General features: G+C 59.9%; 215 protein-coding genes and 1 pseudogene (2 of these 216 cut by a window edge). 124 read left to right on the top strand and 92 right to left on the bottom strand.

Annotated elements, in window-relative coordinates:
- The 5 genes from AD666_RS07570 to AD666_RS07550 all read left to right on the top strand — a co-directional run.
- Positions 1 to 196, top strand: partial view of a DUF1127 domain-containing protein gene (locus AD666_RS07570; protein WP_053149631.1) — the 3' portion only. It extends 20 nt beyond the left edge of the window; the window shows 196 of its 216 coding nt (coding positions 21–216); its start codon lies off the left edge, out of view; the stop codon is at positions 194 to 196.
- Positions 197 to 508: 312 nt separating this feature from the next.
- Complete coding sequence (locus AD666_RS07565) at positions 509 to 826, top strand: DUF2388 domain-containing protein (RefSeq protein WP_053149628.1); 318 nt, start codon at positions 509 to 511, stop codon at positions 824 to 826.
- 106 nt (positions 827 to 932) lie between these two features.
- Positions 933 to 1,238 carry a DUF2388 domain-containing protein gene (locus AD666_RS07560; protein WP_053149625.1) on the top strand — a complete coding sequence of 102 codons (306 nt, stop codon included), beginning with the start codon at positions 933 to 935 and terminating at the stop codon, positions 1,236 to 1,238.
- A gap of 26 nt (positions 1,239 to 1,264) precedes the next feature.
- Positions 1,265 to 1,585, top strand: a complete 321-nt coding sequence (locus AD666_RS07555; RefSeq protein WP_053149622.1) for a DUF2388 domain-containing protein — start codon at positions 1,265 to 1,267, stop codon at positions 1,583 to 1,585.
- Positions 1,582 to 3,543 carry a DUF4105 domain-containing protein gene (locus AD666_RS07550; RefSeq protein ID WP_053149619.1) on the top strand — a complete coding sequence of 654 codons (1,962 nt, stop codon included), beginning with the start codon at positions 1,582 to 1,584 and terminating at the stop codon, positions 3,541 to 3,543. Before AD666_RS07555 ends, AD666_RS07550 begins: the two co-directional genes overlap by 4 nt.
- Before the next feature lie 54 nt (positions 3,544 to 3,597).
- Here the strand turns inward: AD666_RS07550 and trpA are convergent, their stop codons facing one another.
- Complete coding sequence (trpA, locus tag AD666_RS07545) at positions 3,598 to 4,407, bottom strand: tryptophan synthase subunit alpha (RefSeq protein WP_053149616.1); 810 nt, start codon at positions 4,405 to 4,407, stop codon at positions 3,598 to 3,600.
- Positions 4,407 to 5,639: a tryptophan synthase subunit beta gene (trpB, locus tag AD666_RS07540; protein ID WP_053149612.1), complete on the bottom strand. Its 1,233-nt coding sequence runs from the start codon at positions 5,637 to 5,639 to the stop codon at positions 4,407 to 4,409. Before trpB ends, trpA begins: the two co-directional genes overlap by 1 nt.
- A gap of 113 nt (positions 5,640 to 5,752) precedes the next feature.
- Between trpB and AD666_RS07535 the strand changes: the two genes are divergently transcribed.
- A complete protein-coding gene (locus tag AD666_RS07535) occupies positions 5,753 to 6,649 on the top strand; it encodes a LysR family transcriptional regulator (protein WP_053149606.1) in 897 nt (298 codons plus the stop codon).
- On the opposite strand, the gene AD666_RS07530 is transcribed toward AD666_RS07535, so the two are convergent.
- On the bottom strand, positions 6,643 to 6,969 hold the full coding sequence (locus AD666_RS07530; RefSeq protein WP_053149604.1) for a YqjD family protein: 327 nt from the start codon (positions 6,967 to 6,969) through the stop codon (positions 6,643 to 6,645). The genes AD666_RS07535 and AD666_RS07530 overlap by 7 nt on opposite strands.
- Positions 6,970 to 7,125: 156 nt before the next feature.
- Between AD666_RS07530 and AD666_RS07525 the strand changes: the two genes are divergently transcribed.
- Complete coding sequence (locus tag AD666_RS07525; RefSeq protein ID WP_053149602.1) at positions 7,126 to 7,341, top strand: dodecin; 216 nt, start codon at positions 7,126 to 7,128, stop codon at positions 7,339 to 7,341.
- Positions 7,342 to 7,454: 113 nt separating this feature from the next.
- Positions 7,455 to 7,676 carry a DUF1161 domain-containing protein gene (locus tag AD666_RS07520; protein ID WP_053149599.1) on the top strand — a complete coding sequence of 74 codons (222 nt, stop codon included), beginning with the start codon at positions 7,455 to 7,457 and terminating at the stop codon, positions 7,674 to 7,676.
- A gap of 53 nt (positions 7,677 to 7,729) precedes the next feature.
- Here AD666_RS07520 and AD666_RS07515 read toward each other — a convergent pair whose 3' ends face one another.
- A complete protein-coding gene (locus AD666_RS07515; protein WP_053149596.1) occupies positions 7,730 to 8,731 on the bottom strand; it encodes an LLM class flavin-dependent oxidoreductase in 1,002 nt (333 codons plus the stop codon).
- 239 nt (positions 8,732 to 8,970) lie between these two features.
- Between AD666_RS07515 and AD666_RS07510 the strand changes: the two genes are divergently transcribed.
- Complete coding sequence (locus AD666_RS07510) at positions 8,971 to 9,402, top strand: OsmC family protein (RefSeq protein ID WP_053149587.1); 432 nt, start codon at positions 8,971 to 8,973, stop codon at positions 9,400 to 9,402.
- Positions 9,403 to 9,541: 139 nt separating this feature from the next.
- The gene (locus tag AD666_RS07505; RefSeq protein ID WP_053149585.1) at positions 9,542 to 9,775 is read left to right on the top strand and encodes a DUF1161 domain-containing protein; all 234 of its coding nucleotides are present in this window, start codon (positions 9,542 to 9,544) and stop codon (positions 9,773 to 9,775) included.
- An 89-nt stretch (positions 9,776 to 9,864) separates the two neighbouring features.
- Here the strand turns inward: AD666_RS07505 and AD666_RS07500 are convergent, their stop codons facing one another.
- Positions 9,865 to 10,290, bottom strand: coding sequence for a hypothetical protein (locus AD666_RS07500; RefSeq protein ID WP_053149583.1), 426 nt, complete (start codon positions 10,288 to 10,290; stop codon positions 9,865 to 9,867).
- 38 nt (positions 10,291 to 10,328) lie between these two features.
- Positions 10,329 to 10,742, bottom strand: a complete 414-nt coding sequence (locus AD666_RS07495) for a hypothetical protein (RefSeq protein WP_053149575.1) — start codon at positions 10,740 to 10,742, stop codon at positions 10,329 to 10,331.
- 61 nt (positions 10,743 to 10,803) lie between these two features.
- Here AD666_RS07495 and AD666_RS07490 point away from each other — a divergent pair, with 61 nt between their 5' ends.
- Positions 10,804 to 11,901: an aminopeptidase gene (locus AD666_RS07490; RefSeq protein ID WP_053149573.1), complete on the top strand. Its 1,098-nt coding sequence runs from the start codon at positions 10,804 to 10,806 to the stop codon at positions 11,899 to 11,901.
- Here AD666_RS07490 and AD666_RS07485 read toward each other — a convergent pair.
- Together AD666_RS07485 and AD666_RS07480 are read right to left on the bottom strand one after the other, a co-directional pair.
- Positions 11,895 to 12,242 carry a hypothetical protein gene (locus AD666_RS07485; protein ID WP_053149571.1) on the bottom strand — a complete coding sequence of 116 codons (348 nt, stop codon included), beginning with the start codon at positions 12,240 to 12,242 and terminating at the stop codon, positions 11,895 to 11,897. The two genes, AD666_RS07490 and AD666_RS07485, sit on opposite strands and share 7 nt — an antisense overlap.
- Before the next feature lie 113 nt (positions 12,243 to 12,355).
- Positions 12,356 to 13,258, bottom strand: coding sequence for a transcriptional regulator GcvA (locus AD666_RS07480; protein WP_053149569.1), 903 nt, complete (start codon positions 13,256 to 13,258; stop codon positions 12,356 to 12,358).
- Positions 13,259 to 13,385: 127 nt separating this feature from the next.
- Between AD666_RS07480 and gstA the strand changes: the two genes are divergently transcribed.
- Both gstA and AD666_RS07470 read left to right on the top strand, forming a co-directional pair.
- Entirely contained in the window at positions 13,386 to 13,997 is a 612-nt protein-coding gene (gene gstA / locus AD666_RS07475) for a glutathione transferase GstA (RefSeq protein WP_053149566.1), read from the top strand.
- A 288-nt stretch (positions 13,998 to 14,285) separates the two neighbouring features.
- Positions 14,286 to 14,744, top strand: a complete 459-nt coding sequence (locus AD666_RS07470; RefSeq protein WP_053149563.1) for a transposase — start codon at positions 14,286 to 14,288, stop codon at positions 14,742 to 14,744.
- A gap of 148 nt (positions 14,745 to 14,892) precedes the next feature.
- Here AD666_RS07470 and AD666_RS07465 read toward each other — a convergent pair whose 3' ends face one another.
- Together AD666_RS07465 and AD666_RS07460 are read right to left on the bottom strand one after the other, a co-directional pair.
- The gene (locus tag AD666_RS07465) at positions 14,893 to 15,543 is read right to left on the bottom strand and encodes an HAD family hydrolase (RefSeq protein WP_053149560.1); all 651 of its coding nucleotides are present in this window, start codon (positions 15,541 to 15,543) and stop codon (positions 14,893 to 14,895) included.
- A 60-nt stretch (positions 15,544 to 15,603) separates the two neighbouring features.
- Complete coding sequence (locus tag AD666_RS07460) at positions 15,604 to 16,149, bottom strand: gamma carbonic anhydrase family protein (RefSeq protein WP_053149557.1); 546 nt, start codon at positions 16,147 to 16,149, stop codon at positions 15,604 to 15,606.
- 72 nt (positions 16,150 to 16,221) lie between these two features.
- On the opposite strand from AD666_RS07460, the gene prlC reads away from it, so the two are divergent.
- The 3 genes from prlC to AD666_RS07445 all read left to right on the top strand — a co-directional run bounded on the left by prlC (position 16,222) and on the right by AD666_RS07445 (position 20,725).
- Positions 16,222 to 18,300, top strand: coding sequence for an oligopeptidase A (prlC, locus tag AD666_RS07455; protein WP_172679598.1), 2,079 nt, complete (start codon positions 16,222 to 16,224; stop codon positions 18,298 to 18,300).
- Positions 18,297 to 18,575, top strand: a complete 279-nt coding sequence (locus tag AD666_RS07450; RefSeq protein ID WP_053149554.1) for a YheV family putative zinc ribbon protein — start codon at positions 18,297 to 18,299, stop codon at positions 18,573 to 18,575. Before prlC ends, AD666_RS07450 begins: the two co-directional genes overlap by 4 nt.
- 113 nt (positions 18,576 to 18,688) lie before the next feature.
- On the top strand, positions 18,689 to 20,725 hold the full coding sequence (locus AD666_RS07445) for a M3 family metallopeptidase (protein ID WP_053149551.1): 2,037 nt from the start codon (positions 18,689 to 18,691) through the stop codon (positions 20,723 to 20,725).
- Here AD666_RS07445 and AD666_RS26770 read toward each other — a convergent pair.
- Positions 20,719 to 20,875 (bottom strand): annotated as a pseudogene (locus tag AD666_RS26770) (protein phosphatase); the annotation flags it as partial. The gene AD666_RS07445 and the pseudogene AD666_RS26770 sit on opposite strands and share 7 nt — an antisense overlap.
- Positions 20,876 to 21,035: 160 nt before the next feature.
- Between AD666_RS26770 and AD666_RS07440 the strand changes: the two are divergent.
- From AD666_RS07440 to AD666_RS07430, 3 genes are all read left to right on the top strand, one after another.
- Positions 21,036 to 22,094 (top strand): PA0069 family radical SAM protein, encoded by a 1,059-nt coding sequence (locus AD666_RS07440; RefSeq protein ID WP_053149548.1) that lies wholly within the window; start codon positions 21,036 to 21,038, stop codon positions 22,092 to 22,094.
- 195 nt (positions 22,095 to 22,289) lie between these two features.
- Complete coding sequence (locus AD666_RS07435; RefSeq protein WP_053149546.1) at positions 22,290 to 23,021, top strand: carbonic anhydrase; 732 nt, start codon at positions 22,290 to 22,292, stop codon at positions 23,019 to 23,021.
- Between the two features lie 88 nt (positions 23,022 to 23,109).
- A complete protein-coding gene (locus AD666_RS07430) occupies positions 23,110 to 24,639 on the top strand; it encodes a SulP family inorganic anion transporter (protein WP_053149544.1) in 1,530 nt (509 codons plus the stop codon).
- A 154-nt stretch (positions 24,640 to 24,793) separates the two neighbouring features.
- Here AD666_RS07430 and AD666_RS07425 read toward each other — a convergent pair whose 3' ends face one another.
- Complete coding sequence (locus tag AD666_RS07425) at positions 24,794 to 25,444, bottom strand: hypothetical protein (RefSeq protein ID WP_053149542.1); 651 nt, start codon at positions 25,442 to 25,444, stop codon at positions 24,794 to 24,796.
- 372 nt (positions 25,445 to 25,816) lie between these two features.
- Between AD666_RS07425 and coxB the strand changes: the two genes are divergently transcribed.
- From coxB to AD666_RS07405, 4 genes are all read left to right on the top strand, one after another.
- Positions 25,817 to 26,944 carry a cytochrome c oxidase subunit II gene (gene coxB / locus AD666_RS07420; protein ID WP_053149539.1) on the top strand — a complete coding sequence of 376 codons (1,128 nt, stop codon included), beginning with the start codon at positions 25,817 to 25,819 and terminating at the stop codon, positions 26,942 to 26,944.
- Positions 26,945 to 27,026: 82 nt separating this feature from the next.
- Positions 27,027 to 28,619 carry a cytochrome c oxidase subunit I gene (gene ctaD, locus AD666_RS07415; protein WP_053149536.1) on the top strand — a complete coding sequence of 531 codons (1,593 nt, stop codon included), beginning with the start codon at positions 27,027 to 27,029 and terminating at the stop codon, positions 28,617 to 28,619.
- A 131-nt stretch (positions 28,620 to 28,750) separates the two neighbouring features.
- Positions 28,751 to 29,302, top strand: a complete 552-nt coding sequence (locus AD666_RS07410; protein ID WP_053149532.1) for a cytochrome c oxidase assembly protein — start codon at positions 28,751 to 28,753, stop codon at positions 29,300 to 29,302.
- Positions 29,303 to 29,326: 24 nt separating this feature from the next.
- Complete coding sequence (locus tag AD666_RS07405) at positions 29,327 to 30,214, top strand: cytochrome c oxidase subunit 3 (protein WP_053149528.1); 888 nt, start codon at positions 29,327 to 29,329, stop codon at positions 30,212 to 30,214.
- Between the two features lie 8 nt (positions 30,215 to 30,222).
- Here AD666_RS07405 and AD666_RS07400 read toward each other — a convergent pair whose 3' ends face one another.
- On the bottom strand, positions 30,223 to 30,426 hold the full coding sequence (locus tag AD666_RS07400) for a twin transmembrane helix small protein (protein WP_053149525.1): 204 nt from the start codon (positions 30,424 to 30,426) through the stop codon (positions 30,223 to 30,225).
- A 70-nt stretch (positions 30,427 to 30,496) separates the two neighbouring features.
- On the opposite strand from AD666_RS07400, the gene AD666_RS07395 reads away from it, so the two are divergent.
- The 8 genes from AD666_RS07395 (at position 30,497) to AD666_RS07365 (ending at position 36,599) form a co-directional block, all read left to right on the top strand.
- Positions 30,497 to 31,234, top strand: coding sequence for an SURF1 family protein (locus AD666_RS07395; protein WP_053149522.1), 738 nt, complete (start codon positions 30,497 to 30,499; stop codon positions 31,232 to 31,234).
- Positions 31,200 to 31,793 carry a hypothetical protein gene (locus tag AD666_RS07390; RefSeq protein WP_053149519.1) on the top strand — a complete coding sequence of 198 codons (594 nt, stop codon included), beginning with the start codon at positions 31,200 to 31,202 and terminating at the stop codon, positions 31,791 to 31,793. The genes AD666_RS07395 and AD666_RS07390 overlap by 35 nt, the downstream gene beginning before the upstream one ends.
- A gap of 10 nt (positions 31,794 to 31,803) precedes the next feature.
- The gene (locus tag AD666_RS07385; protein WP_053149517.1) at positions 31,804 to 32,883 is read left to right on the top strand and encodes a heme A synthase; all 1,080 of its coding nucleotides are present in this window, start codon (positions 31,804 to 31,806) and stop codon (positions 32,881 to 32,883) included.
- The gene (cyoE, locus tag AD666_RS07380; RefSeq protein ID WP_053149514.1) at positions 32,871 to 33,770 is read left to right on the top strand and encodes a heme o synthase; all 900 of its coding nucleotides are present in this window, start codon (positions 32,871 to 32,873) and stop codon (positions 33,768 to 33,770) included. Before AD666_RS07385 ends, cyoE begins: the two co-directional genes overlap by 13 nt.
- On the top strand, positions 33,767 to 34,402 hold the full coding sequence (locus AD666_RS07375; RefSeq protein ID WP_053149512.1) for an SCO family protein: 636 nt from the start codon (positions 33,767 to 33,769) through the stop codon (positions 34,400 to 34,402). The genes cyoE and AD666_RS07375 overlap by 4 nt, the downstream gene beginning before the upstream one ends.
- Positions 34,403 to 34,609: 207 nt before the next feature.
- On the top strand, positions 34,610 to 35,158 hold the full coding sequence (locus tag AD666_RS26410; protein WP_156315920.1) for a hypothetical protein: 549 nt from the start codon (positions 34,610 to 34,612) through the stop codon (positions 35,156 to 35,158).
- 189 nt (positions 35,159 to 35,347) lie between these two features.
- Positions 35,348 to 36,043 carry a DUF1963 domain-containing protein gene (locus AD666_RS07370; RefSeq protein ID WP_053149509.1) on the top strand — a complete coding sequence of 232 codons (696 nt, stop codon included), beginning with the start codon at positions 35,348 to 35,350 and terminating at the stop codon, positions 36,041 to 36,043.
- Positions 36,044 to 36,116: 73 nt separating this feature from the next.
- A complete protein-coding gene (locus AD666_RS07365; RefSeq protein ID WP_053149506.1) occupies positions 36,117 to 36,599 on the top strand; it encodes a hypothetical protein in 483 nt (160 codons plus the stop codon).
- 118 nt (positions 36,600 to 36,717) lie between these two features.
- Here AD666_RS07365 and AD666_RS07360 read toward each other — a convergent pair whose 3' ends face one another.
- Positions 36,718 to 37,557: an SDR family oxidoreductase gene (locus AD666_RS07360; RefSeq protein WP_053149504.1), complete on the bottom strand. Its 840-nt coding sequence runs from the start codon at positions 37,555 to 37,557 to the stop codon at positions 36,718 to 36,720.
- A gap of 86 nt (positions 37,558 to 37,643) precedes the next feature.
- On the opposite strand from AD666_RS07360, the gene AD666_RS07355 reads away from it, so the two are divergent.
- A complete protein-coding gene (locus AD666_RS07355; RefSeq protein ID WP_053149501.1) occupies positions 37,644 to 38,054 on the top strand; it encodes a helix-turn-helix domain-containing protein in 411 nt (136 codons plus the stop codon).
- 277 nt (positions 38,055 to 38,331) lie between these two features.
- A complete protein-coding gene (locus AD666_RS07350; RefSeq protein ID WP_053149498.1) occupies positions 38,332 to 38,775 on the top strand; it encodes an Lrp/AsnC family transcriptional regulator in 444 nt (147 codons plus the stop codon).
- 159 nt (positions 38,776 to 38,934) lie between these two features.
- Here the strand turns inward: AD666_RS07350 and AD666_RS07345 are convergent, their stop codons facing one another.
- The 4 genes from AD666_RS07345 to AD666_RS07330 form a co-directional block, all read right to left on the bottom strand.
- Positions 38,935 to 40,179 carry an ATP-grasp domain-containing protein gene (locus AD666_RS07345; protein ID WP_053149495.1) on the bottom strand — a complete coding sequence of 415 codons (1,245 nt, stop codon included), beginning with the start codon at positions 40,177 to 40,179 and terminating at the stop codon, positions 38,935 to 38,937.
- A gap of 11 nt (positions 40,180 to 40,190) precedes the next feature.
- A complete protein-coding gene (locus AD666_RS07340) occupies positions 40,191 to 41,363 on the bottom strand; it encodes a hypothetical protein (RefSeq protein ID WP_156315918.1) in 1,173 nt (390 codons plus the stop codon).
- Positions 41,364 to 41,414: 51 nt separating this feature from the next.
- Positions 41,415 to 41,666, bottom strand: coding sequence for a hypothetical protein (locus AD666_RS07335; RefSeq protein ID WP_053149490.1), 252 nt, complete (start codon positions 41,664 to 41,666; stop codon positions 41,415 to 41,417).
- A 1,053-nt stretch (positions 41,667 to 42,719) separates the two neighbouring features.
- Positions 42,720 to 43,886 carry an MFS transporter gene (locus AD666_RS07330; RefSeq protein ID WP_053149487.1) on the bottom strand — a complete coding sequence of 389 codons (1,167 nt, stop codon included), beginning with the start codon at positions 43,884 to 43,886 and terminating at the stop codon, positions 42,720 to 42,722.
- A 94-nt stretch (positions 43,887 to 43,980) separates the two neighbouring features.
- Here AD666_RS07330 and AD666_RS07325 point away from each other — a divergent pair, with 94 nt between their 5' ends.
- Positions 43,981 to 44,874, top strand: a complete 894-nt coding sequence (locus AD666_RS07325) for a LysR family transcriptional regulator (RefSeq protein WP_053149485.1) — start codon at positions 43,981 to 43,983, stop codon at positions 44,872 to 44,874.
- A gap of 130 nt (positions 44,875 to 45,004) precedes the next feature.
- Here AD666_RS07325 and AD666_RS07320 read toward each other — a convergent pair whose 3' ends face one another.
- From AD666_RS07320 to AD666_RS07300, 5 genes are all read right to left on the bottom strand, one after another.
- Positions 45,005 to 45,814: an alpha/beta fold hydrolase gene (locus AD666_RS07320; RefSeq protein ID WP_053149481.1), complete on the bottom strand. Its 810-nt coding sequence runs from the start codon at positions 45,812 to 45,814 to the stop codon at positions 45,005 to 45,007.
- A 37-nt stretch (positions 45,815 to 45,851) separates the two neighbouring features.
- Positions 45,852 to 46,709, bottom strand: a complete 858-nt coding sequence (locus AD666_RS07315) for an alpha/beta fold hydrolase (RefSeq protein ID WP_053149478.1) — start codon at positions 46,707 to 46,709, stop codon at positions 45,852 to 45,854.
- Between the two features lie 110 nt (positions 46,710 to 46,819).
- Positions 46,820 to 47,467: a ferric reductase-like transmembrane domain-containing protein gene (locus AD666_RS07310; protein WP_053149475.1), complete on the bottom strand. Its 648-nt coding sequence runs from the start codon at positions 47,465 to 47,467 to the stop codon at positions 46,820 to 46,822.
- 210 nt (positions 47,468 to 47,677) lie between these two features.
- The gene (locus AD666_RS07305; RefSeq protein WP_053149472.1) at positions 47,678 to 48,991 is read right to left on the bottom strand and encodes an ATP-binding protein; all 1,314 of its coding nucleotides are present in this window, start codon (positions 48,989 to 48,991) and stop codon (positions 47,678 to 47,680) included.
- Positions 48,988 to 49,728: a response regulator gene (locus AD666_RS07300; RefSeq protein ID WP_053149468.1), complete on the bottom strand. Its 741-nt coding sequence runs from the start codon at positions 49,726 to 49,728 to the stop codon at positions 48,988 to 48,990. The genes AD666_RS07305 and AD666_RS07300 overlap by 4 nt, the downstream gene beginning before the upstream one ends.
- Before the next feature lie 240 nt (positions 49,729 to 49,968).
- On the opposite strand from AD666_RS07300, the gene AD666_RS07295 reads away from it, so the two are divergent.
- Positions 49,969 to 50,235: a DUF2790 domain-containing protein gene (locus AD666_RS07295; RefSeq protein WP_053149465.1), complete on the top strand. Its 267-nt coding sequence runs from the start codon at positions 49,969 to 49,971 to the stop codon at positions 50,233 to 50,235.
- Positions 50,236 to 50,316: 81 nt separating this feature from the next.
- Here the strand turns inward: AD666_RS07295 and AD666_RS07290 are convergent, their stop codons facing one another.
- Complete coding sequence (locus AD666_RS07290) at positions 50,317 to 50,943, bottom strand: hydrolase (RefSeq protein WP_053149462.1); 627 nt, start codon at positions 50,941 to 50,943, stop codon at positions 50,317 to 50,319.
- A 205-nt stretch (positions 50,944 to 51,148) separates the two neighbouring features.
- Between AD666_RS07290 and AD666_RS07285 the strand changes: the two genes are divergently transcribed.
- On the top strand, positions 51,149 to 52,045 hold the full coding sequence (locus AD666_RS07285; RefSeq protein WP_053149458.1) for a LysR family transcriptional regulator: 897 nt from the start codon (positions 51,149 to 51,151) through the stop codon (positions 52,043 to 52,045).
- A 9-nt stretch (positions 52,046 to 52,054) separates the two neighbouring features.
- Here the strand turns inward: AD666_RS07285 and AD666_RS07280 are convergent, their stop codons facing one another.
- The 6 genes from AD666_RS07280 to AD666_RS07255 form a co-directional block, all read right to left on the bottom strand.
- A complete protein-coding gene (locus tag AD666_RS07280) occupies positions 52,055 to 53,956 on the bottom strand; it encodes a potassium transporter Kup (RefSeq protein WP_053149454.1) in 1,902 nt (633 codons plus the stop codon).
- Between the two features lie 217 nt (positions 53,957 to 54,173).
- A complete protein-coding gene (locus tag AD666_RS07275) occupies positions 54,174 to 54,467 on the bottom strand; it encodes an antibiotic biosynthesis monooxygenase (protein ID WP_053149451.1) in 294 nt (97 codons plus the stop codon).
- Positions 54,468 to 54,505: 38 nt separating this feature from the next.
- Positions 54,506 to 55,468, bottom strand: a complete 963-nt coding sequence (locus tag AD666_RS07270) for a zinc-dependent alcohol dehydrogenase family protein (protein WP_053149448.1) — start codon at positions 55,466 to 55,468, stop codon at positions 54,506 to 54,508.
- A 64-nt stretch (positions 55,469 to 55,532) separates the two neighbouring features.
- Positions 55,533 to 55,835: a helix-turn-helix transcriptional regulator gene (locus tag AD666_RS07265; RefSeq protein WP_003177098.1), complete on the bottom strand. Its 303-nt coding sequence runs from the start codon at positions 55,833 to 55,835 to the stop codon at positions 55,533 to 55,535.
- A gap of 154 nt (positions 55,836 to 55,989) precedes the next feature.
- A complete protein-coding gene (locus AD666_RS07260; protein WP_053149445.1) occupies positions 55,990 to 56,991 on the bottom strand; it encodes an NADP-dependent oxidoreductase in 1,002 nt (333 codons plus the stop codon).
- The gene (locus AD666_RS07255; RefSeq protein WP_053149442.1) at positions 56,988 to 57,782 is read right to left on the bottom strand and encodes an SDR family oxidoreductase; all 795 of its coding nucleotides are present in this window, start codon (positions 57,780 to 57,782) and stop codon (positions 56,988 to 56,990) included. The genes AD666_RS07260 and AD666_RS07255 overlap by 4 nt, the downstream gene beginning before the upstream one ends.
- A 169-nt stretch (positions 57,783 to 57,951) precedes the next feature.
- Here AD666_RS07255 and AD666_RS07250 point away from each other — a divergent pair, with 169 nt between their 5' ends.
- Positions 57,952 to 58,548 (top strand): TetR family transcriptional regulator, encoded by a 597-nt coding sequence (locus AD666_RS07250; RefSeq protein WP_053149439.1) that lies wholly within the window; start codon positions 57,952 to 57,954, stop codon positions 58,546 to 58,548.
- Between the two features lie 35 nt (positions 58,549 to 58,583).
- Here the strand turns inward: AD666_RS07250 and AD666_RS07245 are convergent, their stop codons facing one another.
- From AD666_RS07245 to def, 5 genes are all read right to left on the bottom strand, one after another.
- On the bottom strand, positions 58,584 to 58,895 hold the full coding sequence (locus AD666_RS07245; RefSeq protein WP_053149436.1) for a tetratricopeptide repeat protein: 312 nt from the start codon (positions 58,893 to 58,895) through the stop codon (positions 58,584 to 58,586).
- Positions 58,896 to 59,075: 180 nt separating this feature from the next.
- Positions 59,076 to 60,449, bottom strand: coding sequence for a Trk system potassium transporter TrkA (trkA, locus tag AD666_RS07240; protein ID WP_053149433.1), 1,374 nt, complete (start codon positions 60,447 to 60,449; stop codon positions 59,076 to 59,078).
- A 24-nt stretch (positions 60,450 to 60,473) separates the two neighbouring features.
- On the bottom strand, positions 60,474 to 61,781 hold the full coding sequence (rsmB, locus tag AD666_RS07235; RefSeq protein WP_053149430.1) for a 16S rRNA (cytosine(967)-C(5))-methyltransferase RsmB: 1,308 nt from the start codon (positions 61,779 to 61,781) through the stop codon (positions 60,474 to 60,476).
- Entirely contained in the window at positions 61,778 to 62,737 is a 960-nt protein-coding gene (fmt, locus tag AD666_RS07230) for a methionyl-tRNA formyltransferase (protein WP_053149427.1), read from the bottom strand. Before fmt ends, rsmB begins: the two co-directional genes overlap by 4 nt.
- A 71-nt stretch (positions 62,738 to 62,808) precedes the next feature.
- Positions 62,809 to 63,315, bottom strand: a complete 507-nt coding sequence (gene def / locus AD666_RS07225; protein ID WP_053149424.1) for a peptide deformylase — start codon at positions 63,313 to 63,315, stop codon at positions 62,809 to 62,811.
- Positions 63,316 to 63,470: 155 nt separating this feature from the next.
- Between def and AD666_RS07220 the strand changes: the two genes are divergently transcribed.
- The 3 genes from AD666_RS07220 (at position 63,471) to AD666_RS07210 (ending at position 66,290) form a co-directional block, all read left to right on the top strand.
- Positions 63,471 to 64,496 (top strand): LysM peptidoglycan-binding domain-containing protein, encoded by a 1,026-nt coding sequence (locus AD666_RS07220; RefSeq protein ID WP_053149422.1) that lies wholly within the window; start codon positions 63,471 to 63,473, stop codon positions 64,494 to 64,496.
- A gap of 80 nt (positions 64,497 to 64,576) precedes the next feature.
- Entirely contained in the window at positions 64,577 to 65,671 is a 1,095-nt protein-coding gene (gene dprA, locus AD666_RS07215) for a DNA-processing protein DprA (RefSeq protein WP_053149419.1), read from the top strand.
- Between the two features lie 61 nt (positions 65,672 to 65,732).
- Complete coding sequence (locus AD666_RS07210; RefSeq protein WP_053149416.1) at positions 65,733 to 66,290, top strand: L-threonylcarbamoyladenylate synthase; 558 nt, start codon at positions 65,733 to 65,735, stop codon at positions 66,288 to 66,290.
- Between the two features lie 180 nt (positions 66,291 to 66,470).
- Here AD666_RS07210 and AD666_RS07205 read toward each other — a convergent pair whose 3' ends face one another.
- A complete protein-coding gene (locus AD666_RS07205; RefSeq protein WP_053149714.1) occupies positions 66,471 to 67,448 on the bottom strand; it encodes an NADPH:quinone reductase in 978 nt (325 codons plus the stop codon).
- A 162-nt stretch (positions 67,449 to 67,610) separates the two neighbouring features.
- On the opposite strand from AD666_RS07205, the gene hemF reads away from it, so the two are divergent.
- Entirely contained in the window at positions 67,611 to 68,525 is a 915-nt protein-coding gene (gene hemF / locus AD666_RS07200) for an oxygen-dependent coproporphyrinogen oxidase (protein WP_053149401.1), read from the top strand.
- Positions 68,526 to 68,534: 9 nt separating this feature from the next.
- On the top strand, positions 68,535 to 69,356 hold the full coding sequence (gene aroE / locus AD666_RS07195) for a shikimate dehydrogenase (RefSeq protein ID WP_053149398.1): 822 nt from the start codon (positions 68,535 to 68,537) through the stop codon (positions 69,354 to 69,356).
- A gap of 61 nt (positions 69,357 to 69,417) precedes the next feature.
- On the opposite strand, the gene AD666_RS07190 is transcribed toward aroE, so the two are convergent.
- From AD666_RS07190 to betC, 3 genes are all read right to left on the bottom strand, one after another.
- Entirely contained in the window at positions 69,418 to 70,986 is a 1,569-nt protein-coding gene (locus tag AD666_RS07190) for a SulP family inorganic anion transporter (RefSeq protein WP_053149395.1), read from the bottom strand.
- 94 nt (positions 70,987 to 71,080) lie between these two features.
- The gene (choX, locus tag AD666_RS07185; protein ID WP_053149393.1) at positions 71,081 to 72,001 is read right to left on the bottom strand and encodes a choline ABC transporter substrate-binding protein; all 921 of its coding nucleotides are present in this window, start codon (positions 71,999 to 72,001) and stop codon (positions 71,081 to 71,083) included.
- A 15-nt stretch (positions 72,002 to 72,016) separates the two neighbouring features.
- Positions 72,017 to 73,531: a choline-sulfatase gene (gene betC, locus AD666_RS07180; protein WP_053149390.1), complete on the bottom strand. Its 1,515-nt coding sequence runs from the start codon at positions 73,529 to 73,531 to the stop codon at positions 72,017 to 72,019.
- Positions 73,532 to 73,645: 114 nt separating this feature from the next.
- Between betC and AD666_RS07175 the strand changes: the two genes are divergently transcribed.
- On the top strand, positions 73,646 to 74,596 hold the full coding sequence (locus tag AD666_RS07175; RefSeq protein ID WP_053149387.1) for a LysR family transcriptional regulator: 951 nt from the start codon (positions 73,646 to 73,648) through the stop codon (positions 74,594 to 74,596).
- A 13-nt stretch (positions 74,597 to 74,609) separates the two neighbouring features.
- Here the strand turns inward: AD666_RS07175 and AD666_RS07170 are convergent, their stop codons facing one another.
- Complete coding sequence (locus AD666_RS07170) at positions 74,610 to 75,269, bottom strand: NAD(P)-dependent oxidoreductase (RefSeq protein WP_053149385.1); 660 nt, start codon at positions 75,267 to 75,269, stop codon at positions 74,610 to 74,612.
- Between the two features lie 85 nt (positions 75,270 to 75,354).
- On the opposite strand from AD666_RS07170, the gene AD666_RS07165 reads away from it, so the two are divergent.
- The 6 genes from AD666_RS07165 (at position 75,355) to AD666_RS07140 (ending at position 82,764) form a co-directional block, all read left to right on the top strand.
- Positions 75,355 to 75,681: a DOPA 4,5-dioxygenase family protein gene (locus AD666_RS07165; RefSeq protein ID WP_053149382.1), complete on the top strand. Its 327-nt coding sequence runs from the start codon at positions 75,355 to 75,357 to the stop codon at positions 75,679 to 75,681.
- A 358-nt stretch (positions 75,682 to 76,039) separates the two neighbouring features.
- Positions 76,040 to 77,347 (top strand): CitMHS family transporter, encoded by a 1,308-nt coding sequence (locus AD666_RS07160; protein WP_053149379.1) that lies wholly within the window; start codon positions 76,040 to 76,042, stop codon positions 77,345 to 77,347.
- Between the two features lie 74 nt (positions 77,348 to 77,421).
- The gene (locus tag AD666_RS07155; protein WP_053149376.1) at positions 77,422 to 78,189 is read left to right on the top strand and encodes a TerC family protein; all 768 of its coding nucleotides are present in this window, start codon (positions 77,422 to 77,424) and stop codon (positions 78,187 to 78,189) included.
- Between the two features lie 325 nt (positions 78,190 to 78,514).
- Positions 78,515 to 80,173, top strand: coding sequence for a Na/Pi cotransporter family protein (locus tag AD666_RS07150; RefSeq protein ID WP_053149374.1), 1,659 nt, complete (start codon positions 78,515 to 78,517; stop codon positions 80,171 to 80,173).
- Positions 80,174 to 80,233: 60 nt separating this feature from the next.
- Positions 80,234 to 81,610, top strand: coding sequence for a pitrilysin family protein (locus AD666_RS07145; RefSeq protein ID WP_053149371.1), 1,377 nt, complete (start codon positions 80,234 to 80,236; stop codon positions 81,608 to 81,610).
- Between the two features lie 146 nt (positions 81,611 to 81,756).
- Positions 81,757 to 82,764: a DUF5924 family protein gene (locus AD666_RS07140; protein WP_053149368.1), complete on the top strand. Its 1,008-nt coding sequence runs from the start codon at positions 81,757 to 81,759 to the stop codon at positions 82,762 to 82,764.
- 45 nt (positions 82,765 to 82,809) lie between these two features.
- Here the strand turns inward: AD666_RS07140 and AD666_RS07135 are convergent, their stop codons facing one another.
- The 5 genes from AD666_RS07135 to AD666_RS07120 all read right to left on the bottom strand — a co-directional run bounded on the left by AD666_RS07135 (position 82,810) and on the right by AD666_RS07120 (position 87,210).
- Complete coding sequence (locus AD666_RS07135; RefSeq protein WP_053149365.1) at positions 82,810 to 84,039, bottom strand: nucleoside recognition domain-containing protein; 1,230 nt, start codon at positions 84,037 to 84,039, stop codon at positions 82,810 to 82,812.
- Positions 84,040 to 84,176: 137 nt separating this feature from the next.
- Complete coding sequence (gltP, locus tag AD666_RS07130; protein WP_053149711.1) at positions 84,177 to 85,508, bottom strand: glutamate/aspartate:proton symporter GltP; 1,332 nt, start codon at positions 85,506 to 85,508, stop codon at positions 84,177 to 84,179.
- Positions 85,509 to 86,209: 701 nt separating this feature from the next.
- Complete coding sequence (locus AD666_RS07125; RefSeq protein ID WP_053149362.1) at positions 86,210 to 86,674, bottom strand: inhibitor of vertebrate lysozyme family protein; 465 nt, start codon at positions 86,672 to 86,674, stop codon at positions 86,210 to 86,212.
- A 2-nt stretch (positions 86,675 to 86,676) separates the two neighbouring features.
- Positions 86,677 to 86,841 carry a DUF1328 domain-containing protein gene (locus AD666_RS25885; protein WP_003177151.1) on the bottom strand — a complete coding sequence of 55 codons (165 nt, stop codon included), beginning with the start codon at positions 86,839 to 86,841 and terminating at the stop codon, positions 86,677 to 86,679.
- Between the two features lie 81 nt (positions 86,842 to 86,922).
- Positions 86,923 to 87,210, bottom strand: a complete 288-nt coding sequence (locus AD666_RS07120) for a hypothetical protein (protein WP_053149359.1) — start codon at positions 87,208 to 87,210, stop codon at positions 86,923 to 86,925.
- A 461-nt stretch (positions 87,211 to 87,671) separates the two neighbouring features.
- Between AD666_RS07120 and algB the strand changes: the two genes are divergently transcribed.
- On the top strand, positions 87,672 to 89,018 hold the full coding sequence (algB, locus tag AD666_RS07115) for a sigma-54-dependent response regulator transcription factor AlgB (protein ID WP_053149356.1): 1,347 nt from the start codon (positions 87,672 to 87,674) through the stop codon (positions 89,016 to 89,018).
- A 10-nt stretch (positions 89,019 to 89,028) separates the two neighbouring features.
- The gene (locus tag AD666_RS07110) at positions 89,029 to 90,819 is read left to right on the top strand and encodes an ATP-binding protein (protein ID WP_053149353.1); all 1,791 of its coding nucleotides are present in this window, start codon (positions 89,029 to 89,031) and stop codon (positions 90,817 to 90,819) included.
- Positions 90,820 to 90,964: 145 nt separating this feature from the next.
- On the opposite strand, the gene AD666_RS07105 is transcribed toward AD666_RS07110, so the two are convergent.
- The 7 genes from AD666_RS07105 to AD666_RS07075 all read right to left on the bottom strand — a co-directional run bounded on the left by AD666_RS07105 (position 90,965) and on the right by AD666_RS07075 (position 98,169).
- Positions 90,965 to 92,578, bottom strand: coding sequence for an EAL domain-containing protein (locus tag AD666_RS07105; protein WP_053149350.1), 1,614 nt, complete (start codon positions 92,576 to 92,578; stop codon positions 90,965 to 90,967).
- 74 nt (positions 92,579 to 92,652) lie between these two features.
- A complete protein-coding gene (locus AD666_RS07100; RefSeq protein ID WP_053149347.1) occupies positions 92,653 to 93,432 on the bottom strand; it encodes an N-acetylmuramoyl-L-alanine amidase in 780 nt (259 codons plus the stop codon).
- A gap of 104 nt (positions 93,433 to 93,536) precedes the next feature.
- On the bottom strand, positions 93,537 to 95,480 hold the full coding sequence (locus AD666_RS07095; RefSeq protein ID WP_053149344.1) for a GGDEF domain-containing protein: 1,944 nt from the start codon (positions 95,478 to 95,480) through the stop codon (positions 93,537 to 93,539).
- Positions 95,477 to 96,355 carry an endonuclease/exonuclease/phosphatase family protein gene (locus AD666_RS07090; protein WP_053149341.1) on the bottom strand — a complete coding sequence of 293 codons (879 nt, stop codon included), beginning with the start codon at positions 96,353 to 96,355 and terminating at the stop codon, positions 95,477 to 95,479. Before AD666_RS07090 ends, AD666_RS07095 begins: the two co-directional genes overlap by 4 nt.
- A gap of 15 nt (positions 96,356 to 96,370) precedes the next feature.
- Positions 96,371 to 97,015 carry a thiol:disulfide interchange protein DsbA/DsbL gene (locus AD666_RS07085; RefSeq protein ID WP_053149338.1) on the bottom strand — a complete coding sequence of 215 codons (645 nt, stop codon included), beginning with the start codon at positions 97,013 to 97,015 and terminating at the stop codon, positions 96,371 to 96,373.
- A gap of 184 nt (positions 97,016 to 97,199) precedes the next feature.
- Positions 97,200 to 97,832 (bottom strand): cytochrome c, encoded by a 633-nt coding sequence (locus tag AD666_RS07080; RefSeq protein ID WP_053149335.1) that lies wholly within the window; start codon positions 97,830 to 97,832, stop codon positions 97,200 to 97,202.
- A gap of 46 nt (positions 97,833 to 97,878) precedes the next feature.
- Positions 97,879 to 98,169, bottom strand: a complete 291-nt coding sequence (locus AD666_RS07075; RefSeq protein ID WP_003196231.1) for a cytochrome c5 family protein — start codon at positions 98,167 to 98,169, stop codon at positions 97,879 to 97,881.
- A gap of 191 nt (positions 98,170 to 98,360) precedes the next feature.
- Between AD666_RS07075 and yihA the strand changes: the two genes are divergently transcribed.
- Positions 98,361 to 99,002, top strand: coding sequence for a ribosome biogenesis GTP-binding protein YihA/YsxC (yihA, locus tag AD666_RS07070; RefSeq protein WP_053149331.1), 642 nt, complete (start codon positions 98,361 to 98,363; stop codon positions 99,000 to 99,002).
- A 275-nt stretch (positions 99,003 to 99,277) separates the two neighbouring features.
- Here yihA and polA read toward each other — a convergent pair whose 3' ends face one another.
- Entirely contained in the window at positions 99,278 to 102,043 is a 2,766-nt protein-coding gene (gene polA / locus AD666_RS07065) for a DNA polymerase I (protein WP_053149328.1), read from the bottom strand.
- Between the two features lie 74 nt (positions 102,044 to 102,117).
- On the opposite strand from polA, the gene AD666_RS07060 reads away from it, so the two are divergent.
- The gene (locus tag AD666_RS07060) at positions 102,118 to 102,405 is read left to right on the top strand and encodes a DUF2782 domain-containing protein (protein WP_053149325.1); all 288 of its coding nucleotides are present in this window, start codon (positions 102,118 to 102,120) and stop codon (positions 102,403 to 102,405) included.
- 62 nt (positions 102,406 to 102,467) lie between these two features.
- Complete coding sequence (locus AD666_RS07055; protein ID WP_053149322.1) at positions 102,468 to 103,418, top strand: homoserine kinase; 951 nt, start codon at positions 102,468 to 102,470, stop codon at positions 103,416 to 103,418.
- Between the two features lie 50 nt (positions 103,419 to 103,468).
- Here AD666_RS07055 and AD666_RS07050 read toward each other — a convergent pair whose 3' ends face one another.
- Complete coding sequence (locus AD666_RS07050; RefSeq protein WP_053149319.1) at positions 103,469 to 104,392, bottom strand: zinc ABC transporter substrate-binding protein ZnuA; 924 nt, start codon at positions 104,390 to 104,392, stop codon at positions 103,469 to 103,471.
- Between the two features lie 66 nt (positions 104,393 to 104,458).
- Here AD666_RS07050 and zur point away from each other — a divergent pair, with 66 nt between their 5' ends.
- The 4 genes from zur to AD666_RS07030 are packed head-to-tail and all read left to right on the top strand — an operon-like array spanning position 104,459 to position 107,255.
- The gene (gene zur / locus AD666_RS07045) at positions 104,459 to 104,941 is read left to right on the top strand and encodes a zinc uptake transcriptional repressor Zur (RefSeq protein ID WP_039593466.1); all 483 of its coding nucleotides are present in this window, start codon (positions 104,459 to 104,461) and stop codon (positions 104,939 to 104,941) included.
- The gene (znuC, locus tag AD666_RS07040) at positions 104,941 to 105,723 is read left to right on the top strand and encodes a zinc ABC transporter ATP-binding protein ZnuC (RefSeq protein WP_053149316.1); all 783 of its coding nucleotides are present in this window, start codon (positions 104,941 to 104,943) and stop codon (positions 105,721 to 105,723) included. The genes zur and znuC overlap by 1 nt, the downstream gene beginning before the upstream one ends.
- Complete coding sequence (gene znuB / locus AD666_RS07035; protein ID WP_053149313.1) at positions 105,716 to 106,504, top strand: zinc ABC transporter permease subunit ZnuB; 789 nt, start codon at positions 105,716 to 105,718, stop codon at positions 106,502 to 106,504. The genes znuC and znuB overlap by 8 nt, the downstream gene beginning before the upstream one ends.
- Before the next feature lie 37 nt (positions 106,505 to 106,541).
- Positions 106,542 to 107,255: a PA5502 family lipoprotein gene (locus AD666_RS07030; protein WP_053149310.1), complete on the top strand. Its 714-nt coding sequence runs from the start codon at positions 106,542 to 106,544 to the stop codon at positions 107,253 to 107,255.
- A gap of 253 nt (positions 107,256 to 107,508) precedes the next feature.
- Here the strand turns inward: AD666_RS07030 and katE are convergent, their stop codons facing one another.
- Entirely contained in the window at positions 107,509 to 109,647 is a 2,139-nt protein-coding gene (gene katE / locus AD666_RS07025; protein WP_053149307.1) for a catalase HPII, read from the bottom strand.
- A 227-nt stretch (positions 109,648 to 109,874) separates the two neighbouring features.
- Between katE and AD666_RS07020 the strand changes: the two genes are divergently transcribed.
- The 6 genes from AD666_RS07020 to AD666_RS06995 all read left to right on the top strand — a co-directional run bounded on the left by AD666_RS07020 (position 109,875) and on the right by AD666_RS06995 (position 115,109).
- Positions 109,875 to 110,882 carry a methionine ABC transporter ATP-binding protein gene (locus AD666_RS07020; RefSeq protein ID WP_053149709.1) on the top strand — a complete coding sequence of 336 codons (1,008 nt, stop codon included), beginning with the start codon at positions 109,875 to 109,877 and terminating at the stop codon, positions 110,880 to 110,882.
- Positions 110,882 to 111,544: a methionine ABC transporter permease gene (locus AD666_RS07015; RefSeq protein ID WP_053149304.1), complete on the top strand. Its 663-nt coding sequence runs from the start codon at positions 110,882 to 110,884 to the stop codon at positions 111,542 to 111,544. Before AD666_RS07020 ends, AD666_RS07015 begins: the two co-directional genes overlap by 1 nt.
- A gap of 78 nt (positions 111,545 to 111,622) precedes the next feature.
- Positions 111,623 to 112,396 (top strand): MetQ/NlpA family ABC transporter substrate-binding protein, encoded by a 774-nt coding sequence (locus AD666_RS07010; protein ID WP_053149301.1) that lies wholly within the window; start codon positions 111,623 to 111,625, stop codon positions 112,394 to 112,396.
- A 172-nt stretch (positions 112,397 to 112,568) separates the two neighbouring features.
- A complete protein-coding gene (locus AD666_RS07005) occupies positions 112,569 to 112,943 on the top strand; it encodes a lysozyme inhibitor LprI family protein (RefSeq protein WP_082339682.1) in 375 nt (124 codons plus the stop codon).
- A 274-nt stretch (positions 112,944 to 113,217) separates the two neighbouring features.
- Positions 113,218 to 114,345: a diguanylate cyclase gene (locus AD666_RS07000; RefSeq protein ID WP_053149298.1), complete on the top strand. Its 1,128-nt coding sequence runs from the start codon at positions 113,218 to 113,220 to the stop codon at positions 114,343 to 114,345.
- A gap of 53 nt (positions 114,346 to 114,398) precedes the next feature.
- Positions 114,399 to 115,109, top strand: coding sequence for a hypothetical protein (locus AD666_RS06995; protein ID WP_053149295.1), 711 nt, complete (start codon positions 114,399 to 114,401; stop codon positions 115,107 to 115,109).
- Positions 115,110 to 115,176: 67 nt separating this feature from the next.
- On the opposite strand, the gene AD666_RS06990 is transcribed toward AD666_RS06995, so the two are convergent.
- Positions 115,177 to 116,079 (bottom strand): LysR family transcriptional regulator, encoded by a 903-nt coding sequence (locus AD666_RS06990; protein WP_053149706.1) that lies wholly within the window; start codon positions 116,077 to 116,079, stop codon positions 115,177 to 115,179.
- Between the two features lie 122 nt (positions 116,080 to 116,201).
- On the opposite strand from AD666_RS06990, the gene AD666_RS06985 reads away from it, so the two are divergent.
- Complete coding sequence (locus AD666_RS06985) at positions 116,202 to 116,954, top strand: SDR family oxidoreductase (protein WP_053149292.1); 753 nt, start codon at positions 116,202 to 116,204, stop codon at positions 116,952 to 116,954.
- A 175-nt stretch (positions 116,955 to 117,129) separates the two neighbouring features.
- Here AD666_RS06985 and AD666_RS06980 read toward each other — a convergent pair whose 3' ends face one another.
- From AD666_RS06980 to tag, 4 genes are all read right to left on the bottom strand, one after another.
- Positions 117,130 to 117,918, bottom strand: a complete 789-nt coding sequence (locus AD666_RS06980; RefSeq protein ID WP_053149289.1) for an SDR family NAD(P)-dependent oxidoreductase — start codon at positions 117,916 to 117,918, stop codon at positions 117,130 to 117,132.
- 184 nt (positions 117,919 to 118,102) lie between these two features.
- Entirely contained in the window at positions 118,103 to 118,456 is a 354-nt protein-coding gene (locus AD666_RS06975; RefSeq protein ID WP_053149286.1) for a VOC family protein, read from the bottom strand.
- Between the two features lie 194 nt (positions 118,457 to 118,650).
- Positions 118,651 to 119,538: a lysophospholipid acyltransferase gene (locus AD666_RS06970; protein WP_053149284.1), complete on the bottom strand. Its 888-nt coding sequence runs from the start codon at positions 119,536 to 119,538 to the stop codon at positions 118,651 to 118,653.
- 42 nt (positions 119,539 to 119,580) lie between these two features.
- Positions 119,581 to 120,138, bottom strand: a complete 558-nt coding sequence (gene tag, locus AD666_RS06965; protein ID WP_053149281.1) for a DNA-3-methyladenine glycosylase I — start codon at positions 120,136 to 120,138, stop codon at positions 119,581 to 119,583.
- A gap of 81 nt (positions 120,139 to 120,219) precedes the next feature.
- Here tag and glyQ point away from each other — a divergent pair, with 81 nt between their 5' ends.
- The 4 genes from glyQ (at position 120,220) to AD666_RS06945 (ending at position 124,621) form a co-directional block, all read left to right on the top strand.
- Positions 120,220 to 121,173: a glycine--tRNA ligase subunit alpha gene (gene glyQ, locus AD666_RS06960; RefSeq protein WP_053149703.1), complete on the top strand. Its 954-nt coding sequence runs from the start codon at positions 120,220 to 120,222 to the stop codon at positions 121,171 to 121,173.
- Positions 121,170 to 123,224: a glycine--tRNA ligase subunit beta gene (gene glyS / locus AD666_RS06955; RefSeq protein WP_053149278.1), complete on the top strand. Its 2,055-nt coding sequence runs from the start codon at positions 121,170 to 121,172 to the stop codon at positions 123,222 to 123,224. Before glyQ ends, glyS begins: the two co-directional genes overlap by 4 nt.
- A gap of 3 nt (positions 123,225 to 123,227) precedes the next feature.
- Positions 123,228 to 123,761: a D-glycero-beta-D-manno-heptose 1,7-bisphosphate 7-phosphatase gene (gene gmhB / locus AD666_RS06950; protein ID WP_053149275.1), complete on the top strand. Its 534-nt coding sequence runs from the start codon at positions 123,228 to 123,230 to the stop codon at positions 123,759 to 123,761.
- Between the two features lie 80 nt (positions 123,762 to 123,841).
- Positions 123,842 to 124,621 (top strand): 1-acyl-sn-glycerol-3-phosphate acyltransferase, encoded by a 780-nt coding sequence (locus AD666_RS06945; RefSeq protein WP_053149272.1) that lies wholly within the window; start codon positions 123,842 to 123,844, stop codon positions 124,619 to 124,621.
- A 156-nt stretch (positions 124,622 to 124,777) separates the two neighbouring features.
- Here AD666_RS06945 and AD666_RS06940 read toward each other — a convergent pair whose 3' ends face one another.
- Entirely contained in the window at positions 124,778 to 126,295 is a 1,518-nt protein-coding gene (locus AD666_RS06940; RefSeq protein ID WP_053149268.1) for a PAS domain-containing sensor histidine kinase, read from the bottom strand.
- 222 nt (positions 126,296 to 126,517) lie between these two features.
- On the opposite strand from AD666_RS06940, the gene AD666_RS06935 reads away from it, so the two are divergent.
- Positions 126,518 to 127,252, top strand: coding sequence for a response regulator transcription factor (locus AD666_RS06935; protein ID WP_053149265.1), 735 nt, complete (start codon positions 126,518 to 126,520; stop codon positions 127,250 to 127,252).
- A 73-nt stretch (positions 127,253 to 127,325) separates the two neighbouring features.
- Here AD666_RS06935 and gabP read toward each other — a convergent pair whose 3' ends face one another.
- The 5 genes from gabP to dnaA form a co-directional block, all read right to left on the bottom strand.
- Complete coding sequence (gene gabP / locus AD666_RS06930; protein WP_053149262.1) at positions 127,326 to 128,720, bottom strand: GABA permease; 1,395 nt, start codon at positions 128,718 to 128,720, stop codon at positions 127,326 to 127,328.
- A gap of 304 nt (positions 128,721 to 129,024) precedes the next feature.
- Positions 129,025 to 131,442 carry a DNA topoisomerase (ATP-hydrolyzing) subunit B gene (gene gyrB / locus AD666_RS06925; RefSeq protein WP_053149259.1) on the bottom strand — a complete coding sequence of 806 codons (2,418 nt, stop codon included), beginning with the start codon at positions 131,440 to 131,442 and terminating at the stop codon, positions 129,025 to 129,027.
- Between the two features lie 5 nt (positions 131,443 to 131,447).
- A complete protein-coding gene (gene recF / locus AD666_RS06920; protein WP_053149256.1) occupies positions 131,448 to 132,551 on the bottom strand; it encodes a DNA replication/repair protein RecF in 1,104 nt (367 codons plus the stop codon).
- An 8-nt stretch (positions 132,552 to 132,559) separates the two neighbouring features.
- Positions 132,560 to 133,663, bottom strand: coding sequence for a DNA polymerase III subunit beta (gene dnaN, locus AD666_RS06915; RefSeq protein ID WP_053149253.1), 1,104 nt, complete (start codon positions 133,661 to 133,663; stop codon positions 132,560 to 132,562).
- 36 nt (positions 133,664 to 133,699) lie between these two features.
- Positions 133,700 to 135,229, bottom strand: coding sequence for a chromosomal replication initiator protein DnaA (gene dnaA / locus AD666_RS06910; protein WP_053149250.1), 1,530 nt, complete (start codon positions 135,227 to 135,229; stop codon positions 133,700 to 133,702).
- Positions 135,230 to 135,794: 565 nt separating this feature from the next.
- Between dnaA and rpmH the strand changes: the two genes are divergently transcribed.
- The 23 genes from rpmH (at position 135,795) to AD666_RS06805 (ending at position 158,085) form a co-directional block, all read left to right on the top strand.
- The gene (gene rpmH, locus AD666_RS25875) at positions 135,795 to 135,929 is read left to right on the top strand and encodes a 50S ribosomal protein L34 (RefSeq protein WP_003213577.1); all 135 of its coding nucleotides are present in this window, start codon (positions 135,795 to 135,797) and stop codon (positions 135,927 to 135,929) included.
- Positions 135,930 to 135,945: 16 nt separating this feature from the next.
- Entirely contained in the window at positions 135,946 to 136,347 is a 402-nt protein-coding gene (gene rnpA / locus AD666_RS06905; RefSeq protein ID WP_053149700.1) for a ribonuclease P protein component, read from the top strand.
- Positions 136,340 to 136,585: a membrane protein insertion efficiency factor YidD gene (gene yidD / locus AD666_RS25870; RefSeq protein WP_010465488.1), complete on the top strand. Its 246-nt coding sequence runs from the start codon at positions 136,340 to 136,342 to the stop codon at positions 136,583 to 136,585. The genes rnpA and yidD overlap by 8 nt, the downstream gene beginning before the upstream one ends.
- 2 nt (positions 136,586 to 136,587) lie before the next feature.
- Positions 136,588 to 138,270, top strand: a complete 1,683-nt coding sequence (yidC, locus tag AD666_RS06900) for a membrane protein insertase YidC (RefSeq protein ID WP_053149247.1) — start codon at positions 136,588 to 136,590, stop codon at positions 138,268 to 138,270.
- 79 nt (positions 138,271 to 138,349) lie between these two features.
- Positions 138,350 to 139,720 (top strand): tRNA uridine-5-carboxymethylaminomethyl(34) synthesis GTPase MnmE, encoded by a 1,371-nt coding sequence (mnmE, locus tag AD666_RS06895; protein ID WP_053149244.1) that lies wholly within the window; start codon positions 138,350 to 138,352, stop codon positions 139,718 to 139,720.
- Between the two features lie 539 nt (positions 139,721 to 140,259).
- A complete protein-coding gene (gene mnmG, locus AD666_RS06890; protein ID WP_053149241.1) occupies positions 140,260 to 142,158 on the top strand; it encodes a tRNA uridine-5-carboxymethylaminomethyl(34) synthesis enzyme MnmG in 1,899 nt (632 codons plus the stop codon).
- A 5-nt stretch (positions 142,159 to 142,163) separates the two neighbouring features.
- Positions 142,164 to 142,799, top strand: coding sequence for a 16S rRNA (guanine(527)-N(7))-methyltransferase RsmG (rsmG, locus tag AD666_RS06885; protein ID WP_172679604.1), 636 nt, complete (start codon positions 142,164 to 142,166; stop codon positions 142,797 to 142,799).
- Positions 142,800 to 142,817: 18 nt separating this feature from the next.
- Positions 142,818 to 143,615, top strand: coding sequence for a ParA family protein (locus tag AD666_RS06880; RefSeq protein ID WP_024777783.1), 798 nt, complete (start codon positions 142,818 to 142,820; stop codon positions 143,613 to 143,615).
- Positions 143,616 to 143,624: 9 nt separating this feature from the next.
- Positions 143,625 to 144,497 carry a ParB/RepB/Spo0J family partition protein gene (locus AD666_RS06875; protein ID WP_053149233.1) on the top strand — a complete coding sequence of 291 codons (873 nt, stop codon included), beginning with the start codon at positions 143,625 to 143,627 and terminating at the stop codon, positions 144,495 to 144,497.
- A gap of 148 nt (positions 144,498 to 144,645) precedes the next feature.
- Positions 144,646 to 145,053 carry a F0F1 ATP synthase subunit I gene (locus AD666_RS06870; RefSeq protein ID WP_053149230.1) on the top strand — a complete coding sequence of 136 codons (408 nt, stop codon included), beginning with the start codon at positions 144,646 to 144,648 and terminating at the stop codon, positions 145,051 to 145,053.
- A gap of 16 nt (positions 145,054 to 145,069) precedes the next feature.
- Complete coding sequence (gene atpB / locus AD666_RS06865) at positions 145,070 to 145,939, top strand: F0F1 ATP synthase subunit A (RefSeq protein WP_053149227.1); 870 nt, start codon at positions 145,070 to 145,072, stop codon at positions 145,937 to 145,939.
- 134 nt (positions 145,940 to 146,073) lie between these two features.
- Positions 146,074 to 146,331 (top strand): F0F1 ATP synthase subunit C, encoded by a 258-nt coding sequence (atpE, locus tag AD666_RS06860; protein ID WP_003097235.1) that lies wholly within the window; start codon positions 146,074 to 146,076, stop codon positions 146,329 to 146,331.
- A gap of 58 nt (positions 146,332 to 146,389) precedes the next feature.
- Positions 146,390 to 146,863, top strand: coding sequence for a F0F1 ATP synthase subunit B (locus AD666_RS06855; protein WP_053149224.1), 474 nt, complete (start codon positions 146,390 to 146,392; stop codon positions 146,861 to 146,863).
- A 12-nt stretch (positions 146,864 to 146,875) separates the two neighbouring features.
- Complete coding sequence (locus AD666_RS06850) at positions 146,876 to 147,412, top strand: F0F1 ATP synthase subunit delta (protein ID WP_053149221.1); 537 nt, start codon at positions 146,876 to 146,878, stop codon at positions 147,410 to 147,412.
- A gap of 21 nt (positions 147,413 to 147,433) precedes the next feature.
- The gene (atpA, locus tag AD666_RS06845) at positions 147,434 to 148,978 is read left to right on the top strand and encodes a F0F1 ATP synthase subunit alpha (RefSeq protein WP_053149218.1); all 1,545 of its coding nucleotides are present in this window, start codon (positions 147,434 to 147,436) and stop codon (positions 148,976 to 148,978) included.
- Between the two features lie 50 nt (positions 148,979 to 149,028).
- Positions 149,029 to 149,889 (top strand): F0F1 ATP synthase subunit gamma, encoded by an 861-nt coding sequence (atpG, locus tag AD666_RS06840; protein WP_030139034.1) that lies wholly within the window; start codon positions 149,029 to 149,031, stop codon positions 149,887 to 149,889.
- 27 nt (positions 149,890 to 149,916) lie between these two features.
- Entirely contained in the window at positions 149,917 to 151,293 is a 1,377-nt protein-coding gene (atpD, locus tag AD666_RS06835; protein ID WP_053149215.1) for a F0F1 ATP synthase subunit beta, read from the top strand.
- Positions 151,294 to 151,338: 45 nt separating this feature from the next.
- Positions 151,339 to 151,764 (top strand): F0F1 ATP synthase subunit epsilon, encoded by a 426-nt coding sequence (locus tag AD666_RS06830; protein ID WP_024777790.1) that lies wholly within the window; start codon positions 151,339 to 151,341, stop codon positions 151,762 to 151,764.
- Between the two features lie 115 nt (positions 151,765 to 151,879).
- A complete protein-coding gene (gene glmU / locus AD666_RS06825) occupies positions 151,880 to 153,247 on the top strand; it encodes a bifunctional UDP-N-acetylglucosamine diphosphorylase/glucosamine-1-phosphate N-acetyltransferase GlmU (RefSeq protein ID WP_053149212.1) in 1,368 nt (455 codons plus the stop codon).
- Positions 153,248 to 153,458: 211 nt separating this feature from the next.
- Complete coding sequence (locus AD666_RS06820; RefSeq protein WP_053149209.1) at positions 153,459 to 154,235, top strand: DeoR/GlpR family DNA-binding transcription regulator; 777 nt, start codon at positions 153,459 to 153,461, stop codon at positions 154,233 to 154,235.
- Between the two features lies 1 nt (position 154,236).
- Positions 154,237 to 156,069, top strand: a complete 1,833-nt coding sequence (gene glmS, locus AD666_RS06815; protein WP_053149206.1) for a glutamine--fructose-6-phosphate transaminase (isomerizing) — start codon at positions 154,237 to 154,239, stop codon at positions 156,067 to 156,069.
- Between the two features lie 308 nt (positions 156,070 to 156,377).
- A complete protein-coding gene (locus tag AD666_RS06810) occupies positions 156,378 to 156,836 on the top strand; it encodes a helix-turn-helix domain-containing protein (RefSeq protein ID WP_053149204.1) in 459 nt (152 codons plus the stop codon).
- A complete protein-coding gene (locus AD666_RS06805) occupies positions 156,829 to 158,085 on the top strand; it encodes a type II toxin-antitoxin system HipA family toxin (RefSeq protein WP_053149201.1) in 1,257 nt (418 codons plus the stop codon). The genes AD666_RS06810 and AD666_RS06805 overlap by 8 nt, the downstream gene beginning before the upstream one ends.
- Positions 158,086 to 158,088: 3 nt before the next feature.
- On the opposite strand, the gene AD666_RS06800 is transcribed toward AD666_RS06805, so the two are convergent.
- Both AD666_RS06800 and AD666_RS06795 read right to left on the bottom strand, forming a co-directional pair.
- Positions 158,089 to 158,796 (bottom strand): NUDIX hydrolase, encoded by a 708-nt coding sequence (locus AD666_RS06800; protein ID WP_053149197.1) that lies wholly within the window; start codon positions 158,794 to 158,796, stop codon positions 158,089 to 158,091.
- 1 nt (position 158,797) lies between these two features.
- Entirely contained in the window at positions 158,798 to 159,343 is a 546-nt protein-coding gene (locus AD666_RS06795; RefSeq protein WP_053149194.1) for an adenylyltransferase/cytidyltransferase family protein, read from the bottom strand.
- A 174-nt stretch (positions 159,344 to 159,517) separates the two neighbouring features.
- Here AD666_RS06795 and AD666_RS06790 point away from each other — a divergent pair, with 174 nt between their 5' ends.
- The 4 genes from AD666_RS06790 to nudK are packed head-to-tail and all read left to right on the top strand — an operon-like array spanning position 159,518 to position 162,861.
- Positions 159,518 to 160,165 (top strand): nicotinamidase, encoded by a 648-nt coding sequence (locus AD666_RS06790; protein ID WP_053149699.1) that lies wholly within the window; start codon positions 159,518 to 159,520, stop codon positions 160,163 to 160,165.
- 9 nt (positions 160,166 to 160,174) lie between these two features.
- On the top strand, positions 160,175 to 161,404 hold the full coding sequence (pncB, locus tag AD666_RS06785) for a nicotinate phosphoribosyltransferase (RefSeq protein WP_053149191.1): 1,230 nt from the start codon (positions 160,175 to 160,177) through the stop codon (positions 161,402 to 161,404).
- A gap of 1 nt (position 161,405) precedes the next feature.
- Positions 161,406 to 162,236, top strand: coding sequence for an ammonia-dependent NAD(+) synthetase (gene nadE / locus AD666_RS06780; protein ID WP_053149188.1), 831 nt, complete (start codon positions 161,406 to 161,408; stop codon positions 162,234 to 162,236).
- Positions 162,237 to 162,264: 28 nt separating this feature from the next.
- Positions 162,265 to 162,861, top strand: coding sequence for a GDP-mannose pyrophosphatase NudK (gene nudK / locus AD666_RS06775; RefSeq protein WP_053149185.1), 597 nt, complete (start codon positions 162,265 to 162,267; stop codon positions 162,859 to 162,861).
- A gap of 13 nt (positions 162,862 to 162,874) precedes the next feature.
- On the opposite strand, the gene AD666_RS06770 is transcribed toward nudK, so the two are convergent.
- Positions 162,875 to 165,088 carry an LTA synthase family protein gene (locus AD666_RS06770; protein WP_172679597.1) on the bottom strand — a complete coding sequence of 738 codons (2,214 nt, stop codon included), beginning with the start codon at positions 165,086 to 165,088 and terminating at the stop codon, positions 162,875 to 162,877.
- A 228-nt stretch (positions 165,089 to 165,316) separates the two neighbouring features.
- Here AD666_RS06770 and AD666_RS06765 point away from each other — a divergent pair, with 228 nt between their 5' ends.
- Positions 165,317 to 166,219: a LysR family transcriptional regulator gene (locus AD666_RS06765; RefSeq protein ID WP_053149180.1), complete on the top strand. Its 903-nt coding sequence runs from the start codon at positions 165,317 to 165,319 to the stop codon at positions 166,217 to 166,219.
- 127 nt (positions 166,220 to 166,346) lie between these two features.
- Positions 166,347 to 166,973: a glutathione S-transferase family protein gene (locus AD666_RS06760; protein WP_053149178.1), complete on the top strand. Its 627-nt coding sequence runs from the start codon at positions 166,347 to 166,349 to the stop codon at positions 166,971 to 166,973.
- A gap of 70 nt (positions 166,974 to 167,043) precedes the next feature.
- On the opposite strand, the gene AD666_RS06755 is transcribed toward AD666_RS06760, so the two are convergent.
- Genes AD666_RS06755 through AD666_RS06730 form a run of 6 tightly spaced genes read right to left on the bottom strand, consistent with a single transcriptional unit; the run spans position 167,044 to position 173,677 of the window.
- The gene (locus AD666_RS06755; RefSeq protein WP_053149175.1) at positions 167,044 to 168,174 is read right to left on the bottom strand and encodes a glycosyltransferase family 4 protein; all 1,131 of its coding nucleotides are present in this window, start codon (positions 168,172 to 168,174) and stop codon (positions 167,044 to 167,046) included.
- The gene (locus AD666_RS06750; RefSeq protein ID WP_053149172.1) at positions 168,175 to 169,305 is read right to left on the bottom strand and encodes a glycosyltransferase family 1 protein; all 1,131 of its coding nucleotides are present in this window, start codon (positions 169,303 to 169,305) and stop codon (positions 168,175 to 168,177) included. It lies immediately after the preceding gene.
- Positions 169,296 to 170,663: a glycosyltransferase family 1 protein gene (locus tag AD666_RS06745; RefSeq protein WP_053149168.1), complete on the bottom strand. Its 1,368-nt coding sequence runs from the start codon at positions 170,661 to 170,663 to the stop codon at positions 169,296 to 169,298. Before AD666_RS06745 ends, AD666_RS06750 begins: the two co-directional genes overlap by 10 nt.
- Entirely contained in the window at positions 170,660 to 171,925 is a 1,266-nt protein-coding gene (locus tag AD666_RS06740; protein WP_053149165.1) for an ABC transporter ATP-binding protein, read from the bottom strand. Before AD666_RS06740 ends, AD666_RS06745 begins: the two co-directional genes overlap by 4 nt.
- Positions 171,925 to 172,722 (bottom strand): ABC transporter permease, encoded by a 798-nt coding sequence (locus AD666_RS06735; protein WP_053149163.1) that lies wholly within the window; start codon positions 172,720 to 172,722, stop codon positions 171,925 to 171,927. The genes AD666_RS06740 and AD666_RS06735 overlap by 1 nt, the downstream gene beginning before the upstream one ends.
- Before the next feature lie 40 nt (positions 172,723 to 172,762).
- A complete protein-coding gene (locus AD666_RS06730; protein ID WP_053149160.1) occupies positions 172,763 to 173,677 on the bottom strand; it encodes a GDP-mannose 4,6-dehydratase in 915 nt (304 codons plus the stop codon).
- Positions 173,678 to 174,102: 425 nt separating this feature from the next.
- On the opposite strand from AD666_RS06730, the gene AD666_RS06725 reads away from it, so the two are divergent.
- The 7 genes from AD666_RS06725 to AD666_RS06695 all read left to right on the top strand — a co-directional run bounded on the left by AD666_RS06725 (position 174,103) and on the right by AD666_RS06695 (position 183,279).
- The gene (locus tag AD666_RS06725; protein ID WP_053149157.1) at positions 174,103 to 175,749 is read left to right on the top strand and encodes a glycosyltransferase; all 1,647 of its coding nucleotides are present in this window, start codon (positions 174,103 to 174,105) and stop codon (positions 175,747 to 175,749) included.
- Positions 175,743 to 177,035, top strand: a complete 1,293-nt coding sequence (locus AD666_RS06720) for a glycosyltransferase (RefSeq protein ID WP_053149149.1) — start codon at positions 175,743 to 175,745, stop codon at positions 177,033 to 177,035. The genes AD666_RS06725 and AD666_RS06720 overlap by 7 nt, the downstream gene beginning before the upstream one ends.
- Positions 177,032 to 177,913: a bifunctional 2-polyprenyl-6-hydroxyphenol methylase/3-demethylubiquinol 3-O-methyltransferase UbiG gene (locus AD666_RS06715; protein WP_053149146.1), complete on the top strand. Its 882-nt coding sequence runs from the start codon at positions 177,032 to 177,034 to the stop codon at positions 177,911 to 177,913. Before AD666_RS06720 ends, AD666_RS06715 begins: the two co-directional genes overlap by 4 nt.
- Complete coding sequence (locus AD666_RS06710; protein ID WP_053149143.1) at positions 177,910 to 179,064, top strand: acyltransferase; 1,155 nt, start codon at positions 177,910 to 177,912, stop codon at positions 179,062 to 179,064. Before AD666_RS06715 ends, AD666_RS06710 begins: the two co-directional genes overlap by 4 nt.
- Positions 179,058 to 179,870, top strand: a complete 813-nt coding sequence (locus AD666_RS06705; protein ID WP_053149140.1) for a class I SAM-dependent methyltransferase — start codon at positions 179,058 to 179,060, stop codon at positions 179,868 to 179,870. Before AD666_RS06710 ends, AD666_RS06705 begins: the two co-directional genes overlap by 7 nt.
- 87 nt (positions 179,871 to 179,957) lie before the next feature.
- On the top strand, positions 179,958 to 181,151 hold the full coding sequence (locus AD666_RS06700) for a DUF3142 domain-containing protein (protein WP_053149137.1): 1,194 nt from the start codon (positions 179,958 to 179,960) through the stop codon (positions 181,149 to 181,151).
- The gene (locus AD666_RS06695) at positions 181,138 to 183,279 is read left to right on the top strand and encodes a hypothetical protein (RefSeq protein WP_053149134.1); all 2,142 of its coding nucleotides are present in this window, start codon (positions 181,138 to 181,140) and stop codon (positions 183,277 to 183,279) included. The genes AD666_RS06700 and AD666_RS06695 overlap by 14 nt, the downstream gene beginning before the upstream one ends.
- An 87-nt stretch (positions 183,280 to 183,366) precedes the next feature.
- Here the strand turns inward: AD666_RS06695 and lpdA are convergent, their stop codons facing one another.
- Entirely contained in the window at positions 183,367 to 184,767 is a 1,401-nt protein-coding gene (lpdA, locus tag AD666_RS06690; RefSeq protein WP_053149130.1) for a dihydrolipoyl dehydrogenase, read from the bottom strand.
- A gap of 213 nt (positions 184,768 to 184,980) precedes the next feature.
- Between lpdA and hflK (AD666_RS06685) the strand changes: the two genes are divergently transcribed.
- The 5 genes from hflK (AD666_RS06685) to cfaB all read left to right on the top strand — a co-directional run bounded on the left by hflK (AD666_RS06685) (position 184,981) and on the right by cfaB (position 192,288).
- The gene (hflK, locus tag AD666_RS06685; RefSeq protein WP_053149127.1) at positions 184,981 to 186,942 is read left to right on the top strand and encodes a protease modulator HflK; all 1,962 of its coding nucleotides are present in this window, start codon (positions 184,981 to 184,983) and stop codon (positions 186,940 to 186,942) included.
- Between the two features lie 29 nt (positions 186,943 to 186,971).
- Positions 186,972 to 187,973: a protease modulator HflC gene (gene hflC, locus AD666_RS06680; protein WP_371259567.1), complete on the top strand. Its 1,002-nt coding sequence runs from the start codon at positions 186,972 to 186,974 to the stop codon at positions 187,971 to 187,973.
- Positions 187,970 to 189,022 carry a protease modulator HflK gene (hflK, locus tag AD666_RS06675; RefSeq protein WP_053149121.1) on the top strand — a complete coding sequence of 351 codons (1,053 nt, stop codon included), beginning with the start codon at positions 187,970 to 187,972 and terminating at the stop codon, positions 189,020 to 189,022. The genes hflC and hflK (AD666_RS06675) overlap by 4 nt, the downstream gene beginning before the upstream one ends.
- Positions 189,019 to 190,929, top strand: coding sequence for a cation-translocating P-type ATPase (locus AD666_RS06670; RefSeq protein WP_053149118.1), 1,911 nt, complete (start codon positions 189,019 to 189,021; stop codon positions 190,927 to 190,929). Before hflK (AD666_RS06675) ends, AD666_RS06670 begins: the two co-directional genes overlap by 4 nt.
- Before the next feature lie 171 nt (positions 190,930 to 191,100).
- Positions 191,101 to 192,288: a C17 cyclopropane fatty acid synthase CfaB gene (gene cfaB / locus AD666_RS06665; RefSeq protein ID WP_053149115.1), complete on the top strand. Its 1,188-nt coding sequence runs from the start codon at positions 191,101 to 191,103 to the stop codon at positions 192,286 to 192,288.
- An 11-nt stretch (positions 192,289 to 192,299) separates the two neighbouring features.
- On the opposite strand, the gene cls is transcribed toward cfaB, so the two are convergent.
- Positions 192,300 to 193,739, bottom strand: a complete 1,440-nt coding sequence (gene cls, locus AD666_RS06660) for a cardiolipin synthase (protein WP_053149111.1) — start codon at positions 193,737 to 193,739, stop codon at positions 192,300 to 192,302.
- A gap of 141 nt (positions 193,740 to 193,880) precedes the next feature.
- On the opposite strand from cls, the gene AD666_RS06655 reads away from it, so the two are divergent.
- Positions 193,881 to 194,402, top strand: coding sequence for a DUF3617 domain-containing protein (locus AD666_RS06655; RefSeq protein WP_053149109.1), 522 nt, complete (start codon positions 193,881 to 193,883; stop codon positions 194,400 to 194,402).
- Between the two features lie 51 nt (positions 194,403 to 194,453).
- Here AD666_RS06655 and AD666_RS06650 read toward each other — a convergent pair whose 3' ends face one another.
- The 5 genes from AD666_RS06650 to AD666_RS25865 all read right to left on the bottom strand — a co-directional run bounded on the left by AD666_RS06650 (position 194,454) and on the right by AD666_RS25865 (position 198,272).
- Positions 194,454 to 195,329 carry a metal ABC transporter substrate-binding protein gene (locus AD666_RS06650; protein ID WP_053149106.1) on the bottom strand — a complete coding sequence of 292 codons (876 nt, stop codon included), beginning with the start codon at positions 195,327 to 195,329 and terminating at the stop codon, positions 194,454 to 194,456.
- Positions 195,330 to 195,340: 11 nt separating this feature from the next.
- Positions 195,341 to 196,207, bottom strand: coding sequence for a metal ABC transporter permease (locus tag AD666_RS06645; RefSeq protein WP_053149103.1), 867 nt, complete (start codon positions 196,205 to 196,207; stop codon positions 195,341 to 195,343).
- Positions 196,207 to 196,875, bottom strand: a complete 669-nt coding sequence (locus AD666_RS06640) for a metal ABC transporter ATP-binding protein (protein ID WP_053149099.1) — start codon at positions 196,873 to 196,875, stop codon at positions 196,207 to 196,209. Before AD666_RS06640 ends, AD666_RS06645 begins: the two co-directional genes overlap by 1 nt.
- Complete coding sequence (gene folE2, locus AD666_RS06635) at positions 196,872 to 197,774, bottom strand: GTP cyclohydrolase FolE2 (protein WP_053149097.1); 903 nt, start codon at positions 197,772 to 197,774, stop codon at positions 196,872 to 196,874. Before folE2 ends, AD666_RS06640 begins: the two co-directional genes overlap by 4 nt.
- Positions 197,775 to 197,876: 102 nt before the next feature.
- Entirely contained in the window at positions 197,877 to 198,272 is a 396-nt protein-coding gene (locus AD666_RS25865) for a glutamine synthetase (protein WP_156315917.1), read from the bottom strand.
- A gap of 148 nt (positions 198,273 to 198,420) precedes the next feature.
- Here AD666_RS25865 and zigA point away from each other — a divergent pair, with 148 nt between their 5' ends.
- The gene (gene zigA / locus AD666_RS06630; RefSeq protein WP_053149094.1) at positions 198,421 to 199,629 is read left to right on the top strand and encodes a zinc metallochaperone GTPase ZigA; all 1,209 of its coding nucleotides are present in this window, start codon (positions 198,421 to 198,423) and stop codon (positions 199,627 to 199,629) included.
- Positions 199,629 to 200,276, top strand: coding sequence for a DUF1826 domain-containing protein (locus AD666_RS06625; RefSeq protein ID WP_053149091.1), 648 nt, complete (start codon positions 199,629 to 199,631; stop codon positions 200,274 to 200,276). The genes zigA and AD666_RS06625 overlap by 1 nt, the downstream gene beginning before the upstream one ends.
- 46 nt (positions 200,277 to 200,322) lie before the next feature.
- Here the strand turns inward: AD666_RS06625 and AD666_RS06620 are convergent, their stop codons facing one another.
- On the bottom strand, positions 200,323 to 200,676 hold the full coding sequence (locus AD666_RS06620; protein ID WP_053149087.1) for a hypothetical protein: 354 nt from the start codon (positions 200,674 to 200,676) through the stop codon (positions 200,323 to 200,325).
- A 27-nt stretch (positions 200,677 to 200,703) separates the two neighbouring features.
- On the opposite strand from AD666_RS06620, the gene AD666_RS06615 reads away from it, so the two are divergent.
- Positions 200,704 to 201,669, top strand: coding sequence for a GTP-binding protein (locus AD666_RS06615; RefSeq protein WP_053149084.1), 966 nt, complete (start codon positions 200,704 to 200,706; stop codon positions 201,667 to 201,669).
- A 12-nt stretch (positions 201,670 to 201,681) separates the two neighbouring features.
- Here AD666_RS06615 and AD666_RS06610 read toward each other — a convergent pair whose 3' ends face one another.
- Positions 201,682 to 202,104: a DUF3301 domain-containing protein gene (locus tag AD666_RS06610; RefSeq protein WP_053149081.1), complete on the bottom strand. Its 423-nt coding sequence runs from the start codon at positions 202,102 to 202,104 to the stop codon at positions 201,682 to 201,684.
- Between the two features lie 119 nt (positions 202,105 to 202,223).
- Between AD666_RS06610 and pdxY the strand changes: the two genes are divergently transcribed.
- Positions 202,224 to 203,096: a pyridoxal kinase PdxY gene (gene pdxY, locus AD666_RS06605; RefSeq protein ID WP_053149078.1), complete on the top strand. Its 873-nt coding sequence runs from the start codon at positions 202,224 to 202,226 to the stop codon at positions 203,094 to 203,096.
- An 18-nt stretch (positions 203,097 to 203,114) separates the two neighbouring features.
- Here pdxY and AD666_RS06600 read toward each other — a convergent pair whose 3' ends face one another.
- Positions 203,115 to 203,603 carry an acyl-CoA thioesterase gene (locus AD666_RS06600; RefSeq protein WP_053149076.1) on the bottom strand — a complete coding sequence of 163 codons (489 nt, stop codon included), beginning with the start codon at positions 203,601 to 203,603 and terminating at the stop codon, positions 203,115 to 203,117.
- A gap of 256 nt (positions 203,604 to 203,859) precedes the next feature.
- Here AD666_RS06600 and AD666_RS06595 point away from each other — a divergent pair, with 256 nt between their 5' ends.
- On the top strand, positions 203,860 to 205,623 hold the full coding sequence (locus AD666_RS06595) for a cation:proton antiporter (RefSeq protein WP_053149072.1): 1,764 nt from the start codon (positions 203,860 to 203,862) through the stop codon (positions 205,621 to 205,623).
- Positions 205,624 to 205,639: 16 nt separating this feature from the next.
- Here the strand turns inward: AD666_RS06595 and AD666_RS06590 are convergent, their stop codons facing one another.
- The 3 genes from AD666_RS06590 to uvrD form a co-directional block, all read right to left on the bottom strand.
- Positions 205,640 to 206,047 carry an SMI1/KNR4 family protein gene (locus AD666_RS06590; protein ID WP_053149069.1) on the bottom strand — a complete coding sequence of 136 codons (408 nt, stop codon included), beginning with the start codon at positions 206,045 to 206,047 and terminating at the stop codon, positions 205,640 to 205,642.
- A gap of 141 nt (positions 206,048 to 206,188) precedes the next feature.
- On the bottom strand, positions 206,189 to 207,064 hold the full coding sequence (locus tag AD666_RS06585) for a Tim44 domain-containing protein (protein WP_053149066.1): 876 nt from the start codon (positions 207,062 to 207,064) through the stop codon (positions 206,189 to 206,191).
- A 310-nt stretch (positions 207,065 to 207,374) separates the two neighbouring features.
- On the bottom strand, positions 207,375 to 209,558 hold the full coding sequence (gene uvrD, locus AD666_RS06580) for a DNA helicase II (protein ID WP_053149063.1): 2,184 nt from the start codon (positions 209,556 to 209,558) through the stop codon (positions 207,375 to 207,377).
- A gap of 259 nt (positions 209,559 to 209,817) precedes the next feature.
- Here uvrD and AD666_RS06575 point away from each other — a divergent pair, with 259 nt between their 5' ends.
- The 3 genes from AD666_RS06575 to AD666_RS25855 all read left to right on the top strand — a co-directional run bounded on the left by AD666_RS06575 (position 209,818) and on the right by AD666_RS25855 (position 214,066).
- Positions 209,818 to 212,709, top strand: a complete 2,892-nt coding sequence (locus AD666_RS06575) for an EAL domain-containing protein (protein WP_053149060.1) — start codon at positions 209,818 to 209,820, stop codon at positions 212,707 to 212,709.
- 147 nt (positions 212,710 to 212,856) lie between these two features.
- Complete coding sequence (hexR, locus tag AD666_RS06570; RefSeq protein WP_003187110.1) at positions 212,857 to 213,723, top strand: transcriptional regulator HexR; 867 nt, start codon at positions 212,857 to 212,859, stop codon at positions 213,721 to 213,723.
- Positions 213,724 to 213,856: 133 nt separating this feature from the next.
- The gene (locus AD666_RS25855; RefSeq protein ID WP_082339680.1) at positions 213,857 to 214,066 is read left to right on the top strand and encodes a PA3496 family putative envelope integrity protein; all 210 of its coding nucleotides are present in this window, start codon (positions 213,857 to 213,859) and stop codon (positions 214,064 to 214,066) included.
- Here the strand turns inward: AD666_RS25855 and AD666_RS06565 are convergent.
- Positions 214,008 to 214,970, bottom strand: a complete 963-nt coding sequence (locus AD666_RS06565; protein WP_053149057.1) for a LysR family transcriptional regulator — start codon at positions 214,968 to 214,970, stop codon at positions 214,008 to 214,010. The genes AD666_RS25855 and AD666_RS06565 overlap by 59 nt on opposite strands.
- Before the next feature lie 187 nt (positions 214,971 to 215,157).
- Here AD666_RS06565 and AD666_RS06560 point away from each other — a divergent pair, with 187 nt between their 5' ends.
- Positions 215,158 to 216,573, top strand: a complete 1,416-nt coding sequence (locus tag AD666_RS06560; RefSeq protein ID WP_053149054.1) for an acetyl-CoA carboxylase biotin carboxylase subunit — start codon at positions 215,158 to 215,160, stop codon at positions 216,571 to 216,573.
- Between the two features lie 12 nt (positions 216,574 to 216,585).
- Entirely contained in the window at positions 216,586 to 218,394 is a 1,809-nt protein-coding gene (gene oadA, locus AD666_RS06555) for a sodium-extruding oxaloacetate decarboxylase subunit alpha (protein WP_053149051.1), read from the top strand.
- Between the two features lie 119 nt (positions 218,395 to 218,513).
- Here oadA and AD666_RS06550 read toward each other — a convergent pair whose 3' ends face one another.
- The 3 genes from AD666_RS06550 to AD666_RS06540 form a co-directional block, all read right to left on the bottom strand.
- Entirely contained in the window at positions 218,514 to 220,691 is a 2,178-nt protein-coding gene (locus tag AD666_RS06550; RefSeq protein WP_053149048.1) for an autotransporter domain-containing protein, read from the bottom strand.
- A 210-nt stretch (positions 220,692 to 220,901) separates the two neighbouring features.
- A complete protein-coding gene (locus AD666_RS06545; RefSeq protein ID WP_053148975.1) occupies positions 220,902 to 221,738 on the bottom strand; it encodes an amino acid ABC transporter permease in 837 nt (278 codons plus the stop codon).
- The gene (locus AD666_RS06540; RefSeq protein ID WP_053148972.1) at positions 221,735 to 222,556 is read right to left on the bottom strand and encodes an ABC transporter substrate-binding protein; all 822 of its coding nucleotides are present in this window, start codon (positions 222,554 to 222,556) and stop codon (positions 221,735 to 221,737) included. The genes AD666_RS06545 and AD666_RS06540 overlap by 4 nt, the downstream gene beginning before the upstream one ends.
- Positions 222,557 to 222,670: 114 nt before the next feature.
- Between AD666_RS06540 and AD666_RS06535 the strand changes: the two genes are divergently transcribed.
- Positions 222,671 to 223,570: a homocysteine S-methyltransferase family protein gene (locus tag AD666_RS06535; RefSeq protein ID WP_053148969.1), complete on the top strand. Its 900-nt coding sequence runs from the start codon at positions 222,671 to 222,673 to the stop codon at positions 223,568 to 223,570.
- A 117-nt stretch (positions 223,571 to 223,687) separates the two neighbouring features.
- On the top strand, positions 223,688 to 227,662 hold the 5' portion of the coding sequence (locus AD666_RS06530; RefSeq protein WP_256222496.1) for an OTU domain-containing protein. 1,335 nt of this gene lie beyond the right edge of the window; only the first 3,975 of its 5,310 coding nucleotides appear in the window; its start codon is at positions 223,688 to 223,690; its stop codon lies off the right edge, out of view.

Here is a 227,662-nt window from a genome sequence, read left to right as displayed (position 1 = left end):
CGAGCTGTTTTTCGAAGACAAAGCTGCAAAAAACCAGGCTTCCCTGCCTCTTCGCATTATCGCCAACCTGATGCTGTGGCAGCGCCGCATCGCCAGCCGCCATCAACTGGCTCGTCTGGACTCGCGCCTGCTGGCCGACGCCGGTATCAGCGAAGCACAGCGCTACGAAGAGCTGAGCAAGCCGTTCTGGCGCTAATTCAGCGTCGCTGGCCCTGACCCACCGGGTCCACCGCCAGCACCGAATTGAACAAGCAAAACCCGTCGCGGGAAACCGCGACGGGTTTTGTCGTTTCAGGATGATGCTTTCAGAAAGCGCCGAGATAACAGTTATAGAAAACAACCAAATCAACCAGTACAGTTTATTTGAGGCCCCTCCAACTCACTTCATAAAGCTGTCTTCCTTCACGTTCTGACTTAATATCGGATGAACGTGGCGAAGCGAGTCGAGTACGCGTCTCCTCTTTCAGCTACCTGCACCGGCACCACCTCATATCCAAGGAGTTTCATCATGAACCGACTTCGTCTGCTCAGCGCCGCAACCCTGCTGGCCGTCGCCGCCCAAGCCAATGCCAGTAGCTTTATCGTTACCACCGACTCCATCGTAGGGGCGCTCAAGGCGACTTCCGACGTGACGTCCGATGCCACCTCGTCGCTGCGAGACAACAAAATCGTCCAGGCCGCCCGTGACGACGCCGCCAGCTTCGTGGCCAGTGAAGGTGCCATCCGTGGTGTGAAACTCGAAAGCGCCCTGGATTACATCCGTCAGCAGGCTCCCCAGTTGCAAGCCACTGACGCGCAACTGGCCCAAGCGATCCTGGTGATCTGATCCAACATGAAACATCGGACACCCAATGGTGTTCCGATGTTTCAGCGCTGGCTCTGGCCCGCAGGTTTGCGCTAGCCTTTGGACTCGCCATCAACTGTCGAGTCCCATGCGTTTTCACTTCGATCTGTTCATCGCCGTTTTCTTCCTTGCCGGCTGGTCCGTTCCAGCTCATGCCTTCGATGTGTCCACCCAGCAACTGGTTGCCAGTGGCTATGCCACGAGCATGGTGACCTCCGCGCCCTTCGACCATAAAATAGTCGCCGTCGCCCGCGACGACGCTGCGGCATTCGTTGCCAGTGACGGGCAACTGCGAGGTGCACGGCTGGAGTCGGCCCTGGATTACCTGCGCCAGACCCGGCCAAAACTTCATGCCAGTGACCTTGAACTGGCACAGGCAATTCTCGTCCAATAGTTATCCCTATATTTCGGAGTCGTTCCATGCGTAGCCCGCTGATTGCTGCCGCCCTAGGCCTGTTGGTATTGGCCGATGTGGCCCAGGCACATACCCTGGTAGCCACCAGTAACATCATCGTTCGCGCTTCCCAGCGTTCGATCGATTTCACCTCCGATACCACCACTTCCATCCGTGATTCGAAGATCATTCGTGAAGCCCACGACGATGCGGCCAGCTTCGTTGCCAGCAATGGTGAAATCCGCGGCGCGCATCTCGAAGCCGCTTTCGACACCTTGCGTACCCGCGTGCCGGAAGCTCGCGACGCCAGTGACCAGGTTCTCGCCGAAGCCATCCTCGCATTGTGAGGCGGCTCGCCGCCTGGCTGACCGCCGGGGTGATGCTGCTCATGGGCAGCACCGCCCAGGCCGGTTTGCAACTGCACCTCATCGACGAAGGCCTGAGCCCGGCACAACAGCAGGCCAGCCGGGCACTGCTCGATGAAGCCATGCAGGCCCTGCCGCCACGCTTCATCGAGCGCCTGGATCGACGCATAGATGTCGGCTGGACCGACCAGATGCCGGCCAACGCCTACGGCCAGGCCTCGCTCGTCTCGGAACTCGATCTCAACCGCAACCTGCTGGACAGCCTCACCAACGGCAGCGCCGCCACACAGAAGACCCATCGCCCCCACGGCACCGTACGACGGGAACTGCTCGCCACGGTCCTGCACGAACTGACTCACATTTACGACCGCGCACGCCTGTGGCCGGATGCCGAACGCACACTGATCCAGCGGTGTACCCGGCGCAACAGCAGCGCCGGCTTGATTGGCCTCCCCGACGAGTGCCGGGGCCAGAACGACCGGCGTTTCACCCTCAGCGACGATCCCCGCCTGCTGGATCTCGCCGGCTGGCCACAATACGTCGGCCGTCGTGGAGAACGGGAACAGCATAACCGGCAGGTCGCCCGCAGCCCGGATCTTTACGAGACGAGCAGTCCGAAAGAGTTCGTTGCGGTCAACATGGAGTATTTCCTCCTCGATCCGAGCTACGCCTGCCGACGCCCCGCCCTGTATCGCTACTACCAGGAACATTTCGGTTGGGCTCCCGCCGCCAAGGACACTTGCGCCAAATCGTTCGCGTTCCTCAACGCCGGTAACGACTTCGCCCGGACGCCACTGGGCAAGGTCGATCCCGAGCGGGTCTATGCCGTCGACTACTTGCTGGCCGAAGCCAACCAGAACTGGGTCAGCCGCTGGGGTCACAGCATGCTCCGGCTGGTGATCTGCGCGCCGGGCCGTCCCCGTGGGCCGGATTGCCGGCTGGATCTGGATCAACACTTGGTGCTGTCCTATCGCGCCTTCGTGGGCGATGTGCAGTTGTCGAGTTGGGACGGGCTGGTGGGCAAATACCCGTCGCGCCTGTTCGTCCTGCCACTGGCCCAAGTCATCGATGAATACACCAAGACCGAATTGCGCAGCCTGGCATCGGTGCCGTTGAACCTGTCGCGTACCGAGATCGAAGAAACAGTTGAACATGCCGCCGAGATGCACTGGAGCTACGACGGCAATTACTACTTCCTGTCCAATAACTGCGCGGTGGAAAGCTTGAAGCTGTTGCGCAGCGGCAGTAATAACGAGCAACTCAAGGGCCTCGACAGCATCATGCCCAATGGTTTGCTGGAGGTGCTCAAAGGGCGAGGCCTGGCAGATACCAGCGTGCTCGACGATCCCAAGGAAGCCTTGCGCCTGGGCTACCGCTTCGACTCATTCCGCGAGCGCTATCAGGCCATGTTCGAAGTCCTGAAAAAACACCTGCCCATCAAGCAGCAAACGGTTGAAGACTGGCTCGCCCTGGACGCTGCAGAACGTCGCATCTGGTTCGAACAGGCAGACCTGCGCACCAGCGCGGCGTTGCTGCTGCTGGAACAGGCCAGCTATCGCCGGCAACTCCTGCTGGCTCAGGATGAAGTCAAACAGCGTTACCTCGGTGCCCGTGAACTTCAAAACGGCGGCATGGAAAGGGCCAACGCGACACTGCAGCAGATTCTCGTCAACAGCGGTTTCCTGAGCCGTCCCGCCGAGCTGCTGGGCAGCAGCGGTTATGGGTTGCCACAGCCTGGCGAATGGCAGCGACTGGAGTCGGAAAGCAGCCTGCGACAGAAACAGCTGCAAACCTTGACCGGTGATCTGGATAAGGAAGTCCGGGCTCTACTGGAGCCGCGTCGCGCCGCTGAAATAGCCGCCTGCGAGGCCAACGTCAAAGAGATCGGCGAACACTTGCGCAAACTGCACAAGGCCGGCGGCGGATTGGTGCTGCCGTAATGCAAAAAAGGGGTTCAGAACCTGGTTCTGAACCCCTTTTTTTGTACAGCTCGATCAGATGCGAGCCTTGCGCACGCCCTCCGCCAAAGCGGAGCACAGGCTCAACACCCCGTCGATCGCCTGCGCTGGCGTGTCGGCACTGGCGATATGGTCGATCAACGCCGAGCCCACCACCACTCCGTCAGCCAACCGTGCAATCGCGGCAGCCTGCTCCGGCGTGCGGATGCCGAAACCGATGCTGATCGGCAGGTCGGTATGGCGACGCAGACGCGCCACGGCTTCTTCCACATGCTCCAGCGTCGCGGCACCGGCGCCGGTCACACCCGCCACCGACACGTAGTACACAAAGCCCGAGCTACCATCGAGCACGGTCGGCAACCGCGCATCATCAGTGGTCGGAGTAGTCAGGCGAATGAAATCCAGGCCAGCAGCCTGGGCCGGTTCGCACAGCTCGCTGTTGTGCTCGGGCGGCATGTCCACGACGATCAAGCCATCGACGCCAGCGTCCAGCGCCTCGCCAATGAAACGCTGCACCCCATACCGATGGATCGGGTTGAAGTAACCCATCAGCACCAGCGGTGTTTCGGTGTTGTCCTGGCGGAACTCGCGAACCATCTGCAGAGTTTTCGCCAGGTTCTGCCGCGCTCCCAGTGCACGAATGTTAGCCAATTGGATTGCCGGGCCGTCGGCCATCGGATCGGTAAACGGCATGCCCAACTCGATCACATCGGCACCGGCCGCCGGCAGGCCCTTGAGAATCGCCAGCGAGGTGTCGTAGTCCGGGTCACCGGCGGTGACGAAGGTCACCAGGGCGGCACGGTTCTGTTCCTTGAGTTCGGCAAAACGGGTTTGCAGGCGGCTCATCAGTGTTTCTCCTGCTGGGACTGTTCCATGTGATGCATCACGGTTTGCATGTCTTTGTCGCCACGGCCGGACAGGTTGACCACCATCAAATGGTCCTTTGGCAGATTCGGGGCGCGTTTGAACACTTCTGCCAGGGCATGAGAGCTTTCCAGGGCAGGAATGATCCCCTCCAGGCGGCAGCATTTATGGAACGCATCCAAGGCTTCGGCATCAGTGATCGAGGTGTACTGGACGCGGCCGATGTCATGCAACCAAGCGTGTTCCGGGCCGATGCCCGGATAGTCGAGGCCGGCGGAAATCGAATGGGCGTCGATGATTTGGCCATCTTCGTCCTGCAACAGGAACGTGCGGTTGCCATGCAGCACGCCAGGCACGCCACCGTTCAGGCTGGCGGCGTGCTTGCCGGTCTCGATGCCGTAGCCCGCCGCTTCGACGCCAATGATTTCGACGCTTTTATCGTCCAGGAATGGATGGAACAGCCCCATAGCGTTGGAACCGCCGCCGATGCAGGCCACCAGGCTATCGGGCAGACGACCTTCCTGGGCTTGCAACTGATCGCGGGTTTCCTTGCCAATCACGGCCTGGAAGTCGCGAACCATGGCCGGGTACGGGTGCGGGCCGGCCACGGTGCCAATCAGATAGAACGTGCTGTCGACGTTGGTAACCCAGTCACGCAAGGCCTCGTTCATCGCATCCTTCAGCGTGCCGGTACCGGCGACCACCGGGATCACTTCGGCACCCAGCAGCTTCATGCGAAACACGTTGGCCTGCTGGCGCTCGATGTCGGTGGTGCCCATGTAGATCACGCAATCCAGACCAAAACGCGCGGCCACGGTAGCGGTCGCCACGCCGTGCATGCCGGCGCCGGTCTCGGCGATGATGCGTTTCTTGCCCATGCGCCGCGCCAGCAGGATCTGACCGATGCAGTTGTTGATCTTGTGGGCGCCAGTGTGGTTCAGCTCCTCGCGCTTGAGGTAGATCTTGGCACCGCCGCAGTATTCGGTCAGGCGCTCGGCGAAATAGAGCGGGCTTGGGCGACCGACGTAGTCACGCTGGAAGTAGGCAAGCTCCTCGATGAAGGCAGGATCTTCCTTCGCCACCTCATATTCACGGGCCAGATCGAGGATCAACGGCATCAGGGTTTCGGCCACATAGCGGCCACCGAATGCGCCGAACAGGCCGTTGGCGTCAGGGCCACTGCGCAGATTGAAGGGGGTCGTAGACTGGGTCATCGGGCGCTCCAGGCAAAATGCTCACAAGGACAATGAAGGTCACTCTACCCCTGACACTCGCCCCTGAAAACCGATAAGATCGCCATAACCTGTCAGGAAAACTCACATATCAGATGAGCCACGATCTTCCACCGCTCAATGCCCTGCGCGCCTTCGAAGCGACCGCCCGCCTGAACAGCGTAAGCCAGGCGGCGGAACAACTGCATGTCACCCACGGTGCCGTCAGCCGTCAACTGAAGGTGCTTGAGGAGCATTTGGGCGTCAGTCTGTTCGCCAAGGACGGTCGCGGCCTGAAACTCACAGATGCCGGCTTGCGCCTGCGTGATTCCAGCGCCGAGGCTTTCGATCGGTTACGCAGCGCTTGCGCGGAGCTGAGCCAGAGCACGGCTAACTCGCCGTTCGTGCTGGGCTGCTCGGGCAGCCTGCTGGCACGCTGGTTCATTCCGCGCCTGGGCCGGCTCAATGCGGATCTGCCGGACTTGCGCCTGCACCTGTCCGCCGGAGAGGGCGACCTTGATCCCAGACGACCGGGGCTGGACGCGCTGCTGGTGTTTGCCGAGCCTCCGTGGCCGGCGGATATGCAAGTGTATGAGCTGGTCGGCGAACGGATCGGTCCGGTCATGAGCCCGCGTTATGCCGGATTCGTGCGCCTGAAAAGCGCACCAGCCGATGCGCTGCTCGGGGAGCCACTGCTGCACACCATGTCCCGCCCCCAGGCATGGCCAACCTGGGCACGGCAAAACGACCTCGATCCCCAAGAACTTAAGTCAGGCCAAGGCTTTGAGCATTTGTATTATTTGCTGGAGGCCGCTGTCGCAGGGTTGGGTGTGGCCATCGCCCCCGAGCCATTGGTAGCCGAAGACCTGCGCGCCGGCCGCCTGGTCGCGCCTTGGGGCTTCGATGAAACCCCGGCGCGACTGGCGTTGTGGCTACCCAAGCGCGCCGCGGACGGCCGCGCCCGGCAACTGGCCCAATGGCTCAGGCACGAGCTGGGCCAGCCGACTCAGTGACCGCGCTTGCACAGCAAGTAGGCAGCCAGCAAACCGATGGCGCCCACTGCTACGCCGGCGGTGGTCCACGGGTGTTCCTGAGCGTAGTCGCGGGTAGCAATCCCGGTTTCGCGGGTTTTCACCTTGACCTCTTCATACGCATCGCTGAGCAGATGCCGGGAATGTTTCAGTGCGTTCTCGGCATTGGCCTTGAGCGCCTTGAGGGTCTTACGCGACTCGTCCGACGTATCATCCTTCAGGGTCTCCAACGACTTGAGCAGATTCTCGATCTCCGCTTCCATGCTTTGCAACGAGGCTTTACGTAACGAAGTGCTTGCCATGGTGGCTCTCTCCTGCAGTGGTTGAGTGCGTGTGAAAGTTGGGACTCCAGCCGTTTGTGAAAGTGCAGTAAATCTGAACTTTCAAAGCGTAAACAGCGACACACGTAAGGCGAACAATCGCTGCTAGTCTGTTTCAGACAACCCAGGAGGAACGTCATGAGTGATCACCACACGTACAAGAAGGTCGAGCTGGTCGGCTCGTCTCCCACCAGCATCGAAGACGCCATCAACAATGCCCTGGCCGAGGCCAGCAAAAGTCTCAAGCATCTGGAATGGTTTGAAGTCACCGAAACCCGTGGGCACATCGAGAATGGCCGGGCGGCGCACTTCCAAGTAACTCTCAAAGTCGGGTTCCGGATCGCAAACAGCTGATCGCGATGAACTTGCGCGCTGGCGGAGTGCCATAGGGAATGGCGATGCGCTATTGTCTGCGCGTCACGATTGTCCATACCTGCCTTATTCGATCCGACCAAGGAGTGCGAGCGATGAAAAAGTTGATGGTAGCCCTGGGCTTGTTGAGCCTGGCGGGCGGTGCATTTGCGGCCGGCAAGCCTTGTGAAGAACTGAAAAGTGAAATCGCCGAGAAACTGGATGCCAAGGGCGTGTCGGGTTATACGCTGGAAATCGTCGATAAAGGCGCGGCAGCTGATGGAAAGATCGTCGGCACCTGCGAGGGCGGCACGAAGGAAATCGTTTACAAGAAGTGATGCCCCAGAAACGAAAAGGCCGACGCATGCGTCGGCTTTTTCATGGGCGCGATTCAGCCTTTCATAACCTGCGCCAGCAGTTCATAAGAGCGCAGACGATCCGTATGCTCATACAGATCGCTGGTAAAAATCAGCTCGTCGGCCTGGGTTTTCTCGATCAACACCTCGAGCCGGGCACGGATTTTCTGCGGGCCACCTACCATCGCCAGCCCCAGGAAGTCGCCCACCGCGTCTTTCTCGTGGGGCAGCCAGAGGCCGTTCATGGTCTCGACCGGCGGACGTTGCACCAGGCTCTGACCACGGATCAGGGCCAGGATCCGCTGGTACACCGAAGTCGCCAGATAATCGGCCTGCTCGTCCGTGTCCGCTGCCACCAGCGGCACCCCGAGCATTACGTAAGGCTTGTCGAGTACCGCCGACGGTTGGAAGTGATTTCGATAAATGCGGATCGCCTCGTGCATGTAGCGCGGGGCAAAATGAGAGGCGAAGGCGTAGGGCAAGCCCCGCTCACCGGCCAGTTGCGCGCTGAACAGGCTTGACCCCAGCAGCCAGACTGGCACGTTGGTTCCGGTGCCGGGCATGGCAATGATGCGCTGGTCAGGAGTACGCGGGCCGAGATAACGCATCAGTTCGGCCACGTCATCGGGGAAATCGTCCGCACTGCCTGAGCGCTCGCGACGCAAGGCCCGGGCGGTCATCTGGTCGGACCCGGGAGCCCGCCCCAGTCCCAGGTCGATTCGGCCTGGATAAAGGCTTTCCAGGGTGCCGAACTGTTCGGCGATCACCAACGGCGCATGGTTGGGCAACATCACTCCCCCGGAGCCAACGCGAATGGTCGACGTGCCCCCCGCCAAGTAACTGAGCAACACGGCCGTCGCGGAACTGGCGATGCCATCCATGTTGTGGTGCTCGGCCACCCAGAAGCGGGTGTAGCCATACTTCTCCACGTGTTGCGCCAAGTCCAGCGAGTTGCGCAGGGACCGGGCTGCGTCGCCGTCCTCGCGTACAGGCACAAGGTCTAGGGTCGAAAATTTCACGTCGGACAGCTGTTTCATCGGTTGGGATCTCCAACGGCATTCCGGGCTCTTCCTACGGGCAAAAGCCTGCCGTTTCTATGGGTGTGTTCCATGCAATGTGGGCATATACCCGAGTTTCAATGGCTGCGTCGAATTTTCCTACTAAATTCGTCAGCTAATCGACAGGATGAACTTTATTTGCCGGTCTATCCTCACAACCCTGACAGCTGAAAACACCCAGGCGCGAATACCTCGCGCCAGCTCTTGAGGAGGAAGACATGGCTATTGTCAAAAAAGCATCGGCTCACTGGGAAGGTGATCTGAAAACCGGTATCGGCTCCATCTCGACGGAAACCGGCGTGCTGCGCGAAGCGCCTTACGGCTTCAAGGCGCGTTTCGAAGGCGGTCGGGGCACCAACCCGGAAGAACTGATTGGCGCGGCCCATGCGGGCTGCTTTTCCATGGCATTTTCGATGATCCTCGGCGAGGCCGGACTCAAGGCCGAGCGTATCGACACCCAGGCCGAAGTGACCTTGAATCAGGTCGATGGCGGCTTTGCGATAACGGCGGTCAAGCTGATTCTGAAAGCGAAGATTCCCGGCGCCACCCAGGCGCAATTCGAAGAATTGAGCAAAAAGGCCAAGGAAGGTTGCCCGGTTTCCAAAGTGTTGAATGCGAACATCACCCTGGACGCCACACTCGAAAGCTAATCCATGAGGAAGATCGCAGCCCCCGCAAGCATTGCCGGAGGCTGCGATCTACCCCTGTCACCCCACCTCCCATTTATGGTCGAATGATGCATGCAGTTTCAGCGCAAAGGCGTTGCGCGCTGCAAAGAGGAAGTCGAGCATGAAACGATTTGCCGTGATGGTCATGGGTTGCGCATTGGCTACATCGGTTCTCGCGGCGCCCAAATCCTGCGAGGAGCTGAAAGAGGAAATCGAAGCGAAGATTCAGGCCAACAACGTGTCGTCCTACACGCTGGAAATCGTCACCAACGATGAAGTCCACGACCGGAACATGGTGGTGGGCAGTTGCGAAAACGGCACGAAGAAAATCATCTACCAGAAGAACGATCGCTGAACGCTAGGCTCTGTACGAAAAGTCTTGAGACGAAGGTCAGGCAGTTTTCAACGCAGCATGAACGAGTATCAAGGCTTTTCGTACAGAGCCTAAGGCAGGCAGTTGGCCCGACGATCCTCTGCAACGACTTCTCGCTTGGCGTTGTAGAGCCGGGCACTTGGTGTGAACGCGAGGTTGCGCGCTTCCAGCCGATAACGCTGGCCGGCCTGGAACTGATCGTAACGCACGAGCAGGTAGCACATCCGCTCTTGCGGCTCGGCTTGCATGCCCAGTCCACCACCGCTGATGACCTCGAAGTCAAAACGGACCTCCAGCTCATGGCTGCCGGGCGGAACCTGGAAGAATCGCCCGTCCCGCAAGCGCTGGCCGTCCAGGCTTTCAGCCATCAATACCTTGCCACCCGGCGCTGGCATAGCGAACTCTACCCAGGCCATGTTCGGGTCTGCCTCGGGTAACGGGCTTGTTGCACAGCCGCCCAGGGAGACGAAGGCAAGTATCAGCATGTTTAGGCGCATGGTGGTTTCCTGAAGTCAGGTCCTGAGCATAGCGCCGATCAGCTTTGCTGGCAGCCCGCCGGGGTCGCCAGACCCACTACTTTGCGCTGCTGATCATAGAGCTTGGCCCAGGGCCGGAACCCAATGTTGCCAGCCTGCAACTGGTAGCGCTGGCCTGCGTTGAAGTCCTTGAACTTCACATTCAACCGGCAATCACGCCACAGCGGCTCGGCGTTGGGACCAATGTTGCCGGGCTCTACGGCAAACTGGTAACGCACCGTCAGTTCATGGCTGCCGGGTTGGACTTCGAAGTAACGTCGGTCAACGGAGGTCTTGTCATCGACTTCCAGCGCTTGCAGCGCCGTGTTTTGATGGTTTCCAAGGTCGATCCACGCTTGCGATGGATCAGGGTCAGGCAAACCGGCACAACCGGTCAGCAACAACAGGCCACTCGTCAGCATCAAGACGCGCATAGCGAAGCTCCGGGCAGGCGGGATAGTCTTGTAGGCAGACTTTTTCCCAAGGTGATTGCAATTGATCAGGCCGCATTCAAGCCATCGGTTACTCGACCGTGTTTTCCGGTTTTTGTTTCCAGGCCTGCTGCTTTTGTTACTCAACGGTTGTTCCAGCGCCGCTTACTACAGCCAGCTTGTCGATGGCCAACTGCGACTGCTGAAGGCTCGGGAACCCATCGACCAGGTCATCGCCGCCCCCGCCCGCGATCCCGCATTACGGGCCCACCTGGCCCAGGCCCGTGAAGCTCGGACGTTCGCCAGCGTCCACCTGCATCTGCCGGACAATGAAAGCTATCGCCTGTATGCAGACATCGGTCGACCGTTCGTGGTCTGGAATGTCTTCGCCACGCCGGAATTTTCCCTGGCAGCGCAAAACCATTGCTTCCCGATAGCAGGTTGCGTCGCCTATCGCGGCTACTACAGTCAGGGCGCGGCCCGTGGCGAGGCTGCGTTGCAACGTTTGAAGGGTATGGACGTGGCGATCGGTGGCGTAGAGGCGTACTCGACCCTGGGCTGGTTCAACGACCCGATCCTCAGTTCGATGATGCATTGGGGTGACGAACGCCTGGCGACGCTGATTTTCCACGAGCTGGCGCACCAGCGTTTCTACGTGAAGGACGACACGGAATTCAACGAGTCCTTCGCCACGTTCGTCGAACAGGAAGGCACCCGGCAATGGCGTGCGAGCCGCGGCCTGGCGCCGGATACGGGATTGCGGTGGCGTCAAAGCGAGCAGTTCATCCAACTTATCCTCGACACCCGCCAGCGTTTGGAACAGCTTTACGCCCAGCCCCTGCCGGCCGACCAGATGCGCCAACGCAAGGCCCTGGAATTCGAACGCCTGCGCGCCGATTATCGACGACTGCGCGATACCCAGTGGGCGGGCGACAAACGCTACGACGCGTGGGTCTATGCGCCCCTCAACAACGCGCGGTTGTTGCCGTTCGGTTTATATACCCGGTGGGTGCCGGCGTTCACGGCGCTGTTCAAGCGGGTGAACGGGGACTGGATTGCCTTTTATGCCGAGGTCGAAAAGCTCGGCCGGCTGCCGGTCGACGATCGCCGAGCGGCGTTGAAGACGCTGGCTGAATCACGTCCCTCGATGCCGCCTCATTGAACGAAAATACAAACCGGCACCGTACAAGCCCCCTGCTTGCCCGTTACGGTGATGTATTTGATAGGGCTGCTTTCCGGAATCATGATGTTGATGGGGACCTGTGGATAACTCAGGCTCTTAAAGCTCTGCGTCGGCTCGATGGGCTCCTGGGCCCGACCTTTCTGGCTGACGACGATAGGTACTTTGCTTTTGTTCCAGACCTGCGCCGTCACTTCTGTCGCCGGCGCCGCGGGCACTTCGCCCTCGGGTGCAACGGCGGGTTGCACCGTCGTATCGGCATGCGTGGGTTGCAGGTAGAACGCAAAGAGCAACACCACCCAACAGAATCTCTTGGTGTCCATTTCCGGTGCCCCTAGTCAGGTTGCAAGTCAGCGAAGCGGAAATCTTTAGTGACGTTGATTTAACCGTCCGTGTAACCGGGTGTCACCTGTAAGAACTAACAGGGCAGGGCTGTTCAGGGCGCGGGCGAATGCACCAGCCCCGTTAACCAACTGCGAAAAGCCACGATCTTTTTCGAGTTGGCATATTCCAGTGGCGTCACCAAATAGAAACCCAGGTCGGACTTCAACTTGAGGTCGAACGGCGCCACCAGCCTCCCGGCTTTCAGATCGTCATCGACATAGGTAGAGCGACCGATGCACACCCCCAACCCGTCGATGGCGGCCTGTACGGCCATCATCGCCAGATCGAAGGTCAGTCGTGTGCCTTCGGCGAGTTTCATCGGTTGCCCTGCCGCGCTCAACCATTTGCTCCAGTCGTTATTGGTCATGCCGCTGACCTGCAACAGCGTGTGACTGGCCAGATCGGCCGGACTCTTCAACGCCTCAGGACTGGCCAGCAGCTTGGGACTGCACACGGGGAAGATCTCATCGGACATGAGCCAGTCCGCCCGCATGCCTTTCCAGGTGCCGGAACCATAGCGGATGGCGGCGTCGATCCCGCCCTTGCGGAAGTCGACCAACTCGGTGGACGCCGTCAGCCGAACATCGATGTCGGGAAATGCCTTCTGAAAGGACGGCAAACGCGGTAATAGCCACTTGGATGCCAGGGAAACCAGCGTACTGATGGTCAACGTGCTGTTGTTGCTCGATTCGTGCAGCATTTGCGTGGAATAGCGCAACTCCTGAAACGCTGCGCGAACGCCCGGAAAATATCCCTGGCCTTCAGTGGTCAATGCCAACCCATCCTTGAGCCGAAGAAACAGACGAACGCCCAGCTCATCTTCAAGCCGGCGGATCTGATGGCTAATCGCAGTCTGCGTGACATTGAGCTCGTCGGCGGCCTTGGTAAAACTCATATGCCGGGCAGCCGACTCAAATGCTTTAAGTCCATTGAGGGAGGGGATTCTGGCGACCATCAGGTTTCGAAAGACTCATGAAATTTTGTCATAACCTAGCATTCGACAAGTCCTTTGCAAAAGGTCAGGTCGGTCGCGGATCCTTGCTTCGTTCTTCAGCCGCAACGGCTTAAACCAGGAGCTCTCCATGAAACTCTACTTCGCCCCAATGACCTGCTCCCTGTCTCCGCATATCGTGCTGCGCGAACTGGGGTTGGCTTTCGAACTGATGCGGGTCAACAACAAGACCAAGGCTACCGCCGACGGCCGTGATTTACGTGACATCAATCCAAAGGGTTATGTAGCTGCGCTGGTGCTGGATAACAGCGAAGTGCTCACCGAAGGTCCGGCCATCATCCAGTACCTCGCGGATCTGGTTCCCGGCAATTCCCTGGCAGCGGCCAACGGCACCTGGGAACGCTCTCGCTTGCAGGAGCTGTTGAACTTCATCGCCACAGAAATACATAGCGGCAGCGCTCCGTTGTTCAACACCGAAATTCACGAGTCCGCCAAGGCAATTTTCCGGCAGAAACTGTTCAAGCGCCTGGATTACCTGAACACAGGCCTGCTGGGCAAAAATTACCTGCTGGGCGACTTCGGCCTGGCCGATGCCTACCTGTTCACCGTGCTCAAGTGGCTCCCGTTCTTCAATATCGAGATCAAGGACTGGCCGGAACTGGCGTCGTTCATGGAGCGCGTCGAAGCACGTCCAAGCGTACAAGCCGCCATCGCCGCGGAAGAGGCAACGCAGGCGGTTTAAAGGAACTGGTCGATGCCGGCGCTTATGAGGACCGGAAAAAATTCAAGACTGTGGGTGACTGAGGGACCTCATCGCGGGCAAGCCTTGCTCCCACAGAGTGAACTGCACCCCACAGGAATGCATCCAGCATGAACAACTGCCTGTTCATATTCCAGGGAGAAGAACCCTGTGGGAGCAAGGCTTGCCCGCGATGAGGCCAGTCCAGACACATCCTGCTCCAACATTCCACATCCGATCCGCTCTTGCTGTCCTAGCCTTGAGATGGAGCCAGATCAAGGAGGATCAGACATGACAACATTGCCCCATTCCCATCGGTTACGGTTCGGGCGCTATTCGCAGCCCGGCCAGATCTACCTGCTGACTGCGATTACGCTGGACCGCGATCCGGTTTTCAATCGCTTCGAGACGGGGCGTCTGGTGGTCGACGCTTTTCGAAAGGCTCAGCAAGAGCAATTTGCTCACTCATTGGCCTGGGTGGTTATGCCAGACCATTTCCATTGGCTAATTGAACTTCAGGGGATAGAGCTTTCGAAATTGCTTGCACGAACGAAGTCCCGGACCACCGTAGCCTGTAATCGACTGATGCAACGTCAAGGGCCGCTTTGGCAGAAGGGCTTTCACGATCGAGCCATTCGTAAGGAGGAGGATTTGCAAACTGTTGCGAGGTATATCGTGGCGAATCCGCTGAGGGCGGGTTTGGTGAAACGGATCGGGGACTATCCGCTGTGGGATGCGGTATGGGTTTGAGTTGGCTCTGATGGCGGCCATAAGGGCCTCATCGCGGGCAAGCCTTGCTCCCACAGAGCTTGCTCCTAAAGAGCTTTATTCCCATGGAGCCAGCGCCCAAGAGGGGTAAACTCTGTGGGAGCAAGGCTTGCCCGCGATGACGGTGTAACTAACCCCGCAGAAACGCCTGATGCAACTCATCCACCGTCTGGAAGTGAAACGCAGGGTTCTCGGCGCTCAGCTCTTCATAACTGCCAAACCCATACCCCACCGCCGTCGCATCCAGGCCATTGCTACGGGCGCCGATCAGGTCGTGTTTGCGATCACCGATCATCAGTGTGTTCGCCGGGTCGAGCCCTTCTTCAGCCACCAGATGAGCGATCAGCTCGACCTTGTTGGTGCGGGTGCCGTCCAGTTCGCTGCCGTAGATCACTTTGAAATGCCGGGCAAAGTCGAAGTGGCGAGCGATTTCCCGGGCGAAGACCCAAGGCTTGGAGGTGGCGATGTACAGCTGCCGCCCTTGGCCTGCGAGGGTTTCCAACAGCGGCATCACGCCGTCGAAGACGCGGTTTTCATACAGCCCGGTGACTTTGAATCGTTCGCGGTAGAAGTTCACCGCTTCCCAGGCCTTGGCTTCATCGAAATCGTAGAACTGCATGAAGGCCTGCAACAGCGGTGGGCCGATGAAGTGTTCGAGGCGGGTGAGGTCGGGCTCGTCGATGCCCAGTTTGCTCAAGGCGAACTGGATCGAACGGGTGATGCCCTCGCGCGGATCGGTGAGGGTGCCGTCGAGGTCGAACAGTACAGTGGGGTGATGCATGGCAGTTCCAGGACTCAAAATGAAGTGTGTGACGAACAGGCCCTCAAATGAACATCAGGCCTATGGCTGGTCGTAGCCTTCAGCCAAGTGCAAATCCTTGAGCTTCACATAGTTCGCCGCACTGTAGGTGAAAAACGCCCGCTCTTTGTCGGTCAGCGGCCGGGCCTGTTTCACCGGGCTGCCCACGTACAGGAAGCCGCTTTCCAGGCGTTTGCCCGGCGGGACGAGGCTGCCGGCGCCAATGATCACGTCGTCCTCGACCACCGCGCCGTCCATGACAATGCTGCCCATGCCAATCAGCACCCGGCTGCCGACGGAGCAACCATGGAGCATGACCTTGTGGGCGATGGTCACGTCGTCGCCGATCAATAGCGGGAAGCCATCGGGGTTGAACGGTCCGGCATGGGTGATGTGCAACACGCAGCCATCCTGGACGCTGGTCCGGGCGCCGATACGGATGCGGTGCATGTCGCCGCGGATGACCGTCAGCGGCCAGACGGAGCTGTCTTCGCCGATTTCAACGTCGCCGATCACCACTGCGGTGCTGTCGACGAAAGCGCCCCGGCCCAGCCGTGGCGTGTGGTTCTGGTACGTGCGAAGGGTCACGATAGGCTCTCTCTTTTCCAGTGATAGTCGCTGCTAGCTGCGGTGAAGGTCGATTGTAATTAAGATGGGCCAATGTTTCTTCCAGCCAAGGTGCCCACCGTGAGCGTGAACAACCCTCTTTTGCAGCCCTACGATCTACCGCCATTCTCGGCGATCCGTGCCGAGCACGTGCAACCGGCCATCGAACAGATCCTGGCTGACAACCGCGCCGCCATCGCTGAAATCCTCAAGACCCAGGGCAGCCAGCCTACCTGGGCCGGCCTGGTGCTGGCGATGGACGAACTCAACGATCGCCTGGGCGCCGCCTGGAGCCCGGTGAGCCACCTGAACGCCGTGCGCAACAGCCCGGAACTGCGCGAGGCCTACGAGGCCTGCCTGCCGGCGCTGAGTGCCTACTCCACCGAGCTGGGCCAGAACCGTGAGTTGTTCCAGGCTTTCGAAGCCCTGGCCAACAGCCCCGAAGCCGCCGGTTTCGACGTGGCGCAGAAAACCATCCTCGAGCACTCCTTGCGGGACTTCCGCCTGTCGGGCATCGACCTGCCGCCCGACCAGCAGAAGCGCTACGCCGAAGTGCAGAGCAAGTTGTCCGAGCTGGGCAGCCGCTTCTCCAATCAACTGCTGGACGCCACCCAGGCCTGGACCAAGCACGTCACTGACGAAGCCGCCCTCGCCGGCCTCACCGATTCAGCCAAGGCGCAAATGGCCGCGGCCGCCCAGGCCAAGGGGCTGGACGGCTGGCTGATCAATCTGGAATTCCCCAGCTACTACGCCGTGATGACCTACGCCGAAGATCGCGCCCTGCGTGAAGAAGTCTACGCCGCCTACTGCACCCGAGCGTCTGATCAGGGCCCGAACGCTGGCCAAAACGACAACGGCCCGGTGATGGAGCAGATCCTCGATCTGCGCCAGGAACTGGCCGGGCTGCTGGGTTTCGCCAACTTCGCCGAACTGAGCCTGGCGACCAAAATGGCCGAGTCCAGCGATCAGGTCCTGAGCTTCCTGCGGGATCTGGCCAAGCGCAGCAAACCGTTCGCCGCCCAGGACCTGGAACAGTTGAAGGCATTTGCCGCCGAACAGGGCTGCCCGGACTTGCAGAGCTGGGACAGCGGTTTCTATGGCGAAAAACTGCGCCAGCAACGCTACAGCGTGGCCCAGGAAGCCCTGCGCGCCTACTTCCCGATCGACAAGGTACTGAGCGGCCTGTTCGCTATCGTGCAACGCCTGTACGGCATCGAAATCGCCGAGCTGAAGGAATTCGATAGCTGGCATCCCGACGTGCGCCTGTTCGAGATCAAGGAAAACGGCCAGCACGTCGGTCGTTTCTTCTTTGACCTGTATGCCCGCGCCAACAAGCGCGGCGGTGCCTGGATGGATGGCGCCCGTGACCGTCGACGCACCCTCGATGGCGTGCTGCAAAGCCCGGTCGCCAACCTGGTCTGTAACTTCACCCCGGCTGACAGCGGCAAACCCGCGCTGCTGACCCACGACGAAGTCACCACCCTGTTCCACGAGTTCGGCCATGGCCTGCATCACCTGCTGACCCGCGTCGAACACGCCGGCGTTTCCGGCATCAACGGCGTGGCCTGGGACGCAGTTGAGCTGCCAAGCCAGTTCATGGAGAACTGGTGCTGGGAGCCGGAAGGCCTGGCGCTGATTTCCGGTCACTACGAAACCGGCGAACCGTTGCCCCAGGACCTGCTGGAAAAGATGCTCGCGGCAAAAAACTTCCAGTCCGGCCTGATGATGGTTCGTCAGCTGGAGTTCTCGCTGTTCGACTTCGAGCTGCACGCCACCCACGGCGACGGTCGCAGCGTGGCGCAAGTGCTCGAAGGTGTGCGCGACGAAGTCTCGGTAATGCGTCCGCCCGCCTACAACCGCTTCCCCAACAGTTTCGCCCACATCTTCGCCGGCGGTTACGCGGCGGGCTACTACAGCTACAAATGGGCGGAAGTGCTGTCGGCCGACGCGTTCTCCAAGTTCGAAGAAGACGGCGTACTCAATGCCGACACCGGCCGCGCCTTCCGCGAAGCGATCCTGGCCCGTGGCGGTTCCCAGGAGCCAATGGTGCTGTTCGTCGACTTCCGTGGCCGTGAGCCGTCGATTGACGCACTCTTGCGCCACAGCGGCCTGAGCGAGGACGCGGCAGCATGAGTGAGGGGCCTGTGATCACCAAGAAACGCTTTATCGCCGGGGCGGTCTGCCCGGCGTGCAGCGAGCCGGACAAGTTGATGATGTGGAATGAAGACGGCGTGCCGCATCGCGAGTGCGTGGCCTGCGGCTACTCCGACACGCTCAACGAACAGGGCCTGTCAGTGCCCAAGGAGCTGGGCACCCGGGTCAATACCTCCGCGCCCAAAGTGCCGGACGCCAAGGTCCAGGCGGTGCAGTTCTTCCCCAATCCCAAGTTGAAGAAAAAACCCGACTGACATCGGCGGCATCACCTTCCGGGCCGTCCGGCCCGGAAGCGATATTTATATACCGCCCGCCTTGTCGCCTTCCTGCCCAGACTGACCCTCCAGTCCAGACAGGAAGCGATCCCATGCCCGACGATGATAATCCGCTCTTGCAGGCTTATGACCTGCCGCCCTTTTCGCAGATCCAGGCCAGACATTTCCTGCCGGCGCTCGAACGGATGCTTGCCGAAAGCAGCGATCAGGTGGCGGCAATCATCAAGACTCAACAGCCCTTTCCTACTTGGGATGATCTGGTGCTGGCCATGGACGAAATCCATGTCCGGCTGAAGCGTTTCGATTATGTACTGGACTGCCTGACTTCGACCCGGACAGGAGAGGCCTGGACCCAGGCCTCACTGGACTGTCACCAACGATTGCAGGATTTCCAGCAGTCGTTGGCGCGCAACCCCGATCTGTTTCGGCTCTACCAGCAGTTGGCAGGCAGCCAGATCGCCCGGCATTTCGAACCGGCGAGAAAACGTGTCCTGGAAAAAATTCTGCAACGTTTCCGCCGAAACGGTTTGAACGGGTTACCCGATGCGGTCCAGACAGACCTGAACCTACTGAAGCGACGTATGCAAGGAGCTCGGCAACTCTTCCTGGAGCACCTGCAGGCAGCCAACAAGGCCTGGAGCCAATCATTCGATGATGAGCGGCAGTTGAGTGGTCTGCCGCCCCCCTACAAACAGCAGATGGCCAACCAGGCACGGGAAGCGGGGCGTACGGGGTGGTTGCTCACGCTCAGTGACGAATCGTTCGGCATCGTGACGAGCTACGCCGACAATCGCCAACTGCGCGAAGACATCTACATCGCCTACAGCACCCGGGCCTCGGATCGAGGCCCCCATGCCCACCAGTTCGACAACGGTCCCGTACTCTGGCAATTGCTGCAGGATCGTCGTCGTTACGCCAGCTTGCTGGGCTACTCTGACTTCGCTCAAATGGCCATCGAACCGGATCAAGCCGAGTCCACCGCTCAGGTCATCGCCTTTTTGCAGGACCAGCTCCAACAACACCAGGACGTTTTTATCCAGGACACGGAACAGCTGAAGGCGTTTGCCAGGCAACAAGGTTTCAATGAACTTCGTCCTTGGGACTACCCCTACCTGACGGAAAAACTTCGCCAGCACACAGCGGGGTTTTCAATGCACGCAGCCAGCGCCTGGTTCCCCCTGGAATCCACCTTTTCCCAACTGCTGCTGATGGCGAAAGAGCTGTTCGCCGTGGACCTCATCGAACGCCGGGACGTCGCGACCTGGCACCCGGAGGTACGGCTTTTCGAGGTCCGGGAACGGGGAGAAGCCATCGGTTACCTCTATTTCGATCCCTTCGAGGACGCCAACGCAGGCGGCTACCCCAGCACCACCGTCTTGCGAAACCGCCACATCACCGCCGAAGGCCGGCCCCGTCACCCCATCGCCGCCCTGCACGCCTGGCTGCCACGCAGCGCCGACGCGAAACCCGTCCTGCTCAATCATCTGCAACTGCGCGTGCTGATGCATGAGTTTGGCCATTGCCTGCACCACCTGTTGAGCCGGGCGGAATATCGCGACGTGTCGGGAATCATGGAGTTGTCCGGCGATACGTCCGAGTTTGCCGGCGTGTTGTTCGAGCAATGGTGCTTTGCCAAAGATTGCCTGGTTCGCCTGTCCGGGCATTACCAGACCGGCAAGCCCCTGCCTGACGAAACGGCCGACCAGCTGCTGACCTTCGTCAATACCCAGGCCAGTTGGGAAACGGCCGCCCTCTTGCGCAACGCCCTGTTCGATATGGAACTGCACCGCAGCCACGGCGACGGTCGTACGGTTCAGCAAGTGTTCGATCAGGTCAGCGCGCAGATCGGGCACCTGCCCGTGGCCGGTTACGAACGCTGGTCCAACGCGCTGGACTACATGGTGACCGGCTATGCAGCCCGAATCTACGCCTACATCTGGTCGAAGGAACTGGCCTTGAATGCATTTGAGAGATTCAAGCGCGAGGGATTGTTCAACGCGGCCACCGGCCGGGCGCTGCGCGAAACGGTCTTCGGCCCGGGCGATTCGCGACCACTGGCCGAATCCATTGCAGCGTTTTCAGCCACACCGGCGGTCATTGCCCGGGACGTGAGGTGCGCGTCGAAGTGATGGCTGTCGCCAAAGCCACCACCTTCGATCATTTCGTTCAATGCGTCCTCGTTGCTCCAGCCTTGCATAGTGGGTGCGATAGGACAATTGCACCCGCTCGATGCCGGGCGTGGACAGGCATTGCGCATCCGAGTCCGGCAGAAAGGTGATACCGGGAAATTCGAGTCGCCCAGTGTCGACTCGCTCCGGTTAAAAACCTGTCGGCGGGATGTCAAAGCGCCGTGAACGGCCAAACCAGACTGCCGAATGGCACTGGCCTGAATCACAGATAGCGAATACTGTATACACATACAGCATTCGGAGCATATCCATGTCAGCCTCTCTTCCGCCTCGCGGTCGCGGCACGGCCGCCAACCCGCATAACCGCTTCGCCCCAAGTCGCTCGGTGGTCGAGGACGACGGCTGGTATCAGGAAGTACCGCCGACCCAAGGCACCGAAGTACGCATCGAAACGGCAAAAACCATCATCACCCGCAACACCTCGCCGGACATCGGTTTCGACCGCTCGATCAACCCCTACCGGGGCTGCGAACACGGTTGCATCTACTGCTACGCGCGCCCCAGCCACGCCTATTGGGACATGTCGCCGGGGCTGGATTTCGAGACGAAGCTGATCGCCAAGACCAATGCCGCCGATGTGCTGGAAGAACAGTTGTCCAGGCGCGGCTACCAATGCGCGCCGATTGCCCTGGGCGCCAATACCGATCCCTACCAGCCTATCGAACGCGAACACGGAATTACCCGACAGATCCTTCAGGTGCTGCTGCGCTATCGCCATCCGGTGACGATCGTCACCAAAGGCTCGCTGATTCTGCGCGACCTGGATCTGCTGACCGAATTGGCACAGCAGCGCCTGGTCAGGGTCATGATCAGCCTGACCACCCTGGACGATGAACTCAAACGCATTCTCGAACCGCGCGCGGCGGCACCCAAGGCGCGGCTACGAGCAATCCGGGTAATGCGCGAGGCGGGTATTGCGGTGGGGGTGTTGTGTTCGCCGATGATTCCGATGATCAACGACAGTGAGATCGAAAGCCTGCTGACCGAAGCCCATGCCGCGGGAGCGCAAAGCGCCTCCTATATCATGCTGCGGCTGCCGCTGGAGGTCGCCCCGCTGTTCGAGGAGTGGTTGCAGGCCCACTACCCGCAGCGCGCCGCCCACGTCCTGAGCCTGGTTCGCCAGAGCCGAGGCGGCGAGCTCTATGACAGCCGGTTCGGTACGCGAATGCGCGGCGAAGGGCCGTTCGCCGACCTGCTGGCCCAGCGGTTCACCAAGGCCCTCAAGCGCCTCGGGCTCGAGCGACGCGGCGGTTACGATCTCGATTGCGACGCCTTTTGTCCGCCGGGCCGACAGATGTCGTTGATTTGATTAAAGTTGACCTTGTGACATAGGCCCGAAATGATCGCACCTGTACTTTAGGCCATGCCTGTAATCGTTGTTCTAGAGCCATCGATTCAGTTTGAGTTAAGTTTCGGTCGCTACCTTGTTCATCGAGTGACTGACGGGTCGAACCCTTCGACCTGGATGTTTTTTAACCAGCCACTGGCGTTATGAGGATGAATCATGAGTGACAAGGATAAACAGCCGTTGGCTGCGTCGGCTTCAGCCCAACCGGAGGCGGAAACCGCCGATGCAGCGCTGCAGCATATTGTTGACGGCTTTTTGCATTTCCATCACGAGATCTTTCCGCAGCAGGAAGAACTCTTCAAGAAACTCGCCACTGCCCAGAAGCCCCGGGCAATGTTCATCACCTGCGCCGATTCGCGCATCGTGCCCGAGCTGATTACCCACAGCTCACCCGGCGACCTGTTCGTGACCCGTAACGTGGGCAACGTCGTTCCACCCTACGGACAGATGAACGGTGGTGTTTCCACCGCCATCGAATACGCCGTACTGGCCCTCGGCGTGCAGCACATCATCGTCTGCGGCCACTCCGATTGCGGCGCCATGCGCGCAGTGCTCAACCCCGATACCCTGGAAAAAATGCCCACGGTCAAGGCCTGGCTACGCCACGCCGAAGTGGCCAAGACCATGGTTCACGACAATTGCCCGTGCGGCGATGAAAAACAGACCATGCCCATCCTCACCGAAGAGAACGTGATCGCGCAGCTGCACCACTTGCGAACGCACCCTTCGGTGGCCTCTCGCATGGCCAGCGGCCAGTTGTTCATCCATGGTTGGGTGTACAACATCGAGACCAGCGAGATCAAAGCCTTCGACGCGGACCGGAACTGTTTCCTGCCGCTCGATGGTAGCCATCCGATCCCGGTGGCGACGCCCAAAGCGCGCTTCTAACCGCTCCTAAACATCTGCGTGGTACAAGCCCAGTCTGCTTTCGAGCGGCCTGGCCTTGCCATGCCTGAAGAATCTCGGGAGAGTCGCCATGCGTGCTGCTCAATTGAAAGCTGTTCTGCCACGGGAGCTGCTGGCTTCGGTGGTTGTGTTTCTGGTGGCATTGCCCTTGTGCATGGGCATTGCCATCGCGTCCGGCCTGCCACCTGCCAAAGGGTTGATCACCGGTATCGTTGGCGGCTTGGTGGTGGGTTTTCTTGCCGGTTCCAAGTTGCAAGTCAGCGGGCCGGCCGCCGGCTTGGCGGTGCTGGTCTTCGAACTGGTGCGCCAGCATGGCGTAGGGATGCTCGGGCCGATCCTGCTGCTGGCGGGTTTTCTGCAATTGCTGGCCGGGCGTTTTCGCCTGGGCTGCTGGTTCCGGGTCACCGCGCCTGCGGTGGTGTACGGGATGCTGGCGGGTATCGGCGTGCTGATCGTCCTGTCCCAGGTCCATGTGATGCTCGATGCGGCGCCCAAGCCGTCGGGACTGGATAACCTGGCGGCGTTCCCTGGCGCAGTGTCCCAGGCGTTGCCGTCATTCGGCTGGCAGGCCGGTTTGCTCGGTTTGTCGACGATTGCAGTGATGTGGTTGTGGGAGAAGTTTCGTCCGCACAGCCTGCGCTTCATTCCTGGCGCCTTGCTCGGCGTGGGCCTGGCAACCGTTGCCAGTCTGTTATTGGCCTTGCAGGTCAAGCGCGTGGAAGTGCCGGACAACCTCGCCGAAGCCATCGACTGGCTGCGCCCGGCGGACCTGCTGAACCTGGCAGACCCGAGCGTGCTGATCGCGGCGTTCGCTGTGGCCTTCATCGCCAGCGCGGAAACCCTGCTGTCGGCGGCCGCCGTGGATCGTATGCACAGCGGCGAGCGCGCCGACTTCGACCGGGAACTGTCCGCGCAAGGTGTCGGCAACATGCTGTGCGGCTTGCTCGGCTCACTGCCGATGACCGGCGTGATCGTACGCAGCTCGGCCAACGTCCAGGCTGGCGCCACCACGCGCATGTCGACGATTTTCCACGGCCTGTGGCTGCTGCTCTTCGTGCTGATGCTGTCCAGCGTGCTGCAAAGTATTCCGGTGGCGAGCCTGGCAGGCGTGCTGGTGTACACCGGTTTCAAACTGGTGGATATCAAGGCGTTCCGTAACCTGGGCCGTTATGGCCGGATGCCAATGTTCACCTACGCCGCGACGGCGCTGGCGATCATCTTCACCGACCTGCTGACGGGTGTGCTGATCGGCTTCGGCCTGACCCTGGCAAAACTGGCCTGGAAAGCCTCGCGCTTGAAAATCAGCCTGGTCGACCTGCCCCAGGAAGGCGAAATGGAACTGCGGCTGGTAGGCGCGGCCACCTTCCTCAAGGTTCCGGCGTTGACCCAGGTTCTGGACACCATCCCTCCAGGCGTCACGGTGCATGTACCGCTCAACAACCTGAGCTACATCGACCATTCGTGCCTGGAACTGCTGGAAGAATGGAGCCGGGCCAATGCCAGCAAGGGCTCGAAGCTGCTGATCGAATCGCGCGGGCTCAAGCGCCGGTTGGAAGGGCGGTTGCGGACGAATGTTGGGGTTGGCGCGACAGCAGGATAGTCCGCGATCCTGTGGGAGCGGGCTTGCTCGCGAAGGCGGAGTGTCAGGCAACATGTCTGTTAGCTGATACACCGCGTTCGCGAGCAAGCCCGTTCCCACAGTATTTGGTGTTTGCTGTCATTTCCCACTGGGTTCTGTGTGTACCTGGGATGGTTCAGGCCACCGGCTGTTCCAGCTCCAGGCCCACACCCAAGCGGCGGGACATACATGGCCAGCGCTTCCAGGCCTCGCCGGTTTGCGGGCTGCTGAGTTTCTCGCGGTAGGTTTCTACCGACTCCAATGCAAACGTCTCGTCATTGAGCATTTCATCGAAGGCGTGGTGCACCACTTCATCGAGCTGGTTGGCAAATTCCTCACCGATCAATTGATGGGCAATCAGGTTGGCGACCGTCATGTCCAGGGGGATCAGCGGCTGGCCGAAATGCTTGATGTACAGGTCGTTGACCTCTTCCACGAACCGGTGCGCCAGGTAGGCCTCGTCCAACAGGCTGTCGAGCCCGACATGGCCGTCCATGATCGAGGGCGGCTGTAGGAAATACTGCTCGGCAATTTTCAATACCGGCTTGATCTGCGACTCGATGCCCGCCTCCCGGGCGACCTCGTTGGCCGCGTCCAGCAAGTCAGGCACCTCATCGATGTAGGCGGCGACGAAGCGCGTCAGGGCGTCGTTGGCATTGGCGTCCGGCAATTGGATCGCTCGGTGCAGGTTCGGCAACTGGGCTTGCAACTGACGGGTCAACTGGCCGGTCTCGGCCTCGTGTTGTTGGGCTTTTTGGATCTGCTCGCGCAATGCGGCGGTGTTCATGAAAACTCCAGGAAACGAAAGGCAATGAAATAGGGAAGACATAACTTAGCTGGCGTAAAAAAACGCCTAAGACCTATTTGTAATAAATCCTTCGTCCTTGATGCCTGAGCGTTATATCTGTTTGCCATCACTCAGGCTGCATCCTTCTCCATTCGCGGGCTTGAGCGCAAGTCCCGGTCTGTTTCATGTGATTTACGTCATCGCGTTGCGAGGTTGAAGTCGCTGTCTATACTCGGGTTGGAATGGAGTTAGCTGATGAACCCGATGTAAGGCAGCAAGGCACGGCGGTTCGAGTTCGTAGTCTGGTGTAGCCGCTCCCTTGCCGCAGGCGTTAGGCCTACGGGATAACAAGAACGATAAGGGGAACCCGCAATGATGCGACATCCACATGTATGGATGGGCCTCCTGTTGTGTTCGATTTTCAGCCAGGCGCAAGCCGCCTGGACTGTGAATATGGCGCCTGGAGCGACACAGATCAGCAATGCAGTATTCGACCTGCACATGACCATCTTCTGGATCTGTGTGGTGATCGGCATCATCGTCTTCGGGGCCATGTTCTGGTCGATGATGATGCACCGCCGCTCGACGGGCCAGAATGCGGCCCACTTCCACGAAAACACCCGCGTCGAAATCCTCTGGACCATCGTGCCCTTCCTGATCCTGGTGGCCATGGCGATTCCCGCCACTGCCACGCTGATCAAGATGTACGACTCCAGCGAATCGGAGATCGACGTCCAGATCACCGGTTACCAGTGGAAGTGGCACTACAAATACCTGGGCCAGGACGTCGAGTTCTTCAGCAATCTGGCCACGCCTACCGATCAGATTCATAACCAGAGCGCCAAGAGCGAGCACTACCTGCTGGAAGTCGACAAGCCGCTGGTGCTGCCGGTCGACGCCAAGGTGCGCTTTCTGGTGACCTCCGCCGACGTGATCCACTCCTGGTGGGTGCCGGCTTTCGCGGTCAAGCGCGATGCGATCCCTGGCTTCGTCAATGAGGCCTGGACCAAGGTCGACAAGCCCGGCATCTATCGCGGCCAGTGCGCCGAGCTGTGCGGCAAGGACCATGGCTTCATGCCCATCGTGGTCGAGGTCAAGAGCAAGCCCGACTATGAAAAATGGCTGGGCGAACGCAAGGCCGAAGCTGCCCAGCTCAAGGAGCTGACCAGCAAGGAATGGACCCTCGAAGAACTCAAGGAACGCGGCGACAAGGTCTACCACACCACCTGCGTGGCCTGTCACCAGGCCGAAGGCCAGGGCCTGCCGCCGATGTTCCCGGCGCTCAAGGGCTCGAAGATCGCCACCGGGCCCAAGGCTGACCACCTGAACATCGTCTTCCACGGCAAGCCCGGCACATCCATGGCGGCCTTCGGCAAACAGCTATCGGAAGTCGATATCGCGGCGGTCGTGACCTATGAACGCAACGCCTGGGGCAACAACAAGGGCGACATGGTCACACCGAAAGAAGTGCTGGAACTCAAACAGGCGCAAAGCCAATGAGCCGGCCTGACGTGTGTTCCCGCAACCGGGCGGGGCTCGTTGCCCCGCGCCGTCCAGCCCATTCGTTCGAAGGAGACAGGACATGAGTGCTGTGATCGATGACCACGGTCATGCCGGCGCCGACCACGCCCACGGCCCCGCCAAGGGCCTGATGCGCTGGGTGCTGACCACCAACCACAAGGATATCGGCACGCTGTACCTGTGGTTCGCGTTCTCCATGTTCCTGTTGGGCGGCTCGTTCGCCATGGTGATCCGCGCCGAGCTGTTCCAGCCCGGCCTGCAGATCGTGCAGCCGGAATTCTTCAACCAGATGACCACCATGCATGGCCTGGTGATGGTCTTCGGCGCGGTGATGCCGGCGTTCGTCGGCCTCGCCAACTGGATGGTCCCGCTGATGATCGGCGCGCCGGACATGGCCCTGCCGCGCATGAACAACTTCAGCTTCTGGCTGTTGCCGGCGGCGTTCCTGATGCTGGTGTCGACCCTGTTCACCCCTGGCGGCGGGCCGAACTTCGGCTGGACCTTCTATGCGCCGCTGTCCACCACCTATGCGCCGGAAAGCGTGACGTTCTTCATCTTCGCCATCCACCTGATGGGCATCAGTTCGATCATGGGCGCGATCAACGTGATCGCCACCATCCTCAATCTGCGCGCCCCCGGCATGACCCTGATGAAGATGCCACTGTTCGTCTGGACCTGGCTGATCACCGCGTTCCTGCTGATCGCGGTGATGCCGGTTCTGGCCGGGTGCGTGACGATGATGCTGATGGACATCCACTTCGGCACCAGCTTCTTCAGTGCCGCCGGTGGCGGTGACCCGGTGCTGTTCCAGCACGTGTTCTGGTTCTTCGGCCACCCCGAGGTGTACATCATGATCCTGCCGGCCTTCGGCGCCGTCAGCTCGATCATTCCGGCGTTCTCGCGCAAGCCGCTGTTCGGCTACACCTCGATGGTCTACGCCACGGCGGCCATCGCGTTCCTGTCGTTCATCGTCTGGGCGCACCACATGTTCGTGGTGGGCATTCCGCTGGTGGGCGAGCTGTTCTTCATGTACGCGACCCTGCTGATCGCCGTGCCCACCGGGGTGAAAGTGTTCAACTGGGCCAGCACCATGTGGCAAGGCTCGCTGACCTTCGAGACACCGATGCTGTTTGCCGTGGCGTTCGTGATCCTGTTCACCATCGGTGGGTTCTCTGGATTGATGCTCGCCATCGCACCGGCGGACTTCCAGTACCAGGACACCTACTTCGTGGTCGCGCACTTCCACTACGTGCTGGTGCCCGGTGCGATCTTCGGGATCTTCGCCTCGGCCTACTACTGGCTGCCGAAATGGACCGGCCACATGTATGACGAAACCCTCGGCAAGCTGCACTTCTGGCTGTCCTTCGTGGGCATGAACCTGGCCTTCTTCCCGATGCACTTCGTGGGGCTGGCGGGCATGCCTCGGCGGATTCCCGACTACAACCTGCAGTTCGCCGATTTCAACATGGTCTCGTCCATCGGCGCGTTCATGTTCGGCACCACGCAGATCTTCTTCCTGTTCATCGTGATCAAGACCATCCGCGGTGGCGAGCCGGCACCGGCCAAGCCGTGGGATGGGGCTGAAGGGCTGGAGTGGAGCGTGCCGTCACCGGCGCCGTATCACACGTTTACCACGCCGCCGGAAGTGAAATGAGATGACTCAAAAGACCCGTGTGGGAGCGGGCTTGCTCGCGAATCAGACGACGCGGTCTAACAGAAACACCGCGTCATCGTTCTTCGCGAGCAAGCCCGCTCCCACAGGGTTCGGTGCAAGGAGCCGCGTCCATGGCTGATTCAATTTCGATGAAGAAACTCGTCACCCGCCTGATGATCGTGGTGGTGGCGATGTTCGTCTTCGGTTTTGCCCTGGTGCCGATCTACGACGTGATGTGCAAGGCGTTCGGCATCAACGGCAAGACCGGCGGACAGTACGAAGGCGAGCAGACCGTCGACGAGTCGCGGCAGGTGCGCGTGCAGTTCCTGTCGACCAACGCCGTGGACATGGTCTGGGACTTCTACCCCAGAGGCGATGAGCTGGTGGTCAAGCCCGGGGCGGTGAACGAAATGGTCTTCGTGGCCCACAACCCCACCGACCGGCCAATGAGCGCCCAGGCCGTGCCGAGCATTTCACCGAGCACCGCGGCGGCCTATTTCCACAAGACCGAATGCTTTTGTTTTACCCAGCAAGTGCTGCAACCCGGCGAACGCATCGAAATGCCTATGCGCTTCATCGTTGACCGGGACATGCCCAAGGAAGTGAAGCACCTGACGCTGTCCTACACGCTGTTCGATATCACCGCTCGTCATCCACCGGTGGCTCAAAACACTGAACGATAGCGTGCCCGATAAGGAGAACAATAAATGGCAACTCATGAGCACTATTACGTTCCGGCCCAGAGCAAGTGGCCGATCATCGCCACGGTCGGGATGTTCGTCACGGTGTATGGCCTGGCGACCTGGTTCAACGACCTGAAAGCCGCGCGCCCGGATTCCCACGGCCCGCTGATCTTTTTCGTCGGTGGCCTGTTGCTCGCCTACATGCTCTTCGGTTGGTTCGGCGCGGTCATCAAGGAAAGCCGCGCCGGCCTGTACAGCGCGCAGCTCGACCGCTCGTTCCGCTGGGGCATGAGCTGGTTCATCTTTTCCGAAGTGATGTTCTTCATCGCATTCTTCGGCGCCCTGTTCTATGTGCGCATGGTGTCGGCGCCGGGCCTGGCCGGCGAAGGCAGCAAGGGCCTGTCGGAGATGCTCTGGCCGAACTTCGAATACGTCTGGCCGCTGCTGAACAACCCCGATCCGAAACTCTTCCCGCCGCCCAAGGACGTGATCAGCCCCTGGGGCCTGCCGCTGCTCAACACCGTGTTGCTGGTCAGCTCCAGCGTCACCGTGACCATCGCCCACCATGCCCTGAAGAAAGGCCATCGCGGCGCGTTGAAACTCTGGCTGGCGATCACCGTGCTACTGGGGTGCGCGTTCCTGGGCTTCCAGGCCGAGGAATACATCCACGCCTATAAAGAGCTGGGCCTGACGTTGGGTTCGGGGATCTACGGCGCGACGTTCTTCATGCTCACCGGTTTTCACGGGGCCCACGTGACCATCGGCACGATCATCCTGTTCGTGATGCTGATGCGCATCATGCGCGGGCACTTCGACAACGAGCACCAGTTCGGCTTCGAGGCCGCGAGTTGGTATTGGCACTTCGTCGATGTGGTGTGGATCGGCCTGTTCATCTTCGTCTACGTGCTCTGAGACCACCGTCACCAAGGGGCGTGAGAGACCAACTGGCCGCTGAAAAAACCCCAGGCGATCAAGCCGACGGTGACAGCGGCCAGGCTGACCCGCACCGCCAGGGCGATGACCAAGCGATTGGAATCGCTTTCGTCCTTGACCAGAAAAAACAGGCCACTGAACAGGCTGGCAATCGTGGCAATCAGCATCAGGACGATGGCTGCTTTGAGCATCAGGAACACTCCGGGGGGACGCGATGCACGTGAGTATAGCTATCCCGTTGAACCGCTTTCGGACGGCGCCATGAAGGGCTTCCGGCCGGGCATCGTGCCGTCTTTGGTGGTGGCCGTGCTGGTGCCGGTGATGGTGTGCCTGGGGTTCTGGCAACTGGGCCGGGGCGAACAGAAACGCATGCTCATGGAGAACTATGCCGAGCGCCGCGTAGCGCCGCCGCTGGACAGCACCGAGCTGCAGCACACCGCCGACCCGGCGTTTCGTCCGGTGCAGCTCAACGGCCAGTTCGACGCCGAGCACAGCATCCTGTTGGACAACCGCCAGCACGACGGCAAGGTCGGCGTCGAACTGCTCCAGCCGTTCCTCGATCACGCCAGTGGCCTGTGGCTGCTGGTCAATCGCGGCTGGCTGCCGTGGCCCGATCGCCGCACCCCGCCGGTCTTCGACACCCCCGAACGCCCCGTCAGCCTGCAGGCCTGGGTCTACGTCGCGCCGGGCGCCACCTTCCAGTTGCACGCCGACCCGACCAACGCGCCCTGGCCACGCCTGGTCACGGCCATCGAACCGGGCAAGCTCTGGGCCGAGCTGGATCGCAACGGCTTCGCCTATGAACTGCGCCAGCAAAGCGGACCCGGCGCCTACCGCACCGACTGGCCGGTGGTGAGCATGGGCCCGGAAAAACACCTCGGTTATGCCGTGCAGTGGTTCGCCATGGCGACGGCACTGTTCGGCCTTTTTCTTTATCTCGGATGGCATAACGCAGGGAGACACCATGGGAAGCGCCATGAATCCAACCAACACGTCTGAGGCACCTTCGGCCCACAGCCGCCGCAAGGGACGCCTGCAATTGCTGCTGATTGTGTTCGGGGTCGTCGGCCCGATGATCCTCGCCACCGGCATGTATAAATTCCAGTTCTGGGTGCCCGACAGCCGCAGCTACCACGGCGAACTGATCGGCACCGGCCAGACCCGCGCCGAGATCGGCGTGCAGGCCGATGAAAAGCGCTGGCAGCTCCTCGTCACGGCGCCCAAGGACTGTTCCGTAGACTGCCGGCAACTGGTCTATCTTGCCCGCCAAGTGCAGATCGGCCTCGGTCGCGATGCCTCCCGCGCCAGCCACGCCCTGGCCATCGCCCAGCCGCTGGATGCCGAGTACGACGCCCAACTGCAACGCGAATACCCGCAACTGCAACGCTACCCACTGGACCTGCCCGCCTATGAAAAAGGCGCTCAGGGCTCCGGCGGCGCCCAGCTGTGGATCATCGACCCCCACAGCAACCTGGTGCTGCGCTACGACGCCCGCGTCAAAGGCAAGGACCTGCTCAACGACCTGCGCCACCTGCTGAAACTGTCGAACATCGGATGAGGGCATCGACATGGCCAAACCAGGATTTCGCCTCGCGCTGTTTGCCACACTGCTGGCACTGATCGTCGTATTGCTGGGCGCCTACACCCGACTGACCCACGCCGGCCTCGGTTGCCCGGACTGGCCCGGTTGCTACGGCTTCATCAGCGTGCCCAAGAGCGAAGCCCAACTGGCCCATGCCGAGCTGCTTTTCCCCGACACCCCGGTGGAGGCCCACAAGGGCTGGAACGAGATGGTCCATCGCTATTTCGCCGGCGCCCTGGGCTTGATGATCGTAGCGTTGGCGGCACGGTCCTGGATGAACCGCCATCGCCCGGGCCAGCCGCTGAAGCTGCCACTGTTTCTGCTGGCGGTGGTGTTCGCCCAGGCCGCGTTCGGCATGTGGACGGTGACGCTCAAGCTCTGGCCGCAAGTCGTCACCGGGCATCTGCTGGGCGGCTTCGCCACATTGAGCCTGCTGTTTCTGCTGACGTTGAGATTGTCCGGCGTACTGCCGGCGCTGACCGTGCCCAAGCGCCTGCAACACTGGGCCACCGCCGGGCTGCTGCTGGTGATCGGCCAGATCGCCCTCGGCGGTTGGGTCAGCTCCAATTACGCCGCCGTGGCCTGCATCGATTTCCCCACCTGCCACGGCCAATGGCTGCCACCGGCGGACTTCGCCAACGGCTTTCACCTGACCCAGCACATCGGCCCGAACTACCTGGGCGGCCAGCTCGACAGCGATGCGCGCACCGCCATTCACCTGACCCATCGCATCGGCGCGTTACTGGTGACGCTGGTGTTGCTCGGGCTGGCCTGGCAGTTGAAAAGAGTGGGCATGACCCGCTTGGCAGGGCTGGTGTTGATTGCTCTGGCCGCGCAAATCACCCTGGGCATCAGCAACGTGCTGTTCCACCTGCCGCTGCCGGTGGCCGTCGCCCACAACGCCGGGGGCGCAGCGCTGCTGCTGACCCTGGTGCTGGTCAACTATCACGCCCGCACCAGCCTGGTCCGGGTCAAGCATCAGGTCCCGCTGCGCTGGCGGTTCAACCCGCATAAACACAGCGTCAGCCCCATCACCATCAAAGGAGAGATGCCATGGCAACCCTGACCGGTACACGCCACAGCCGGGCGATCTGGCGCGATTACCTGGAGCTGACCAAACCGAAAGTGGTGGTGCTGATGCTCATCACCTCGCTGGTGGGCATGTTCCTCGCGACCCGCGCCGGGGTGCCGTGGACCGTGCTGGTGTTCGGCAATCTGGGCATCGCCCTGTGTGCCGGCGGCGCGGCGGCAGTCAACCACGTGGTAGACCGGCGCATCGACGCGGTGATGGCCCGCACTCATAAACGCCCCTTGGCCGAAGGCCGCGTCTCACCTGCCGCCGCCCTGACCTTCGCCCTAGCGTTGGCCGTGGCCGGGCAAGCGCTGCTGTTGGCCTTCACCAACCCGCTGACCGCCTGGCTGACCCTGGCCTCCCTGCTCGGTTACGCGGTGGTCTACACTGGCTTCCTCAAGCGGGCCACGCCGCAGAACATCGTCATCGGCGGCCTCGCCGGCGCCGCCCCGCCGCTGCTGGGTTGGGTCGCCGCCACCGGCCACGTCAGCGCCGAACCGCTGTTGCTGGTGCTGATCATCTTCGCCTGGACCCCGCCGCACTTCTGGGCCCTGGCGATCCACCGCAAAGAGGAATACGCCAAGGCCGATATCCCGATGCTGCCGGTGACCCACGGCGAGCACTACACCAAAATCCATATCCTGCTCTACACCCTGGTGCTGCTGGCGGTGAGCCTGATGCCCTTCGTGATCCAGATGAGCGGCTTGCTCTACCTGATTTGCGCCCTGGTACTCGGCGCCCGGTTCCTGCAATGGGCCGTGGTGTTGTACCGTGGCAGTCGGCCGCACGCCGCGATCAACACCTTCAAGTACTCTATCTACTACTTGTTCCTGCTGTTCATCGCCCTGCTTGTCGATCACTACTTATTGTTGAGCCTATGACCCGAACCCAGAAAACCGTCTTCATCCTCGTGGCCGTGATCGCGCTGATCCTCGGCCTGACCATCAACAAGGTGCTGACCGGCAAAGGCCAGGGCGACCAAACGGCCCTGATCGACGCCGGCATCATCCTGCTGCCGCAAAGCCGCACCCTGCCGGACGTGAAAATGACCGACCAGGACGGCCAGCCCGTGGCCGTGAACGCGTTGAAAGACAAATGGAGCCTGCTGTTCTTCGGCTACACCTTCTGCCCGGACATCTGCCCCACCACCCTCGCCCAACTGCGCCAGATCAAAAGCGAACTGCCGCCCGAGGCTGTGGATAAACTGCAAATCGTGCTGGTAAGCGTCGACCCGAACCGCGACACGCCCAAGCAGCTCAAGCAGTACCTGGGTTACTTCGACCCGCAGTTCAAAGGCCTGACCCCTTCATCCATCGAAGACCTGCAAAAACTCGCCAACGCCGTGAGCATTCCCTTCATCCCGGCGGATACCAGCAAGCCCAACTACACCGTCGACCACAGCGGCAACCTCGCCGTCATCGGCCCGGACGGCAGCCAACGCGGCTTTATCCGTGCGCCGCTGAACAACCAGAAACTGGTGGCGCAGTTGCCGGAGATGCTCAAGCGCAAATAACCCGCACAAGCTCGCCCCACCACCATTCCCTGTGTAGGAATCCCTGTGTGGGAGCGAGCCTGCTCGCGATAACGCCAGATCAGCTTGCACCTCTTCTCAAGCTGCCCACCCCACCACACCCACCACAAATCTCCCGAAACATACCGGTTAATGTTCGGTGCAACTGAATGCAGGCAATCAAAACCTTATTGGGAAAGCGGGTCAACCATGAAAAAAACACGGACGACAATTCTTCTATTACTCACCGCCGCCGCATGCCTGAACGGTTGCTATGACTATCGTAGTGGTAAACATTGGAGCGTCACTGACGACAGCGATTGGAAGTCGGTATCCCCCGTGGAGTGGGTCAATCAGTCCTGTAATTCACCCGCCAAGATCTCAACGGTAAAGGCCAGCGAAGGCTACGCTCATTCGCTATTCCTTATTCCGCTAGGGCTTGGGGGGACTGCTGATAATCCAACAACCACTTCTTTTTTTGTCATTGGAGCAGGTTTGACCGGCCGCTGTGACAACGCTGCGTTGGTCGTATCAGTAAATGGGCGCACGCGAAATGACACGACAATTTCAGCCTGTTTAAAAACCCAAGATTGCTGCGCAATATCCGTCCCTGTCAGCCGCGATGTCATGGAGTCGTTGCAAGTCGCGATCAACAACACCGGTGCGTCTTGTAGCTATGCGCCACTGCTGCTCAATAGCAGGCGGCACGTTTGCCTGCGTGAAACCCGGTTCGGTGGGTCGAATGGATGTGATTACTGAACAGTCAGGGGGCCAGATTTGTTTTTCTAACTCGAGCTGTCCGCTTCGGCCAAAAAGCGGTCCCTCAGGTACGCTGGGAACCCTCGGGAAAATCATTGGCCCAGGGGAGTGGAGGAGAGCCCCACTCTCGTACACTGCCAATCAATCTGCGGCCTTAATGCCTGTAGTAAAAAGGAGGTTTACATCGCCATGGAAATCCAAGAAATCAAGAAACGCTTGGCCCGCCCTGCCGTGAAGCTCATTGCCGGCGGCTTTCGTCCTGCCGGCACCGACGAAGAAAGCTGGCTGGGCAACGTCTTCCTGTTCCGGCCTGATGAAGATGTACCCACCAACCAGGCGGGGCAACCGTTGCTCCCCTATGCGCAGTTTTACCTGCCTGCCCTGCCCATCCACAGCCCGCTGCTGGCGGGAGTTCGTATATTGACGGTGTTCATTTCAAACCCGTTCCCCGAGCACTTTGAGCCCATGGGGAATAATTGGGTCATCCGCGAATATGGGCCGGATGATGTGTTGGTGCGCAAGTCTTTGCCGGTGGCAGGTACATTCCTCAAACCCTTCCCACTGACAGCGCAAGCGGTGCCGGAGGACTTTCCACTGTGGGATGGCGGTGGTGTCCCGGAGGACCTTGAGCAAGCAATCCTCAGGTTGGAACGCGCGGGCGAGATACAGAGCTATTACGACTTGATCACCCACACCTACGAACACAAAATCGGCGGTTACCCTTCGTTTTGCCAGTCGGGTGTTGATCCGGGTGAAGGGTTCGAGTTTGTGTTCCAGATCTCATCGGACGCGAAGATCAATCTGAATGTGGTCGACAGTGGGAGCCTGATGTTCTGGAAGCACAACGAAACTGGGGACTGGGCGCTTTATTACGACTTTTACTAGGAATAGGGGAACAGATTTATTTTCAGAAAATAAATCCCCTTTTTGTCCATCGCTGATCCTCAAAGGAAGATGTATGGCAACCGCACTGCATACCGGGACGCACGCCGGCTATAGCACTCTTGACTGGAACGATGGATACGACGTTAACCTGGGCGACCTCATTCGCCAGCTTCCTCAGCTCGTACGTGGCCGTTATGTGGCAATTGCTGCATCGGATAGCGGGCCCTATAACCTTAGCGCTGCTGAGATTGCTAGCGGATGGCAACGTATAGGTGACTTGGCGATCAGCCCGATCATTACGGATATCGCTCAGCTGCCCACACCGGGCTTTGATGAGTGGTATGTTTTTGAGCGCTTACCTGATCAGGTAAGGCTCTCCAAATTTAGCAGCGCTATCGCATTTCAACCGTTCGGAGAGAGCGATAAGGTCGACGAGTTCTGGTCACAAATTGAAGATTTACAACCAGTACATGCTCTGCTTGGCGGCTGTAGCCTCTTACTGATAACTCAAGACGCCGCAATACATGAGAACGTACTTACGTTCTATTCAACCTAAGCGCTGGGGCGATGTCTTGCACAGATCTGCAGGAATAAGGGGATAGCGCCGTCAGCACTGCGTGCCGGTTGATGTCGGTCGGCACGCGTGTCCATTGTCCTGGCCTTGGTTTGGCTGCTTAACCTAAAGACTCCGCAACCGAAGCAGTCCCCCGCCCAATCAACCGCCCCAACACCCCACTCTCATCAAACAACGCCCCTTTCGCCGCCGCCGCATCAGAATCCGCCAGCAACGCCGCCAACCCCGCCGGCAATCCCACACTGACCAACACCCCCTCAAACTCAGCCTGCGGCAAATTCTGATAAACCACCGGCTTACCCACTTTCTGGCTGATCAACGCAGCCAGTTCGGTCAACGTATAGCTGCTATCCCCCGCCAGTTCATAGACTTTGCCCGCCTGCCCTTCAGTGGTCAGCACCACCGCTGCGGCTTGGGCGTAGTCGGCACGGGGCGCGGAGCTGATGCGGCCCTCGCCGGCGCTGCCGAGCAGGACGCCATGTTCCACGGCGCTCGGTACGTTCGCCAGGTAGTTTTCGGTATACCAGCCGTTGCGCAGCAATACGTGGGGCACGCCCGAGGCTTTCAAGGCGGCTTCGGTATCGCGGTGTTCAGCGGCCAAGCCCAGGGTGGAGGTGTCGGCGTGCAGGACGCTGGTGTAGGCCAGGAGCGAGACACCCGCGGCCTGGGCGGCATCGATCACGGCGCGGTGTTGGGCGGCGCGGCTGCCCAGTTCATTGGAGGAGATCAACAGCAGTTTATCGACGCCTTTGAGCGCGGCGCTCAATGTGGCCGGCTGGTTGTAGTCGGCGCTGCGTACCACCACACCCCGTGCGGCCAGGTTCTGGACTTTGCCGGGGTCTCGGACCAGGGCGACGATTTGCTCGGCGGGCACGCGTTCAAGCAGGGACTGGATAACGAGACGGCCCAGTTGGCCGGAGGCTCCGGTGATGGCGATCATGACAAATACCTTGATGGGGAAAGGACGAAAAGCCATCCTAGGGACCAAGGTAACTTTTTGTAAGTACGTACATAAAGGTAAGTATCGTGGACACAGCCACCGGAAATTCCGAGTCGTTCAGCGCCGCTGTTCGACGCGGCGATGTACTGAGCGCCGACTGCCCTTCTCGCGAAGTCCTCAAGCACATGACCAGCCGCTGGGGCGTGCTGGTGCTGGTCATGCTGCTGGACGGAATGCATCGCTTCAGCGAGCTGCGCCGCAAGATCGGCGGGGTCAGTGAGAAGATGCTGTCGCAGACGTTGCAGGAGCTTGAAGCGGATGGGTTGATCAACCGCAAGTCGCTGCCGGTTGTGCCGCCGCATGTGGAATACCGCTTGACGCCGTTGGGTCTGGAGGCGGCGGAGCATCTTGAGGTGATGGTGAATTGGATTGAGGAGAAGATTCCGCAGATTATGGCGGTGCGGCGGAGTCGGTTAGGAGGTGAGGTGGAGGGGTGATTGGGCTGCTCGGCGGGGAGGCCTTTGCCTATCCACATGATGATGCCCAATTCGGTACTTTTCATCCTGTACGCGTCCAGCTATAAAGCCATTGCGTTGTCCAAGGTGACACAAGACATTTCGCTGAAAACCAATTAGCTATGCATCTTGATACATGCTTTATAACCAGGCTGGCCTTGGTCAAATAGGGATGTTCGCACCGCGGGTAGGGACATAGTTCCAGGACGGACGGCGGGATTCTTATGAAGAGCGAAACCACACGGAAACATAAGTGAGCATGATGCCAGACCTCGACAGCACCGACTTAAAGATCCTCGAAATCCTCACTGCGGACGCACGCACCAGTATTTCGGACATCGCTCGCCGAGTGCACAAGTCTCGGACTGCCGTCGAAGCGCGGGTCGCCCGGATGGAAGCACAGGGGCCCATTCTTGGGTATACCACGCGCCTCGCCGCGCCAACGAATGAAGCACCTTGTCACACCGCGTTCATGCAGTTCACCCACACCCGGCCAAATCTGTGCGCTCAGGTGTGGGACTACATCAAAGACAAGCCTGGCGTGATTGAAGCATTCTCACTGTTCGGCGACGTCGATTTGCTCGTGCGCTACGACCATACTCACATCAGCAACATGATTGAGTTCAAGGAAAGCGCTCTGGCTACCGGACTGGTGAAAAGCGTGACCATTATGCCGGTGTTGCGACATTGGCCGGAGCAGTAACCGGCACCGTCCAAACGCGTAATTGGGGGCAAGTGGCTCTAATAAGCTGTATCGCAAGACTCAGCAGGTCGTCGCTGAAGGATGCACCGCCCTGGTGATGCCCAAGTGATACGAGCAACACCGCACACCGCTCGGACCTGTTGGATATTCAATGCCGATTCAATCATGGAAGCACGACTCCAGAATTTGTCGCACGCGAGCTTCGGCCCGGTCGAGCTCGGCCAGTTCGCTTGCGGCCAGCCAGACGATGCCAGGGCAGGTGGCCAGGTCTCGGGTCAGTGGCAGCCGCTGGTCCGCGTCCATGAAACGTTTGAAACCCTGGAAAGCCCCAACCGTGTGCAGCTGTTGCAGCGCTTGCTCGCTGACTTCAAGGCGGGCGCCCTCTCGTTGGGTGATCAGGAATACGATCCGGCCCTGTTGCCGCAGGCGGCTGGTGGCGGGGTATGCAACCGGCTCATGGATATATGTGGAAATCGCCACCGACAGCAGGTCCGGTTCGTAGCACTGTTTGAAAAGGCTAGGTGCCACGCCACCGTGCAGCCGTGCACCGGCCTCGATCATGACCGGCCCTGCCGGGCTGTCGATCAACTCCATGTGCAGGGGTCCGAAGCGTACATCCAAGGCCGAGGCACAAGCCTTGGCATAGGTCACCAACGCACTGGAGCCTGCGTCGGTGGGGTCCAGGACCTCAAGGCCTTCGTACACGAAACGCGAACCGTTGTGCTCAGCCTTACGGTAGCGGCACAGGCTCGACACGTGGATACCCTGAGCTGACACCACCATATCGACCACATATTCAGGACCGGATACAAACTCCTGAATCAGATAGCGACCCTTGGGCTCCCCCAAAGCGTTGCTACCAAGCCAGTCCAGACTCGCCAGTGCCTGTTCGAGGCCACTTCGTCCTTGGACCAGTTCCACGCCATCCGTCATAAACGAATTGACCGGTTTGAGCACGAACTCGCCCTGCTCAGGAAACTGTTTCAATGCGGCTTGTGCATCCTCCGGCGAGCTGACCTCGACGCTGGGGATATGCCGTAAGCCGGCATTAGCAATGGCGTGCTGCATGGCATTTTTGTCTCGCCGCCAGGCCGACGTTTCCGGGGGATTACCGGAAACGCCGAAGTGCTGCGCCAGTTGGTCGGCCACCCGAACGCCCAGCTCACTGCCCGCCACGACCGCACAAACTTGTCGCGGGTCGATCAACGCAACGATCTCCGTCGCGGCGATCAGTTCGGCCTGTTCGAAACCTTCACCCGTGAATGCCTTGATGAAACGCTCGGGAACCGTGGGCGCTGAAAGGACAGCATGGCAGCGGTAGCCTTTGGCCTTGAACAGCGGTGCGTAGAGAGCCCCAGTCGAGAAGGGGTCAACGATCAGAATCACGTTTTTTTCATGCTTCATGGAATTTTCTCTTAGCGCACCATTACAGCGCGAGGAGGATTCAGCCTGGTCATGACGACCGTCAGCATCAACAACACACCAACGCCCACGAACACATAAGGCGCGGCCGTGCGGCCAAACGCGTAGTCACTGACAAGGAAGCCCACGCACAGCGGGGCCGCCGACTGCAATACGATGAAATACAGAGAACTGGTCGCGGCCAGGCTGTTGGCCTGTTCGGGTGTGGTTGCCAGCTCGATCAAGTGTTGGCGTATGGATATACGCAGGGTGTTGATGCTGAATCCCACCAGCGCGCATACACCGATGGACAGCAACGGCAGCGGGCTGAACGCGAGTACGTAATCTGCCGCGACCAGCAGCCCCGCGAACAGCAGTGCGTTGAGCCTTGGCAAGGGCAAGATCGCCGCAGCGAAGGCGCCCAACCCGGCTACGCCGCTGGCCAGGCCGAACTCGGCGGAACTCCAGCCGTTCAATCCCTGATACACCAGCGGAACCATGGTATTGAATGAGCCGATATGGAAACCGATCATGCCCAGTGCCAGGCACAGCAGGACCGCGCCACTGCCCACCGATGCCGCCGCCGGGGCAACACCGTTCTGACGGTTGGCCGAAGCCGACGGTTGCCCCGCATTGACCCTGGCCACGGAAGCGAAGGCAGTGACGATAAGCGACACAGCGCCCATGCCGTAGACCAGGGTCGGCAGCGAGGCCTTGTCCAGGATCAGTCCGCCCAGGAACGAGCCTGAAAAAGCCCCTAGCTGAAATGCAGTCTGCATCCAGCGTGCGGAGCGCCCACTATCGATCAAGCCAGCCAGTACTTGCTTGGTATTGGCCGCTTCATAAGCGCTAGTAGTGATGTAGTTGAGGATGCCCACCAGCAACGCCGTCAAGACGAAGCCATTCAAAGTTTCCAGTAGGCCACTTGCCGCGATCAGCGCCAGCACTGCATAGACAGCGGTACGCACTAGCACCACGCCACGTACCGGGAGGCGCGTGCTGTCCAGCGCGGGAAACACTCTGCGCAACGTGAACGGGACAAAGGCACTCAGACCAAGTAACACGCCCAGTAGCAACGGCGAGGAAGTCCCCCGAAGCGCCGCCCAGATCAGTCCAATCAACAGCGCCATATCGGTCAGGGCCGATACGGACACCACGGCATAGAAGCTCATTATATGGCGGTTCATGAGCAGATGTCCTCACGTTAAGCTGCGATGGTTGAAACTCATGGTCTTCATTTATGCCTGCCGCAATTGGCTGGCGATGAATACCCCGTGCTGTTCGCAGCGCACTTCAAACAATCCCTTGTCATGACCACCCACATCTTGAAGATGAATGACGGTGATGAAGGTTGGGGATTCTTCTGGATGGTCCTGCCAATGAGCCATAGCGGCGAGTTCAGCCAGATCCTTGGGGGTACACAAGCCGACGTAACTGGACGGTAACGAAAGCTGACCCACCAGTGTGTTGGCGCTATAGCGAATGATCATGCTTTCCCAAGACCCGCTTTAACGGCCTGGGACCGGGTCAGGCTTATCAGGGGGTGTTTGCGCACGAGATCGAGTGCATTTTCCAGCAGGGCATCGTCCATGTATGTCGCGAGCATCTCCAGAGATCCTTATTTAGCTTGCTGTAACTACGGCTATTGTCTACACATAGCCAGCAAGTTAAATAAGCAAATCTAGAGTTTCATTAGTTAAAACGGCGTAAGTGTTAGTGAATTTCACTACGACGGCGAAAGCTCGCAATAGTGGACTTATCCGCACTGGCGTCCCATTGCGTGGGGCCGGTGCTAGGATAGTTTGACGGGGATTTTTTATGCCACAGACTCTACCCTAAGATTAGGGTCAGCACTTTTGATGCCATAAAGCTGCAACTGATAATAAGTATAAAAACAGGAAGTCGTTAAAAACATCAAGAAAGTTGGCAAATGGTTCGGGTGCAACCAGTAAATCAGGTTTTCAATTAATAGGACTGCCGTTACGATAGTAGCTAGAATGCTTATCAATTTTGCAAGAAGGGTACAGGGCGTATTGTTTAACCTTCTTGATCGATAGCGTCGCTGCAGCCTTAGAGCCAGCAACGATATGAACAGCGTGCCAACAATCGCTGCGAATGGGATGGCAATGATGTCATGCTCGACTGCATACACATCATTCTCAAAGTTTGAATATAAATTGTAGCCACCGATTATCGGTGTAGCTGAGAGACTTGCCAAATACAATAACAACGAATATCTTATCTTCATACTTCTGTTTTTGTATTACGGCAACAGCGCTATCCATGCCAGAGACACTTCGCAAAGTTAAATATACTGTCACCGAAACTGCTTATCTGAATTTCCAATTAAGCACGGAGTAGCAGTACCCTCAATACCTCAATGGCAGCTTAGGAGATGGACTACAAGACTTTCGGAATAAGGGGACGAATTTATTTCCAATATTCAATCCGTTCCCTTTTCCCGTTCAGCTAATCGGCTCAAACTGCCGACGTTTCAGGCCCAAGGCCACGGCAACGTTCAGTGGGGATGATCCTTTCCCCTATCACACCACCGAAGCCTCAACCCCTCTCGAACGCCAGGCAAACCCCAGCACCATCAGCAACCCCAGCCCCGCCATCGCCGCGCCGGCCAGGGGGATCGCCGGGTAGCCCAGCCCGGCGTTGATCACCGCGCCACCCAGGGCCGCGCCGATGGCGTTGCCGAAATTGAAGGCGCCGATATTGACCGCCGAGGCCAGGTTGGGGGCGTCCTTGGCGGCTTCCATCACGCGCATCTGCAAGGGCGGTACCAGGGCGAAGCTGGCGATGCCCCAGACCAGGATGGCGACACTGGTCGGCAGCGACCAGCGCATCAGGACGGTGAACGCCAGCAAGACGACGATCAGCACGCTCAGGGAAACGATCAGGGTGCGGTCTATCGAACGATCGGCCGCCCTGCCGCCCCACATGTTGCCCAGTGTCAGCCCCACGCCAAACAGCACCAGCATGGCAGTGATGAAGGCGGTGGATGCGTGGGTTTCGCTGCTCAGGATCGGCGCAATGTAAGTGAAGACGGTGAACATCGCCCCCGAGCCGACTACGGTGAGGGCCAGCGCGGCCAGTACCGGGCCACGGCCGAGTACGCGGATTTCCGCCGCTGCGCCGCCGCTCTTCGGCAGGGGGACATCGGGCAGGGCGAACCACAACGCGACCATGGCCAGCACGCCGAGGCCGGTGATGCCCCAGAAGGCCGTGCGCCAGCCGAACAGATCGCCAAACCAGGCGGCCAGCGGCACGCCGCCGATGGTCGCCAGGGTCAAGCCCATGAACATGGCGGCGACCGCTCCTGCGCGTTTTTCCGGGGCGACCACGCTGGCGGCGACGATGGAGCCGACGCCAAAGAACGCACCGTGGTTCAGCGAGGTCACCACCCTGGCCGCCAGCAGGCTGTAGTAATCGGTCGCCAGCGCCGACATGAGGTTGCCCAGGGTGAAAATGGCCATCAGCCCGATCAGCAGATAGCGCCGGGGAACCCTGCCGGTGGTCAGGGTCATCAGCGGCGCGCCCAACAGCACGCCCATGGCGTAGGCACTGACGAGCAGGCCTGCCGCCGGAATGGAAACGCCGAGGTCCGCCGCGATACCAGGCAACATGCCCATGGGCGCGAACTCGGTGACGCCGATGCCAAAGGCACCGATAGCGAGTGCAACGAGGGGAGGATTGATCTGCATGGAAGTCTCCTTATCTGTGCCATAAATGCTACGATCCTTGATTTCCTCGCGGTAGACCGGTTTTTCTACATACACTTTTGCCTACGGAGCACAAATGGACATTCAGGGCCGGTCAGGTGAAATGACGGTGTTCGCTACGGTGGCCCAGGAAGGCAGTCTCTCGGCGGCCGCGCGAGCGCTGGGGCTGACCCCCTCGGCGGTCAGCCGGATCATCGCGCGCACCGAGCAACGGCTTGGCACCCGCCTGCTGTTGCGCACGACCCGGGCGATCACCTTTACCATCGAGGGCGAGGCTTACCTGCGCGCCGCCCGGCGGATCCTGGCCGACATGGCCGAGGTCGAAGAAGCCATTGCCGACCAGGGTGTGCCGAAGGGGCGTCTGCGGGTCAGTGCGGCGCTCGGCCACGGGCGGCAGACCATCGTTCCGCTGGTGGCGGCGTTCAGTGCCCGCTACCCGAATATCGTCATCGATCTCAACCTGGGGGACGAAGTGGTCGATATTCTCGCCGGTCAGGCCGACGTGGCGGTGCGCTTCGGCCATCTACCCGACAGCCCGCTGACGGCACGCAAGATCGGTGAAACCGGCCAGGTGGTGGTGGCCTCGCCGCGGTACCTGGAGCGCCATGGCACACCCCAGGAGCCGGAAGAGTTGCTGAGCCACAACTGCCTGCGCTTCAACTTCCGCCGTGCCGAACCCAACTGGCCGTTCATCCGCAACGGCAAAGCGTTTTCCCTGAAGGTCAGCGGCAACATCGAGTGCAGCAGTGGTGAGGCGCTCGCACGACTGGCACGGGTAGGCGCCGGCATTGCCCGTATCGGCGAGTTCAGCGTGGCCGAAGATCTGCGGCGCGGCGATCTGGTATCGCTGCTGGATGCCTGGAACCCCGGCGACCGGGAGCCGATCCATGCCGTGTTCGTGGGCGGCGCGGCCATGCCAGCGCGGGTGCGGGTGTTCGTGGATTTTCTGGTGGAGCATCACCGGATGTAAGCCGACCCTAGCCACGAAACGCTTCCCAATGAAAAAACCCGGCCTACCGTGCCGGGTTTTGGGTTCTTCTCGGAGCAACAGGCGGATGCGCGAATCGGGCCTTTGGCGCCAAAGGCCCGGCTCAGCGGAATCAGCCCTTGGAACTGGCCTGCGCCGCTTCAACGATCAGCTCTGCCACTTTATCCGGGTTGGACGTCATCACCACGTGGGACGCGCCCTGGACAGTGACGGTCTTCTTCGAACCTGCACGGTCGGCCATGAACTTCAGGGCAGCCTCGGGAATGTTCTTGTCCGCCGAGCCGTAGATGAACCAGGACGGCGTTTTTTTCCAGGCCGGTTCGCCAGACGCTTCCTTCAAGGCCGCCTCGCTGATGGGCCGTTGTGTGGCAGCCATCAACGCGGATTCGGCCGCCGGCACGTCGGCGGCAAACTGTTGGCCGAATTTGTCCTGCTGGATGTAGAGGTCTTTATTGCCGTCGTCCAGCGGCACCGGCGCGGCCAAGGTCGGCCCGAGGGTGCCGCCAGGGTAGCGGCCGGACAATTCGATGGCGGTTTCGCCTTTGTCCGGCGCGAAGGCCGCAACGTAGACCAGCGCCTTGACGCGGGGGTTGTCATGCACAGCGTTGGTGATCACGGCTCCGCCGTAGGAGTGACCCACGAGGATGACCGGTCCGGCGGTGTGCTCGACGATGTCGGCGACGTAGTCGGCGTCCTGCTTCACGCCGCGCAGCGGGTTGGCTGCAGCCACCACCGGATAACCCTGGTTCAGTAACCGGGCGGCAACGCCGTTCCAGCTGGACGATTCGGCGAATGCGCCATGCACCAGCACGACGGTGGGCTTGGCGGCGTCGGGTTGCGCGGCGGCGCTGTGAAGCGAGGTCAGTGCCAACGCAGCGGTAATGGTAGCGGCCAAGAGCGATTTGATATTGAGCATGATCATTCCTTTTTCTTTATGGGTAGCAGCGGGTGCGATGGGTTTACTGGCCCAGGAAGTCCAACAGGTCCTGGTTCAGACGGTCCTTATGGGTGTCGGTCAGGCCGTGGGGCGCACCCGGATAGACGATCAACTCGGCGTTGCGCACCAGCCGGGCGGCGGCATGGGCTGAGGCGTCAATCGGGACGATCTGATCATCGTCGCCGTGCACGATCAGGGTCGGCACGTCGAACTTGGCCAGGTCGGCGCGGAAGTCCGTCGCCGAGAATGCCGCGATGCAGTCATAGGTGTTCTTGTGGCCGGCTTGCATGCCCTGCACCCAGAATGAATCGATCAGTCCTTGGGAGACTTTCGCTCCGTCGCGGTTGAAGCCGAAGAACGGGCCAGACGCAATGTCGCGATATAGTTGCGAACGGTTGTCCAGAGAGGCCTGGCGCAGGCCGTCGAACACTTCGATCGGCAGGCCGCCCGGGTAGTCCTCGGCCTTGAGCATCATCGGCGGCACGGCGCTGATCAGGGCGGCCTTCTTCACCCGAGCGGTACCATGGCGACCGATGTAGCGGGTGATTTCTCCGCCACCGGTGGAGAAGCCCACCAGGGTGACGTCGTTGAGGTCCAGGGTGTTGATTACAGCGGCCAGGTCATCGGCGTAGTGATCCATGTCGTTGCCTTCCCACGGTTGGCTGGAGCGACCATGTCCGCGGCGGTCGTGGGCGATGACCCGATAGCCCTTGTCCGCCAGGAACAGCATCTGCGACTCCCAGCTATCGGAATTCAGCGGCCAGCCATGGCTGAACGTCACGACCTGCCCCTCTTTCGGGCCCCAATCCTTGTAGTAGAGCTGTACGCCGTCCTGGGTGGTGATGTAGCTGCCGGTTTGGGTCGGGATGCGGGTGCTCATTCTTTTGCTTCCTTGTTTTGGGCAGTCGGGGTGACCGCTTCTGAGAAATGTGTGGAAGAGATAAGTCGTGCCTGAGAAGGCTGCTTCGCTTGCTGCCGATCGCGAGTCTGTCAGGAGGCGACTGCCGCCCGGCGCATCGACGCCTGCCTGGCTTGGCTGCGCTTGTTGGCCTTGGCCAGCTTGCCCACCAGTCGGATCGCCACGGCGGCGCAGGTGATGCCGAAGGGCAGCACGTACCAGTCGCTCATCGGGATGCGTTTGAAGTTGGAGAAGGCGAATACGGCGGCAATGACCCACATGCCGGTGACGTGCAACGTCTTCCATGCCTTGGGCCCCAGCAACCGGGCTGGCCCTTTGAATGAGGTCAGTGCCATCAGCAGAATGAAGGCGTAGGCGGTTCCGCCTGGAATGTTGTTCGCCACGGTGCGGGCGGGCCAGAACTCGGTATTGAGTTGCCCATAGGCGTAGATCAGCACGGCATGCACCAGATGCGAGAAGGCAAAGGCGAGGCCGATGAAGCGCCTTTCGCGCACCAGTGCCTTGGAGAATGGTGAAGGCACCAGTACGGCAAAGGCCGACGCGGTGAATGCGATCAGAAACAATGCGAAGGAAGAACGGGCGGTGGCACGAATGGCGCTGCGCAATCCTTCGACTAGATCAGGGTGGACGGCTACGGTCGTGATGCTCATCGCGACCACCAGCGCCGCGATCAGGCCGAACAGTTGCCAGCCCTGGGGGCGGAAGGTTGAGGTATTCATGGCAAGAACTCCTGTCGTGAGGGCTCGCTATTCGGGGATCCGATGGCGAGTCGATGGAGAGAATTCTTGCAGGGGCATGTATACCGGCTATGTTCGACAACCGGCGGTTATACGTTCTTATGAGTATGCGAATGTGCTGGATACAGTGGCTTACAAATGGCCCCTGGATCCGGCCGGTAGAGGCTGCACACAAGGTGCAGCCAGCACAGCCTACCGATCGGCGCTGAAGTCGAGGGTCACGCAAAGACCGCCGCCGTCGCGGTTGCGCAGGCTCAGCGACCCACCAATCGCGACAGCCAATTGCTGGGCGATGGCCAGGCCCAGGCCGGTGCCGCCAGTGCTGCGGTTGCGTGAGCTTTCCACCCGATAGAACGGCTTGACCACCTCGGCCAGGACCTCCTCGGGAATGCCCGGGCCTCGGTCGAGCACACTGATCGAAACGCCCGTGCTCGCGTCGCCACCGATCTCCACCTCGGCGGAGCCAGCGTACTTCAGCGCGTTGTCCACCAGATTCACCAGGATACGGCGCAGGGCATGGGGTCTTGTCTCGATGACCGCGCCGTTCTTGCCGCACAGGCTGACCTCGCGACCGGTGTCCTGATAGTCGCAGACCAGGCTGTCGAGAAACGAGTCCAGCCCGATGCGGCAACTGGCCTCGGTCGCGCCATGGACACTGCGAGCATAAGCAACGCCTTCGCGCACCAGGTGCTCGATTTCATTCAGGTCGTTGCCCAGTTTGTCCTTCTCTACCGAGTCGTCCATGAATTCGGCGCGCAGCTTCATGCGCGTGATGGGAGTCTGCAAGTCATGGGAAATGGCCGCCAGCAGTTGCATGCGCTCTTTCAGGTAAGCGGCGATACGCGCCTGCATGCTGTTGAAGGCCCGGGCGGCGTAGGCGACTTCCCGAGGGCCGCTTTCATCCAGCTGTACGGGGTGTGCATTCGGGTCGAGGTTCTCGACCGCCTCGGCCAGGCGGCTGAGCGGGCGTATCGCGATCCGCACCGCCAGCCAGGTGCAACCGATCAGCAACACCAGCTGGCCGACCAGGACAAAGGGCAGCCAGGGCGACAACGGCCTGACCGAGGGCCGCACGTCGATGGTGACCGGGCTGCCGTCAGCCAGTCGCACCTGGGCCTGGAAGTGCTGCTGCGGCCCGGGGATCTGGACGAAGGTCAGGTCATAGTTGCGGCCAAGCGCGCCTTGAAGCGATTGCGCGGCCGTCGCCGCGAGATCGTTCGAGGCCAGTGCAATGCCAGGGTCATGTTCGCGCAGCAAGTAGTCATAGTTGCGCCGCTGCAGACGCTTGGTCCACGCCGGACGCTCGTCGGCAGGCAGACGGTCGAGGATGGCGATGGAGGTCGCCGTGTCGTGCTCGAAGTTGCCCAACATGGCCGTCTTGGTGCTTTGGTAGCGTTCGTAATACTGGGCCGCGAACGTCAGGGACTGGGCGAGTATCAAACCGACCAAGAACACCAGCCATAGCCGCGAGGCCAGTGTGCGGGGCCATTGCAACGCGAGCTTCATGCCTGCTCCTCGAGCATTTCGACCGCAAAGGTAAAGACGTAGCCTTCATTGCGCACGGTCTTCAAATAGAGCGGTTCGCGGGCGTCATCCAGCAAGCGCTGCCGCACGCGGCTGACCAGCAAGTCAATGGAGCGGTCGAAGATGTCCGCGTCACGGCCCTGGGTCAGGTTGAGTAACTGGTCGCGACTCAGCACCCGCTGAGGGTGATCGAGAAATACCCGCAGCAGCCTGTACTCGGCGCCGCTCAGCGAAACGAGGGTGTCATCTTCATCGAGCAGATGGCGGGCGGTGGTGTCCAGGCGCCAGCGGCCGAACTTGAGCATGCGACCACTTTCGCTGACGACGAAGTTGGGTGGCAGCATGCGGGTACGTCGCAGCACGGCATTGATCCGCGCCAGCAACTCCCGGGCAGCGAAGGGTTTGGCCAGATAGTCGTCGGCGCCCATTTCCAGGCCAATGATGCGGTCGGTTTCGTCGGTGCGAGCGGTCAGCATCAGTACCGGAGTTGCCTTGTGCTTGCCGGCGCGCAGTTCGCGGCACAGCAGCAGCCCGTCATCCCCCGGCATCATGATGTCGAGGACGATGAGATCCACCTGGTTGGTTTCGAGAAAAGCCCTCATCTGGCGACCATCCGCAACCACGGTGGTGCGCAGACCATTCTTCTTCAGGTAGTTGCCGACCAACTCCCTGATCTCGCGATCATCATCCACGATCAATATGTGATCGACACGTTCCATGCCCTGCTCTCCGAAATGCGCGCAACCATTGCGCAGTGTGGCGATGCCCCGTTGACCAGAGCCCAGACAAAACAGCGGCGATTGTATCGCTGTGTATCGCAACCCGCCTCGGATACGTAACGCATTCAACCGAGGCGTTTCTCGACACAGCCGAGATACTCCACGGGCCTTTAATGAGCGCCATCGAGACAACATGAATCGCCTCGATGAAACCATCGAATTCATTGAAGGAAGACGACCATGAACCTGAAAAATATCGCCACCGCGTGCCTGATCACTGCCCTGGGCGCCGGCGCATTGCCTGCCATGGCCCAGAACACAGCAGCCAGCGAAAGCTACACCTACGGCACCCACCTGGACATCAAGCAAGTGGTCTCGCTGACCGAAGACAGTGGCCAGACCTGCGGGTTGGTGAATGCAAAGATGACCTACCTCGATTCAATGGGTGAGCAGCGAGCCGTGACGTACCTCAAGCATGCGGCCAGTTGCAATAACGAAGGGAGCTGACCTTCAGGAAAAGCATGAAAAAGGGTGAGACCTGTTTTTACGGGCCTCACCCCTTCTCACCTCATTACTCAGAGACTTAGCCTACAGGGCCTTTTCAGCATTAAAACCATCAGCGTTTTCAAACACGCCCATAAAGCCCGCGACAGTCGCTTCCCGCGCCCAATCGCGCTGGAGTTCGCAATACATCTGCACGCGACTGATCAGTTTGGCCCCCGCTTGCTCGATTCGCCGTAACGCCGCCTCATGCGCGGCAACGGAGGTGCCACCGACTGCGTCAACCGGCACGTAGACTTCATAACCCTCCTGTATCGCATCGAGTACTGGAAAGGTCAGGCACGCTTCAGTCCAGAGCGCGGTCATGATGAGTTTGCGCCGGCCAGTGGCTTTGACTGCCTGCTTGAACTCGACGTCTTCCCAACTGTTGATCGAGGTTCGGTCGTAAGTGGGCAGATGACCCATGACGTTCTGCAACTGTTCGATGGGCGGTTTGTTGCGACCGGTAGCGACGTTGACCGTCGAATGGATGATCGGAAGGTTGTAGTTGATCGCCGCCTTGGCCACGCTCGTGATGTTGAACACCAGTTCGTCACGCGGCATCGAGCGGATCGAGGACACTTGGATGGGCTGGTAGTCGATGATGATCAGCGCCGAGTTTTCAGGCGACAAGAGGTGGTCGGTCAGGGGGTTGCGGATTGCCTCGCTTGTCATGTGCTGCTCCTGCTTCTAGTTGTCGTTTGCGCATGGACGGTTCGAGGGCTCGATTGATGAAGAGCGAGCCCGCTGAAGTCGTCACTGCGTTGGAGGTGCTCACTTTCCGGGCGACGTCGCCAGGAAGCAGGATTGTGCTGTTGCGCCACTTGACTCAGTAGTAGCATCCCGAGGGTTTCTGTGTTGCAGAATGGGGAACGCTGATTTGGATATCGAAGCGCTGCAAACCTTTGTAGAGGTCGCTGATGCCGGGGGTATTTCGCCGGCGGCGCTGCGGCTGGGCCTGTCCAAATCGATCGTCAGCCGCAGGCTGGTGCGGCTGGAGGCGGAGCTGGGTATCCAGTTATTGGCGCGAACGACTCGCGGGGCGGCCCTCACCGAGGCGGGAACCGCTTTTCGCGAACATGCGGCCAGGGTCTGCGCCGAGATCGACATGGCCAAGGAAACGCTGCTGCCCACAGGGCCCCTTCGCGGTCGGTTGCGCATTGCCGCCCCGCTTTCTTTTGGACCGACTCACTTTGCGCCGATGTTGGCGGAAATGGCTCGCCGCCATCCCTCGCTGCATATTCAGACCTGCTACAGCGATCGCTTCGTCGATTTGATCGCCGAAGGTTTTGATTGCGCGATACGCGTCGGCTATCTGCCGGACTCAAACCTGATTGCCAGGGGTATCGGCCCGATTTATACCAAGCTCGTCGCCAGCCCCGGTTATATCGAGGCCCATGGCGCACCCGAATCGCCCGAGGCATTGTCTGCACACGAGGCGCTCATGCAGGGCACCGAATCCTGGCAGTTCATGGACGGCGGCAAAGTGGTGACGGTTCGTCCACACGGACGCTTCAAGGCGGACAACGGCGTCGCTCTGGTCGCTGCCGCTGTCGCAGGGTTGGGGGTCGCCTATCTGCCGGACTGCCTGACCTATGAAGGTGTGAGGTCAGGGGCGCTGGTGCCCATCATGACCCGGTATCCACCGCCTCCGGCAGGCGCTTATGTTGTCCGTCCGCCAGGGCAGCATCCGGCTCGGAAGATACAAGCCCTCACGGAACTCTTGATCGAGTCGTTCGGGCAGTCTCCACACTTCGCAAAACCGGTTTCCCTATGAGCGGGCCGCTTACATTTCCACCTGGGTGCCCAGTTCGATCACCCGATTCAATGGCAGCTTGAAGTACTTGAGGTTGCTGTTGGCGTTTTTCAGCAAAAAGGCGAACAGGCTTTCTCGCCAACGGGCCATGCCTATGCGTTTGCTCGGGATGACGGTTTCCCGGCTCAGGAAATAGGTGGTGCGCATCGGGCTGAAGTCCAGTTCAGCCAAGTGGCAGAGGCTCAACGCCAAGGGCACGTCGGGCTCTTCGATAAAGCCAAAGTGCAGGCTGACCCGGAAGAATCCTTCACCATAGGCGTGCACCTCGAACCGGCGTTCGGCGCTCACCCGTGGGCTGTCTTCAGACACCACGGTGAGCAACACCACTTGCTCATGCAGCACCTGGTTATGCAGCAGGTTGTGCAACAGTGCGTGGGGGACCGCATCGGTCCTGGCCGTGAGGAATACTGCCGTTCCCTGTACGCGATGGGGAGGTTGCGAACGGATGCTGCCGATGAACAGCGGCAGCGGCAGTGCCGTTTCATCCAACCGTTCGACGACGATGTTGCGGCCGCGCTTCCAGGTGGTCATCAAAATGAACAGGCCAATACCGGCAATGACCGGAAACGCACCGCCCTGGAAAATCTTTGGCGCATTGGCCGCGAAGTACAGGGTGTCGACCAGAAGAAAACCGATCAGCATCGGAATGGCCAACCAACGTGGGGTTTTCCAGAGCAGCAGGACGACAGCCGAGGACAGAAGGGTGGTGATCAACATGGTGCCCGTCACCGCGACGCCATAAGCAGCCGCTAAGGCGCTGGACGATTCGAAACCGATCACCAGCAGCACCACGCCGACCATCAACGCCCAGTTAACCGTGCCAATGTAAATTTGCCCCTGCTCCTGGCTGGAGGTGTGCTGGATGAACATCCGCGGGACGTATCCCAACTGGATGGCCTGGCGCGTCAGGGAAAAGGCACCGGAGATCACGGCTTGGGAAGCGATGATCGTCGCCAGTGTGGCGAGCGCAACCATCGGCAGCAGAGCCCAGCCGGGCGCAAGCAGATAAAACGGATTGCGCACGGCCTCCGGGTTTTCCAGGATCAAGGCCCCTTGGCCAAAGTAATTGAGTGCCAGCCCTGGCAGCACCAGCAGGAACCAGGCACGGGAAATGGGTTTGCGGCCGAAGTGGCCCATATCGGCATACAACGCTTCGGCGCCGGTCAATGCGAGAACCACGGCCCCAAGGATGGCCACGCCGATTCCCGGATGAGCGATAAAAAAATGCACGCCCCAATAAGGATTGAGCGCTTGCAGCACTTCCGGCCGCTGCAAGATGCCGTAGATTCCCAGTGCACCTAACACGACGAACCACAGCACCATCACCGGGCCGAACAGGATGCCAATGCGAGCCGTGCCGTGTTTCTGTATCAAGAACAGCACCACCAGCACGATCACTGACAAGGGCACAACCCAGTGTTCAATTCCGTCAAACGCCAGCTGTAGCCCCTCGACCGCCGAGAGCACTGAAATAGCCGGGGTGATCATGCTGTCACCGTAAAAAAGCGCCGCACCGAAGAGGCCAAGCAGCACCAGTACCTTGCTCAGGTGCGGATAAGGCGCCGCCGCGCGGCGGGCCAGCGCGGTCAACGCCATGATGCCGCCTTCGCCCTGGTTGCTGGCGCGCAGAATGAACAGGACATATTTGATCGAGACGACCCAGATCAGCGACCAGAAGATCAACGACAGAATGCCCAGCACGCCCTCATGATTGGCCTGGATTGCGAAGTGCCCGGAAAAAACTTCTTTCAACGTGTAAAGAGGACTGGTGCCAATATCCCCATAGACCACCCCGACCGCAGCGACGAGCAAGCCCAGCCCTGATGTTTTGGATGACGAGTTTTCATGGGTAAGGGTCGCGGTTTCACTCAAGGTTCGCTTCTCTCGAATGGCGGGGAAGAAGTCGTACAGGCACGGACGATCAGGAGAATCGCCGCCAGTATCTTTGAGGGTGGAAACAGCAGTCGTAAAGAAAGCGTAAAAATCTTTGGCTGATTGAAGCGCTAGCCGTTGCCCCTGGGTGACAAAAAATAGAAACGGGGAGGATTTATTTTCAGAATAAATCCTCCCCGTTTCTGTTTGGACACGCCTAGAAACTGCCCCCCTCAACATGGTAGACCTTCGGTTCTCCCGAGAAATATTCCTCCAGGCCCATCATGAACAGGCGATGGTCTTCACTCGCTTCGAAGCCCGGCGTGTGATCTTCCAATGATTGCCATCGCACGATCAGGTTGAATTGCTCGGGGCTTTCAATTCCTTGCGCGAGCAGGTGGCCGCCATAGCCCTTGGCGCGGGTGAGCAATGGGGCGACTTCGGCAAATGCACTTCGGAAACCTTCAATGCGTTCTTTGTGAATGGGGAGCACAGCGATTTCATAAACCATGATGCACCTCTGAATTGTCTGCGCAGTTACGGAATGAGTTACGGCTCGACGGCAATCGCGATTTTGCCTCGCAGGCCGTTGTTGGGACTTTCCAGTCGGGCATGGGCCAGGGGAATGTCGGCGAGCGAGTAGACGGCGCCGACGTGTGGGCGCAGCTGACCGCGGGCGATCAGGGCGCTCAACTCATCGAGCTTGCCGCGGTTTTGCCGGGTGAACACGAAGTGATAGCTCGCGTTCTTGCCCCAGGCCTGGACGAGGTTTTGTGGCTGGGCGATGTCGACGATCGAGACGACGCGGCCCAGTTGGGCGAGCACGTCGGGGCTGCGCGACAGGGTGTTGCCGCCGATGGTGTCGAACACGACATCAACGCCGTGGCCAGCGGTTTCCCGAAGGACGGCATCGACATAGTCTTCTTTCTCGTAGTCGATGATCACGTCGGCACCCAAGTTGCGGACGAACTCGGCGTTCGTGTCGCGCACGGTGGTGAATACCCGGGCGCCCATGGCTTTGGCCACTTGGATCGCGACATGCCCGACGCCTCCAGCGCCGCCGTGGATAAGAATGCTCTCCCCGACCCTGAGCGCCGCACGCACCACCAGCGCTTCCCACACCGTCCCGCCCACCAGGGTCAGGCTTGCGGCCTCAAGATGGCTCAACTCGGGCGGTTTCTTCCCGACAATGCTTTCGGCCGCGACGTGGTACTCGGCGTAGCTGCCTGACCCTTCAAATATCTGCGGGGTGTACCAGACTTCGTCTCCAGGCGCGAAGGTGGTCACACCCGGCCCAACGGCTTCGACCACGCCAGATACGTCGTGGCCGGTGATGGCCGGCAGTGGCACCAGGTCGGGATAGTCGCCGCGTCGAACCTGGTAATCCAGTGGGTTGATGGAAGTGGCGTGCACACGGACCAGGACTTGCCCCGCTTGCGGCACAGGCTTGGGCACGTCGCGCAGTTCGAACGATTCAGGACCGCCGAATGATTTCAGCATCATCGCTTTCATGGTAAATCCTCGCATCTAGAAAAAGGGATATCGAGATATCTCGATATATTGTGGCAAAAAAATACTACAGGTCTTTCCCGATGATCTCGGCCAGAGCGCTGATGGTTGCTTCATTGCGTTTGTAGTAGGTCCACTGGCCGATGCGCCGCACTTCCACCAGGCCCACCCGTTGCAGCGTTGCCAGATAACCGGACACCGTTGACTGCGACAGGCCGATGCCTTCCTGGATACTGCTGACGCAGACGCCGACCGTGTGAACGTCACCCTCATCCTGCGGGGGAAAGTTCTTTGCCGGATCCTTCAAACCTTTCAGGATTTGGAGACGTGTCGGGTTTGAGAGGGCTTTGAATATTTCGAGTAGGTCCATGCGGCGAGGATATCGAGATTTTTCGATATGTCAATACATAGGATCGGTCGCTCGTAGCCCAGTGATCCTTATCGTGTGTCGGGAGTGAGATCGTCATCGCGGGCAAGCCTCGCTCCCACAGGATCATCGTCGGCTATTGGCTAATTGGCTTCGATCACTTCATCCTGACAACCACCTTTCCCTTCGCACGGCCCTGGGCCAGGTAATCGAGCGCTTCCTTCGCTTGTTCGAAAGAAAAGACTCGGTCAATCACCGGTTTGATCCGTTCGGCGCTGATCAGGTTGCCAATCTCATTGAGCTGGGCGCCATCCGGGTGAACGAAGAGGAACGAATAAGTCACGTCGTGCTTTTTCGCGAGGCTCCTGATCTTGCGACTCATCAGACCGAATACGAAGGCAAGGAAGACGTTCAGCCGGCGGGTCTTGGCAAAGGCCTTGTCCAGCGGGCCGACGAGGGAGACGATCTTGCCCCCCCGATTGAGAATGCCCACGGACTTTTCAATCGCATCCCCTTTGGTGGTGCCGAGTACCACGTCGTATCCGCTTAGCACCCGTTCGAATGCCTGCGTCCTGTAATCGACGATCTCATCCGCGCCCAGGCTGCGAACCAGCTCGATGTTGGCGGCGCTGGTGGTCGTGCCCACCGTGGCGCCCAGGTGTTTGGCCAGCTGGATCGCGAAGGTGCCGATGCCCCCTGAGCCTGCGGGGATGAAGACTTTCTGGCCGGGCATCAGATTGGCGCGTTGTTTCAACGCTTGCCAGGAAGTCAGCCCGACCATGGGGATGGAGGCGGCTTGCACAAAGTCCAGGTTGTCCGGTTTCAGTGCGGCGACACGCTCGGGTACGACAGCGAACTCGGCGATTGAACCAGTGCCGAGATCGAAAATGCTGGCGAAAATCGCATCCCCTACTTTGAAGCGAGTCACTGCGCTGCCGATCTGCGTCACCACGCCAGCAAGGTCGCTGCCCATGACGGCCGGGAGCTGGAGCTTGATGACGGGCTTGAACATACCGGTCAGGATCATGTTGTCGATGGGGTTCACCCCGGCCGCGTGAACCTCGACCAACAGCTCGTCAGGCTTGAGGGTCGGGCGCGGAACCTGCTCGAACCCGACCTCCGGCGACTTGCCATAGCGTTTGAATGTGAGTGCTCTCACTGCACGGATTCCGGTTGATAACGCTCGGCGGCATGGGCCTGCCGAATGTCTGACATCAAGCCCTGACGGGCCTGCTCCAAGGCACTCCAACGTTCCTCTACGTGCAGCGGTGGGATGGTCACCAGCTCCCGGCGGTCATAGCCGATCAGGGCCGCATCGACGAGTTCTTCGACATCCATCACTTCGGGCAAGGCGTTGATATCAAACCCTGCGCGCTCCCAGATTTCGGTGCGGGTGGCCGCCGGCAATACCGCTTGGACGTAGACACCTTTGGCGGACAATTCCAGGTGCAGTCCCTGGGACAGGAACAGGACGAAAGCCTTCGTGGCGCCATACACCGACATGCCGAATTCAGGTGCAAAACCCACCACCGAGCCGAGGTTGACGATGGCGCCCGTACCCGACTGGGCAAAGCGAGGAGCCACCGCAGCCGCCAGGCGAGTGACCGCCAAGACGTTCAGCGAAACAAGCCGGTCGATCGCATCGGCGCTCTGTTGAACGAACCCGCCGGCCTGCGCCAGCCCGGCGTTGTTGATCAGTACACCAATGCGAGAGTCCTCACGCAGGCGGGCTTCGACTGCGCCAAGATCGGTGGCGGAGGTCAAATCAGCCTGGAGCACTTCGACAGCAATGCCGTTTTCTTCGCGAAGCTGCGCGGCCAGCGCCTCAAGGCGCTCTTTATCGCGTGCAACAAGGACCAAGTCGTGACCGCGATGGGCAAAGCGCTTGGCATAGGTGGCGCCGATACCGCTGGAGGCGCCGGTGATGAGAACAGTCGCAAGTGTGGTCATGGTGAGGCTTCCTGATGGCTTCTGTGAGGTGTGTTTCAACCGGAGATGGTCGGCTTCCGATACGGAATGACTTTTATGATTACGACCAAACTCTAAAAAGTCAACGTTTTGATGTTGCTCGACATCAATGTATGATGATGCCCTGTGTGGACAACGTTTGGATTGGATGATGAAAGTCACGAAACAACAGGCGCAGGCCAATCGTGCGCATATCGTGGAAACCGCCTCAGCGCTGTTCAGAGAACGTGGGTACGACGGCGTCGGTATCGCGGATCTGATGGCGGCTGCCGGTTTTACCCAAGGCGGGTTCTACAAGCACTTCAATTCCAAGGCCGATCTGATGGCCGAGTCATCCGCGTGCGGTATCGAGCGTTCGGCCGTGCTGACGACAGGCAATTCCGCCGAGGAGTACATCAGGTTGTACCTGGCGCGCGAGCACCGCGATGACCGCGCCAGCGGGTGCACGCTGGCAGCCTTGTGCGGTGATGCAGCGCGCAAAGAGGAAGGGGTTCGAGCCACCTTTGCCGCGGGTATCGAGACTCAGCTGGCGGTGCTGCTCAAAGGCCGGACCGAAAGCGGCCAAGCAGACGCTGAGGCTGCCCGGGCGCAGTGTCTTTCCAACATGGCCCATGCGCTTGGCGCGCTTGTCATGTCACGAGCCTGTCCGGACGATTCGCCGTTGGCCGATGAAATTCTAGCGGTGTGCCGTGATGCGATTCTGGAAACGCTTGCGTCGAGGACAGCGGCGGTTGAGCAGCCCGTTTAAGGACGGCTGACTTGGCTTGATCGTCGGTTTTTGTGTCAGGAATGGCGGTCCAGTTTTTTCAGGAACACGGTCATTTCCTTTTCAGCCTGCTTGTCGCCGTGGGCTTGGGCGGCTTGCAGGCCTTGTTCCCAGGCGTGGCGGGCGGCTGGGAGGTTGCCTTGGCCCTGGTGGGCCTTGCCCAGAAGCTTCCACGCGGCGGAGTATTTGGGATCGAGTTCAATGCAGCGCTGGAAGTGTTCGGCGGCGCGAGGGTAGTCGCCCAGGTCGAGGTAGCCTTTGCCCAGGCCGAAGCGCAGCAGGGGATTGTCGATGCCCTTGGCTAGCATTTTTTCCAGGGATTCGAGCATGGGGACCTGTCCTTTTTGGGTTGTTCCAGTGGCTGATCTGTTGAATGTTAGATGGCTATCGCGAGCAGGCTCGCTCCCACAGGGGATCGCTGGTAAACACAAATCTTGTGAGCAGCATTGAACCACTGTGGGAGCGAGCCTGCTCGCGATGAGGCCCTTGGCATCACTGCAAAACCCGGATCAGAAAAAACTCAACCCAACATGAAACAGCTTCTCGACATCGCGAATGTGCTTCTTGTCCACCAGGAACAGGATCACATGGTCGCCGGTCTGGATCACGGTGTCGTCGTGGGCGATCAGGACCTCTTCGTCTCGTATGATCGCGCCGATGGTGGTACCGGGCGGCAGGCCGATGTCGCGGATGGCTTTGCCGATGACTTTGCTGGACTTGGCATCGCCATGGGCAATCGCTTCGATGGCTTCGGCGGCGCCGCGGCGCAGGGAGTGGACGCTGACGATGTCGCCGCGTCGCACGTGGGCCAGCAAGGTACCGATGGTCGCCAGTTGCGGGCTGATGGCGATGTCGATGTCGCCGCCCTGGATCAGGTCGACGTAGGCCGGGTTGTTGATGATGGTCATCACTTTTCTCGCGCCCAGGCGCTTGGCCAGTAGCGAGGACATGATGTTGGCTTCGTCGTCGTTGGTCAGGGCCAGGAAGATGTCGGCGTCGGCGATGTTTTCTTCCAGCAGCAGGTCGCGGTCCGATGCACTGCCCTGCAACACCACGGTGCTGTCGAGGGTGTCGGAGAGGTAGCGGCAGCGCGCCGGATTCATCTCGATGATCTTCACCTGGTAGCGGCTTTCGATGGCTTCTGCCAGACGTTCGCCGATCTGCCCACCGCCGGCGATGACGATGCGCTTGTAGTTCTCGTCGAGACGGCGCATTTCGCTCATCACAGCACGAATGTTCGCCTTGGCAGCGATGAAAAAGACCTCGTCGTCCGCTTCGATCACCGTATCGCCCTGGGGCAGGATCGGACGGTCACGTCGGAAAATCGCCGCGACCCGTGTCTCCACGTTCGGCATGTGCTCGCGCAGCTGGCGCAGTTGCTGGCCCACGAGCGGCCCGCCGTAGTAGGCCCTGACCGCCACCAGTTGCGCCTTGCTCTCGGCAAAGTCGATCACCTGCAAGGCGCCGGGGTGCTCGATCAGGCGTTTGATGTAGTTGGTCACCACCTGCTCGGGGCTGATCAGCACGTCCACCGGGATCGCTTCGTTGTCAAACAGGTCGGCGCGGGTCAGGTAGGCCGCTTCGCGCACGCGGGCAATCTTGGTCGGAGTGTGGAACAGGGTGTGGGCCACCTGGCAAGCGACCATGTTGGTTTCGTCGCTGTTGGTGACGGCCACCAGCATGTCGGCATCGTCCGCGCCGGCCTGGCGCAGCACGGTCGGCAATGAACCGCGTCCTTGCACGGTACGGATGTCGAGGCGGTCGCCGAGGTCGCGCAGACGGTCGCCGTTCGTATCGACCACGGTGATGTCGTTGGCCTCGCTGGCCAGATGCTCCGCCAGCGATCCGCCAACCTGTCCTGCGCCGAGGATGATGATTTTCATCCGCTCACTCCTATTGAATCGGTCTTAGCCGCGCGCGGCGATTTTTATCAGCTTGGCGTAGTAGAACCCATCATGGCCGCCTTCCTGAGCCAGCAACTGACGGCCATGGGGCTGCTTCAGGCCGGCCTGACTGGCAATGTCCAGCTCCCGCGCGCCCGGCGTGCGAGTCAGGAAAGCCTCGATCACTTCAGTGTTCTCGGTCGGCAAGGTCGAACAGGTGGCATAGAGCAGGATGCCGCCCACTTGGAGGGTCTGCCATAAGGCATCGAGCAGTTCGCCCTGCAATACCGCCAGTGCGGCGATGTCGTCCGGCTGGCGGGTGAGTTTGATGTCGGGGTGACGACGAATCACACCGGTGGCCGAACATGGCGCGTCCAGCAGGATCCGCTGGAACGGCTTGCCGTCCCACCAGCTCGCGGTGTCGCGGCCGTCGGCGGCGATCAGCTTGGCGTCGAGGCCCAGGCGTTCAAGATTTTCCTTTACCCGCACCAGGCGTTTGGCCTCCAGGTCCACGGCCACTACACCGGCCAGCTTCGGCTCGGCTTCGAGGATGTGGCAGGTCTTGCCACCCGGCGCGCAGCAGGCGTCCAGTACCCGTTGGCCCGGCGCCAGTTCCAGCAGGTCGGCGGCCAGTTGCGCGGCTTCGTCCTGGACGCTGATCCAACCTTCGTCAAACCCCGGCAGGGTGCGCACATCGCCGGGGGTTTCCAGGACGATGCCATCGCGGCTGTGCTGGCAAGGGATCGCCGGGACGCCCGCCTCGCCCAGCAACGCCAGGTAGGCATCGCGAGTGTGGTGGCGACGGTTGACCCGCAGGATCATCGGCGGATGGGCGTTGTTGGCCGCGCAGATGGCTTCCCACTGCTCGGGCCAGAAAGCTTTCAGGGATTTCTGCAGCCAGCGCGGGTGGGCGGTGCGTACCACCGGGTCGCGCTCCAGTTCGGCCAGCAGGCTTTCGCTCTCCCGCTGGGCGCGGCGCAACACGGCATTGAGCAGGGCCTTGGCCCAGGGTTTTTTCAGTTTGTCGGCGCAACCCACGGTCTCGCCGATGGCGGCGTGAGCGGGGACGCGGGTGTAGAGCAGCTGATAGAGCCCCACCAGCAGCAACGCTTCGACGTCGGCGTCGGCGGCCTTGAACGGCTTCTGCAACAGCTTGGCCGCCAAGGCCGACAACCGTGGCTGCCAGCGGGCGGTGCCGAATGCCAGGTCCTGGGTGAAGCCGCGATCACGGTCTTCCACCTTGTCCAGCTGGGTCGGCAGGGAACTGTTGAGCGAGGCTTTGCCGCTGAGGACAGCGGCGAGGGCCTTGGCGGCGGCCAGACGCGGATTCATGAGGCGTCCGCCGTTTGGCCGAGGACCGTGCCGAGGGTAAATTTCTCGCGGCGGCTGTTGAACAAATCGCTGAAGTTCAGCGCCTTGCCGCCGGGCAATTGCAGACGCGTCAGACACAGCGCCTGCTCGCCACAGGCAACGACAAGGCCGTCCTTGCTGGCGCCGATGATGTGTCCCGGTGCGCCCTGCCCTTCGGTCAGGCGGGCCGCCAACACTTTCAGGGCTTCGCCGTTCAAAGTGCTATGGCAGATCGGCCAGGGGTTGAAGGCCCGCACCAGACGTTCCAGTTCGACAGCCGGGCGGCTCCAGTCGATGCGCGCCTCGTCCTTGTTCAATTTGTGGGCGTAGGTGGCGAGGCTGTCGTCCTGCACTTCGCCTTGCAGCGTACCGGCGGCCAGGCCGGCGATGGTCTGGACCACCGCTGGCGGACCGATCAGCGCGAGGCGGTCGTGCAGGCTGCCGCCGGTGTCTTCGGCGCTGATGGGGGTGCTGACCTTGAGCAGCATCGGCCCGGTGTCCAGGCCGGCTTCCATGCGCATCACGGTCACGCCGCTTTCGGCGTCGCCGGCTTCCACGGCGCGCTGGATCGGCGCCGCACCGCGCCAGCGCGGCAACAGCGAGGCGTGGCTGTTGATGCAACCCAGACGCGGAATGTCCAGCACAGCCTGGGGCAGGATCAAGCCATAGGCGACCACTACCATCAAATCCGGCTTCAATGCGGCCAGTTCAGCTTGTGCCTGCGCGTCTCGCAGGGTCGGCGGCTGCAGCACTGGGATGCCATTTTCCACGGCCAACTGTTTGACCGGGCTGGGCATCAGCTTTTGTCCGCGACCGGCAGGGCGATCCGGCTGGGTGTAGACCGCGACGATCTCGTGGGGGCTGGCCAGCAGGGCCTTGAGGTGTTCGGCGGCAAATTCGGGAGTGCCGGCAAAGACGATGCGCAGTGGCTCAGTCATGGGAAGCTCTCAATTACAAGGCAGTCGCAAAAAGAAAAAGGCTTGCCGCAGCAAGCCTTTGAAGAGGGGCGTCAAGCATTCTGGCGGTGGATTTTTTCCAGTTTTTTCTTGATCCGGTCACGCTTGAGGGTCGACAGGTAATCCACGAACAACTTGCCGTTGAGGTGGTCACACTCGTGCTGGATGCACACCGCCAGCAAGCCCTCGGCAATCAGCTCGTAGGGTTGGCCGTCGCGGTCCAGGGCCTTGATCCTGACCTTCTGGGGGCGGTCGACGTTTTCGTAGAAGCCCGGTACCGAAAGGCAGCCTTCCTGATATGGCTCCATCTCGTCGGTGAGGGTTTCGAACTCCGGATTGATGAACACCCGCGGCTCGCTGCGGTCTTCGGAGAGGTCCATCACGACGATACGCTTGTGCACGTTGACCTGGGTCGCGGCAAGGCCGATGCCCGGCGCTTCATACATTGTTTCAAACATATCATCGACCAACTGGCGCACTTCGTCGTCCACTACGGCCACCGGTTTGGCGATAGTGCGCAGGCGCGGGTCCGGAAATTCGAGGATGTTCAAAATGGCCATAAGCTTGATCAATGCACGTGTGAGGTAAAGTCGGGTGGCTGGCCTGGCGTGTCTTGGGATGCAGGCTACCGTTGTAAAACGCTGCTTCTGAATCGGCGCGAGCCATGGGGGCTCTGGCGTTTTACGCGAACGCACATGATAAAGGGATTCACCGCATGAGGAAATCACTACTCGCCCTGCTGCTCCTGGCCTCGGCCGGCCTTGCGCATGGGCAAGTGCAACTTCGGGAAGGTTTTCCGCAGCAATACACTGTGGTGTCGGGGGACACGCTGTGGGACATTTCCGGCAAATACCTGCGTGAACCCTGGAAATGGCCCGAACTCTGGCAGGCCAACCCGCAGATCGAAAACCCGAACCTGATCTATCCCGGCGACACCCTGACGCTGGTCTACGTCAACGGCCAGCCACGGCTGATCCTCAATCGCGGCGCGTCGCGAGGCACCATCAAGCTATCGCCGCGCGTGCGCAGCTCGCCGGTGGCCGATGCGATCCCAAGCATTCCGCTGCAGGCCATCAACAGCTTCCTGCTGAGCAACCGTATCGTCGACACACCTGAAGATTTCGACAAGGCCCCCTATGTGGTCGCCGGCGATGCGGAACGAGTGCTCAGCGGCATGGGGGACCGGATCTTTGCCCGTGGCATGTTCGACCCGAACCAGACGGCGTATGGCATCTTCCGCCAGGGCAAGGTCTATACCGACCCCGAGACCAAGGAATTTCTGGGTATAAACGCCGACGACATCGGGGGTGGCGAGGTCGTCGCCACCGAAGGCGATATCACCACCCTCGCGTTGCAACGCACCACCCAGGAAGTCCGTCTCGGCGATCGCCTGTTCAGCGGCGAGGAGCGCTCGATCAACTCGACCTTCATGCCCAGCGCGCCCAAAACGGACATCGATGGGCTGATCCTCGATGTGCCACGTGGCGTGACCCAGATCGGCGCGCTGGACGTGGTGACCCTGAACAAGGGACGTCGCGACGGGCTGGCCGAAGGCAACGTCCTGGCGGTGATGAAAACCGGCGAAACCGTGCGCGACCGCATTACCGGTCAACCGGTGAAGGTCCCGGACGAACGGGCCGGCCTGCTGATGGTTTTCCGCACCTACGACAAGCTCAGCTATGGCTTGGTGCTGTACGCCTCGCGCTCTCTGGCGATCCTCGACAAGGTGCGCAATCCATAACGGGTTTCACAACTTACCAACAGAGTTATCCACAGCTTGTTCCCGCATGAGCGGGGCCTATTACGATCAAGGACGATCGCATGTCATTACCTGAATCTGCTTCGGTTTCCCCAGCGGAACTGGAGGCTCGGTTACGCCTGCACCGCTTGCCGGAGCTGGGTCCCAAACGTTTCATGACCTTGATGGAGGCCTTTGGTTCGGCCTCGAAAGCCATCAGCGCGCCGGCCAGCGCATGGCGTGCGCTGGGGCTGCCGGCGACCTGTGCCGGGGCACGGCGCGATCCGGATGTGCGTGACGGCGCCGCCCAGGCATTGGCCTGGCTGGAGCGCGAGGGCCAGCATTTACTGATGTGGGACCAGCCTGAATACCCCGCGCTGCTGGCGCAGATCAGCGATGCGCCACCGCTGCTGTTCGTTGCAGGCGACCCGAGGATTCTGGAGAAACCTCAGTTGGCGATGGTCGGCAGTCGTCGCGCCTCGCGACCGGGCATGGACACGGCGGCGGCATTTTCCCGCAGCCTGGCCAGTGCCGGTTTTGTCATCACCAGTGGCCTGGCATTGGGCATCGATGCGGCAGCTCATCAAGCGGTGCTGGACGTCGGCGGACAGACCGTCGGGGTGCTGGGTACCGGTCTGGAAAATTTTTATCCACAGCGTAATCGTCGCTTGGCCAATGCCATGATCGACCAAGGCAGCGCGGTGTTGTCGGAGTTTCCGTTGGATGCGCCGCCCCATGCCAGCCACTTTCCGCGCCGTAACCGAATCATCAGCGGTTTGTCCCTTGGCGTGCTGGTGGTCGAGGCAAGCGTGGCCAGCGGCTCGCTGATCACCGCACGACTGGCGGCGGAACAGGGCCGCGAGGTGTATGCCATTCCAGGGTCGATCCATCACCCCGGCGCGAGGGGCTGCCACCAATTGATCCGCGACGGCGCGGCCTTGGTGGAAACCGTCGAGCATATCCTCGAAGCGTTGCGCGGTTGGCAACGGATATCGGCGACCTCGGAACCCGCGCCAGTGACTCATCCACTGCTGCGCCTGCTTCATGCCGCACCGCAGAGCAGCGAAGCATTGGCCGACGCCAGCGGCTGGGGCTTGCCCAAGGTCCTGGCCGCACTGACCGAACTGGAAATGGAGGGACGGGCCATCTGCGACAATGGACGTTGGTTTGCACGCTAGGTTTTATGGGGAAGATCGGTAAACTGCGCACAGCCTTATTGTGTGTTGCGGAGAAACTTTCATGGTCAACAGTTGGCGTGTGCAACAAGCCGCGCGAGAAATTCGCGCCGGGGCGGTGATTGCCTATCCAACCGAGGCGGTCTGGGGCCTGGGCTGCGATCCGTGGAACGAGGAAGCGGTCGAGCGCTTGCTGGCGATCAAGTCGCGGCTGCCTGACAAGGGGTTGATCCTGGTGGCCGATAACATCCACCAGTTCGATTTCCTGTTCGAAGACTTTCCCGAGGCCTGGATGGACCGCATGGCCAGCACCTGGCCGGGGCCCAATACCTGGCTGGTGCCGCATCAGAACCTGCTACCTGAATGGATCACGGGCGTGCACGACACCGTGGCACTACGGGTCAGCGACCACCCGATCGTGCGCGACCTGTGCTCGCTGGTCGGGCCGCTGGTCTCCACCTCGGCCAACCCCCAGGGCCGCCCGGCGGCGCGTACGCGGATTCGCGTCGAACAATACTTCCGTGGACAGATCGATCTGGTACTCGGCGGCAACCTGGGCGGACGCAAGAACCCCAGCGTCATCCGCGACCTGGCGACCGGCAAAGTCGTCCGCCCGGACTGAGCAGAGTCCACCCTCGGCACCTTGCACACCCTCTGTGGAAGAGGGCTTGCCCGCGAAGGCATCGGCACATTCAGCATAGATGCAAGCCGATCCACCGCATTCGCGAGCAAGCCCGCTCCCACAGGTTTTTTTGTCAGGTGCAATATCTGTGAGCGCCCCACATTAGGTTTGCCACAACCCTCAAGGCAGGAGAATGGTCGACCCCGTCGTCCGCCGCGCCGACAGTTCAGCCTGAGCCTTGGCCGCATCCGCCAGCGGATACCGCTGGTTGATATCCACCGTGAGCTTGCCGCTGCTGATCATCCCGAACAGTTCATCCGCCATGCGTTGCAGGTTTTCGGCGTTGTTGGCGTAGGTCGCCAGGGTCGGGCGGGTGACGTACAGCGAACCTTTGGCCGAGAGAATGCCCAGGTTCACACCTTCCACCGCACCGGAGGCGTTGCCGAAGCTCACCAGCAAACCGCGGGGCGCAACGCAGTCCAGAGAGGTCAACCAGGTGTCCTTGCCAACCCCGTCGTACACCACCGGGACTTTCTTGCCGTCAGTCAACTCCAGGACACGCTGCGCGACGTTTTCCTTGCTGTAGTCGATGGTCTCCCAGGCGCCATGGGCCTTGGCAACGGCGGCTTTTTCCGGCGAACTGACGGTGCCGATCAGCTTCACGCCCAGGGCTTTGGCCCATTGGCAGGCCAGGGAGCCCACGCCACCGGCCGCGGCGTGGAACAGGATGGTTTCGCCGCCCTTGAGTTCATAGGTCTGGCGCAGCAAGTACTGGACGGTCAGCCCTTTGAGCATCACCCCGGCGGCCTGTTCGAAACTGATGGATTCCGGCAGGTGCACGAGATTGGCCTCCGGCAGCACATGCACATCGCTGTAGGCCCCCAGCGGACCGCTGCCATACGCCACCCGGTCACCGACCTTGAAGCGCTTGACCTCGCTGCCGACTGCCTCGACCACGCCCGCCCCTTCGGCACCCAGCCCCGACGGCAAGGCCGGTGGCGGATAGAGACCGCTGCGGTAGTAGGTGTCGATGAAGTTCAGGCCGATCGCCCGGTTGCTCACGCGCACTTGCTGCGGGCCCGGCTCGGCGGGCTGGTAATCCACGTACTCGAGCACTTCGGGACCGCCGTGGGAACTGAACTGGATGCGTTTGGCCATCATCACTTTCTCCATGTCTGAGGACTTTTATCAAGCCTGCTATCGGACTCCTATGCTTGACCGTCGTCAACTGTGGCATGGCCAGCGGCGGTGTTATCCTGTGCGCCCATTTGCCACCGGCTCGTTATACGCCGCGTGGCTCAGACCTGATAAGGGGATGTCATGACCACTCGCACCGAGGCCGTGAAAGCCTATCTGCTCGACCTGCAAGACCGCATCTGCGCTGCCCTGGAGGCCGAGGATGGAGGCACACGTTTCGTCGAAGACGCCTGGACCCGGTCTGCCGGAGGCGGTGGTCGCACTCGGGTGATCGCAAACGGTACAGTCATTGAAAAGGGCGGCGTCAACTTTTCCCACGTCTTCGGCAGCGGTCTCCCACCGTCGGCCAGCGCTCATCGACCTGAACTGGCCGGGCGTGGTTTTGAAGCCCTCGGAGTGTCGCTGGTCATCCACCCGCACAACCCCCACGTGCCGACCTCCCATGCCAACGTGCGCTTTTTCATTGCCGAAAAGGAAGGCGAAGAACCGGTCTGGTGGTTCGGTGGTGGCTTCGATCTGACGCCGTATTACGGCGTGGAGGAAGATTGCGTGCACTGGCACCGCGTGGCCGAGCAGGCCTGCGCCCCCTTCGGCCCAGAGGTGTACCCACGCTACAAGGCCTGGTGCGACAGCTATTTCCACCTCAAGCATCGCAACGAACCCCGGGGCATCGGCGGTCTGTTTTTCGATGACCTGAACGAATGGGATTTCGACACCTGCTTCGCGTTCATCCGCGCCATCGGCGACGCTTACATCGATGCTTACCTGCCCATTGTGCGCCGCCGCAAACATGACCCGTTCACGGCCAAGCAACGGGAGTTCCAGGAGTTTCGCCGTGGGCGCTACGTGGAATTCAATCTGGTCTACGACCGCGGCACCCTGTTCGGGCTGCAATCGGGAGGACGGACCGAGTCGATCCTGATGTCCCTGCCGCCGCAGGTGCGTTGGGGCTACGACTGGAAAGCCGAACCCGGCAGCGAAGAGGCGCGGCTGACCGAGTATTTCCTGCAGGATCGCGATTGGCTGGCGACGGCCTGAGGGATGTCCATGGATCGCTATGTTGTCATGGGTAACCCGATCGGCCACAGCAAGTCGCCGCTGATCCACCGCCTGTTCGCCGAACAGACCGGGCAGGTGCTGGACTACAGCACGCTGCTGGCACCCCTGGAGGATTTTTCCGGGTGTGCGCAGGCATTTTTCCGCGAAGGTCGTGGGGCGAATGTCACTGTGCCGTTCAAGGAGGACGCCTTTCGCCTGGCCGACAGCCTGACCGAGCGTGCGCAACGGGCCGGCGCGGTCAACACCTTGAGCAAGCTCGACGACGGGCGCCTGTTGGGCGACAACACGGACGGCGCCGGGCTGGTAAGGGACCTGACGGTCAATGCCGGTTTCAGCCTCAAGGGCAAGCGCATCCTGTTGCTGGGGGCCGGTGGTGCGGTGCGCGGCGCCCTGGAACCTCTGTTGGCCGAAGCACCGGCCTCGGTGATCATCGCCAACCGCACGGTGGAAAAAGCCGAATTGCTGGCGCAGTTGTTCGCCGACCTGGGCCCCGTCTCGGCCAGCGGTTTCGACTGGCTGCAGGAGCCAGTGGATCTGATCATCAACGCTACGTCCGCGAGCCTGTCAGGCGCCGTGCCGCCGATTGCCCCTAGCCTGATCGAGCCCGGCCGGACCTTCTGCTACGACATGATGTATGGCAAGGAACCGACCTCCTTCTGCCGCTGGGCCAGCGAACACGGCGCGGCGGTAGCAATGGATGGCCTGGGCATGCTGGCGGAACAGGCGGGCGAAGCGTTTTACTTGTGGCGCGGCGTTCGTCCGGACACTGCACCGGTGCTGGCCGAGCTGCGGCGACAGCTCGCTCTCTAGCGGCTGCGGGGAGAACTGTGGGAGCAAGCTTTGCTCCCACAGGTTGTGTCAGTCGGGCCTGTCAATCTTCGAAGTGAATCGGGCAGTTCTGAGCCCCTTCGAGCTTCTTCAACTCCTCCACCACCTGCGGGCGCGCCCTGCGCAGGGTCAGGCTGCGGCCCTGGCTGCGCAGACGTCGGGCTTCCTGGTGAAGCATTTCCACCCCGGAATAGTCGATAAAGTTGATCTGCGGGGCATCGATCACCACCCGTTGCGCTTGCAGCCGTTGCAGCCGCACTTGCAGATAATGGCTGGCACCGAAAAAGATCGAACCTCCAACCCGTAGGATGTCGGCGTCAGCTTCGTGGGAATGTTGCACCCGTGGCTGTGAGGTGCGCTTGAGGTAGAAAAACAGCGACGCCAGCACGCCCGCGTAAATGGCGGTTTGCAGTTCCAGCAGCAATGTCGCCAGACACGTCAGGCTCATCACCATGAATTCGGACCGGCTCACGCGGTACAGCGCCCGGATGCCGCGATGGTCCACCAGGCCCCAGGCAATCAGCAGGATGCTGCCGGCCATGGCCGGGATCGGGATATGCGCGATCAGCCTCGCGCCGGCGACTGCGAACAAGGCTACCCACAGCGCCGAGAACACTCCCGCCAAGGGTGAACAGGCGCCGGCTTCATAACTGAGGCCGGAACGGGTGAAGGAACCGGCTGACAAGGAGCCGGAAAAAAAACCACCAACGATGTTGGAGAGCCCCTGCGCCCGAACCTCTTGGTTCGCATCGAGCAACTGCCCGGAACGTACCGACAGCGAACGGGCGATGGACAAACTGGTCACCAGCCCGAGCATGCCCACCGCAACGGCCCCAGGCAGCAGACGCAGTATCAATTCCAGGTCCAGCGGCAACGCCGTGAAGGGTGGCAAACGCCCGGCAAAAGCGCTGACCAGCCTCACATGCCCGAACATCGCCGGCCACAACCAGACCACCAGGCTGCTGATGACCAACGTTATCAACAGGCTCGGCCAGCGCGGCAACAGCCGCTTGAGCACTACCCCCAGCACCAGCGTCCCCAGCCCCAACAACAAGGAAGGTTTATCCACAGCCCCGATATGGCTGAGCAGCATCAGCAGGCCCTTCAACGCCGTGGCTTCGTTGGGCAGGTCGAGGCCCATCAGGTTCGGCAACTGCCCCAACGCGATCACCACCGCCGCGCCCAGGGTGAAACCCAGCACCACCGAATGGGAGACGAAATTCACCAACGCGCCGAAACGCAACAGCCCTAGCAACCACTGAAAAATGCCCGCCAGCACTGTCAACAGCAGGATCAAGGTGATGTAGTCCTGGGTCGCGGGCACGGCCAGGGGACTGACGGTGGCGTATAAGACAATGGAGATGGCCGCCGTAGGACCGCAGATCAGGTGCCAGGACGAACCCCACAAGCAGGCGATCAATACCGGCACGATGGCTGCGTACAAACCGTACTCCGGTGGCAAGCCAGCGATCAGGGCATAAGCGATGGATTGCGGCAAGGCCAGGATCGCACCGCTCAGGCCGACGATCAGGTCCCGACCGACACTGGCACGGGTCTGCCGGGGCAGCCAGCTCAGGAAAGGAAAGAGTGAGTGGCGAGACGGGATTGCCATAGGGCCTCAGGGATGGGGTTTGGCGAAAGAGTAACAGGACAACGCGCCGCTCTCTCTGTGGCGAGGGGATAAATCCCCTCGCCACAAGCCGGCCTTACAGCTTGGCCTTCACCGCCGCCAACGCATCCTTGCCATCAACGGTCTTCACACCGTCCAGCCACTTATCCAGCACCGCCGGGTTGGCCTTGATCCAGGCCTTGGCCGCGTCAGCATTGCTGACTTTCTTGTTCACCACCTCGGCCATGATGCTGTTTTCCATCTCCTGGGTGAAACTCAGGTTGGTCAGCAGCTTGCCAACGTTCGGACAGGCCTGTGCATAACCTTTGCGAGTCAGCGTGTAGACACTGCCGGTTTCACCGAAATATTTCTCGCCGCCCTTGAGGTAGTGCATCTTCAGCTGCACGTTCATCGGATGCGGTGTCCAGCCGAGGAAGGTCACGAACTTCTGTTTCTTCACAGCCCGAGACACCTCCGCCAGCATCGCCTGCTCACTGGATTCCACCAGCTTCCAGTCGCCCATGCCGAAGTCGTTGGTCTTGATGATGTCCTTCAAGGACTGGTTGGCAGGCGCACCGGAGCCGATGCCGTAGATCTTCTTCTCGAACTTGTCAGCAAATTTGTTCAGGTCGGCGAAGTTATGCACACCTGCTTCCCAGACGTAATCCGGGACCGCCAGGGTGAACTCGGTGCCGTCCAGGTTCTTGGCCAGTTGCGTGACATCGCCATTGGCCACGAACTTGTCGTAGAAGCCCTGCTGCGCCGGCATCCAGTTGCCCAGGAACACGTCGACCTGACCGTCTTTAAGGCCGCCAAAGGTAATCGGCACCGCAAGGGCATCTACCCTGGGCTTGTAACCCATGCCTTCCAACAGGAAACCGGTGATGGCGTTGGTCGCCGCGATATCGCTCCAGCCCGGATCGGCCATCTTCACGGTTTCGCAGCTCTGCTCGGCCCACGCCGAAGCACTGCCCAACGCCAACAGCCCAGCGGCCAGTACTGTGGATAACTTTTGCATGTGCTTCCCCTTACGTTATTGGTTTTGGCAGGGTTGTGGATAACGTGCCTTGCGCTCCAGATCGTCCAGGTCGATGTGATTGCGCATGTATTGCTGGCTGGCGTCCACCAGCGGCTGGTGATCCCAGCTCTTGAGTTTGCCCAGGGTCAGCGCCTGGGCCACGAAACGACGGCGTCGCTGGCTGGCGAGCACCTGTTTGTGAATAGTCGGGATATCCCACCTCGCCCGCGCCTCGGCGAGAAAACCGGCAAACAGGTGTTGATGTTCGGGCGATTGGCTCAGGTTCTCCTGCTCCTTGGGATCGTTGCGCACGTCGAACAACAGGCACGGATCGTCTTCGCTGTAGATGAATTTCCATGACCCGCGGCGAATCATCATCAATGGGCTGATGGTGCCTTCGGCCATGTATTCGCCAAAGACCTCGTCGTGCCCGCCCTGCCCTTGCAGATGCGGCACCAGCGAACGGCCATCCAGCGGCAGCCCCGGCTCCAGCGCACCGCCGGCCAGTTCCACCAGGGTTGGCAGCAGATCGGCAGTGGACACCGAGGCGCTGACCCGCCCACTGGCAAACTGCCCCGGAGCACTGATCAACAGCGGTACCCGAGCAGCCATTTCGAACCAGTGCATTTTGTACCAGAGGCCCTTTTCGCCGAGCATGTCTCCGTGATCGCCGGAGAACACAATGATGGTGTTTTCCATCAACCCCGTGTCCTCGAGGGTCTGCAGCAGCTTGCCAACGTTGCTGTCGATGTAGCTGCAAGCGCCGAAGTAGGCCCGTCGGGCATCGCGAATCTTATCCACAGGCAGCGGCTTGCCCCATAGATCGTAGACTTTCAGCAGACGCTGGGAATGCGGGTCGAGCTCGGTTTGCGCCGGAGTGTGCGGCAACGGAATGTCGTTGTCGTCGTACAGGTCCCAGAATGCCTTGGGAATTGTGTAGGGGTCGTGCGGATGAGTCATCGACACGGTCAGGCAGAACGGCTGCTCGCCGTCCTCGCGAATGTGGTCGAACAGATATTGCTGAGCCTTGAACACCACCTCTTCATCGAAATCCAGCTGGTTGGTGCGCACGCATGGCCCGGCCTGAAGCACCGAGGACATGTTGTGATACCAGCTCGGCCGCACGTCCGGCTCGTCCCAATTCACGGCCCAGCCGTAATCGGCGGGGTAGATATCGCTGGTCAGGCGTTCTTCGTAGCCGTGCAACTGATCGGGTCCGCAAAAGTGCATCTTGCCGGACAGCGCCGTGCGGTAACCAAGACGACGCAGGTAGTGGGCATAGGTCGGGACATCGGCGGGGAAATCCGCCGCGTTGTCATAGGCGCCGATCTTGCTGGGCAACTGGCCGCTCACCAGGGTAAAGCGTGACGGTGCGCACAACGGGCTGTTGCAATACGCGGCATCGAACACCACGCCCTGGTCGGCCAGGCGCGACAGGTTGGGCAGTTTGATGGGTGACGGGCCATAGATCGGCAACATTGGCGCGGCCATTTGATCGGCCATGATGAAAAGAATGTTCTTGCGCTTCATGTAATCGCGGCATTCCATAGTGAGCAGTTATGCGAAAGTGATGCAATCGAGGATGTTCCCCGCGCCTGTTGCGGTAAAGCCCATGCAGGATAATGACTAGGATAAGCACAGCTTATGTATGAAGCATTGGGAGACCTGTCTTTGGATCTGTTCCGGGCGTTTGAAGCCGCAGCACGCCAGCGAAGCTTCACGGCCGCCGCCATTGAGTTGGGAACGACGCAACCGGCCATCAGCCAGCAGATCAAGCGCCTGGAAGAACAACTTGGCACACGCTTGTTCGATCGCATTTACCGGGGCATCGAACTGACCGAAGCCGGCACTATCCTGTTCGAGCAGGTTCAGGTCGGTTTGCAGAGCATCGACGCAGGACTGAGCGCAGTCACGGCCCAGCAGCAGCATGAAGTGTTACAGGTCGCCACGGATTTCGCGTTCGCTGCCTATTGGCTGATGCCGCGATTGCACCGCTTTCATGCCGCCAACCCTCAAGTGGACGTCAGCCTGGTCACTGGCGAGCGCAACCACAATATGCTGCGCACCGACATCGACGTTGCAGTGCTTTTCGGCGACGGTCGTTTCAAGCAAGGTGAAAGTCATTGGCTGTTCAGTGAAGAAGTCTTCCCGGTGTGCAGTCCGCTGCTGCTCAAGGAACGCACCCCGCCTTTGCCCGCCCAGGCCCTGTCGGAATTTCCGCTGTTGCATTTGCGTAGTGGTAACGGCAGCAGTTGGTTCGACTGGAATGGCGTGTTTCGCGAGCTGGGCATCACCTCCCCGCCGGCGCCAGGGCAACTGCGTTTCGACAATTACACCTTATTGATCCAGGCAGCCATTGGTGGCCAAGGCGTCGCCATTGGCTGGCGTCACCTTGTGGATAACTTATTGGCCCAAGGCCTGCTGTGTCGACCGATCGCCGAAACGGTGTTGTCGCGGTTGGGTTATTACGTGGTCTTGCCCCAGCGTAAACGGCGCGGGGCGCTGATCCGGCAGTTCGTGGAATGGTTGATGGAAGAACAAGCCATCAGTGGCGAGTCGCTCGCAGGGTTGCCGTTGCCTTCCATTGCCGTTTGAACGTGGGAGGCTTTCAAGCAGCGGGTATAAAACTCACATGCTGGCCCATATGCAGGTTCAAGCGCAGCTCGTCGGCGATGCCCACGGCCACCCTGTTCAGCCGCTCCAGTGACTCGGCCATGCCGGGTTCCAGGCTGGTGCTGACCTGGGTGAAGTGCTCGATACCCAGCCCCGGTGCGGCGTAAGGCGAATCGATGAGGGTCCACTGCAACGGGCTGTTTTGCAGGGCGTCGAGGATTTCTTCAGCGGCGTGACGCTGCAAATCATCTTCAACCTGCTCCTCGTCGAGCACCGCGAAATCACCCACCAGAAACAGCCGGGGGATGTTGGCCGCCTGCATCCCGGCGATCAGTGCGTCCACGGCCAGTACCTGCTCCACCGGGCCCGGAATGAGCATCCGTTCCACCTGCTCGCTGCTCATCGGCAAGCCGGGAGCATTGAGCAGGCATATCACGGCGTTGGCGCCGGCTACGCTTTGCTTGACCCGCTCGGGGTCATAGAGATCGCCGGTCTTGGTCCGCAACCCCGGACGCGGCGCCAGTGCCGTGAGATCGTCGAGGACGGCAATGATTTCATGCTGACGCCGCAGCATCTCAGCCATCAACGCACTGCCGAGGCTGCTCATGGCACCATAGAGCACCACTTTGACGACCGGGGTTTCGGCGTTTCTCATGACTGTCGACTCCTTTTATGCCGCGTATAAGCCTCTGACCCGCGGAAAATGAAGAGGGTTCGGCCCGTATTGCAAGGAGTGACAGATGCAACGGATCAAGGGCTACCACGCCCATGTGTATTTCGACGCCGGTACCCTCGACCAGGCACGGGCATTGTGTGAAGAAGCGGCACAGCTCTTCCCGCTGACGATGGGCCGGGTCCACCAACGCCCGGTCGGCCCCCATCCGGACTGGAGCTGCCAACTGGCGTTCGATCCGCAATACATCGGCGTGGTCCTGCCATGGCTGGCACTCAATCGCAATGGCCTGGTGATCTTCCTGCACCCCAATACCGGCGACGACCTGAAGGACCACACCGATCATGCTATCTGGATGGGCGCGGTAAGGCCGTTGGATCTTTCGGTGTTTTGATTTCGTGGATGATCACCTATGGGAGCAAAGCTTGCTCGCGATAGGGTCCGCCCCACCTCAAAAGACCGCATCAACTTCATCGCCGGCAAGCCGTGCTCCCACAAAGCCTTTGTTTACTGCGAAAGCTGGCTGAAAGCTTGCGCGATTAGCATCACCCGCACTACCGGCAAAGACCGGTGGCCAGAAACGGATTTCCACGACGACCCGTTCGGCCTTTTTAACAACAACAATGGTGATTCTGATGTCCGCTGCTCTACGTCCCGCTGCACCCCCTCCATCCGTCCGCCCCGTGTCTTACGTTCTGCGCTGACCTGTCCGGTTCGCCTTTACCCGCCGCGCCACGCCTGGAGTATTTCCCATGCTGACTTTCCTTGGCTTCGCCATGGTCATCACGTTCATGTTCCTGATCATGACCAAGCGCCTGTCCGCGCTGATCGCCCTGATCATCATTCCGATCCTGTTCGCCCTGTTCGGCGGTTTTGCGCCGAAGATCGGCCCGATGATGCTCGAAGGCATCACCAAGCTCGCGCCCACTGGCGTGATGCTGATGTTCGCCATTCTCTATTTCGCCCTGATGATCGACTCCGGCCTGTTCGACCCGGCCGTGCGCAAGATCCTCAAGCTGGTCAAGGGCGACCCGCTGAAAGTTTCGGTCGGCACCGCCGTTCTGGCGCTCGTCGTTTCCCTCGATGGTGACGGCGCGACCACTTATATGATCTGTGTGGCCGCCATGCTGCCGCTCTACAGCCGCATCGGCATGAGCCCACGGATCATGGCCGGCTTGATCATCCTCGCCGGCGGCGTGATGAACATGACCCCTTGGGGCGGCCCGACCGCTCGTGCGGCCAGTGCACTGCATGTGGATCCATCCGACATCTTCGTGCCAATGATTCCTGCGATGGCGTTCGGCGTCGTGGCCATCCTGGTGATTGCCTATCTGTACGGTAAACGCGAACGTGCACGCCTGGGGGAACTGCACCTGGTGGGCGATGAAATCGACCACAGCGAAATCAGCGTTTCCCAATTCCCCGACGCCCGTCGTCCGAAACTGATCTGGTTCAACGGCGCGCTGACCCTGGGCCTGATGTGCACCCTGATCGCCGGCCTGCTGCCGCTACCGGTGCTGTTCATGGTGGCCTTCAGTATCGCGATGATCGTCAACTACCCTTGCCTGCAGCAGCAGAAGGACCGCGTTGCGGCGCATGCCGGTAGCGTATTGGCGGTGGTCGGGTTGATTTTCGCGGCGGGTATCTTCACCGGCATTCTGTCCGGTACCGGCATGGTCGATGCCATGTCCAAGAGCCTGCTGGCGGTGATCCCGGACTTCCTCGGCCCGTACCTGGCGGTCATCACCGCCCTGGCGAGCATGCCGTTCACTTTCTTCATGTCGAACGATGCATTTTATTACGGAGTGTTACCGGTTCTCGCCGAAGCCGCCAGTCACTATGGCATCTCGCCTGTTGAAATGGCCCGTGCCTCGATCGTCGGCCAGCCCGTGCACCTGTTGAGCCCGCTGGTTCCGTCCACCTACCTGCTGGTGGCCCTGGCCGGGATCGAATTCGGCGATCACCAGCGCTTCACCTTGAAGTGGGCAGTATTGGTTTGCCTGTGCATAATGTTCGCCGCCTTGCTGATGGGGATCTTTCCGCTGTTCAGCACTCTATAAAAGCAATACTCGCTGCGTCGCTTTTTCGTACTGAACGGAGCGACGCGGCCTAACACTCGCTCAAAGGAACTCACATGGAATGGCTGATCAACCCGGAAATCTGGGTTGCCTTCTTTACCCTGACGGCCCTGGAGATCGTCCTGGGCATCGATAACATCATCATGATTTCGATCCTGGTCAGCCGCATGCCCAAGCACATGCAGGCGCGCACCCGGATCTTCGGTCTGGCCCTGGCCATGATCACCCGGATCCTGTTGTTGCTGTCCATCACTTGGGTGATGCGCCTGACCGCCGATCTGTTTGAATTGTTCGGCCAAGGCATTTCCGGTCGCGACCTGATCCTGTTCTTCGGTGGCCTGTTCCTGCTGTGGAAAAGCTCCCAGGAGATGTACCACGCGCTGGAAGGCGAAGATGAAAGCAGCGACGAGCCTTCGGGCAAGGGCGGCAACTTCCTCTACACCATCATCCAGATCGCGATCATCGACATTGTCTTCTCCCTGGATTCGGTCATCACCGCTGTGGGCATGGTTTCCCATGTACCGGTGATGGTCGCGGCGATCATCGTGGCCGTGCTGGTCATGATGCTGGCCTCGGGCACTATCAGCACATTCATCGACAAGCACCCGTCGCTGAAGATGCTGGCGCTGTCGTTCCTGCTGGTGGTCGGTACCGTGCTGATCGCCGAATCGTTCGATGTGCATGTGCCAAAAGGCTATGTCTATTTCGCCATGGCGTTCTCCCTGGCGGTGGAAGCCATCAACATCAAGATGCGCACCACGATTGCACGCAAGCGCAAGCAACAGGATCCGGTGAAACTGCGCAAGGATGTTCCGGGTCAGTAACGGTATGGGGCAATGAACGAAGGGGCTCTTGGAGCCCCTTTTTTCATGCCCGCTGAAAGGCAGGGCTGAATGAATAACCTGTGGGAGCGGGCTTGCTCGCGAATGCGGTATGTACGACCCATTTTCATCAACTGGCCCACCGCTTCGCGAGCAAGCCCGCTTCAACAGGGGTAGTTGCGGTGTTTTTATGACAGATTTGTTTCAATCGATTCTTTAGCTGTGCAATGCTGGCGTCCGGACCTTTCGCCAACTAAATCTTTAAGTACAAGTAAAACGAAGTGGCACCGTCAATTTGTCCCTTTGGGACGCTAACAGGGGGCTTCTCATGCTGACCCTGCTCAATTTGCTCTCCGCCGTGGCCCTGCTGATCTGGGGCACGCACATCGTCCGTACCGGCATCCTGCGGGTCTATGGCACGAACCTGCGGCACGTCATCGGACAGAACATGTCCAGGCGCTGGCTGGCTTTCATTGCGGGAATCATGGTCACGGCCATGGTCCAGAGCAGCAATGCCACGGCCATGCTCGTCACCTCCTTCGTCGGCCAGGGACTGATGGCGTTGACCCCCGCCCTGGCAACCATGCTCGGCGCCGATGTCGGTACGGCGCTGATGGCACGGGTGCTGACCCTGGACCTGTCGTGGCTGTCACCGCTGCTGATCTTCCTTGGGGTGATCTTTTTCCTGTCGCGCAAACAAACCCGTGTCGGGCAGATGGGTCGGGTCAGCATCGGCCTGGGCCTGATCATCCTGGCGCTGCAATTGATCGTCGAAGCCGCCACGCCCATTACTCACGCTCAAGGCGTGAAAGTGATCTTCGCCTCGTTGACCGGCGACATCCTCCTCGACGCGCTGGTCGGTGCCCTGTTTGCGATGATTTCCTACTCCAGCCTCGCCGCCGTGTTGTTGACCGCGACCCTGGCAGGCGCCTCGGTGATTAGCCTGCCGGTGGCCATTGGTCTTGTGATCGGCGCCAACATTGGCAGCGGCGTGCTGGCGTTCCTCAGCACCAGCATGCAGAACGCCGCGGGACGTCAGGTGGCATTGGGTAGCCTGCTGTACAAGCTGATTGGCTTGTTGCTGATCATCCCGGTGCTCGATCCGCTGGTAGGCTGGCTCGATAGCCTGGACTTCAGCCCTCAGGAAACGGTCATCGGCTTCCACCTGCTCTACAACTCGGTGCGTTGCCTGGTGCTGCTGCCCAGCGTCGCCCCCATGGCGAGGCTGTGCGCCTGGCTGCTGCCGGAGCGCCCGGACACCAACGGCACGGTCAAACCACGCCATCTGGACCCGGCCGCCCTCGCCACACCGAGCCTGGCCCTGGCCAACGCGGCCCGGGAAACCCTGCGCATGGGCGATCAGATCGAAAACATGCTCGAAGCCATGCTCGACGTGTTGCACGGCCAACAGACAGCCGTTACCCAGGAGTTACGGCGCGTAAGCGATGACGTCGAAGCCCTGTGCAGCGCCATCAAGTTGTACATGGCCCAGATGCCCCGCGAAGACCTGAGTGAGCAGGACAGCCGCCGATGGGCGGAAATCATCGAGCTGGCGATCAACCTGAAGCTGGCGAGCGACCTCATCGAACGCATGCTGCGCAAGGTCCAGCAACAGAAGACCTCGCAGCGTCGCTCCTTTTCCGACGTGGGCCTGGAAGAACTGGCAGGGCTGCACAGCCACTTGATCGCCAACCTGCGGCTGGGCCTGTCGGTGTTTCTCAGCGCCGACCGGGAAAGCGCCCGTCAGTTGCTGCGCGAGAAACGTCGCTTTCGCGCGCAGGAAAGACGAATGGCCCACGCCCACGTCAGCCGTTTGCATAGAAAGGTCGTACAAAGCCTGGAAACCAGTTCCCTGCACCTGGAGTTGATCGCTGACATGAGGCGCCTCAATTCCCTCTTCTGCGGCAGTGCCTATGTCGTGTTGGAGACTTCGGAGATCGGTGCCCTGGCGGCAGATGAAATTTCGGACATCACCCACTCGCCTTGAACGTCTGGCGCATTGTCCAGTCAACAAGGTTGGACTGTCAGCCGCCAGGATGCTCAACTTATGCGTGGTCTGTTACTCGCCCTCCTCTTGTCAGCCTCGCTGCCCGTGCCGGCCCTGGATCGGTTCCAGGTCGAAGGGTATGCGCTGCCCAACGGTATGCAGTTGCTGCTCAAACCGGGCAGCGAACGCGGGCATGTCGCGATCCGGCTGGTGATCGGCGTGGGCCTGGACGATTTCAGCTGCGCCGACAAGGAACTGCCGCACCTGCTCGAACATGCGCTGTTCAGCGGTGTCGATGGTGAGGACGAGGGAGCGCTGGAGGAGCGCATGCAGGCGTTGGGCGGCGAGTGGAACGCCTTTACGAGCAACGCTGACACCACGTTCGTGATCGAGGCGCCGGCCCGCAACCAGCGCAAGGTGCTGGATTTGCTCCTGTCGGTGCTGACCCGCACCCGTATCGACGACAAAGCCCTGGAGGCCGCCAAGCGGGTGGTCGAGCGCGAGGATGGCGGGCATTACACCCACCTGCAACGCTGGCTCGACCGTCAGGATCTCGGCCACAAGGCCAGCAACCAGCTGGCGGTGGAGCTGGGCCTGCGTTGCGCGGAACGGGCCGAGGTGGCGCAGCATACGCTCGCCCGGCTCGAGCAGGTGCGCAAAACCTGGTACGCACCGAACAACATGACCCTGATCGTGGTCGGTGATCTCGACCGCCTGCTGCCGGCCTATCTGGAACGTACCTTTGGCGCGCTCGAACCCGTCGAACCCAGCACCCATAGGCCGTTGCCGCAGATCCGCTACAGCGCCGTCACCAAGCGCAACCTGACTCACGGCCTGGTGGGCGACGGCGCCAAGCTGCACTGGCTATTCCCTGAGCCGGTGCTGGACCAGCAACACGACGAAACCTTCGACCTGCTCAAGGATTACCTGGACTGGGCACTCTACCGCCAGATGCGCCTGACGCACGGCCTGTCCTATGGCCCTTGGGCGGAGCGGGAAGTATTCGGTGGTGTTGGCTTCCTCAGCCTGAACGCAGACCTGGCCCGCGAGGACATTCCGGAAGCCGAACAGGCGCTCGAGGCATTGCGCAACACCTTGCTCAAGGACGGGCTGGATCCCGACACGTTCATGCGCATCAAACGCGCGGCTATCGCCCACCAGTCCTGGGCGGTTCAAGGCAACAGCGCCCTGGCCGACTATTACTGGAGTGCCCTGGCCGATTATGACGATGGCCACTTCGCCAACCCCGCCGTGCGCTTGCAGGCGGTGAGCCTTGAACAGGCCAACCAGGCCCTGGGCGAATTGCTCAAGGATCCGGGTTACTTGCGTATCGAGAAGCCACTGCTCAGCGACGATGAGCTGGTGTGGGGGTTGGGCGGTTTGCTGGGGTTGTTGCTGTTGGGATTGGTGGTGTGGCGGGTGCGTCGCAAGAATTGACCCCAGGATAAACCGTGCCACCTCATCGGGGGCAAGCCTTGCTCCCCAAGACAAATCCTTTCTACCCCAAGAGCATGCTCGTCACATCGAGGTTCGGACGATACTCTGTCAGGGATATTTCCTACGACTTACTGTGAAACCGCCTAATGCAGACCCTGACTCACTACATCCAGCGCATCCTTGAATTGATGAAGCGCTACCCAGGGGTCATTGCGCTCGGGGGCTTCATCTCCGGCGTCGGCAGTTTCATGCTGGTGGACCGCCAGCAGAGCCTGGCCAGTTGGATCTCGGTCATGATGCTGGTGAGCTGGCTCTGGCTGATGTTGGAAAACAGCCTGACCCGTCTGTTCACCCGGGTTTTCAAGCGGGAAATACCCCAGCCGCTGTTGCGTTACGCCACGCAAATGATTCACCAGGAGAGTCTGTTTTTCGTCCTGCCGTTTTTCTTCATCACCACTACCTGGAACAGCAGCCAACTTCTTTTCACCGGCCTGCTCGGTGCGGCGGCCTTGGTTTCGATCATCGATCCGCTGTACTACAAATGGTTGGCTCCCCGACGCTGGGCGTTCCTGGCACTGCACACGCTGACGCTGTTCGCCGCCCTGCTCACGGCGCTGCCCATCATTCTTCATCTGACCACCGACCAGAGCTTCAAACTGGCGCTGGGCATTGCGATGCTGTTGTCGTTCCCGAGCCTGGCTTCGATCTTCCCCATCCGCACCGTGCGCAACGCATTGGCGATTCTCTGCATCACCGTGGGCATTGGCGCCGCCGGATGGCTGCTGCGCTCCTGGGTGCCGCCGGCCACGCTGTGGATGACCGAAGTGGCGATCAGCACCCAATTGGAGGACCGTACGCCGGGCGCCAGCCTCAAGGAAGTCCCGGCCGCCCAGATTCGCGGCAACGGTCTGTTCGCGTACACCGCCATCAATGCGCCACGGGGTCTGGATGAGCGGATCTGGCACGTCTGGCAGTTCAACGGCAAGGAAGTGGACCGCATCGCCCTGGATATCCATGGCGGGCGCAAGGAAGGCTATCGCGCCTGGACCCACAAGCAGAACTTCCCGGCCAACCCCACGGGCAACTGGCAAGTGCGGGTGCTGACCGACAATGGGCAGATGCTTGGCGTGTTGCGGTTCAAGGTGACGGACTGAAGGCCCTGTGGGCCTTAATCGCGGGCAAGCCTTGCTCCCACAGGTTCAACCAAAGAACCAGTAACAAACCCCAATAGCCCCCAGCACACCGGCCAACTCGGCCAGCAACGCACAGCCCACCGCATGCCTCGCCCGCTGGATACCCACAGCACCGAAGTAGACCGCCAGCACATAGAACGTGGTTTCGGTACTGCCCTGGATAGTGGCGGCCACCAGGGCCGGAAAGCTGTCCACGCCGGACGTCTTCATGGTTTCGATCAGCATCGCCCGGGCGGCGCTGCCGGAGAACGGCTTGACCATGGCGGTCGGTAACGCGTCGACGAAACGGGTGTCCCACCCAGCCCACTGCACCAGGTGCCGGATGCCGTCCAGGCCGAAATCCAGCGCCCCCGAGGCCCGCAGCACGCCGACGGCGCAGAGCATGGCCACCAGGTACGGCAACAGGTTCTTGGCAACGTCGAACCCTTCCTTGGCGCCTTCGACGAAGGCTTCATAGACCTTGACCTTGCGCAGCGCGCCGATCACCAGGAACAGGATGATCAGGCCGAACAAGGTCAGGTTGCCCAGGATCGACGACAAACTCGCCAACGCCGTGGCCGAGAGCGTTGCCAGCAGCGCCATGAAACCGCCCAATACCAGCGCGCCAGGAACCAGGTAGGCCAGCACCACGGGGTCCCACAGGCGAAGGCGTTGCACCACCGCCACCGACAACAGCCCCACCAGGGTCGAACAACTGGTGGCGAGCAGAATCGGCAGGAATACCAGGGTCGGATCAGGTGCGCCTTGCTGGGCGCGGTACATGAAGATCGTGACCGGCAACAGCGTCAGCGAGGACGCGTTGAGCACCAGGAACAGAATCTGCGCATTGCTGGCTGCGGTCGGGCTCGGGTTCAAGTCCTGAAGGGCACGCATCGCCTTCAGGCCAATGGGGGTGGCGGCATTGTCCAGCCCCAGGCCATTGGCGGCGAAGTTGAGGGTAATCAGGCCGATGGCCGGGTGTCCGGGCGGCACTTCCGGCATCAAGCGCAAGAACAGCGGGCCAAGGGCCTTGGCCAGCCAGTCGACGATGCCGGCCTTTTCGGCGATCCGCAGGAAGCCCAACCATAAGGTGAGGGTGCCGAACAACAGGACCATGACCTCTACCGACAGCTTGGCCATGGCAAAAATGCTTTCCACCATCGCCGCGAAGATCCCGGCGTTGCCGCCGACCAGCCACTGCATCAGCGCCGACACGGCCGCCACGATAAAGAAGCCAAGCCACAGGCCATTGAGCATTGGTTAATCCCCCGGAAGATGTCGCGAATGATAGCGGGGCTGGCAGAAACGACAAACCCCGGATTTCCCGGGGTTTGTTCAGAGGCCCCCTTCGCGAGCAAGCTTTGCTCCCGATGGGCCTTTGAGGCCTTAATGCCTCAGCGGCTCGAAGGCTCGCCCGCCGGCAACGGCTCCTTGCTGCGCCAGTGCGGCAGGGAGTTCCAGTAGCGCTGGCCCTTGGCATCGTCGTACATACCTTCCCAACGCGCGATCACCAGTACGGCCAGGGCGTTGCCGATCACGTTCAGCGCGGTGCGGGCCATGTCCATGATGCGGTCGACACCGGCAATGAAGGCCAGCCCTTCCAGTGGAATACCGACACTGCCCAGGGTCGCCAGCAACACCACGAAGGACACGCCCGGAACGCCGGCGATGCCCTTGGAGGTCACCATCAAGGTCAGCACCAGCATCAACTGCTGGCTGATGGACAGATCGATGCCATACAGCTGGGCAATGAAAATGGCGGCGATACTTTGATACAGGGTCGAACCGTCGAGGTTGAACGAGTAACCGGTGGGCACCACGAAGCTGCAAATGGCTTTCGGTGCGCCGTAGGCTTCCATCTTCTCGATCACCCGTGGCAGCACGGTTTCGGAACTGGCAGTGGAGTAGGCCAACACCAGCTCGTCCTTGAAGATGCGCATGAGCTTGAGCACCGAGAAGCCGAACAGACGCGCGACCAGGCCCAGCACCACGAAGGCGAAGAAGGCAATGGCGACATAAACCAGAATGACCAGTTTCGCCAGCGGCAGCAGGGATGCGAAGCCGAAGTTGGCGACGGTCACCGCGATCAGTGCGAATACACCGATCGGCGCGTAGTTCATGATCATGTGGGTGACCTTGAACATGCTTTCCGACACGCCCTGGAACATTTTCACCAGCGGCTCGCGCAGGTCTGCCTGCAGGCTGGAAAGACCGAGGCCAAACAGTACGGAAAAGAAGATGATCGGCAGCATCTCGCCGCGGGCGGCGGCTGCGAAGATGTTTGACGGGATCAGGTTGAGGATGGTCTGAATGAACGCATGCTCATGCTGGACTTCGGCGGCCGTGGCCTGGTACTTGGAAATATCCACCGTACCCAGGGTGCTCATGTCGATGCCGCTGCCTGGGTGGAAAAAATTGGCCAGCAGCAGGCCGACGACGATGGCGATGGTGGTAACGATTTCGAAGTAAACAATGGTCTTGAAGCCGATACGCCCGAGTTTCTTGGCGTCCCCGACACCGGCGATGCCGACGATCAGCGAGGAGATCACGATCGGTATCACGATCATCTTGATCAGACGGATAAAGATATCGCCCGCCGGTTGCAGCACGTTGCTGATCCACCAGGCCTTCTCGGCACTGAAATGGTTGAGCAGCGCGCCGAGTGCAATTCCGAGCACCAGCCCGATGAGGATCTGCCAGGCGAGGCTTAGTTTTGCCTTCTTCATATCATTACCCTTACTTCGATTGGACTCGGGCAGACGCACAGACTGGATCGCCATTGCGATTCCAATCAGCGCATCCACCCCCGTATAAGGTCACCCCGAGCGCGCGCTGGCGGCTTACTGGCGGGCGAAAAAAGGCGCAACTATTGCGATGCGAGGTGGGATCGTCTAATGCCGTAAACGCCTAGCCCATGCCGAATCGGCATGAGATTTTTCAAACAGAACATACGTCCCAACCGGTTCGAATGTGCCATTTCAACTGGCAAAAGCGCCGTGTGCCGGCCATTTCAGCGTAGCCTGCACTTTTTTAAGCGCCCTGAAAACCGACGAAGCACAGACAAATTGTCGCAACGTCGACCAAAGAAATAAGGTGAATGTTCTCCGATTAACGGTCAGAGATCGAAAGAAGGAAGCCTTGTCGAGACAATATGCCGCATCGGAAAGACGACATCGAAAGGGATGTAACCAGCCGCTCTGGCCCAGGCATTCGCCATGGGCAGCTCTACGCAGGTTCGCCCAGCCGACTCGACTTTGCGAACCTGCGTCGCAGCTTTTACCTGACCCGGCCCTTTCGCAGGCACCCCCTGTGCCCGTAGGTCACTCCGACCCTTAATGGTCAGAACGTCCCGGCCCCCTGGTCATGCACCGGCCCTCTTCGGGCTGTGCAGAGGGAAAAGCAGGGCTGCTTTTCCCTTTGTCGAAACTCAATACCAGTTGGGATCCTTCTTGAGTTGCTCCATTAACAGTTCTTGCATACCTTCGTTGGGATTACCGAGAAAACGGTAGTCCGCATGACGGGTCGGGGACTTGTCGGCAGGGAGCCCGGCGGGCACTTCGACCAACAAGGCATAGGCCTCGTCCTTATCGAAACTGAAGGCGACGAACAAGCGCTTGCTGCGGCATGTCGCCTGGGTTTCACACAGCGGTCCGACCAGATATTTGTCACCGTCTTCCTCGACAGCGTTCATCTGTTCCGAATCGCCAGACAGGTTCATGACCCATTCCGGCAGACGCTCTTCTTTCTTGACGACGCGCTGCCAGGTTTCGCGGTACTGCGGGTCTGCTTCGAGCAGCTGACTGACCCGCATCTGTCCGTCATTGGCAGCCATTGCCAGGGTGCTACCGCCCAGCAAGAGGGCGGCGACCAATCCTTTCAGTGATGCGCCCATGGTCAGCCTCGGCCGCGACGGCCAAAGAAGAAGGAAGCGATGAACATCACCAGGAATACGACAAAGAGAATCTTGGCGATGCCCGTGGCGGTGCCTGCGATACCACCAAAGCCCAGAACGGCAGCGATGATGGCGATGATCAGGAAAGTGATAGCCCAGCTCAACATGGTGATTCTCCTTACGCTTTTCTATTTAGTTCGGGACAGGTAGTGATGGTTCCATGCGCGATAGTCACGGGCCCATCAGAGTTAAAACACCCAGCGTTCCTGATGGGACATATCGGCAATCGGCTGTGCCTGATCGACGTCCATCATGCGCATCGAGTCGGACGCCTGCGCAACGCTGCCCATGGGGCTGAAGTGGGTTTGGGGAGTTCTATGAATCGACACCAGCGGCGCTTCGGGCTGTTGGCTGTAATGCCAGAGGAGCAACTGCTGACCGACCGCGAGGGTCACCAGCAGCGCCACAACAGTCCATAGGCCCTGCTGAAGGTGCAGGGACGTAATTGGAAATCGGGCGGCACGTTGACGATTCATCCTGGAATTCCTCCCACCCCGGGTGGTGATCTGGTTGGGGCGCTCAAACGCCACGTTAATCAGACCATTGCAGACGGCATGCCAGAAATTTTTTACTAAAAAATACTTTAAAATCAGTTAGTTACAAGATAAGTAAATTGCGGCTTGGGCGCATCCTGCACGATGCCTCAGAAAAAAGTCGTGCGTTATGCACGATCGATCGAGTGGTGGCCAGCCGGTTTTCGCCGGAGTGCCGGGCAGGCATTCTTTTTTGAATTGCCACTCGTGAATGACGGTCGGAATGATCTGGGTCGGTCGTTAAGCGCACCGCGGCGTAGGAAAACGATTAGGATCCACCCGCTACAATCCCATCGCCCACAGCGATACTCCCAATGGGTAGTGTTCGCTCAGAATCGACCATGCAACTTGCCCGATTTTTCTGACACTAACCAACATCATTGATTTAAAGGAGCGTAGGAAAAATGGAATCCGCCACTGAGCATCAAGGCCGCATTCTGCTGGTAGACGATGAGTCCGCCATCCTGCGTACTTTCCGCTACTGCCTGGAAGACGAAGGCTATACCGTCGCGACCGCTGGCAGTGCCGCTCAGGCCGAAGCCTTGCTGCAACGCCAGGTATTCGACCTGTGCTTCCTGGATCTTCGCCTGGGTGAAGACAACGGACTGGATGTGCTGGCCCAGATGCGCATTCAGGCCCCCTGGATGCGAGTAGTGATCGTCACTGCCCATTCGGCCGTCGACACAGCGGTCGATGCGATCCAGGCCGGGGCCGCCGATTATCTGGTCAAACCATGCAGCCCGGATCAGTTGCGCCTCGCAACCGCCAAGCAGCTGGAAGTACGCCAATTGTCGGCGAGGCTGGAAGCCTTGGAAGACGAAATGCGCAAACCCAAGGACGGTCTCGACTCCCATAGCCCGGCGATGAAGGTTGTTCTTGAAACCGCCCGCCAGGTCGCCAGTACCGACGCCAACATCCTGATCCTGGGCGAGTCCGGCACCGGTAAGGGTGAGCTGGCCCGCGCCATCCATGGCTGGAGCAAACGAGCGAAAAAATCCTGCGTCACCATCAATTGCCCGTCGCTGACGGCCGAACTGATGGAAAGCGAACTGTTTGGCCACAGTCGTGGCGCGTTTACCGGGGCTAGCGAGAGCACGCTGGGACGAGTCAACCAAGCCGATGGCGGCACGCTTTTTCTCGACGAAATCGGCGATTTTCCGCTGACATTGCAGCCTAAATTGCTCCGTTTCATTCAAGACAAGGAATATGAGCGAGTCGGTGACCCGGTGACCCGTCGGGCCGATGTGCGGATTCTCGCAGCGACCAACCTCAACCTCGAAGACATGGTGCGCGATGGACGCTTTCGCGAAGACCTGCTGTATCGCCTGAACGTCATCACGCTGCACCTGCCACCGCTGCGCGAACGTGCCGAAGATATCCTGACCCTGGCCGACCGCTTCCTGGCTCGCTTCGTCAAGGAGTATGCCCGTCCGGCCCGTGCATTCAGCGACGAGGCCCGGCAAGCGCTGCTAGGCTATCGCTGGCCCGGCAATATTCGCGAGCTGCGCAACGTGGTCGAGCGCGCCAGCATCATCTGTGCCCAGGAAAAAGTGGAAATCAGCCATCTGGGAATGGCCGAACAACCCGTCAACAATGCACCACGCATTGGCGCCCCGCTGAGCCTCGATGAACTGGAGAAAGCTCACATCGGCGCGGTGCTGGCCACCGCTGATACCCTCGACCAGGCAGCCAAGACCCTGGGTATCGACGCGTCCACGCTGTATCGAAAACGCAAGCAGTACAACCTGTGAACGGTACCTTATGAAACTGGCGATGAAGCTGCGCACCCGGCTGTTTCTCAGTATCTCGGCCCTGATCACCGTAGCGTTGCTGGGGCTGTTGCTCGGCCTGGTGAGCGTGATGCAGATGGCCAATACCCAGGAACAATCGGTTCGTGACAACTTCGTTCTACTGGATCTGGGACTCAAACTGCGCCAGAGCCTGGGCGACCAGTTCATGATCATGCTCGATGACAAGCCTGACCTGGCCGCGTTGGAAAACGCCAAGCGGCATTACTTTCAATGGCTGGAGGAGGGCATCACCCACGAACAAAACCAGGACAACCCGACGGAGCGCTTCAGCCAGGCCAAAGTCGACTACCAGAAATTTCTCGACGCATACGCCGGATTTCGCCAGCAATCCCCCCCACTCTCTGGCATCCAGGACCTTACCGAGAAATTCAATGTGCTGCGCAACGGCCTCATCGAAGGGTATCGGAGCGCCCTGAACAACATCGGCGAAGCCCAGACCCACGCACGGGAGCGTGCGCTGCTGATTTCCAGCCTGCTGGGACTGGTGGGGCTGGCGGTGTTGATCATCGGCTTCATCACCGCCCATGGCCTGGCCCGACGTTTCGGCGCGCCAATCGAGGCGCTGGCCGCGGCGGCGGATGACATTGGCCAGGGCAATTTCGAAGTGACATTGCCGGTTTCCTCTGCTGCCGAGTTGAATCTGCTGACCCGGCGTTTCGGCATCATGGCCCAGGCACTGCGCGAGCACCAGGCCATGAACGTCGATGAACTGCTTGCCGGCCAGCAGCGCTTGCAAGCGGTGCTCGACAGTATCGACGATGGTCTGCTGATGATCGATCGCCAGGGCCGGCTGGAACACCTCAACCCGGTAGCGCAACGTCAATTGGGCTGGGATGAAGAGCGTCTGGGCCTTGGATTGGGCGAAGCCCTGGGGCGCCAGGAACTGGATGAGGAATTGCAACTGGTCCTGCGGGGCGGAACTCTGGAGCGGGCTCCGGAGGACCTGAGCATCGAGGTGGATGGCGAATCGCGCCTGTTGACTTATAGCCTTACCCCCGTCAGCCATACCCAAGGACACATCCTTGGCGCCGTCATGGTGCTGCACGACGTCACCGAACAGCGGGCGTTCGAACGGGTACGCAGCGAATTCGTACTACGGGCCTCCCACGAGCTACGCACCCCGGTGACCGGCATGCACATGGCGTTTGGCCTATTGCAGGAGCGCGTGCACTTCGCCGAGGAATCCCGCGAAGCCGACCTGCTCAACACCGTCAACGAAGAAATGCAGCGACTGATGCAACTCATCAACGACCTGCTGAACTTCTCCCGCTACCAGAACGGCCTGCAAAAACTGACCTTGGCGCCTTGCTCCATCGAAGACCTGCTGGAAGCGGCCCGATTGCGATTTGCCGACCAGGCCCAAGCCAAGGGCATCGCATTGCTCGTGGAAATCCAGGGCCCGCTGCCACGCCTGCACGCCGATGCCGGACAACTGGATCGAGTACTGGATAACCTGATCGACAATGCCATGCGTCACACAGCCGACGATGGCCAGATCCGCCTGCAAGCCCGACGCCACGGCGAGCGAGTAATCATCAGTGTCGAAGACAACGGTGAAGGCATTGCCTACGGCCAACAGGGAAGGATTTTCGAACCTTTCGTCCAAGTCGGACGCAAGAAGGGGGGAGCGGGTCTCGGCCTGGCACTGTGCAAGGAAATCGTTCAGCTCCATGGCGGACGGATGGGGGTTTATTCACGGCCAGGGCAAGGTACCCAGTTTTACATGGCACTGACGGTCTGAAACCTAGGCTCTGTTTGAAAAGTCTTGAGACGAAGGTCAGGCAAGGCGAAAACCGGCGAGGAAGTGCAGTTTACTGGAGTAAATGAGCATTCCGAGCCGGTTTTTAACGCAGCATGAACGAGTATCAAGGCTTTTCAGACAGAGCCTAGGCTTCATCATCCAGGCGCCGCCCTAGTCGCCGTCGCCCCCGTGTGATCAGTTCGATGAGCTGCACCGCGCTCAGGGCATGGGCAAACAGCCAGCCCTGGCCGAACGTGACTCCTTCGCTGCTCAGGTATGAAGCCTGGGCCTCATGTTCGATCCCTTCGGCAATCACCTTCAGCTGCAACGCATGGGCCATGTGAATGATATGTGGCGCTACGCCACTGCTGGCTGCGTCGTGACCAAGGGCATCGATAAAGGCTTTGTCGATTTTCAGGCAATCCACCGGCAGGGTTTGCAGGTACGCGAGGCTGCTGTACCCCGTACCGAAGTCATCGATCAACACCTGGTGGCCCAGATCGCGCAGCGACTGCAGGTTATCCCGGGCCACGAGCACATCGATCAACCCGCGCTCGGTCACCTCGAAGGCAATCTGACGCGCCGACACTCGATGCCGCTCCAGCAAGCGAGCGATCACCTCACCGATACGAGGCACCATGACGTCGCAGGCCGCCAGGTTCACCGAAATGTAGAGCTGCGGATTGGCCCTTAACAACTGGCCGAGCTGATCGAACAGTCTCTGTAATACAAAATCGGTGATCTGCCGAATCTGCCCGGTATTCTCCGCCATCGGGATGAAAAGGTCCGGGCTGGTCAACGTGCCATCGGGCCTTCGCCAACGCAGCAACGCTTCGGCACCGACACAGAGGCGACTGCGCAAGTCGAAAATCGGCTGGTACAACACCTGCAATTCACCGCGCCGAATGGCCCTATGCAGCTCCGCGTCCATGGATTGGCGCTGGCGGGCCAGAAGCAGCACCTGGAAACCGATCCCCAGGCCCAATGCCAGGCTGATGGGCAGCATCCACCAGGCATTGGTCGGGAAATGGAGACCACTGCGGGGGGTGATCAGCACCAACTGATATTCAGGGTTGTCGGTTTGCATTCGATAGATCAGCCGCGTGGGCGTCACCTGCAGGGCATTGTCCCTATTGGCTGGCCAGGGCTCTGGGGGTGGCCAGTATCGATCGGTGCCAAGCACGGGAATGGCCCGTTTGCCATGGTCAAGCACCACCAGCAGGCTGCTATCGGGAGGAAGGTCGACTACGTCGGTCAGATGCCCACGAGAAGTGGCAACCCGAAAGTTACCGCGACCGAGCATCAACGCGGCGCGGTTTTCATCAGGTTCGGTCGTCGTGTTGAGCCAGTAACTGTACGTCGGCCCCCGGATATCGGGCGCACGAGCCACAGGCAATCCACTTTGCCGCGGACGATTGGAGCATACGCCGCGGCTGTCGGTATACGCCGCCTCATAGACGAAGCGGTAATTGAAGCTGACCTGCTGCAAGGTCGCGATCATGTCATCGTCGCATCCGCGCAGCGGTTGTGTCTGCAGATCGTCGAGGCTTTCGCGCAGCTGCCCGAACAGCTGTTCCAGCCGTTGCAGAAAGCGCTCGCCCTGGGCATTCATCTGGTCGCTTTCGCGCTGCTTGACCTGCTGCACAGTCACGAACAGGCTCGCCGCCAGCAACAGCACCGTACTCAGGGCAGCCGCTACCATCGCCAGAAAAAGAGGGCGATGGAGCCAGCTTTGCAGGGCTTCGCGGGTAGCCGTCATCTTGGTAATCCGAAAGTTACCAATGAGTTATAGCTTCTGAATTGACTTTAGGCGTTATCGGCAGACAAGCGTCATTATTTTGTCTGGGTAAGCACCTGCAAGATTGCAGCACTTTGCGCGTCCGGCGTGCCGTCGAACCGGGCCGGCCGATAACGCATCTGGAACGCAGCCAGTACACGGTGGGTGGCCACATCCCATTCGCCAGTCTGGGGCGTCGGATAGCCCAGCCGGGCCAATTCCGTCTGAAACCAACTGGCACTGGGCAACTGGGCCGCGAAAAGGACTTGCTGGCGCGCCACGGCTTGCTCATCCGGCCAGATTCCCAGGCCGGCCTGCGCCAGACGTTTCCAGGGAAACAGCGGCCCTGGATCAAGCTTGCGCAAGGGGGCGATGTCACTGTGACCGATGATATTGCCTGGATTGATTGCGTTACGCCGAGTGATGTCCTTGAGCAGAACGATCAGGGATTGGATCTGGGCTTCGCTGTAGGGGTACCAAAGGCGACCGGTCGGCGTGTCGACGTACCCCGGATTGACGATTTCGATCCCGATCGAGCTGGAGTTGAGCCAGGTCCGGCCTTGCCATTCGCTTTCGCCGGCGTGCCAGGCGCGTCGGCTCTCATCCACCAATTTGTAGATAGTCGCGTTCTTATCGTCACCGATCAGGTAATGAGCGCTGACCTCGCCATGAGTCAGCAGGGCCAGGGACCGCTCCAAAGAAGCCGAGGTGTAGTGAACCACCACGAACTGCACACGATTGTCCTGATTGGCCGAAGGATGACTGGTGTCCAGCCGGGGCCCGCTGGCGCAGCCGGCCAAGGCCAACAGAAAAGCAATGATCGGAAAGAGTTTCATGGGGGCAGGGGCGTTTGCAGGTAGAAAATAATGCAACAGTGTAACGTATCGAATTGCGATGAGCCGATCCGCATTCCTTTATTAAACAAAATGGAACAATTGGATTAGCCAATCTCCACTCGGTTACGCCCGGCCGCCTTTGCCCTGTAAAGCGCCTGATCGGCTCTTTTGAGCACCAGATCACTGCGTTCTCCGGTTTTAAAGCGGGTAAGGCCAATGGACACCGTAATCGTGACCGGCTCACCCTTGAAATGGAATGGGCAGGCCTCGATGGCCGCTCGAAAGTTCTCGGCCAGTCCGCCGCCCGCCGTTAACGGTGTGTCCGGCAGCAGCAGGACAAATTCCTCGCCGCCAAAACGGGCAATGAAATCGCTGCCGCGCAGGCGTTTACGCAATACGGAAGCAATGATCTTCAATACCCTGTCGCCAGCCAGGTGGCCGTAGTTGTCGTTGATTCGCTTGAAGTGGTCGAGATCGAGTATGGCCAGCAGCAAGCTATTGCCATGCCGTTGCCACTGGGTGACTTCATGCTCCAGGCGTTCGCTCCAGGCGGCGCGGTTAGGCAGCCCGGTGAGTGGATCGATCAGGGCTTTTTGCCGCTGTTCTTCAAGGTTCTCGCGAACGACCTGGGCTTCCTGCTCCATCACCGCGACGCGCTCCGCCAGGCTCTTCAACCGAGCGGAAACCTCTTGCTCGCGCTGGTCCCGTTGCAGGCGGTGCTGATCCATCGTACCGAGCAAGCCTTCGAGATGGTTCTCCAGCACTTGCTTGAGTCCTTCCAGGTCATCGGCTTCCTGCATGCTGCTTTGCAAGCCATCGACCTGTTCGCGAATCTGCGTGTCCATTTCCCTGGAAGCTGAAAGATTGTCCGCATGGCCTTCACTGGCGGCCCGCAGGCTGCTCTGGAATGACTCCAACCGATCATTGAGGCGCTGTAGGTAGGCTTCGAACTCGTGCTGCCCGCTGTCGGTGATTGCCAGCATGAGTGTCGCAAAATCGTCGAGAATCGGCAGCAACTCATACCAGTTCAAACCGTTTTGCAGCCGTTCACGCATCGCTTCGGCCTGGGGACGGTGGCGTTCGGGCAGCGTCAGGTCACCCAGCAAGCCCAACAATGTGTCTTCGATATGCCTGGCCACTGAGCTATAGGACGGCTCCGGCGAATCGGGCAGGGCATAATGGACATCCTCCAGGTCGACAGGCAGCGCCTCGACGGTTTCGGGCGCATCGGGCTCCGTATCCGGATCGGATACATGCGGATCGGTCTCGGGCGGCACCTCGGACACCAGCTCATCGGGGTTCTCGAACGCAGGCGCGGGAGCCGGAGCGGGATCAAGCATTGGCGGGATAAAAAGGTCCGGCTCGACGGTTTCGTCGGCGTGCCGTATCGGTTCCGCCGCGGGAGAGAGGGGTACAGGCTCAACGGCCAATTGCTTCGGCATCGCTGGCACAGCCCCAGTTTCAGGCCCCGTGTTGTCGGCGGCAGGTTCAGGGGATGGGGATGGGGATGAGCCATCTTCATGGCCATGGCCGCCAAACAACCGCTGCAGCAAGCCGGGACGATGCGCTTGCTCGGGAGCCTCCAACACTTCCAGGGCCTTGCCTTGCAAACCGCTCAGTTCGCTGAGCAGCAATGGAATTTCTCGAGCCTGGCCTACTCGCGCCTCGAGGTGTTTGGCGAACCTCTTGAGCGGCCGACTGACTTCCCTGGGCAACGGCAGGGTTTGTAACTGAGTGACAAGGGCGGTCAGGGCAGTGCTCATCTGCTCGGTTCGGGTCTCGCGGCGCTGCTCGGAATCCAGCACGGCTTTTTCCAGACGAGGCAACAGGGCGGCGAGCGCGGCGTCCATCTCATCGGTGCGCACCACTTCGCGCATTTCCTTCATGCATTGGTCGACGGCCCTGTCGGTGCCTTCGGCGGCCAGCGTACTGCGCACCAGGCCACGCCGCAGCAGGTCGAGCCGCGCATTCCAGCGTCGTTCGAGCTTCTCCTGCTGTTCGATGCTCCTGAGGTATTTCTCTCTCCAGCGTTCGGCGTCGTCGCTCATTCATCGGATCCGCAAGGGCCAGGACTCAACGCAGGGAATGTATCGGCCGTCAGCGAACCCGGCAAACGAATTTCGACCGCGACCGGCAGGTGGTCGGAAATGGGTTGGGCCAGGACTTCGACACGCTCAAGGGTCAAGGTCGGGCTCAGCAGGATATGGTCCAGGCAGCGCTGGGGGCGCCAGCTAGGGAACGTCGCTTCCAGCTGCGGCGCAAGAAGGCCCAGGTCACGCAGGGGCGAGCTTTGCAGCAGGTCGTTGGCATGGGTGTTCATGTCGCCCATCAATACCTGGTGCTTGTAGCCACCGATCATTTCGCGAATGTAGGCCAACTGCATCGAGCGGGTCCGCGCGCCAAGGGCCAGGTGCATCATGACCACCACCAGCGCCTCCGGACCTTCACCGAAACGCGCCAGGATCGCGCCGCGCCCTTTAGGGCCCGGCAGCGGATGATCTTCGATCGCCCAGGGCCGCAGGCGGCTCAACACACCATTGCTGTGCTGAGCGAAGCGCCCGAGGTTGCGATTGAGTTGTTGGTACCAATAGGGAAATGCGCCCAGTTGAGCCAGATGTTCGACCTGATTGACGTAGCCTGACCTCAAGCTACCGCCGTCGGCCTCTTGCAGCGCCACCAAGTCGAAATCCTTCAGCAGATCGCCGATCTTCTGCAGGTTTCCGGCGCGCCCGGTGTGAGGCAGCAAATGTTGCCAGCCGCGGGTCAGGTAATGCCGGTAGCGCTCGGTGCTGATGCCCACCTGAATATTGAAGCTGAGCAACCGCAAACGGTTGTCGGCGGGCAGGCCCGTTGAGGCGACATGGTGCTCGTTGACCCGTGGTTCATGCAGGCCAATGATGCGTTCGGTTCTCCAGCGGGCCATGGACGCAGTCCGCGCTTAGTTGGCAGCGGCCTTAGCGGTCGTCCGCTCCTTGGCAATCAGCTTGTCGGCCAGAGCCAGCGCTTCGTTTGCGCCGCCGGCGGAGCCGATATCGAAGCGGTACTTGCCGTTTACGATCATGGTCGGTACGCCAGTGACCTGGTATTTCTTGGCAAGATCCTTGGCCTTGGTGATCTGGGCCTTGATCGCGAAGGAGTTGAAAGTCGCCAGGAACTTCTCCTTGTCGACGCCTTGAGTAGCAAGGAATTCGGCCATGTCTTCAGGATCGGTCAGACGCTTCTTCTCATTCTGGATCGCGTTGAACACCGCGGCGTGAACCTTGTGCTCGACGCCCATGGTTTCGAGGGTCAGGAACATTTGGCCGTGGGCATCCCACGGGCCGCCGAACATGGCGGGGACGCGCACGAAATTCACGTCCGAAGGCAGCTTGTCGACCCAAGGGTTGATGACCGGTTCGAATGCGTAGCAATGCGGGCAGCCGTACCAGAACAGCTCCACCACTTCGATCTTGCCAGGCACCGCCACCGGAACCGGGTTGGTCAATTCGACATAGGGAGCCTTCGACTCCTCGGCGGTGGCTTGAGCGCCAATGCCGAACAGGCTGGCAACGACGAGCGCGGCGCTGATGATCAGATTACGCATGCTTTACTCCTGGACATGGATGGCCTCGCGAGGCGTGTCTTTGAGACAGGCCGTGGCGGGTTCAAGTTCGTAGTGTAACGGCAGCGGCCACAAAAAAGGGCGGCCAAAGCCACCCTTTTGATGTTTACCGCGACAGATTAATCGAGCGTTAACATTGCAAGCTCAGCCACGCAGGTCAATGCACTCAGTGCAAGCCCTGAATGTAGCTGGCCACCGCAGCGATATCTTCGTCACTGAGCTTGCGAGCGATGGTGCGCATGGTCATCGCGTCGCCATCGTTGGCGCGGCCGCCTTCTTCCTTGCGGAAATCGGTCAGTTGCTTGGTGATGTATTGGGCATGCTGGCCACCCAGGTGCGGGAAGCCGGCGGGGGCGTTGCCCTTGCCGTCTGGCGCGTGGCAGCCGGTGCAGGCTGGCAGTCCTTTTTCCAGGTTGCCGCCGCGGAACAGCGCTTCCCCACGGGCCACGAGTTTTGGATCGGCCGCGCCGACACTGCCCTTCTGGCTGGCAAAATAAGCGGAAATGTCCGCCAGGTCCTGGTCGCTCAGGTTGTTCAGCAGGCCGGTCATTTCCAGGACGGTGCGCTTGCCCGACTTGATGTCGTGCAGTTGCTTGTTCAGGTAACGCTCGCCCTGACCCGCCAGTTTCGGAAAGTTGGGCGCCATGCTGTTGCCATCCGGGCCGTGGCAGGCTCCGCATACGGCAGCTTTCGCCTGGCCGGCTTTCGCATCGGCGACGATGGAGGCACTACCGCCAGCGGCGTGGGCAACACCGGATATCCCCAAGGTCAACAGCAGACTCACGATCAGTTTGTTCATCAGCTAATCCAACTACGGCTAAGGGTTAAAGAGTTATGGACCGGGTTCACTCGCTCATCCACTGGATGATGGCTCGGTAATCCTCGGCACTGCAGTCCATGCACAAACCACGCGGCGGCATCGCCTTGAAACCCTGGGTCACGTGTTGCACCAGCGTCTCCATACCTTTCGCCAACCTCGGCGTCCAAGCTTCCTGATCGCCCTTGCGGGGCGCCATGGGGAGTTGGCCGGAATGACAGGCACCACAAACACGGTTGTACACAGCTTCCGGATCCTGTGTAGCCTGAGCGCTGTAAAGCGGCATCAAGACACCGGCAGCTAGCAGCCATTTCGTCATAAAACGACCTTTTCAGGGTTGAGAGCGAGCTGCGTTCTGATGCGCAATTCTGGTCGATCGCTCTCGTGAGCCTCATCCTACGCTGGGACAAAGCGCACACAAAATCTGCGGCATTATATACTGGCGTCACTGAAACGGAAACGACACCGCTTGCCGCGTCCATTCCCGACGCCGCCCACATCGGAAATCCCATGCAACTGAAGAACCCCATCCTTGGCCTGTGCCAACAGTCCACCTTCATGCTCAGCGCCGCCAAAGTCGATCAATGCCCCGACGACGAAGGCTTCGAAGTGGCGTTTGCCGGTCGTTCCAACGCCGGCAAATCCAGCGCGCTGAACACCCTGACCCATGCAAGCCTGGCACGGACCTCGAAAACTCCGGGCCGCACGCAACTGTTGAATTTCTTCAAGCTAGACGATGAACGCCGTTTGGTCGACTTGCCCGGTTACGGTTACGCCAAGGTGCCGATCCCGCTCAAGCAACACTGGCAGCGTCATCTGGAAGCCTATCTGGGCAGCCGCGAGAGTTTGAAGGGATTAATTCTGATGATGGACATCCGCCATCCGATGACTGACTTCGACACACTGATGCTCGATTGGGCAGTCGCCAGCGGCATGCCCATGCACATCCTGCTGACCAAGGCCGACAAACTCACCTATGGCGCGGCGAAGAACACCTTGCTCAAGGTGCAGTCGCAGATACGCAAGGGCTGGGGCGAGGCGATCACTATCCAATTGTTCTCGGCGCCCAAGCGCATGGGCCTGGAAGAGGCCTACGGCGTGTTGGCCAACTGGATGGAGCTGGCGGACAAGGGCAGCGAACCCGCTGAATAAGCCGAATCGCGGGCAAAAAAAACCCCGGACTTCTTATGGGGAGGGGGAAGTTCGGGGTTCAAGTTCCGGACCGCTAGGGCGGGGTCCAGATATCTGCCAACACTTAACACAACATAGGAGCTATTGAAGGGCTTCACCAGCCATTCAGAAACTCTGAGTGCTCTTTCACGGTTTTAGTTCAGATTATTTTTGGAAATAACCTTAGGAATTTTCCGAGCTAACGCCGACGTTGCCCTTTGGGGCAGGCTCTGCCTGCCCAAGGTTCATTGCCAGGCTCAGTGCGCCTCGTCCCAGTTATTGCCCACGCCCACTTCCACCAGCAGCGGCACGTCCAGCGTGGCGGCGGCGCTCATATGCTGGCGGATCTCTTCGCGAACCTGGTCCACCAGGTCTTCGCGCACTTCCAGCACCAATTCGTCGTGGACCTGCAGGATGACCCTGGCATCCAGCCCCGACGCACACAGCCAGCGATCCACCGCCACCATGGCTTTCTTGATGATGTCGGCAGCCGTACCTTGCATCGGCGCGTTGATCGCCGTGCGCTCGGCGCCTTTGCGCAGCGCCGGGTTTTTCGCGTTGATGTCCGGCAGGTACAACCGGCGACCGAAGATGGTTTCGACGAACCCCTGCTCGGCAGCCTGGGTGCGGGTGCGCTCCATGTACGCCAGCACCCCCGGGTAGCGTGCGAAGTAACGGTCGATGTAGGCCTGGGACTGCTTGCGATCGACGCCGATCTGCTTGGCCAGGCCAAACGCGCTCATGCCGTAGATCAAGCCGAAGTTGATCGCCTTGGCGCTGCGACGCTGGTCATGAGTGACGGCGTCCAGCTCGACACCGAAGACCTCGGCGGCCGTGGCCCGGTGCACGTCCAGGTCATTGCGAAATGCATGGAGCAGGCCTTCGTCTTTGGCCAGGTGCGCCATGATCCGCAGTTCGATCTGCGAATAGTCCGCCGCCAGCAGCTTGTAACCCTTGGGCGCGACGAACGCCTGGCGGATCCGCCGGCCTTCGGCGGTGCGGATCGGGATGTTCTGCAGGTTCGGGTCGATGGACGACAGACGGCCGGTCGCGGCGACGGCTTGTTGATAATTAGTGTGGACGCGGCCGGTGCGGCTGTTGATCTGCTCCGGCAGACGATCGGTGTAGGTGCTCTTGAGCTTGCTCAGCGAGCGGTATTGCATCAGCACCTTGGGCAGCGGGTAATCCTGCTCGGCCAGTTCGGCGAGCACGGCTTCGGCGGTGGACGCCTGCCCCTTGGCGGTTTTGCTGAGCACCGGCAATCCGAGTTTTTCGTACAGGATCACTCCCAATTGCTTCGGTGAGCCGAGGTTGAATTCTTCACCGGCGATAGCAAATGCCTCACGCTCCAGCGCCACCAGCTTCTCGCCCAACTCGACACTCTGAACCCCCAGCAGATTGGCGTCCACGAGCGCGCCCTGGCGCTCGATGCGCGCTAGCACCGGCATCAACGGCATTTCGATTTCATTAAGCACTTTGCCCAGGCTCGGGACCGCGGCGAGCTTCTCCTGCAAGGCCTGATGCAGGCGGAAGGTCACGTCCGCGTCTTCGGCAGCATAGGGGCCGGCCAGTTCCAGGGCGATTTGATCGAAGGTCAGTTGCTTGACGCCTTTACCGGCAATGTCCTGGAAGTCCGTCTTGCTTTGGCCCAGGTATTTGAGCGCCAGACTGTCCATGTCGTGGCGGGTTGCCGTGGAATCCAGCACGTAGGATTCCAGCATGGTGTCGAAGGCAATGCCCTGGACGTAAATACCGTTGTCCTGATCGCCATCGATGGCGCAGTTGGCGAGGATGTTGGTCTCGAACTTGGCGTGCTGGCCGACTTTGAGCTTGTTCGGGTTTTCCAGCAGCGGCTTGAGGGCCTTGAGCACTGTGTCGCGGTCCAGTTGCTCCGGCACGCCCATGTAGGAATGGGTCAGCGGAATGTAGGCAGCCTCGAACGGCGCCACGGCGAACGACAAGCCTACGAGCTGCGAGTGCTGGGCATCGGTGCCATTGGTTTCGGTGACGAAGGCAAACAGCGGCGCCTTTTCCAGCTTCGCCAGCCAGGTCTCGAAGCTCGCCTGATCGAGGATGACGTCGTACTTGGACTCGGCACCCGATTGCTCCTCGGCCACGTCGACGATTTCCTGGCCGGAGCGCTTGGCTTCGCGCTGGTTCTCCTCGAACCAGCTCTTGAATTCCAGCAGGGTGTAGAGCTCGGCGAGTTTTTCGTGGTCCGGCTCACCCATTTTCAAATCGTCGAGGCCGATATCCAAAGGCACGTCGGTCTTGATCGTCGCCAACTCGTAGGACAGGAAGGCCATTTCCTTGTGTTCTTCGAGCTTGGCGGGCAGGGTCTTGGCGCCGCGAATCGGCAGGGTGGGGACGATATCCAACTGCGCATACAGCTCGGTCAGGCCGCCGTTGACGCCCACCAGCAGGCCGGACGCGGTCTTCGGTCCGATACCCGGTACGCCGGGAATGTTGTCGGACGAATCGCCCATCAACGCCAGATAATCGATGATCTGCTCCGGAGCGACACCAAATTTCTCCTTCACGCCAGCCACGTCCAGCGAGCTACCGGTCATGGTATTGACCAAGGTAATGTGCCCGTCGACCAACTGCGCCATGTCTTTGTCGCCGGTGGAGATCACCACTGGGCGGTCGGCCGCGGCGCTGCTGCGGGCCAGGGTACCGATCACGTCATCGGCCTCGACGTTGTCCACGCACAACAGCGGGAAGCCCAGGGCCTTGACGCTGGCATGCAGTGGCTCGATCTGAACGCGCATGTCGTCGGGCATACTCGGGCGGTTGGCCTTGTATTCGGCGTACAACGCGTCGCGAAACGTCCCACCCTTAGCGTCGAAGACCACGGCGAACGGGCTGTCCGGATACTGCTTTCGCAGGCTCTTGAGCATGTTCAACACACCCTTGACCGCGCCGGTCGGCAGGCCTTTGGAGGTGGTCAAAGGTGGCAGCGCATGAAAGGCGCGGTACAGATAAGAAGAACCGTCCACCAGGACGAGGGGGGCTTGGCTCATGAGCAGGATCAACCTTTTCGGCGGGTCCGGGGCTAGAATAGCGGGACCGTTGACGACAAAGGGACAAGGTTATCATGCGTACACTAAATCGCCTGTTACTGGCTGGCTTGTTTGCAATGACACCGCTGGCCGTCATGGCGGCGGACGAAGCACCTTCGGCGGACCCGGACGTGACCATTCGCACGGAAGGCGACAAGACGATCCAGGAGTACCGGCAAAACGGCTTTCTGTACGCGATCAAGGTCACGCCCAAGAACGGCAAGCCTTATTTCCTGGTGCGCGCCGATGGCAGTGATGCAAACTTCATCCGCTCGGATCAGCCGGATATGCTGATTCCGTCGTGGAAAATCTTCGAGTGGTGATGCCGCTCCCGACTTCAACAACCGGCGCCCGCTGAAGGGCGCCCGTACTGGCAGTTTTAACCATGTCTGTGTTCACCCCCCTGGCTCGGCCCGAGCTGGAAACCTTTCTCGCCCCCTACGGGCTTGGCCGTCTGCTTGATTTCCAGGGGATCGCCGCCGGCAGCGAAAACACCAATTTCTTTATCAGCCTGGAGCAGGGCGAATTCGTCCTGACTCTGGTGGAGCGCGGCCCGGTCCAGGAAATGCCGTTCTTCATCGAACTGCTGGACGTGCTGCACGACGCCGACCTGCCAGTCCCTTATGCCTTGCGCACCACCGATGGCGTGGCGCTGCGGGAGCTGGCCGGCAAGCCGGCGCTGCTGCAACCACGCCTGGCGGGCAAGCACATCAAGCAGGCCAATGCGCAGCATTGCGCTCAGGTCGGCGAGTTGCTGGCGCATCTGCACCTGGCGACAAAGGACAAGATGATCAAACGCAAGACCGATCGCGGACTGGACTGGATGCAGGAGGAGGGCACCAAGCTCCTGTCGCATCTGGACACCGAGGCCCGTCGCCTGCTGGAAGCGGCGCTCGATGAAATCGCTGTGCAAAAGACCGCCATCCTGGCGCTGCCCCGGGCCAATATCCACGCGGACCTGTTCCGCGACAACGCGATGTTCGAGGGCACGCACCTGACCGGGCTGATCGACTTTTACAACGCCTGCTCCGGGCCGATGCTGTATGACGTCGCCATTGCCCTGAATGACTGGTGTTCGAATGACGACGGTGTGCTCGATGGCGCCAGGGCCCGGGCATTGTTGGGGGCCTATGCGGCCCTGCGACCGTTCACCGCCGCCGAGGCCGAGCTATGGCCGACCATGCTGCGGGTGGCGTGCGTGCGGTTCTGGTTGTCGCGGTTGATCGCGGCCGAATCGTTTGCCGGGCAGGACGTGCTGATCCACGATCCGATGGAGTTTCAGCAGCGGTTGGGGCAGCGGCAGGACGTTCATACCTTGTTGCCGTTCGCCCTGTAACAGCAAAACCGAGCACTCCCTCGCCACGGGCTTTTGCAAAAAGCAGGGAGTTAGAGTGACTCCAGGCATTGCGCCAGATCATTGCCCAACTTCTCCAACAACTGCTCATACCCCTGCGCCGTCGCCGGGGTATAGCCGCCCAGGGCATCCAGTTCCGCCAGTTTGACCGGCAACCCGGCCACCAGGGTTTCGGCCAGGCGCGGGCGCAGGGGCGGTTCGCTGAAGACGCAGGTCTTGCCTACCGCCTGCAAACGCGTGCGCATCGCCGCCACGTGTTGGGCCCCCGGCTGGACCTCGGCGGCCACGGCGAAAACCCCTGCGTGCTTGAGCCCGTAGGTGTCTTCGAAATAGTCGAACGCTTCGTGGAACACGAAATAGGGTTTGCCCGCGATCCCGGCCAGCCGCGACTTCAGGCGCGCGTCCAAGGCATCGAGGCGCTGGTTGAAACCCTTCAGATTGCTTTGATAGCGAGCCGCATTGGCAGGATCGGCTGCGCTCAGGTCGGTTGCCATTCTGGCAGCGATCACCCGAGCATTGACCGGCGACAGCCACAGGTGGGCGTCGATCGTACCGGGACGATGGTCATGATCATGCTCGTCGCCGTCATCGTCGGCATGGGATTGGCTGTCCTCGGCAAAGTGCCGCAGCTTGAGTCCCGGCAGCTCCTGCACCGCAACGGAGGGCAACGTACGGCCATTCAACACCCGTGGCAGGAAACCCTCCATGTCGGGGCCGATCCAGTAGAGCAAGTCCACCGATTGCACCTTCCGTACGTCGGATGGCCGCAAGGCATAGTGGTGAGGCGAAGCACCGGGCGGCAGCAGCACCTCCGGTACGGCCACGCCGTCCTGCACGGCGGCGGCAATCAGCTGCAGCGGCTTGATGCTGGTGAGAACCTTCACCTCGGCCTGGGCAGGGCAGGTCAACAGGAAACTTGCGAAAAAAGCGACAAACAACGAAAAAAATCGAGACACGATGACCACTCAATGAGGCGAGAACCGGTAACATAATAACGTCTCTCACTGAACACGTCGCTGCCCATGCCTATCACACCCCTCGCCAGTCGCCCCCATGATCACTCTCACTGCGTGCACAGCGCGCTGTCCGAGGCCGACGCCATCTGCGCGCGCCAAGGGTTGCGCCTGACCGCCTTGCGTCGTCGTGTGCTGGAACTGGTCTGGCAAAGCCACAAACCATTGGGCGCCTACGACATCCTGGCCGTGCTCAGCGAGCAGGACGGCCGTCGTGCCGCGCCGCCCACGGTTTATCGCGCACTGGATTTCCTGTTGGAAAATGGCTTGGTGCATCGCATCTCCTCGTTGAACGCCTTCGTCGGCTGCAACCATCCGGAGCACGCTCACCAAGGCCAGTTCCTGATCTGCCGAGAATGCCACGCCGCCATCGAGCTGGAACAGAAGTCCATCAGTGATGCCATCGTTGCCAGCGCCAAGGAGGTCGGCTTCGTGGTCGACACCCAAACGGTCGAAGTGGTCGGTCTCTGCTCCGGTTGCCAGGGGGCCTGATGAGCAACCCGTTGATCCGTCTCGAACAAGTGGCCGTGACCTTTGCCGGACAGAATGTGTTGGACAACATCCACTTGAGCGTCGAGCCTGGGCAGATCGTCACCCTGATCGGCCCCAACGGTGCCGGCAAGACCACTCTGGTGCGCGCCGTGCTGGGTTTGCTCAAGCCGGACAGCGGCAGCGTCTGGCGCAAACCGAAGCTGCGGGTTGGCTACATGCCGCAAAAGCTGCATGTGGACCCGACGTTGCCGCTGTCGGTGCTGCGCTTCCTGCGCCTGGTGCCAGGGGTCGATCGCACGCGGGCCCTGGCGGCGCTCGACGAAGTCGGCGCCGAGCACGTAATCGACAGCCCGGTACAAAGCATTTCCGGCGGTGAAATGCAGCGTGTGCTCCTGGCCCGCGCCCTGCTGCGTGAACCCGAACTGCTGGTGCTCGACGAGCCGGTGCAAGGCGTCGATGTAGCCGGCCAGGCCGAGCTGTACAGCCTGATTACACGCTTGCGCGACCGCCACGGCTGCGGCGTGTTGATGGTATCGCACGACCTTCACTTAGTGATGAGCACCACCGACCAAGTGGTCTGCCTCAACCGTCACGTCTGCTGTTCCGGGCATCCCGAGCAGGTCAGCGGAGACCCGGCGTTCGTCGAGCTGTTCGGCAAGAATGCCTCTAGTCTGGCGATCTATCATCACCACCATGACCACGCCCACGACCTGCACGGTTCGGTGGTCATCGGCGCCCCGGTTACCCCCCACGTTCATGGAGATGGCTGCAAGCATGGCTGATTTTCTGTTGTACGCCCTGCTTGCAGGCCTGGCCCTCGCGCTGGTGGCCGGCCCCCTGGGCTCGTTCGTGGTCTGGAGGCGCATGGCCTATTTCGGCGACACCCTGTCCCACGCGGCCTTGCTCGGCGTGGCCCTGGGATTCTTGCTGGACATCAGTCCCACGGTTGCAGTGAGCGTCGGCTGCCTGTTGCTGGCAGTGGTGCTGGTGACTCTGCAACAGCGCCAACCGCTGGCATCCGATACGCTGCTGGGGATCCTGGCTCCCAGCACCCTGTCCCTCGGGCTGGTAGTGCTGAGCTTCATGCACGATGTGCGGATCGACCTGATGGCCTACCTCTTCGGCGACCTGCTGGCGATCAGCCCAATGGATCTGTCGTGGATCCTGGGCGGCAGCGCGGCGGTCCTGCTATTGCTGGTTGCACTCTGGCGCCCTTTGCTGGCCGTCACCGTGCATGAGGAACTGGCGCGAGTCGAAGGCTTGCCCGTGGTTGGACTGCGGCTGGCGCTGATGCTGCTGATCGCGGTGGTCATTGCCGTGGCGATGAAGATTGTCGGTGTATTGCTGATTACTTCATTGTTGATCATCCCGGCCGCTGCGGCACAACGTCACGCCCGTTCGCCGGAGCAGATGGCCCTGGGCGCAAGCCTGCTGGGCATGCTCGCAGTGTGTGGCGGACTGGCGTTATCGTGGTTCAAGGACACCCCGGCCGGACCGTCAATCGTGGTCAGCGCGGCCGCATTGTTTCTGCTGAGTTTTGTCCTGCCTCGCCGAGGGGTGTAGACTTGCTCGCTTTTTGCGCAAATAGAGAGTCGCAGGAATGAAGCCGTTCGCCTCCCGTTATCTGCTCCTTGTCGCATTTTCACTGCTGCTGGGCGCTTGCAAGAGTTCGCCGCCCGTCACTGAGGCTCCCGATACCCGGGGCCCGGCCATCGCGCAGCTGGAACAAAGCCTGGCCAGCAACGAGCTGTCCACCGCTGACGATCAATTGGCAGCGTTGCAGGCCCAGAAGCCTGAAGACCCGGCCCTGGAGCCGTATCAACGGCAACTGGCCGAGGCGTATTTGCGCCGCAGCCAGATCGATCTGCAAAAGGGTGACGTAAACGCCGCCGCAACAGCCTTGAGCCGCGCCCGTGCACTGATGCCAAAGGCGCCAGCCTTGACCGGCGAGGTCAACAGTGCCATTGCCGAAGCCCGCAAGGCCGAGCTGGAAAAAGCCGAAGCCGACCTCAAGGCCGCCGAAACCAAACCGGTCGCCAAGCTGATCGACCCCAGCGCAGAGAGCACCACGGTTGCATTGAATATCGGCGATATTCAGCAGATGCGTCGTCAACTCGACGCAATCGCCGCTGATGTGGTGAATTTTCAATGTGACGTCAGTATCCAGGCTCCGCGTACCGATGATTATCCGTGGCTGGCGAATTTGCTGACCAAGCGGGTTAAAAAGCTCGATCCGGGGTTTGACCTGCAGCTTCGCAAACAGATTCTGCGTAGCTTACCGGCGCAGATGGTCCTGACACCCCGTAAATCTTAGAAGCATCGCGAGCCGGCTCGCTCCCACAGGGGGTTGGTGGCGGATACGAAATCTGTATTCACACCGACCATCCACTGTGGGAGCGGGCTTGCTCGCGAAAGCGGAGGGTCAGTCAAGAGGATGTTGAATGTACCGCCGCCTTCGCGGGTAAACCCGCTCCTACAGGGGGGTTGGTGGACGCGAATCTGTGTTCACACCAAATCCACTGTGGGAGCGAGCCTGCTCGCGATGGCGTCCTAGCGGTCGCCTTTCATCAAGCCGGAACCGCCTTGGCCTTGGGCTCCCGTGCCCAGACTCGATGCTGCGCAATCGCCGCAAAAAACCGCGAAAAACCGCCCGCTTCAGCATCCTCTATCAACCCTGCATCCACCTCCAGCTTCAACTCCACCAGCAACTGCCGAGCCTCACCATGAAGCCCAATGGCCTTCAGATGCTTGTAAGCTTCCAGTACGTAATGCAACGCCACGCCGTCCCGACTCAGGGCCTTGATCGACTCTGCGCCGCCCGGTACGAATACCGCATCGAAGGCAATCGACGGCAAGCCTTCCATGGACGCATCCACCGCCAGCGACTGTCCATCGGCCGTGGTCACCGGCGCCGAAGTCGGGCCAAGCACTTTGGCGTGAGCGCCCTCGGCCTTCAGGGCCTGTTTGAGCGCATCGATAATCGCCCCATCCACCCCGTTCGCCACCAGCACCGCGACTTTGCGGGTTTTGATATCGCCCGACAGTAAGTTCGCCTGGCTCAAGGCCGGGGATTTCTCCAGCGAAGGCGTCGGTACGTCCACGGTGCCGGCAGCCGGCGCTGGCAACCCCAGGTTCTTCGCGACCCGCGCCGCCAGCTCAAGGTCGATGTTGGCGAGGATCTCATTGACCTGCCGTGCCCGGATAAACTCGCGCTCCACCTTGCCCAGCTCAAAGCTGTAGGCGGCGATGATGTGCTCCTGCTCATGGGGGCTCATGCTTCGGTAGAACAGCCGCGCTTGCGAGAAATGGTCGCTGAAGGACTCGCTGCGCTGACGGATCTTGTAGGCGTCGATGCGTTCCGGATAGCTCTCGAAGCCACCGTCCTGTGGGCCGGGCGGGGTTTCCTTCGGCCAGCCACCGTCGATGGAGTTGGGCTCGTAGGAGGTCCGTCCCTTGTCGATGGTGCTGCGGTGCATGGCGTCGCGCTGGCCGTTGTGTACCGGGGTAATCGCCCGGTTGATCGGCAGCTCATGAAAGTTCGGCCCGCCGAGTCGGCTGATTTGCGTATCGGTGTATGAAAAGAGCCGGCCTTGCAGCAGCGGGTCGTTGGTAAAGTCGATACCCGGCACGATGTGCCCGGGGCAGAACGCGATTTGCTCGACCTCGGCGAAGAAATTATCCGGGTTGCGATTCAGTACCATCCTGCCCAAGGGGGTGATGGGCACCAGTTCTTCAGGAATCAGCTTGGTAGGGTCGAGCAGATCGAAGTCGAACTTGTGTTCGTCTTCCTCGGCAATGATCTGTACGCCAAGTTCCCATTCCGGGTAGTCCCCCATCTCGATCGCCTCCCAGAGATCGCGACGGTGGTAGTCGGTATCTTTACCTGCCAGTTTCTGGGCCTCGTCCCACACCAATGAACACGTGCCGACCTTGGGCCGCCAGTGGAATTTGACGAAGCTGCTGCGGCCCTCGGCATTGATCATGCGGAAAGTGTGCACGCCGAAACCCTGCATGCTGCGCAGGCTCTTCGGAATGGCCCGGTCGGACATCGCCCAGATCACCATATGAGCCGATTCAGGCACGAGCGAGACAAAATCCCAGAACGTGTCATGAGCGGATCCGCCGGTGGGAATTTCATTGTGGGGTTCGGGTTTCACCGCATGGACAAAATCCGGGAACTTCACCGCGTCCTGGATAAAGAACACGGGCATGTTGTTGCCCACCAGGTCGAAGTTGCCCTCGTCGGTAAAGAATTTCACCGCAAAGCCCCGCACGTCCCGCACGGTATCGCCGGAACCTCGTGGCCCTTGAACGGTGGAAAAGCGTACGAACACCGGAGTTTTCTTCTCCGGGTCCTGTAGGAAACCGGCCTTGGTTAGCGCTGAATGCGCCTCGTAGCACTGAAAGTAACCATGAGCGCCTGTACCACGGGCATGAACGATGCGCTCAGGGATACGTTCATGGTCAAAATGCGTGATTTTTTCACGCATGATGAAGTCTTCCAGCAGCGAAGGCCCGCGGGCCCCGGCGCGGAGGGTGTTCTGGTTATCGGCGATTTTCACGCCCTGATTGGTGCGCAACGCCTGCTCGGTGGCATCGGCGCGAAATGGCTCCAGGCTCTCGAGCTTGGCGTTGGTATTGCTGCGGTCCAGGGTGTCTGTCCCGGCCAGTTGGCTCTTGTTGAGCGCGGGTTTGTCGATACTCATCAGGCGTAACTCCTCTTTCTATCCCTGCAGGGCCGGGATGCTTGAGTGGTCTAATGAGTGACCTGTACCGCTTCGCTGTGTTCCTTTTTTATGCCCGCTGATCGCGTTATTGCCAAATGACTGGTTCGATTGCAAATAAATGCTAAGAACCTCTATACGGACAGGCTAAAATGCGCGCCCGGCTAACCGCTGATCCCTTTTCCAACGCGCCCCACAAGGTTCGCTACGTGATCGAGTTTCAAAACGTCCATAAAACCTACCGCGTCGCCGGTAGGGACATCCCCGCGCTGCACCCGACCAGCCTGACAATTGAAAACGGTCAGGTCTTCGGCCTGATTGGTCATTCCGGGGCGGGAAAAAGTACCCTGCTGCGCCTGATCAATCGCCTGGAAGATGCCAGCGGCGGCAAGATCATCGTCGATGGCGAGGAAATCACCGCCCTGGATGCCAATGGCTTGCGACGATTCCGTCAGCAGGTCGGGATGATTTTCCAGCACTTCAACCTGTTGGCTTCCAAGACGGTGGCGGACAACGTGGCGCTGCCCCTGACACTGGCCGGTGAATTGTCCCGCAACGAAATCGACCAGCGCGTCGCCGAGTTGCTGGCCCGTGTCGGTTTGTCCGACCATGCCCGCAAATACCCGGCGCAGCTGTCCGGCGGCCAGAAGCAGCGCGTCGGCATCGCCCGCGCCCTGGCGACCAAACCCAAGATTTTGCTGTGCGACGAAGCCACCAGCGCCCTCGACCCGCAAACCACCGCGTCGGTGCTGCAACTGTTGGCAGAGATCAACCGCGAGCTGAAACTGACCATCGTGCTGATCACCCATGAAATGGACGTGATCCGCCGGGTCTGCGACGAAGTGGCGGTCATGGACGCCGGTGTGATCGTCGAGCAAGGCCCGGTGGCCGAGGTGTTCCTGCACCCCAAGCACGCGACCACCAAGCGTTTCGTCCAGGAAAACGAGCAGATCGACGAAAGCGAACAGCGCGACGACTTCGCCCACGTACCGGGGCGCATCGTGCGTCTGACGTTCCAGGGCGACGCGACCTACGCGCCGCTGCTCGGAACCGTCGCCCGGGAAACCGGTGTGGACTACAGCATCCTGGCCGGTCGTATCGACCGCATCAAAGAAACCCCCTACGGGCAACTGACCCTCGCCATTACCGGCGGTGACATGGAGGCGGCGTTCGCCCGCTTCACCGCGGCCGATGTCCACATGGAGGTGCTGCGCTGATGGAATTTTTTGCAAACATCGACTGGCTGGAAATCTGGCTGGCCACCGGCGACACCTTCCTGATGCTGTTCGGTTCGCTGCTGTTTACTGTACTGCTCGGCCTGCCGCTGGGGGTGCTGCTGTTCCTGTGCAGCCCGCGCCAGTTGCTCGAAGCCCGGGGCGTTTATGCGTTGCTGTCGCTGATCGTCAACATCCTGCGCTCGCTGCCGTTCATCATCCTGTTGATCGTAATGATCCCGTTCACGGTATTGATCACCGGCACCTCGCTGGGTGTAGCCGGGGCGATTCCGCCATTGGTGGTCGGCGCGACGCCGTTCTTCGCTCGCCTGGTGGAAACTGCCTTGCGCGAAGTGGACCGCGGCATCATCGAAGCGACCCAGGCCATGGGCGCGACGACCCGCCAGATCATCGTCAATGCCTTGCTGCCGGAGGCCCGTCCGGGCATCTTTGCCGCGATAACTGTGACAGCGATTACGCTGGTGTCCTACACGGCCATGGCCGGCGTCGTTGGCGCCGGTGGCTTGGGCGACCTGGCGATCCGTTTCGGTTACCAGCGCTTCCAGACCGATGTAATGGTGGTCACGGTGGTGTTGCTGTTGGTGCTGGTCCAGGTGCTGCAAACCGTGGGCGACAAGCTGGTTGTGCATTTCTCTCGAAAATAAGGCCTCGCGCCCATAAACCATGAGCCAGCCATTCGCTGGCAGGCGCCGAGAGCGGGCGCCTCTAAAGGAGTTAGCTGAATGAAGAAACTACTGGTTGCCTTCGCTGCCGCTGCAGCTTTTTCCGCCCACGCCGCCGACACCCTGACCGTCGCGGCCACGCCGGTGCCCCACGCGGAAATCCTCGAATTCGTCAAACCGGCACTGGCCAAGGAAGGCGTAGACCTCAAGGTCAAAGTCTTCACCGACTACATCCAGCCGAACGTACAGGTCGCCGAAAAACGCCTGGACGCCAACTTCTTCCAGCACCAGCCGTACCTGGATGAATTCAACAAGGCCAAGGGCACCCACCTGGTGAGCGTGGCCGGTGTGCACCTGGAACCCCTGGGCGCGTATTCCAGCAAGTACAAAAAACTGGAAGAACTGCCGGGCGGTGCCAACGTGGTGATCCCTAACGACGCCACCAACGGTGGCCGTGCGCTGTTGCTGCTGGCTAAGGCTGGAGTGATCAAGCTGAAGGATTCGAACAACATCCTGTCGACGACCAAGGACATTACCGAGAACTCGAAGGATCTGAAATTCCGTGAGTTGGAAGCGGCGACCATTCCGCGAGTGCTGACTCAGGTAGATCTGGCGTTGATCAACACCAACTATGCACTGGAAGCCAAGCTCGACCCGTCCAAGGATGCGTTGGTGATCGAAGGCAGCGACTCGCCTTACGTGAACATCCTGGTGGCGCGTGACGACGACAAGGACAGCGAGGCAATGAAGAAGCTGGTCGCTGCCTTGCGCACCCCAGAAGTGAAAGCCTTCATTCTGGAGAAGTACAAAGGGGCGGTTTTGCCGGCGTTTTGATCGGGTCGGGTGATGGAAAAACGGGGCTGCGTGGAAATGCAGGCCCGTTTTTTTTGCTCGCCATAAAGACCTGTCCCCTCGTCATAGGATCCGCTTCATTGTTTTACAACCCTCATGATAAATTCCCCGCCGCGACCTCTAATCAATAGAGGGCATTCAGGGAGAGAAGAAAGTGATCAAGTCTTTGTTGGTTGGGGCATTGCTGACAATGGCATCGGCATCGGCATTTGCGATGAGTTGCGATAACCCTAGAAACGCCTATGACAGAACCTATTGCGCGTCGCTGAAAATGGTTCAGTCGGATCAGGACATCAATGATCAATACAAGAAGACGATGAGCGCCCTGAACCCGGATCAAAAGAAAAAAGTGAAAGCCGCTCAAATCGAGTGGATCAAGATTCGTGACAACGCCTGTTCCAACGACGGCCTGCTCTACCTGGACTGTGCCAACGAGAAGACCGAGTCGCGTATCGTCATACTCAAAGCCATCGAGCGCGAATGCCGTGCCGCCGGTTGCGACGATGCCAAGCTGTCGCAAGTCGAGTGATCCGGCCAAGGGTAGCTGGTATCCATCGCTGAGAAGAAGCGATGGGACAAGCGAAAAGCCTGTACCGAAAAACCCGACGTCATGCGTCGGGTTTTTCTTTGGCAGGTTGCCAGTAGGGGTGGTCAGGGCCGCTTAGCAACCCAGCGGGAGCAAGCTCCCTTGCCACGGGGTTTTGATTCAATCAAGGCCGTGGGTGTAATTCATCAGTTGTTCGCGTTGCTGGCAGGATGCCACAATCGCTTTTTTTCAGTTGCATCACGATCAGGTGGATCACATGCATGGCTCAGGATCACGAAGTGACCAGGATTTCTTCATAGCCGAGCAGGTGCGAACTGACCGACTGCAGCAACTGTTCCGCCAATCCGTTTCAGCGGTATTGGGGAGTTACCTCGCCGCTATCATGCTGTGTGGGTTGTGTTGGGATCGTTTCGACCATGACCTCGTTCTTTGGTGGCTGGCGATACTGACCGGATCGACGCTGATACGCATCTCGATGTTCGTGGCCTATTTCCGCAGTGATGAAAGCCAGCGCACGCCCCAACGGTGGGAGCGCAAGTACTGGATCACCCTGGTGCTATCCGCCAGTATCTGGGGCGTTGGCGCATTCGTGGTCATGCCGGCAGACGATCTTCTGTCGCAAGCGCTGGTCATGCTCTTTACCGTCGGCATGTCCGTCAGTGCGGTGTCCTGCTACTCCGCCTACCGCGACATGACATTGCTCTCCATCGGCCTGGTTCTGTTGCCGTCCACCGCCTGGCTACTGTTTCAACCGACCAGAATTCAACTCGGTATCGCCCTCTCGATCATCGTATTCGCCGTATTCGCTGCCCGCGCCACCCACAAAATGTCCCAGGCACTGGAAACCGCCTTCCGCCTCACCCGTGAAATGGAGCAGGCCAATAGCGTTTCCACCCGCGCAGCCCAGACCGATGAACTGACCGGACTGATGAGCCGACGCGCCTTCTTCGAGCATGCCCAACAGCTTTATGACGAATGTGAAGCCAACCGGCTGGGATTGTGCGTGTTCATGCTGGACATGGATCACTTCAAGCACATCAACGACACCTACGGTCATCAGGTTGGGGATCAGGTGTTGCGGCAGATGGGCCTGGTCATCAGCTCATCCTTCCGGGCCACCGATGTCCACGGCCGGTTGGGGGGAGAGGAGTTCGCGATTCTGCTTCCAGACACCTCCCTCGACGCCGCCATCGAGATTGCAGAAGAGCTTATCCAAACGATTGGCGAATTGATGATCGAGCCTGTCCACCGCATTACCGCCAGCCTTGGAGTAGCGTTCACAGAGGCTGGACACAAGGATCTTCATAGCTTGATGAATAATGCGGATAAGGCGCTGTATCGGGCGAAGGCGTTGGGGCGCAATCAGGTTGCGGTTGCCCGGTAAGACTTCGTTTATGCGTCATATAGGAGTGACTAGTTAATGCAAAAGGCCAATCCATGTCGTTGAACCATTGGTGCTACACGATGGCGGCGTGCCTGTTACCCCAACTGTGTATGGCCAGCATGTTGCACATAGACCCTCAGGGTGAAAGCTTCTATCAACAGGCCGTCCCATATCTGCTGCAAGCGAACAGCAAGTTCGAGGCAGTGACAGCCGACACACCTGCCGCAAGCGCAGAGGAGAAGGAACGCTCCCTGGCCCTGGCGGCAGAAGCGGGAGCACTGCTCAGGCCGGCGATGGCGCTGCTTGAACAAGCAGCGTCCCTGGACCATCCGGTGGCCCAATATCGTCTTGGCCTGATCTATGCGGTGTTGTATCCAAGCGAAGTGATAAAGGAAAAGGCCTGTCCCTTGTTCGAACGAAGCCTGGCCCAAGGCTTCGCTCCGCCGGCACTTAACATCTCATATTGGTGCCCGGCATTCACCGACACATCTGAGTACCAAGAAGCGCTGCAGGCCGTAGAAGCCAGCATGTCCTTCTATGAAAAATATTTCCCACAACCTGCCGTGAGGCTTGAGTGCTGGCCCGACGAACCTGTAGGTCTGGCCATGCAATGGGGCGGCAGTCGCGATTATCAAGCGGAAATTTATCGGCTACAGGGTGATAGCAATCGTGCGCAGCGCGTGACGTATTACCAGAAGGCGCTAGAGGTTAACGACTGTTATAAGGCCAAAAAACGCTTGAAGATCCTGCTGAGTCCAAACTGAGACATGGAGCAATTGCCCTCTGCCGATAGCTCAACCGAAGCAGTGGAATTGGCCGCAGCGTTGCGAACTAGTGTTGATCATGCCCAGTGTTAAGCCCAGGAACCTTGGAAAACGCTTCGGCAATAAAGTCCATGAACACAATCGCCCGCTTGGGCAGCAACCGATTGGCGACATAGAGAAACTGGACCGGCACCGGCGGCGCTTCGTAGTCGCAAAGTACCTGACGCAACCGGCCGCTCTCCAGCCCTTCCTCGTACAACCACCTTGGCCCGCTGGCGATCCCGAGGCCGGCGATGACAGCTTCTTGTATGGCCTGGGGCGAGTTGACCCGGAATCGCCCCGAAACGTTGATGACGGTATCGCGGAAATGCCAGGTATTTCCGGTGCTCAACAACGAGTACAGGATGCAGTCATGGTTGTGCAGGTCTTCCGGTGTCTGCGGGATGCCACGGCGTTCCAGGTAGTCTGTCGCCGCGACATAGACCCGTGTGTAATGGCCAATCCGGCGGGCGCGCAGTGCGCTGTCGGTCGGATGGCCGATGCGGATGGCCAGCTCGGCGCCTTCCTCCACCAGATCCACGAGACGATCACTGAGCTGCAAATCCAGTGACAAGCCGGGGTAGCGCGCCAGAAAAGCGGGGACGTACGGCATCAGGAAGGCATGAGCCAATGCGGTCGGGCAGGCCACGCGCAGCAGTCCGGTCGGCTCGGACTCATCGCTCAAGGACGACTCCGACTCCGCAACGGCATCGAGGATCCGGCTGACGTCCGCGTAGTAGCGTTCGCCTTCCGGCGTCAGCACCAGCCGTCGTGTGGTGCGCTGGAGCAATCGGGTGCCCAGATGGTCCTCCAGCGCGGCCACGTATCGGCTGACGTTGGGTTGACCCATGCCCAGGTCCCGCGCCGCCGCCGAGAAACTGCCCGTCTCGACGGTGCGTTTGAAACACGTCATGAGTAGAAAACGATCCACTTGAAGCCCCCAATTCATGCACATTCAGCATTAAAGATATGCAATGCCGTTATCTTACCAACTAAACGGCATAGATGGATCATGAGCGCCCGCATCCCGCTCTCATGATCTGGAGTTCACTCATGTCTCGCTTACTCAATAAACGCACCCTCATCACTGGCGGCACCAGCGGCATTGGACTGGAAACCGCCAAACAGTTCCTCGCCGAAGGTGCCCGCATAATCGTCACCGGCGTCAATCCCGACTCTATCGCAGCCGCCAAAGCCGAGTTCGGCAGCGACGTGCTGGTGCTGCGCGCCGACTCGGCCAGCGTCAGCGCACAAAAAGAACTGGCCCAGGCCGTAGAGAGGCATTACGGAAAGGTCGACGCTGTCTTCCTCAATGCCGGTGTTTCCGTTTGGCAACCGATTGAAGATTGGTCGGAAAAAATGTTCGACCGCTCCTTCGACGTCAACGTCAAAGGGCCTTACTTCCTGATCCAGGCACTTCTTCCCGTGTTCGCCAATCCCGCCTCGGTGGTGTTGAACACCTCGATCAGCGCCCACGTAGGCTCGACACGCTCCTCGGTTTACGCCGCCACCAAGGCTGCCTTCCTCAGCCTGTCGAAAACATTGTCGAGCGAACTGATGCAGCGCGGAATCCGCGTCAACGCCGTTAGCCCAGGGCCGGTGGATACGCCACTGTATGACAAGATGGGTATTCCGGACGCCTATCGCCAGCAGCTCAACGCCGACATCATCCAGAGCATCCCTGCGGGACGGTTTGGCACGCCGGAAGAGGTCGCCAAGGCAGTGTTGTACCTGGCTTCGGATGAGTCGCGGTGGACGATGGGGAGCGAGATTGTCGTGGATGGGGGGCGGTTGTTGAACGATTGATACCGCTTTTGCCAATCAGTTAAAGACCAAACGGCGGAAAACCTGTAGGAGCATAGCTTGCTAGCGATAGCGGTAGATCAGCAACACCGTTGTCGACTGGCCTGTCTCCATCGCGAGCAAGCTATGCTCCCACAGGTTTGCGTCCATCAGCTACGTATCCACAATGCACGCCCTGCTAAACGATGCTATCCACCACACCGCCATCCACGCGCAACGCCGCACCAGTCGTAGCCGAAGCCTGCTCCGAGCTGGCATAAATAATCATGTTGGCAACTTCCTCGACCCGCGCCGCCCGTTGAATGATCGACGTACTACGGTGCTGTTTGACGAAATCCGCCCCCACTTTCTCCAGACTTTCCCCAGTGCGCTCGACATCCGCCTGAAGCATCTGGGCAACCCCTTCGGAAAGCGTCGGTCCGGGCAGCACTGAGTTCACCGTAACGCCCGTGCCGGCAAGACGCTTGGCCAAGCCGCGAGCAATGGAAAGTTGTGCGGTTTTGGTGAAGCCGTAGTGGATCATGTCGGCTGGAATGTTCACACCCGATTCGGACGAAACAAACACAATCCGCCCCCAACCGCGCTTGACCATGCCCGGCGCATAGGCCCTGGAAACCCGCACGCCGGACATCACGTTGGTTTCGAAGAAACGCTGCCATTCGCTGTCCGGGGTTTCGAAAAAGTCTTCCAGCTTGAAAATGCCCAGATTGTTGATGACGACGTCGAAGCTCGGATGCTTGGCGAACAAGGCCTGGCAGCCGGCCTCGTTGCTGAGATCACCGACGAAGCCGGTGGCTCTGGAGGCGAGGTCGCCCAGGCGCTGCAAGGCGTCCTCGACGCTGCTGTCGCTGCGACCGTTGATGACCACGTGGGCGCCGGCCTCAAGGAAGCCTTTGGCTGTGGCGAAGCCTATGCCGCTGGTGGAACCGGTGATCAGGACGTGACGGCCGGTGAAGTCGATTTTCATGGAAGTGACTCCTTGATGAATGGACTAGGGGGCTGTGGATTATTTCTTGGACGGATGATGATCCGGGGGATTCAAAATGATCTCTCAGGCATTTCGATACACAACCACCCCGACAGCTCGGATACCGCAGGCACTAATCATGGACACGATTGAGGATTTTCGCCTCTTAGTGAACAACCAGCTGTCAGGAGGCCGACCACACCGCCAGTTCATAACCGTCCGGATCGATGAAGTGGAAGCGTCGACCGCCTGGAAAGGCGAACACGTCACGGCTGATGGTGGCGCCTGCGGCCTTGAGTCTGCGTTGGGTCGCTTGGAGGTCATCGGCGTACAGGATGATCAACGGGCCGCCTGGGCGCACCGGTTCACCGGTCGTGAATCCGCCGGTCAGGCGACCATCGCTGAACTCGGTATAGGTTGGGCCGTAGTCGACGAAACGCCAGCCGAATACGCCTCCATAGAAGGCTTTGCTTCGGCTGATATCGTTGACGTTGAACTCAATGTTATCGATCTGGCGGTCGTTACCTCGAATGCCCATTGGCGCTTCCTTGGCTGGTTGGGGATAGGGGAGGTTAGGCTATTGAGCCTTATTGTGCATGGAGAGTCGGGTTGGCTGGGGGGGAGCTGTCAGGCGGTTGGGGTCAGTTAGCTATGTGGTGGTTGTCAGGGCGCTATCGCGAGCAGGCTCGCTCCCACAATGGGGAGCGGTGTGCCTGAGGTGTTGGTAGCAGATCAATACCAGCGCGCTTCGCCCGGCGGACGCTTCTTGAAGCGTTTCATGCTCCACATGTACTGGCTGGGATAGGCGCGCACGTAGCGTTCGACTACCTGGCTCATGGCCGCGCAGGCGGTTTCGGTGTCGGTGCTGTACATGGCGTCTGGCGCGGCTTCGAGAATAACCTTGTAGCCAGAGCCATCCGGCAAACGCAGGGCGTGGAGGAAGACGCCGACCGCTTTGCCGCCGGCGAGCATGTTCGGGACGAACTTGCTGGTCAGGGCCTGGGTGGCGAAGAAGGGCACGAAGATGCCGGCGGATTCGGCCGGTTCCGGGTCGGCGGGGATGCCGACCTGGCCGCCCTTGCGCACTTCCTTGATGACACTGAGGATGCCTTCCTTGGTGGACGCCGCAACTTTGTTGCCCAGCTGTACGCGCTGCTTTTGCAGCAATTCATCCACCGCCTTGAGCTTGGGCGGGCGGTAGAAAATGATCGGTTTGCACTGGCTGCAATAGAAGTGGTTGAGCACTTCCCAGTTGCCCAAGTGGCTGGTGATGCCGACCACGCCTTTGCCGGAGGCCAGGGCATCTTTCAGCACGTCGAGACCTTCGACTTCCCGCACCAGTTCGATGGAGCGCTGTGCCGGCCAGATCCAGGCGCAGGCGCTTTCGGTCAGCGACTTGCCGATGTCCTTCAGGCTCTGGCCCACCAGGCGCTCGCGCTCGGCGGGGTCCATTTCGGGAAAACACTTGGCGAGGTTGATCCGCACCACGTCGCGGGAACGGTTCGGCAGTTTCCACATCAGCCAGCCAATGGCCGAACCGACCGATTGCACCGCACGCCAGGGCAGCAGCGCAAACAACCGCAGAGCGCCGACCAGCAAGGCGCCTTTCAACTTATCCACAGGTCACTCCTGAATTCATGGGCGTGTCGCGAGCCGGCTATTCTAACCGCCGTTTGCCAGCTCGGCGTAGCGGTCGCAGTCTTGGGTATGGTCCATGACCATGCCCGAGGCCTGCATGAAGGCGTAGCAAATGGTCGGGCCGACGAAGGTGAAGCCGGCTTTTTTCAGGCCTTTGCTCATCGCCAGGGCTTCGGGAGTAATAGCCGGCACTTCGCTGCGGTCCTTGAAATGGTTGATCAGCGGCTTGTTACCGACGAACGACCAGAGGAATGCCACCGGGTCTTCCAGCGCCATCCAGGCCTGGGCGTTGCGGCGGGCGGCCTTGAGTTTGAGGCGGTTGCGGATGATGCCGGGGTCGAGCATCAAGTCCTCGATTTCCGCGTCGCTCATCTGCGCCAGGCGCTGGACGTCAAAGCCGAACATCACCTTGCGGTAATGCTCGCGCTTGCGCAGTACGGTGATCCAGGACAGGCCAGCCTGGAACCCTTCGAGCAAAAGCAACTCGAACAAACCCTGCGCATCGCGCAGCGGCGTGCCCCACTCCTGATCGTGATAAGCCATGTACAGCGGATCGTCAGAACACCAAAAGCAGCGTGGCATAAGGCTCCAGGGGGCGTGCGCACGAACGAATCGGGTATACTCCCGCTCTTTAAATCGCAGCCCAAGAAACAGGTGAATTTCGTGAGCCAGCCTACGCCAGCCGTGCGTACCTTCCAAGACTTGATCCTCGCCCTCCAGCAATACTGGGCCGAGCAAGGTTGCGTGGTACTTCAGCCCTACGATATGGAAGTAGGCGCCGGCACTTTCCACACTGCCACGTTTCTGCGTGCCATTGGCCCGGAAACCTGGAACGCCGCCTATGTCCAGCCCAGCCGCCGCCCGACTGACGGCCGCTACGGCGAAAACCCGAACCGCCTGCAGCATTACTACCAGTTCCAGGTAGTCCTGAAGCCGAACCCGGAAAACTTCCAGGAACTGTACCTGGGCTCCCTCAAGCACGTGGGCCTCGACCCGCTGGTGCATGACATCCGCTTCGTCGAAGACAACTGGGAATCGCCGACCCTGGGCGCCTGGGGCCTGGGCTGGGAAGTCTGGCTCAACGGCATGGAAGTGACCCAGTTCACCTACTTCCAGCAAGCGGGCGGCATCGAGTGCTACCCGGTGACCGGCGAGATCACCTACGGCCTGGAGCGCCTGGCCATGTACCTGCAAGGCGTGGACTCGGTCTACGACCTGGTCTGGGCCGACGGTCCGTTCGGCAAAGTGACCTACGGCGACGTGTTCCACCAGAACGAAGTGGAGCAGTCGACGTACAACTTCGAGCACGCCAATGTCGACAAGCTGTTCGAACTGTTCGATTTCTACGAGAGCGAGGCCAAGCGCCTGATCGAACTGGATCAGCCTCTGCCGTTGCCGAGCTATGAAATGGTGTTGAAGGCGTCCCATACCTTCAACCTGCTGGACGCACGCCGGGCGATTTCCGTGACCGCGCGCCAGCAATACATCCTGCGTGTGCGCACCCTGGCGCGTTCCGTTGCGCAAGCCTACCTGATGGCCCGTGCCAAGCTGGGCTTCCCGATGGCGACCCCGGATCTGCGTGATGAAGTGTTGGCTAAGCTGGAGGCTGCACAATGAGTGCTCAAGATTTTCTGGTTGAACTGGGCACTGAAGAACTGCCACCCAAAGCCCTGAATACCCTGGCCGATGCGTTCCTGGCCGGCATCGACAAAGGCCTGCAAGCTGCCGGCCTGAATTTCGAAACCAAGCACGTCTACGCCGCGCCGCGTCGTCTGGCCGTGCTGATCACCGGCCTGGCGACCCAGCAGCCGGACCGCAGCATCAATCTCGATGGCCCGCCGCGCCAGGCCGCGTTCGATGCCGACGGCAACCCGACCCAGGCCGCCTTGGGCTTCGCCAAGAAGTGCGGCGTAGACCTGAGCGAAATCGACCAGAGCGGTCCAAAGCTGCGCTACAGCCAGAGCATCAAGGGCAAGCCGACCGCCAGCCTGTTGCCGACCATCGTCGAAGACTCCCTCAACGACTTGCCAATTCCCAAGCGCATGCGCTGGGCCGCGCGCAAGGAAGAGTTCGTGCGTCCGACCCAATGGCTGGTGATGCTGCTCGGTGACCAGGTCATCGATTGCACGATCCTGGCCCAGAAGGCCGGTCGCGACTCCCGTGGTCACCGTTTCCATCACCCGCAAAGCGTGCGCATCACCTCGCCGGCCAACTACCTGGCCGACCTGCGGGCCGCCTACGTGCTGGCTGACGCCAACGAGCGCCGCGAGCTCATCAGCAAGCGCACCGAAGAGCTGGCGACCCGTCAGGAAGGCACCGCCATCGTGCCGCCGGACCTGCTCGACGAAGTGACCGCCCTGGTGGAATGGCCTGTGCCGCTGGTGTGCTCGTTCGAGGAGCGTTTCCTTGAAGTGCCGCAAGAAGCCTTGATCACCACCATGCAGGACAACCAGAAGTACTTCTGCCTGCTGGACGCCGACGGCAAATTGCTGCCGCGCTTCATCACCGTGGCCAACATCGAGAGCAAGGATCCGCAGCAGATCATCGCCGGTAACGAGAAAGTCGTTCGCCCGCGCCTGACCGACGCCGAGTTCTTCTTCAAGCAAGACAAGAAACAGCCGCTGGAAAGCTTCAACGAGCGCCTGCAGAGCGTGGTTTTCCAGGAAAAACTCGGCAGCGTCTACGACAAGGCCGAGCGTGTGTCGAAGCTGGCCGCGTTTATCGCTCCGCGTATCGGCGGCGATGCCCAGCGCGCAGCCCGCGCCGGCATCCTGTCCAAGTGCGACCTGTCCACCGAAATGGTCGGTGAGTTCCCGGAGATGCAAGGCGTCGCCGGCTACTACTACGCCCTCAACGACGGCGAGCCACAAGACGTGGCCCTGGCCCTGAACGAGCAATACATGCCTCGCGGTGCCGGCGCTGAACTGCCAAGCACCTTGACCGGTGCGGCCGTGGCGATTGCCGACAAGCTCGACACCTTGGTCGGCATCTTCGGCATCGGCATGCTGCCCACCGGCAGCAAGGACCCGTACGCCCTGCGCCGCGCGGCCCTGGGCGTGCTGCGGATCCTGATCGACAAGCAACTGGACCTGGACCTGAACGAAGCGGTGGCCTTCGCCGTCAACGCGTTCGGCAGCAAGGTCAAGGCCGCCGGCCTGGCCGATGCGGTGCTGGAATTCATCTTCGACCGCCTGCGTGCGCGTTATGAAGACGAAGGCGTCGATGTCGCGACCTACCTGTCGGTGCGTGCCCTGAAGCCGGGCTCGGCCCTGGATTTCGACCAGCGCGTACAGGCGGTGCAAGCCTTCCGCAAACTGCCCGAAGCGGCGGCATTGGCGGCGGTGAACAAGCGTGTTTCGAACCTGCTGAGCAAGGCAGAAGGCAACATCGCGGCCACCGTCGAAGCCAAGTACTTCGACAACGCCAACGAGTTCTCCCTGTACTCGGCGATCCAACAGGCGGACCAGGCGATCCAGCCAATGGCAGCGGCACGTCAGTACAGCGAAACCCTGGCGCGCCTGGCAGCATTGCGTGAGCCGGTAGATGCGTTCTTCGAAGCAGTGATGGTCAATGCCGAAGATACCAACGTGCGGGCCAACCGTTACGCGCTGCTGGCGCGCCTGCGCGGCTTGTTCCTCGGCGTCGCCGACATTTCGCTGCTGGGGTAACCATTGAAACTGCTGATTCTCGATCGGGACGGGGTGATCAATCACGACTCCGACGCTTACATCAAATCGGTGAAGGAGTGGCTGCCGATCCCTGGCTCGATCGAAGCCATCGCGCAGTTGAGCAAGGCCGGCTGGACGGTGGCGGTTGCCACCAACCAGTCGGGCATCGCTCGCGGTTACTATGACCTCGCGGTCCTCGATGCCATGCATGAGCGCTTGCGCGCCCTGGTGGCGGAGCAGGGCGGCGAAGTCGGGTTGATCGTCTATTGCCCCCACGGGCCAGACGAAGGCTGCGATTGTCGCAAGCCCAAGCCGGGCATGCTCAAAGCTATCGCCGCGCATTATGACGTGGCGCTGTCGGGTGTGTGGTTCGTCGGCGATAGCCTCGGTGACCTGGAAGCGGCCAAGGCCGTCGATTGTCAGCCAGTTTTGGTAAAGACCGGGAAAGGCGAAAAGACTCTGGGCAAGACCCTACCGGTGGGCACCTTGATTTTTGACGACCTGGCGGCGGTTGCCGCTGAACTTATCCACAATTAGAGCTCCCAAGGCATCCTGATCAAGGACGGTTGGGTAAGCGCTTAAACAGTCGGGCTCTGCCCGCAACGGTAAATGCCGCTATGTCGATATCGCAGGCCATCAGATCTTTTCTCTTTTACCTGCTGTTGGGCACCAGTTCCTTGCTGTGGTGCTCCTTGAGTTTTTTTGTCGCGCCTTTCATGTCGTTCAAGGCGCGCTACCGTTTCATCAACGTGTACTGGTGCCGTTGCGCACTGTGGCTGAGTAAAGTGTTCCTGGGCATCCGCTATGAAGTGAAGGGCGCCGAAAACGTGCCGGACCGGCCCTGTGTCATTCAGTCCAATCACCAGAGCACTTGGGAAACATTCTTTCTCTCGGCCTATTTCGAGCCTATGAGCCAAGTGCTCAAGCGTGAACTGCTGTTCGTGCCGTTTTTCGGCTGGGCCATGGCCATGCTTCGCCCGATCGCCATTGATCGCGACAACCCCAAGGCGGCGCTCAAGATTGTCGCGAAGAAGGGTGACGAGTTGCTCAAGGACAATGTCTGGGTGCTGATTTTTCCCGAGGGGACCCGCGTGCCCTATGGAACGATGGGCAAGTTTTCCCGCAGTGGTTCGGCATTGGCGGTCAATGCCAACCTGCCGGTGCTGCCGATTGCACACAATGCCGGCAAATTCTGGCCCAAGACGGGCTGGATCAGGAAGCCAGGACTCATCACCGTGGTGATCGGCGCCCCCCTGTACGCCGAAGGCAGCGGGCCTCGCGCCATTGCCGATCTCAACGACCGCGTCCAGGCCTGGAATGAACAGGCACAGCGGGAAATGGGTTCATTGCCTTCCGCCCCGGAACCATCAGCGGCCACGGACCAGATCGCTGTCTGATTTCTGTGGATAAGCTGTGTACCGTTTTTTCTGAAAGCGTTGTATTTTTTGCATAACTTGCTGTTTTTTATACATATTTCTTAAACACATAAAACACCGGTGTAGGTGCATAAGTTTTTTATAGCACCGCGCCGGTGCTGCCGATGGTTAAGTTTTTCAGGCCTCCAGCAACGGCAAACCCAGGCTGAACGTTGTACCTTCGCCCACCACACTGCGACATTCGATTCGCCCCTCATGCCGATCCACCACGGCCTTGACCATCGACAGCCCGAGGCCCATGCCATCCACTCCGTGGGCCGACGAGAAGCGCCGATACTGGCTGAACAGATCCGGCAATTCCTCCGGCCCGATGCCTTTGCCCTGATCGATGAGCTCACAGCCCAGCCAACCCTCCGCGCACCGAACCTGCAGGACCACGCGAGAGGCGGGCGGGCTGTACTTGATGGCATTTTCCAGCAGATTGAACAGCGCACGGGTCAGCAAGGACTGGTCCGCCCTTACCATCGCTTCCTCATCGTCAATGTCGTGGCTCAACTGGATGCGCTTGGCCTGGGCAAGCGGCAGGGCCTGGTCAAGCACATCCAGGATCAGCATCGCGAACAGTGTGGGGCGAAACTGGTAGACCTCCGATTCGGCCCTCGCCAATTGCACAAAGCCGTCGGTCAGCGCCAGGGCGCGTCGTACCTGACGCTCGATCTGCTCGAACACCGGTTGAGCCCCGCCGTCCTCATGCCGCTGCACATCCAGCAGCGCCAGGATCGCCGAGTGCGGCGCGCGCAGGTCATGGGACAGGAAGCGCAGCATGATATTGCGCTGAGCCTCGGCTTCACGTTCAGCGCTCAGATCGATGAGGCTGAGTAACCAACCGATCGGCACATCGCCGTCAACCGGTAACAGCGGTTCACGCTCCAGGCGCAGGCTGCGCTCGCGCACATCGCGAAACTCCAGCAACGGCAGTGTGGATAACCTGTGCGAGCAGTCCTGCGCCAACCCCGGGTAACCCAGTTGGATCAGTTGCTCCAGTACTTCTCCGCCCGCCAGGGTATGACCGAAGAGCTCGCGCGCCTTTCGGTTGCCCAGCAGGATCCGCCCTTGGGGATCGCTGATCAGGGTCGCCACGGGCAGGTGTTCCAGGCCATCGGCAATGAAGCGGCGAGTATCCCGCGTCCGGCCCATGGCCTGCTCCAGAGCCAGGATCTGGCTTTGTAAGCGATCACTACCGGTGTACGGCACCCGACGGCGCTCCGGGAATACCTTGGGCTCGGCGTCCAGGCGCGCCAGCTCCCAGCCGAAATAAGCCAACACCACGCTCAGGCGCCGCCAGTTCCATATCAGGTAGCCGAACAGCATGCCCAGCACGCTCGCCAACGGCGACCACCATTCACCCTCGGCTCCCAGCACGGCGCTGATCAGCAGCGCCAGGCTCATTCCACCCACGGTCGTCCACAGCGCCAGATGCGGGCGCAGCAGCATCAACCCCAGCACACCGGCCACCAGGCAGACCGACACCAACGCCGCACCGAATCCGTTGCGAGTCGGTTGGGCGCTGAATGACAACAACGCCGTCAACGGCAATAGCAACAAACTTATCCACAACCATTCCCGCACCCACTGCCGAAACAAACGTTGGGCCTGGGTCGGTTCACGGCTTTCCCGGCGGCGCTGATGACTCATAAACACCCAGGACGAAGGGAACAGGAGGAGGTTTTATTCATGGCGATTCAAGGGACCGGCAAACTGCGAAGCCCAAGACTATAGCGGACTCGATGGTGGCGTGCTGCAGCCTTTCCCTAGACGACATGAGCCGGTATTGTCGCAGCCTGCGACAGTAGGCCGAGCCCACTTGCGTGGCCGCCCGAGGATGTCCGTCAGTTTCGAAATCAAGGAATCGCATGCATGCGTGTCGCCATACTGGATGACGAACCGGCTGAATTGCGCCGGGTGGAACAGACACTGCTACAAATCCCCGGCAGGGGCGAGCAAGCCTGGACCCTGCACAGCTTCGAACGGGGCGAAGACCTGCTGCGACAGCTGCGTAGGGAGACGTTCGACCTGTTGATCCTCGACTGGCAGGTGCCCGACATCAGCGGGTTGTCGCTGCTGCGCTGGACGCGAGAACACATGGACTCGCCCCCGGCCGCCATCATGCTCACCAGCCGTGACGGCGAGCACGACATCGTCCAGGCCCTCAATACCGGCGCCGATGATTATGTGAGCAAACCCTTCAGACCCAACGAACTCAAGGCCAGGGTCAACGCCGTGTTGCGCCGCCACAACCTGCTACGTGCTCCGGCCAGCGACGTATTGGTGTTCAACGACCTGGCATTCGACGACGCCGAACTGACCGTCACCCGCGCAGGTGTCCCCATCAACCTGACCGAACGGGAATATCGCCTGGCCCGCTGTCTCTTCTCCAACCTGGGGCGTCCACTGTCCCGTGAGTACTTCTATGAACGTTTTTGGACCCACGAGGAAATGACCTCGTCCCGTCCGCTGGATACCCATATCTATCGCCTACGCAACAAACTCGGGCTGACGGCGGATCGCGGTTGGCAGTTACTGACGATTTATGGGTATGGGTATCGCCTGGAAAGCGTGGCGGTGGGAAGTGAAACGACGGTGGCGAGTTAGAAGACGCTTAACGAAAAGGCCAGCGCAAATGCGTGGCCTTTTCGTCGGGTCAGATCAGCCGTGGCGAATCAGCTCACTGGGCCATCTGTAGCCCCTTGTCGGCCTTTGCGACCCGACGGCGCTGCAACAGCAGCCCGGAGGCTACGACCAACACGCTGAGCAGACCGGTGGAGAGGATCTCCACACGATGGGCTTCCTGGAACAGCATGATGGTCAACGCCCCGACGATGAACACGATCACCGCGTAGGTCAGCCCAGGGAACAACCACATGCTGAAGGCGATTTTCTCCCCACGCGCCATGCGTTGCTTGCGCATGCGCAGTTGCGAAAAGGCAATCACCAGGTACACCAACAGGGCAATAGCGCCGGAGCTGGCGAGTAGGAACTCGAAGACCGCCGCTGGCGCCACGTAGTTGGCGAATACCGTCAGGAAGGCAGCGCCGGTAGAGAGCATTACCGCCCAGTAAGGCGTGCCGCTCTTGTTGGTGCGCTGGGACACCGCCGGCGCATCGCCGCGCTTGCCCAGCGAGAACATCATGCGCGAAGCCGTGTAGAGCGCCGAGTTCAGACAGCTGGTGACCGCGACCAACACCACGATATCGACGATCAGCTTGGCATTCGGGATGCCCATACGCTCAAGCACGGTCTGGTAGGAACCCACGCTGGCGAGCATCGGGTCATTCCAAGGCACCAAGGCGACGACCATGAAGATGGACACAAGATAGAACAAGCCGATCCGCCAGATCACCGAGTTGGTAGCCTTGGAAATCTGCTGGCCAGGGTTCTTCGATTCAGCCGCCGCGATGGTCACGATCTCGGTGCCCATGAACGAGAACATCGTGGTGAGGATGGCCCCCAGCACCGCGCCCATGCCGTTGGGCAGGAAGCCTTGGGTATCGAACAAATGCGAAACACCGCTGACCTGACTGGTGGGCAACAGGCCAAAGATCGCCATCGCACCCAAGACGATGAAACCAATGATCGCGATGACCTTGACCAAGGCGAACCAGAACTCGAACTCGCCGTAATTCTTCACGCTGAACAGGTTGGTGACCGTCAGCAGCAGGGTGATGACCAGGGTGAAGGCCCAGATGGCCACGTCCGGGAACCAGGCATGCAGGATGGTCGCGGCAGCGTTGGCTTCCAATGGAATGACCAGCACCCAGAACCACCAGTAGAGCCAACCGATGGTGAAACCGGCCCAACGGCCAATCGCCCGATCAGCGTAAGTCGAAAAAGAGCCGGTATCCGGCGAAGCCACCGCCATCTCGCCCAGCATGCGCATGACCAACACCACCAACGCACCGGCAGCTGCATAGGCCAACAGCACAGCCGGCCCGGCCGCGGCGATAGCGTGGCCGGAGCCTACGAAAAGGCCAGCTCCGATCACGCCAGCGATGGAGAGCATCGTCACATGACGGGGCTTTAGCCCTTGCTCCAGATTATTGGAAGCTTGCGTACCACTCATTGAGACTACCCTTGGTATTGAATTTATTCGTACCGCCTCTTGCCATCGTCTTCTGTAAATTTAAAAAAACGATGTGTTGTTTATTCAGCACGCAAGTTTTACGCCAAAAAACCTGAAGTCCAGTAGTTCCGGGGGTATCGGCGATATGCAAGCTATTGAGAATGAAGGCTTTGTGCCAAGGTGTTACCGGGTTACCCGGTTTTTGACCGTCGGGTCTGTGAAGAGAGCACCTATTCAGGGCGTAAAAAAAAGCCAACGCTGGGCGTTGGCTTTTTTTGTCAGGTGAAGTGCCGCCGAAGGAGGATCAGAAATCCAGGTTAGACACCGCCAACGCATTGCTCTCGATGAAGTCACGACGAGGCTCGACCGCGTCACCCATCAGGGTGTTGAAGATCTGATCCGCGCCAATGGCGTCTTCGATGGTGACTTTGAGCATCCGGCGCGAGCCCGGATCCATGGTGGTTTCCCACAGCTGGTCCGGGTTCATCTCGCCCAGTCCTTTGTATCGCTGGATGGTATGGCGCTTGGTACTTTCGGCCATCAGCCATTCAAGGGCTTCCTTGAACTCGGTCACGGACTTCTTGCGCTCGCCACGCTGGATGTAGGCGCCTTCGTCCAGCAGCGTGCTCAATTGCGCGCCAAGAGAGACGACGGTCTTATAGTCGTTGCTGCCGAAGAAGTCGCGGTTGAAAGTAACGTAGTTCGACAGGCCGTGGGAGATCAGTTCGACCTCTGGCAGCCAGACGTTACGTTCACGATCCTCACGCAGGCTGGCCTTGTAGACCAGACCAGACTTCTCGACGGTACGCAGGCGAGTTTCGTATTGAGCCAGCCAATCCTGCATCGCTGCATGATCGGACAGTTGCTCCAGGCTGACGGCCGGCAGGTAGATGAAGTGCTCGGTCAGCTCCTGTGGATAAAGACGCGACAGACGCTTGAGGGTTTTCATCACCAGGCGGAAGTCGTTGACCAGGCGCTCGAGGGCTTCACCGGAGATGCCCGGGGCGTCTTCGTTCAGGTGCAGGCTCGCATCTTCCAGGGCCGACTGCGTCATGTACTCTTCCATGGCATCGTCGTCTTTGATGTATTGCTCTTGCTTGCCTTTCTTGACCTTGTACAGCGGCGGCTGGGCGATGTAGATGTAGCCACGTTCGATCAGCTCCGGCAACTGACGGAAGAAGAACGTCAGCAGCAGGGTACGAATGTGCGAACCGTCGACGTCGGCGTCGGTCATGATAATGATGTTGTGATAGCGCAGCTTATCGATGTTGTACTCTTCGCGGCCAATGCCGCAGCCCAGCGCAGTGATGAGCGTGCCGACCTCAGCGGAGGAAATCATCTTGTCGAAGCGTGCCTTCTCGACGTTCAGGATCTTGCCCTTGAGCGGCAGGATGGCCTGGGTCCGGCGGTTGCGACCTTGCTTGGCGGAGCCACCGGCAGAGTCACCTTCCACGAGGTACAGTTCGGACAGGGCAGGGTCTTTTTCCTGGCAGTCAGCCAATTTGCCCGGCAGACCGGCGATGTCCAGCGCACCTTTGCGGCGGGTCATTTCACGCGCCTTGCGCGCCGCTTCACGGGCACGGGCGGCGTCGATCATCTTGCCGACCACCAGCTTGGCTTCGTTTGGATTTTCCAGCAGGAAATCGGAGAAGTACTTGCCCATTTCCTGTTCGACCGCCGTCTTCACTTCGGACGAAACCAGCTTGTCCTTGGTCTGGGAGCTGAACTTGGGATCCGGCACCTTCACCGAAATGATCGCCGTCAGGCCTTCGCGGGCATCATCACCCGTGGTGGCGACTTTATGCTTCTTCGCCAGGCCTTCCTGTTCGATATAGTTGTTCAGGTTACGGGTCAGCGCGGAACGGAAGCCCACCAGGTGAGTACCGCCGTCACGCTGCGGGATGTTGTTGGTGAAGCACAACAGGTTCTCGTTGAAGCTGTCGTTCCACTGCAGGGCGATTTCCACGCCGATGCCGTCGTCGCGCTGGACATTGAAGTGGAACACCTGGTTGACCGCATTCTTGTTGGTGTTCAGGTATTCGACGAACGCACGCAGGCCACCTTCGTACTTGAACAGCTCTTCCTTGCCGCTGCGCTCGTCCTTGAGGACGATACCGACACCGGAGTTCAGGAAGGACAGTTCACGAATCCGTTTGGCCAGGATGTCCCAGCTGAAATGGATGTTCTTGAAGGTTTCGCTGGAAGCCTTGAAGTGGATCTGGGTACCGGTGGTTTCGCTGTCGCCAACGATTGCCATCGGTGCCTGGGGCACGCCGTGGACGTAGGTCTGTTCCCAGATCTTGCCGCTGCGGCGAACCGTGAGGACAAGCTCTTCGGACAGGGCGTTCACTACCGAGACACCCACGCCGTGCAGCCCGCCGGATACCTTGTAGGAGTTATCGTCGAACTTACCGCCTGCGTGGAGGACGGTCATGATGACCTCGGCGGCGGAAACGCCTTCCTCCTTGTGTACGTCTACCGGGATGCCACGGCCGTTGTCGCGAACGGTGATGGATTCGTCCGGGTGGATGATGACGCTGATATCGTCGCAATAGCCGGCGAGGGCTTCGTCGATGGAGTTGTCGACCACCTCGAACACCATGTGATGCAGACCGCTGCCATCGTCGGTGTCACCAATGTACATACCGGGACGTTTGCGTACGGCATCCAGGCCTTTAAGCACTTTAATGCTCGTTGAGTCGTACGTATTTTCTTCGCTCAATGCCTTCACTCCCGATGGTCGTGGGTCTGGGTGATACGGCCCTGTTCCACGTGGAACAGGGCGACTGGCGTTTCCGTCTGCCAGCCTTCCCTCAGTAATTCGTGGTCTACACAGGTAATGAACACCTGGCAGCGTAAGTCTTCCAGCAAACGGCAAAGCGCTCGACGGTGGGCCTCGTCCAACTCGGACGGCAGGTCATCCACCAGATAAATACACTGGCCGCGGCGAGCCTGGCTGACCAGGTGTCCCTGGGCAATACGCAAGGCACACACCACCAACTTCTGTTGCCCCCGGGACAAGATGTCCGCGGCGTTGTGGGCGCCCAATCGAAGGCGCAAGTCAGCGCGTTGTGGCCCAGCCTGGGTATGGCCCATCTGCTGATCACGTTGCAGCGAGCCAGCCAGTACGGCGCTCAGCTCCCGGTCTTTGTCCCAGCCCCGGTAATAGCTGAGCGTCAGGCCCTCGAGCTCAACCAGTTCGCTCAAGGTCTGCTCGAAGACCGGTTTCAGGGCTTTGATATAAGCGCGGCGGTATTCATCGATTTCAGCGCTGGCTTGGCACAGTTCCCTGTCCCAAACCGCTTGCGAAACGGCGTCAAGTGTACCATGCCGAAGCCAAGAGTTTCGCTGGCGCAGCGCCTTCTGCAAGCGCTGCCAGGTTGCCATGAAACGCGGCTCCACATGGAACACCCCCCAATCGAGGAACTGCCGGCGAATCTTCGGGGCACCCTCCAGCAGGCGGAAGCTGTCTGGATTGATCAATTGCAACGGCAGAATCTCGGCCAGTTGCGCAGCGCTGCGGGCGTTCTGCCCATCGATACGTATCTGGAACTCCCCTTGCCGGTCCCGTGAAATCCCCAACGCACTATGACCCCCTTCAGCCAGCTCTACCTGTCCGAACACCGTACAGGCCAACTGATCGTGTTGGATGACAGGTGACAGGCGGGTGCTGCGAAACGATCGGGCAAGTCCCAGCAGATGAACAGCTTCCAGGACGCTGGTTTTGCCGCTGCCATTAGCGCCGTAAAGAATATTGATGCGGGGGGAGGGGGAGAAGGTCACCGGGTGCAGATTGCGCACCGCGGTGACCGAGACGCGACTCAGGGACATCTAGCTGATTACAGACGCATCGGCATGACAACGTAAGCCGAATCGTCGTTATCGGACTCCTGCAGCAGCGCACTGCTGTTGGAGTCCGACAGGATCAGGCGAACCTGTTCGGTGGTCATAACGCCCAGTACGTCAAGCAGGTAGCTGACGTTGAAGCCGATTTCCAGGGAGCCCCCGTTGTAGTCGACGCCCACTTCCTCTTCCGCTTCTTCCTGTTCCGGGTTGTTCGCCTGGATTTTCAGTTGACCGTTGGCCAACTGCAGACGAATGCCGCGATACTTCTCGTTGGACAAAATAGCGGTACGACTGAAGGCTTCGCGCAACGCCTGGCGATCACCCAGTACCAGTTTGTCGCCGCCCTTAGGCAGAACGCGCTCATAATCCGGGAATTTGCCGTCCACCAGTTTCGATGTAAAGGTGAACTCACCGGTGGTCGCACGGATATGGTGCTGACCCAGGACGATGCTGACGTTGCCGTCCGGCTCGGTCAGCAGGCGCGCCAATTCCAGAATACCTTTGCGCGGCACGATCACTTGGTGCCGATCCGGCTGACCGATATCAGCCTGCATCGAGCACATGGCCAGGCGGTGCCCGTCGGTGGCGACGGCGCGAATCACACCGGCGGACACCTCCAGCAGCATGCCGTTGAGGTAGTAGCGCACGTCCTGTTGGGCCATGGCGAAGCTTGTGCGCTCGATCAGGCGGCGCAATTTGCTTTGCTCGAGGCTGCAGGTCAGCGAGCCCGGGCCTTCTTCCACTGTTGGGAAATCATTGGCCGGCAGGGTGGACAGGGTAAAGCGGCTGCGACCGGCCTTGACCACCAGCTTCTGCTCATCGACCTTGATGTCAATCAGCGCGTCGTTAGGCAGGCTCTTGCAGATGTCCATCAGCTTGCGGGCCGGCACCGTGATGGAGCCCGGATCGGCCGGCTCTTCAAGTTGCACACGCCCCACCAGCTCGACTTCCAGGTCGGTACCGGTCAGCGACAGCTGCTGGCCTTCGACAACCAGCAGCACGTTGGAAAGTACCGGCAAGGTCTGGCGGCGTTCGACGACGCCCGCGACCAGTTGCAGGGGTTTCAACAGGGCTTCGCGTTGAATGGTGAAATGCATGGTCTAGTCCCTTGCCTTAATAAGCTGCGCTGGTCATCAAGTGGTCAGTGTACGCAGCAGGTTCTTGTAGTCCTCGCGGATGTCCGCGTCGGATTCCTTAAGTTCGTTGATCTTGCGGCAGGCGTGCAGCACCGTGGTGTGGTCGCGTCCACCAAACACATCGCCGATTTCCGGCAGACTGTGGTTGGTCAGTTCCTTGGACAAGGCCATGGCCACCTGACGTGGACGAGCTACCGAACGCGAGCGGCGCTTGGATAACAGGTCGGATATCTTGATTTTGTAGTATTCAGCTACAGTTCTCTGGATGTTATCCACAGACACTAATTTGTCCTGAAGGGCCAGAAGGTCTTTCAAGGACTCACGAATCAGCTCGATGGTGATGTCGCGACCCATAAAGTGCGAATGAGCGATCACCCGCTTGAGGGCGCCTTCGAGTTCGCGCACGTTCGAACGGATACGCTGGGCAATGAAGAACGCAGCATCGTGTGGCAGTTCGACCTTGGCCTGATCGGCCTTCTTCATCAGGATCGCCACACGGGTTTCCAACTCGGGCGGCTCGACAGCCACCGTCAGACCCCAGCCGAATCGGGATTTCAGGCGCTCTTCCAGGCCTTCGATTTCCTTCGGATAACGGTCACTGGTAAGAATCACCTGCTGCCCGCCCTCGAGCAGTGCGTTGAAGGTGTGGAAAAACTCTTCCTGGGAACGTTCCTTGCGAGCGAAGAACTGGATGTCGTCGATCAGCAAGGCGTCCACCGACCGGTAGAAACGCTTGAATTCGTTGATCGCGTTCAGTTGCAAGGCCTTGACCATGTCGGCCACGAAGCGCTCGGAATGCAGGTACACGACCTTGGCATTCGGGTTCTTCTTTAATAAGTGGTTACCCACAGCGTGCATCAAGTGGGTTTTACCCAGGCCCACACCGCCATAAAGGAACAGCGGGTTATAGCCATGCTTGGGGTTATCCGCGACCTGCCAGGCGGCCGCCCGGGCCAGCTGGTTGGATTTACCTTCGACAAAGTTCTCGAAGGTGAACGTCCGGTTCAGGTAGCTGGTGTGCTTGAGCGCACCTTCGACCTGGACGGTGCGTTGTTCGGAACGCACCGGTGCCTGCTGGGAGCTGGCGCCGGCCATAGGGTCGAAACTATCGCGCGAAGGCTCCTCGCTGACCTCTTCCACCTTTTGTGCATTGCGTTTGCTCGGCGCAGGCGTCGGGGCAGTTGGGGCAGGAGCGGCATGGTTGACCGGCGCCGCGGCTGCCTGGGCCTGAGAGGCCGCCGCCGCCAACGGCGCATTGGGCGCAGCCCGCGGCGCTGAGCTGCGCTTGCTGCCTATCAATAAGGATAGGGCAGGCGCCATGCCATTGCCGTGCTCGTCGAGCAGTTCCAGGACCCGCCCCAGGTACTTTTCATTGACCCAGTCGAGGACGAAACGGTTCGGAGCATAGACGCGCAACTCGTCGCCTTCGGCTTCGACCTGTAGTGGACGGATCCAAGTGTTGAATTGTTGGGCAGGCAGCTCATCGCGCAAAAGCTCCACGCACTGCTGCCAAAGTTCCACTGACACGGATATCCCCTAAGTTGAAAGCCGGTGAGGCAAAAACAAGCGGCCATTGTAGCGAGCAGGCGTTCACTTATCCACACGCAGGTGGCACATCCTCCAAGGAATTATCAAAGCCTTAACCATAAAAAAGGTGACAAACGGTCGGTGGATAAGCCCTGTGGATAACCAGGCTTCAGGGCGTTGGAAAAGTCCCCTCGAATCCCAGTGGATAACCGGCCTGTGGATAACCACTCATTCCGCACACAGCTTATCCGACAGCGCAGCACAGGCTGATCACGGCTTTCCCTTGTAGTTGTCATTCTCTCTACGCCACGCACCATAAGGGCTGAGGTTAGTTATCCACAGATACCTGCCAGCCTTGCCTTTATAAGCTTCACAAAAAAGCTTTAAATAATTCCCTTCTTTTTATATCTGTGAGCGGTGGCTTTGCGAACCGATTCGCCGGCTCTCATCTATTTAAAGGAAACGTTGGTTGGAAATTGACCTAGGGTCTTGCTTTCTCTAGAATCCCCGGTCTCTTAAAACAGGGGCCATTCCGGCCCGTTGTGGACGAACCAGGTAACACGACATGAAACGTACTTTCCAACCAAGCACTATCAAACGCGCTCGTACCCACGGTTTCCGTGCTCGCATGGCTACCAAGAACGGTCGTGCCGTCCTGTCGCGTCGCCGCGCCAAAGGTCGCGCACGTCTGGCAGTTTGATAATCCGGCATTGGAGGTGAGTCAGGACTTCAGTCGGGAAAAGCGTCTGCTTACACCCCGGCATTTCAAGGCAGTCTTTGACTCCCCTACCGGTAAGGTTCCGGGGAAAAATCTCCTGCTCCTTGCACGCAGCAACGATCTCGATTACCCCCGATTAGGGCTGGTTATCGGGAAAAAGAGCGTCAAGCTCTCTGTGCAGCGCAATCGCCTCAAACGTCTGATGCGCGAATCGTTTCGCCTGAACCAGGATTTACTGGTCGGCTGGGACATCGTTATCGTCGCACGCAAAGGTTTGGGTGACGTAGAAAACCCCGAATTGATTCAGCACTTCGGCAAGCTCTGGAAGCGTCTGGCGCGTAACAAGCCCGCTCCTGCGCCCAATACCGAAACTGTAGGGGTAGACAGTCCCGATGCGTAAACTGGCACTCGTTCCGATCCAGTTTTACCGCTACGCCATTAGTCCCCTGATGGCCAGTCACTGTCGTTTTTACCCCAGTTGTTCCTGCTACGCGTATGAAGCCATAGAAAACCATGGCCTTTTGCGCGGTGGCTGGCTGACCTTTCGTCGTTTAGGTCGCTGTCATCCGTGGAATCCCGGCGGCTACGACCCGGTTCCGCCTATCCCTACCTCCCGTTCTTCTTCGATGGCCGAGTAATCATGGATATCAAACGCACGATCCTGATCGTCGCCCTGGCAATCGTGTCTTACGTCATGGTTCTTAAATGGAACCAGGACTATGGCCAGGCTGCCCTGCCGACTCAGAATGTTGCAGCCAGCAATACCGCACCGAGCCTGCCGGACACCGCTTCCGGCAACAACGCTGCCAGCAGTGATGACATACCGCGCGCGGCAAGCGAAACCAGCGCCCCTGCCGAAGCTCCCGTGGCTGCAAGCAAAGACCTCATTCAGGTCAAGACGGACGTGCTCGAGCTGGCAATCGATCCACAAGGTGGTGACATCGCACAGTTGAAGCTGCCGCTTTATCCACGTCGTCAGGATCATCCGGAAATCCCGTTCCAGTTGTTCGATAACGGCAACGAGCGGACTTATCTGGCCCAGAGTGGCCTGATCGGCACCAACGGCCCGGATGCAAACCCGGCCGGTCGTCCGGTTTACTCCGCCGAGAAGAAGACTTATCAACTGGCTGATGGTCAGGACCAATTGGTTGTCGACCTGAAATTCAGCAAGGACGGCGTCAACTACATCAAGCGTTTCACTCTGAAACGTGGCCTGTATGACGTGACTGTTTCCTACCTGGTCGACAACCAGAGCGCCCAACCGTGGTCTGGCGCTATGTTCGCGCAACTGAAACGCGACGCCAGCGATGATCCTTCTTCCAGCACCGCCACCGGTACCGCGACTTATCTGGGTGCTGCCCTGTGGACAAGTTCGGAGCCGTACAAGAAAGTGTCCATGAAGGACATGGACAAGGCGCAGCTCAAGGAAACCGTTCAAGGTGGCTGGGTTGCCTGGCTGCAGCATTATTTCGTAACCGCCTGGATTCCACAGAAGGGCGAAACAAATATTGTCCAAACGCGTAAGGACAGCAGGGGCAACTACATCGTCGGCTACACCGGCCCGGCATTGAGCGCGGCGCCTGGGGCGAAGGTCGAAACCAGTGCCATTCTGTACGCCGGTCCGAAAAGCCAGGCCGTATTGAAAGAGTTGTCCCCAGGTCTGGAACTGACGGTGGACTACGGTTTCCTGTGGTTCATTGCCCAGCCTATCTTCTGGCTGTTGCAACATATCCACAGCATCGTCGGTAACTGGGGCTGGTCGATCATTTTCCTGACCATGCTGATCAAGGGAATCTTCTTCCCATTGTCGGCCGCCAGCTATAAATCGATGGCTCGCATGCGCGCAGTGGCTCCGAAACTGGCCGCTCTGAAAGAGCAACATGGCGACGATCGTCAGAAAATGTCCCAGGCCATGATGGAGCTGTACAAGAAAGAGAAGATCAACCCGCTGGGTGGATGCTTGCCGATTCTCGTACAAATGCCTGTATTCCTGGCGCTGTACTGGGTTCTGCTGGAAAGCGTGGAAATGCGTCAGGCGCCGTTCATGCTGTGGATTACCGACCTGTCGATCAAGGATCCATTCTTCATCCTGCCGATCATCATGGGCGCCACCATGTTCATCCAGCAGCAGTTGAACCCGACGCCTCCGGACCCGATGCAAGCGAAGGTCATGAAAATGATGCCGATCATCTTCACCTTCTTCTTCCTGTGGTTCCCGGCAGGTCTGGTGCTGTACTGGGTTGTGAACAACGTGTTGTCCATTACTCAACAGTGGTACATCACGCGTAAGATCGAATCGGCTACGAAAAAAGCCGAGGCGTAACTTGCATTGTGGATAACCACACAAAACGCCCCCTCGTGGGGCGTTTTGCTATCTGTCACTTTTGTCTGGATACAGGTTTATGAGCGCACCTCGTGAAACCATCGCCGCCGTTGCCACTGCCCAGGGACGAGGTGGAGTCGGCATCGTCCGTATCTCAGGGCCTTTGGCCAGTGTCGCAGCCAAAGCCATCAGTGGACGTGAGCTCAAGCCGCGGTTCGCTCATTACGGACCGTTTTTCAGCGATGACCAACAAGTACTCGACGAAGGCCTTGCCTTGTATTTCCCTGGACCGAATTCCTTTACCGGAGAAGACGTCCTGGAGCTGCAAGGCCACGGCGGGCCTATCGTGCTGGATATGTTGCTCAAGCGCTGCCTGGAACTGGGCTGCCGCCTCGCCAGGCCGGGAGAATTCAGCGAACGAGCATTCCTCAACGACAAACTCGACCTGGCCCAGGCTGAAGCGATTGCCGACCTGATCGAAGCCAGTTCTGCACAGGCTGCGCGCAATGCCTTGCGTTCATTGCAGGGTGCCTTTTCACAGCGTGTGCATAACCTTACCGAGCAGTTGATCGGCCTGCGGATCTATGTCGAGGCGGCAATCGATTTTCCTGAGGAAGAAATCGACTTTCTTGCTGATGGCCATGTCCTCAACATGCTGGATAAGGTCCGTGAAGAATTATCCACAGTCTTGCGCGAGGCCGGGCAAGGCGCCTTATTGCGTGACGGCATGACGGTGGTGATTGCAGGACGACCGAATGCGGGAAAATCGAGCCTGCTTAACGCCCTGGCCGGTCGAGAGGCGGCGATCGTCACTGAGATTGCCGGCACGACTCGGGATATCTTGCGCGAACATATCCACATCGATGGCATGCCGCTGCACGTTGTGGATACCGCGGGACTTCGCGATACCGATGACCAGGTCGAAAAGATTGGGGTAGAACGTGCGCTGAGGGCCATTGGCGAGGCAGACCGTGTATTGCTGGTGGTCGACGCCACGGCACCGGAAGCGACCGATCCCTTCGCCTTGTGGCCCGAATTTCTCGAAGTCCGACCGGATCCGGCGAAAGTCACGTTGATTCGCAACAAGGCGGATCTGACAGGGGAGGCGATAGCGCTCGAAGTGAGTGACGATGGCCACGTCACCCTCAGCCTGAGTGCAAAGGCAGCAGGCGAAGGGCTGGAACTGCTACGGGAGCACCTCAAGGCCTGCATGGGCTATGAACAAACCTCGGAAAGCAGCTTCAGTGCCCGGCGCCGGCATCTCGAGGCCTTGCGTCATGCCAGCGCAGCCCTGGAACATGGACGTACCCAACTGACCTGCGCGGGCGCCGGGGAGTTGCTGGCTGAAGATCTGCGCCAAGCCCAACATTTCCTCGGTGAAATCACCGGGGCTTTCAGCTCCGATGACCTGCTCGGGCGGATCTTCTCCAGCTTCTGCATCGGCAAGTAATCCCTTCTTCAAAAAACCGGGCTGCGCGCCGAATTCTGTCGCGGCAGCCCGACCTCTCTTCTCATCCTCGATTGCCCTTCATGGCGGCTCGCCTGTGGTCGGATGCCATCCGGTCTGTGGATTAAGCTCTGTGAATAACTGCCGCTGAGCCCCGTTGATAACCCCCCTTAAAAACTGGATATAACGGCCTCTGTGGATAACAGGCATTTTCATCCACAGGCTTACACCGGTTATCCAACCCCTTCATTCGTAGATGACCACAGGGTTCAGGATCTCTGTACATCAGGTGAATAAAGGCTTATGTACGTTTATCCACAGATAGGGGCGGACGTAAGAATAAACATAAAAACAAAGATTTTATAAATTTCTCTCTTTTTTAATTTTTTAACCGCGAGTTCTCCACAGCTGGTTAAATTTTGTGCAAAGGGTTCTTTAGGAAGGGGGAAGTCCCTATACTTGCCGACCTGGTCCAGAAAACGCCCAGGCCAGACTCATAACCTATTTCCGAATTACCTGAATAAGCAGGCACGAGGTGCGTGGTGGATTTCCCTTCCCGTTTTGAAGTGATCGTCATCGGCGGCGGTCATGCCGGTACCGAGGCAGCACTTGCATCAGCACGCATGGGCGCAAAAACCCTGCTGTTGACGCATAACGTGGAAACCCTCGGCGCCATGAGCTGCAACCCTGCCATTGGTGGGATCGGTAAAAGCCACTTGGTCAAGGAGATCGACGCCCTCGGCGGTGCGATGGCCATGGCAACCGATAAGGGTGGTATCCAGTTTCGCGTATTGAACAGCCGCAAGGGTCCAGCCGTTCGCGCTACCCGCGCCCAGGCAGACCGGGTCCTGTACAAGGCTGCTGTCCGTGAAATCCTGGAAAACCAGCCGAACCTGTGGATATTTCAACAAGCGGCCGATGACCTGATTGTCGAGCAGGACCAGGTCCGGGGTGTCGTGACTCAAATGGGCCTGCGTTTCTTCGCCGATTCCGTTGTGTTGACCACCGGAACCTTCCTCGGTGGACTTATCCACATTGGGTTGCAGAATTATTCCGGCGGCCGTGCCGGCGATCCACCGTCCATCGCCCTGGCCCAGCGTCTGCGGGAATTACCCTTGCGTGTCGGTCGATTGAAAACCGGTACTCCGCCGCGCATCGACGGCCGTTCTGTGGATTTCTCGGTCATGACCGAGCAGCCGGGCGACACCCCGATCCCCGTGATGTCGTTCATGGGCAGCAAGGAACAGCATCCACGGCAAGTCAGTTGCTGGATCACCCATACCAATGCCCGCACCCATGAAATCATTGCGGCGAACCTCGATCGTTCGCCGATGTATTCCGCTGCCGGTGAAATCGAAGGCATCGGTCCGCGTTATTGCCCATCGATCGAAGACAAGATCCATCGCTTTGCCGACAAGGAAAGCCACCAGGTCTTCATCGAGCCCGAAGGCCTGACGACCCACGAGCTGTACCCGAACGGAATCTCAACTTCCCTGCCGTTCGATGTGCAATTGCAGATCGTGCAATCGATTCGCGGCATGGAAAACGCTCACATCGTTCGCCCGGGCTACGCCATCGAGTACGACTACTTCGATCCGCGTGACCTGAAGTACAGCCTGGAAACCAAGGTCATTGGCGGCCTGTTCTTCGCCGGGCAAATCAATGGCACCACCGGTTACGAAGAGGCCGGCGCCCAAGGGTTGTTGGCCGGTGCCAACGCGGCACTGCGCGCCCAGGGCAAGGACAGCTGGTGCCCACGCCGCGATGAGGCATACATCGGTGTGTTGGTGGACGACCTGATTACCCTGGGTACCCAGGAACCGTATCGGATGTTCACATCCCGCGCCGAATATCGCCTGATCCTTCGCGAAGACAACGCCGACCTGCGCCTGACCGAGAAAGGTCGTGAGCTGGGGCTGGTAGATGATGTGCGTTGGGCGGCGTACTGCAAGAAACGTGAAAGCATCGAACTGGAAGAGCAGCGCCTGAAAAGCACCTGGGTTCGTCCCGGTACCGAGCAGGGCGATGCCATCGCGGCGAAATTCGGCACGCCGCTGACCCACGAGTACAACTTGCTCAACCTCTTGAGCCGCCCGGAAATCGATTATGTCGGGTTGGTGGAAGTGACCGGCCAGGGAGCGGAAGATCCACAAGTGGCCGAACAGGTCGAGATCAAAACCAAGTACGCCGGTTACATCGACCGTCAGCAAGACGAAATCGCCCGTCTGCGCGCCAGTGAAGACACCAAGCTGCCTGTGGATATCGATTACACCGGCATTTCCGGGTTGTCGAAGGAAATCCAGAGCAAGCTCGGTGCAACCCGTCCGGAAACCCTGGGCCAGGCCTCGCGCATTCCCGGCGTTACGCCAGCGGCGATTTCCCTGTTGATGATTCATTTGAAAAAACGCGGCGCGGGCCGTCAGTTGGAGCAAAGCGCTTGAGTTCGATGGTCACCTCGCAACACGCCGAAGAGTTATCCACAGGTGCCCGCCAGCTCGGGGTCAGCCTGAGCGAAGCCCAGCATGCACAACTGCTGGGTTATCTGGCGCTGTTGATCAAATGGAATAAGGCGTACAACCTGACCGCAGTCCGTGATCCGGACGAAATGGTTTCGCGCCACCTGCTCGACAGCCTCAGCGTGATGTCATTCATCGAAAACGGTCGCTGGCTCGATGTAGGCAGCGGTGGAGGCATGCCGGGTATCCCGTTGGCGATCCTGTTTCCGGACGCGCAAGTCACCTGCCTGGACAGCAACGGCAAGAAGACCCGCTTCCTGACCCAGGTCAAACTCGAACTCAAATTGGATAACCTGCAAGTTATCCACAGTCGCGTAGAAGCGTTCCAGCCTGCACAACCTTTCAACGGGATCATTTCCCGTGCATTCAGCAGTATGGAGAACTTCAGCAACTGGACTCGCCACCTGGGCGACGCCAATACGCGATGGCTGGCAATGAAGGGCGTCCATCCGGCCGATGAGCTGGTAGCATTGCCGGCAGATTTTCACCTCGATAGCGAACACGCCCTGGCCGTACCCGGTTGCCAAGGCCAACGCCATCTGCTGATACTGCGCCGCACGGCATGATTGGGAATACAAGCAAGAATGGCTAAGGTATTCGCGATAGCGAACCAGAAAGGTGGTGTGGGCAAGACCACCACCTGCATCAACCTCGCAGCATCCCTGGTCGCGACCAAGCGCCGGGTGCTGTTGATCGATCTTGATCCACAGGGCAACGCCACCATGGGCAGCGGTGTGGATAAACATGGCCTGGAAAACTCCATCTACGACGTTCTGATCGGTGAATGCGATCTGGGCCAGGCCATGCATTTCTCCGAGCATGGCGGTTATCAACTGCTGCCGGCCAACCGTGACCTGACGGCCGCCGAAGTGGTACTGCTGGAAATGCAGATGAAGGAAAGCCGTCTGCGCAGTGCTTTGGCGCCGATCCGGGAAAACTACGACTACATCCTGATCGACTGCCCGCCGTCGTTGTCGATGCTCACCTTGAATGCCCTGGTGGCCGCCGATGGGGTCATTATCCCCATGCAGTGCGAGTACTTCGCCCTGGAAGGGTTGAGCGACCTTGTGGATAACATCAAGCGCATTTCCGAGTTGCTGAACCCTGACCTGAAAGTCGAAGGCCTGTTGCGCACCATGTACGACCCGCGCCTGAGCCTGATGAACGACGTGTCGGTCCAGCTCAAGGAGCATTTCGGCGAGCAACTCTACGACACGGTCATTCCGCGTAACATCCGTCTGGCCGAAGCGCCGAGCTACGGCATGCCGGCCCTGGCCTACGACAAACAATCCCGTGGTGCGCTGGCCTACCTGGCCCTGGCGGGCGAGATGGTTCGCCGTCAGCGCCGTAACCCACGCACCGCTGCCGCCCAGCCAACTTAAGGAAACCCCATGGCCGTCAAGAAACGTGGTCTCGGACGTGGACTGGACGCGCTGCTCAGCGGTCCCACCGTCAGTGCGCTGGAAGAACAGGCCGTGCGGGCCGACCAGCGCGAGCTGCAGCATCTGCCGCTGGACCTGATCCAGCGGGGCAAATACCAGCCGCGCCGGGACATGGATCCGCAGGCGTTGGAAGAGCTGGCTCAGTCGATCAGGAACCAGGGCGTAATGCAGCCGATTGTGGTGCGTCCCATCGGCAGCGGTCGTTTCGAGATCATTGCCGGCGAACGCCGCTGGCGCGCCAGCCAGCAGGCCGGTCAGGAAACCATTCCGGCAATGGTGCGCGATGTGCCGGATGAAACTGCCATTGCCATGGCGCTGATCGAGAACATCCAGCGCGAAGACCTCAACCCGATCGAGGAGGCGGTGGCCCTGCAGCGGTTGCAGCAGGAGTTCCAGCTGACTCAGCAGCAGGTTGCCGAGGCGGTGGGCAAGTCTCGCGTGACCGTGGCCAACCTGTTGCGTTTGATTGCGTTGCCGGAAGTCATCAAGACCATGCTGTCCCATGGCGATCTGGAAATGGGTCATGCCCGGGCCTTGCTCGGTTTGCCGGAAAATCAACAGGTTGAAGGGGCGCGACATGTTGTCGCACGAGGTCTTACCGTGCGCCAGACTGAGGCACTGGTTCGGCAATGGCTCAATGGTAAGCCGGCTCCTGTCGAAGCCCCCAAACCCGACCCGGATATCGCTCGTCTGGAACAGCGCCTGGCCGAGCGCCTGGGCTCTGCGGTGCAGATTCGCCACGGCAAGAAGGGCAAGGGGCAGTTGGTGATCGGCTATAACTCCCTCGATGAGTTGCAAGGAGTCCTTGCACACATTCGCTGAAACAATTGCTCTTGTAGCGCGCAGTCGGAAATCACTACCCAGCAGTTGAATAGGGGCAGAACCGCCCCTATACTCTGCGCGCATTTTGTCGGCACAAATTATGCCAAGTTATTGATTTCAGGCAGCCGACCCTTGGAGAGCAAAAGCGATGGAAACCCGCACGCCAAACCGCTTGCCGTTCCATCGTCTGGCAGTTTTCCCGGTCTTGATGGCCCAGTTCGTCGTTGTACTGATCGCCACCTTGGCGCTCTGGCAATGGAAGGGAGTCGTCGCCGGATACTCAGGTCTTTGCGGAGGCCTGATAGCCTTGCTTCCCAATATTTACTTTGCTCACAGGGCATTTCGGTTTTCCGGCGCCCGAGCAGCCCAGGCTATCGTCCGGTCTTTTTATGCCGGCGAGGCGGGGAAACTGATTTTGACGGCAGTGCTCTTTGCACTGACGTTCGCAGGTGTGAAGCCACTGGCGCCGCTGGCTGTATTCGGCGTGTTCGTGCTGACCCAACTGGTCAGCTGGTTCGCTCCCCTGCTAATGAGAACAAGACTTTCGAGACCTTAGGGCGTTTGAGGCAACCATGGCAGAGACAACCGCTTCGGGCTATATCCAGCACCACTTGCAGAACCTGACCTTCGGTCAGCTACCCAACGGCGGCTGGGGCTTTGCCCACTCCGCAGCAGAAGCCAAGGAGATGGGTTTCTGGGCTTTCCACGTCGATACCCTCGGCTGGTCGATCGCATTGGGCCTGATTTTCGTTTTCCTGTTCCGCATGGCGGCGAAAAAGGCGACTTCGGGTCAGCCCGGCGCCTTGCAGAACTTCGTTGAGGTCCTGGTCGAGTTCGTCGACGGCAGCGTGAAGGACAGCTTCCACGGTCGTAGCCCGGTAATCGCGCCGCTGGCACTGACCATCTTCGTCTGGGTGTTCCTGATGAACGCCATCGACCTGATCCCGGTCGACTGGATTCCTCAACTGGCCATCCTGATCTCCGGCGACGACCACATTCCGTTCCGCGCCGTGTCGACCACCGACCCGAACGCGACCCTGGGCATGGCGTTCTCGGTTTTCGCACTGATCATTTTCTACAGCATCAAGGTCAAGGGCATCGGCGGCTTCATCGGCGAGCTGACCCTGCATCCGTTCGGCAGCAAGAACATCCTCGTTCAGGCCCTGCTGATCCCGGTGAACTTCCTGCTGGAATTCGTGACCCTGATCGCCAAGCCAATCTCTCTGGCCCTGCGTCTGTTCGGCAACATGTATGCCGGCGAGCTGGTGTTCATCCTGATCGCTGTGATGTTCGGCAGCGGCCTGCTCTGGCTCAGCGGCCTGGGCGTAGCGCTGCAGTGGGCGTGGGCTGTGTTCCACATCCTGATCATCACCCTGCAGGCGTTCATCTTCATGATGCTGACCATCGTCTACCTGTCGATGGCGCACGAAGAAAACCATTAAGGCCAGTCTCGACTAGTCTGATGTCCTTCCCGGTCAAACGGGAGGGGGCCCGAACAGGCCACGATGAAACGATTTGTTTTACCGCTTTAAATTAAAAAAACCTAAACCATACGACGTAAAAGTCGGGAGGAAAGATGGAAACTGTAGTTGGTCTAACCGCTATCGCTGTTGCACTGTTGATCGGCCTGGGCGCACTGGGTACCGCAATTGGTTTCGGCCTGCTGGGCGGCAAGTTCCTGGAAGGCGCTGCGCGTCAGCCAGAAATGGTTCCAATGCTGCAAGTCAAAATGTTCATCGTTGCCGGTCTGCTCGACGCCGTAACCATGATCGGTGTTGGTATCGCTCTGTTCTTCACCTTTGCGAACCCGTTCGTTGGTCAGATCGCTGGCTAATTACTCGGATTTTTCGAGTAGTTTGATGTGATGGACAACGTAACTGCGAGGTGTTGGCGTGAACATTAATGCGACCCTGATTGGCCAGTCCGTTGCGTTCCTGATTTTTGTATTGTTCTGCATGAAGTTCGTATGGCCTCCGGTCATTGCGGCGCTGCACGAACGTCAAAAGAAGATCGCAGATGGTCTGGACGCTGCCAGCCGTGCAGCTCGCGACCTGGAGTTGGCCCAAGAGAAAGTGGGTCAGCAACTGCGCGAAGCGAAAGCCCAGGCAGCTGAAATCATCGAGCAAGCCAAGAAACGCGGTACCCAGATTGTCGATGAAGCCCGTGAACAGGCTCGCGTCGAAGCTGACCGTGTGAAGGCTCAGGCTCAAGCCGAGATCGAACAGGAACTCAACAGTGTCAAAGACGCCCTGCGTGCCCAAGTGGGTAGCCTGGCCGTTGGCGGTGCTTCGAAGATCCTGGGTGCCACAATCGATCAAAACGCGCACGCAGAGCTGGTTGATAAACTGGCTGCTGAAATCATCTAAGCGAGGGCGATCATGGCAGAACTGACCACGTTGGCCCGACCTTACGCTAAGGCGGCCTTCGAGCACGCTCAGGCCCACCAGCAACTGGCCAATTGGTCAGCCATGCTCGGCCTGGCAGCAGCGGTGTCGAAAGATGACACCATGCAGCGCGTGCTCAAGGCCCCGCGACTGACGAGCGCAGAAAAGGCCGCCACGTTCATTGACGTGTGCGGCGACAAGTTCGATGCCAAGGCACAGAATTTCATCCACGTCGTTGCCGAAAACGACCGTCTCCCGCTTCTGCCGGAGATCGCCGCCCTGTTCGAGCTGTACAAGGCCGAGCAGGAAAAGTCGGTAGACGTGGAAGTGACCAGTGCTTTCGCATTGAACCAAGAACAGCAAGACAAACTCGCCAAGGTTCTCAGTGCACGACTCAACCGGGAAGTGCGTCTGGACGTTACGGAAGACCCTGCCTTGATTGGTGGTGTCGTCATCCGCGCCGGTGACCTGGTTATCGATGGCTCGATTCGCGGCAAACTCGCGAAACTTGCCGAAGCATTGAAATCTTGAGTTTGAAGGGGCAGCAGAGCAATGCAGCAACTCAATCCTTCCGAAATAAGTGAAATTATCAAGGGCCGCATCGAAAAGCTCGATGTGACCTCCCAAGCCCGTAACGAAGGCACTGTCGTCAGCGTATCTGACGGCATCGTGCGGATTCACGGTCTGGCCGACGTCATGTACGGCGAGATGATCGAGTTTCCGGGCGGCGTCTACGGTATGGCCCTCAACCTGGAGCAAGACTCCGTAGGTGCCGTTGTACTGGGTGCCTACACGACTCTGGCAGAAGGCATGAGCGCCAAGTGCACCGGCCGCATCCTTGAAGTTCCGGTAGGTAAGGAACTGCTGGGTCGCGTAGTCGACGCACTGGGTAACCCTGTTGACGGCAAAGGTCCGCTGAACAACACCGAGACTGACGCGGTCGAGAAAGTTGCTCCAGGCGTGATCTGGCGTAAGTCGGTAGACCAGCCTGTACAGACTGGCTACAAGGCTGTCGACGCCATGATCCCTGTCGGCCGTGGCCAGCGTGAGCTGATCATCGGTGACCGCCAGATCGGTAAGACCGCCCTGGCGATCGACGCGATCATCAACCAGAAGAACAGCGGTATCTTCTGCGTATACGTGGCAATCGGTCAGAAGCAATCGACCATCGCCAACGTGGTTCGCAAGCTGGAAGAGAACGGTGCCCTGGCTAACACCATCATCGTTGCCGCCAGTGCTTCCGAATCGGCTGCGCTGCAGTTCCTGGCACCGTACTCCGGTTGCACCATGGGCGAATTCTTCCGCGACCGCGGTGAAGACGCGCTGATCGTTTATGACGATCTGTCCAAGCAAGCAGTGGCTTACCGCCAGATTTCCCTGCTGCTGCGCCGTCCGCCAGGACGTGAAGCCTACCCAGGTGACGTGTTCTATCTCCACTCCCGTCTGCTGGAGCGCGCATCCCGCGTTTCGGAAGAGTACGTCGAGAAGTTCACCAACGGTGCTGTCACTGGCAAGACCGGTTCCCTGACCGCCCTGCCAATCATCGAAACCCAGGCTGGCGACGTTTCCGCGTTCGTTCCGACCAACGTGATTTCCATCACCGACGGTCAGATCTTCCTGGAATCGGCCATGTTCAACTCGGGCATCCGTCCTGCTGTGAACGCCGGTGTTTCGGTATCCCGTGTGGGTGGTGCCGCTCAGACCAAGATCATCAAGAAGCTGTCCGGTGGTATCCGTACCGCCCTGGCCCAGTACCGTGAACTGGCGGCATTCGCCCAGTTCGCTTCTGACCTGGACGAAGCGACCCGTAAGCAACTTGAGCATGGTCAGCGCGTTACCGAGCTGATGAAGCAGAAGCAATACGCACCGATGTCGATCGCTGACATGGCGCTGTCGCTGTATGCCGCTGAGCGTGGGTTCCTGACTGACATTGAAATCGCCAAGATCGGCAGCTTCGAACAAGCGCTGATCGCTTTCTTCAACCGCGATCACGCCGATTTGATGGCCAAGATCAACGTGAAGGGTGACTTCAATGACGAAATCGACGCAGGCCTCAAAGCCGGTATCGAGAAGTTCAAGGCCACCCAAACCTGGTAAGCCGCAGCGGGAGCCGCAAGGCTCCCGCTTGCTAACCTGATAGGTGTTACATGGCAGGCGCAAAAGAGATTCGCAGTAAGATTGCGAGCATCAAAAGCACGCAAAAGATTACCAGCGCCATGGAAAAAGTGGCGGTCAGCAAAATGCGCAAGGCACAAATGCGCATGGCTGCTAGCCGTCCTTATGCGGAGCGCATCCGCCAGGTGATTGGTCATCTGGCCAACGCCAACCCGGAATATCGCCACCCGTTCATGATCGACCGCGCCGTCAAGCGCGTCGGTTACGTTGTGGTGAGCAGTGACCGTGGTCTGTGCGGCGGCTTGAACACCAACCTGTTCAAGGCCCTGGTCAAGGACATGGCGGTAAACCGCGAACAAGGCGTCGAGATCGATCTGTGTGTGGTAGGTAGCAAGGGTGCGGCTTTCTTCCGCAACTTCGGCGGTAACGTCGTTGCCGCTATCAGCCACCTGGGTGAAGAACCGTCGATCAATGACCTGATCGGCAGCGTCAAGGTGATGCTGGATGCTTACCTGGAAGGCCGGATCGACCGTCTGTCCGTGGTATCCAACAAGTTCATCAACACCATGACGCAGCAGCCAACCGTGGAGCAGTTGATTCCACTGGTGGCGACCCCGGAACAGGAACTCAAGCACCACTGGGACTATCTCTACGAACCCGATGCCAAGGAGCTGCTTGACGGCTTGATGGTCCGCTACGTGGAGTCGCAGGTGTACCAGGCGGTGGTCGAGAACAACGCAGCCGAGCAGGCCGCGCGGATGATCGCGATGAAGAACGCTACCGACAACGCCGGTGATTTGATCAGCGATTTGCAGCTGATCTACAACAAGGCGCGTCAGGCTGCGATCACCCAAGAGATCTCGGAAATCGTCGGCGGCGCTGCCGCGGTTTAACGGTTCAAATATTCAGAGGATCCAGCTATGAGTAGCGGACGTATCGTTCAAATCATCGGCGCCGTTATCGACGTGGAATTTCCACGCGACAGCGTACCGAGCATCTACGACGCCTTGAAGGTTCAGGGCGCCGAAACCACTCTGGAAGTTCAGCAACAGCTGGGCGACGGCGTGGTTCGTACCATTGCGATGGGCTCCACCGAGGGCTTGAAGCGCGGTCTGGACGTCAACAACACTGGCGCAGCCATCTCCGTACCGGTCGGTAAAGCGACCCTGGGCCGGATCATGGACGTACTGGGCAACCCGATCGACGAAGCTGGCCCGATCGGCGAAGAAGAGCGTTGGGGCATTCACCGTCCTGCGCCGTCCTTCGCTGAGCAAGCTGGCGGCAACGATCTGCTGGAAACCGGCATCAAGGTTATCGACCTGGTTTGCCCGTTCGCCAAGGGTGGTAAAGTCGGTCTGTTCGGTGGTGCCGGTGTAGGCAAGACCGTAAACATGATGGAACTGATCCGTAACATCGCCATCGAGCACAGCGGTTATTCCGTGTTCGCCGGTGTGGGTGAGCGTACTCGTGAGGGTAACGACTTCTACCACGAGATGAAGGATTCCAACGTTCTGGACAAAGTGGCACTGGTTTACGGCCAGATGAACGAGCCGCCGGGAAACCGTCTGCGCGTAGCCCTGACCGGCCTGACCATGGCCGAGAAGTTCCGTGACGAAGGTAACGACGTTCTGCTGTTCGTCGACAACATCTACCGTTACACCCTGGCCGGTACCGAAGTATCCGCACTGCTGGGCCGTATGCCTTCGGCAGTAGGCTACCAGCCGACCCTGGCTGAAGAGATGGGCGTGCTGCAAGAGCGCATCACTTCGACCAAGCAAGGCTCGATCACCTCGATCCAGGCCGTATACGTGCCTGCGGACGACTTGACTGACCCGTCGCCAGCAACCACCTTCGCCCACTTGGACGCCACCGTCGTTCTGTCCCGTGACATCGCTTCCCTGGGTATCTACCCAGCGGTAGACCCACTGGACTCGACTTCCCGTCAGCTGGATCCGAACGTGATCGGCAACGAGCACTACGAGACCGCTCGTGGCGTTCAGTACGTGCTGCAGCGCTACAAAGAGCTGAAGGACATCATCGCGATCCTGGGTATGGATGAGCTGTCGGAAACCGACAAGCAGTTGGTTGCCCGCGCTCGTAAGATCCAGCGCTTCTTGTCGCAGCCGTTCTTCGTGGCTGAAGTCTTCACCGGTGCTTCGGGTAAATACGTTTCCCTGAAAGACACTATTGCTGGCTTCAAAGGCATCCTCAACGGTGACTACGACCACCTGCCAGAACAAGCGTTCTACATGGTCGGTGGCATCGAAGAAGCGATCGAGAAAGCCAAGAAACTGTAATCCCGGCGCCCGGCAACGGGCGCTAATTTAGGTTGAGGCAATCAGATGGCTATGACAGTCCATTGCGATATCGTCAGTGCGGAAGGGGAAATCTTCTCCGGTCTGGTCGAGTTTGTGGTTGCGCATGGTGAGCTGGGTGATCTTGGTATCGCTCTGGGCCACGCACCGCTGATCACCAGCTTGAAGCCAGGTCCGATTAGTCTGACCAAGCAGGGCGGGGAAAAGGAGGTGTTCTACATCTCCGGTGGTTTCCTCGAGGTTCAGCCGAACATGGTCAAGGTCCTTGCCGACACCGTGCAACGTGCTGCCGACCTGGACGAAGCCTCCGCTCAGGAAGCCGTCAAGGCTGCCGAGAAGGCACTGCACGAAAAAGGCGCAGACTTCGACTACGGTTCTGCTGCTGCACGTCTGGCCGAGGCTGCAGCCCAGCTGCGCACCGTCCAGCAGATCCGCAAGAAGTTCGGCGGTTAAGCCGTCAGCTTTCTGTGCGATTGATTAAAAAGGGTAGCCTCGGCTACCCTTTTTTCTTTTCCCGACACTCATCATCTGGTCACAGCCGCTGACCACCCAGGATTGGTAGCCAGTCATGTCTCTCGAAATCGTTATTCTCGCGGCCGGTCAAGGCACCCGCATGCGCTCGGCGCTGCCCAAGGTCCTGCACCCGGTCGCTGGCAACTCCATGCTGGGTCATGTTATCCACAGCGCCCGCCAGCTCAATCCACAGCGCATTCATGTGGTCATTGGCCATGGCGCCGACGCAGTACGTGAACGTCTGGCGGCGGACGATCTGAATTTTGTCCTGCAGGACAAACAACTGGGAACCGGCCATGCGGTGGCTCAGGCCGTGCCTTTCATCAGTGCCGACACGGTGCTGATTCTTTATGGCGACGTGCCGTTGATCGAAGTCGACACGTTACAACGCCTGCTCAAGCACGCTGCGCCAGAACAGCTGGGTCTGCTGACCGTCGAGCTGGATGACCCCACTGGTTACGGCCGCATCGTGCGTAACGCCGACGGCCAGGTGACGGCCATCGTCGAGCAAAAAGATGCCAGCGAAGCCCAACGCGCCATCACCGAAGGCAACACCGGAATTCTCGCTGTACCAGCCGCACGCTTGGGTGACTGGATGAGTCGTCTGTCCAACAACAATGCCCAAGGCGAGTATTACCTGACGGATGTGATTGCCATGGCCGTCGCGGACGGGCTGGTGGTGGCCACCGAACAACCCTTGGACGCAATGGAAGTGCAGGGCGCCAATGATCGTCGGCAACTGGCCGATCTGGAGCGCCACTATCAGCTGCGTGCTGCCCATCGCTTGATGGCACAGGGTGTGACTCTGCGCGATCCGGCCCGTTTCGATATACGGGGTGAAGTCAGTGTGGGCCGCGATGTGGTGATCGATATCAATGTCATCCTTGAAGGAAAGGTGGTGATCGAGGATGACGTCATCATCGGTCCGAACTGCGTGATCAAGGACAGTACGCTGCGCAAGGGCGCGGTGATCAAGGCCAACACCCACCTCGAAGGCGCGATCATGGGAGAAGGCAGTGACGCCGGCCCGTTTGCTCGTCTGCGTCCCGGTTCCGTGCTGGAAGCCCGTGCCCATGTGGGTAACTTTGTAGAGTTGAAAAATGCTCACCTGGGCGAAGGCGCCAAGGCCGGGCACCTGACCTATCTGGGCGACGCCGAGGTCGGCGCTCGCACCAACATCGGTGCTGGCACCATCACGTGTAATTACGATGGCGCCAACAAATGGAAGACTGTGTTGGGCGAGGATGTATTCATCGGCTCCAACAACTCTTTGGTAGCCCCTGTGGATATCTCCAACGGTGCAACCACCGCGGCCGGTTCGACCATCACGCAGAATGTGGATAACTTGCAATTGGCCGTAGGGCGTGCCCGGCAGAAGAATATCGACGGCTGGAAGCGTCCGGTGAAAATCAAGAAGACCTAAGTTATCCACAATCTCCCCCTGTGGGAGCGGGCTTGCTCGCGAGACGTTGGCACATTCGAAGTGAATGCAGGCTGACCCACCGCTTTCATGAGCAAGCCCGCTCCCACCGTATCCAATCGTTTCTGAATTTTTCTCCCCTCGTCTTGACGAACCCTTTTTAATAGGTTTTGATTGCTTACGTTATCTTTCGAATCGAAACTTATAAAACACCATGTCGAAGCGCAACACTCCTCAACGCCGCCACAGTATCCTTGCGTTGCTCCAAGAGCAGGGCGAGGTCAGCGTGGATGAATTGGCCAAGCGCTTCGAAACCTCGGAAGTTACGATTCGCAAGGATCTTGCCGCGCTGGAAACCAATGGCCTGTTATTGCGTCGCTACGGTGGTGCTGTACCGATGCCCCAGGAGCTGGTGGCCGATAATGGGCATACAGTCTCTAAATACAAACAGGCCATTGCCCGGGCCGCTGTGAAGCGGATCCGCGAACATGCGCGGATCATCATCGACAGCGGCAGTACCACTGCGGCCATGATTCCCGAACTGGGCTTGCAGCCGGGGTTGGTGGTGATGACCAATTCCCTGCATGTGGCCAGCGCCTTGAACGAGCTGGAGCATGAGCCGGTGCTGCTGATGACCGGCGGCACTTGGGACCCTCATTCCGAATCGTTCCAGGGGCAGGTTGCCGAGCAAGTCCTGCGTTCCTATGACTTCGACCAGTTGTTCATCGGTGCCGACGGCATCGATCTGGTTCGTGGTACCACCACCTTCAACGAACTGCTGGGCCTGAGCCGTGTGATGGCTGAGGTTGCCCGCGAAGTGATCGTGATGGTGGAGGCTGACAAGGTCGGCCGAAAGATCCCCAATCTGGAACTGCCGTGGAGCAGCGTCCATACCCTTATTACCGATGATCGTCTGCCCGTGGAGGCACGCGACCAGATTCAGGCCCGTGGTATCCATGTGATCTGCGCGTCTGTCAGCCAGGAGAAATAACATGTGTGGAATCGTTGGCGCCGTCGCTGAACGCAACATCACCGCCATCCTGCTCGAAGGTCTCAAGCGCCTGGAATACCGCGGCTACGACAGTGCCGGTGTAGCGGTGTTCACCAACGACGAGAAACTCGAGCGCATGCGCCGTCCCGGCAAGGTCAGCGAGCTGGAGCAGGCGTTGGATGCCGAGCCGTTGATCGGCCGCCTGGGTATCGCCCACACCCGCTGGGCCACTCATGGTGCGCCCTGCGAGCGTAACGCCCATCCGCATTTCTCCGGCGACCTGGCGGTGGTGCACAACGGCATCATCGAAAACCACGAAGCCCTGCGCGAACGGCTGAAGGCCTTGGACTATGTGTTCACCTCGGACACCGACACTGAAGTCATCGCTCATTTGCTCAACCATAAGCTCAAGGAGCTGGGAGACCTGACCGTAGCCCTCAAGGCCACCGTCAAGGAATTGCACGGTGCCTACGGCCTGGCGGTAATCAGCGCGAAACAACCGGATCGTGTGGTAGCGGCCCGTAGCGGCAGCCCGTTGGTCATCGGCCTGGGCCTGGGTGAGAATTTCCTGGCTTCCGATCAGTTGGCGCTGCGTCAGGTCACCGACCGCTTCATGTATCTGGAGGAGGGCGATATCGCCGATATCCGCCGTGACAGCGTGCAGATCTGGGATCTGGATGGTAAAGCCGTCGAGCGCGAAACCGTGCAGTACCGCGACGGTGCCGAAGCGGCTGACAAGGGCGAGTTCCGCCACTTCATGCTCAAGGAAATTCACGAGCAACCGGCCGTCGTGCAGCGCACGCTGGAAGGGCGCATGAGCCAGAACCAGGTGCTGGTCCAGGCATTCGGCCCGCAGGCGGCCGAGCTGTTTGCCAAGGTTCGTAATGTACAGATTGTCGCCTGCGGCACCAGTTATCACGCTGGCATGGTGGCTCGTTACTGGCTGGAAGAGCTGGCCGGTATCCCTTGCCAGGTCGAAGTGGCCAGTGAGTTCCGCTACCGCAAGGTGGTGGTGCAGCCGGACACCCTGTTCGTCACGATTTCACAATCCGGCGAAACCGCCGACACCCTGGCGGCGCTGCGTAATGCCAAGGAACTGGGTTTCCTGGCCAGCCTGGCGATCTGCAACGTCGGCATCAGTTCGCTGGTGCGTGAATCCGACCTGACGCTGTTGACCCAGGCCGGCCGCGAAATCGGCGTGGCTTCGACCAAGGCATTCACCACGCAACTGGTGGGCCTGCTGTTGCTGACCCTGTCCCTGGGTCAGGTGCGCGGCACGCTGGGCGAAGGCGTCGAGGCCAAGCTGGTGGAAGAACTGCGTCGCCTGCCGGCCCGCCTGGGCGAAGCCCTGGCCATGGACAGCACCGTGGAAAAGATCGCCGAGCTGTTCGCCGAGAAGAACCACACCCTGTTCCTCGGGCGTGGCGCGCAATTCCCGGTGGCGATGGAAGGGGCCTTAAAGCTCAAGGAAATCTCCTACATCCACGCCGAGGCCTATCCGGCCGGTGAACTCAAGCACGGCCCGCTGGCGCTTGTGGACAACGACATGCCGGTGGTTACCGTAGCGCCGAACAACGAACTGCTGGAGAAGCTCAAGTCCAACCTGCAGGAAGTGCGCGCCCGTGGCGGCCAGTTGATCGTCTTCGCCGATGAAAAAGCCGGCATGACCAACGGCGAAGGCACTCATGTGGTGCACATGCCGCACATCCACGACATCCTCTCGCCGATCCTCTATACCCTTCCGCTGCAACTGCTGTCGTACTACGTGGCGGTGCTCAAGGGCACCGATGTGGACCAGCCGCGGAATCTGGCGAAGTCTGTGACGGTGGAGTGAGTCGTCTACCGAAAGCCAGGTTTCTTTGTAATCTACGTAATGAATGTTCGGGTTTAGCGCCGCTAAACCCGCTCATTCTTCCAAGACGCATCGTTCCTTACGCGTGGCTGGCCCTTCGCCAAATAGCTGAAGAATCCGACTCAACATCTGCGCTCATCTTGAGAAACCAAAATTTTATTTTGAAGGTATTTTTTCGATTTTTTTGAGAAGATGAAAAAATATTTTCCATTTTCTCGTTAGAAATCGATCTCAGGCATCTATGTGCTAGTATTTTTTCAAATTCTCAAGGAAATTGAAAAAATACTGCCATGCCCAAAAAAACAGCACCCCTCATGCCATCCGCTGAGCGGCTCCTGCGCCAGCTTGGCGAACGGATCGAGCTGGCTCGTAAGCGTCGTAAGATCACTGCGACGCAAATGGCTGCGCGTGCGGGGATGAGCGCCCCTACGTTGAGGGCGCTGGAAAGTGGCAGTCCTGCTGTGACCATAGGGGCTTACGTTTCGGTATTGGTAGCCTTGGGGTTGGAGAAGGACCTTGAATTGCTCGCACGCACGGATGAGTTAGGCCGTGATCTGCAAGACGCGCAGTTGAAAGGGCGTTCTACAGTCGAGCACATCAAGCCAAAGGCAGGGCTGCCTCAGGTTCATGGGGACAATTTGCTCAGCGTCTCAGCAAAAGAGAATAGTTCTGCATCGCCAACCGCTTACAGCCGAAGCCAGACAAGCTCTGAACTGGCCAAGAAGCTTTTAGGGGAAGACGATGCCTGAAAGGATTTTCGTCTACGCAGACTGGAATGAAACAGCACCCGTACTGCTTGGAACCCTTCATTCCCGCCGACTGGCAGGATCCGAGCGTATGGAGTTCGAGTACACCCGGGCTGTTCTTCAAACCATTCACACTCAGATTGCCATCGACCCTCGGATTCAGCCTTACGAAGGGCGGCAATATCCAGCGAGAAATTGCTTTGGGTGCGTATCGGACTCCTCGCCTGATCGATGGGGGCGACTGCTGATGGATCGTCGCTTGGAGCGGGATAAAAGAGCAGGAGTCGTACCGCAGGACGCACGGCTGTTTGACTCGGACTATCTCATCGGGGTTCACGACGCCTACCGGGTAGGGGGACTGCGTTTCAAAGTCGAGGAAGAAGGAGCGTTCCTTGATGACCATGTGGAGCATGCCGCTCCACCGATGGCTCGCATGCGTGAGCTTGAAGAGGCTTCGCGTCGATTTGAAGCTGGAGAGGATCGGGGGGCTCAGGGTCAGGACTGGATTCGAATGCTCATTGCTCCAGGGGGCTCTCTGGGTGGAGCGAGGCCCAAGGCAAGCGTAGTTGATGACGATCACGCTCTCTGGATAGGAAAATTTCCCAGTAATAGAGACACCCACGACGTGGGCGGCTGGGAGATGGTCGTGAACACATTGGCCCAAGGCTGTGGGCTATATGTGGCTGAAGGAAAAGCGCAACGCTACGCGAGTGAGTACCACTGCTTCATGGTGAAGCGCTTTGACAGAACAGCAAGGGGGGGCCGACTTCACTTCGCTTCAGCGATGACCCTGACGGACCACCAGGATGGCGATGGGCATGAGACAGGGGCCAGTTATCTGGAGATTGCAGAAGTATTGGTAAGGGAGGGAGCCGCTGCCGACGTAGATCTTCCCGAGCTTTGGCGAAGAATTGTTTTCAACATGCTGGTTTCGAATACTGACGATCATCTACGAAACCATGGCTTTCTATTGGAGCCAGGGCGCGGTTGGCGTCTTTCGCCTGCGTATGACATGAACCCGGTCCCTGGTGACACTGGCTTGAGGCTCAACGTTTCAGAGGCCGATAACGCCATAGACCTTGATTTGGCAATGAGCGTGGCCGGCTACTTCCGCGTCTCTGCTGACGATGCCAGACAAACCATCCAAAGGTTCCAGGGCGTCGTCGGAAAATGGCCCAGGGTCGCGCGCTATCTGGGCATCTCAAGCAATGAGCAGGAGCGGATGGCGCCAGCATTTGCGCTTGCTCGCTAAGCGCTACTCCAGAAAACACCGATCAAAAAGATAAACGCTGCCCGGCTTGAGGTTTTCCACTGTGCTTTGCGGTCGACCGCCGTCGCCGCTTATCTTGCGGCCGGTTTCCCGCAAGTATCCTGCCTCGGTCATTTTCAGCAAACGCTGGCGGATGCTGGTCTTGAGCACCGGGCGGTCGAGTACGATGGAGAAAACACTCACGGCTTGAGGCGCGCTGAATTCTGGTCCCAGGAACATGAGCGGCAGGCTGCTGTAGAGGGCTTTGGATAACAATCGCTCGTGGACAGCCGCTACCAGGCTGTTATGGTCGAAAGGCAGTTTTATCGAGCCGCTGGCGACGCCTTTGAGTGGGAAAAAACCCTGGTGCTCGGCGAGCTGGACCGCCTCGCTGACAATCGCCAGGTAGAACGTTGAGGACGACCAGCAGCGCGGATCGCGGAAGGCGTCGCCGACGGTGCCGACCTGTTCGATCCAGGCCAGCGGCATGCCCACTTTGCTTGAGCTGCGTAGGCGCTCCACGGCGTCGTTCAGCGTGAGATCCTCTACGCCCCCGTTGACCACGATCCCCGGCAGTGCCCAGTGACCGGCGAACGGCTCGGCTTCCCGCCGGTTCAGGAGAATTTCCAGCGCCTGGGTTTCCCGGCAGAAGCGCAGCACACAGAGGTCGATGGTGTGCAAATAATCGCGCGTGTGGGCTGTGGGATTTGGCATATCAGGTTCCGTGGGCAGCATAAAGGTCATAGTTTAACGGGTTCATGCCGGGCGCCATCCAATGGATGGGCAAAGGTTGGCCCAGGGCCAATCGTTCGCGGACCAGTGTGCTGCGCACGTGAATCCTTTCCTCCACGCACAGGATGGAAAACCGCTCCAGCAACGCCTGGCCGCGATAGAACGTCGGTAACAGATCCGCGACGTCCTCACCTACCACCAACGCTATCCGCTTGCCGTCCAGGGCCAGGCTGTCGGCAAGGTGGGCGAGCAGCGTGTAGCTGTAGATGGGGCCTTCAACGCCGCGTGCCACGACTTGCTCCACCCGGCTGGCGCGCACTTCGGCGCGGCACAGTGGCTGGATGTTATCCACAACCGATTCCAGCCAGTTCAGACGAACTTCGTAGTCGATCATTTGCTTGCCGTAGGGGTGCCTGAAACTCGGGGCCACCAACACGCGCCTGGCGTGACGTGAGGCTTCGATCATCACCTGGGCGTGGCCGGCGTGAGGTGGGTTGAAGGCACCGCCATACAGCGCTATCTCAAACATGGATTCAATCTCTATTTGTACACGACATGTACTCTAGCATTGTCTTTAGCTCATTACGCAAGCTTCCACATGGAATGAAAACCCAGTTGAGTTAAATAAAATTTCTTTTCAGAGTGGCTTGCCATGAAAGTACATGTCATGTACTTTTCGAGCCGTGAAGAGGAGAAACCCAGCATGAACAGCCTGACCCGCAAAACTGCTTCCTTCGATGTCGATGCGCAAAAGAGCTTCACACCGCTTTGCCCTGATGAGCTACCTGTGCCGGGCGGTGATCAAATCGCCGGTGAGCTGAATTTCATCGCGTCGCTGGCCAGCCTGCGCGTCGGCAGCAAGGATGCCCACACACCCCTGGCGCCATGGGTGGTCGCCGAGCACTCACAGATGCTCGTGCCCACCGGGCTCGCGCACGCTGACGTTACCTGGGTCAGCCACTGTGTCCCTGGTACCGAGGGGTTCACCCTGCTGGACGAACTGCCGACCCCATACGATTACGACTATTTCGTCTGGAAGGGCGTCGAGCCGGATCTGCACCCGTACGGCGCCTGTTACCACGACCTGCACGGCAAGCTTTCCACCGGTGTCATCGAGTACCTGAAAGGGCTGGATGTGGAACAGGTCATTGTCGGTGGGCTGGCACTGGATTTCTGCGTGAAGACCACAGCCCTGCAACTGGTAGCCGCCGGTTTCAAAGTGATCATTCACCTGCCAGCCTGTCGGGCCATCAGTGAGCAGGGCGCCGTTCAAGCCATTCAAGACTTGCAGCAAGCGGGGGTCCTGGTGGCCACCACCCGTGAAGAAACCATTCGCCAGGCAAACGTGTAAGGAGCCGACATGGACAGCGCATTCGATTCAAGCAACGGTGTCATCCAGAGCCTCCTGGATACCGATTACTACACCTTCACCATGATGCAGGCAGTCTTGCACCAGCACCCGAACGTGGAGGTGGAATACCAGTTCATCGTGCGTTCCAAGGAGCGGTTGGGTCACCTGATCCCCGACATTCGTATCGAGTTGGAGAAACTGGCCGGGTTGCAACTACGCGAGGGGGAACAACGGTTTCTGTTCAACAAACGCTTCCGTGAGTACCTGACTCCGGACTTCGAGCAGTTCCTCGGCCTGTTTCGCTTCAACCTGCGTTACATCCACGTTTCGGAAGTCGACGGTCAACTGCACATTCGTGTCCGGGGTCCGATGCTGCACTGCATCATGTTCGAGCAACCGGTCCTGGCAATGGTCAGCGAACTGCGCAACCGTGAAAAGTATCCCGAAGTCGAGCTGGCCGACGTGACCCGCAAGCTGTATCAGAAATTCGAATGGCTGGAGAAAAACGCCAGCCGGGAGGAACTGGCCGAGTTTCGCGTTTCGGATTTCTCCACCCGCAGGCGCTTGTCGTTCAGGGCCCAGCGGGAAGTGGTGAATGTCATGCGCAACGATTTTCCCGGGGTGTTTGTCGGCACCAGTAACGCCCACCTGGCTTACGAATTCGATCTACCGCTGATCGGCACCATGGCCCACCAGTGGCTGATGGTGCACCAGCAACTGGGGCGGCTGCGCGAGAGCCAGAACGCGGCGCTGGAAAACTGGGTGCGCGAATACCGTGGCCGGCTCGGTATCGCACTGACGGACTGCATCAGCACCGATTTTTTCCTCAAGGACTTCGACCTGTACTTTGCCAAGCTCTATGACGGCCTGCGCCAGGATTCCGGTGATCCTATTGTCTGGGCTGACAAGGTGCTGCGGCGTTACCAGGAACTGGGCGTTGACCCACGCACCAAGGACCTGATGTTCTCCGATGGTTTGAATTTCGAAAAATGCCTGCCGATCCTGCGTCATGTTCGCGGCAAGGCCAAATTCGGTTTTGGCATGGGCACCAGCCTGGCCTGCGATGTCGAGGGTGTCGAGCCGTTGAGCATCGTCATGAAACTGGTGCGGGTCCACGGCGAGCCGGTGGTGAAGTTCTCCGACGATCCCATCAAGAACGTCTGTGAAGATGCCTCGTTCCTGCGCTACGCCGCGCAAGTGTTCAACATCGCCCTGATCAATCCGCAATTGGGAGCCTGAGATGACTTCGCTTCAGCAAGACAGCATCGCCCGGGAACTGGGCATTGACCGACAACTCAAACCGGGTGGCGAACAAACTGAAATTGCCCGCCGCGTCGGGTTCATAAAACAGGTTTTGCGTGAGTCGGGTTGCAAGTCTCTGGTGTTGGGCATCAGTGGCGGGGTCGACTCTCTTACCGCCGGACGGATGTGTCAGTTGGCGGTGGAGCAACTGCGGGATGAAGACTACGAAGCGCGTTTTATTGGCGTCCGGCTGCCTTACAAGACCCAGGCCGATGAACAGGACGCCCAGGCTTCCCTGGACTTCATCCGCCCGGACCTGATTACCACCAGCAACATTGCCGCTTGTGTCGACGGGTTGATGGACAGTATCGCCATCGACGGCTTGGAGCCATCGGCCGAACTCACCGACTTTGCCAAAGGCAACGTCAAGGCCCGGGCGCGGATGCTGGCGCAGTATGCGATCGCCAATTTCAGCAATGGGTTGGTGGTGGGCACCGATCACGGGGCAGAGGCGGTGATGGGCTTCTTCACCAAGTTCGGCGACGGCGCGTGCGACCTGGCGCCGCTATCCGGTCTGACGAAGACTCAGGTACGGTTGCTGGCCGAGGCGATGGGCGCGCCCACGCATCTGGTACGCAAGGCGCCCACTGCGGATCTGGAAGACCTGGCGCCGGGCAAGCTGGATGAAGCGTCGTATGGATGCACTTACGAGGACATCGATGCGTACCTGATGGGTGAAGAGGTCTCGCCTCAGGCCCGTCAGATCATCGAACACGCTTACCTCAAGACGGCTCACAAACGAGCGCTGCCGCGGGTCCCGGCGTGTTGAACGAATAATCGAAGAATGGAGCGGGTGAATGACACAGGCAATCAGCACCAAAGACCGCGTACGCATCAAGAATGTCGAAGTCCTCTCGGACAATTGGTACGTGCTGCGCAAGACAACCTATGACTATCTCGGCCGCGACGGCCAATGGCGCGAGCTGACCCGCGAAACCTATGACCGTGGCAACGGCGCCACCATCCTGCTGTACAGCCGGGCCAAGCAGACCGTGGTCCTGACCCGGCAATTTCGCTTCCCTGCCTTCGTCAATGGCCATGACGACCTGTTGATCGAAACCTGCGCCGGCCTGCTGGATAACGACGATCCTCACACCTGCATCCGTAAGGAAACCCAGGAGGAAACCGGCTATGTCATCCAGAACGTGCGCAAGGTGTTCGAGGCCTTCATGAGCCCGGGATCGGTGACCGAGCGCATACATTTCTTCGTGGGCGAATATTTCGACGAGGACCGAAAGCACGAAGGCGGCGGCCTCGAAGCGGAAGGCGAGGAGATCGAGGTGTTGGAAATGTCCCTCGACCAGGCCTTGGGCATGATCGAAACCGGTGAGATCTGCGACGGCAAGACCATCATGTTGCTGCAGTACGCCAAGCTGCACCGGTTGTTGGATTAGATCTTCCTATGGCTCAACTGGACTGGGGCTCGCCCTCATCCTGCATGTCGTCCAGGTACTCTGGTTGGTCCGTTTGATCGGGCAGTTCGGTCACGACGCTGAAATCGGAAATCTCGATGGCGCCGACGCCATGGCCGAGCAGGTGAAAGGAAAACGCCTTGCGTGGTTGCGGGTTGTCGAAGCTGATGTTCATCACCAACGGCTGCTCGGGAGTGACCGCGACGTCTGTCGGCAGGTCCATCGGCACATCCCGTTCGAACTCCTTGGCCTTGAGGGAAATGTAGGCGGCATGGTCTGGGTCCACGGCGCGAATGGTCAGGCTGACGCGCGTTTGCGAACCTTTGGGCATCTCCAGGTATTGGGCGCCGATGAGGTTGTCGGTCCAGTCATTGGAGACCTGGGCCGGAAGCGGGATTTTTTCGTTGCTGCCGAACTGATAGCGCTGGTTCAGGGCGGTGGCTGACAGGCTCTGGCCCAAGGCCGTGGCCCGCGCCGCAACCAGTCTTGCACGCTGACCGCTGTATTGTCCGGCATAGTTGGCTTGATCAGCGATGAAACCTTCGCTGCGGTAATCACGGCAGCGCTGCAGGAAGTCGCATTCGGTGAACGTGTTCTTGCCGTCGTGATAGCGCAGTTTGCCGTTGGTGAACGACATGATTTGCCGACCGGTCGTGTAATCGCGGAACATCGAGCGCCCGGACAAGGACGAGGGCACCGGGAAATCGAAATAATCGAGCACCGAGGCAGTCAGGTCCACATGGCCATGAACACCGCGCTTGATTCTGGGCAGGGGCTCTGGCGCCAACATCAGGTTGAACCCCCAGGACGATGCCAGGCGTACGTCGTCCAGCCCGTGGGACTCGTCCGAGGTAATGACCACCAGGGTATTTTCCAGAACGCCCTGTCTCTCCAGGTTCACCAGGAACGCATCCAGCGCATCGTCCAGATAACCGACGGCGGCCTGCTTGGCGGAGTCGTAGCGTTGCAGGTAGTCGTCCGGCGCAGAATAAGGCTGGTGCGTGCCCACTGTCAGCAAGGTGAGCATCCAGGGTTTGTCGGCGTGTTGCAGTTGCCCGACGTAGTCCAGCGCGCCCTCGAAGAAGCTCTTGTCGTCCCTGCCCCAAGGGAACTCCAGATAAGCCGGACGAGTGAACCATTCCATGCCCAGGGTCGTGTCGAAACCGATGTGGGGCATGATCCGGTCCTTGGCCATGAAGCGCAGGCCAGCCCCTTGCAGGAAATGGGTCGAGAAGCCGTGCTGGCGCAGCTGGGCCGGCAGGCACGCCCGGTTGCGATGGGTCTGGTTCAGCATCTCGACGCCTTTGGGCGTACCGTCGTCGAGCTTGTCGTAGTCGCCACATAGCATCGCATAGAGACCGCGGATGGTCTGGTGGCTGTGCAGGACATAATCGGGCGTGTTCATGCCGCGTTCGGCCCAGGCACTGAGGTGCGGCATCAGGTTTTCCCGGTAGCTGCTGTTCAATGCCTGGCGGTTGGCATTGATATAGGCGCCGGGAATGCCTTCCAGGGCAATGATCAGAACGTTGTGCGCCTGGCCTGGTGCGGCCAACAGCTTTTGTCCCTCGAGGTCAAGCCGGGTGAGGCCCTCCATTGACGGGGCGAGGGTGGCTTCATCGCCTTCCAGCCAGAGCTGGGCCCGTTCCTGCCCGGCGGCGATGCCGGCGGTCACAAGCTGATGGGGCAGGTTGAACAGGTTCCACTGGTCTGCCTCACTCGGACGCCAGGATTGCACCGCGCCGTGTACCAACAACAACAGCATCGGCAACGTCCAGGCTTGGCGTGGTAAGGGGGGCGCCAGGCGCGGCGGGCTAGTTCGCTGGGCCGCCAGCCAGAGCACCAGCGTCGCCAGCTGGAGTGTTGCCAGCCAAGGATGGGCGAAACCGCCGCTGGTGGAGTTTTCAACGAATTGTGGGTCAAGCAGGTAATGCAGGTCCGACAGGTTGGGCATTCGCCCGACCGCGCTGATCAGTTCGATATTGGCCAGTGTCAGTGCACTCCAGGCCAGCAGCACAGGCAATACCAGCCACCCGGAGCGGCGGTGAAGCAACGCGATCAGCAACCCGCCGCTGCCCAGGTCCGACAGATAACCCAAGGGATCGGACCAGCCCAATGTCAGGCGCAGCACCAGGGGAACGAGCAATACGCATCCGACCAGGGTTATGAGGGACGCCAGGGGATGGCTCAGAGCACGGTAAATCTTGATCATGAAACAGGCCTTTCGATGAAGTCAGCCACATATCAATCCCGGGAAGCAGGCTTGCTCCACAGGGTTTAACGAGTCATAGGAAAGGGAATGGTAACAAGCGAAGCCGCCGATGGCCGGTCGTGCTGGCGCGTTGCGCTGTGGTTCGCTTGCCCAAGGCTCTACAATGGCCGTGCGGCGCGGCTTCGGGGGCGCACAAAACTTGTATCAGGATTTCTCGTCGGGGGATGGATGGACAGGTTTCAGGAAATGCAGGTGTTTGTCGCCGTCGCCCAGGATGCGGGTTTTTCCGCCGCAGCGCGGCGCCTGGGTCTGTCGGCGGCGAGCGTCACGCGTGCGGTGGCGGCGTTGGAACAACGCATCGGTACGCCTTTACTGGTACGCACCACTCGTAACGTGTACTTGAGCGAGGCAGGTCAGCGCTTTCTTGAAGACTGCCGGCGGATCCTGGGCGATTTGCAGGAAGCCGAAGACTCGGCCGCCGGCAGTCACGCCCAGCCCCGCGGACAGCTGACGATGACCGCGCCCGTGTTGTTTGGCCAGTCATTCGTTACGCCGGTGCTGGTGGACTATCTGCAGCAGTACCCCGACGTCAGCGTCAACGCCTTGCTGCTGGATCGAATAGTCAGCATGGTCGAGGAGGGCATGGACGTAGCCGTGCGTATTGGCGAGTTGCCGGACAGCAGCCAGCACGCCGTACGTGTCGGAGAAGTGCGACGCGTAGTTTGTGCGTCTCCAGATTTTTTCACTCGCCATGGCCGGCCGCGGCATCCTGAGGATTTGGAACGAATGCCGATCGTGGCGTCGTCGGCCACTGGCCAGATCAGGAACTGGACTTTCCTCGATGCTGGACAATCGTTGACGGTCCGACCGGCGCCCCGGCTGGTGGTTACGGCTAACCAGGCCGCCATCACTGCGGCCTGCCGAGGCTTGGGGATGACGCGCGTCCTGTCTTATCAGGTTGCAAGTGAAGTCGAGAGCGGTGCATTGGAGATCGTCCTGGCCGATTTCGAACTGCCGCCGCTGCCGATTCATGTGGTGTATCAGGGAGGGCGCAACGCGCCGGCGCGGGTTCGCAGTTTTGTCGACTTCACGGTTAACGCGCTGCGTAAACACCCGGCCTTGAGAGGCTGAAGTATTATTTCTCGTGGTGAAATGATGGATTGCGTTTTCGGGTCATTCTCTAGCTTTCGCTTGAAGGGGAAGATGAGCCCATCGACGCCGTTCTGCTGATGGCGTCACTTTGCAGCGGAGTCGTCCCATGAAACCCATCAAGCTTTATCATTTTCCCCTGTCCGGCCATGCCCATCGCGTCCAACTGATGCTTTCACTGCTGGAACTGCCTGTCGAGGTGGTCTTCGTCGACCTGGCCAAGGGTGCGCACAAACAGCCGGATTTCCTGGCCATCAACCCGTTCGGGCAGGTGCCGGTCATCGACGACGACGGTGTGATACTGGCCGATTCCAATGCCATTCTGGTGTACCTGGCACAAAAATATGGCGCAGGTCGCTGGCTGCCCACCGATCCGGTCGGTGCCGCCCAGGTACAGCGCTGGCTGTCGGCAGCCGCCGGACCGATTCACGCGGGGCCGGCTACGGCGCGCCTGATCACGGTGTTCGGTGCTTCGTACAACGCTGAAGAGGTGATAGCCCGATCTCACGCGCTGCTCAAGGTCGTCGACCAGCATCTGAGCGCCAGTGCCTACCTGGCGGGAAATACTGTGACCATCGCCGATATTGCTGGGTACACCTACATTGCCCATGCACCGGAGGGCAATGTGTCGCTCGAGCCCTATCCCCATGTGCGTGCCTGGCTGGCGCGAATCGAAGCGTTGCCAGGGTTCGTGGGCATGCCGCGTACAGCCGTGGGTTTGCAAGGGCATGCCTGAAGTAGCAGCCATCAGCGGGGTGGGGGATGGTTCCTCTCACCCTTTGGCTTGCCCTCTTGTTGCCATGCCTTCATGCATAGCTGAGCGCTTTTTCCTGCAGCAACCCTTCGTACAACTCCACCCATTTGCGGCCCATTTCTTCAGCGGTAAATAGCTGTTTGTAGCGGGCTTGCGCCTTGATACCCATTTCCTGGGCCCTGGTGGGGTTTTCCCACAAGGTGTGCATCGCCTCCCGGAACGCTTCGGGATGGCTGGGGGGGACGACAAGGCCGGTTTCGTTGTGGATATTGATGTAGCTGGTGCCCGTGCCAATCTCGCTGGAAATCATCGGCTTGCCGTACATTGCGCCCTCGAGCAGGGAGATGCCGAAGGCTTCGGAGCGCAGGTGCGAAGGAAATACGATGGCGTAGCTCAGCTCCAGCAGAGCTACCTTGTCTTCATCTCCGAGGAACCCAAGAAAATGTACGTTATGCAGGCCCAGCGCCGCGGCTTGGGCGTGAAGCTCTTTTTCCAACGGGCCGGCCCCCACGATAACCACGGGGTAGTCCACGCCTTCAAGAGCATCGAGCAGGATATGCAGGCCCTTGTAATAACGCATCACACCGACGAACAGGAAGAAGCGTTCGCCCAGCTTTGCCTTCCACCTCGCCATGCGTTCGGCGTCAGGTTGTGGATAACTCGCTTTGTTCAAGCCATAGGTGATGATCCGGGTCTTATCACGGTACGCCTTGAGTACTTCGCTGGTATGTACGTAGTTGGGTGACGCCGCAACGATGCGATCGGCACCGTTCAGAAAGCGTCGCATCAGGGGGCGATAGAGCATCAAAAGATGCTTCTGGCGAATGATGTCGGAATGGTAGGTAACCACGTAGGGTTTCTTGACGGCACTGAAAAAGTGAACCAGATCCATGAACGGCCAAGGGAAGTGGTAATTGATCACATCTGCTTGGGCGGCCAGTTCGCGGAATTTCTTAAGGGCGCTGTAGGAAAATCCCGTGGAAGCGAGTTGGAAGTTCAGTCGGGCTTGATGAACCTCATGCTCCCGTATCCTGATCGGATCGGGGGCGGGGTGCTCGCTCAGAGTCAACACCGTGTTGTCGACGCCCAATCGGTCAGTGCTGTCGCACAGTTGGAATATGACCTGCTCAATGCCGCCCATGGAGTCGGGCAAGTAGGTTCTGTAAAAATGCAGGACTCGCATTCAGCCTCCCAGGACCTGGCGATACGCTTGGACGGTCACCTTCGCACACCGTTCCCAGGAGAAAAGTGCTGCTTGCTGCAAGCCCGCTTCCCGACAGGCCTGCCAGTGCAAGCGGTCTTCTATCAACCGGCACATGGCGTCGCGCATGCCTTGCGGATCGTCAGTTTCGCAATAATTGCCCGCCGCGCCAGCCACTTCCGGCATCGCCGAGCAGCGTGTCGTGATCACTGGCGTGCCACTGGCCATGGCTTCGAGCACCGGCAGGCCAAAGCCCTCATACAATGACGGGAAGATCAATGCCCGTGCGCCCGCAAGCAAATGGGCGACCTCTTCATCAGGCAGATAACCTGCCAGGCAAACATGACCGCTGGCCATGGCGCTTTTCAACTCGTCATTGAGTTGCGACTGTTGCCATCCGCTCATCCCGACAATGACCAATGGAAAAGCCTGACGGATGGATTCAGGTAATTCGGCATGGGCGCGCAGGGCCAGCGGCAGGTTCTTGCGTGGCTCCAGGGTGCCGACACATAGAAAATAACCACCCGCTTCCAGACCATGGGTCTTGAGTACTCTGTCGATGGTTTCGGGGTCGCGCGGATGGAAACGTGCCGAAACCCCCAACGGGGCGACCCTGACGCGTTCGGCTGGAAGTCCGAAATACTGCCGGGTTTCATCGGCGATGAACTGCGAAACGGTCATGATCACTTGTGCCTGTTCTACCGCACGAGTCAGTCGTCGCTCAATTTCCTTGAGCCTTGCTGGCGGTTGTGTCTCGGGATACCGGACATGGGTCAGGTCATGCAGGGTCATGACGGTCGGACCATCAAAGGACAGCGGCCACAGGCTGGGTTCGTGATACAGATCGATGGCCTGGGAGCGGCCCTGATCGAAGCGTTTCTGTTCCATCCAGCGCCGTGCCCGATACGCTCCCGGAACTTGTCGAAGCAGGGGCGTCAGGCGCGAGTAACCCGGCATGGCCGCCTGGGGTAGCTGTGAACTCCAACCCCAGCCATGAAATAAGGACAAATGCACGTCAGGCTCTTGGCACAGGGCGGTTGCCAGTTCGGCCACATACTGGCCGATGCCGGTACGCGGGGCCTGAAGGATTCGCGCGTTGAAGGCTATCCGCATACGGTTTCTCTGTCGGGAACCACAGTCCCGGTATGTCGTTCGATGCGCTCGATCAACTGTTCACTGGCCTGGCTCCAGCTCAACCAATGCCACTGATCGAGGGAGCGATTGGCCGGGAATACCCCGCTGCGTTCCATGTCGACGACCAGGTTCGCCAGGCTTTGGGGATCATCCAGGTCGAAATAGACCATGAATTCTCCACCGATCTCCCGAAACACCTCGATGTCGCTGCCCATCGCCGGCAATCCGCGCTGCATGGCTTCGACCAGTGGCAGACCAAAGCCTTCCACATAGGAGGGAAACACCAGCGCCGTGGCGTGTCGGTAAGCATGCTCCAGGCTCTGGTCCGAAGCATCGTTGAACATGAACAGCCGATGGTCCAGCTGCGGGTGGCGCCGGATGCGTTCAATCAGGGCCTCGCACTTCCAGCCAATCTTCCCGATGATGCACAGTCGTGCCTGTGAGCCGGCCGCCCAGGCGCGCTCGAATGCATCCAGCAGGTACGCATGATTCTTGCGCGGTTCGATGGTACTGACCATGAGAAACACCGGATCGGGCTGCTCGAACAGTCGTTGTAGATCGCGATCGATGATGCTGTCGGCGTCAATCAGGTCCAGTTCGCTGCCCAGATGGAAATAGTCGAACCAGCGTTCGCGCACGCGTTGTTCACCAATGCGACGCACCATTTCCTGGCGAACCTGGTCCCGGATAGTGGTGGAAATGGCGATGTAGCCGTCGGCAGTGCTGGCAATCCAGTCGAACCAACGGTTGAACACCTTGACCAGTCCTTCGTCACAGAACTGCGGGTGGGTCAGGGGAATCAGGTCGTAGACCACCGAAACGATCCCGACGCCATCGCGCTTGAGCTGTTCGGCCAGTGGAAAGAAATCCGCATGCCAGGAAGAGTCCAGCAACACCAGTGTGTCGCCGTCCCGGTGCTGCAGCGGCACGATGCGCGTTGGGGCCGGTTTATGCTTGAGGAGGCGATCGATCAAGCGAATCGGAATGCTCAGACAGCCGAAGGCAAACAGCCTGCAGCCGATATACAACAGGCGTCGGGCCCACCGCGACTGACTGAAAGGACGCCGGGATTCCAGGGTCCGCTGTCGGAGCCAGAAGAGATTAGCTGCCTGTTCGAGCCGTCCGCGCAGGCTGACCAGGTCCAGCCCTTTGTCAGGCAACGGTGCCAGGCTTTTTACTTCGTACAGCTTGCCCCTGAGCATCACGACGGGCAGGCATTCACGCCCCTGATCGTTCGCCGGCAGTTCGCGGATGACATTGCGCACGACTCGCTGGATCCCGGAATTGGCTTTCGGGTTTTCATAAACATAAGTGCACTCCACCAGCAGGCGGGTCATGGCAGCTCCTTTTGCGGTAATGCTTCGACGGTGGGCAGTGCCTGGCGTTGAATGCTGGTACTGGCCTGAAGCCAGGAACAGCCGACAAAGTCTTCCTGGCGATTGTTGATGACGTGGAACACCAGCCCGTAGTCGCGCCACTCGAAGTTGCGGTCCAGATGCGAATCCAGACGCGACAAGCTCAGCGCAATGGAATAGTTGCCTTTACCCAGGCGCATGTCGAAACTGAAACGGAAGGTGACCTGTTCGCCCGCCATAAGATCGGTAACGGCCTGGTCCTGACGATGGGTGTTGATGCCGTACATGGGCTGCCCGAGGCGATCCTTGATCAGGAAACCCAGCACCAGCCGTTCGATATCCTTGCGGACCTCAACGCGGACCTGCAGGACCATCGGCTGGCCGACTTCAGCCACTTCCACCGGCTGCCCATGGCTATTGAGCAATTGCACATCCAGGATGCCGGCCTCGCCGGTACCGGAAATGGTGCGTACCTGGCCGTTGGCGAGCATTTCCTGGCGGACCACCTGGCCTTCACGCTGGGCCAGCATGGCGTTGTAGTAGTCCATCACTTCTTCCGGCTTGCCGCGCATGGCCATGCGCCCGTGTTCGAGCAGGATGGCGGTGTCGCAGATCGATTGGATCGCCGAGCGGTCGTGGGACACGATCAACAGCGTTGTCCCGGCCTTGCGAAAGCTGCGTATGCGCTCGAAGCTCTTGTGCTGGAAGTACGCATCGCCCACCGACAGGGCTTCGTCGACGATCAGGATATCCGGTCGCCGGGCGGTGGCGACGCTGAACGCCAGGCGCATCTGCATGCCACTGGAATAAGTACGTACCGGCTGGTCGATGGCTTCGCCGATCTCGGCGAACCCTTCGATCTGGGGCATCAATGCTTCGATCTCCTCGACCTGCATACCCAGCAACTGGCCCGCCATGAAAGCATTCTGGCGGCCGGTGAAATCCGGGTGAAAACCCATCCCCAATTCCAGCAGCGCGGCCACGCGTCCTTGGACCTGGATATGCCCGCACGTGGGCTGGGTGGTGCCGGTAATCATTTTGAGCAACGTGCTTTTGCCCGCGCCGTTCACCCCGACGATCCCCACGGCTTCCCCGGGCTGGATCTCGAAATCCACACCCTGCAGGACCCAGTGCAACTGGTGGCGTGGCCGGGAAAAGGGAACCAGCCATTCGAACAGCCGGCTCCAGCGGTTCGGATACTGTTTGTAAGCCTTGCCCAGGTCGCTGACGCGTAGCTGTCCCATCAGAGTTCATCCACCATTTCGCCGCCGCGTCGACGAAACATCTGCAAGCCTGTGACGCATAGCAACAAGCCGATGATCAGCAGCGGCGCCAGCGAACTCCAGACGGGCCACTGGTTGTACAGGAACAGGTTCTGGTAACTCTGCATCAGCGCCGTCATGGGATTGAAGGCCAGCAATTGCTGGATCGAGGGTGGAAGGATTGTCATGGGGTAAACGATCGGCGTGAGCCAGAACCAGAATTGCAGGCAAATGCCGAACAACTGCCCGACGTCACGGAAAAACACATTGAGAATCCCCAGCAACAAGCCCAGCCCGGCGGCGAACAGCATCTGCAGGATCAGCAATGGCACCAATGCCAGCAATGCCATGCCTGGCCAACGGCCGGAGATCATCAGGAAACCGAGAAACAGCCCGAGGATGATCGCAAAGTTGATCCCCGCGTTGAGCAGCACGATCAGTGGCAGGCAAATCCTGGGAAAACTGATTTTTTTCAGCAGATTGGCGTTTTCCAGGAACATCCCTTGGCTTCGGGTGGTGACTTCCGCGAAGAAACCCCAGGTGAGCAAACCGGCGCAGAGGTAGATGCTGTAGGCCATGCCATCCTCCACACCCGGCAGACGCGCACGCATGATGTGGGAAAAGATCACGGTGTACACCAGGATCATCGACAGTGGATTGAGCACCGTCCAGAGTGCGCCGAAGAGTGAGTTGCGGTAACGCGCCTGGAACTCACGCTTGACGCTGCCCAGGATGAAGCCGCGATAACCCCAGAATGCGCGATGCAAGGACAACAACATCAGACGGCCCTGCCATGACAGCGCTTCAAGCAGACATTTTTCATTCCTGACGCACCCGCATGTCCCAGTCGGAAAGGATGGTTCGCAGGGATTGATGAGTTGAAATCCGAGGCTCCCATCCCGTGATCTGATGCAGCCTGGCATGGCTACCACAGACGCGACGCTGGCTGACCGCGCGTAGGCGCGAAGGGTCCTGGGTCAATTGTATTTCGACCTGAGCGATATCCGCGAGTTGTTCAATCAGGCTGCGAACACTTTGCTCACGGCCCGAGCAGATGTTGTAGATTCGACCGGACGCTCCTTTCTCCAGCAAAGCGAAGTAGGCTGAAACTACATCGTCAACGTCGAGGAAGTCGCGGGTAACATCGATATCGCCCACGGCGAGTTGCGGCGCCTGCAGGTTCTGCTGGATACGGCATATCTGCCGTGCCACGCTGGAAATGACGAAATGTTCTTTCTGCCCGGCACCGATGTGGTTGAACGGACGCGCCACCACGACCGGCCAGCCTTCACTGATTCCCCACTGCAGGCTCAACAGCTCTGCCGACAGCTTGCTGACCGCATATGGGTTGCACGGAGCGGGGGGCTGGTGTTCGGTAATGGGAAAACCATCATCACGAACCTGCCCATAGACCTCTCCCGAACTGACGTACAGAAATGTCCCGGTAAAACCCCGTGCCTTTAGGGCCTGGAGAAGATTCAGTGTGCCCAGGAGATTGATTTGTAGAGTACGTGCGGGGTCGCGGAAGGCTTCGGGAACAAAAGTCTGGCCCGCCAGGTGAATGACGGCATCGGGGAGCTCTGGCCACAGACCTTCCAGGGTCTTGCTGTCCGTCAGGTCGTAGCGAGCAGCCACGGGCATTAATTTCCAAGCTGAATCGGGGGCATTCAGACGAGACGCGATATGACGGCCTACAAAGCCGCCAAGCCCCGTAACGAACAGACGTTTTTTCAAGCATCAGCCCTCTTGATGCAAAACTTCGTCTGTCGCGAATAAGTAGGAAGTTTCCGTAAGTTCGAAGAAACCTTTCCTTAGTCAGCCCCAGATGAAGCGTTTTTGTTTTAGTTGTTTGGGTATCAATTTGTGCCAATTTCACGACAATTTCAACAGCGCAGACCGTGACTGGGCAGTTCTCGTATTTATAGCTGGTTTATTCACGCCGAGCGGTTCACGAACAGGCCGCGGATATGTTTAGAATGCCCCTCGACACGATGCCTCCAGGTTTCGATCCTGAATCGAGCAGGGGCATGGAGGTCACTAAAAACAAGAACGAGACGGGTGGGTAGATAATCGAGCAAGGCGGCTACGTGCCGGTTCGCTTCGTGACTCGACCGTCATTAAATGGAGTTGCCGGGATGGCGACTTCATGATGAGGTGCCATGAACTTCATTCTTTACTCGGACGTAAACGATCACTCCATCAGCCATAGCCTTGGTCGTCCTGAGTACAGTTACTACTTTGTGCTCAAGGCTTATCGTCCCGTGCTGGAAAGTCTGGGGCAGGTGCATGTGGTGGCATCGGTTGCCGAGGTCGATCCGCTGTATCAAACGCTGCGGCAAGCCGGACAGGAATGCCTGTTCCTTTCATTTTCACCGCCGCACAAGACGCCCACCGACCTGCTGTGTCCGATGGTTTGCGTGGTGGCCTGGGAGTTCGACTCGATTCCGGCCGAGCACTGGGACGGCGATCTGCGTCATGACTGGAGCCGCACGCTGGCCCGGCATGGCCGGGTCATTACGTTGTCCAGTCATACGGCCGAGGCGATTCGCAGGTCGCTGGGCGAGGATTTTCCGGTGCTGGTCCTGCCAACGCCCCTTTGGGAACGCTTCGCGGCGATTCGTGAACAGTACCCGAGTTCGCCGGTCAATCCCGGCACCGTCCTGCAGATCAAGGGGTGCATCATTGATAGCCGTCCCCTTGGCCTGTCGGCCGACGGCTTGATCGCGCCGCTCATTGAAGAAGAGCCGGTGGCGGAGCCTGATGTACCCGAAGCGCCCGAGGCGATTGACCAGCAGCCGATTGCCGAACCGCCGTCACCCACCTGGCGACGACGTGCATTCATCAGTCGACATTACCTGCGCGAAATCATCCGCGCCTTCTCCGCCGGGAACGAGCAGGGCCCGCTTTGGCTGATCAAGCACAACCTATTGTGCTGGTATCGCGAAGCGGTTCGCGACCTGGTACCGGTGCCTGTGCGTATCGTGGCGAGCAAGACCCTGAGGGGACCCGTTGCGCCGCCAGTGCCGGACGTTGTCGAACCACCTCCACCCACACCTCTTGCTCCACCCGAACATCCTCAAGCGGTGCTGCCGGACACCAGCCAGGTCGTTGAAACCGAGGTCAGTGGAGTGGTGTATGTCAGCGTGTTCAACCCCGATGACGGCAGAAAGAACTGGCATCACATCATCACTGCATTCTGTTGGGCCCTGCGGGACGTCGAGGACGCCACGCTGGTGTTGAAAATGACCCAGAGCGATCTCTCGACCTATTACGTCGAGTTGCTCACGGTGCTGTCCCAACTGTCGCCGTTCAGTTGCCGGGTCGTGGTGATGCACGGGTTTCTGGAGGACGAGCAGTTTGCCCGGCTGTACGGTGCGGCGAGTTTCTACGTCAATGCCTCCCGTTGCGAAGGGTTGTGTCTGCCCCTGATGGAGTTCATGTCCTGCGCCCGGCCGGCGATCGCGCCGGACCACACGGCGATGCGTGACTACATCGACGCCCAGGTGGCTTTTATCGTCAAGTCCAGCCGTGAGCCGACCATCTGGCCGGAGGACTCGCGCATTTTGTACAGAACACTGCGCCACCGGCCCGACTGGGGGTCGTTGAAGCTTGCCTACCAACAGAGCTACGCCCTGGCCCGACACCAGCCCGAGGCCTACCACGTCATGGCCGCGGCCGCGAACGAGCGCATGCGTGACTATTGCGGCTTCGACCCGGTGCAGCGACGCTTCGCGAATTTCCTGGCGCTGCCGGACTGCGACGATTTGCTGCCAGACGTGATCGAGGCGGGGGCCGCCTCATGCTGATCATCATTTATTCGGAAACCAACCAGAGCAACATCCTGGAAAATCTCGGCAAGCCTGAATACAGCTATTACTTCGTGCTCAAGGAGTTTCGCCCGGTGTTGGAACGCCTGGGACGGGTGGTCGAGGTGACACGGCCGGACGACGAAGTGGATCGGCTTCATGCCCAATGCCAGGAACGCGGCGAAGGGTGTGTATTCCTGTCGTTTTCTCCACCGCACCGCACCGCTGTCCACTACGCCTGTCCCACGGTTCCGGTGTTCGCCTGGGAATTCAGCACCATTCCCACCGAGAGCTGGCAGGGTGAGCCCCGGCATGACTGGCGAACGGTTCTTCGTGCGACCGGCATGGCGATCACCCATTCCAGTTTTACCGTCAACACCGTTCGGGAAACGATGGGCGCGGATTTCCCTGTCCTCGCCATCGCCGCGCCGGTCTGGGATCGCTTTGCTGCCCGCGGTGCGATGCTGGCGCAAAGGCCGACGGTCGAGCACATGCGCCTGCAACTGCGCGGCCTGTTGATCGACAGCCGCACCACCGACCTGCGACCCTACGGCCCGCCGTCCCATCGGGCTGGCACCCCCGTGACGCTTGACGGCCCGGCGCAGGACTGCGAATTGCTGCTGGACGGCGTGATCTACACCTCGGTGTTCAACCCGTACGACGGTCGCAAGAACTGGAAAGACATGATCAGCGCGTTTTGCAGCACGTTTCGGGATGTTTCCGACGCGACACTGGTGCTGAAGCTGACTCACCACGATGTCGCCGAAGCGCTCAATGACATGCTGCACCATGTCTACAAGAACCAGTCGTATCGCTGCCGCATCGTGCTGATCCACGGGTATCTGGCGGACGCGGACTACGAGCGGCTGGTGGAGGCCACCCGCTATGTGGTCAACAGTTCCTACGGCGAAGGGCAATGCCTGCCACTGATGGAATTCATGTCCTGTGGCCGGCCTGCGATCGCGCCGCTGAATACGGCGATGGCCGATTATATCGATCACGACAATGCGTTCGTGGTGGACTCCACCGAAGAGCTGACCGCCTGGCCTCATGACCCCCGCGCGGCATTTCGTACCCTGCGCTATGTCACGGATTGGGACTCGCTGTGTTCAGCCTATCGCGCCAGCTATGACGTGGCGAAGAACGATCCCGAACGCTATCGCCGCATGTCGGCCCAGGCAGTGCGCAGCCTGGAGAAATTCTGCAGTCAGGCTAACGCCGAGCAGCGTTTGCGAGGCTTTCTGGAGCAGTTGCCCGAGCGTACTCGGAACGCGCAGCAGCCATGATCCAGCGATTGCTTACCTGGTTCAGGCCCCCCGTTGAACCCCCTCCGCCAGCGACGGTGGCTGTTTCGCCTCGCGATGTGGGGCTCTACGATGCGATGCTCGATGGCTGGTTTCGCAGCGAAACCGGCGAATTGCTAAAGGGATTCGCCATCACCGCCGAGGATACCTTGCTGGATGTCGGGTGCGGCGAGGGGGTGGCGACGCTGTTCGGTATGCGCCAGGGGGCGTCAGTGATCTTTACCGACAGCGAGTACGACAAGGTGCGCGACCTGGCCCGTCGGGTGGAAGACCATGCCAGGACGAGCACAACGCCGTTCCTGGGATTGGTCAGCAACAGCCTGCCGCTACCCTTGGCCGATGGTTGTGCAAGCAAGATCGTGTGCATGGAAGTCCTTGAACATGTCGACCAACCGGCGCCGTTCATGGCCGAACTGGTGCGCATGGGGCGTCCGGGGGCGCAGTATCTGCTCAGCGTGCCGGCGCCGGTGGGCGAGCGTTTGCAGCAAGGCATCGCGCCGCCGGCTTATTTCCAGACCCCCAATCACGTGCAGATCTTCAACGCCGAGCAGTTTGCCGCGCTGGTGGAGGGCGCCGGGCTGGTCATTGAACACCGCCAGGCCAGCGGCTTTTTCTGGGTCATGGGCATGATCTTCTTCTGGGCCAGTGAACGAGCGGCAGGGCGCGTGCTCGAAGGCGCCGTTCGGGACCGAATCCAGGCCCCGTATCCGCCGCTGATGCAGGCGTGGGCGAGCGCCTGGCAGTCCCTGCTGGCGCAACCCGATGGCCTGGCGATCAAACAGGCACTCGATGGGTTCATGCCCAAGAGTCAGGTCATCATTGCCCGTAAACCCGACCTTTCATCCGGGGGCCAGTCGTGAACAGCAAGCGAATCATGGACATCGAGTTGCTGCGTGCCGTTGCCGTGATGGGCGTGCTGTTCCATCACATACAAGGCATGCCGTTCCCGGGGGGATGGCCAGGCCTGGCGGCCCTGTCCGGTAGCTTCCAATTGTGGTGGGGCGTGGACCTTTTCTTCGCGATATCGGGCTTCGTCATCGGTCGTAGTTTGATCCCGCAACTGCGCGGTTGCGACAGCTCCCGGCAATTCTGGACCGTCACGCGTGCGTTCTGGATTCGCCGGGCATTCCGTTTGTTGCCGTCGGCCTGGCTCTGGTTGCTGCTGGTGCTGCTTGCGGTGTGTTTCTTCAACCGCTCCGGTGCGTTCGGTAGCGTGCAGGCCAACGTCCAGGCCACCCTGGCCGGTGTCCTGCAGTTTGCCAACCTGCGCTTTGCCGACGCGTTCATGCGCTATGAATACGGCGCAAGCTTCGTGTACTGGACGCTCTCGCTGGAGGAACAGTTCTATCTGATCCTGCCCCTGCTGGTGTTCGTTTCGCGTCGGTACCTGGTCTGGGTGTTATTGGCGGTGGTGCTGGTGCAATTCTTCACCTGGCGTGCGGTGTGGTTGTCGGTCATACGCACCGATGCCCTGGCGCTGGGGGTGTTGCTGTCTATCTGGAGCCTGCGTCCCGGTTATTGGCGATTCGAGCCCAAGTGGTTGCGCCGGCCGGGGCTTGGCGTGGTGTTGCTGGCAGGCCTCGGTAGCATCATGGCCTGGCTTGCCACCGAGCAGTTCAATCTGTCGTTCTACCGTCTCGGGGTCATCGCCGCGCTTAGCGCCATACTGGTCTGGGTCGCGTCGTACGACCAGGATTACCTGCTTCCCCGAAGCCCCCTGAAAACAGCGCTGGCCTGGGTCGGCAGCCGTTCCTACGGGATTTATCTGATCCACGTCCCGGTATTTTTCCTGCTGCGCGAACTGTGGTTTCGTTTTGCACCCTGGGGGTCGCCGGACATGTCCAGCCATCCGTGGCTGGCCCTGGCCTGTGGTTTGTCGCTGATCGGACTGCTGAGCGAACTCAACTATCGGCTGGTGGAAATGCCCATGCGTAATCGTGGCGCTCGCCTGGTCGAACGCCTTCGAGTCGCTCGTTCCGTCCTTCCCGTCTCTGGAGCCCCTTCATGCTGAGCCTTTTGAAGAAACTCACCACGGGCACGCCCGCGCCCGCAACGCCGGCGGCTGACAAGGTCGATCCATACATGCTGGGGCTGCACGATGCGATGCTCAGCGGCTGGTTCAACCAGCAGAGTGGCGAACTGTTCACCGGCTTCCCGGTGACCCCTGAGGATACGCTGCTGGACGTAGGCTGCGGCGATGGGGGCAACGTGCACTTCTGCGGCATGCGTGGCGCGAAAATCATCATCGCCGACATCGACGCCGCAAAAGTCGAGGCCACGCGCCAACGCTTGAGCGATACGCCGGCGCGAGACATCGAGTGCTACGTGACCGACTGCAATCCGTTGCCCATCGCCGATGGTACGGCTACCCGCGTTGTGTCCACCGAGGTGATCGAGCATGTCGACGATCCGGCGCAGTTCCTTTGCGAACTGGTACGCGTCGGCCGGCCCGGTGCGCTGTACCTGTTGAGCGTGCCGCACCCCAGCTCCGAGGAATTGCAGAAGGACATTGCCGCACCGGAGTATTTCCAGAAACCCAATCACATCCGCATCATCGGTGAGGAGCAGTTCAAGGCGATGGTCAGCGAGGCCGGCCTCGAAGTGTTGAGTCATAGCCAATATGGCTTCTACTGGTCAATGTGGATGCTGCTGTTCTGGGAGGCCAAGGTCGATTTCAGCAATGCCGATCATCCGCTGCTCAATCATTGGGCCGACACTTGGCAAGCGGTGCTCGACTCGCCTCGAGGCGCGCAGATCAAGCAGGCCCTGGATGGGGTGGTGGCCAAAAGTCAGGTGATCATCGCCCGCAAGCCTTGATCGCTGTCTGATTCCCCATAAAATGCCGCGGGGTGCCGGTACGGGTCCCCCTTGGTATCGATGCGACGCGCAATTCAGTGAATTCTCATGAGCTATTTATCCCGGCTGTCGCTGGCGCTCGCCGTTTTACTTTTATCGGGTTGTGAGCAACCTCCGGCTCGCCCTCTCGATCAGCAGCTGTACATCTGGCAACGCCAATGGATCCCGGCCCACGGGCCGGCGCTGCGCCAGAGTCGCGAGGATTTTTCCGGACTGCGGATATTGGCGCTGCAGGCTTTTCCACAGGCTGGCTGGAGCCGGGCGCGGATCGATGCGGCGTTGCTCAGGGCTGATGGTCGACCGCTGATTGCCGTGATTCGGCTGGATGGCCAGCTCAGGGCATTGGATCAGGACGAAATCGTCGCGCAGATCCAGCAGGTCCTGGAGGACTGGCGGGCCCAGGGTTTGGCGCCGACCGGGGTAGAGATCGATCACGACGCCGGTAGCGCACGACTGCCGGCCTACCGGATATTCCTGGCCCGGTTGCGTCAAACCCTGCCGGCCGACCTGCAGCTGAGTATCACCGCGCTACCGGCCTGGCTCGACAGCCCTGTGTTGCCCGGTTTGTTGGAAACGGTGGACAGTAGCGTGCTGCAAGTTCACGCAGTCAGCGATCCGCGGCAGGGACTGTTCGACCCGAAGCAGGCCAGGCGTTGGGCCGAACGCTGGAGCCGTGTCACAACGCGACCTTTTTATCTGGCCTTGCCGGCCTACGGTGTGGCGCTGTTGAGCCAGGAGGACGGCGCGGCGGTGGTGGAAAGCGAGGTGCCGATCGACCGGGGCGGCGAGCGCAAGGAGTTACTGGCCGACCCGCAACAAGTGGCCGGGCTGACCGCCGGCCTGCGGGCCGATCCGCCGGAACATTTGGCCGGCTTGATCTGGTTCCGCTTGCCCTTGAGTGGCGACCGGCGTGTCTGGAGCCTGACAACCCTGGGGGCGGTAGCCCGCGGAGACAAACTCGAAGGACACCTGGGGCTGGAGCTTGAAGAGAAGGGCGGTTTGTCCGACATCCGCCTGGTTAACCTGGGAAATCTCGACAGTCCCTGGCCCCGGCGCCTGACGCTGGCCGCCGATGGGTGTGATGGTGTCGACGCCCTGGCCGGTTACACGTTGCAACAATCTCCCGGACTGCTTACCTTCACCCGCATTCAGGAGGGCCGCCTGGCCGCCGGTGCCCGGCGTCCTGTCGGCTGGGCACGCTGTACAAAAATTGAACAAGGAACTTTCAATGTCCACCCCTAAATGGCCTCATTTTCTGCTCGGCCTGAGCCTCAGCCTGCCATTGAACGTAGCATTGGCTTGCGGTCCGGAATTTCCCGTGCGCCTGCTGGATAACCGTGCCCAGTCGCTGAGCGAATTGCCCGAAGGCAGCTTTCGCTTCGAGGTCAGTCGCCTCGGCAAGGCCATCGCCGGGCTCAAGCCGGCCAGCGAGGCGACTCTGAACCCGGACTACAACTATGACGATCAGCCTGCCTACGTCGTCCAGCGCGACCAGGCCGAACGGATTGGCCTGACTCCGCCGCAGCAAGCAGTGGTGGAACGGGTTCGGGCGTTGAACGATATCGAACAGGTCGCAGCCGAAGCCGCTAATCTGCCTGCCGAGCTGCGCCTGTATGCCATCGGCGCGGCGGCGTTCAATCTCGGTGAGCATCAACAGGCGGCGCAGGCCTTTCAGCAATTGCTGGCATTACCGGCCGACCAGCGCCCGCTGCGCAGTACTTGGGCCGCATACTCCTTGGGCCGGTCGTTGTTCGCGATGAGTACCGAGGCGGGACGCGGAGAGCCGGCGACGTTGCGTGAACAGGCGAGGGCGGCGTTTCGCCAGGCCCGCGAACTGAGTATCGGCGGCTTCAGCGACCCGCTGGAACTGGGTATCGCCAGCCTTGGCGAAGAAGCCAGGGTGGCCTATACCTCCGACGACTGGGACAGTGCCATTGAGTTGTACGCGAGCCAGCTACTGCAAGGTTCGCAGGTCGGCTACAGCTCGTTGTTGTACCTGGCAGTCGACCTGACGGGGCAGCCGGACGAGCGCCTGGACTCGCTGCTCGAAAACCCAGGAGTGCAGCGGCTGCTGACCGGTTATCTGCTCAGTCGGGTCGGCTGGTGGGATGGCGAGGAGCCGTCAGGGGAAAAGCGCCTGGTCCAGCGGCTGCAAGCCAGTACCCGTGGCAGCCTGGACAACGCCGACCGGCTGGCGGCGGTCAGTTATCAGCACGGCGATTACGCCAGCGCCAAGGCTTTCGTGGACAAGGCCGGCGACACTGGGTTGGCTTGGTGGGTACGGGCGAAGCTGGCATTGCGCGACGCTGATAAAGCAGCGGCGGCAGCGGCCTATGCCAAAGCGGCCCAGGCCTTTCCACAAGAGGAAACGTGGGGGGGCCGGCGCAACGCGGATTGGGATTACGAGGTCGTACAGCCCAAGTGCCGGATCGAGGGCGAAAGTGCGATTCTGGCGCTGCAACGGGGCGACTATCTGCAAGCCTTCGATCAGCTTTATCGTGGCCAGAGCAATTACTGGTACGACGCCGCTACCGTCGCCGAACGGGTGCTGACGGTGGATGAGTTGAAACAATATGTCGATCAGCAAGTCCCGGCTCCGCCGCCGTTGAGCCAGCAGGACCGTGACAATTACGTGCCACTACCGGTGGCTGCGAGCCTGCGCAACCTGTTGGGTCGCCGCTTGCTGCGCGAAGGACGCTACGACGAGGCTCCGGCGTACTTCGATAACACCGATCTGCAGGAGAAAGCCCGGACCTACGGCCAGTTGCTCCAGCAGGCCGAGTCCAAGTGGTGGCCGACCCGCCGGGCCGAGGCTTATTTCAATGCTTCCTGGATAGCGCGCCGATGGGGCATGGAACTGCTCGGCTACGAGATGGCCCCGGACTATGCGTCCTTGGGGGGCAGCTACAGTCTTGAGCCAGTCGAGCTGAAGGTCGGGCCGCTGGTGGCCGAGGGTGAGGTGCAACGCCAACAAGCCAGCGCCGCCCAGCCAGACATGCGCTATCACTACCGTTTTGTCGCCACGGCGTTGGCGAGTCGGGCGGCGGACAACCTGCCCCATACCAGCCAGGCGTTTGCTGCGGTGTTGTGCAAGGCCGTGGGGTATAACTCCAGCCTGGAAGATCAGCGCGCGTTGTATCAGCGGTATGTGAAGGAAGGGCCTTACGTGACCTGGGCCGGGGATTTCGGTCATCAGTGCCAGGAGCCGGATTTCCGCAAGGCGGACAAACGTTATGCGACCCAGGCCCTGGAGTCGATTCGTTCAACACTTCGGCCCTACAAGTTCTGGCTGCAGGCCGGTGGTGTGGTGTTGGTGATCGCGATAGCGCTGGGGTTGATCAGTCGGCGCCGGCGCAAGAACCGGGTATAACCAGCGCGAGGTGAGTGCCCCGGCTTTGGGAGCGGGCCTGCTCGCGATAAAGCGATCGCGAGCAGGTGTTGCCGGGGGTTGACTCCGCTACATCTGCGTCGCCATTCCCTCCACGTTCATCGCCGCCTGGCGTAACGCCTCCGAGCGGGTGGGGTGTGGGTGACAGGTCAGGGCGATGTCTTCGGCCGAGGCGCTGAACTCCATGGCTACGCAATATTCCCCAATCATCTCACTGACGCTGGGACCCACCAGGTGCACGCCGAGAATCTGGTCGGTCTGCTCGTCGGCCAGCACCTTGGCGAAACCTTCGGTCTCATGGTTGATTTTCGCCCGGCTATTGGCCGTGAATGGAAATGTGCCAACCTTGTAGGCGCGGCCTTGGGCCTTGAGCTGTTCCTCTGTCTTGCCGACGCTGGCCAGTTCCGGGCGGGTGTAGATGACGCTGGGAATCAGCTCATAGTTGACCTCACCGGCCTTGCCGACGATCTGTTCGACGCAGGCCATGGCCTCGTCTTCGGCCTTGTGCGCCAGCATGGGGCCGGACGTCACGTCGCCGATCACCCAGATGCCAGGCGCTTCGGTGCGATGGTGCTTGTTGACAAGCATGCCGCGTTGATCGGTGCTCAATCCGACATTTTCCAGCCCCAACCCTCGAGTGTAAGGCCGACGGCCGATGGCGACGAGCACGTAGTCGGCCTCCAGTACCTGCATCTCGCCGCCGGTTGCCGGTTCGACTTCCAATTGCACGCCATTTGCCGAAGTGACGGCGCGGGTGACCTTGGCTCCCAGCTTGAATTGGATGCCTTGTTTGCCCAAGGCCCGCTGCAGGGTTTTCGCGGCTTCGACATCGGTGCCAGGGCAAATGCGATCCAGGTATTCCACGACCGTTACCTGGGCGCCCAGCCGCCGCCAGACCGAGCCCAACTCCAGGCCAATGACGCCCGCGCCGATCACCACCAGATGCCGCGGCACTTCGCTCAGGGAGAGGGCGCCAGTGGAATCGAGGATGCGCTGGTTATCGATCTCCACCCCCGGCAGGGGCATGGGTTCGGAGCCGGTCGCGATGATGATGTCTCTGGCGCCCAGCTGGGTTTTGCTGCCGTCGTCGCCGGTGACGGTCACCTTGCCCGGACCATCGATATGGCCCCAGCCTTTGATCCAGTCGACTTTATTCTTGCGAAACAGAAACTCGATGCCTTTGGTAAGGCTGGCTACGCTTTCGTCTTTCTGTTTCATCATTTGCGAAAGATCGAGGGTCGGGCTGACCTGGATGCCGAGCCTGGCGAATGCCGGACCCGTGGCCGCTTCGTAGAGTTCCGAGGCGTGAAGCAGGGCTTTGGATGGCATGCAGCCAACATTCAGACAGGTGCCGCCCAAGGTGGCCCGACCTTCGACGCAAGCAGCCCTCAAGCCCAGCTGGCCGGCCCGAATCGCCGCGTTATAGCCGCCGGGCCCGCCGCCCAGAATGACCACGTCATAATTGCTCATCTCAGCACTCCCGCCCGGTCATAAAAATTACGTTCGTAATATGAGCGTTTTCGACAATTACGGTCAAGGCTTCAAAGGAGGTCCGTGGCGAACAGTCCATGAAGAAATCAAAACAGAAATTTCACAGAAACCGTTATAGGGTAACGTCCTATAACGAAGCGGCCATGGTTTTGCCCACAGGCCCGATTTTGATCCCGTGAACGCTGGGGTGGTATGCAGATCAATTTAGGTGACGAAGGGGGGAGGGCGGACGGATTACCGCGCTTCCAGCGAGCGCAGTTCCAAGGTCGGCGCTTGAAAAGTATGGCCTTGTTGCTGGGCGTGCTGGCAGGCATGGGCCTGGTGCTGGCATTTTTTATCGGACTGTTTGCACCGCAATCGTTATGGCCGGCACTGCTGGCAAGCCAGTGCGCGGCCTTGGTGGTGCTGGTGGCGGGCTTGCAATCGGCCTGGTGGGTGACGCAGTGGCGTACCCGGGTCCTGTCGCCGGTCGCAGATAGCTCGGCCACTGTCCCGCAGTCCCTCGAAAATCCTGGCTGGTATGAACGGTTGCTCGAAGGTATCAGCACCCGTTGCGTTCGCCTGCTGGGTTATATCGGCGCGCCCGCGTTGTGGCTGTTCGGTTGGGCTGCGCTGGTGCTGTTGATTCTGGAGCAGGCCTGGAACCTGGAATTGCCACCCGCCACGCTGGGTGTCTCAGCAAGCATCGGCGCGATATGTTCTTTATTGCTGGCGTTCGGGTTGCTGGTTTTCGAACGCCAGTTGGGACAGCAATCCATCCTTGAGTGGCCTGAGGCACCGCCGCTGGCACAGCTGACTCGGCTGGCAATCATTGTTCTGGTGTTATGCGCGCTTTGCCTGTTGTTCGCCACGCAAACGTCCCTTTGGCCGGTTCGCATGGCGGTGCTGGCAGGGGTGTTGCCGGGAGTGGTGGCGATGGAGTTGCTACTCAGGGCGTTGCTGTCGTTGTTCAGTCCACGCCGGGACGCGCTGGAGCCAACCCTGCTGGCTCGCAGTGTCATCGCCGACCTGCTGCGCTGGCCGCCGCGACCCTTGCAGGCGTTGCAGCGTGAGTTGTACAGCCGTTTCGGCATCGACCTGCGGCAGGCCTGGGCTTTCAGCTACATGCGTCGCGCCTTTTTTCCGGTGCTGGTACTGGTCTCGCTGGTGGGTTGGCTGTTGACCGGCGTCCATGAAGTACCGATGCAGGGCCGTGGTATCTACGAGCGATTCGGGGAACCGGTGAAAGTCTTCGGTCCGGGCCTGCATATCGGGTTGCCCTGGCCGTTGGGTCGGGTGCTGAGTGTCGAATATGGGGTGGTGCACGAATTGGCTACTAGCGTTGGCAACGAACGCACGCTCGTACAAGCCGAACCGGCGGAGGGGCCCGCACCAGAGGTTGCCAACCGGCTATGGGACGCAAGCCATGTGAACGATAAATCCCAGGTGATTGCCAGCCGCCGCGCCGACCAGCAGAGCTTCCAGATCGTCAATATGGATGTGCGTTTCATCTACCGCATCGGCCTGGACGACGCCGCGGCCCTGGCGGCGACATACCACAGCACCGACGTGCCCGCGCTGATTCGAAGTACGGCCAGCCGGATCCTGGTACACGAATTTGCCTCACGCACGCTGGACGGTTTGCTGGGTGCGGACCGTATCAGCCTGGCCGATGAGATCGGTCGTGCGGTTCAAGCGGATTTGCAGGCGCTCGATAGCGGCGTGGAAATCCTGGCCACGGTGGTGGAAGCGATTCACCCACCGGCAGGTGCAGCCAATGCTTATCACGCGGTACAGGCGGCCCAGATCAGCGCCCAGGCGCTGATCGCCCGGGAACGCGGCGCTGCGGCGGAGCAGACCCAACAGGCGCAATTGCAGGCCGCCATGGCATATGACCAGGCTCAAGCCAAAGCCCATGAAGTCAATGCCACCGCCCAGGCCGGCGATTTGCGCTTCGATGCAGAACGTAAAGCCTATGCCAGCGCAGGCCACGCGTTTGTGCTGGAACAGTACTTCAGCCAATTGATTCAGGGGCTGGGCAACGCAAGGCTCTTGATCCTTGACCATCGCCTGGGCGGCCGTGCAAACGCGCCGACCATTGATCTGCGAACCTTTACGCTACCGGCGGACCCTGCCTCGCCGCGTAATCTTGCCCAGCCAGGAGCTGCCCATTGAGCCCTTCTTCTCACGGTCATCATGACCATATCGGTCACGATCACGGCCATGCCGGCCATCATCACGGGCATCATCACCATCACGGCGACCCGCAGCATGCCGGACCATTCCCTTGGCGGCGGATGGGCTGGGCGGCGCTGCTGGTGGCATTTGCGGTTGCGGCCGCAAGCCTGGTGCAGGTGCGCTCGGGGGAAGCTACCGTCATCACTCGTTTTGGTGATCCTGCGCGGGTGTTGTTGCAACCGGGACTGGCTTGGCGTTGGCCGGCGCCGTTCGAGGCGGCGATTCCAGTGGATCTGCGGCTGCGCACGACCTCCAGCGGTCTGCAAGACGTCGGGACCCGCGATGGGTTACGCATCATCGTACAGGCCTATGTAGCGTGGCAGGTTCAGAGCGAACCGGACAACGTACAGCGTTTCATGCGGGCGGTGCAGAACCAGCCGGACGAAGCTGCGCGGCAGATTCGCACCTTTGTCGGCTCGGCCCTGGAGACAACCGCTGCCAGTTTTGATCTGGCGAACCTGGTCAACACCGATGCGGACCAAGTGCGGATCGGCGATTTCGAGGCGCAATTGCGTCAGCAGATCGAGCAGCAACTGCTCACCACCTATGGCGTGCGGGTGTTGCAAGTGGGCATCGAACGATTGACCTTGCCTTCAGTAACGTTGACCGCCACGGTGGACCGCATGCGTGCCGAGCGTGAAACCATCGCTACCGAGCGCACGGCCATTGGCAAACGCGAAGCCGCACAGATTCGCTCCGCAGCCGAACGTGATGCGCGGATCGTGCAAGCCGATGCCACGGTGAAGGCGGCCGATATCGAAGCTCAATCCCGGGTCGAAGCGGCGAAAATTTATGGCCGGGCCTATGCCGGCTCGCCCCAGCTCTATAACGTGCTGCGCTCCTTGGACACCTTGGGAACCATCGTCGGTCCCAGCACCAAGCTGATCCTGCGCACAGACGCGGCCCCGTTCAAAGTGCTGGTCGATGGCGTGCCTGTTGTGGAACCCAAGGGTGGAACACAACGATGAATAGCGTTCCACGTGGAACAAACGAGTTGTCCAGCCCATGGGTTCAGGCGGGACGCTTGGCTTTTCTGGCGCTTTATGCGGTAACGGCCCTGGCCGCTGTGACCTGGGTGTTCTCCAATGTACGGCAGATAGCCCCCCAGGACCGTGCTGTGGTGCTGCACTTTGGCACGCTGGACCGGATTCAGAACGCCGGGCTCCTGATGGCCTGGCCTCGTCCCGTGGAACAGGTGGTTCTGCTACCGGCGGCGGATAGGGTTCTGGACAGGCGCGTGGAAACCTTGATGCGTTCGGACGCCGCTCTACAGGCGGATCGGGTTGCCAGCTTCGCCACGCCGGTCAGCGATGCGCTGGCCGGTTCGGGTTATTTGCTGACCGGCGACGCAGGGGTGGTGCAACTGGACGTGCGAGTTTTCTACAAGGTCACGGAGCCATATGCCTTCGTGTTACAGGGTGAGCATGTGCTGCCAGCCTTGGACCGTTTGGTCACCCGTAGCGCCTTGGCATTAGCCGCCGCTCGGGATCTGGACACTATTCTGGTGGCTCGTCCAGAGCTGATCGGCAATGACAGTCAGGCCACCGAGCGCCGCGAACGCCTGCGGGGCGACCTGGTTCAAAGCGTCAACCATCGTCTGGCCGAGCTGGCATCCACGGGGCAGGGGCTGGGGATCGAAGTGGTGCGGGCCGACGTTCAGTCGAGCCTGCCGGGCCCTGCAGTGAGTGCGTTCAATGCGGTGCTCACGGCCAGTCAACAGGCCGATAAGGCAGTCGCCAATGCACGCACCGAAGCCGAAAAGCTGACCCAGACGGCACGACAGCAAGCTGATCGGGTCTTGCAGGTCGCCCATGCCCAAGCCAGTGAGCGGCTCGCCAAAGCCTCGGCCGACACTGCGACGGTGCTGAGTCTGGCAAAGGCCCAGGGCAACGATCCGCAGATGTTGCTGCGCCTCTACCGCGAGCGCGTGCCTGCCATTCTTAATCAGGCCGGTTCAGTGACGACGGTCGACCCTAAAGACGATTCCCGCCTGATCATTCAGGGAGCTGAACAATGACCCCAGATACCGCCGCCGCTCCGATGCTGTCTCGCGCCGAGCAACGTACCGCTGCGCGGCAACTCACCCTGGCCATGGTCGCCCTGGGCTTGCTCGCGTTGGGCCTGGTGTGGCGGGGATGGTCACCGGAGCAGGCGGGCGTCAGCCAGTTGCTGCTGGGAGTCGCCTCGTTGCTGGTGGCCATGCCAGTGATGCGTTCCGCCTGGTACAGCCTGCGCTATCCGAGTCTGCATGGAATCACCGATCAACTCATCGCCCTGGCCATGCTGGGAGCGTGGGCCACCGGCGATCTCATGACCGCCTCGCTGTTGCCAATCATCATGATCTTTGGCCATGTGCTGGAAGAACGCAGTGTCATCGGCTCCCAGGAAGCGATTCACGCCCTTGGCCAATTGACCCGTAGCCAAGGCCGCAAGGTGCTGGCGGACGGTTCGATTGTCGATGTTGATAACGCGACGCTCCAGCCGGGCGATCTGGTGGAGGTTCGGGCGGGGGACCGAGTGCCTGCGGACGGACGTGTGATAGCTGGTCAGGCGAGCCTTGATACCGCTCCCATCACCGGTGAGTCGGTCCCGCTGGACGCGGTGGTGGGTACGGAAATCTTTGGCGGCGCGATCAATCTCGATGGGTTGCTGCGCCTTGAAGTGACGCGCACCGGCAACGAATCGACGCTGGGCAAGGTCATCGCCCTGATGCAGAACGCGGAACGTTCCAAGCCCCCCATTACCCGTTTGCTGGAGCGTTATGCGGGCAGCTATCTGGTGCTGGTGCTGATGCTGGCTGCAGTGACCTGGTTCATTACCAATGATGCCCAGGCGATGCTGGCAGTGCTGGTAGCCGCGTGTCCATGCGCGCTGGTACTGTCGGCACCAGCGACGGCTATCGCGGGCATAGCGGTGGCGGCGCGTCATGGCATCCTCATCCGCAGCTCGGCTTTTCTGGAGGAACTGGCGGACCTGACGTCACTCGTCGTGGACAAGACCGGCACACTGACGTTCGGTGCCTTGCGCCTCAAATCCATCGAAGGTGACGAGGATCCTGCCTTTTTGCTGCCGTTGGCTGCCAGCCTTGGTTCGGCCAGCAGCCATCCGGTCAGCCGTGCATTAGCGGGACTGGTGGAACAGGAGAAACGACCTTCGCTGACACAGATTCAAGAACGACAAGGCTTGGGTGTAGTCGCGATGACCTCGCAAGGCGAGGCGGCACTGGGCCGACCGGAATTGTTCGAGCGGTTGGGAGTCGCGACCTCGCCAATCCCCAACCATGATGGCCCGATTGCCGGCCTGGCTCTGGATGGGAAGTTCCTCGCCTGGTTGTTGTTGGCCGACAGCGTCAAGCCGGAAGCGCAAATGGCCTTGAGCGAACTACGGGCGCTGGGCCTGGGGCGCCAGTTGCTGTTGACCGGTGACCGCGAGAGCGTGGCGAATGCCCTGGCGCGGGATATCGGCATTGGCGATGTACAGGCCCAGGCGTTGCCGGAAGACAAACTCAAACGGGTCATGGCGGAGATCGATCACGGTTTCCGTCCCATGGTCGTGGGTGATGGCATCAACGATTCCCTGGCGCTCAAAGCCGGAGTGGTCGGGGTCGCGATGGGGGCGGGCGGCGCGGACATTGCTCTGGCGTCCGCCGATGTGGTGCTGATTGGCAGCGACCTGAGGCGGCTCGGTACCTGCGTGCGACTCAGCCGCCAATGTCGCCGTACCCTGCAGGTCAATGTGATCATCGGCCTGGGCTGGACGATGGCGATCGTCGCCTTCGCGGCCTTCGGTTGGCTCGGCGCGGCAGGGGCAATGGTCGCGGCGTTGCTGCATAACCTGAGTACTCTGCTAGTGTTAGGTAATGCCGGGCGCTTACTGCGGTTCCATGAGCCTCTATCGAAAATTTCGCCGGAGCCAGGCCAGTAGGACAGCGCGAGCGACATGCAATCAAGGGTGGAAGAGGGTGCGCACCAGGGCAGTCCCCGGCGCAGGAGCGGATTCGGGAGGTAATAGAAAAAGGCTATATATTCGATAGGCAGCTATTTTTCTACAATGGTCTACCCTCATTTCAGACGTCTGAAACAAGGGGGACATCTCATGCTCGCGCAACTTCCACCGGCCTTACAAAATCTGCACTTGCCGCTTCGGCTCCGACTCTGGGATGGTCACGAATTCTCGTTGAGCGCCGACCCCAGTGTCACGATCGTGGTCAAGGACCCGCAGATGGTCGCGCAATTCACTCACCCCAGCCTGGATGCACTTGGAGCAGCTTTCGTGGAGGGCAAGCTCGAGCTTGAGGGCTCGATCAACGAAGTGATCCGGGTGTGCGACGAACTGAGCCAGGCACTTGTGGACGAAGACAGCGATAACCTGCCGGTGCGCTCGGTTCACGACAAGGAAACTGACGCCAAGGCCATCTCCTACCATTACGACCTGTCCAATGCGTTTTACCAGCTGTGGCTCGACAGCGACATGGCTTACTCCTGCGCCTATTTCGAGACGGGTAGCGAAACCCTTGAACAGGCCCAGCAGGCAAAATTCCGCCACCTGTGCCGCAAGTTGCGTCTGCAGCCGGGCGACTACCTGTTGGATGTGGGTTGTGGGTGGGGCGGCTTGGCGCGCTATGCGGCGCGTGAGTTCGGTGCCCGAGTCTTTGGCATCACCCTGAGCAAGGCGCAATTGGAGCTGGCCCGGGAGAGGGTCAAAGCCGAGGGTCTGGAAGGCCAGGTGGAATTGCAGTTGCTCGATTACCGGGATCTCCCCCAGGATGGCCGGTTCGACAAGGTAGTCAGCGTCGGCATGTTCGAGCATGTTGGCCACGCGAACCTGGAGCAGTATTGCAAGACACTGTTCGGCGCCGTCCGCGAGGGTGGGCTGGTGATGAACCATGGCATCACGGCCAAGCACACCGATGGACGTCCGGTCGGTCGCGGTGCAGGTGAATTCATAGAGAAATACGTCTTCCCCAATGGCGAGCTGCCCCACTTGGCGATGATCTCTGCCCATATCAGCGAAGCGGGCCTGGAAATTGTCGACGTGGAAAGTTTGCGTCTGCATTACGCACGCACGCTGGATCACTGGAGCGAGCGGCTGGAAGACAATCTGGAGGCCGCTTCGAAGGAAGTGCCGGAGCAGGCCCTGCGAATCTGGCGTCTGTACCTCGCCGGATGCGCCTATGCGTTCGCCAAGGGCTGGATCAATCTGCACCAGATCCTGGCGGTGAAAGCTCATGCGGACGGCAGTCATGACTTGCCTTGGACCCGCGATGATATCTACCACCCTTGATCGGACGCGTTCTACAGTATCGGTGAAATGAGCCGGGCGACCCGCATGCCGATTTTTTGCAGGCGATGGGTTTCCCGGCTTTCCTGTTTGGCGATTTCATGAGCCTGGGCGAAGTCCGTCTCAAGCATCTGCTCGACTTGAGCGGCGAACGGAATATCCACCGTTAACAGCATCACCTCGAAATTCAACCGGAACGAACGATTGTCCAGGTTCGCGCTGCCGATGGCGCTGATCTCACTATCGATCAATACCACTTTCTGATGCAGGAAGCCCGGCTCATAGCGGAACATCCGGACGCCAGCCCGAACAGCTTCAAACGCATAGAGGCTGGAGGCGGCGTAGACGATCTTGTGGTCGGGCCTGGACGGCAACAGGATGCGCACGTCCACACCGCGCAACACTGCCAGGCGTAACGCAGCGAACACCGCTTCGTCAGGAATGAAGTACGGCGTTGTAATCCAGACCCGTTCGCTCGCTGCATGGATCGCTTCGACAAAAAAAAGGGAGCAGGTCTCACAGGTATCGGCCGGTCCACTGGCGAGTAACTGGCAGAGCACACCGTCCTCTGGATAGACGTCGGGCAGTATCAAAGGCGGCAGTGAACGAGCCACCCAGAACCAATCTTCGGCAAACGACTCTTGCATGCTTGCCACCACTGGACCGCTGACCTGGACATGGGTGTCCCGCCATGGGGCGAGGGGCGGCATTTCTCCCAGATATTCATCGCCCACGTTATGGCCGCCGACGAATCCCAGGACGCCGTCCACAACCACGATCTTGCGATGGTTACGAAAGTTGACCTGGAACCGGTTGAGCCAGCCGCTGCGGGTCGCGAAGGCTTTGACGTGAACACCGCCGTCGCGCAGGGCCTGGACATAGCGATGGGGCAGGGAATGGCTGCCGATACGGTCATAAAGCAGATAAACCGCTACGCCTTCAGCGGCCTTCTTCATTAGCAAGGATTGCAGTCGCTGGCCCAGGTGATCGTCATGGACGATGAAGAACTGAACCAGCACGGCTTCCCGAGCATTATCGATGGCCTGAAAGATGGCCTCGAAGGTGGCATGGCCGTTCACGAGCAAGCGTACCTGATTGTTTGCCAGGCAAGGGGTACGTCCCAATTTGGGCATGGCGCGTAATGAGGCGTACGCCTGGGAGGCCCGTGCGGCCAGCGCCTCTTCGACCCATGGACGCCAGTTAAGCTCGGAGACGGCCTTGCGCATCTCTTCGTTGGCTTGTCGGCGCGCCTGGATGTATCCGTCGAAGGTACTGCGACCGAAAATCAAATAGGGGATCAGTGTCAGGTACGGGATAAATACCAATGACAGGGCCCATGCAATAGAGCCTTGGGCGGTTCGCACCGTCAGCACCGCATGAAGCGCAGCGATGGAACCCAGTGTGTGAAGCAGCGCGATCAGGTAACCGAAAACATGCGGGCCAAAATAGTCCATCGGGTTGCCTTGCTCCTGAATTCCAATTGCTTAACAGACCACGTTCCAGCAGGAATGTCGCTGATTAATTCAGCGGTGCCAAGCTTGAACCGAAGCCGACGGACGACGTCTAACGGCCACTTGTCCTCTGGAGTTCTTGCAATGAATGTTCGTCTGCTGGGTTTGGCCTTGGCGGTTGGCTTGTCTGTTCCTATGGCAGCTCAGGCGCAGATGCTTCAGCCAGGTTTGTGGGAACTGACGACGAGCAATATGAAAGTCGATAACCAGAACCTGCCGGACCTGCAACTTATTCTTGGGCAGCTGCAGAACCAGATGACCCCGGAGCAACGGGCGATGCTGGAAAAACAAGGCATTACCATGGGCGGGAAAGGGATTCGGGTATGCCTGACGCCTGAGCAAGTCCAGACCAATGACATCCCTTTGCAAGACCCGCAGTCGGGATGCAAACAGCAGATCACCGAGCGCACCGGTAATCAGTGGAAGTTTCGCTTCAGTTGTCCGAGAGCCCAGGGTAACGGTATCGCAATATTCCAGAGCGATCGTGAGTTCACTACCAAGGTCAACGGCACGTTCAACGCCACCGGTGTCCAGCAGAACGGTAGCCTGGATACCCGAGCCGTCTGGTTGGGACAGGATTGCGGAACGGTCAAGCCAAGGGCGTGACCGTTAACAGGCGGCGAGGTGCTTCACCTCGCCGGATCTCGAAGCGTTGGCTCAAGGCTGTCCCAACGCGTCGTACAAGGTCTTCAGGTTGTATTCGAGCAGCCCGATAAAAGTGCTGGCCGGCCCGCTGGCAGCGAGGGCATCGGAGTACAGTGTGCCGCCGATCCGCGCGCCGCTTTCGTTGGCTATCTGCTTGAGCAGGCGCGCATCCTTGATGTTTTCCAAGAACACGGCTTTGACCTTTGCCTGGCGAATCTGGGTGATCAGCGCTGCGACCTCGGCGGCTGATGGTTCACGCTCGGTGGACAGCCCTTGGGGCGCCATGAACTCGATGCCATAGGCTTGGCCCAAGTAACCGAACGCATCATGGGAGGTCACGATCTTGCGATTGCCTGGTGGCAGCGACCCGAACCGGGCCTTTGCTTCGGCAAGCAAGGCGTAGATCTTTTTCAGATAGGCCTGACTGTTGCGCTCGTAATCCGATTTGTTTGTCGGGTCGGCGGCTTCCAATGCCTTGCTAATGTTACGCACATAGAGCTCAGCGTTGGCCAGATTGTGCCAAGCGTGGGGATCGGGCACCGTCTCGCCGTCTTCCTCCAGCGAGCGCGGAATCACTCCACGACTGGCACTGATCACCGGCGCACCGGTTTCGGTACTGGCGACCAGGCGATCCAGCCAAGGCTCAAAGCCCAGTCCGTTCTTGATGATCAATTTTGCCCCCAGTAACGCCTTGGCATCATCGGGCGTGGGTTCGTAAGTATGCGCATCGGCGTCCGGCCCTACCATATTGATGATCTGGACATGCTCGCCGCCCACCTGCCGGGTCATATCGGCGAGGATGCTGAAACTCGTGACTACCTGTAGCTTTTCGGTGGCGGACGATGATAAGGACAGCAGCAGACTGAACAGCACGAGCAGAACGCGCATCGGGGCATACCTCATGGGGATGTGAGCAAAGGCGGACGGCGCAATAAGCCATGCACCGGACCGAGTACCACGGATAACAAGTACAGCGCGCCCGCCACCAGCACGATGGCCGGTCCGCTGGGCAGCGAAAAGTTGAAGGACAGCAACAGGCCGATCCCTACCGAGAGGCAACCCAGGAGCGCCGCGATCAGCATCAGAATCGGTAGGCGACGGCTCCAGAATCGTGAAGCCGCTGCCGGGAGCATCATCAGGCCCACAACCATCAGTGCGCCAATGGCCTGGAATCCGATCACCAGATTCAGGACTACCAGCGTCAGGAATACGCCATGGGCCAACGGGCCTAGCCGGCTGACGGTTTGCAAGAACAGCGGGTCCAGCGTGTCGAGCACCAAGGGGCGGTAGATCAGTGCCAGGGTCCCCAGGCTAATCGCCGAGACCCAGAGCATGCCCGTCAGTGTTGATTCATCGACCGCCAGGGCTGAACCAAACAGCAGGTGCAGCAGATCAAGGCGCTTGCCCGCCACCCCAAGGATCAGCACGCCGGCCGCCAGGGAAATAGGATAGATCGCCGCAAGGCTTGCATCTTCCCGCAGACCGGTGCGACGGGTGATCCAGGCAGCCAATCCGGCCATGCCCAGACCCGCGCCGAGCCCTCCCACGGTCAAGGCGGGCAGACTCAGACCGGCGAACCAGAATCCCAGGGCAGCACCGGGCAGTATGCCGTGAGCCACGGCGTCTCCGATCAGGCTCATGCGGCGCAGGATCAGAAACACGCCTAAAGGAGCGGTGCTGCATGCCAGAACCAAGCCGCCGAGCAGGGCGCGCCGCATGAACATGAACTCTTGGAAAGGCTGCCAGAAGTGAAGGGCTGCCTGCATCAGGCCACCCTTGTGCAGGGTTGCTGAGCGATCAATTCGTGGCTACGACCCAAAGTACAGCCCGACTGTTTGATCACCAGCGTGTGAGGAATGTGCTGGCGCACCGCAGCCAAGTCATGGCAAACCACTACGAGCGTTCGCCCCTCGGTATGCCAATCGTGGATGTGTTTCCACAACAGTGCCTGGCCTTGTTCATCGAGGGCAGCATGGGGTTCGTCGAGCAGTAATAGCGGAGCCTCCGTCAAACTCAGACGCGCGAGCAGGGCGCGTTGCAGTTCGCCTCCTGACAGCGCCATCAGCGGTCGATGTTCCAGGCCGCACAGCGCCCATTCATCCAGCACGGTTTTGAGTCTCTGGCTTCGCAGGACAGGCGCATCTCGACGCCCCCAGGCTCCGGCGGCCACCAGCTCTTGCAGGTTGATGGGGAACTGTCGATCCAAATGTTGCTGCTGTGGCAGGAACGAAACCCCACCGCGGTAAGGAACCTTCAGTCGGACTTTGCCGGATAGAGGTTTTTGCAACCCTGCGATCACTTTCAGCAGGCTGCTTTTGCCCGAACCATTGGCACCCACAATCGCCGTCAGGCTGCCGGCAGGACATTCCAGATGCAGCGCAGGCGTGAGCGGTCTTCCCGGAGGTCCCCAGCACAAGGCTTGGCAGCTGATCATGATGGATCCCGCCCCCACCGACTTTCAGCGACAGCATCATGGGCATGAAGGCTCTCGGCATGAACAACGCGAACGTCCAGCCCGACGATGTCATCTGACCGTCGCAAGGCCAGGCTGAGTCGCCTGGCAGCATCTTCACAAAACATCAGGTTCTGGCCATTTGCGAGGGCGAATGCCTGTTCGTCGGCACGCTTGACTGCAGTTTGCACAGCGGTACCGAGTGCAGCTTCGGCTTCATCGATGAGAAACAGCAACGGCAGTTCAGCGACGCCCTTAGCCAGACGTACGTTCAGTGTGGCCGTGCTGCGCTGGCTATGGGGCGTCGCCACAACGCCTTTGGCAGAGCCCAGCCATGCACGTACGTCTTCGTGCTCAAGGGCCTTATTGGCGAAGTCGTTAACAAACTGCTGCTGAATAAGCTGACGGGCGAGTGCAGCCGAACAGGGGCAAGTGGAGGAGTAGGAAACGTCGACACTGAGTTCCACGTGGAACATTTGATTCTTTAGGTGGGCGCTGATGCTGACTGGATAGCGTTTCCAGCCGCTCAGTGGGCTTACAAGGGCCGATCTTCTCAGTAGCCATTCGGTACGAATGGTCAGCGCAGCGGATTGAGAGAGGCCTTCATGACTGTCTAGAAATTGCTGCAAGATACGCCGCAGCAAGGGCGGTGAGAGTGTCTCTGTCTCTAGCATCTCCAGCGCAAGATACAAACGTGACATGTGAATGCCGCGGGCCTGACTGTCGTCCAGGCTGACACCTGCATCGGCCGTCGCGCTCAGTTGTTGACCTTGGATCAATACCGGTACTGCAACGCCATGCATGCCCACCCAATCGAGAGGCAGAGCTTGGCGGGAAGTCTGCGCGGCAACGTCCGGCAGCGGCAGCGTTAACGCATTCATGAGTGTGGTCCATCGTGGAATCGGATTTGATGTTATAATGTAACATCAAATCCTGCCAGACTTTCATGAAGAGATTTTTATTTGTCTGTTCCACGTGAAACATCACTCGGCGGCTTGGCAGCCGCTAACCCGTCCGCAGACGAATTTACCGGCACTGCCACCTGAACTGGAAAAGCGGTTAAGCGTCGTCCAGCCGACACGTCTGCTATAGCCAATCCAGGTCTCGCCATCGGATGCCAGCCCGGTAAAAAAGGTCAACTGTCCATAGCGGCTGGTAGTTTGCGCCCAGTAGCGACGTCCTTCCGCTTCAAAGCCGCGAATATAGACAGTGTTTCCAGCCGTCATAACGCTGTAGGCGTTGCCTTGCCTGTCAACGCACGCCAGCAAATTCGCGCTACGTGTGCAGTCTGCCAATAAGGCTTTGTCTTGGCCCGCCGCAAAGGATGAGAAAAGTATCAGCGCGGCGCAGGGGAGTAGAGCTCTGACGAAATGGCGCATAGAGAAATTCTCAAGAGGGGCATTTCAAGCTAATATGAACAATATCGTTATACTATAACGTTGTTTTGTGATGTCGCGCAGCATGCACAACGAGTCGCTGCAACGCTGATACAGCGTCAGCAGCGGCCGCCCGATGAGGATATACCTAATGGCCAATCGCCTTCCCGTTACAGTACTGTCCGGATTTCTCGGTGCCGGTAAAAGCACCTTGCTCAACTACGTCCTGCGCAATCGCGAGAAGCTGCGTGTCGCTGTGATCGTCAACGATATGAGCGAGATCAACATCGATGGCAGCGAGGTCCAGCGCGACGTCAGCCTGAGCCGTGCTGAAGAAAAGCTGGTGGAGATGAGCAATGGCTGTATCTGTTGCACGCTGCGCGAAGATCTGCTGGCTGAAGTTGGGCAGCTTGCCAGGGATGGGCGCTTCGATTATCTGCTGATCGAGTCCACCGGCATTTCCGAACCCCTGCCCGTAGCAGAAACGTTTACGTTTCGTGACGAAGAGGGCCGTAGTCTGGCTGACGTCGCTCGCCTCGACACAATGGTGACTGTGGTCGATGGCGTGAACTTTTTGCCCGATTATCAGGCAGCAGAGAGTCTGGCGACGCGAGGTGAAACCCTTGGCGAAGAAGATGAGCGCTCGATTACGGACTTGCTGATTGATCAGGTTGAGTTCGCCGACGTGATCCTGATCAGCAAGATCGACCTGATCGGTCGCCATGAGCGGGAAGAGTTGATCGCGATTTTGACCCGTCTGAACCCTCAGGCACGGATTCTTCCCATGGTTATGGGGCAGGTGCCGCTGGAAGAGATCCTCGACACTCGTCGTTTCGATTTTGAACGTGCAGCCCAGGCACCTGGATGGCTACAACAATTGCGAGGCGAGCACGTTCCTGAAACCGAAGAATACGGTATTGCCTCGACAGCCTACCTGGCACGCCGCCCATTTCATCCGCAGCGTTTTTTCAGCCTGATTGACCGTTCATGGACCAACGGCAAACTCTTGCGCTCCAAAGGCTTCTTCTGGCTGGCCAGCAGGCCGGAAGAGGCGGCCAGCTGGTCCCAGGCCGGAGGTCTGTTGCGTCATGGGTATGCCGGGCGTTGGTGGCGATTTGTTCCCAAAAGCCAGTGGCCACGGGACGAGGAAAGCATTGCCGCCATCATGAAGAACTGGCTCCCTGAGATGGGTGACTGCCGCCAGGAGTTGGTCTTCATCGGTCAAGGCATTGACTTCGACCGCCTCACCGCAGCCTTGGATGCCTGCCTGCTCACTGACGAGGAAATGGCCTTGGGAATCGAAGGTTGGCGACTGCTGCCAGATCCATTCGGTGCCTGGCATGACGAGGCTGCAGCGTGATGTCGGGCCTCTGCTTGAAACGCGCACAGGTTCGCCAGGTCCAGGGCGATACCCCTGGAGTCCTGACGCAAATTTTGGATGATGGCGTCAATCTGGCGGTCTGGCAGCGTCAACTTCCGCTGCATATCAGCGACTTTGCCGCGATCATGCTTTCCATGGATCAGTCACTGGCGGAATCATGGGTACTTGATCTGCCGGAGGAGGACTCCCAGCCGGAGCTGAACGGTTTGGCTGCCGGTTTCAATGATCTGCACGGCTACGAAGGGTTCGTGGCCGACGTCACTTGGCTGGTCGGTGCGTTTGCCTGCTTGCTGGGTGCCCAGCGTGTCGGTCTGCGCCTGCGAATCCTGGACAAGGCCATGTGCCCGCGCTTTCACGTCGACCACGTACCGGTGCGGCTCGTCACTACTTATGCCGGCCCCGGCAGTCAGTGGCTGGCGGAGGACGCCATGGTCCGCCAGTGCCTCGCCCGCCCGGAGGCGGAGCCCCGCGATCCGCGGTTGATCCAACAGTTTCGCAGTGGTGACGTAGCCTTGCTCAAAGGTGAGAAGTGGCAGGGCAATGAGGGCTTCGGCCTGATTCATCGTTCGCCGGAGCCGGCTCCAGGGGAGCGCCGATTGATTCTGACACTGGACTGGCTGGCCTAGTGGCCTGTGTGGCTAATTCGAGTACTCGAATTAATCATACAGGCCACTAGGGTTTGAGCCAGGTCCCTTGGTTCTTTCCTTCACAGAACGGTTGGAGGTACGCCGCATCGCCGGCCACGCCGTAATAGTGAATATCCTGGCGGTAGGGCATATTGGTGACCTGGGCGTTGCTGCAGACGCCGAACGCGCCGCCGGGACATTGATCGACGTATTGCACATCGACTTTCTGTCCGGCAAGGCTTGGCTGGCAGAATCCGTCGGCGAAGAGCTTTGGCGGAATACTGCGGTTCTGCTGGCATACCTTGACGTCGAGCCGTTCCGCCTGGCTATGGACCACACAAGCCTGGGCCAGTACTTGGTTCGAAGTCAGTGCCAGTAATAACCAGACAATCATCCGCATTTTCACCTCCATCGAAAGCTGTCGATCATGTTGCAGAACATTCCCACCCATGTCGTTGCAGGGCCATTGGGGGCTGGCAAGACCAGCCTGATCAGGCAATTGCTCGCCCAGCGCCCCGCTGACGAGCGCTGGGCGGTGCTGATCAACGAGTTTGGTCAGATCGGACTGGATGCCGCGCTACTGACCCAGGCGGCCGATGGTATCGCACTGGGGGAAGTTGCCGGAGGCTGTTTATGCTGCGTCAACGGTGCGCCGTTTCAGATCGGCCTCGGTCGTTTATTGCGCAAGGCGCAGCCGGACCGCCTGTTCATCGAACCTTCAGGCCTTGGTCATCCGGCGCAACTGATGCGGCAATTGCAGCAAGCACCCTGGCTCGGGGTGCTGGCGGTACAGCCATGCGTGCTGGTGCTGGACGCCCGGGCGATGGCAGACGGCAGACCTTTGGCTGAGGCACAACGACAAGCGCTCGCCACTGCCGGGCTGCTGGTGCTGAACAAATCTGAAAGCCTCACCGACGACGAACGTGCACGCCTCATCAAGCAGCTACCGACGATTCCATCGTATTGGACGCAGCAGGCTGCGTTGCCCATCGACCAATTGCCGGGGGTGTCCGCCTGGGGAAGCGGGGCTGTGGACAACTTGGATGTGCCAACGGACGTGGGTCAGCTCCCGGCAATCTGGAGCGATCCAACGTTGCCGATCTGCCTGCATGGCCAGCAGGAAGGAGGCTGGAGCATTGGCTGGCGGTGGCATCCGAGCCAGCGTTTCGACAAGCAGGCATTGACCCGATGGTTGGAGGGCGCAAGCTGGCGACGGGCCAAGTTGATCATTCACAGTGCCGACGGTTGGGTATCAACCAACGCCCTGGAAGGCGAAGCGCCGCAATGGCAAAGCAGCGAGTGGCGGCAGGACTCCCGGCTCGAATTGATTTTCAGCGAGCCGCAAGATGTGACCATCCTGCACAGTGGTCTGGCGAACTGCCGACGGCCATGAATCATTCCTGATTCAAGGCTTCCACTTGTTGTGTTCCTGTCGCCACTGGCTTAATTCGATGACTTCGGCCCGGTGCTTGGCCTGGACCGGTTCGGCCAGTGTCTGTGGCGATTCTTCGAACGGCATGGGGTACGGCGCCAATTCGATCTGCGCGCTGTGGGCTCCGAACTGGGTGATGGTGCCCGAATGGCGCGATTCGCCGGTGACGGTGAATTCGAAATTGTAGATTCGCGCCAGGCGCCTTCGCCCGCTGGCATCCTTCACGAATCCGATTTTCTTCAGCGCAACGTTGCCGTCCAGCAGTTCGATTTTGAGGTTGGCGCAATGTTGCATGACCCTCGCCAACGCCCGTTCGCGCAAACCGTGGTTGTGCCACAACCAGGCGCCACCGGTAGCCAGCAGCATCAGCACGAAGATATTTCCAAGAGTCAGCATGAACGAAGTGCTCCAACAAGTTGCTATCAGCTTAACTGTGTCGCCGGTCTGTCGTACAGGCTGTGTTTAGTCGCATACTGCGCGGCTTGAATTTCAATCGTTTTACGGAAACATTCCCCATGAAACGTACGCCTCATCTGCTTGCCATCCAGTCTCACGTGGTATTCGGCCACGCCGGCAACAGCGCCGCCGTGTTTCCCATGCAGCGGATCGGGGTCAATGCATGGCCGCTCAATACCGTGCAGTTTTCCAATCACACCCAGTACGGCCAATGGGCCGGGGACGTTCATGCGCCCCACCAGATACCGGCCTTGATCGACGGTATCGCGGCTATCGGTGAATTGGGCAATTGCGATGCGGTGCTCTCCGGTTACCTCGCAAGCGCGGCTCAAGGGCGGGCGATCCTGACGGGAGTGTCCCGCATCAAAACCGCCAATCCCAAGGCGATCTACTTGTGCGACCCGGTCATGGGGCACCCGGAGAAGGGCTGCATCGTGGCGCCCGAAGTGAGCGAATTCCTGCTGGAAGAGGCCGCTGCGGTGGCGGACATCCTGTGCCCGAACCAACTGGAGCTGGACAGTTTCTCGGGTCGAAAGGCGCAGTCGTTGCTGGACTGCCTGGGTATGGCGCGTGCGTTGTTGGCGCGCGGTCCGAAAGCTGTGCTGGTCAAGCACCTGGTTTATCCCGGCAAGTCCGAGGACAGCTTCGAAATGTTGCTGGTGACCGCCGAAGGCAACTGGCATCTGCGCCGGCCATTGCTGGCATTCCCGCGTCAACCGGTGGGGGTGGGCGACTTGACGTCAGGTCTGTTCCTGGCGCGGATACTGCTGGGCGACGGCCTGGTGGCGGCGCTGGAATTCACTGCGGCGGCGGTGCATGAAGTACTGTTGGAGACCCAGGCTTGCACCAGTTATGAACTGCAACTGGTACGCGCCCAGGATCGGATCGCTCATCCACGGGTGCGGTTCGAGGCAGTGCCTATCAGCCTCTGATCACACCGCTCCCGGACATCAGCTGACCCCGTCCTCTTTGATCTCCTGATAACGCTTCTCCAGTTCCTGACGAATCTGGCGACGCTGCTGGGCTTGTTTGTAGCGGCGCTTGGCTTCGCTGTTCTGTGGCTGCAAGGGCGGTACGGCAGCGGGTTTGCGCTGGTCATCCACCGCTACCATGGTGAAGAAACAGCTATTGGTATGGCGGACCGAGCGCTCGCGGATGTTTTCGGTCACGACCTTGATGCCCACTTCCATCGATGTGTTACCGGTGTAGTTCACCGACGCCAGGAAGGTCACCAATTCGCCGACATGAATCGGCTCGCGAAAAATCACCTGATCCACAGACAAGGTCACCACGTAGCGTCCGGCGTAGCGGCTGGCGCAGGCATAAGCGACTTCGTCGAGGTACTTGAGCAGCGTGCCACCGTGGACATTGCCAGAAAAATTGGCCATATCGGGGGTCATCAACACCGTCATCGACAGTTGGGCGTTTCCGGGTTCCATAACGTTCTCACGGTCAAGGCAGCAATTAAGGAGGTGCACCTCTGCGGGCGCTGGTGGTGGCCTGTGCGACCTTTTGCAAACCCACCGATATCCGGACGCTGCGCCTGTGGCTGCCGTCACGCTCCGGTGGATCTGTTTCCATATATTGCACCGTCTTTTTGTCGGAAGTCGCGGTGTTAACCTGCAAAAGCCCATCGCGAGGGCATTTCCTACAAGGGAAACGGACTTATTCAGTCATCGACAGGGAGCCTCATAGATGCATGCCATCAATTTTATTCAAGACCTGGCGATCATCATGTTGGCAGCGGGGTTGGTGACGGTTCTGTTTCATCGCCTCAAGCAACCGGTGGTGCTGGGCTACATCGTGGCCGGCTTCCTGATCGGCCCGCATACGCCGCCGTTTGGCTTCATCCATGACGAGGACACTATCAAGACCCTCGCTGAGCTCGGGGTGATCTTTCTCATGTTCTGCCTTGGCCTGGAGTTCAGCCTGCGCAAATTGTTCAAGGTAGGCGCGACGGCATTCATCGCGGCGTTCCTCGAAATCGTATTGATGATCTGGATCGGTTACGAAATAGGCCGTTGGTTCAATTGGAGCACCATGGATTCGCTGTTCCTGGGGGCGATCCTGGCTATTTCCTCGACCACCATCATCGTCAAGGCGCTCAATGACCTGAAGATGAAGAACGAGCGCTTCGCCCAACTGATTTTCGGCGTGCTGATCGTCGAGGATATTCTCGGCATCGGTATCATCGCCTTGCTGTCGAGCATAGCGGTCAGCGGCACGGTGAGCTCCGGCGAGGTGTTTTCCACGGTGGGCAAGCTCTCGCTGTTCATGATCGTCGCGCTGGTTATCGGTATTTTGCTGGTACCCAGGCTCTTGGCTTATGTGGCGAAGTTCGAGAGTAACGAGATGCTCCTGATCACCGTGCTGGGCCTGTGTTTCGGCTTCTGTCTGCTGGTGGTGAAGCTTGAATACAGCATGGTGCTCGGCGCCTTCCTGATCGGTGCGATCATGGCCGAATCCCGGCAACTGGTGAAAATCGAGCGGCTGGTCGAGCCGGTGCGTGACCTGTTCAGTGCGATTTTTTTCGTGGCCATCGGCTTGATGCTCGATCCGGTCATTTTGCTGCAATACGCCTGGCCGATTGCGGTGATCACCGCAGCGGTGGTGTTGGGCAAGATGCTGTCCTGCGGCCTCGGTGCCTTTATCGCCGGCAATGACGGACGCACCTCGCTGCGGGTGGGGATGGGCCTTTCGCAGATCGGCGAATTTTCCTTCATCATTGCTTCGCTGGGGATGACTTTGCAGGTCACCAGCGATTTCCTCTACCCGGTTGCAGTCGCCGTTTCTGTGCTGACTACGCTGCTGACGCCTTACCTGATCCGCGCAGCCGATCCGTTATCCGTCAAGCTGGCGACGGCGATGCCGCAACGGCTGACGCGTGTGCTGGGGATGTATGGCGAGTGGCTGCGAAGTATCCAACCCCACGGTGAAAGTGCGCTGGTCGCATCCATGATCAGGCGGATCTTGCTGCAGGTCGGCGTCAACTTGGCGCTGGTCATCGCGATCTTTGTCTCGGGCGGCTATTTCGCCGAGCGGATGTCGGTTTATATGCAAACCTGGATCAGCGACCCGAGCTGGCAGAAGGCGTTGATCTGGGGCGCAGCGTTGCTGCTGTCGCTGCCCTTCCTGATTGCCGCGTACCGCAAGCTCAAGGCGCTGTCGATGCTGCTGGCGGAGATGGGCGTGAAGGCGGAAATGGCTGGGCGTCACACTCAGCGTGTGCGTCGGGTGATCGCTGAAGTGATTCCGCTCCTGTCGCTGCTGGTGATTTTCCTGCTGTTAGCAGCCTTGTCGGCCAGCATTTTGCCGACCAACAAGTTGCTGGTATTGATTGCCGTGGTGGCGATTGCGGTGGCGGCTTTGCTCTGGCGCTGGTTTGTCCGCCTGCACACCAGAATGCAGGTGGCCTTGCTGGAAACCCTGGACAATCACAAGGAGTCGTCCGGGCATTGACCGGCGGCTTCGGGTATCAGCTCTCCAGCCAGACGTCCCGTGCCCAGTGCCAGACGGATTCCCAGGTTTCCTCGGCGATCAACTCGTCCTCGGCCTGCCACAACACCACAGTTCCGTCTTCTTCCACGCAATAGTAGTCGTCGCCGTCCTGGCAGATCGGGATCAGGCTGCGATCCACGCCGGCATCCCAAGCGTTGGCGGCGACTTCGGGCAGGTAGGTGTGGGAGTGGGGGTCGGTCACGGTGACCGGCTCCAGGCTGCCGTAGACGACGTCGCTGACACTCAGCAAGAACTCTCTGAAAACGAACGGGATGTCGATGAACAGTTGCTCTTCGATCTCGACCAGCAAGTCCTCGTCGGGCAACTCCAGTGGAACCGGTACCGGTTCATTGGCTTCACGCAATTGTTCGATGATTTCTTCCACGTCCGGGGATCCTCTTTCTCGTTGGCGCGGTTTTACATGAGGCGGTTTATACAGTAGCTCGCTGTAGATGCAACCGCGAAAATAGAAAACCCCGGCCTGAGCCGGGGTTCCTTTATTTCAACCTGCGAAACGCGCAAAGGTTCAACCGTTCTGGCGGATACCTGCCACCAGCCAAGGCTGGTTTTCGCCTTGGGCACGCTCCATGTTCCAGCTTTCGCTGAACGCTTCGCCCTGGTCGAAGCGGGAATCCTTCGACACACCGCTGAAGGTCAGGGTGGCGATGGTCTTGTCGGCGCGATCATCGACACCGTCCAGTTGCACATGCAGGTTATCGATGTAGGTGGACTGGTAGCCATCACCCAGCTCGGCCCTTTCGCGCTTGAGGAACTCCAGCAATTGCGGGGTCACGAACTCGGCGATCTTGTCCATTTCATTGCCGTCCCAATGTTGTTGCAGGGACATGAAATGGCTGCGCGCGGCTTCGATGAAGCGTTGTTCATTGAACCAGGCCGGTGCATTGATGACCGGACGGGTGACCACCGGAGCGGCCGAACCACCGAAGATCGAGCCAGCGGAAGGCTGTTGGTTGAACACTTCACGCTGCATCGGTGCATGACCGGCCGGAGCGAATTGCTCTTGCTGCTTGCGACGACGGGCGGCAATGAAGCGGAAGACCAGGAAGGCGATGACCGCCATGATCAGGATGTCGAAGATCTGCATGCCCTGGAAGCCGTCGCCCATGAACATGGAGGCGAGCAGACCACCGGCTGCGATGCCGGCCAGGGGGCCGAGCCAGCGCGATGCACCGCTGGCCTTGGTGGCGGCGCCAGCAGCACCGGCAGCGCCCGCAGTGGCAGCTGTGGACCCGGCCGCGGAGGACGGTGCCATCTGGCTGGTCTGGTGAGTCGGGGCCGCGCCCGAGCTTTTACCACCGCCAAAACGCTTGGCGGCATTGGCGTCGATGGCCATTGTCAGGCCGATGCACAACGCCATGGCGATGCTAAGAAAACGTTTCATATAAAGGCATTCCCATTTGTGAGTAGCACGCGCGCCATGTTGCACAGGTGAATTGTTACTGGCTAGCGGCAGAGTGTTTCGGGCTTTTACCTGACAGCTCAGGTTCAGCTTCAGGTGCGCAAGAGGGCTTGTTCGCTTTGGGCTGTAGGAAAGAGGAGCAAGTTCTATCGGAAAGGGTATTAAGCGCGAAAAAACCGACCTGTGGGAGCGAGCCTGCTCGCGATTGCAGTGTGTGAGCCAGCAATGATATCGACTGAAATTCCGCTACCGCGAGCAGGCTCGCTCCCACATCTACAACCGCTGCAAAGGTTCAGATCGCCTCGAGCTTGGCATATCCCAGCATCAGCCACTTGCTGCCTTCGCTGAAATTCACCTGGACCCGGGCTTGGGCTCCCGCGCCTTCGAAATTGAGGATCACGCCCTCACCGAACACAGAATGCCGCACCGCCTGGCCGAGGGTGAACCCGGTTTCGGGGATGTCGCTGCCGCCAAACAGGCTGCTGGAGCCGGTTTGCTGGCTGCCACCGAACGGACGGCTGACGCTGTTGGACAACCGCACTTCCTGGATCAGACCTTTCGGTACTTCACGTACGAAACGCGACACCTTGTTGTAGGTTTCGCTGCCATACAAACGACGGGTTTCAGCGTAAGTCAGCACCAGGTTCTGCATGGCGCGGGTAATGCCGACATAGGCCAGGCGCCGTTCTTCTTCCAGGCGTCCCGGTTCTTCCAGGCTCATCTTGTGAGGGAACAAGCCTTCTTCCATGCCCACCAGGAAGACATAAGGGAACTCCAGGCCCTTGGCGCTGTGCAGGGTCATGAGCTGGATGCTGTCTTCGTGTTCCTCGGCCTGGGTATCGCCGGCCTCCAGGGAGGCATGGCCCAGGAAGGCCGAGAGTGGTGACAGGTCGGCGTCTTCTTCGGTGTTCTCGAAGTTGCGCGCGGCGCTGACCAGTTCTTCGAGGTTTTCTACCCGAGCCTGGCCTTTTTCGCCTTTTTCAGCCTCGTGATAAGCAATCAGTCCGGACTGTTCGATGACGGTCTGGGTCATCAAGTGCAGCGGCATTTCCCCGCACTTGGCCGCCAGCTCGTCTATCAGGTCCATGAAGGCCTTCAGCGCGCCGGCAGCGCGACCGGTCACGCCTTTGTTGGCGACCAGTTGGCGCATGGCTTCCCACATGGAGACATGGCTGTGACGTGCGTGATCGCGAATGGCTTCGACGGTTTTCTCGCCGATGCCACGGGTCGGCACGTTAATCACCCGCTCCAGGGCTGCATCGTTGCCACGTCCCTCGATCAGGCGCAGGTACGCCATGGCGTTCTTGATCTCGGCGCGTTCGAAAAAGCGCTGGCCGCCGTAGATCCGGTAGGGAATCCGTTCGCGCAGCAAGGCCTCTTCCAGGACCCGCGACTGGGCGTTGGAACGATACAGGATGGCGATATCGCTGCGGGCGAGGCCTGTTTTCAGCGCACTCTGGATGGTTTCCACCACATAGCGGGCTTCGTCGTGTTCGTTGAATGCGGCATACAGGTTGATCGCCTCGCCTTCGCTGCCGTCGGTCCACAGCTCCTTGCCCAGGCGCCCGGTGTTGTTGGCAATCAGCGCGTTGGCAGCCTTGAGAATACCGGCGGTGGAGCGGTAGTTCTGCTCCAGGCGGATGACCTCGGCATCGGGAAAATCCGCCGAATACTGATGGATATTCTCGATCTTGGCACCGCGCCAGCCGTAGATCGACTGGTCGTCGTCGCCCACCACCATCAGGCTGTCGCCGCCCTTGGCCAGCAGGCGCAACCAGGCGTATTGCACGGCGTTGGTGTCCTGGAACTCATCCACCAGAACATGCCGGAAGCGCTTCTGATAGTGCTCCAGCAGGCCCGGATGATCGCGCCACAGGTCCAACGCACGCAACAGCAGTTCGGAAAAGTCGATGACCCCGGCACGCTGGCACGCCGCCTCATAGGCTTCGTAGATACTGCGCATGGTCGCCAGGAACAAGTCGCCGCTGGCCTGAATGTGTTGCGGACGCAGGCCTTCGTCTTTTTGGCCATTGATGAACCACTGGGCCTGGCGTGCCGGCCAGCGTTGTTCATCCAGGCCCAGCTCGCGGATCACTCGCTTGACCAGTCGCTGCTGGTCATCGCTGTCCAGAATCTGGAACGTCTGGCTCAGGCCGGCTTCCTGCCAATGCGCCCTCAGCAAGCGGTGCGCCAGGCCGTGGAACGTTCCGACCCACATGCCGGCCGGGTTGAGGCCCATCAACTGCTCGATGCGATGGCGCATCTCGGCAGCGGCCTTGTTGGTGAACGTCACCGACAGGATCGAATGGGGCGAGGCGTTCTCGACCTGGATCAACCAGGCGATACGGTGCACCAGCACTCGGGTCTTGCCGGAGCCGGCACCGGCCAGGACCAATTGACGACCCACGGAGGCGGCTACGGCCTGGCGTTGGGCATCGTTGAGGGAGTTCAGCAGAAGGGAGAGATCATCGCGCATCGGGGCATTCTAGGGCGCGGCGCCACCTCGGGCAAACCAAGCTTTGCAGCAGCCGATAAAAGACCGGCAGGGGACGACCGGTCAGTCATGGGTCAGGGCCGTTGCCGGGGCTCGTTCGGCACCTTGGCCGCTCATTGAAGCAGCGAGTTTTTTGCGTATTTTTATGAGCTACAGCAGTGTGGGATGGCCCCGTGCTTGTGTATGCTCGTGGTCGCTTCGGGTTCTCCGTGCCCTCGTGATAAGAACAAGAACAGTGCCTATGACCCTCAATTCCGATCTGGCGGGCCCCTGTGTGGAACCACGGATCATCTGCAAGCAGTACGCCACGGAGATGGCGGTGGAGCGTACACGGTTGTTGTACCAAGGCTCGCTGCTGCCAACGTTGTTCATGCTGGTCAATGGCCTGGTCTGCGCAGTGCTGTTGTGGGAGCCGTCGCGCTATTTCCTGGTCACTGTCTGGCTGGTCTGGTTGTTGTCGCTGGTGGCATTGCGGGTGATACAGGTGGCGGCCTTCGACTCTGCGATGCCAAGCCGCCAGGCACACCCCATGTGGCTGCGCATGTTTTTGCTGGGTTCGGCGATGACCGGACTGACGCTGGCCGGTGCTGGCATCGCCCTGGTACCCGCCGACAGCTTCCAGCAGCAGGCCTGGGTGTTTGGTCTGATCGGTGCGGCTACCTTGTCCGCCAGTGTGGCCTATGCCGTCAGCCTGCCGGCGTTCCTGTCCTTTACCTTGCCCTGCCTGTTGCCGGCGATCGGCTTCCTCTTCCTGGGCGATGATGAACAGCAACACGGTTGGGGTTGGCTCGGGCTGGTGGTGCTGGTTTCGTTGAGCGTGGTGGCCTGGCAGGTCAACCGTTTGATGCAAAGCGGCATGCTTCGACGGTTTCAGAATCAGGCGCTGATCGAGCATTTGCAGCAAACGCAAACCCGTAGTGCCCAGCTCAACGAGGCGCTGGCCAGAGAGGTGGAGCAACGTCGTCTCGCCGAGGAACAGTTGCGCGCCGCCCAGGTTGGCCTCGAAGCGAGGGTGGCTCAGCGGAGCCTTGAGCTGGAGGTGGCCAGCCAGGCCCTGAGCAAGAGCGAAGCCCGCCTGGCGCTGGCCCTCAAGGCCAGTGAGCTGGGGCTGTGGGACTGGAACCTGCAGACCGATGAAGTCCACCACACCCAGCTCAAGGAGCTGTTCGGGCTGGAGCATGAATACGTCACGGCCATGCTCAGCCATCTCACGCCTCGCCTGCATCCGCAAGACGTGCCGGCACTCAAGCGGGCTCTGATCGAACACCTCAAGGGCCGCAGCGAGGATTACCAGATCGAATACCGCATCCGCCACAGCGATGGGCACTGGGTCTGGATCGAAGACCGTGGTCGGGCCGTGGAGCGCAGCGCCAGCGGACGAGTGTTGCGCATGGTCGGTACCCGACGGAACATCAGCGCCAGTAAAGAGCTGGAGCAGCAGCAACAGTTGGCGGCCACGGTGTTCGAAGCCGCCAGTGAAGGCATCGTGATTTTCGACCCTCATTACGCATTGCTTGCCGCCAACCAGGCGTTCACTCGGGTTACCGGTTTCAATATCGATGACATGCTGGGGCGCAATGTGGTGGATCTGCCATGCAGCCGGGATGCGCGTCGGCACTATCCGATCATTCGCCAGGCCCTCAAGGCACATGGCACCTGGCAGGGCGAGTTGGTCGAGGCACGGGCCAACGGCGAACTGTATCCGCAATGGCTGCAACTGAATGTCGTACGCGATATTCGAGGAAAGGTCAGCCATATTGTGGGCTTCTTCGCGGATCTTTCTGCCCGGCGCCAATCCGAGGAGCGGATGCGCTACCTGACCCACTACGATGATCTGACAGGACTGGCGAACCGTTCGCTGTTCCGTGAACGCTTGCATGAGGCCCACCAGCGTGTGCGGCAGGGAGGGCGGCGCAGCCTGGCCTTGCTGCATATCGATCTGGATCGTTTCAAGTTGCTGAACGACAGTCTGGGGCATGACATTGCCGACCAGCTATTAGAGAAGATGGCCCGGAGGCTGATCAACGCACTGCCCGAGGCCGATACCATCGCCCGGCTGTCGGGTGATGAGTTCGGGGTGCTGTTCGATGCCTATGGCAATCTTTCGAGCCTCGCACGGGTGGCGACCCGCCTGTCCGCCAAGTTGCGCCTGCCGCTGACCATCGAAGGCCATGAACTGGTAGTCAGTGCCTCCATCGGCATCAGCCTGTTACCCGACAACGCGCGCGAGATCGCGACATTGGTCAGCCAGGCGAACATGGCCATGCAACATGCCAAACATTTGGGAGGCAATAATTTCCAGTTCTATACCGACAGCCTCCAGGCCAGCACGTTGGAGCGCCTGCAACTGGAAAACCAATTGCGCAAAGCCCTGGAAGAGCAGCAATTGAAGGTGTTCTACCAACCCAAGCTGTGTCTGGAGACCGGCCGTCTGAACGCCGCCGAAGCCTTGGTACGCTGGGATCATCCGACCATGGGCCGGGTGCCGCCGGCGGAGTTCATCGGTTTGGCCGAAGAGACCGGGCTGATCGGACCGATTGGCGAGTTCGTGCTGCGTCAGGCCTGCTGGCAGGCCTGCGAATGGCAGCGCCAGGGGCTGGCACCGATCAGGGTATCGGTGAATCTGTCGGTGCATCAGTTACGTCAGGGCAAGTTGGTCAGCCTCGTGCGGCAAGTGCTGGAAGAAACCGGTCTGGCGCCTCATTACCTGGAACTGGAACTGACCGAGAGCCAGTTACTCGACAGCGTCGAACACATCATCGCCACCTTCCAGCAACTGCGTGATCTCGGAGTCAAACTGGCGATTGACGATTTCGGCACCGGCTATTCTTCCCTGAGCTACCTCAAGCGTATCCCGGTGGATTACGTGAAGATCGACCAGGCATTCATTCGCGGGTTAGAGGAGGGCGGTGAGGATGCCGCGATCACCCGGGCGATCATTGCGATGGCCCATGGGTTGTCGCTCAAGGTGGTTGCCGAAGGCGTTGAACGGCAGGGCCAGCTGGCATTTCTGAAAGCCGAGCATTGCGATGAAGTCCAGGGCTACCTGGTCAGCCGCCCGGTCGAGGCACAGAGCCTGGCTGCGCTGTTGAGCGACAACCCTGGCGATTTATGGCCCACCTCTGCTACATGACGCGCATGCGGCATGAAATCGGGAGATCGAGTTACGCATTGGGCGGGCAAAAAGGTAATTCATGTAGTATAACTACAAGCTTGGCTACATCATCGCCGCATCCCTGGCACCTGCCAATAACGCCGCCAATAACAAGAGTCCAGTCCCTTGAACCTGTTGCAACACATCGCCCAGTCACGTCACCTGCTGCGCAAATCGGAGCTGAAAGTTGCCGATCACGTACTGCTCGATCCCGCGGCCGTGATGCACAGCTCCATGGCTGATCTTGCCCACAGTGTCGGCATCAGCGAGCCGACCATCGTGCGGTTCTGCCGTGCCATCGGTTGCTCGGGTTTCCAGGATCTGAAACTCAAGCTTGCACAAAGCCTGGCGGCCGGCGCGAGCTTCGGTCAGTTTGCGATTCATGAAGACGATTCGGTCGCCGACTACAGCCTGAAAATTTTCGACACGACCCTGCATACCCTGATGGAGGTTCGTGAGAAGCTCGACCCGGTGGCCTTGCAAAAAGCCGTCACGGCCATGTCCCAGGCCCAGCGTGTCGAGTTCTATGGCTTCGGTGCATCGGGGGCGGTGGCTGCTGATGCGCAACACAAGTTTTTCCGTCTGCTGCTCACGGCGGCTGCCTATTCCGACCCGCACATGCAGGCGATGTCGGCGGTCACGTTGAAACCCACCGACGTGGCGATCTGCATTTCTCAGTCGGGTCGCTCCAAGGATCTGCTGATCACCGCCAACCTGGTGCGCGAAAGCGGCGCCTCGCTGATCACCTTGTGCCCGAGCCAGACGCCATTGGCCGAGCTCTCGACGGTGAACCTGGCCATCGACGTACATGAAGACACCGAAATCTACACGCCCTTGACCTCGCGCATCGCGCACCTGGTCGTCATCGATGTGCTGGCAATGGGGGTCGCCATGGCTCGCGGCCCGAGCCTGGTCAACCACCTCAAGAGCGTCAAGCGCAGCCTGCGCAGCCTTCGGCTGTCTCCCAAGTCGGTGAAAGCGTTGGATGATTGAAGCCTCAAGCCTCAAGCCTCAAGCCTCAAGCTTGAAGCTCAGTAACATTCATCGTTCTGTAACCGACGCGCCGCCAAACCGTCATCCCGTGCCTTCATCTTGAAACTCCCGTATACGTCTTGGGAGTCTCGACATGACCCAGTCCTACGAAGAACGCAGCGCCGTCAAAACCCGTCGTCAGCAGGAAGACCAGCGCCGCATGGCGTTCCGTCGTGCAATCGAAGACCGCTTTGAACAGCGCCAACTACTGGCCGAAATCAGCGAATTCCCTGACGCAGTGGAATTCAATTACTGGCAGGCAACGCCGGTGGCTTCCCGTCGAAACGCTCAACCAGGCCAATGATCTGAGCCCGTTCGCCGCGAACGAACGCCAGGAAGGCGTGGGCCACCGGTGACAACCGTTTCGCCCTGGCCTGTACCAGGCACCAGCTTCGATACAGTGGCAGTTCCTCCACCGGCAGCTCGATGAGTGCGCCGGACGACAGTTCTCGGCTCACGGCGTGGCGCGTCAACAGCGCCACGCCCAGTCCGGCCACCACGCATTCGCGTTGGGCCTCCGCTGAGGCGACTTCCAATGTCTGAGTGAAATGCACCCGCTTCTCCTTGAAGTATTCTTCGCAGGCCAGCCGCGTGCCGGACCCAGGTTCGCGCAGCAGCAGCGTGTAGGGCTCCAAGTCCTGCAAGCGCAGCGGCCCCACGTGGCACAGCGGATGATCCGGTGGCGCAACGGCAACGATGGGATTGTTGAGAAACGGCAAGAACTCCAGGCCCATGTCCTGGGGCACCATGGACATGATCACCAGGTCGTCACGGTTATCCGAAAGCCGGCGTATCACCTGGCCACGGTTGACCACCGTAAGACTCAGATTGACCTCCGGATGCTGGCGCTTGAACGCGGCAAACAGATGCGGCACGAAATATTTAGCGCTCGATTCCACCGCCAGCTTCAGTTGGCCTTGCAAAGAGCCCTGCATGTCCGATAGCTGCATATCGAGATTTTCCAGGCGCCCGAAGATGTCCCGGCTGGCGCGTTGGAGGGCTTCGGCGGCTTCGGTCATGTAGAGCTTTTTGCCTACATACTCAAACAGCGGCTGGCCGATCAGCTCTTCAAGGGACCGAATCTGTAGGCTGACGGCAGGTTGTGTGAGAGACATTTCGTCGGCTGCACGACTGTAGGACCTCAGGTCGCACACCTCATTGAAAATCTGCAGTTGACGCAATGTCATACGCATCAATGACTTACGCATGATTCAGCTACCTTGACCCAAAACGATTGGCTTAACTATAAGTCCTGGTTTATGCATGACCCAATAATTATTCATTTTTGTTAATCAACGGCCAGTACTAGTGTGGAGCTGCGACCGATTGTTACATCTGGTCACGCGTCGGCCTGATCTTCAGGCCGTGGTATCACCGGCTCAAGGGAACCTCCAATTGATAACAAAGATCCTGATCGCCAACCGTGGTGAGATTGCCGTCCGCATCGTGCGTGCTTGCGCCGAGATGGGCATCCGCTCGGTCGCGGTCTACTCCGACGCTGACCGTCATGCCTTGCATGTCAAGCGTGCGGACGAGGCCCACAGCATCGGCGCCGATCCGCTGGCCGGCTATCTCAATCCGCGCAAACTGGTGAACCTCGCTGTGGAAACCGGCTGCGATGCGTTGCATCCTGGCTATGGTTTCCTCTCGGAAAATGCCGAACTGGCCGACATCTGTGCCGAACGTGGCATCAAATTCATCGGCCCTGCGGCGGAAGTCATCCGGCGCATGGGTGACAAGACCGAAGCGCGCCGCAGCATGATCAAGGCCGGTGTGCCGGTCACTCCAGGCACCGAAGGCAACGTGTCGGGCATCGAAGAGGCGTTGGCCGAAGGCGACCGGATCGGTTATCCGGTGATGCTCAAGGCCACGTCCGGTGGTGGTGGTCGAGGCATTCGTCGCTGCAACAGCCGCGAAGAACTCGAGCAGGCCTTCCCCCGGGTGATTTCCGAAGCCACCAAGGCGTTCGGTTCGGCGGAAGTGTTCCTGGAAAAGTGCATCGTCAATCCCAAGCACATCGAAGCGCAGATCCTGGGCGACAGTTTCGGCAACGTGGTGCATCTGTTTGAGCGTGACTGTTCTATCCAGCGTCGCAACCAGAAGCTGATCGAAATCGCCCCCAGCCCCCAGCTGACCCCCGAGCAGCGCGCCTATATTGGCGACCTGTCGGTGCGTGCCGCCAAGGCCGTGGGTTATGAGAATGCTGGCACCGTGGAGTTCCTGCTCGCCGAGGGCGAGGTGTATTTCATGGAGATGAATACCCGGGTGCAGGTGGAGCACACCATCACCGAAGAAATCACCGGTATCGACATTGTCCGCGAGCAGATCCGCATCGCTTCCGGATTGCCGCTGTCGGTCAAGCAGGAAGACATCCAGCATCGCGGTTTCGCCTTGCAGTTCCGGATCAATGCCGAGGACCCGAAAAACAACTTCCTGCCCAGCTTCGGCAAGATCACCCGCTACTACGCCCCCGGCGGCCCGGGTGTGCGCACCGACACGGCGATCTACACCGGCTACACCATCCCACCGTTCTACGATTCGATGTGCCTGAAACTGGTGGTCTGGGCGTTGACCTGGGAAGAAGCCATGGACCGTGGTCTGCGGGCTCTGGACGACATGCGCCTGCAAGGGGTCAAGACCACCGCCGCGTATTACCAGGAAATCCTGCGCAACCCGGAATTCCGTAGCGGCCAGTTCAACACCAGCTTCGTTGAAAGCCACCCTGAACTGACCAACTACTCGATCAAGCGCAAACCCGAAGAGCTGGCCTTGGCCATCGCCGCCGCCATTGCCGCCCACGCAGGCCTGTAAGGAATCATGACAATGTCCAAGAAGATCCACGTAACCGACACAATCCTGCGCGACGCTCACCAATCGCTGCTTGCTACCCGCATGCGCACTGAAGACATGCTGCCGATCTGCGACAAACTCGACAAAGTCGGCTATTGGTCGCTGGAGGTCTGGGGCGGCGCGACATTCGACGCCTGTGTGCGCTTCCTCAAGGAAGATCCGTGGGAGCGCCTGCGCCAACTGCGCGCCGCGCTGCCCAACACGCGCCTGCAAATGCTGCTGCGCGGCCAGAACCTGCTGGGCTACCGCCATTACAGCGACGACGTGGTCAGGGCGTTCGTGGCCAAGGCTGCGGTCAACGGCATCGATGTGTTCCGTATTTTCGATGCGATGAACGACGTACGTAACCTGCGGGTTGCCATCGAAGCGGTGAAGGCTGCCGGCAAGCATGCCCAGGGCACCATCGCCTACACCACCAGCCCGGTGCATACCATCGACGCTTTCGTGGCCCAGGCCAAGCAGATGGAAGCCATGGGCTGCGACTCGGTCGCCATCAAGGACATGGCCGGCTTGCTGACGCCATACGCCACCGGCGAGCTGGTGAAGGCGCTGAAGGCCGAGCAATCGTTGCCCGTGTTCATCCACTCCCACGACACTGCCGGCCTGGCTGCGATGTGCCAGCTCAAGGCCGTGGAAAACGGCGCCGACCATATCGACACCGCGATCTCCAGCTTCGCCTGGGGCACCAGCCATCCGGGCACCGAATCGATGGTGGCGGCCCTCAAGGGCAGTGAATTCGACACCGGCCTGGACCTGGAGCTGCTGCAGGAGATCGGCCTGTATTTCTATGCCGTGCGCAAGAAGTACCACCAGTTCGAAAGCGAATTCACGGCGGTGGATACCCGTGTGCAGGTCAACCAGGTGCCGGGCGGGATGATATCCAACCTCGCCAACCAGTTGAAAGAGCAGGGCGCGCTCAACCGCATGAACGAAGTGCTGGCGGAAATCCCGCGCGTACGCGAAGACCTCGGCTTCCCGCCGCTGGTGACTCCGACTTCGCAGATCGTCGGTACCCAGGCGTTTTTCAACGTGCTGGCCGGTGAGCGCTACAAGACCATTACCAATGAAGTGAAACTCTATCTGCAGGGCGGCTACGGCAAGGCGCCGGGTGCGGTGAATGAGAAACTGCGTCGCCAGGCCATCGGCAGCGAGGACGTGATCGACGTGCGTCCGGCCGATCTGCTCAAGCCGGAAATGACCAAACTGCGCGGTGAAATCGGCGCGCTTGCCAAGTCTGAAGAAGACGTTTTGACCTACGCGATGTTCCCGGACATCGGCCGCAAGTTCCTCGAAGAACGCGAAGCCGGCACCCTGACTCCGGAAGTGCTGTTGCCAATCCCCGAGGCAGGCGCTGTCAGTTCTGCCGGCGGCGAAGGCGTGCCGACCGAGTTCGTCATCGACGTGCACGGTGAGACATACCGCGTCGACATCACTGGCGTTGGCGTCAAGGCCGAAGGCAAGCGTCACTTCTATCTGTCCATCGATGGCATGCCGGAGGAAGTCGTCTTCGAACCGCTCAACGAGTTCGTCGGCGGCGGCAGCAGCAAGCGCAAGCAAGCCTCTGCACCGGGCCACGTCAGCACCACCATGCCGGGGAACATCGTCGATGTGCTGGTCAAGGAAGGCGATGTGGTGAAGGCCGGCCAGGCGGTATTGATCACCGAAGCCATGAAGATGGAGACCGAAGTGCAGGCCGCCATCGCTGGCAAGGTGACTGCCATTCATGTGGCGAAGGGCGACCGGGTCAATCCGGGCGAGATCCTGATCGAGATCGAAGGCTGATCGAACAGCCTCGATGCAACGTTTAACCTCGGGGGGGCATGTGCTCCCCTTTTTTTATGCCTGGGTTTTGTAGATGAACTGACTGCTGTGGGAGCGAGCAGGCTCGCTCCCACAATGGGTCAGAACATCATCCGCCATTGTCCCATCAAGGCATGGCTGCGGTTGTCGTTACCCGTTTCACCGCTGTAACCCACCCCTAGCGTATGCCGTGGCGAGACCGTCAGGTCCAGTCCTGCTTCGAGAAGCAAGCTGTCACGATCCAGCTCGGTACCTTCAACTGTATAGGCATCTCCCCCGGCTACCAGGCTCTGGCGGGCGCTGCCCGTCACATCGCCGTAGATGTGTTTCCAACCGACGTTGAGGCGGGGTGTCAACTGCACGCCCTGATCAAGGGCAAAGACACGGGCGAGGCGCAGGCCCAGGGTGCTGTTGTAATAGTCCTGGGTCTGGCCGTCGACCTTCAATGCCGCGTCGCCACCTTTTTCCGTATAGCGGTCGCGTTCATAGCGCTGGTAACCCAGGAGGGCATAGGGTTCGACCACCAGAGGGGCGCTACCCAGGTTGTAGCCGATTTGCCCGAACACCTGCTGGGTGTTGGCATCGTAACGCCCCTTGAGACGATCAGTGAAACCGTTGAAAGCCACGTGGCGCTTGGTGCTGCCATCATGGTCGCCATAAACGGCGCCCAGGCGCAGGGCCCATGGCCCGCCCTGACGCAAGGCGTAGGCGCCCAGGTACCAACTGTCGAGTTCGCCGTCGAATCGATAACCGTCCAGACGTGTTTGCGTCTTGCTGCCGATGATTCCCAGGCGCCATTCAGGACTGACAGCCCAATCGGTCCCCAACATCAGGCCCTTTGTCGAATGTTTCAGGGCCTCGCTTTCCCATTGCCTGCCAACCACTCCGCTGTTGCCGATGGCCTGGACCCAGACCTGACCGTCGAGGGACGCGCTTCCCGGCGTTTGTCGGCCCATGGCCGAAAGCATGCCGGTGCTGATCGGGGCGATGCTGTTCAGGGTGGCATTGGCCAGGTCTGCCGTGGGAGAGCCGGTCAGTTGATCGATGGCATCGGCGGCGACGATTCGGTTGCTGCCCAGCAGGGCGGTGATGGCGGCGTTGGGCTTGGCAACGGGTTGAGCGGCGCGTGGCTGGCTGACGGCTACTTGCGCGGCGGGGGCTTTGATGGGGGGCTCGGCGGGTTTGGGTATCGGTACAGGTACTCTCGTTTTGTCGTCAGGTGCCTGTGTGACGGCCGGCGTCTGCACCGACTCGGGCTCCGGTGCTGGGATGGCTTGCGGTTCTCTGGCGTTCGCCGCGAATTCCCGACCATTATCGGACGTTGCTGCCGCGTCGAGCGGAACGTCGTTGCGGGCGTAGGTCAGATTCACCTGTGTCGCCTCGTAACGGGGCGTCGCGGTCATGTAGGCAAGCTCATTGACAACGTTTCCGAATTCACCCTCGACCCTGGAAGCCTTGATAACGGTGTGTTCGCGGGAGTCGAGGTATTCCCCCGGTGCGGCATCGATCTTTAACGTTGCGTTGTTGAGCGCTGCGGTGCCTTCGACATTGATCGTGGCGCTGTCCCCGGCAGGATTGAGGCCGTAGACCAGCACTGCGGTCTCCGACAATGAGAAATCCCTCATCACCGAGGGGGCGCCAGTCGTTGGACCGACTTCCAGCTGCCCCGCCACATGCAGATCTCCCACTGTGCCGTTGCCACCGAACCAGGCCTTTTCATGCACATCGACACGGCCGCTCACCGTGCCCGAATTCGTCATCCGGGCACCGGACTCGATGGCCACGCCGTGCGTCACGGTCCCTTGATTGTCGAACCCGCCGAGGACCCCGACCTGACCCTGTATCCGGCCGGTATTGAGCAGCGTGGTGTCGGGCTCGATCACGCTCCAACCATCGAAATCGCCGGTGTGCGTCCAGTTGCCACTTGTGACATGCAACGCCTCGAAGTTAATCGCTTTATCCAAGTGGGGGTACTTTGCGGCATCCAAGCGCAGGACATTGGCTCCACCGCCTCCGTCCAGGACTCCAGGAAACTTTCCGCCTGCGCTGATGATCACGAGGTCGTTGGACTTGTTCCATATCGCGTCGCCCTTACGCGGTTTTTTCGCATGGGTGCGCTTGGTGTCGGCAGCGTTTGCGATCGCTTCGAGGCGCTCTTTCTGCGCAGCGGTCGTGGAGAGATCGGCGGGCGGCTGGGCCAGGGAAATGTCGGCGAAGCCAAGTACCAGAGCAACCGCCAGGGCAAGGTGTTGGGGCGGATATAAGTGTTGGGTAGGCATCGAATGTGGCCTCTCATGGGAAGAAGCCGCACTTTAGAAATTCCAACCCTGGGCGTGATGCCGGTGGTTTCCTCGTTTCTGGCGGGACATGAGGGATGCGATGCGTAGGTTGGGTCGAAGTGTGCTCACGTCATCGCCCGTTGACTTCCATGACGTGAGGCGTTGCCCTACAGCCTGATCGGACCTGTCTGTTTGACCGCCTGGGAATCTTCAACTCCGCTTGAGATATGCCTTCCCATAATGTCGCTCCATCCGCGCCTGGATCAGCTCCAGGGCGATGGACATCAGCCAGTAGATGATTGCCGCCGTGGTGAGCATTTCGATGTAGCGGTAGCTGGAGCGGCCATAAGACTGCGCCAGAAACATCACCTCCCAGACGCCCATCACCGAGATCAGGGACGAGTCCTTGAGCATGGAGATGAATTGGTTGGTGGTCGGCGGGATGATGGTGCGCATGGCCTGGGGCAGGGTAACGCGCCAGAAGATTACGGTGTCGCTCAGGCCCAGGGCCAGGGAGGCTTCGCGCTGTCCATGAGGCACGCCGAGAATGCCGGCGCGGAAGATTTCACTCAGGTAGGCGCCGTAGTTCAGCGACAGGGCGATCACGCCGGCGGCGATTGCGCCGGGAACCACGCCCAGTTGTGGCAGGCCGAGGTAGATCAAGAGGATCTGGATCAGCAGCGGGGTGCCACGGAAGAACGATGCGTAGAAGCTGGCAATGCCGAACGCCACGGCGCTGCTGGATAGCCTTGCCAGGGCGGCTGCGAAGCCCAGCAGTGACGAAGCGATGATCGAACACAGGCACAGGAACAGGGTGAGCGCCGCCCCTTGCAGAAATCCATTCGGTGCCAGGTGCAGGCCGACCAGGTTTGGCAGCTTATCGAGGATGATGGAGAACTTCAGATCGAAGGTCAGGAAAAAACTCGCGAACAGCACCAGCATGGCGACCCAGGTCAGATACAGCCGTGTGCGAAAGCCGAAGATTTTCTGCAGGCGCGACTGAGCCACCGCTTGCGGTGGCTCGGAAGGGGACGGGAAAGAGGTCATTGGGTGATGTCGGCGCCGATCCATTTTTGCGAGAGTTTGCTCAAGGTACCGTCCTGTTTCAACTGCGCGAAGACTTCACGCACCTTGCTGTCCCACTGTGCATCGCCCTTTTCGATGGCTACCGAGTTCGGTTCGGAATACAAAGGCTCGCCCGCCAGCTTGAAGCGCTTGTCTTCGGTCAGGCGAGGCTGGGCGGTCACCAGGTTGGTCAGTACCGCGTCCAGTCGTACCCCGGCGCCCAGGCCCAAGTCCTGAAAGGCCACGTTGTCGGTGTCGTAAGGCGCGATTTGCACGTTTTCGAAGGGGTAGCTCAACTGAGTGTCTTCAGCGCCTTCAATCACCAGGTTCTTGTTCAGGTAGCTCTCGTAGCTGGAGGCGCTGGTCAGGCCGACTTTCTTGCCGCTCAGGTCCTTGGCGCCCTGGATGCTGTCGTCCTTGGCGTTGACCACGATCACCGCCGGCGAAGCGTAGTACTGCACCGGGAAGTCGAAGACTTCGGCGCGCGCCTTGCTCGGGGTCATGGAGCAGATGCAGATGTCGTAGCGGCCACTCCAATGCCCGGCGGCGATCACGTCCCAGGACGGCGTTTCCAGGCGCAATTTCACGCCGAGTTTCTGCGCCACCGCCTTGGCCACGTCCACATCGAACCCATCAAGTTGGTTCTGCTCGTTCAAGAACGAGAAGGGCGGGTAGCTTTCCATCAGGACGCCGACCAGTTCCTTTTTCTGTTCGATGCGGTCCAGCGTTGCACCGGCGAACGCTTGCGATGTGGCGGCCAGCAGTGTCAGGCCGAGGGCCAGCAGTGGTTGAAGTTTCATGTAAGGCCCCTGGCTGAAAATACAGGTTGTGGTTAACTAAAGAGTGCGTATTAAATAGTTATAAGAACGGCTCAGGTAGTGAGTTATTTTCATAAGCTTATGAGTGAATCGCATATGGGCTCAGCAAAGACAGTCATTCTGGATGGCGGCATGGGCCGCGAACTGCAACGCCGGGGCGCGCCGTTCCGACAGCCCGAGTGGTCGGCGCTGGCCCTGAGTGAAGCGCCCCAAGCGGTTGAGGACGTGCACGCGGCTTATATCGCCAGCGGCGCCAACGTCATCACCAGCAACAGCTACGCGGTGGTGCCGTTTCATATCGGCGAAGCGCGTTTCGCCGAGGAGGGCCAGGCATTGGCGGCGCTGGCCGGAGAGCTGGCGCGGCGGGCCGTTCAGGCGTCCGGCAAGGCGGTACGGGTGGCAGGGTCCTTGCCACCCTTGTTCGGGTCCTACCGGCCCGATTTGTTCGATGCGTCCCGCGCCAGCGAATTGGTAGCGCCTCTGGTGACCGGACTGGCCCCCCATGTCGATCTGTGGCTGGCCGAAACCCAAAGCTCGACGGTCGAAGCGAAGGCGATTCACGCCGGCTTGCCAAGCGACGGAAAACCGTTCTGGCTATCGTTTACCTTGAAGGATGAAGACACCGACGAAGTGCCGCGCCTGCGTTCCGGGGAGCCAGTGGCGGATGCGGCGGTGGTGGCGGTGGAACTGGGCGTGGAAGCGCTGCTGTTCAACTGCAGCCAGCCGGAGGTCATCGGCGCTGCGATCGATGCCGCGCGGGAAACCTTCGAACGCCTGGGTGTGAAGATCCACATCGGTGCCTATGCCAATGCATTCCCTCCACAACCGAAGGAAGCGACGGCCAACGACGGCCTGGATCCATTGCGCGACGACCTCGATCCGCCGGGTTACCTCCAGTGGGCCGCCGACTGGCAGAAGCGCGGCGCGAGCCACTTGGGCGGTTGCTGCGGGATCGGGCCGGAGCACATTGCAGTGTTGGCGCAAAAGCTGGCCTGAACCCTTTAGCAGACATGGTGGCTTACACTTCTCCGCCGCCGCGATACATATGTATGTCATCGCTGATCGAACGAGGCGATAGGTTCCCGGTTCCTCAACAACAACCGGGACCTCTCCTTGAAACCCATCAGCCTGTTACCCAACGGTATTCGTTTTCAGCCGCATACATTCGCCGATCAATGGCTCGGTCAATGGGGCCTGACCGGTGACGCGCAGGTTCAAGTCACTTACCAGGAAGTGACGACCATCGATTCGGCCGCCGAGCGGAAAACCGCCTGGGTTCCATTGCGCAGCGCCGTCACCCAAGGCTTCCTGGCGGCTCATCAAAGCCGGGCCTCTTCTTCCGCCTCTTCGCCCCGCGACGGCTGGGTCTATCCCCACCGAAGTCACATGGCCCTGGACTACTCGTCGCTACGCGCCCATGGTAAAGCCCTCTCGCAAGAGGTCCTGCAGCAATTGCGAGCCGGCATTGCGCCCGGTTACCAGGGCATCGGACAACCCGTTGTCACTGAAGTGGATGCCCAGGGCAATTTGCTCGGCGCCCGTGAAAAAGAGCAACTGCGACAACTGGGTCTTCTGGATGCCAATCAGGTGAAGCTGGCCCGATTGTTCGCCGCGCTTCCAACGTTCGACACGGTACTCAAGAACCTGCTGGTTAGCAGGATCAAGGCCAGGATCCCCGAAGGAAAATTCCATGCAACGGCACTCCAGCAAATGGACCCGGATCACTGTTACGTGAATCACTTCACCGTCGACTCGACGGGGCAGCGTTCGCTGATTTCCTCGCAACGCTTTACCGATGTCCTACTGAGCTGCCTGGCATCGGATACACCGCCCACCTACACAGTCGCTGGCGTGGGGTTCTTCGCTCGTCCGGATGCGGTGGAAGAAGCCGACAGCCTGCTGGCCAGCCCCTTGGATCAGAGGACCGCAGCGACCATGGAATCGGTCTTCTACATCGCTAAGCCGGTAACTGACGAAAGCCTCAAGCGCCAGTTCCTCGATGACCTTATCGCGTTTCGTGCGAACAAAAGCGTAGGGGCCGTACTCGATACGCCACCCCCCTCCACGGCAGAAGCGGCGCTGGCTCATTTGTTGGGCCGGCGCTTCCTGTATCTGTTCGATCTGTACAAGGGTGATCGGGATCCGACCCTTCAACTGACCCAGAGTGAGCGCAACCTTCGCAACGACGAAGATCGTCTGCTGGACCTCATCACGACCCATCCTGCCATGGCGGACCGAAACCGCCTGCTGCGGGCGCCCATTCCCCATGCCTACGCCGTCATGCTCGACATGGGTGCCGCGACGCCCCGTAAATGGCCGGGTGCAATGGTGATCAAACGGGCCGATGAGCCTTTCTTGTTCCTGTATTCACTGGAAGGCGGGATACAAAGGTTCCGCACCGTCCAGGAACTGATCCAGAAGACAGACCCCCTCTTCGAGGGACAAAAGCGCAAGATCAGGGATATTTCCTCTGAATTGTCAGGGCACGTCTTCGAAACAGCGGCCGATGACCTGCTGCGCTGGCAAAGCACCGCACTGGACGCCTATCTGAGTGCTCCGGCAACCGGATTGCTCAGCTTGCCCGCCTTCGTCCTGGGTGTGGACGATGCGCTCGAGCTGCCCATGTTGTCCCTTGCCGGGCCCTTGGCTGTCCGCCAGGAGGCGCTGGTGGAAGACAATCGCCCCGATTTTTTCAAAGCGGCGAGTTCTTCCCAGAGATCCCATTACCGCAGTCTGGAATTGCGGGCACTGGAGGCTGCCTTTACGTTGGCGAGCAGCGATATCAAGACTTTGCCGCTGTTCACTCACCAGAAGATCAGGCAGTACCTGCAGACCACCGTGCACCCGGATATAAATCCCGATCCGGATCAGTCCATGGTCACATTTTTCTATGGCAAAAGGGCAAACCCGAGGCAGTCCCGTGTTACCAGCCTGACCCAGTTGGTATTGGATAACCTGCGACCATCCCAGTACCCGAATGCCATGAGGGAGGTGCTGAGTGTCTACATCGTCGATTCGGACGGCGAGCGTATACGGAACCCGGCCAACGGTTATTTCGTCACGCTGAGCGGGAGAGAACTGGCCAGGATGGTGACGAGCATCGATGCCGGTGGAAGTTATGAGGCCATGCTCAGGGAAGAAATGAATAAACCGGCCTACAAGAAGGCCTGGCAGACCGCGTATCTGGCGAATCTGAAATTCAAGGGGCATGAGGCATCGCTCAAGGGCGACGCCGTGTTCAAGACCCGAGTGCTCGATAAGGCTTTCAGCCCACCGAAATCGACGAAAAAACTTGCCCTCTGGCTGGACGCTGTCCTGCGCTCGCCATCGGCCGAGGCGCGCCCCCCGGTCATGGGGCGCACGGTGCATGTCCATGGTCTGGTTCTGGGCGGCAGCATGGCCGCCGGCGGCCAGCACGTCCGAATGGGCAATGCAGTCAGCATCAATGGAGTGCTGGTGTTTTCCGATCAAGAAGGGCCGCAGATCAAGGGCACCGTGGGCGTTTATTTTCCCGACAGTCCCGAGGGCGAGGATTTCCATGAGTTCGCTGACCTGAGCGATGGGGTTGCCGAGCTGTTGCCACGGGAGGACTGGCAGGCGTATTTCCGCTCACGCATTTCCACGAATGACCCGGTACAGATAAAGCGGACCTTGGGCCAACAAGGCGGACGCCCGCTGATCCGCGGCGCGTTGATTGCCGGTGATCTGCTTGAAGTGCTCCATCGGGCCCACGTGAATTTCCACAGTGCCCATGCCGATCACCGCTCCAACAGCAATCGCAATGTCCGCCATCAAACCTATGGCAGGCTGGGACAGATGGTGATCGAGATCGTCATGGAACTGGCCGGTATGTTCCTGGCACCGGGTTTCCAGATGCTCAAGAGCGCTATCAAGACCGGCTTGCTGATTTACCGGACCGGGGCTATCCCGCTGAACCTGAAGACCCTGGCATTCGTGCATGCCGTGGCGAACCATGGCGGATGGCGCCTGACCCGAGGCGCGGCCGTATCCACTCGCGGGCAGTCCTTTTTTCGGGCGGTGACCGCCCGCCAGAGCCAGGACGAAGCCCTGGCCGGACTTCCCCTGGACGCAGCGATTTATGGCCCTTATGCCGTGACGGATGCATCGGTGATACGCGGGCTGACCGCCGACGCCCGGGGGTTCTACCGCGCAACGGTCAGCAATGCAGCTACCGGTAATGTGACGGCGCGTCCGGTGTACGTGCGGCAACCCGACGGCACGGTGTTCCGTGTGCATGACCACACGAGGCTGGATACAACCGAGGCCACCCTCGTCAACCCGATGACGGGGCTGGATATCCGTTCCAGCGGGGTGATGCGCAGTACCGTGGCGCGGATGTCCGATGGGGAATGGCGTGCAGTGGGCTTCGGCCGCGGCGGTGGAAAGCGACCGGGTGATCCGGCTCCGCAGCCGGGGCCGTCGAAACCCAAGATAGCGGCCATTTCGTCCTCCGGCCTCTCCGCGCAGATCCGTACACCCGGCACCTGGAACAACCAGCTGATGGACCTGATTCCGTCGATCATGACGCGCCTGCCCAGTTGGCCGCAAAACCGCAGCCTGCTGATCATCAACAGGCAATCGCCTGAACACGTCTGGTCGGTGCGCTTTACTTCCGGGCAGGAAGAAACCATCTATCCGATGGAAAACCATCCCGACAGGACGGATACGGATATCGTCCTGATTCGCATGACCCAGCACCATTACAGCCTGGAGTTGGGAGGTAAAGTTGTGGAAATCCCAGGTGATGGCGATTGTTTTTTCAATGCCGTCACCCGCGGGCTGAACGAAGGGCAGGCCCAGGACGCATTTTCGATGCAAGGCTTGCGAAACGAAGTGGCCGACTATGTTGATGGCAATCCTCATATCGGGCACTACGTCGCACCACCCCCCACCCGAGCTCAAGAGGCGCTCTTCGAGAACGCGCCCTCGCTGGATAACTTGTTGGGCCAGGCGGCGATGCTCGACCTGACCCGGATCGTTTATGGCGCGCCCAATCCCCATCGTCTTTTCCAGCCGACCTTGCGTTACCTGGACCTACATGCAAACAGCTCAGTGCGTACGGCGATC

It is taken from the genome of Pseudomonas sp. Pf153, from assembly GCF_001269775.1.
Lineage (GTDB): Bacteria > Pseudomonadota > Gammaproteobacteria > Pseudomonadales > Pseudomonadaceae > Aquipseudomonas > Aquipseudomonas uvaldensis.
The sequence above is the reverse complement of the archived record's forward strand: the minus strand, read 5'-3'. Positions and strand labels throughout refer to the sequence as shown.

Excerpts from the sequence above, each read along its gene's own strand:
- AD666_RS07480 (WP_053149569.1), bottom strand. The coding sequence starts at position 13,258 with ATGGTCGCCAGAATCCCCTCCCTCAATGGACTTAAAGCATTTGAGTCG.
- AD666_RS06800 (WP_053149197.1), bottom strand. The coding sequence starts at position 158,796 with ATGCCAAATCCCACAGCCCACACGCGCGATTATTTGCACACCATCGAC.
- AD666_RS07165 (WP_053149382.1), top strand. The coding sequence starts at position 75,355 with ATGCAACGGATCAAGGGCTACCACGCCCATGTGTATTTCGACGCCGGT.
- AD666_RS07105 (WP_053149350.1), bottom strand. The coding sequence starts at position 92,578 with ATGACGGCTACCCGCGAAGCCCTGCAAAGCTGGCTCCATCGCCCTCTT.
- AD666_RS07445 (WP_053149551.1), top strand. The coding sequence starts at position 18,689 with ATGCCCGACGATGATAATCCGCTCTTGCAGGCTTATGACCTGCCGCCC.
- AD666_RS07325 (WP_053149485.1), top strand. The coding sequence starts at position 43,981 with ATGGACATTCAGGGCCGGTCAGGTGAAATGACGGTGTTCGCTACGGTG.
- AD666_RS07320 (WP_053149481.1), bottom strand. The coding sequence starts at position 45,814 with ATGATCATGCTCAATATCAAATCGCTCTTGGCCGCTACCATTACCGCT.
- AD666_RS07010 (WP_053149301.1), top strand. The coding sequence starts at position 111,623 with ATGAAGAAACTACTGGTTGCCTTCGCTGCCGCTGCAGCTTTTTCCGCC.
- AD666_RS07015 (WP_053149304.1), top strand. The coding sequence starts at position 110,882 with ATGGAATTTTTTGCAAACATCGACTGGCTGGAAATCTGGCTGGCCACC.
- AD666_RS06575 (WP_053149060.1), top strand. The coding sequence starts at position 209,818 with ATGACCCTCAATTCCGATCTGGCGGGCCCCTGTGTGGAACCACGGATC.
- atpG (WP_030139034.1), top strand. The coding sequence starts at position 149,029 with ATGGCAGGCGCAAAAGAGATTCGCAGTAAGATTGCGAGCATCAAAAGC.
- AD666_RS06795 (WP_053149194.1), bottom strand. The coding sequence starts at position 159,343 with ATGTTTGAGATAGCGCTGTATGGCGGTGCCTTCAACCCACCTCACGCC.
- AD666_RS07495 (WP_053149575.1), bottom strand. The coding sequence starts at position 10,742 with ATGCGCGTCTTGATGCTGACGAGTGGCCTGTTGTTGCTGACCGGTTGT.
- AD666_RS07435 (WP_053149546.1), top strand. The coding sequence starts at position 22,290 with ATGAGTGACAAGGATAAACAGCCGTTGGCTGCGTCGGCTTCAGCCCAA.
- AD666_RS07520 (WP_053149599.1), top strand. The coding sequence starts at position 7,455 with ATGAAAAAGTTGATGGTAGCCCTGGGCTTGTTGAGCCTGGCGGGCGGT.
- AD666_RS06755 (WP_053149175.1), bottom strand. The coding sequence starts at position 168,174 with ATGCGAGTCCTGCATTTTTACAGAACCTACTTGCCCGACTCCATGGGC.
- AD666_RS07510 (WP_053149587.1), top strand. The coding sequence starts at position 8,971 with ATGGCTATTGTCAAAAAAGCATCGGCTCACTGGGAAGGTGATCTGAAA.
- AD666_RS06740 (WP_053149165.1), bottom strand. The coding sequence starts at position 171,925 with ATGGGACAGCTACGCGTCAGCGACCTGGGCAAGGCTTACAAACAGTAT.
- AD666_RS07305 (WP_053149472.1), bottom strand. The coding sequence starts at position 48,991 with ATGAAGCTCGCGTTGCAATGGCCCCGCACACTGGCCTCGCGGCTATGG.
- glmU (WP_053149212.1), top strand. The coding sequence starts at position 151,880 with ATGTCTCTCGAAATCGTTATTCTCGCGGCCGGTCAAGGCACCCGCATG.
- znuB (WP_053149313.1), top strand. The coding sequence starts at position 105,716 with ATGGCTGATTTTCTGTTGTACGCCCTGCTTGCAGGCCTGGCCCTCGCG.
- dprA (WP_053149419.1), top strand. The coding sequence starts at position 64,577 with ATGTCATTACCTGAATCTGCTTCGGTTTCCCCAGCGGAACTGGAGGCT.
- AD666_RS07295 (WP_053149465.1), top strand. The coding sequence starts at position 49,969 with ATGAACCTGAAAAATATCGCCACCGCGTGCCTGATCACTGCCCTGGGC.
- glmS (WP_053149206.1), top strand. The coding sequence starts at position 154,237 with ATGTGTGGAATCGTTGGCGCCGTCGCTGAACGCAACATCACCGCCATC.
- AD666_RS26410 (WP_156315920.1), top strand. The coding sequence starts at position 34,610 with ATGAAAAAAACACGGACGACAATTCTTCTATTACTCACCGCCGCCGCA.
- AD666_RS07100 (WP_053149347.1), bottom strand. The coding sequence starts at position 93,432 with ATGAAACTCTTTCCGATCATTGCTTTTCTGTTGGCCTTGGCCGGCTGC.
- AD666_RS07275 (WP_053149451.1), bottom strand. The coding sequence starts at position 54,467 with ATGGTTTATGAAATCGCTGTGCTCCCCATTCACAAAGAACGCATTGAA.
- AD666_RS07310 (WP_053149475.1), bottom strand. The coding sequence starts at position 47,467 with ATGAATACCTCAACCTTCCGCCCCCAGGGCTGGCAACTGTTCGGCCTG.
- AD666_RS07085 (WP_053149338.1), bottom strand. The coding sequence starts at position 97,015 with ATGCGTAATCTGATCATCAGCGCCGCGCTCGTCGTTGCCAGCCTGTTC.
- AD666_RS07255 (WP_053149442.1), bottom strand. The coding sequence starts at position 57,782 with ATGACCACACTTGCGACTGTTCTCATCACCGGCGCCTCCAGCGGTATC.
- AD666_RS07160 (WP_053149379.1), top strand. The coding sequence starts at position 76,040 with ATGCTGACTTTCCTTGGCTTCGCCATGGTCATCACGTTCATGTTCCTG.
- AD666_RS06850 (WP_053149221.1), top strand. The coding sequence starts at position 146,876 with ATGGCAGAACTGACCACGTTGGCCCGACCTTACGCTAAGGCGGCCTTC.
- AD666_RS07095 (WP_053149344.1), bottom strand. The coding sequence starts at position 95,480 with ATGAGCGACGACGCCGAACGCTGGAGAGAGAAATACCTCAGGAGCATC.
- AD666_RS07360 (WP_053149504.1), bottom strand. The coding sequence starts at position 37,557 with ATGATCGCCATCACCGGAGCCTCCGGCCAACTGGGCCGTCTCGTTATC.
- AD666_RS07375 (WP_053149512.1), top strand. The coding sequence starts at position 33,767 with ATGACCCGAACCCAGAAAACCGTCTTCATCCTCGTGGCCGTGATCGCG.
- AD666_RS07155 (WP_053149376.1), top strand. The coding sequence starts at position 77,422 with ATGGAATGGCTGATCAACCCGGAAATCTGGGTTGCCTTCTTTACCCTG.
- AD666_RS06565 (WP_053149057.1), bottom strand. The coding sequence starts at position 214,970 with ATGCGTAAGTCATTGATGCGTATGACATTGCGTCAACTGCAGATTTTC.
- zigA (WP_053149094.1), top strand. The coding sequence starts at position 198,421 with ATGGCCAATCGCCTTCCCGTTACAGTACTGTCCGGATTTCTCGGTGCC.
- AD666_RS07400 (WP_053149525.1), bottom strand. The coding sequence starts at position 30,426 with ATGCTCAAAGCAGCCATCGTCCTGATGCTGATTGCCACGATTGCCAGC.
- dnaN (WP_053149253.1), bottom strand. The coding sequence starts at position 133,663 with ATGCATTTCACCATTCAACGCGAAGCCCTGTTGAAACCCCTGCAACTG.
- AD666_RS06695 (WP_053149134.1), top strand. The coding sequence starts at position 181,138 with ATGTCCACCCCTAAATGGCCTCATTTTCTGCTCGGCCTGAGCCTCAGC.
- AD666_RS06875 (WP_053149233.1), top strand. The coding sequence starts at position 143,625 with ATGGCCGTCAAGAAACGTGGTCTCGGACGTGGACTGGACGCGCTGCTC.
- choX (WP_053149393.1), bottom strand. The coding sequence starts at position 72,001 with ATGCAAAAGTTATCCACAGTACTGGCCGCTGGGCTGTTGGCGTTGGGC.
- polA (WP_053149328.1), bottom strand. The coding sequence starts at position 102,043 with ATGAGCCAAGCCCCCCTCGTCCTGGTGGACGGTTCTTCTTATCTGTAC.
- AD666_RS07365 (WP_053149506.1), top strand. The coding sequence starts at position 36,117 with ATGGCAACCGCACTGCATACCGGGACGCACGCCGGCTATAGCACTCTT.
- AD666_RS06985 (WP_053149292.1), top strand. The coding sequence starts at position 116,202 with ATGTCTCGCTTACTCAATAAACGCACCCTCATCACTGGCGGCACCAGC.
- AD666_RS06715 (WP_053149146.1), top strand. The coding sequence starts at position 177,032 with ATGATCCAGCGATTGCTTACCTGGTTCAGGCCCCCCGTTGAACCCCCT.
- nudK (WP_053149185.1), top strand. The coding sequence starts at position 162,265 with ATGACACAGGCAATCAGCACCAAAGACCGCGTACGCATCAAGAATGTC.
- AD666_RS06745 (WP_053149168.1), bottom strand. The coding sequence starts at position 170,663 with ATGACCCGCCTGCTGGTGGAGTGCACTTATGTTTATGAAAACCCGAAA.
- AD666_RS07080 (WP_053149335.1), bottom strand. The coding sequence starts at position 97,832 with ATGAACAAACTGATCGTGAGTCTGCTGTTGACCTTGGGGATATCCGGT.
- AD666_RS07440 (WP_053149548.1), top strand. The coding sequence starts at position 21,036 with ATGTCAGCCTCTCTTCCGCCTCGCGGTCGCGGCACGGCCGCCAACCCG.
- AD666_RS07120 (WP_053149359.1), bottom strand. The coding sequence starts at position 87,210 with ATGAATCGTCAACGTGCCGCCCGATTTCCAATTACGTCCCTGCACCTT.
- pncB (WP_053149191.1), top strand. The coding sequence starts at position 160,175 with ATGGACAGCGCATTCGATTCAAGCAACGGTGTCATCCAGAGCCTCCTG.
- zur (WP_039593466.1), top strand. The coding sequence starts at position 104,459 with ATGCCTATCACACCCCTCGCCAGTCGCCCCCATGATCACTCTCACTGC.
- znuC (WP_053149316.1), top strand. The coding sequence starts at position 104,941 with ATGAGCAACCCGTTGATCCGTCTCGAACAAGTGGCCGTGACCTTTGCC.
- aroE (WP_053149398.1), top strand. The coding sequence starts at position 68,535 with ATGGATCGCTATGTTGTCATGGGTAACCCGATCGGCCACAGCAAGTCG.
- AD666_RS07145 (WP_053149371.1), top strand. The coding sequence starts at position 80,234 with ATGCGTGGTCTGTTACTCGCCCTCCTCTTGTCAGCCTCGCTGCCCGTG.
- AD666_RS06540 (WP_053148972.1), bottom strand. The coding sequence starts at position 222,556 with ATGAAACTTCAACCACTGCTGGCCCTCGGCCTGACACTGCTGGCCGCC.
- AD666_RS07465 (WP_053149560.1), bottom strand. The coding sequence starts at position 15,543 with ATGCATCACCCCACTGTACTGTTCGACCTCGACGGCACCCTCACCGAT.
- AD666_RS06940 (WP_053149268.1), bottom strand. The coding sequence starts at position 126,295 with ATGAGTCATCAGCGCCGCCGGGAAAGCCGTGAACCGACCCAGGCCCAA.
- AD666_RS07060 (WP_053149325.1), top strand. The coding sequence starts at position 102,118 with ATGCGTACACTAAATCGCCTGTTACTGGCTGGCTTGTTTGCAATGACA.
- AD666_RS06535 (WP_053148969.1), top strand. The coding sequence starts at position 222,671 with ATGGGCTCAGCAAAGACAGTCATTCTGGATGGCGGCATGGGCCGCGAA.
- AD666_RS07125 (WP_053149362.1), bottom strand. The coding sequence starts at position 86,674 with ATGGGCGCATCACTGAAAGGATTGGTCGCCGCCCTCTTGCTGGGCGGT.
- AD666_RS07345 (WP_053149495.1), bottom strand. The coding sequence starts at position 40,179 with ATGAAGCATGAAAAAAACGTGATTCTGATCGTTGACCCCTTCTCGACT.
- AD666_RS07290 (WP_053149462.1), bottom strand. The coding sequence starts at position 50,943 with ATGACAAGCGAGGCAATCCGCAACCCCCTGACCGACCACCTCTTGTCG.
- AD666_RS25865 (WP_156315917.1), bottom strand. The coding sequence starts at position 198,272 with ATGCGCCATTTCGTCAGAGCTCTACTCCCCTGCGCCGCGCTGATACTT.
- yidD (WP_010465488.1), top strand. The coding sequence starts at position 136,340 with ATGCGTAAACTGGCACTCGTTCCGATCCAGTTTTACCGCTACGCCATT.
- rsmG (WP_172679604.1), top strand. The coding sequence starts at position 142,164 with ATGGTCACCTCGCAACACGCCGAAGAGTTATCCACAGGTGCCCGCCAG.
- cyoE (WP_053149514.1), top strand. The coding sequence starts at position 32,871 with ATGGCAACCCTGACCGGTACACGCCACAGCCGGGCGATCTGGCGCGAT.
- AD666_RS07150 (WP_053149374.1), top strand. The coding sequence starts at position 78,515 with ATGCTGACCCTGCTCAATTTGCTCTCCGCCGTGGCCCTGCTGATCTGG.
- AD666_RS06735 (WP_053149163.1), bottom strand. The coding sequence starts at position 172,722 with ATGTTGTTGTCCTTGCATCGCGCATTCTGGGGTTATCGCGGCTTCATC.
- atpD (WP_053149215.1), top strand. The coding sequence starts at position 149,917 with ATGAGTAGCGGACGTATCGTTCAAATCATCGGCGCCGTTATCGACGTG.
- glyS (WP_053149278.1), top strand. The coding sequence starts at position 121,170 with ATGAGTGCTCAAGATTTTCTGGTTGAACTGGGCACTGAAGAACTGCCA.
- katE (WP_053149307.1), bottom strand. The coding sequence starts at position 109,647 with ATGAGTATCGACAAACCCGCGCTCAACAAGAGCCAACTGGCCGGGACA.
- AD666_RS06945 (WP_053149272.1), top strand. The coding sequence starts at position 123,842 with ATGTCGATATCGCAGGCCATCAGATCTTTTCTCTTTTACCTGCTGTTG.
- gstA (WP_053149566.1), top strand. The coding sequence starts at position 13,386 with ATGAAACTCTACTTCGCCCCAATGACCTGCTCCCTGTCTCCGCATATC.
- AD666_RS06820 (WP_053149209.1), top strand. The coding sequence starts at position 153,459 with ATGTCGAAGCGCAACACTCCTCAACGCCGCCACAGTATCCTTGCGTTG.
- AD666_RS07395 (WP_053149522.1), top strand. The coding sequence starts at position 30,497 with ATGAAGGGCTTCCGGCCGGGCATCGTGCCGTCTTTGGTGGTGGCCGTG.
- AD666_RS07265 (WP_003177098.1), bottom strand. The coding sequence starts at position 55,835 with ATGGACCTACTCGAAATATTCAAAGCCCTCTCAAACCCGACACGTCTC.
- AD666_RS07430 (WP_053149544.1), top strand. The coding sequence starts at position 23,110 with ATGCGTGCTGCTCAATTGAAAGCTGTTCTGCCACGGGAGCTGCTGGCT.
- AD666_RS07135 (WP_053149365.1), bottom strand. The coding sequence starts at position 84,039 with ATGCTCAATGGCCTGTGGCTTGGCTTCTTTATCGTGGCGGCCGTGTCG.
- AD666_RS06760 (WP_053149178.1), top strand. The coding sequence starts at position 166,347 with ATGAAACCCATCAAGCTTTATCATTTTCCCCTGTCCGGCCATGCCCAT.
- AD666_RS06550 (WP_053149048.1), bottom strand. The coding sequence starts at position 220,691 with ATGCCTACCCAACACTTATATCCGCCCCAACACCTTGCCCTGGCGGTT.
- AD666_RS06805 (WP_053149201.1), top strand. The coding sequence starts at position 156,829 with ATGCCTGAAAGGATTTTCGTCTACGCAGACTGGAATGAAACAGCACCC.
- AD666_RS06640 (WP_053149099.1), bottom strand. The coding sequence starts at position 196,875 with ATGATCAGCTGCCAAGCCTTGTGCTGGGGACCTCCGGGAAGACCGCTC.
- AD666_RS07560 (WP_053149625.1), top strand. The coding sequence starts at position 933 with ATGCGTTTTCACTTCGATCTGTTCATCGCCGTTTTCTTCCTTGCCGGC.
- AD666_RS07450 (WP_053149554.1), top strand. The coding sequence starts at position 18,297 with ATGAGTGAGGGGCCTGTGATCACCAAGAAACGCTTTATCGCCGGGGCG.
- AD666_RS06880 (WP_024777783.1), top strand. The coding sequence starts at position 142,818 with ATGGCTAAGGTATTCGCGATAGCGAACCAGAAAGGTGGTGTGGGCAAG.
- mnmE (WP_053149244.1), top strand. The coding sequence starts at position 138,350 with ATGAGCGCACCTCGTGAAACCATCGCCGCCGTTGCCACTGCCCAGGGA.
- recF (WP_053149256.1), bottom strand. The coding sequence starts at position 132,551 with ATGTCCCTGAGTCGCGTCTCGGTCACCGCGGTGCGCAATCTGCACCCG.
- betC (WP_053149390.1), bottom strand. The coding sequence starts at position 73,531 with ATGAAGCGCAAGAACATTCTTTTCATCATGGCCGATCAAATGGCCGCG.
- atpA (WP_053149218.1), top strand. The coding sequence starts at position 147,434 with ATGCAGCAACTCAATCCTTCCGAAATAAGTGAAATTATCAAGGGCCGC.
- hemF (WP_053149401.1), top strand. The coding sequence starts at position 67,611 with ATGACCACTCGCACCGAGGCCGTGAAAGCCTATCTGCTCGACCTGCAA.
- AD666_RS07090 (WP_053149341.1), bottom strand. The coding sequence starts at position 96,355 with ATGGCCCGCTGGAGAACCGAACGCATCATTGGCCTGCATGAACCACGG.
- rpmH (WP_003213577.1), top strand. The coding sequence starts at position 135,795 with ATGAAACGTACTTTCCAACCAAGCACTATCAAACGCGCTCGTACCCAC.
- yihA (WP_053149331.1), top strand. The coding sequence starts at position 98,361 with ATGCAACTGAAGAACCCCATCCTTGGCCTGTGCCAACAGTCCACCTTC.
- AD666_RS06645 (WP_053149103.1), bottom strand. The coding sequence starts at position 196,207 with ATGCAGGCAGCCCTTCACTTCTGGCAGCCTTTCCAAGAGTTCATGTTC.
- AD666_RS06585 (WP_053149066.1), bottom strand. The coding sequence starts at position 207,064 with ATGAAACGTTTTCTTAGCATCGCCATGGCGTTGTGCATCGGCCTGACA.
- AD666_RS06615 (WP_053149084.1), top strand. The coding sequence starts at position 200,704 with ATGTTGCAGAACATTCCCACCCATGTCGTTGCAGGGCCATTGGGGGCT.
- AD666_RS07315 (WP_053149478.1), bottom strand. The coding sequence starts at position 46,709 with ATGAGCACCCGCATCCCGACCCAAACCGGCAGCTACATCACCACCCAG.
- AD666_RS06830 (WP_024777790.1), top strand. The coding sequence starts at position 151,339 with ATGGCTATGACAGTCCATTGCGATATCGTCAGTGCGGAAGGGGAAATC.
- AD666_RS07075 (WP_003196231.1), bottom strand. The coding sequence starts at position 98,169 with ATGACGAAATGGCTGCTAGCTGCCGGTGTCTTGATGCCGCTTTACAGC.
- AD666_RS25855 (WP_082339680.1), top strand. The coding sequence starts at position 213,857 with ATGACCCAGTCCTACGAAGAACGCAGCGCCGTCAAAACCCGTCGTCAG.
- AD666_RS07270 (WP_053149448.1), bottom strand. The coding sequence starts at position 55,468 with ATGAAAGCGATGATGCTGAAATCATTCGGCGGTCCTGAATCGTTCGAA.
- AD666_RS06770 (WP_172679597.1), bottom strand. The coding sequence starts at position 165,088 with ATGATCAAGATTTACCGTGCTCTGAGCCATCCCCTGGCGTCCCTCATA.
- AD666_RS06610 (WP_053149081.1), bottom strand. The coding sequence starts at position 202,104 with ATGCTGACTCTTGGAAATATCTTCGTGCTGATGCTGCTGGCTACCGGT.
- AD666_RS07030 (WP_053149310.1), top strand. The coding sequence starts at position 106,542 with ATGAAGCCGTTCGCCTCCCGTTATCTGCTCCTTGTCGCATTTTCACTG.
- yidC (WP_053149247.1), top strand. The coding sequence starts at position 136,588 with ATGGATATCAAACGCACGATCCTGATCGTCGCCCTGGCAATCGTGTCT.
- AD666_RS07140 (WP_053149368.1), top strand. The coding sequence starts at position 81,757 with ATGCAGACCCTGACTCACTACATCCAGCGCATCCTTGAATTGATGAAG.
- AD666_RS06655 (WP_053149109.1), top strand. The coding sequence starts at position 193,881 with ATGAATGTTCGTCTGCTGGGTTTGGCCTTGGCGGTTGGCTTGTCTGTT.
- AD666_RS06790 (WP_053149699.1), top strand. The coding sequence starts at position 159,518 with ATGAACAGCCTGACCCGCAAAACTGCTTCCTTCGATGTCGATGCGCAA.
- AD666_RS06620 (WP_053149087.1), bottom strand. The coding sequence starts at position 200,676 with ATGCGGATGATTGTCTGGTTATTACTGGCACTGACTTCGAACCAAGTA.
- uvrD (WP_053149063.1), bottom strand. The coding sequence starts at position 209,558 with ATGCGCGATGATCTCTCCCTTCTGCTGAACTCCCTCAACGATGCCCAA.
- AD666_RS07220 (WP_053149422.1), top strand. The coding sequence starts at position 63,471 with ATGAGGAAATCACTACTCGCCCTGCTGCTCCTGGCCTCGGCCGGCCTT.
- rsmB (WP_053149430.1), bottom strand. The coding sequence starts at position 61,781 with ATGAATCCGCGTCTGGCCGCCGCCAAGGCCCTCGCCGCTGTCCTCAGC.
- hflK (WP_053149121.1), top strand. The coding sequence starts at position 187,970 with ATGAATAGCGTTCCACGTGGAACAAACGAGTTGTCCAGCCCATGGGTT.
- AD666_RS07385 (WP_053149517.1), top strand. The coding sequence starts at position 31,804 with ATGGCCAAACCAGGATTTCGCCTCGCGCTGTTTGCCACACTGCTGGCA.
- AD666_RS07175 (WP_053149387.1), top strand. The coding sequence starts at position 73,646 with ATGTATGAAGCATTGGGAGACCTGTCTTTGGATCTGTTCCGGGCGTTT.
- AD666_RS06870 (WP_053149230.1), top strand. The coding sequence starts at position 144,646 with ATGGAAACCCGCACGCCAAACCGCTTGCCGTTCCATCGTCTGGCAGTT.
- AD666_RS07425 (WP_053149542.1), bottom strand. The coding sequence starts at position 25,444 with ATGAACACCGCCGCATTGCGCGAGCAGATCCAAAAAGCCCAACAACAC.
- gltP (WP_053149711.1), bottom strand. The coding sequence starts at position 85,508 with ATGAAGAAGGCAAAACTAAGCCTCGCCTGGCAGATCCTCATCGGGCTG.
- AD666_RS07000 (WP_053149298.1), top strand. The coding sequence starts at position 113,218 with ATGCATGGCTCAGGATCACGAAGTGACCAGGATTTCTTCATAGCCGAG.
- AD666_RS07515 (WP_053149596.1), bottom strand. The coding sequence starts at position 8,731 with ATGAAACAGCTGTCCGACGTGAAATTTTCGACCCTAGACCTTGTGCCT.
- AD666_RS07335 (WP_053149490.1), bottom strand. The coding sequence starts at position 41,666 with ATGATCATTCGCTATAGCGCCAACACACTGGTGGGTCAGCTTTCGTTA.
- AD666_RS07555 (WP_053149622.1), top strand. The coding sequence starts at position 1,265 with ATGCGTAGCCCGCTGATTGCTGCCGCCCTAGGCCTGTTGGTATTGGCC.
- lpdA (WP_053149130.1), bottom strand. The coding sequence starts at position 184,767 with ATGAGCAATTATGACGTGGTCATTCTGGGCGGCGGGCCCGGCGGCTAT.
- AD666_RS06995 (WP_053149295.1), top strand. The coding sequence starts at position 114,399 with ATGTCGTTGAACCATTGGTGCTACACGATGGCGGCGTGCCTGTTACCC.
- AD666_RS06720 (WP_053149149.1), top strand. The coding sequence starts at position 175,743 with ATGCTGATCATCATTTATTCGGAAACCAACCAGAGCAACATCCTGGAA.
- cfaB (WP_053149115.1), top strand. The coding sequence starts at position 191,101 with ATGCTCGCGCAACTTCCACCGGCCTTACAAAATCTGCACTTGCCGCTT.
- AD666_RS06810 (WP_053149204.1), top strand. The coding sequence starts at position 156,378 with ATGCCCAAAAAAACAGCACCCCTCATGCCATCCGCTGAGCGGCTCCTG.
- AD666_RS07300 (WP_053149468.1), bottom strand. The coding sequence starts at position 49,728 with ATGGAACGTGTCGATCACATATTGATCGTGGATGATGATCGCGAGATC.
- AD666_RS07250 (WP_053149439.1), top strand. The coding sequence starts at position 57,952 with ATGAAAGTCACGAAACAACAGGCGCAGGCCAATCGTGCGCATATCGTG.
- AD666_RS07530 (WP_053149604.1), bottom strand. The coding sequence starts at position 6,969 with ATGGCAAGCACTTCGTTACGTAAAGCCTCGTTGCAAAGCATGGAAGCG.
- fmt (WP_053149427.1), bottom strand. The coding sequence starts at position 62,737 with ATGACTGAGCCACTGCGCATCGTCTTTGCCGGCACTCCCGAATTTGCC.
- AD666_RS06750 (WP_053149172.1), bottom strand. The coding sequence starts at position 169,305 with ATGCGGATAGCCTTCAACGCGCGAATCCTTCAGGCCCCGCGTACCGGC.
- oadA (WP_053149051.1), top strand. The coding sequence starts at position 216,586 with ATGTCCAAGAAGATCCACGTAACCGACACAATCCTGCGCGACGCTCAC.
- AD666_RS07390 (WP_053149519.1), top strand. The coding sequence starts at position 31,200 with ATGGGAAGCGCCATGAATCCAACCAACACGTCTGAGGCACCTTCGGCC.
- atpE (WP_003097235.1), top strand. The coding sequence starts at position 146,074 with ATGGAAACTGTAGTTGGTCTAACCGCTATCGCTGTTGCACTGTTGATC.
- trpB (WP_053149612.1), bottom strand. The coding sequence starts at position 5,639 with ATGACCCAGTCTACGACCCCCTTCAATCTGCGCAGTGGCCCTGACGCC.
- coxB (WP_053149539.1), top strand. The coding sequence starts at position 25,817 with ATGATGCGACATCCACATGTATGGATGGGCCTCCTGTTGTGTTCGATT.
- AD666_RS07350 (WP_053149498.1), top strand. The coding sequence starts at position 38,332 with ATGATGCCAGACCTCGACAGCACCGACTTAAAGATCCTCGAAATCCTC.
- gabP (WP_053149262.1), bottom strand. The coding sequence starts at position 128,720 with ATGAGTGGTACGCAAGCTTCCAATAATCTGGAGCAAGGGCTAAAGCCC.
- atpB (WP_053149227.1), top strand. The coding sequence starts at position 145,070 with ATGGCAGAGACAACCGCTTCGGGCTATATCCAGCACCACTTGCAGAAC.
- trkA (WP_053149433.1), bottom strand. The coding sequence starts at position 60,449 with ATGAAAATCATCATCCTCGGCGCAGGACAGGTTGGCGGATCGCTGGCG.
- AD666_RS06700 (WP_053149137.1), top strand. The coding sequence starts at position 179,958 with ATGAGCTATTTATCCCGGCTGTCGCTGGCGCTCGCCGTTTTACTTTTA.
- prlC (WP_172679598.1), top strand. The coding sequence starts at position 16,222 with ATGTTTCTTCCAGCCAAGGTGCCCACCGTGAGCGTGAACAACCCTCTT.
- cls (WP_053149111.1), bottom strand. The coding sequence starts at position 193,739 with ATGGACTATTTTGGCCCGCATGTTTTCGGTTACCTGATCGCGCTGCTT.
- AD666_RS07535 (WP_053149606.1), top strand. The coding sequence starts at position 5,753 with ATGAGCCACGATCTTCCACCGCTCAATGCCCTGCGCGCCTTCGAAGCG.
- AD666_RS07505 (WP_053149585.1), top strand. The coding sequence starts at position 9,542 with ATGAAACGATTTGCCGTGATGGTCATGGGTTGCGCATTGGCTACATCG.
- AD666_RS07330 (WP_053149487.1), bottom strand. The coding sequence starts at position 43,886 with ATGCAGATCAATCCTCCCCTCGTTGCACTCGCTATCGGTGCCTTTGGC.
- AD666_RS07470 (WP_053149563.1), top strand. The coding sequence starts at position 14,286 with ATGACAACATTGCCCCATTCCCATCGGTTACGGTTCGGGCGCTATTCG.
- tag (WP_053149281.1), bottom strand. The coding sequence starts at position 120,138 with ATGCCACGCTGCTTTTGGTGTTCTGACGATCCGCTGTACATGGCTTAT.
- AD666_RS06935 (WP_053149265.1), top strand. The coding sequence starts at position 126,518 with ATGCGTGTCGCCATACTGGATGACGAACCGGCTGAATTGCGCCGGGTG.
- AD666_RS07340 (WP_156315918.1), bottom strand. The coding sequence starts at position 41,363 with ATGAACCGCCATATAATGAGCTTCTATGCCGTGGTGTCCGTATCGGCC.
- AD666_RS25885 (WP_003177151.1), bottom strand. The coding sequence starts at position 86,841 with ATGTTGAGCTGGGCTATCACTTTCCTGATCATCGCCATCATCGCTGCC.
- AD666_RS06545 (WP_053148975.1), bottom strand. The coding sequence starts at position 221,738 with ATGACCTCTTTCCCGTCCCCTTCCGAGCCACCGCAAGCGGTGGCTCAG.
- AD666_RS07405 (WP_053149528.1), top strand. The coding sequence starts at position 29,327 with ATGGCAACTCATGAGCACTATTACGTTCCGGCCCAGAGCAAGTGGCCG.
- AD666_RS06600 (WP_053149076.1), bottom strand. The coding sequence starts at position 203,603 with ATGGAACCCGGAAACGCCCAACTGTCGATGACGGTGTTGATGACCCCC.
- AD666_RS07205 (WP_053149714.1), bottom strand. The coding sequence starts at position 67,448 with ATGGCCAAACGCATCCAGTTCAGTTCCCACGGCGGTCCCGAAGTGCTC.
- AD666_RS07110 (WP_053149353.1), top strand. The coding sequence starts at position 89,029 with ATGAAACTGGCGATGAAGCTGCGCACCCGGCTGTTTCTCAGTATCTCG.
- AD666_RS07485 (WP_053149571.1), bottom strand. The coding sequence starts at position 12,242 with ATGGACACCAAGAGATTCTGTTGGGTGGTGTTGCTCTTTGCGTTCTAC.
- ctaD (WP_053149536.1), top strand. The coding sequence starts at position 27,027 with ATGAGTGCTGTGATCGATGACCACGGTCATGCCGGCGCCGACCACGCC.
- AD666_RS06650 (WP_053149106.1), bottom strand. The coding sequence starts at position 195,329 with ATGCGCGTTCTGCTCGTGCTGTTCAGTCTGCTGCTGTCCTTATCATCG.
- hflK (WP_053149127.1), top strand. The coding sequence starts at position 184,981 with ATGCAGATCAATTTAGGTGACGAAGGGGGGAGGGCGGACGGATTACCG.
- AD666_RS06980 (WP_053149289.1), bottom strand. The coding sequence starts at position 117,918 with ATGAAAATCGACTTCACCGGCCGTCACGTCCTGATCACCGGTTCCACC.
- AD666_RS06725 (WP_053149157.1), top strand. The coding sequence starts at position 174,103 with ATGAACTTCATTCTTTACTCGGACGTAAACGATCACTCCATCAGCCAT.
- AD666_RS06625 (WP_053149091.1), top strand. The coding sequence starts at position 199,629 with ATGTCGGGCCTCTGCTTGAAACGCGCACAGGTTCGCCAGGTCCAGGGC.
- AD666_RS06595 (WP_053149072.1), top strand. The coding sequence starts at position 203,860 with ATGCATGCCATCAATTTTATTCAAGACCTGGCGATCATCATGTTGGCA.
- pdxY (WP_053149078.1), top strand. The coding sequence starts at position 202,224 with ATGAAACGTACGCCTCATCTGCTTGCCATCCAGTCTCACGTGGTATTC.
- AD666_RS07210 (WP_053149416.1), top strand. The coding sequence starts at position 65,733 with ATGGTCAACAGTTGGCGTGTGCAACAAGCCGCGCGAGAAATTCGCGCC.
- AD666_RS06705 (WP_053149140.1), top strand. The coding sequence starts at position 179,058 with ATGCTGAGCCTTTTGAAGAAACTCACCACGGGCACGCCCGCGCCCGCA.
- AD666_RS07410 (WP_053149532.1), top strand. The coding sequence starts at position 28,751 with ATGGCTGATTCAATTTCGATGAAGAAACTCGTCACCCGCCTGATGATC.
- folE2 (WP_053149097.1), bottom strand. The coding sequence starts at position 197,774 with ATGAATGCGTTAACGCTGCCGCTGCCGGACGTTGCCGCGCAGACTTCC.
- AD666_RS06765 (WP_053149180.1), top strand. The coding sequence starts at position 165,317 with ATGGACAGGTTTCAGGAAATGCAGGTGTTTGTCGCCGTCGCCCAGGAT.
- AD666_RS07525 (WP_053149602.1), top strand. The coding sequence starts at position 7,126 with ATGAGTGATCACCACACGTACAAGAAGGTCGAGCTGGTCGGCTCGTCT.
- AD666_RS07245 (WP_053149436.1), bottom strand. The coding sequence starts at position 58,895 with ATGCTCGAATCCCTGGAAAAAATGCTAGCCAAGGGCATCGACAATCCC.
- AD666_RS07370 (WP_053149509.1), top strand. The coding sequence starts at position 35,348 with ATGGAAATCCAAGAAATCAAGAAACGCTTGGCCCGCCCTGCCGTGAAG.
- AD666_RS07190 (WP_053149395.1), bottom strand. The coding sequence starts at position 70,986 with ATGGCAATCCCGTCTCGCCACTCACTCTTTCCTTTCCTGAGCTGGCTG.
- AD666_RS07565 (WP_053149628.1), top strand. The coding sequence starts at position 509 with ATGAACCGACTTCGTCTGCTCAGCGCCGCAACCCTGCTGGCCGTCGCC.
- AD666_RS06975 (WP_053149286.1), bottom strand. The coding sequence starts at position 118,456 with ATGGGCATTCGAGGTAACGACCGCCAGATCGATAACATTGAGTTCAAC.
- trpA (WP_053149616.1), bottom strand. The coding sequence starts at position 4,407 with ATGAGCCGCCTGCAAACCCGTTTTGCCGAACTCAAGGAACAGAACCGT.
- AD666_RS07170 (WP_053149385.1), bottom strand. The coding sequence starts at position 75,269 with ATGAGAAACGCCGAAACCCCGGTCGTCAAAGTGGTGCTCTATGGTGCC.
- nadE (WP_053149188.1), top strand. The coding sequence starts at position 161,406 with ATGACTTCGCTTCAGCAAGACAGCATCGCCCGGGAACTGGGCATTGAC.
- AD666_RS07500 (WP_053149583.1), bottom strand. The coding sequence starts at position 10,290 with ATGCGCCTAAACATGCTGATACTTGCCTTCGTCTCCCTGGGCGGCTGT.
- algB (WP_053149356.1), top strand. The coding sequence starts at position 87,672 with ATGGAATCCGCCACTGAGCATCAAGGCCGCATTCTGCTGGTAGACGAT.
- def (WP_053149424.1), bottom strand. The coding sequence starts at position 63,315 with ATGGCCATTTTGAACATCCTCGAATTTCCGGACCCGCGCCTGCGCACT.
- AD666_RS07055 (WP_053149322.1), top strand. The coding sequence starts at position 102,468 with ATGTCTGTGTTCACCCCCCTGGCTCGGCCCGAGCTGGAAACCTTTCTC.
- AD666_RS06670 (WP_053149118.1), top strand. The coding sequence starts at position 189,019 with ATGACCCCAGATACCGCCGCCGCTCCGATGCTGTCTCGCGCCGAGCAA.